The sequence below is a fragment of the Thalassospira sp. B30-1 genome (genome assembly GCF_015767575.1).
In the GTDB taxonomy this organism is placed as follows: Bacteria; Pseudomonadota; Alphaproteobacteria; order Rhodospirillales; family Thalassospiraceae; genus Thalassospira; species Thalassospira xiamenensis.
In genome coordinates, this window is record NZ_CP065232.1 from 1,585,343 (window position 1) to 1,810,637 (window position 225,295).

The following is a 225,295-nucleotide window of genomic DNA, read 5'->3' on the forward strand; positions in this document are numbered from 1 at the left end:
TAATCTGGTGAAATAGACAATGAAACGGGGAGAAAAACGGTGTTGATGGATGCATCACGTGCAAGTCTGGTGATTATCGATGTTCAGGAGAAACTCTATCCGGCCTGTCAGGACCCTGATCAGACCGTCGAGAATTGCTGCTTTCTTGTCAAATGCGCCAATCGTTTGAATGTTCCCGTCATTGTGACTGAGCAATATCCCAAGGGGCTTGGCCATACGGCGGCCCCGATCCTTGATCTGGTGATGAAGGCATCCGATACGGTCGATGGCGGCAATGTCGTTTCCAAGGTCAGTTTTTCAAGTGTGCCAGCCGACGGTTTCATGGAAAAGATCGAAGAAACACCGGGCCGCGACCAGATCGTCATTGCCGGCATGGAAACCCATGTCTGTGTGCTTCAGACCGTGATGGAGCTTATTGATCGCGGGCGGGAGGTTTATGTGGTGGCCGATGCGGTGACATCGCGCAGCATGCATGACAAGATTTTCGGCCTGGAACGCATGCGCGATGCCGGGGCGAAAATCGTGACGCGGGAAAGCGTGATGTTTGAATGGCTGCGCGTGGCAGGAACCCCGGAATTCAAGGAACTGAGCGCACTGATTAAATGACGGCCAACTCCCATACGACCATTCCGGTCGTCTTTCTGTCGGGCATGCTGGCCGATTATCGGATGTGGCAGCCGGTGATCGCGCGCATGGAGGCGCGTGGCCGTATTGGTACGGCCCCGGCGATCGCACCGATTATCCCCGCACTTGATACCAAGGACGATGTGCAGGCCGTGGCAAGGGATGTCCTTGAACAGGTGCCGGATCGTTTCGTGCTGGTCGGGATGTCGATGGGCGGTTATGTCGCGTTTGAAATCCTGCGCATGGCGCGGGAACGGGTATCGCATCTGATGCTGGTCAATACGCGCGCGATGGCCGATGACCCGGTAATGCGCAGGCGTAGACTGTTGCTGGCGCGGCTTTCGGGTGTGAACCTGCCGTTTCAGGGGGTGAATGACGCGATGCTTGATGACATGCTTCATCCCGATCATCGGCACAATCGCGAACTTGTCGGCCTGCTTTCGGATATGGCGGAAGATCTTGGCGAGGATGTTTTCAAACGTCAGATCATAGCTGTTGCCAACCGTCCGGACAGCATGGCGTTGTTGCCGGAACTCGATATCCCCTGCACCGTGATGGTGGGGGAGGCTGATCGGGTGATCAGCCTGGCATCGCATCATGACATGGCGGCCCGCATTCCCGGTGCACGCATGATCGAGGTTGCCGGGGCGGGGCATTATGTGCCGCTGGAACGGCCCGATATATGCGCCGATGCGCTTTGCGAGCTTATTACCTAGGGCGTTGATGTTTTGGTGTCGGACGGGGTGAGTGTATCGCTCAGGACCATTTCGATGGTGTTTTCATTGGTCAGATACTGCGCATAGAGTTTTTCCAATGCGCCACTGCTGCGCTGTCTGGCGAGGTAGCTGTTAAAGTGCCGCATCAGGCGGGCATTGCCGGGGGTGGCGGGCAATATCAGGCGGTTGATCGTATTCATCAGCGATGTCGGGTGGATCGACAATGCGGCAATTTCATCATCGGTCAAATGGGCGATCTGTTTAAGCGATGCCTTTTGCGCATATCCGCAATAGATCAGCGCAACATCAACCCGCCCGGCAAGCAGCAGGGCAATTGACTGTCGAATTGAATTGAACCGGCTGATATCAAATCGACCTTCGCGCAGATGGCGGGCCAAGGGGCCATGCAGTTCAAGGCCGCGCGCGATGGAAACCTGAAGCCCGTCAAGGTCGGCGGCAGTTGTGATGTTCAGGTCGCGCTGCTTAAGGGTAAGGGCAAGAAGGCTTGTCGTGCTGATACCGTCCGAAAATATGACGGTATTGCTTGCCGTGTTGCCGGGAATGCCGATGAAGCCCGCGCGATTGTTGCCGCTGTTTTCAAGCGCGCGTTTGAGCGGCAATTGCTGAAAGGACATATCGATCTGCTGAAGCTTGCTGAAATCACGCAGCAGATCGTATAGCGCGCCATTGGCATGGCCGTTAAGCTGATAGCTTTGCGGATAGAATTCCTGATCGGCAAGCACGGTCAGTTGCAGGTCATCGGCACTGGTCGCATTGGCGGCATCGGGCGCAACATCGGGATGGCCATCACTGGCCTTTGCCCCCGCGCCAAAACCGGTGATTGCAACGGCGATGACAAGACCGGCACATGCCATGCGGAACAAGGATGGCCGGATCGATTGCCAGACGGACAGAATATGCGACGTCAAGTGTACCCTGTTTTTCATTTCAGGGTCGCCAGCCAGTGCCAGAGGCAACCAGATGGGCGCGCGCAATTTGCCGATACGTGCCATTTCTGGCAACGGTTATTCCCCATTCGAGTAGTCTTCCCTGTTTTTATCGGCACTTATTTTCATGCCTGAAACCTACCCTTCAGAGTAGTTGGCAACAGGGTGCCCGGAATAAAGGGCAAGAGCAAGCATGATAGGGGCAAAATTATACCAATTGCTATTTCGGGTTTAGCAACCGGCACGGAACATGCCGCAACGACGATCACTGTCATCGCGGATTTCGCGTGGGAAAAGCTGTGCGATGATGCTACCACCATTATTGGTAACCTGTTGTTCAAAATCAGCTTTTACGAAATTCGCACGCAGTTCCGAGATCGGTTTGTCGCCTGCGCAAAAGGCAATGCGTGTCGGGATTCTGGTTGTATCTGCGGGGTAGTCGGTAGCCTCGGGCGTGGTGCAGATTTTTTCACCCATCGTGGCTTGTGACGGGCTTACGACGACGACAACACGATACCCGTCGCGCAGAACCTGATTCGGGCCGAGTTGGGTGGCATCGGTGATGAAATCAAGGCGCGGGGGAAATCCGTGACCGGACAGGGCGGATGCCCATGTTTCGGGCGATACAGATGATTGCTTGTCGTGGACTTCGACCATCATGATCTGGTTTGGCGCACCGTAAACCTTGAAGGTCTGCACATCATTGACCTGATAGGTTGGCGGTTCAATCGTTGTGATGTTGCCACATCCCGCCAGCAGCAGGGCACTTCCCAAAACGCCCCCTGCAAGCACGCGCAAGGTGACACGCGGAGACAATCGTTTGGACGCATTGAAAAGGATTCTCATGGGGGCTCCTTGCGGGTGCGGGGCGATAAAAGTCCGGTCTGCGACAAATTGATACAGATGCGACAAAACCTTGCGAAACTTTGCGGCTAGATTGGTGCCGGGATCAGTTACGTCATAGTCAGCAATGAGGTTACAATTATGTCAGATGTCTCTGAAACGCAAATTTCGCGATGGCCACACTGGTCTGTTCCGGCGCTACACTGGATCATGGCATTGTTGATGGCGGCCGCCTTTGGCATCGGTCAGGTCATGGAAGAAGTCCCGCGCGCCGAACGGGCTGAAATCATGGGATATCACGCGCTTGTTGGCATTTCGGTACTGGTCCTGTTCCTGCCGCGGATTTTGGCGGTTTTGCGCCTGTCCCCACCAGCGGTACAGGACGATCCCCGTCTGGTTAAAATCATGGCGCGCATTGCGCATGGTGTGCTGTATCTGGCGATGATTGCGATGCCGGTCACCGGGCTTCTGGCGGTGATGACATCGGGACGCAATTTTCCGGTCGCAGGATTATTTTCCCTGCCGGATCTGGGGCGGATCGAATGGCTGCATGAAGGGGCCGAGGAAATTCACGAATTTTTCGTCCCGGTTCTGGTGACACTGGTCGTGCTGCATGTGATTGCCGCCGTTTGGCACCATTATATCCGCCATGATGATGTGCTGGCGCGTTATGTGCCGTCATTGCGAAGGCGCGATTCCTGATCCTTTTTGATCGGCAAACCCGGTCAGAAAACCGATCGTCCGATGGCGCGGATCAGCATTTCAAGCGCCTTGATGCCGGCGGCGGAATTGCCGCGTGTATCAAGGCGCGGCGACCAGACACAGACGGAAAATTCACCGGGAATGACGCCGATGATGCCACCGCCAACCCCGCTTTTGGCCGGGATGCCGACGGTAAAGGCAAAATCACCCACCCCGTCATACATCCCGCAAGTCAGCATCAGGGCATTGATCCGGCTGGTTTCTTCGGGCGTGATCACGGTGCGGCCATCAATGCCAACACCCTTGTTGGCAAGGAAGAAGGCGGCACGCGCCATTTCACGGGCCGTCATCGCGACCGAGCATTGCTTGAAATAGGCCCGCACGACGTCTTCGACCGGGTTGTCGAGCTTGCCGAAACTTTTCATCAGATAGGCAATCGCGCGGTTGCGATCCCCGTGCTGATCTTCGGACAGATAGACATCGTTATCGACGCGAATGCCGGGATTGCCGCAAAGCTGACCAAGGAATTCCGCAACCGAACGGTCCGGATTGGCGTAGCGCGAGGCGATCAGATCAGCAACACGGATCGCCCCGGCATTGATGAAGGGATTGCGCGGGATGCCGTGTTCCTGTTCGAGCAGGATCAGCGAATTGAAGGCCGAACCGGATGGTTCGCGCCGGACGGCTTTCCATAAATCATCACCATGCGCACGCTGGGCCAGCACAAGGGCGAAGACCTTGGAAATGCTTTGGATGGAAAAGGGCAGGTCGGGCTGGCCAATGGCAAGTTCGTTTCCATCGGCGGTGCGCAGAACCATGGCAAAATGATCGTCGGGGACGCTGGCAAGGGCCGGGATATAATCGACCTTGCGGGCGTCGGTAAAATCGGTCTGGTGGATCGCGTCCGAAATATCCTGGAGGATGGCGGCATAATTGTGGGTCATTATGTGTCCGCTTTGTTTATCAGGCTGTCAGGGACAAAAAACCCGGCGCAGGGCACCGGGTTTGATGATGAAGAATTTTAATCCGATCAGACGTCGATATCCTCGACAAAGCGGGCATGTTCCTGAATGAACTGGAAGCGGAGCTCCGGCTTTTTGCCCATCAGGCGATTGACCAGATCCTTGGTCTGGCCACGCGCATCGGGTTCGGCCGCATCGGGCAGGCAAACGCGCAGCAAGGTGCGTTTTTTCGGCGCCATTGTGGTTTCGCGAAGCTGCGGGGGCGGCATTTCACCCAGACCCTTAAATCGGGAAATCTCGACCTTGCCACGGTTCTTGAATTCGGTATCGAGCAGGACCTCTTTTTCCGCGTCATCCATCGCATAGATGGATTTTCCGCCCTGTGTCAGGCGGTAAAGCGGCGGCATGGCAAGATACAGGTTACCGTTTTCAATAAGGCCGGTCATTTCCTGATAGAAGAAGGTCATCAGAAGGGAGGCGATATGTGCGCCGTCGACGTCCGCATCGGTCATGATGATGATGCGTTCATAACGCAGATCGGCAAGCCGGAAATCGGACCCGGAACCGCAGCCAAAGGCTTCGATCATGTCCTTGATTTCCTGGTTGGCCATCATCTTTTCACGCGTCGCGGATGCCACGTTAAGGATTTTACCGCGCAGCGGAAGGACGGCCTGTGTTTCACGATCACGTGCCTGTTTGGCAGAACCACCTGCCGAGTCACCTTCGACCAGGAAGATTTCAGTGCCAGCCGCGATGGAACGTGAACAATCGGCAAGCTTGCCCGGAAGGCGCAGGCGACGGGTTGCTGACTGGCGCTTGGTTTCTTTCTTTTCCTTGCGGCGCTGGCGTTCTTCGGCGCGCAGGATGATGCGTTCAAGCAGACGTTTGGCATTTTCGGTATCACCGGTCAGCCAGTGATCGAAATGGTCGCGAACCGCGGTTTCAACCAGTTTGGTTGCCGATGCGGTGCCAAGCTTTTCCTTGGTCTGGCCCTGGAACTGCGGATCTGGAATAAAGACGGATAACATGATGCAGCCACCGCCAAAGACGTCCTCGGCGGTGATCGCGGCGGCCTTTTTCTGACCGACCATGTCGCCATAAGTCTTGATCGCCTTGGTCAGGGCATAGCGGAAACCGGCTTCGTGTGTACCGCCAAGCGGCGTCGGAACGGTGTTACAATAAGAATGGAAGTACCCTTCGCCGCCATCCGGCCATGCAATCGCCCATTCGACGCGACCGGCACTTTCGGAAAACTTGGCTTCGCCTGCGAACGGGCGTTCGGTGATCAGATCACGACCTTCGATGGTCATGTTAAGGTAATCGAGAATCCCGTTGGGGAATTTCAGGACTTCGCTTTGCGGCGTCGGATCGTCGCTTGTCAGCAATTCCGGATCGACCGACCAGCGGATTTCAACACCCTTGAACAGATACGCCTTGGAGCGCGCCATACGGAAAATCGTGGCGGGTTTCAGTTTGGCCCGGTTGCCGAAAATTTCGGGATCGGGGCGGAAGATGACCGTGGTGCCACGGCGGTTATTGACAGCACCACCATCCTGAAGCGGACCCAGCGGGGTGCCTTTGGAATATTCCTGAAACACCAGTTTGCGGTCGCGTGCGACTTCGACCCGGAATTTGTCGGTCAATGCGTTCACCACCGACATACCGACACCGTGCAGACCGCCCGAGGTTTCATACGCCTTGCCCGAAAACTTGCCGCCCGAATGAAGCGTGGTCAGGATGACTTCAAGGGCGGATTTATCGGGGAATTTCGGATGAGGATCGGTCGGAATCCCACGGCCGTTATCACGCACCATGACGGTGTTGTCGGTTCTGAGTTCCAGCTCGATCCAGTCGGCATGGCCGGCGACGGCCTCGTCCATCGAGTTATCGAGGATTTCGGCAACCAGGTGATGCAGTGCGGCATCGTCCGTGCCCCCGATATACATACCGGGACGGCGGCGCACAGGCTCCAGGCCTTCGAGAACTTCGATATCCTTGGCGGAATAGGCGTTGGTGGTCGATTGGTTTGAATCTTCGAAAAGGTCGGTCATGCCCCGGAACGCAACTTCTTTATTATGTTAAAACAAGGTCCAACGACGCATATCTGTTGATTGATTTTACGGGGTTGGATGCCTTTAGGCTTAACGAGTATCATATGTTTTCAGATGCGACCCATAAAAATGTTTTTTGGGCGTGAATGCAAGCAGTGGTCTTGCCAGAGATCATAATTTCGTTGTGGCAGCGCAGAAAACGGTGCCAGACTTGTCGCGAAAACCGTGACCGTCAGGTCCAATAAAAATACCGGCCCAGACAGGAGTAAGCCCGATGGCGAATGAGAGTGAGATCACACACGGTACCGACAACAGCATGCCGCGCGGCGACATGTGCACCCGAACCCTTGCCATGCCCGCCGACACCAACCCGAGCGGCGATATTTTCGGCGGCTGGCTGATGTCGCAGATGGATATCGCGGGCGGTGTGATGGCAAGCCAGATCGCCGAGGGACGCGTTGCCACGGTGGCGGTGGATGGCATGACGTTCCATCGCCCGGTCTATGTCGGGGATGTGGTGTGCGTGTATGGCGATATCGAACGGATCGGCAATACATCGATGGTGCTGCATCTTGAAAGCTGGGTGCTGCGCAAAAACCAGCCGCCGCGCATCAAGGTAACGGAGGCAACCTTTACCTTTGTCGCGATTGATGCCGAAGGCCGCCCGCGCCCGGTGCGCAAGGATGAGGTTGCGGTTTAAGAGATAAGGGGAGGGGACATTTTGCTTTTTGGAGATGTCCCTTTTCCGGGATTGTCAAAGTCCGGACAAAACGGGATTTTCGCGGCCTAAAATGCGCATGATGAGAGTGACGTTTTCATCCATGCGATAATAAATGGTGTGCGCGGCAAAAACACAGCGGCGATATCCGGGGAGGATATCATCGGCAGACTGATAAATTGTGGGCGACCGCGCGATTTTGTCGAACTGTTCAAACAACGCGTCGAAATAGATGTCTGCCTGTTGTGGCCCGAAAGTTTCAATGCCGTATCGATACAGGCGTCTGATATCGTCTTCTGCGAGTTTGCTAAGACGATAAGAGGTCATTTGAGCTTCAGGTCCGCCTTGACGGATGCGCGGATGTCTTCTTTATCCATCGCAGAAAAGCCGCTTTCCTCGGCGGCATTCAGAGCATTGCGAATGCGTTCGATTTCTGCCATGCGCATCTGTTTTTCCCGCAACGCTTCGCGCACCACTTCGCTGTCGGATGCGTATTGACCGGTTGAAAGCTGCGCCTGAATCCAGGCTTCCTGCGTTTCGGTGACCGTGATGCTTTTTTTGATCATAAGGTCATCTTTCGTCTTTTGATCCTACTTTATCCTACCATCAAGGCCGTGAACAACGCAAAGACATACGGCAAAGAGGGGATCACAAGACCAGAATAACACGGGAAAAACGGTGCCCTTGCGGCGGAACCGCAAGGGCAATTGAAGGCTGCCAATTACCATTCCTGCTGTGTGGGCATGACAAACATTTCCGCCATGTTCATATGTGTAGGCGCTTTCAGGGCATAGAGAACCGTATCGGCGATATCGTCACCCTCCAGAAACGTCATTTGTGTGCGCAGGTCTTCCATCTGCTGGCGCGCGACGGGATCGCTGATTTGTTCGTACAACTCGGTCGATACGGCACCGGGTTGAATGCAGGTCACGCGTATATTGTGTTTTTTGCCGATCTCCATGCGCAGTCCGTCCGAAAAGGCGGTAACGGCGTGCTTCGTTGCACAATAAACCGTTAGTCCCTTGAATACTTTACGTCCTGCAATTGAAGACGTGTTGAATACGTGACCGGACTTTTGCGCAATCATGTGCGGCAGGGCTGCGGCAGTGGTATTGAGTAGTCCCTTCATGTTGACATCGACCATGCGATGCCATTCATCGATCTTGAATTCGTCAATATCTGACAGCGGCATCAGGCCCGCATTATTGAACAGGATATCAATTGTTCTGGCTTCTGCGACAAGATGACCAACCCCGGTTTCAACGGATTTGACATCGGCCACATCCATTTCGATGGTGATGGCTTTACCGCCATCTTTTTCGATGTCGCTTTTCAGTTCTTCAAGTCGATCAAGGCGTCGAGCGGCGATGCCGACTGTAATGCCTGCCTTTGCCAGTTTTCGTGCGGTTGCGGCGCCAATGCCGCTGGACGCACCGGTGATCAATGCAACTTTGCCTTCAAGGTTCGGCATTTTGGACTCCTGTTACCCGTAATGGGCCAGCCAGAACGGATCATCGGATCTGGCTGGCGTGTTTGACAGGAGCAATCTAATCTTTCGGCGAAATGCGATCTTTCGGCCGATTGCGAAAACTATTGTGATATTGCGATAATTTTATTCAACCGTCGGCGACGGTTGATCAATTTGAACGGTATTGCCGGGGCGTTAATCCTGTTTCGCGTTTGAAAACCTGGGAAAAGTGACCGGGATTTTCATAGCCGACCGCAAGAGCGATCTCGATGATGCTCATCTCGGTTTCCTGCAAAAGAATTTGGGATTTTGCGATCTTTTGACGAATGAAATATTGCGAAGGGGAAATGCCGGTTGTCTTTTTAAACAGGCGCGTAAAGTGGAAAGGGCTTAGGCCTGCCTCTTTGGCGCATTGTTCCAGATCGAATTTTTTGTCCAAGTGGGCCTTTAGATAGGCTTGGACCCTGCTGAGCTTGAAAGCAGGTAATCGCGAGCCGTAAAGTGTTTTACCGGAATCCGAGAGGCCGTATTTCCGAACGAGATGAACAGCGATGCTTTGGGCAATTCCAGCTATATAAAGCGCGCTTTTCAAGTGTGGCGCGCGAATTTCCTGAGAAAGCAGCGTGAGGAGATTACCGATGATTTCGTCGCGTTCCCCAGATACCTCGCGAAGGGAGATCTGCTTTGCGCTTAATCCGAGTATTTCGGAGGCTGCGGCTTCCAGAAGAGGGATCGACAGATACACATGCATGACTTGGAAGGGGTGTTCGTCCTGAGCCTTCCAGCGCATTTCATAGGGTGTTGACGAATAGGTGAGAAAAAAATCCCCGGCACTTACGTCCGAGGATACCCATTCTCCGTCAAGTTCTCGTTCCGCAACAGTTGCTGCACCGCTTAGGACCCAAACAAGCATTGGTTCTGCTACTGCAGGAACCAGAAACGGTTTTCTGAGGCTCCGGTGGGAAAATATCTGGATCTCGATATCTTTCCACGTACCGGCTTCTTCACGCAACAAGGTGTCTTCCTGCAGGAAAGACATTATCCCCTGTGGTGATGTCCGCGCGGGAAGGTCGATGTTTTCAGGCGACGAAAAGTTATCATTTTCTGTCATTTACACAGGATACCAATTGATATCGGATAGCGCTGCTGGCTTCTGGAAAATCAGTTACCAGAATCGCTCCATGTCAACAGAATTACCAGCTTTCCCTCGCGACGCGGACAAAGTTTTCACCCATGATTTTATCAACGTCGTCGGGTTTGTAGCCTCCGGCGATCAGGGCGTCGGCAAGGGCGGGGAGCTTTTTCGGGTCGAACACGGCTGCACCCCCAGCACCTGGGCCATAGCCGCGTTCGGCGGGCCAGTAAAAGGCGCGGTCAACACCATCGGGGAAGTCGTTGGTGCCCGCGACACTGGGCATTGTATCAAGGCCGATGCCGACATGGTCCACGCCGACCAGTTTTACCGCATAGTCGATATGGCGGATCATGTCGGGGACTTCGGGGGCGTTCGGTGATTTGATGAAGCGCTGGAAGCCGCAAATGCCGATCACCCCGCCGGTATCGGCACAGGCCTTGATCTGTTCATCATCAATGCAGCGTTCATGCCCGCCAAGCACCCTGGGGTTGGCGTGGCTGAAGACGACCGGTTTGGTTGATGCCCGCATGATATCAAGGCTGCTTTGGCGACCGGTGTGGGAGCAATCCATGATCATGCCGCTGTTATTCACGGCCCTGACCATGGCATGGCCCAGCGCGGTCAGCGGGATATCGTCATCATGACAGCCACCGGCCACCGAATTGTTGCGGTTATAGGCAAAGTGGATCTGCTTGACACCCAGTTTGGCAAAGACCGGGACCATTTCGGGCATGTCCTGCAACATGACCGAGCCTTCGAGGTCGAAACCAACCCCCAGCAAGCCCTTTGATTTGGCGATTGCCAGATCATCAAAGCATTCGATCTGCATGTATTTGTCGGGGTGGGCGGCGATTTTAGCCCGGAAGGCGGCAATCACGCGCAGGATATGGGCAACGGAATTCATATCCATGCCGACATTGACGCAGACATAGTCAACATCACCCGCGACATAGTTATCAAGCAGGCTGATCGGTGTTTTGGGATCAAGCGGCAGGCAGGCATGCGCATCCCACGTGAAAGCGGGGCGATGGCGTGACCTGTTGGCGGACGTGTTCGGGGCGGTGGTGACGTTCATGATGTCCCTTGTTGTTCTGGCGCGTGGTTCTTCTGGCGCGTGCGGGGCCGCTGTTCAGTCCCAATCCACGAAGCTGTCGATGACGGCGCGGTCATACCCCCCGGCGGCCTTGAAAAGCTGCTGTGAATAGGGATTTTCCAGTTTGCCGTCGGCAAGCTGGGCGGCGGTGGCGCGTTCGACGATGCGGCCGTGGTTCATGATCGCGATATCGTCGCACATATGGGCGACCACGGCGAGATCGTGACTGACCATGATATAGGTCAGGCCCAGATCATTGCGCAACCGGGTCAACAGGTTGAGCACCTCGGCCTGGATCGAGACATCAAGTGCCGATGTCGGTTCATCAAGCAGCAGGATTTTCGGTTCGAGAATAAGCGCACGGGCAATCGCGACACGCTGGCGCTGTCCGCCGGAAAGCTGATGGGGGTAGCGGAAGCGGAAGGAATTATCGAGCCCGACCTGTTTTAATGCCTCGACCACGCGGGCATCCGAATTGCCAAGCCCGTGAATATTGACCGGTTCGGTCAGGATGCGGTCAATGGTGTGACGCGGATGAAGCGATCCGAACGGGTCCTGAAAGACCATTTGCGCCAGACGGTAAAATGTCTTGTCGCGCTTTTGGGTCAGTTCCCTGTCATTGACGATAATATTGCCTTCCCAGTCATCGACAAGACCGGTGATGGTGCGAAGGACGGTTGATTTGCCCGAACCGGATTCGCCCACCAGACCGAACGATCCGTTGGCCGGAACCGAAATATCGACATCCTTGAGCACGTGGTTGTCGTCAAACCAGGCATTGAGTTTGGTGATTTCAATCATTGCAGTCATTTTTATCTCAGGCCTCCGCCCAGCTTGCTTCGCGGGTCAGGACGGGAAGTTCGGCGTGGTTGCCATCCATTTTCGGCAGGCAGTTCAGAAGGCCCTGCGTATAGGGGTGTTTGGCCTGATCGAGTTCGGATGCGCGGATTTCTTCGACGACATGGCCCTGATACATCACCAGAACCCGGTCGCAGAAGCTTGAGACCAGATGCAGATCGTGGCTGATGAAAACCAGCGCCATGCCGCGTTCACGCACCAGATCATCAAGGATCGCCATTACCTGGAGCTGTACCGTGACATCAAGGGCCGATGTCGGTTCATCGGCAATCAGGATTTCCGGATCGGGGATCAGCATCATGGCGATCATGACGCGCTGGCCCATCCCGCCCGATACTTCGTGCGGGTAGGATTTGAACACGCGTTCGGGATCGCGGATTTTGACCGCGGCGAGCATATCGAGGGCGCGGCGTTTGGCCTCGGTCGCGTTGACCTTGTGGTGTTCGCGATAGGCTTCGATGATCTGATCACCTATGGTCATGACAGGATTTAGCGAATATTTCGGGTCCTGCATGATCATGGAAATACGCGCACCACGGACCTTGCGCCAGTCGCGTTTCGAAAGGTTGCGCAGGTCCAGATCGTGGAACTGCATCTGATCGGCGGTGATTTTGCCGTTTGCCGCCGTCAGGCCCAGAATGGCGCGCCCGGTCTGGGATTTGCCGGAACCGGATTCGCCAACAATACCGAGCCGTTCCCGTCCGAGATCGAAGGACACACCACGCACGGCATGGACCGGCCCCTTGGATGTGGAAAAGGTAATGGCGAGGTTTTTGACAGACAGAAGGGTTTCGTTTGTCATGATCAGTCGCCCCCACGTGGATCAAGAACATCGCGCAGGCCATCGCCCAGAAGGTTGAAACCAAGGCTGACCACGAAAATTGCAAGACCCGGTACGGTCGATACCCACCATTGTTCCAGAAGGAACTGGCGGCCTTCGGACACCATTGCTCCCCATTCGGGCATGGGCGGCTGTGCGCCAAGTCCAAGGAAGCCAAGACCGGCTGCAATCAGGATCATGCCCGCCATATCAAGGGTGACACGCACAACAAGCGAGCTTATGCACATCGGGGTGATGTGGCCAAGGATCAGACCCATATTCGAGACACCCTGCAACCGGGCGGCTTCGATATAGTCGGACCTGCGGACGGTGATGGTTTCGGCGCGTGCAATGCGCGCATAGGGTGGCCATGCGGTCAACGCGATGGCCAGAACCGCATTTTCGATCCCCGGTCCCAATGCAGAAACGAAGGCAAGGGCCAGGATCAGTTTCGGGAAGGCCAGAAAAATATCGGTGATGCGCATCAATGTCGCATCAATCCAGCCGCCAAAGAACCCGGCAGCGGTGCCGACCAGAAGCCCGACGGGGGCCGCGGTAATCACCACAAGGGCCACAATCATCAGGGTGTATTGCGCGCCGTAAATCAGACGCGACAGGATATCGCGACCCAGCTGATCGGTGCCAAACCAGTGTTCGGCACTGGGCGACTGTATGCGATTGGCAAGGTCGGCGGCCAGCGGATCATAAGGTGCCAGAAGCGGGGCAAATATGGTGACAAGGATCAGGGCCAGAACGATCGAAAGACCGATCATGGCGAGCTTGTTTTCGGTGAATTTAAGCCAGCCCAGCCATGCCCGGCCACATTTGGCCTGCCAGCGTGATTGCGGGGTGTCGGATGTCAGCCACTGTTTCAGGCCGGGTTTGACGGCGTTGCTTGTGATATTCATGGTGACCTATCTCCGTGCGCGCGGGTCAAGCAGGCGATAGAGCACATCGGACAGCATATTGACCCCGATGAACACCGCACCCACGACGACGGTACCACCCAGAACCGCGTTCATATCGGCATTGAGCAGCGAATTGGTGATGTAAAGACCCAGTCCCGGCCAGGCAAAGATGATTTCGGTCAGAACCGATCCTTCGAGCAGGTTGGCGTAGGACAGCGCAATCACGGTGACGAGGGGCACCATCACATTGCCAAGGGCATGACGCCAGATGATGCGGGTTTCGGAAATGCCCTTTACCCTTGCGGTCAGGATGTATTCCTGGCTGAGCTGTTCAAGCATGAAAGAGCGGGTCATGCGCGCAATATAGGCCAGTGAAAAATAGGCAAGAATCGAAGCCGGAAGAATGATGTGCGACACGGCATTCCAGAACAGGTCCATGTCGCCTTCGATCAGGGTATCGACCAGCATCAGACCGGTGGTCGGTTCGATGAAATCGACATAGAAGGCATCCAGTCGGCCCGGACCCGCAACCCAGTCGAGTTTCAGGTAAAACACCAGAAGCCCCATCAGGCCCAGCCAGAAGATCGGCATCGAATACCCGGCAAGCCCGATGATGCGCACGATATGGTCGGGCCATTTGCCCTTGTTGATCGCGGCAAAAACACCGGCCGGAACGCCAAGGAAAACACCGATGACGGTGGCAAGGGTGGCCAGTTCCAATGTGGCGGGGAAGACGCGTTTGATGTCTTCGAGGACCGGGTTTGATGTCAGAACTGACGTTCCGAAATCACCCTGGACAACATTGCTGATATAGACAAAGAACTGCTGCCAAAGCGGCAGGTTCAGGCCCATTTCTTCTTTGACGCGCTCATAGACCTGTTCGGAGGCATGATCGCCGACAGCGGCCAGTACCGGATCGATTGGCAAAACGCGCCCGATCAGGAAGGTGACCAGCAAAAGCCCGAAAAAGGTTATGGCGAGCGATGAAGCAATACGCACAAGGTTTGCGCCCGTGCTGGAAAAGAGACGGGCGCGTGTGCGCCCGTCCCGTGATTTTCGCGTAGCTGCGGTCATCCGACCGTTGCCTCCCTAGTCCTTGGTGACAAAACGATAATAGTTGTTATCGAACGACGGACCGAGGACGAAATTGTTCACATTGTCCCGCATCGCGGCGATTTCGGTTTCCTGGAACATGATTACGAACGGACCGCTTTCGAGAACCTTTTTCTGAAGGTCCACATACATTGCAGCACGTTTTTCGCCGTCACGTTCAAGAATGGCCTTGTCGACCTCGGCGGTCATGTCACCCGGGTTCCAGGAGTTACGCCATGCAAGCGGCTTGGCCGATGCATCGTCGGAATTGTCGGGGTTCCACGCGAAGGTGGAGGCGTTGGTGTGCGGATCCTGATAATCCGGGCCCCAGCGACCGATATAGATATCGTGCTGGCGGGCGCGGTATTTGGTCAGGGTCTGTTTGTTATCACCCGGAATGATTTCCAGATTGATACCTGCCTGTGCCCAGGTTGCCTGGATCGACTGTGCCATCGACATCACTGCCGTGGTGTTACGCGTATCCATGGTCACCTTGAAGCCATCGGCAAGGCCAGCGTCGGCAAGCAGCGACTTGGCCTTTTCGATGTCAAGCGAGTAGGGGTTTTCGTTATAGGCGCCAAGGAAACCTTCGGGCAGGAATGCCTGATGGGTCTGGGCGCGGCCCGCCATGATGGTTTCGGTAATGCCATCATAATCGACGAGATATTTAAGCGCTTCGCGAACTTCCGGTTTGGACAGGAATTCGTTTTTCTGTGACAGGCCAAGATACCAGAGTGCGCCTTTGCCTTTGGACAGCAGCTTTATGTTTTCGTCACCCTTGACCGAGGCAAGCTGATCGGCTTCGAGGTTGCGCGCAATGTCGATATCACCTTTCTGCAACAGGAGCTGCTGGGAAGCGGCTTCCTTGACGTTGCGGATGATGACGCGCTTCATGGCCGGTGCGCCGTCCCAGTAATCCTCGTTCGCCGTCAGGCTAAGACTTTCGCCCGGGGTCCATTTGTTCAGGACAAACGGACCGGAACCGGCATAGTTGGTTTTCATCCATTCTGCGCCAAGGTCGCCATCCTTTTCATGTTCAAGGACGAGTTCCTTGTCGACAACAGCGCCCACGCCCGAGGTCAGGCAGTACAGCACGAAGCTGGGCGCATAGGGCTTATCGACTTCCATGACCAGCGTGTTTGCGTCGGTCGCGCGAATCCTGTCCTTGACGTTCTCGGCGGTAAAGCCGAACTGGCCGAGAATGAAGGCCGGGGACTGATCCATCAGGACGACGCGTTGCAGCGAGAAAGCAGCGTCTTCGGCGGTCAGGTCATTGCCCGATGCGAATTTGATGCCGTCGCGAATCTTGAAGGTAAAGGTCAGGCCGTCTTCGGAGACGTCCCAGCTTTCGGCGACGACACCATAAATTTTCGAGACGTCGTCATTATCAAAGCCAATCAGGCGGTCATATGTGTTGCCAGCATATTCCAAGGCGGTAAATTCGAACATCCCGGCCGGATCGAGTGTGATAAGGTCGTCGATGGCAAACGCCATGACGAGGGCATTTTTAGGGGTTTCGGCCTGTGCCGCCATTGGTGCGGTAGCCAGTGCGGTTCCCAGAACCAGCCCTGCGATCAGTTTGCGCATTTTGCGCCTCCCGTTTTGTTGCTTGTTGGATCAACAGGTCATTCTGTGTGGGGCGACCTGTAGGATCTTCGACTAGAACCTGTAGAGCGAAGCATAAATTATACGATTAATCAATGACCAGACGGTCAGGAATGCCCAAAAAACACGCAAGATATTGTGTGGTATCTTGCCTGTTCACGTTTGGGTTGTGATGGTCTGGTTGGTGAGGGGCAGGAGATGGGAGGGGCCTGATTTCAGGCACAAAAAAAGCCGCTGTTAAAGCGACTTTCCGTACTCTTTAAAAAGAGTGGCGCGAGTGACGGGACTTGAACCCGCGGCCTCCGGCGTGACAGGCCGGCGCTCTAACCAACTGAGCTACACCCGCTTGGTGTGGCGCGGTTTATATAAGGGGTGGTTCGGTCTGGCAAGGGCTTTTTTTCAAAAAAATGAAGCCTTGATTGGTCAGGGTAAAGGGGGCTTTGCAAATGCGTTGAAAACCGGGAGACGAAATGCTTTGGCGGTCGTGTGGTCGCGCCGTTTTCGCGCAGCACGGGATGGGAAAATCGACCTGCCTGTTTTTTCGACGTGTTGCGTATGAGCGATGGACGCCACGTCGCTCGTCGGCATGTCGGTTCGGTACGAAAAACGGGATGAGAAACAAAAAAACGCCAACGGCGAACCGTGGCGTCTTTTTTGAACTTTCCATCAGGTGGAAAGTGGCGCGAGTGACGGGACTTGAACCCGCGGCCTCCGGCGTGACAGGCCGGCGCTCTAACCAACTGAGCTACACCCGCTCGGTGTGTGGCGCGGTTTCTAACAGCAGGTCCGAGGGGGCGCAAGACCTTTTTTGATCGTGTTCGATACTTTTTTGGCTGTCGCCACCATGGCGCGTTTTGTGTCGTGCAAAATATATCCTTGAGGTGATGGATATCTGCTGCAGATCGTTTCCGGGACCTGTTTGATGCTGATCAAAGTACAGGTCGGTAAGCAGATGTAAAAGTTTGGGATGATTCAAAAACAGGGTGCCGGGCCCTGACAGGGAATAACCGAAGCGGGGGCTTCATGGGGAACACGATCCTTGCCGTGCTTGATGATATAGATGCCGGGTTAAAAGCCGATCTTGCGACGAGATCAAACGCGATATCGTCTGCAATCCGCCCCAGAGGGGGCGTGACGTGCGATATGCGGATCGTGCGCAGCCTGATTTTGCTGTGGAGTGGGCAGAACGCCGCCTTGGCCGGGGGGAGTGACGAAGTCCGTCAATGGATCATGGATCAGCTGCCCGAAATTACCGAGCGACTGGAGCGGATCGAGGCGCGCATGGAGCATGCCATTGATGACAATGAGCGTGACGCGGCGGGACAGATCATGCTTTTCGCTGTGAACGGGAACGCACGGTGATGGCATGCATCGCCAGCATCCCTGTCCGATGCGGGCAAAGGCCTTTGATGGCTGGTTTGCTGGCAGGCTATTCGCGTGGCAGCTCGTAGCGTTCGGCAAGCTTGGTCAGTGCGGCAACGGTTGCCTGTTCGACGGTGGTGCCAAACCCGGTGACGCGGCTTGCCAGAATGACGTAAAGAGAATCAATATGAAGCTGAATGACAAGAAGCTGCTTCATATTGGCGGTGGTCCGGTCTGCGACAAAGATTTCAAGTGACTTTGCTATCTGTGTCATCAGCGGATACTGGAATGTTCCACCCAGTGCCTTCACCGAATAGGCAAGGTCGGCACTGTTTTCCAGCGCGGTTGATGCCTTTGAATTATCGCTGATGGCGGCAACGACCAGTTTGCGGCAGTCGGCAAGGTCCTTGCCTATATCGCGAACAAAGGTTTCCGTGCTGCGCTGGACGACCTGCTCAAGTTCGTCCAGCTGTTGAGGGGACAGATTGATGTCAAAGCCCTTGACGAAATTGACCGTACGTCGCTTCAGATCCGTCTGAGGCGGAATGATCTGGGCTTTTTTCTTTTTCTTTTCGGGCGTCACGATTGCTCCGGTCCCCCAGTCAAAATGGGTCATTAATCATCGGGGCTCCGTCTGTCGGGGCCGTCGAAGGCGACCTGTCTGCGGCGGCGATCCGGCCCGAAATAGGTGCCGGTATTGACGAAATGCCGCGGACGGGTGATGACCGATACCAGTCTGCTATAAAGTGCCTTGGCATTGAACGGTTTGGCAAGAAATTCCGTGATGCCGAGGTCACGCGCAGTGGTGACGTATCGCTGCTCCGAATGTGCTGTCAACATGATTACCGGAATGAACCGGTTGGGCGAATTGACCGAATTCCTGAGAACATCAAGGAATTCAAGGCCATCCATCCCGCGCAGACGCCATTCGGTGACGATGATATCAATCTGCTGGGTCCGGAGAACCTCGAACGCATCGTTCGGGGAGCGGACACGCTGCACGGCTGTCGCACCAAGATACGAAAGTGTATCGAAAACTACCTGGGCCGAAATCTTGTCGCCATCGACGACCAGAAAACTGATTTTACTGAAATCGATCTTTGCGCTCATTCGGCCTTTTATCCTGTGCGTCGTCACGGTCCCGGTCCTTGTTCTGGTCAGGGCCTTTTTTCGCGTGATGATCGTACTAGCGTGATCCTAATTGCTTATACCTTTGTCTGATTAGCAGCAAGGCTAAAGCGGCGTTTTGTCAGCTTGGAATTCTGACAAATACTGACGCCTAACCTTGTGCAGATATTGAACAAACGACGTTTGCGTTCTTTTTGTTCATGCTCATGATCCCACAGATCACCCTATATTGGGCGGGTCTGCAAAATTAAAAGGGCAAGATCAGGAATGATCGGGAACGGTGTCGGGCAGGGGTTCGGTTGTGCCTTCTTCGTCAATGACCTGAACGGCCACGCCCGCCTCGCCAAACATTTCGGTCGAGATGGTCATGTCCTGCTGCCAGCGTTCGAGAAAATCGGCGGTCAGTTTGCTTTTATCGACAAATACTTCGGCGATGCCGGCCTGAATGATGGCGCGCGCGCAGTCGCAGCAGGGGAAATGGGTGACATAAAGCGCGCAGCCGTCAAGCGATGTGCCGGTGTAGCTGGCATTATAGATCGCATTGCGTTCGGCATGTTCGGTATAGGCGTATTTTTCCGGGCGTTGATGGCGGCTTTCGACATTGTCATCGACACCGCGGGGAAACCCGTTATAGCCAACGGCGCGAATTTCTTTTTTCGGGCCAATGACAACCGCGCCGACCTGGGTGCTACGGTCTTTTGACCATTCGGCAATATGGGATGCCAGTCCCAGGAAGCGATGATGCCATTTGCTCATTTGTCCGATCCCCGATGTGTTCGCGCACGGTTGTAAATATGCGGTTATCAAAAGCGATTGCCGGGCAGGGCCGCCTGCCAGCAATTGATTGCTGCACTGCTTCTTTAAAGGAGTGCCTGCTTGTAATTGTCCAGAGAAAAATCACATTTTTGTAAAGGCATTTAGCGAAAAGTCCCTGTTCAAACAGGGCTTGATTGACTATTAAGGGGGTACCCCCAGAGAAAAATCAGGACGTCTCGACGCCTCGCCGGGAAGCTATGGCCGAAGCGGAGAGACCCAATGGAAACCAAAAAACAAGAGGTAAGAGCCGATGCGCCGACAACGTAAGGCGAAGATCATCGCAACCCTGGGGCCAGCGAGCTCTCATCCGGAAACTCTGGAAAAGATCGTAAGGGCGGGTGTTGATGTATTCCGGCTGAATTTCTCGCATGGTGAACATGCAGAGCATCAGGCGCGTTTTGAAACAATCCGTGAAGTCGAGGCCAAGCTTGGCCGTCCGATTGGCGTGCTGATGGATTTGCAGGGACCAAAGATCCGCTGCGGTACCTTTGCCGACGAAAAGATCGAACTTGAAGCCGGTGCGACCTTCCATTTCGATATGGACAAGAAACCAGGGGATAAAACCCGCGTTTCATTGCCCCATCCCGAAGTTTTTGCAGCACTCAAGCCCGGTGCGAACCTGTTGCTTGACGATGGCAAGCTGCGCATGCGGGTGGAAAAATGCGATAGCAAATCAGCCGAGTGCACCGTTATTACCGGAGGGCCGCTGTCGAACCGCAAGGGCGTTAACCTGCCCGACGTGATGCTGCCGATGTCGCCCCTGACCGACAAGGATCGTATTGATCTGGATTACGGTCTTGAGATGGGCGTTGATTTCGTCGCACTTTCATTCGTCCAGCGTCCCGAAGACGTTGCCGAGGCGCGCAAGATCATCAATGGTCGTGCGGCAATCGTTTCCAAACTGGAAAAGCCGCAGGCGATTGAGCATCTTGATGAAATCGTGGCACTTTCGGACATCATCATGGTCGCACGTGGCGATCTGGGTGTTGAATGCCCGCCTGAAGATGTTCCGATCCTGCAGAAACGCATCATCAAGGCGTGCCGCGAAGCTGGCAAGCCGGTGATTGTTGCGACCCAGATGCTGGATTCGATGGTCAGCAACCCGGCCCCGACCCGTGCCGAAGCATCCGACGTTGCGACCGCCATTTATGACGGTGCCGATGCGGTGATGCTGTCAGCCGAAAGTGCGGTGGGCAAATATCCGATCGAAACCGTCAGCATCATGGACCGGATCATGATCCGGGTGGAGCAGGACGAACTTTATTATCGTCTGCGCGATGCCAACCGTCCGGATCCCGAGCATAATGCGCCGGATGCGATCAGTGCTGCGGCCCGTCAGGTTGCCGGAACGATTGGTGCCAAGGCGGTCGTGACCTATACCACGTCGGGTTCAACGTCGCTTCGTGCGGCGCGTGAACGCCCGGAAGTTCCCATCCTTGGACTGACGCCGAAAATCCAGACGGCACGCCGGATGACGTTGTGCTGGGGCGTGCATGCGGTCTTTACCCGTGATGCGACCAACTTTGCCGAGATGGTCGGCATTGCCTGCGAGGTGGCCAAACGTGAAGAGTTTGCTGCGGCTGGGGATTCGCTGGTGATTACCGCAGGTGTCCCGTTTGGGACCCCGGGGGCGACCAATATCCTGCGCATTGCGTGGTTGTCCGCGAAAAACTGATCAGACTATTGCGTGACGAAACGAGACGGGCGGCAACAAGCCGCCCGTTTTTTTGTGCGAGAGTTTCGCGATGTTTGAAATACCGGCCATACCGCCGGATAGTGGTTTGTATTGTTAATGTTTTTTTGAGTGTTTGCCGTGATAGTCAAAGTGTTCTGACCTGTATCCTTGGTATTTCCGAGAAACGGTCATGACCATGAGTTTAAAAGGTTTTTGGCTCTTGTATTGTTGTTTGGGGTGGATTGCTTTGCTATAAGCGATCCAAGGCCAGATAAAAAATGTTGGCGTTGCAAGGGGTTGACGCCGATTTGCCGAAAGGCAGGGGACAGGGGAATTACTGCGATAATGCTGAACTGGATGTTCAATCGGCAGAAATCGAAGGATGACGGCGCGCTTGACGACAAGTCGGCGGCGAAACTTCGTGATCTGGCGGAAACGGTCCGGAGCATCGCGCCAGACGAGTTTGGCGCGGCCGAACAGGCAAATTCGCGTGCCCCCCGTATCCCGCGTAAAAAAGATTCCGATGGTCAACTGGCGCAAAGTGGCCTTGATTATGCCGCGCGCCTGTCGGCCGACCTTGCCGATGATGACGAAGATGAAGACGGCCAGCCGGATTTTGACAGCGACGTCCGCATGGATGTTGCGCGCCGCCTGCGCCGTCATCTGAATGATCTTAGCCCGTCCGAACGCCTTGATATGGTCGAGGAATTCGTAACGGCGATCGGCAATATGGCCGATTGTTATCGCCCGCAGGTCATTGCCCTGATTGAGCAGGAACTGAGCCATACACCTTATATGACACGCCAGGCCGCGATGCGTTTGCGTCAGGATATTGCGGCGATTGGCCGGGTGTCGCTTGGCGAATATGTCGAACTTTTAAGCGATGCCGATTTCCTTGATATTCTGCGTGGGCGTGGCGAGTTTGTGCAAACAGCCGCCGAGAAGCTGGAAGCCGAACAGGAGGCCGCGGCACAGGCACGTCTGGCACGGGATCGTTGGGAAAAGGAAAAGGGCGGGTTGCTTAACCGGTTGCTGTCATCGGATGACGCGCCGCGCAATGTGGTGGCCCTGACCCCGAAATTCGGCAGCAGGAAAGAAGCCGCCAGCAAGACGCCACATGATGAAATGGCGGATGGTCGCAACAAGATTTCCCGTCAGGCGCAGCGCCGTGTGGCGCATTTCATTCTGGCATCGTTGTTCGACACGCTGGTCGAACGCGGTCGCATGCGGGCCGAAGTGGCACGGGCCATGCGCCAATCAGTGCGCCAGCGTATTGAAAAAGCAAAGTTCGAGAGTCGCATTGTAAGCCGCACGGCACCGGTTCCGGTGGAACATGAGTTTGACGATGTGATGCATGACGATGCGGGCGAGCAGGGCGGACCGGTCGAGCCGGTCACCATCGATCATTACATTCTTGATGCTTTGTCGCGTAACGAAGACGCGCTGGTGGTTCAGAGCCTTGCGCATTATGCGCAGATGCCTGCTGCAATCGTTTCCAAAATCCTTGATTCGGGAAGTGCGCGCGCCATTACCGCCCTGGCCTGGCGCGCAGGTATGAGCGCCCCGTCGGCGGTTGTCCTTCAGATGAGCGCTGCGATCCCCGAAGACAGCATCGAGCGCCCGGCGGCGGGTGGCCGTTATGCCATGGCATCGACGGATATGGATTGGTATATCGATTTCTTTAACGAGCTTCAGCCTTCCGGGCCGCGTGGTCGTGCGGCGGGTACGACGGCTGCGGCATCGCCGCACGGTTCCGAAAAGTCTGGTCGTACACGCCGCTTGCCGGATGAACGACCCCAGGGGCCGAAGGGAGAGTAAACGGGATGCGCAAGGATCTCGGAATCTCCTATGACGGGCTGAAATATGCCCTTTCCATCAAAGATAATTATCGCAGTGGCGAACCGTTGACCGTTACCGGGGCAGGGGCGCAGCAGCGGCTTCTGATGCCGGAGCATTTGCTGAGCAATGATCTGGCATTGATGCAGTATGATGATCCGCTGGCACTTGCGGTGATTGCAACCAAGGATCCGGAAAGCCCGATGGCATTGGCCGCAGCGATCCGTATGGGACCGCACGCCAAGTGCAAGGAACTTATTACCGGCGTTTTTGAAGTGGTGTCAGAAGCAACCAAGCATGAACTGGTGGCCGATTGCGCCAAGCTTCTGTCGCGGAATGCGTTCAGCCCGGAAGCGTTCCAGTTGGTTCGCAACCGCGCAAGCAACCATGTTGTCGAAATTCGCGAAGCCTATCGCCGGGCGATGGCGGGCAATTTGCGCGCGCTTCTGGATGGCAAGATGGCCGCGCGCGAATTTGTCGAGGAATTCATCGAACTGGCATCGCATGGCAATCTGCGGATTGATATCTATCGTCGTCTGGTGATGAAGCTGATGCGTTCCGACGCCGTGCGTCCAAGTGTCAAATTCATGCTTCTGGAGCGGCTTGATAAATTTCCGCAGATGGTCAAGCTGCAGATTGTTAACGAGGTTAACTCTGCGCCGGATACGCCGGAATACCAGACCCTGAAACAGGAACTGCGCTGGATCTACGAAAGCAAGGCGCGGGAAAAGACCACGCCAGAAGCGTCGGAAACATCGAAAAACTGGTTTGGCGGTTCGTCACTTGATTACGGTGCCGCAGCAGGGCTTCAAAGCCGCAATGCGATCATCAAGCCCCAGCAGCCAACGCTGAAACGGCAAAGCGTTCCGTCGATGATGGCCAGTGGCGGGTTCAGTTCACGTGAAATTTCATCCTGGCTGAACTGATTTAAGCCAGACGACTGGCGGGTTTTGTTGTTTCCGGGGGCTGCGTGGCCAAGCCTGCCTGATGTTCCAGATAAACTGTGCAGACGACGCGCAGAAGCGATGCGAAATTGGGAATATCGCCGCGCTGGCTGACAACTTCATCATGCAGTTTGCCAAGAAATTGCGGGGTGCTGAAGCCTTCGCCCGCGGCGATTTCATCAAGGATCTGCCAGAATCGCTGTTCAAGGCGGACACTGGTTACAACGCCATTGATGCGCAAAGATCGACTGACGGACTGATAAAGTTCGGGATTGGTGCCGGAATAGATCTGACACATGATGACGACCTCTCCTGTTTTTGCCACCGACGATGGAACGTCGGTGGCTGGTTACAGGGTCATGGTCCGGCAAACCGTGCCGAAAGGCAATCGCCGATTGTTTTATAGGCTGATTTCAGTCCCAAGCAGGGTCAGGAAACCGGCCAGCCATTTTGGATGTGCCGGCCATGCCGGTGCGGTGACAAGATTGCCGTCAATGCAGGCATCATCAATCGCGATTTCAGCATAAGTCCCACCGGCAAGGCGTACTTCGGGGGCGCAGGCCGGATAGGCAGATACACGGCGATCTTTGAGGATATCCGCCGCAGCAAGAATTTGCGCACCGTGGCAGACCGCGGCAATCGGTTTGTCGGCATCGTTGAAGTCGCGAACCAGACGGATGACATCCTCGTTTAAGCGCAGATATTCCGGCGCCCGCCCGCCGGGGATCAGAAGGGCATCATAGTCCTGCACCCGGGCTTTTTCGAAATCGGCATTCAGCGCAAAATTGTGCCCGCGCTTTTCGCTGTATGTCTGATCGCCTTCGAAATCGTGAATGGCGGTCGCAATCGAATCACCGGCTTTTTTGTTGGGGCAAACGGCGTCAACCGAATGGCCAACTGCAAGCAGCGTCTGGAACGGAACCATTGTTTCGTAATCTTCGGCATAATCGCCGACCAGCATCAGGATTTTTTTTGCTGACATTATTTTATCCTCCCGTTTGTTGTGATCCTGAAACTATAGATCATGGCAGGGATAAGCGGGTAACAGCGGGCTACTACGCGTCAAAACGGGCGAAACGGATTGCGTGAAACGAAAAAAGACGGCCCGGATGGGGCCGCCTTTGGCAGATCAAATTTTTATGACAAATCAGCTTTTGGTGGTTGTTGATTTGCTGGCAGTGGGGTTTTTGGCTGCTGTGGTTTTGGCTGCCGTCGCCTTGGTCGCCGGTTTTGCTGCCGTGCTGCGTGTTGCAGGCTTTTTCGCCGGGGCGGCCTTTGTCGGAAGGGCCGTTGATGCGGTTTCGACACCTTCTTTGATATGCAGGTCGCGCTGCGGGAAGGGAATCGCGTAACCGGCGGCTTCAAGTTCCGTTTTCGAACGACGGCTGAGATCCCAGAAAGTCGCCCAGTAATCGGGCGTGCTGGTCCAGCCGCGTGCTGTCAGATCGACAGAGCTTTCGCCAAGGTTGGCAACGAAGCTCATGGGTTCGGGGTCCTTTAGAACGCGCGGATCGCTTGCAACCAGATTTTTAAGGAAATCAAGTGCGGCATCGACATCATCGTCATAAGAAATACCAACCTTGATATCCAGACGACGGGTAGGATTGCGCGAATAGTTTTTGATCGCGCTGTTCCAGATTTGCGAGTTCGGAGCGGAAACATAGACCCCGTCTGCCGTTTTGAACAGCGTCGTGAACAGGGTGATTTCAACCACGGTGCCCGAAACAGAACCCGCTTCGATGAATTCGTCGACTTTGATTGGTCGCAGGATCAGGATCATTACGCCAGCGGCAATGTTGGACAATGTCCCTTGCAGGGCCAAGCCGATAGCAAGACCGGCGGCACCAAGTACGGCGATGATGCTTGCGGTCTGGACGCCGAAATTCGACAGAACGGCGATCAGGACAAAGATCAGTATCAGGTAGCGCACAATGTTTGCGGCAAGGGGTTTGATCGTCGCGTCGACAAATTTTGCATTCTTCAGGGAATGGCGGACCAGGGCGGAGGCGCGACCAGCGACCCACCAGCCGACAATCAGAATCAGAACCGCACCCAGCAGATCCATCCCGAAGCCCAGCGCAAATGCCTTTAGCATTTCGGCAATCGTCGCCATATCTGTTTCCATCATTTAAACCTCACTTGCTCAGAGATTGTATGTGCTGCTAACATGGGTTGTAGTATAAAGCCCACATACTAGCTTATGATGCTTCAGCATCGCAGGTTTAGGCGATCTTGAAAAGTGACCTCAAAGTACCACCTGAACCTAGTGTTATGGAACTTTTCGTATTTTCGGTCGTTTAGAGACATAATATGACCATCATTGGTGATATTGTTGGTTAGTGAATAACAACCTGAACTATAGGGGCAAAAACATGCAGCTTCGTCCGTCTTTTATCTGTGCTATCGGGGGCATCGCCCTTCTTAGCGCGTGTAGCAGTGTCGACAACTCGGGTACGGCAGTCCCGTATGGCGGTAACCCGTTTACTTACGGTAACTCCGTGAATGGTGCGATTACCGGCGCGGAACCTTCAACTGCGTTCGGCAAGGCGCTTAAAGCCGAATATATCGCATACGCACAGCGTGAAGCCGATGAATGGTACGATTTCTTCGACGCCGACTTCTTTGCGAAGAAAGCAGGCAAGGTCGCTGAAAACGAAACGATTCTTCCGGAAGATCCGGCCAACTGGCGTTTTGACGCCGAAGAAATCGCACAGAAGCGCGCAGTTCGTGATGAACTGATCGCTCTTCTTGACGATGGCAAGCGTGAAGCAAAACCGGATACGGCCGCAATTGCGCAGGCTCGTTTCGATTGCTGGATCGAAGAAAGCGAAGAAGGCTGGCAGACTGATCTGATCAGCCAGTGCTGGAAAGATTTCGAAGCCGCAATGTCAGAATTGCGTGCGGAAGAGCCGAAAGAAATGGCACCGGAGCCGGTTGCAGCCGCACCGCGCCTGTTCACCATCTTCTTCGACTTTGACAGCACCGCGATCACCCCGGTTTCCGAGCGTGTTCTTGATGCCGCTGCCGAGCAGTGGGCATCGAGCATGAGCAACGTGACCGTCGTTGGCCACACCGATGCGTCGGGTTCGGCTTCTTATAACCAGGGTCTGTCGGAGCGTCGTGCTTCTTCGGCACTGTCAGAGCTGACCAAACGTGGTGTTAAAGGCGACATGGTTGACAGCGAAGCTGTTGGCGAGAGCGATCTGCTTATCCCGACTCCGGATGGTGTTCGTGAACCGCGTAACCGTCGTGTGACCATCTCGATCGACTAATCCGCGATCGTTTACCAAATCTTCGGCAACGGGGTGGCATGATGCCACCCCGTTGTTTTTTATGGATAGTCGATTAAATACAGATTTAATCCTGTGAATAACGGTTGAAATTGGACGCAATACACCTAATGTCTGCGGGGTATCCGAGCCGCGAAAGGGAGAGACGGGGGAAGATGATCAGAAATTTGTGCCGTTCATTGCGCGGTGCCGGTATCTGCGCGATGGCCGTTGTTATCATGGCCGGAAGTTTTGCCCGACCAGGGGCTGCTGCAGATAAAACGCCACCAGTACCATTTGAAAAGCTTTATGCCGCCGAGCGCGGTGACGGCAAGTATCTTCGTTTCAATGCCTTTTCGGGCGAAATTCCGGGCAAGCGGATCAAGGCACTTTTGCGGTCCGGTCAGGTCATCGGTGATCGCATCCTTCTTGCCGAGGACGTCGCGGTTTATTTCCCGGATGGTTATATCGTCCAGTCACAGGTTCGTTTTGGCAAATATATCCCGCGTCCCGGTCTGATTGCCGGTGCTGTTGCCAAACGTGATCATCTGATCGAAAACCCGCGCTATGCGCTTGTCGGGCAGTTTGACCAGATTCTTGGCAAGGAATGCGCCCGTACCGAATATGCCAATGGTTTTGCTGCGCTCCGGATCAAGTCCGATGGCGTGATGTCGCTGGTGATGGAAACGTCGGGACTTTACGATCCGCTGGTTGACGAAGCGACGACGACCTACACGGTGACCAGTGCCGTGCAGCCGGATTTCATCGGCAATCAGGGGCTGGTTCCCGATTTGATGAAAATGTGTGGTCGCGGCTGATTTCGGCCTGCTTGGTATGAAATGAAAGGCACCGCCATTCACGCGGTGCCTTTTGTGTTTTTGGCGTCGGTCCGGCGCGCCGTATCAGGCGACTTTCCAGTCCGGGGCGAAAAGACGGGGGATTTCGATTGCCGGGCAACGGTTCATCACGACATCAAGCCCGGCATCCTGCGCGCGGGTGGCACCACTGATGTTGATGACGCCAAGCTGCATCCAAACGGATTTGGCACCAATCGCAATGGCCTCGTCAATCACACCACCGGCATCCTCGCTATTGCGGAAGATATCGACCATATCGACCGGCTCAGGAATATCGCCAAGGGTTGCGAAGACCTTTTGACCGTGGATTTCACCGCCAGCCTGGCCGGGATTGACCGGAATGACGTGATAGCCGCGCGATAAAAGGAACTTCATCACACCGTTTGACGGACGTTCGGCTTTCGGGCTGGCGCCGACCAGCGCAATTGTCTTGGTACGTTCAAGCAATGCCTGCGTGGCATTGTCGTCGGGATTTTTGAAATCGCTCATGTCATCTGCCTTTGGTTTGCGATGCGGCATCGTTATGTCTGTATGATACATAAGGTTTTGATCTGCTGCTGCAATCTTCTGGCGTCGGGATTATGTAATGCCGCGGCGCTCGCAGAAAGTTGATGGCAAATTTAACTGACGGATTGAACGAAACAGGGTTGAGTAGGGGATATATTGCCCATTACCCAAAACACCAAAGGTATCCCGCATGTTTCCATGGCTTGATCCGTCCGGCAGATTTTCGGTTTTTAAGCTGACCGTGTTTGTGCTGCTGCTTGTGCCGGGCTGTTTCATTCTCTGGCCGGTGATTGCCGAAGGCGGGGCGACCATTCCGGTCAAGGAGGCGATCCTTGAAAGCGGCGATTGGGCGATCCGGATGTTGCTGATCTCGCTTCTGATCACGCCGCTTCGCCGGATTACACGTGCCAGCAAGCTTGTCCAAATTCGCCGTCAGGTTGGTTTGGCGGCGTTGGGATATGCCTTAATCCATCTGTTGTTATATATGCTGAGCCAGTCATGGGATGTGCTGCGCGTGGCTAATGAAATTCTGGTACGGATTTACCTGACCATTGGCTTTGTCGCGCTGACGGGGCTTGTCATTCTTGGGATGACATCGACCAAATCAGCCATGCGCAAGCTTGGCAGGAATTGGACCCGGTTGCACAAGATCAGTTATGGCATTGGCGTGTTGGCGGCCCTGCATTTCTTTATGCAGTCAAAGATCGATGTCAGCGAAGCGACCCTGATGTCGGGATTTTTTGTTGCACTTATGCTGTATCGCGCAGCCCATGCGCGTGACTGGTCGTTGAGATCACCGTTGGTTCTGGTATCGATTGCGGTTCTGGCTGGGCTGGCAACGGCAGGGATTGAATATGCGTGGTACGGGCTTGCGACCGGTGTGCCGCCGTCGGCCGTTCTGGTCGCCAATCTGGAATTCATGTGGCCGTTGCGGCCGGCATGGAATGTGTTGCTGTGCGGATTGGTTGTCGTGGTGATCAGCCTGTTCGGGCGTGATGCGATCGGTCGTGAATGGCTGGGCCAGATCGCATCATCCCTGTCGGTCAGACCGCAGCGTTCGCGCGGCGGGTAAGGGCGGTCAGAAGGCCCGCACCGATCATTACGGCACCGCCTGCACGGGTCAGGCGCAACATGGCGGTCGGTTTGCGGAATTTTTCCCGCAGGGCACCGGCCATGATTGCCCAGATCGCAACATTGACCGCCGCCAGCGAGACAAAGGTTGCGGTCATAATCACGAATTGCGGCAATATGGGCATCGAGGCATTGACGAATTGCGGCACAAAGGCAATGAAGAACACGATGCCTTTGGGGTTTAAGGCCGTCACGATATAGGCCTGCAGGAACATGCGTGACGGTCGGTTGCGTTTGGCATCCGGGTTATCTTCCAGTGCGCCCGGTTTTTCGCGCCACATCTTGATGCCAAGATAAATCAGATATCCCGCGCCGCATAATTTCAGCACCGTAAACGCATTTGCCGATGCCGCCAGCAACGCACCGGCACCGGCCAGCGAAACCGTCATCGCGGTCAGGTCGCCCAGCGCAACACCCGGAACCGTCGCCCATGCGGTCTGGCGGCCCTTGCCAAGGGCATAGCTGACCACCAGCATGATGGTCGGACCGGGAATGGCCAGCACGATTGAGCAGGCCAGAACGAAGGTAAGCCAGATTTCCAAATTCATCATTCCCCTCCTTCGGGTGATTTTCAGCAATTATCAAGCCAGAGCCGACGGGGGAAGTCGAGGGCAAAGTAACGGGCGATATCGCGCCTATTCATGCCGCCATTCCGGATGGCGTTTTTCAACGAATGCGCCGATCCCCTCGCGCGCATCGTGTTTTTGCATGTTGTCGGTCATCACCCCGGATGCATAGGCATAAGCGTCGGACAATGGCATTTCGAGCTGGCGGTAGAATGCTTCCTTGCCCAGTTTTACCGTCATGCCCGAACGTGATGCGATGCGTTTGGCAAGGTCGTCAGTTGCGGTGATCAGGTCGTCATCTTCGACGACATCGGAAATCAGCCCCATCTGCCACGCGGTTTGGGCATCAATCGGGTCACCGGTCAACAGCATGCGCATGGCATGTTTGCGCGATACATTGCGGCTGAGTGCGACCATCGGGGTCGAACAGAACAGCCCGATATTGACGCCGGGTGTGGCAAATTTTGCAAATGTTCCGGCAACGGCAAGATCGCAGCTTGCCACCAGTTGGCAACCGGCCGCTGTCGCCACGGCATGAACGCGTGCGATCACCGGCTGGGGCAGGGTGACAATCCGCATCATCAGCGCGCTGCATTGGGAAAACAGGGCCGCATGGCCGTCGCAGGTGGAAATGCCGTTCATTTCCTTAAGGTCATGACCAGCACAAAAAGCCGGACCGTTTGCTGCAAGGATCACACAGCGAATGGCAGGATCGCCTGCGATCTGATCCAATGCCGTGTGCAGAGCCGCCATCATCGCCCCGGAAAGGGCATTGCGGCTTTTGGCGGCATTCAGGGTCAGGGTTGCGACCGGGCCCTCGTCTTTGCGCAGGACAAGGCTGGTTTCATCTGTGTGGCTGTTGGGCGAGTTTCTGGTCATTTATGCCTCCCTGTGATGGCGCGCACTGTATGTTTTTTACTTTTACGTCAATATACTGTCGTTGTAGAATTTCACGTCCCGGTTTTGTTGGAAACTAAAAATACCACAATAATGATCCTGACCTGTGGGGCGGTCCCGTTTATGGGCAGTGGGAAATGACCGACGACGAAAAACGTAAACCACAGCGGGCTCCTGGTCGTTTTGTCACGACCAAGGAAATCGTTAAAAAGCGCCAGCCGGTTTCGCCGGTCGCCAAGACGAAAATGAAACGCTATGACCGTAAGGAGGCCATAGACTGGGACATGGAACGTCAGCGCGCCGAGGCACGCGCCCGGTTGTTAAGCCGCGGGTTTGACGTTCCCGAAATCCTTCAGCCCCGCCGACCGGAAAAGGATCCGGATAACCCGGATGTCAGCGCCCTTGATCCCGATATGGCGCGTGATATTTCCGGGACGGCAATGGCGGGACCGAAACCCGCCGCGTCGAAAAAGATAAAGCCGGTTACCGCAAATGATCTGCGCAGTACCGGTAAACCGGGCGACAGGCCGAAACCCAATCGTCACGTCCTTGCCGGAAATGCAGCCCTGTATCAGGCCCAACCCAATGGGGCGCAGACAAATGCCGCGCAGGAAGACCTGCGGGGCGGGGATGACGGGACAGGAAGTGCGTATAGGGAATATCTGGAAAGTCTGGGCGATGGGGCGCAAACCGGCCTGGATATGCATAACGATATTGCCGGTCGTGTAGATGATCTGAAATCCACATCGCGCAATGGATCTGGCAATATCGATCTGCCTGATAACAGTGCAAACTGGCTTAGTCAGGAAGAAGCCCGACGACTTAATTCCGGTATTGTATCGCCGGCACATTCGGCACGCGCGGACGGCCGGAAAGCCACCAAGCAGCGCCGGGCCAACAAAAAAGCAACGGAACGCAGAAATGCTTTGGCGCTTGATAAAGTCCTGCCCAAGCTGGGTGCATATATGGTTGCAGCCATTGCTGTCGGCTATGTTCTGGTGCTGGTTTATACCGAGCTTGGCAAATTGATCAGCGGATAGCGTAAAAGCAATCCAGAATAGAATATCAATTCCTGAACTTTGCCTCAAACCTGCCTAAATGTGGGGACTATTATACCGTGTTGCACGCTTAAGCGTGTGACAGGGGATTTTATGATTCGTAATTATGCGTAATGGGGAGAGTGCAAGACGAGGGGGACCCTGTATTGGCTGGCAAGGTATGCCGGGTAAGGCAGGGGCTGGAATGTGACATTAACCCTTGTTGCAGGAGACGGCGGAGGTAGCGCCGTAGTCGCCATGGAAAGTGACGTAAAAGGTCAGGAAGACCGCCACCCGGTTTACCTTCCGGAAAACCGGTATCACTGGGCGTCCAACGATGAAGTGGACAAGCCCACAGTTATCCTGCGTGGTCCGGTCAGGCCAAGATTTAAACGTCCCACATCCGATATCAGTTCCAATTTCGATCTGAATGACTGGTTGCGGAAAAAATTACCGCGCGCCAGTGCATCCCTGATTGTCAGTATCGTAATTGCGAGTGTGATCCTCGCGACCTATTCAGAACTTGCTGTTCTGTTATCACGATGATGGCACGTATATCAGGGGTGGATCGCGCGGCACCAGCGCGTCTGGTGTCGGCCGGTGTCCGCCGTCGGGCGCACATGCAGGGCATGGATAATAACCAGCCAGATGGTAATATATCGGGGGTGCAGGACCCGATTGATCCTAACCCGGATCAGGATGCCCGCGACAGTGATCCGCGCGAAAGCGGCGAGCAACCCAAAAAAACAAATCCCAGTACCGCAGCGACCGAAACGATATCCGAAGACGTTAAACCGTTTGCTGATTTCATTTCGATCCTGACGCCCTTTGGACACCGCTCCGTTACCCAAGATGGTGACGACACGATGCATTCCAAGCTCCCACAAACCCGGCCCGGTGTGTTTTCCGAAGCCTTGCCGGGGCATCCACCAGAAATTCCTGTTCATGCAAATGCGCTCAGGCCGACTGCATTGTCTGGGGCTGCCGTGAAGCGGCGTGGAGTGGAAAAGTGGTTGCCCAATATCGGATCCTTCCTGATTACGGTCATTGTGATTCTGGCCGTGATCTGGATAACGGTGATCGAGCTTTCGTCAATTCTTGGCGGGTAGGAGAGGGGATTTTCAGGGGCGTTTCTATGCGGCACCGGTTGTGATCATCAAGGGGGCTGGTTTGAAAATATTGACGTTAACGTAAACGTTATGTCAGGCTGTGTGCAAAGAGAACAGCGCCACCAAAGGCAAGGGTGGCGACAGGGAGGAACCCGCAATGACAGCCATGCCACCCCGCACGGGCATAACACCTGCTGATTTTGATGTGATCATGCGCGAGAAAGTTCCGTTCGTCGGGGACATGAACGTACGAACCGAAGAACTTTCGGGGGACCGTGCCTTGTTGCGCCTGCCATTCAATGAACGGCACATCCGGCCGGGCAATGTGATTTGTGGCCCGGCAATCTTTGGATTGGCCGATATTGCGCTTTATGCGGTGGCGTGGCTTGTGGTACCCAAGGCCGATCTGGCGGTGACGACCGAGGCGACCGTGCATTTCCTTTCCGGGGCAAAGCCGGGTGATTTGCTGGCGGAGGCGAAAATCCTCAAAGCCGGGAAGCGGCTTCTGATTGCGGAATGTCATATCCGGTCGGCTGTTGACGATGCACTTTGCGCGCATGTCATCGGGACCTATGCCATTCCGCCGGAAAAGGGGGCGGAGCCGAAACCGGTATGAAAATGATGAAAATCAATGTGGTAAAATAATACCTATTGATTTAAGTTGTTGAAATGTAACGAAATATTCCTGTTGCTTTCCTGTTTAATGCTGGCATACTGCGCCGACTTTCAACGAGGGGCGATTCCCTCCGTGGAACCCAGTTTTCGAGTATTAAATTATGAAAACCTTCACTGCGACACCGAGTGACATCGAGCGCAAATGGTTTGTAGTCGACGCAGAAGACGTCGTACTCGGCCGTCTTGCAGCCGTTGTTGCCAACCGTCTTCGTGGTAAACACAAAGCAATGTTTACCCCGCACATGGATTGTGGCGATCACATCGTCATCGTCAATGCCGAAAAAGTCAAACTGACCGGCCGTAAACTTCAGAACAAGAAGTTCTACTGGCACACCGGTTATCCGGGCGGCATCAAAGAACGCACCATGGACAAGCTGCTGAATGGCGAGCATCCGGAACGTGTGATCATCAAAGCTGTCGAGCGTATGATGTCCCGTGGTCCGCTGCGCAGCCAGGTTCTTTCCAAGCTGCACGTCTATGCCGGTACCGAGCATCCGCATGATGCACAGAAGCCGGAAGTTCTCGATCTTGCCGCAATGAACGACAAGAATAAGCGGAGTGCTAAGTAATGGCCGACACCAAAACTCTTGAAGATCTCAAAGATCTGGCACAGGGCGGTGAAGCTGCTGCTGCAGAAGGCACCCTGCCGGAACCGAAGATCGACGCACAGGGCCGTTCCTATGCAACCGGTCGTCGTAAGAACGCAATTGCACGCGTCTGGATCAAACCGGGCTCGGGTAAAGTTACCGTCAATGGCCGCGAATTCGAAGATTACTTCGCACGTCCGGTTCTGCGCATGGTGATCAACCAGCCGTTCGGCGTTGCCAACCGTAAAGATCAGTTCGACGTCGTTTGCACCGTTACCGGTGGTGGTCTTTCTGGTCAGGCCGGTGCCGTTCGTCACGGTATCTCGCGCGCGCTGACCCTGTTTGAGCCGGCACTGCGTCCGTCGCTCAAGGCAGGCGGCTTCCTGACCCGTGACTCCCGTGCAGTCGAACGTAAAAAATACGGTCGCGCCAAAGCACGTCGTAGCTTCCAGTTCTCGAAACGTTAAGTCGTTTTCGGGCAGCAGGCTCGCGATTTTATTGGAAAAGCGTCACCTTCGGGTGGCGCTTTTTCTTTTTGCGGGTGTTGCTTTGTCTGCGGGCAAAACCAACAAAAAAACGGCGTCTTCGCGAAGGAAAGACGCCGTTTTTTGTTTGGTTCAGCGGAATGTAACAGCGGGTATTGCGTTACTGCCAGCGGTCCGAAAAATCGCGCGGGATCATAAGGATGTCGCGATCCACCTTGGTCACGTCCGTACGCCCGCAAAGCGCCATGGAGACTTCAAGCTCCTTGTGAATGAGCTCAAGCGCCTTGGTCACACCGGCTTCGCCCATTGCGCCCAGACCATAAACATAAGCGCGCCCGATATAGGTGCCCTTGGCGCCCAGTGCCAGTGCTTTCAGCACATCCTGGCCGGAACGGATCCCGCTATCCAGATGGACCTCGATCTTGTCACCGATGGCATCCATGATTGCGGGCAATGCACGGATTGAGGACAGGGCACCATCAAGCTGGCGTCCGCCATGGTTGGAAACAATGATGGCATCTGCGCCAACGTTAAGGGCTTCCAGGGCATCACGCGGATCAATGATCCCCTTGATGATCAAGGGCCCATCCCACATTTTGCGGAACTCGCGAATACGGTCCCAATCAAGTGATTCATCGAACGCTTCGGCGGTCCAGGTACTCAGTGAAGAGGGGTCGGCAACCCCCTTGGCATGGCCGACGATGTTACCAAAGAAGCGGCGCTTGGTGCCAAGCATACCCAGCCCCCACTGCACCTTTGTCATCATGTTGGCGACCGATTTGACGGTCAGCTTGGGCGGGGCGGAAAGGCCGTTCTTCAAATCCTTGTGGCGTTGCCCGAGCATCTGAAGGTCCACCGTGATGACCGCGGCGGAGCACTTGGCTGCTTTCGCTCGGTCAAACAGCCGCTTCATGAAATCGTCGTCTTTGAGCGTGTAAACCTGTAACCAGAAGGGCTTGGAGGTGTTCTCGGCAACATCCTCGATCGAACAGATCGACATGGTCGACAATGTGTAGGGCACGCCGAACTTCTCTGCTGCGCGGGCAGCCTTGATTTCGCCGTCTGCACATTGCATGCCGGTCAGTCCCACCGGGGCAAGGGCGACAGGCATGGCGACATCCTGACCGATCATCCGGCTTTTGGTCGAGCGCCCGGCCATGTCGATCGCGACCCGCTGACGCAGGTGAATATCCTGAAAGTCGGTGGTGTTTTCACGGAATGTCTGCTCGGTCCAGCTTCCGGATTCTGCGTAATCGTAAAACATGCGCGGTGCGCGACGTTTATAGATACGTTTCAGGTCTTCGACGCAGGTAATCACTGGCATGAGGTCAACTCCGAATAAAATGCGCTCGGTAATGGTAATACCAGTTTCGGAGGTTATCGCAAACCGAATTGAAAATCAGCTTCTTGCAGGGCCCAAATTGTTTCCGTATTCCGGAATCAGGGTGATGTTGTGGTCGGAAAAGAATTTTAAAAAGAAGGATCGAAAATTCGGAAGGTTGTGATAATAACAATCCATCGAAGAGATATTTTTTGAATTTAAGGTGACATCGGATGGTTGGAACAATGCGACGAGCTTTCAAGACATAAGTGTTTGAACCTCTGTTGGATTACCTTGCGATATGTGAAGGGCCGCTAATGGAGCGGTCTTTTTTTATGCCAATTCGGAAGGTTGGCAATTACCTGAAGCCCAAAGAAAGGGACCCCCGATATGCAGTACAGAAAGCTGCACGACACCGATTTTGATGCCGCAACCGCATTCCTTGCCAAACATTCTGCGACTTGCATGGTGCTGCGCGGGAACCTGCGAGCTGCCGGTATCGAGCGACGTCGTCACCCGCTTTCTGGGAACTGGTTCGGGGAAGTTGCCCCTGATGGTGGCATCAGCGCGATTGTCGCGCAGTTTGGCAATGGTAAGGTGTTTGTTGAGGTTGGCGATCAGAAGGCTATCCCCAAGGGGTTGACTGCGGCGTTTATTGCCGATCCGCTCAAGCCGGTTTCTGGTGTGTTTGGTGATGCCGACGCAGCGCAGGATATGCTGTGCCAGTTGGGGCTTGAGGACGCGGCCTACGCGATCAACGTATCGGATGTGCTTTACGAGCTTGATCTCAGCAATTTGATCGTGCCACAAAATGCACGCGCTGACGATTTTCAGATGGTCGATGCGGAAAAGATTGACCGCAATACCCTGTTGCGCTGGTTGCGCGCCTACGAGATCGAGGCATTGGGGGCAGAAGACACACCAAGCCTTGATAGTAAAATTGCTTCGCGCCTTGTCCATGCACTTGATGCAAGAACAATGTGGGGCCTGATCGTTGATGGCAAGACCGTGTCGCTTTCAGGCTTCAACGCGATCGTGCCCGACATGGTGCAAGTCGGCCCCGTCTGGACCCCGCCAGAGGAGCGCTCCAACGGTTATGCCCGTATTCTTGTTGCCAAAACGCTTTTGGCGGTGCGGGCGAGGGGCGTTAAACGTGCTATTCTGTCAACCGATAGTGACGCGGCCGCGAAGGCCTATGAAGCGCTTGGGTTTGAGAAGGTCGGGCGGTATCGGTTGGCGTTGTTGAAGTGAGTATTGATGTGTTCAGCGAGCCTGCTTCGGAATGCATCAAGTAAGCTTTGCATGTTAGGACTAAAACACATGCCAAAGTGTTTCGGTTGCTATTGCTGCTTCGGTGAATTGATTTTGATGAACGGCGGAACGTAGAAGCGTTCTGATGATAACCATTGCTTTTGATAGAAAGTGAGGTCGATCTCATCAGCTTGAAAATCAAAGGGGACTTGCAATCGCCCCCCCGCGATGGTCGATTCAAGACGGTCCGCACATGTCTTTAGCGAAAACGTTTTACGAATGAACTCAGCTCGCTCCTGCAACTTTTTTATGTTCGGCCCGTCTTTTCTAAAGTGTTGTATTCGATCAATTAGTTCTGTTGTTGAGGCGGACAGGTAGTCGTCGCCGAACATGCCTCCCTTCGCTTTGCACCCGAAGATCGGGAGACACAGAAGCATCGCATTGGTAACTGACGTTCCTCCGCCTTCGGGGAAGCTGTCAATGTAAGCCTTGGCATTCCTCATCTGACGAATGGTCGCATCCCTGGTTTGTGTGCCGAGGATCTCCAAATTTCTTTTTGCTTTATCAGACAGCTTACTGAAGGGGGTGGCGTTACCCACTCCAATAATTTTAAGTTTTTCGTCAAGTTTTCCACAAAGTTCTTCAACGAAATCTACGAAGATTGTGGAATTATCCAGATGATATTTGTGGGCGCCGCCGACAGTAATGAAGTAGTTGCCGGTAACTTTGTCTTCAGTTGGCTCATTACTGACATTCAGATCCGTACATGGAATTCCAAGAAAAGATTGGCTTTTGGGATGACGGAATGCTTGCGTTGATAACCAACTTCCTGCCGAGATTTCGAGTACGGTAGAGCATTGAGACGGCCCGTAACTGAAATGAATATCTGCATGGTTTACAAACAGACACGGTATCCCCTCGCGTTCTGCAAATATTGCTGCGCAACATGCGACGATGTCATCTGGATGGATGTGTAATACGACTGCCTTGCTCTGCAAAAACAAGTTCGTCAGGCTATTGAGCTTCTCTAGGTGTGAGCCGCTGCAGATGTGCGTAGCAATACCCGACTGCTTGATATCTGATGCTACATTCGGCGTGACATTTCGCGTGATCACAAGTTGTACGTGCTCGCCTCGCTGAGCTTGCTCTTTTGCGAGGTTAACACACAGGGGGGTATGACCACCGACGTCGTACCCTTCGGACAGTACATGGGTTATCGCTCCCTTTGTAACTGTTTTACCGTTCGTCGTGATTGCGGAGGAAACTTTGTGAAATACGTGTCTTTCGACCTCCGGACATGCCCATCTACTGGTTGTATTCAGCCAGTGAAACTTCCCGTAATGTTCGGCCAGATTGAATAGCTGATTTAAATCTTCACTTTTTTCTATAGCTTGTAGAAGTACACCATCAATCTTGATTGCGAGTTGTTCTTTAGCTGGGCCGTGCATTCAACTTGCTTTCTCTTTCGGGGGTCCAAGAAGCTTTTCTAGCCGAGAAAATCAAGGACGTGGTCCGCGACAATATTTGCGTCCGTTTTGGACATATGTGGTCCCATCGGTAGGCTCAGGACCTCTTGCGCCATCTGATTGGCAATTGGATAGCTCGTAGCGGCAATTCGTAGTTCTGAATATGCTTCTTGACGGTAGGGCGGAATTGGGTAGTGAATTAGGGTGCCTATCTGATTGGCTGCAAGGGCTTTTTGCAGTCGATCCCGCTTTGGATGCCTTATAACAAACAGATGCCATGCGTGACCACAGTTTGCGGGGCTGGTTGGGAGAACAAGTTCGGTATCTCTGAGTTTATCAAAATAAACATTCGCAATATCCTTACGGCGCGCATTCCAAGTGTCGAGGTACTTAAGCTTGACCTGTAGCATTGCAGCCTGAAGTGGGTCTAACCGACTGTTCATTCCTTTAAGCTGGTTCTGGTATTTGACCGCAGAGCCATAGTTTCGAATTAACTTTAGTTTGTGTTCGATCTTCTTTGAATTGGTTGTGATGGCACCACCATCTCCGAAAGCTCCCAGATTTTTTCCTGGATAGAAGCTCCAGCAGACTGCATCTCCGTGGCTGCCAATCTTTTTGTTATTGTAAGTCGCGCCATGAGCTTGAGCAGCGTCTTCAATTAGAAATATAGAGTTTCTTTTGCAGAACTGTTGTATCCCAACAATATCGGCAGGAAGCCCGTATAGGTGTACTGCTATGACAGCACGCGTCCTGGGAGTTAGTGCGCTGCCAAGCTGTTCAGCACTCAGATTAAACGTTCGCTGATCGGGCTCGACTGCTACTGGCACAGCACCGACAGCGGACACAGCCAGCCAGGTCGCAATAAAGGTATGTGAGGGAACAATAACCTCGTCGCCTGGGCCTATGTCTAATGCCTTTAGGCTAAGCACCAACGCGTCAAGTCCACTTGCCACGCCAACACAGAAACGTGCTTCACAATATGTTGCAAAGTCACGTTCAAAATTCTCGACAAACTCGCCAAGTATATAAATGCCTGAATCCATAACCGTCTGATACGCTTGGTCGAGCTCTTCCTTGATCTCCAGGTAGCTAGCTCTGGGGTCCAAAAAGGCAACAGTCATTCGTTGCTCCATCGGGCACGCATGAATTCAGCGTAATCGCGATGATAATCTTCCTCGCGATAAACACTCGATGCGAGTACCATGCAGACAGACCCAGAGGAAAAGTTGTCGAGTTCACGCCAAATCATAGGGCAGATATAAAGGCCATAATAGGAGCGATTGAGATGGTAAGTTTTCTTATCTTTTCCGTCGTCAATGGTGATGTCAAAGCTACCTGACATTGCAACTATAAGTTGATGAAGGTTTTTATGGGCATGGCCGCCACGGACTCCACCTCCTGGAACGTCATAAAGATAATAAACGCGCGCTATATCGAAGGGGATATGGTGAGTTCCCTCAACAAAGGTCAGGCTGCCTTGATCGCTGGATATTTTTGGTAGTTCGATGATTTTGCACCCATCAATCGACATCGAAAGGGCCCCGTGGCTGTCTGTAAAACGCTTCAACTCCAACACAGTAGCACATTCTTTTGGGAGAATAGAACGCTCAGTTTTCGCTTTTGTGTTTGGCAGAAGGTTTAGTTGGTTAGGTGTTTGCGTAGGAGCAGTTGTTCCCAGAGAGAAGCATCAAACATTGATACGGACGGAATAATGGCATCTGGAGAGCACGCTTCAAAGGCCGATTTAAGAGTGTGACCGGTTTCTACAGCTACGGTTAAGATATCTAGTGCTTTGCCCGTACAGATATCTTCGCAGGTATCCCCGACGATAATGTCGGCTGCGCGTGGGACTGTGCGCGACTTTATTGCTTCTTCCTTGCTCGATTTTGCGAGCGTGACGATTACATTTTTGAAAAACCTGTTCCAACCCAGATCTGCTAACTGTTTTTCCACGCCGATGGAGGACTGACGAGCTGTGACCAGATGCAAATCTGAGTAAGTCGATAACTTCGATAAAAAGTTCTCGGCGCCCGGGAGGGGACAGTCTAGTGCCAAAAGCTCGGGATTTTCGATCTCTGATAGCCATCCGGCTTTGAAGTTTGTGACTTGCCGAGGGTTTAACCGAAGAATATCCGTCAGCAGGGATTCTTGAGTCAGTCCGGTATTCTTGAGGTCCCAGTATTCTGAGAACGAAATTTTTCGGCTTGTTGGATTGAGTTCACTGAAGAGTCTGTACAGACGTTTGCTCGGATCAATCAACGTACCGTCAAAATCAACATAGAGGTTTTTGTCAGATGGAAGCGTCATTTATTCGCTCTGCCTCAAAAAACTCTGCTTCGTCGTATCTGTTTGACAGTTTTGAGTCGAATGCAATCTCAAGTTCAATTATGTAGGGCTTATGGTCGGCTAGAGACTCTTTGAGAGTGGAAATTTCATCGAGAGTCTTGATGCAGACATATTCGATACCGTACGCCGTCGCTATTGCATTTAAATCGACGCATTGAAACTCATCTCGATTGGAGCCGTAGTAATGATTGTTGTAATATCGAGACTGAACCTCTCTCATCATTCCTAGCGTATTATTATTAAATACTAGGCACTTGATGGGGAGTTTGCGGTGTCCAATGAACATCAACTCTTGGATGTTCATTTGTAATCCTCCATCACCAGTAAAGCAAATAACCTGCTTGTCCGGATGAGCTATTTGGGCCCCAATAGCGCAGGGAAGCGAAAATCCCATACTTCCCAGTCCGGAGGAATTTAGGATGCGCTGCTCCCCGCGGGATCTGAAACCTTGAGCGACCCACATTTGGTTGTGACCAACATCAGAAGTGATTATCGCATTATGGCTTATAATATCGGACAGTTTTTCGACTGCTTTAACGGGGTCGAGACCCACGGTGTTAAGGTAAGCATTTTTCTTATATTTTTTTTCCCACTCTTGGATTATCGCATGCCAATGAGAAAAGTCAGGAAATGAAAAACCGGCACACTCAGAGTTTATGTTTTGCAGGAAGTGCTTCAAGTGTGATTTTACGGTTATTTCTTCTTTAAAAATTCGATGAAGCTCATTTTCGTCTATGTCGACATGAACAACCTTAGCGCCACTGTATTTGGACGGGTCTTTTCCTACTTGCCGTTGCCCAAAACGCGCTCCTAGGGCGATGATAAGATCGGAATTCTGAATTGCCATATTGGCATAAGTATTTCCGTGAAGCCCCGCGAAACCATAGTTTTCTTCAACACTGTCCAAGCCCATTAGGGTAGCTATAACTGGTATACCCGACAGTTTTGCAAATTCTCGTACTTCTGTGTGGGCTTTTGCTGTTCGAATGCCACCTCCGACCAAAATTGTAGGACGTATAGAACCGGCAATCAGTTTTTTGATTTGGGGGATTTTTAGGTCAGGAATGCTCAGGGCTGGAGGGGTAAACCCGTGAAGGCTCTCAGGTACTATTTCTGCAAACTGAACATCTATAGGGATATCGAGAAGCACAGCACCAGGTCGACCGGATACCGAAAGATGATAAGCTTTTTCCAGCTCAAACCTGATTTCTTGTGGATTGTCGATAAGTTTGGCGTATTTTGTGATCGGCTTTACAATTGCAGTAATGTTAAGATCTTGAAAGCCATTTTGGCGTGCGTTTCCCTTTGTGAGTATATTGCTACGGTAATCTTGGCCAGTGATAAACAGTGTCGGGGTTGAATCCAGATAGGCATTGGCAATACCTGTAACCAGATTGGTGGCGCCTGGGCCAGAAGTTGCCAAAGCGACACCGACAGTATCGGTTACTCGACCATACGCATCGGCCGCAAACGAAGATGCTTGTTCATGGTAGTTTTGAATATACACGATCTGTCCGGTTGCGACCATTTCGTCAAGCATCTTCAGAATGGCGCCACCAGAGTATCCAAAAACATGCCTTACATTTTTGGAAACGAGGAATTCAGCAATATATTTTGCGACATTCATTTTCATGGGGCCTCGTTGAGCAAAGCGCGAATTTCTGCTGCTGTCGTCAGAAGCGGGGCGCGATCCATAGCCCTTAACCAAAGCAATCCATCAGGAAGAGGATTCCGCATCTTGGCCTCTTTGGGAGGAAGGCGATTGTACAGTACGATGTCTTTCAGGATCGCAGGCATATTGAGGCCGGCTTCTGCGAAGAACTGAATCGTGGTAAAAAAACGAGAAATATTGATCTCTGTAGGGTTCGGGACGCCATTCTTATCGTAAGTCATATCGACACCATATATACCATGAGGCGTCTTACTTACGGCCCGAACGGCATTTTTTCCTATTTCCTCAACTTCGGGATCAGAACAGGTTTCACCAATTTTCGTAACCCCGGTTACCCCTGATGGACTAAGGGAACTGTGGGCCCAGCCTTTGCGCCGCCTTGATTGGGAAACGACCAGATCGCCATCTTTCCAGATTGATAGCCAAGTCACTGTTTGGCTTGTTAACAGTTCTGCTGCAGAAAAATGTCCCCAACCATCATACCGCTCAATCCATTCGATTGCTTCATTTAAGTCGTTGGTGGGAAAGGCACCTTTTCCTCCGCCACCAATTTCAGTAGAGCGAAGCCAGATTGTGCCTTCTTCGTCGCCTAAATTTTCTAGTGCGACTTTTAAGTCTTGCGGAGTGTTAATTAGTATATTTTCTGGGACCACTAAGCCATGACTTTTGAATTTTTCCCAAGACTTGAATTTGTGAACGCAAGTATCAATCGTTTCAAAATCAGGGACCAGCATTCTTACGCCGGTGGCTTCAATCTCGTCACGAAATTTAAGCGCGGTCCAAAGCTCTAAGTCATGTTGAAAATGAATCATATCGGGCTTAAGTGCCGCGAGTGTTGCAAGAAATTTAGTCTTGTAATCAGGATGTTGTGAGTGTGGTATCAAGTAACGAACGTCGGCATCACACATCACTAGGTCGATTGGATCAGAGCCAAACCCGATGATTTGTTCGCCGCTGTTGGCCATGCGCAAACAATTTATAACCCCGTTAGCCTGAGCGCTTCCTGCACCTGTGATAATAATTTTTTTCATTGTTCTTGAGTGTCCGATACGAGTTCGGCATAACCCATGCCATCCATACCGTAATGATTTCCACAGTAGAACAGATAGACCTTATCTTTGAATTGGAAGCGCTCGGCAAAAGCAATCATTTCGCTATCCCAACCTGAGTTGGACACATCAATACCGATCTCCTCGTCTCTTCTTTCAAAATCGATACCATTTTTTGAGATCGCATATCCAAGACGATACCCCTGCGAAAGGCTCCGAATTGAGTATATGATGTGGTGCAAGTCGGCTTCTTTCCATAGTGTGCATTTCGCAATTCCATGTTCATCGCGACTTTTGAACGTTAAAGAAGTTTTTCCGGGCGACCGAGGCCATTCCGTTGGGCTGTTGGAGGATAGGTATTTCAGGTCATAAAGCGGAAGCTTTTTGCCGTTGCTGTTGATCCAGCCGTCTTCAGTATCGGCAGTATACCACATACGGTAAGTTCCACCTTCTTTTAGCACGAAGGGAGCACACCGAGTTGACTTCTCTCCTGTCGTGCGATCAAGCATTGGTGAATGCGAACTGATTTTGCGGAAAGACTTGCCGTTGTCATCACTTACAGCTACGCCAGCAAAAATCATGTAGGGGACTTTTACGCATAGTTGATATCCAGAGTAATAAAGGAACAGCTTATTGCCATCCTCTAGAATGGAAGCGGTTACGACGCCATTGTCATCAAAGGCACCGTCGGCACCAATATCAAGAACGGGTTGTTGGCTGTAATCAAGAATCTCAGAAGGATTGCTTGGAGATACATCGACATAACCAATTCTGCCGACATTGTTTTCGTCGCACATGGTGACGAAAATGCGAAGTCGGTCGTCATTGATCAGATGAGGTACCGGAACCATGGTGTTGCGTTGGTACCAAGGTAAATTAAACGTCTTATTGTTGCAGATGAGACCTTTCTTTAACCACTGCATCCAAGATTCCATTCAATTTGAAGTGATTTTTGCATTTTCGCACATGCCTATGATCAGCATTAAGTTTTGGTGCAGACGACTAGCCATAGGTGAACTGCGTCGCCCCAAAAATCATCTTTGGCGCTACCAATGGAAATATCCTTAAACCCATGCGTCAAGTAACTTCGGACTTCGTCTTCGGTTTTGAACTGCTTCATCAATGTGCCAACACGAACGCCGTATGGGTCTTCGGTGATCCTCATATGGCCTTCCCCTGTATCAATCGCATTTCTCATGATGAACGTGCTGGGCATAGGCAGGGAATGAATGAAAAGCCCGCCGGGTTTTAAAACGCGGTGGATCTCTGCGAGATTATCCTCGTACTTGTTCCCTTCATCCATGTAGTACGATGAGCTACTAGCGACGATACAGTCGAAGAAGGAGTTCGCGAACGGAATTGAAGTATTGCGTCCAACCCGGGCGTCGACGCTGATGCCTTTTCTCTGATAGAGCCGTTCTGTGATCAGCTTGCATATGGATTCGGTGATCTCGGTGCCATAAAGCTCCATACCAAGATCATGAAGCAACTGAAAGTTGCGGCCATCGCCAAAGCCTAAGTCCAGAACTTTTTTGCCCCGGAGAAGTTTGTGGTCGATTTTGAGTTTTTCGTAGGTCCCCAAGAAGGCTCTCACCAGAAACTCCGACGGATACACGTCTACCTCGGATGCTTTATAATGCCCGGTATAGTCTGTTTTCTTCGTGCTACTGGGAGAAGAGCTCATCGCATCGGTCCTTATTTGGCGGATCAGGGTGTTTGTTCAAAACTTTAGCATGCGAAGTCTGCCGAAACATTCTAAGTTTGCGTGAGATTTGAACCAGCGTTAAATGATTGGTGCAAAAGTGATACAGAGTTCGGGCAATAACAGAGTTCATATAGTTCGATATGACGGTAGCTCAGCGGAAGCTTGGCGCTCAATAGTTGTTGTTGCCGACAACGGTCACTTTATGTTTGACCGGGCCTATATGGACTATCACGAAGATCGCTTTGATGACTGCTCTTTCCTCGTGTACCGGGATCAGCATCTAATTGGGGTTGTTCCGGGAAATATTCGAGGTGAGGCGTGGTGTAGTCATGGCGGTTTGACCTTTGGTGGTCTGTTGCTGTTGCCCAAGTTCAACAGAATATCAGTCGTTAAAGAAGTGTATGATATGCTGTTTTCCACTCTGCTCGGGCAGGGCGTTAAGGCGGCCCTCGTTAAACCAGTTCCATGGATTTATCATCGAGTACCCGCAGAGGGCGAAATTTATGCTCTTAACGCGATTGCTGATGCGAGGTGTTTGACTGAAGTTACGACAACTGTGGATTTGAAGGCAGATGCAAAGCCGTCGAGCCTGAGGCTGCGTGGTCGCAAACGCGCTTTGAAAGCTGGATTCTCAGTAGTTCAAAGTAATGATTTCTCGTCGTTCTGGAAAATTTTAAGCGCTCGGTTGCAAGAAAAGTATGAGCGAATGCCCGTGCATTCCTGTGAAGAGATCATCCTTTTGGCGGCTCGGTTTCCAAAGCAAATAAAACTGTTCTTGGTTAACGACGATCAGGGAATTCCACAAGGTGGTACCGTGATTTTTGAGACTGAGACTGTTGCGCATGCCCAGTATATTTCGGCGACCCCTGACGGAATGAATAACGGGGCTTTGGACCTGTTGTTTCTTGAGGTCATTGAACAGTATCGAAGTATTGGAAAACGGTACTTTGACTTCGGAATTTCAACGGAAAATGATGGGAAGTACCTGAACGAACAGCTTGCATCGTTCAAGGAGGGCTTTGGCGGGCGCAGTGTGGTGCACCACAAGTTTGAAATCGGCCTTTAATTTAAAATTGATGTATCGCTGTCACCGTTGGCGGAAATCGTTCGCTTCTGCAAACAGAAAAGATTTTTGATTATGACTCCCCAAAGACTCTACAACATCTGTATCGTTCAGCCTCCTGGTTACATTCATTCGCTGGCGTTTGCAGAGTTGGCAGAGCTTCTGATGTATTCGATCCGCGATGCCGGGCGTCCGGCGCAGATCCAGACCAATCAGTTTGTGCAAGGGGCGGTTAACGTTATTGTCGGGGCGCATTTGCTTGGTGTGTCGGCTCTGCGTGCTGTGCCGGAGGGGACGATTATTCTCAATACCGAACAGCTGACCGGGGTTGCAGAAAAATGGCGGGAGCAACTTACGGGCTGGTTTGAGTCAGGCCTTGAAATCTGGGATTACAGCCCGGCCAATATCGATGTCATCAAGGCTCTGGGGGCCGAGAAGGTCCGCCACTTGCCGATTGGCTTCCAGAGGGAACTCCAGCGCATTGATATCAGTGTCGAACAGGACATTGATGTTCTGTTTTATGGTTCAATCAATGAGCGTCGGCGCGAAATCCTGACTGAGATCGAAGGCAGGGGGCTTAACCTCAAGGTGTTGATGGGGGTTTACGGCAAGGAACGGGATCAGTGGATCGCGCGATCCAAAGTCATCCTGAACCATCATTTCTATGAGAGTCAGATTTTTGAAATCGTGCGCGTGTCCTACCTTTTGACCAACGCCAAGGCCGTGGTGGCGGAAGTAAACCCCGAAACGGTGATTGATGACCGGTTCCGCAAGGGGGTTGTCGATGTCCCATATGCCGGTTTGGTGGACGCCGTATGTGACCTGGTTCAAGATACGACCAAGCGCAAGGCACTGCAGCGTCGTGCATTGAACAGTGTCATCAAATATCCGCAGGTTGATTTCACCAAACCACTTCTGGAATTCACTCATTAAGGCTGATCACCATGGCCAGAGCACTCACGCGTCTGAAAGTTACAGCGTGCCGTGCCAGTGCAGTGTTCGCGCTTGTGTGTGTCACTGTATTTTTATCATTGCGTCCAACATCTGCGCAGGATCTGTCGCAAGTCCTCTATCGCTTTGAGAACCGCGCGCTGACATTGGGCCGTTATGGCGCAGTGGCGGTGTTTCAGGAACGGCTTTTTAGTCAGGCGGCGAACTGTGCGGGCAAATCGGCCGGCAGCTATGGCGCGCCGGACGGCATTGTCGGTGCAAAGACACGACAGGCGATCATTGATCTGCAGACTTGCCTGAATGCGTCGGTGCGTGCTGCGTTGGGGGCCGAGAGTTACGGAGCCATTACGGTCGGGCTTTGGCGATTGATGATGCCAGCCCAAATGCCGCCGCCCGATGCCATTACCCGTGCCAATCATCTGACCTTCGCACTGGAAGGCACGGATTACGATGCCATCCAGTTCAATTTCTGCCAGTCGCGCAATCCGAGGAGCGGCAAGCGATATCTGGAAGGGGATCCGTGGTGTTATACTAACGATCCCAATGCCTATCTGACCTGGGGGCCGCGCGGGGCAACTGCCGGGGCAGGGGCGGAAATCCAGCAGATTGTCTTTGCTGCCGAACGGGCCAATCCCGGCTTGCTCAATGCCGTCTTTGGCCCGCATACGGATGCGATGCACCGGTTGGCGCTGGGCAATAATCAAAGTGCGTTTGATATCCTGTGCGCGATCTGGATCGATCCGGATCGCCGGGCCGATTTCACCGCCCGGTTTGCACGGTACGGCGCATTGTCCGAAGTGCAGCGCGCCTATCGCCGCGTTTATGATGCAGCCAATGCCGATGGCGGAAAAATCGCCCGGTTTTTCAAGATTTATGCTGCGCTAAAGCCTGTTATCGGTCGTGATCCGACGGAAATTGATCTGGCCTATTTTATCGATATGGCGACCCATGGCATGGCCCCGCCCGGCAATGTTTCCGATCTGTCGGCAAAGATGGTCAAGTTTGCCAGCCGGACGCGCAAGGTGCCAAGCCCGGGAGAATTGCGCCGCCAGCTTGCCGCGTGGTTGCCATCACAGCACAAATATAACGACCGGATCGCACGTGATGCGATTTTCCTGATTGATGATCCTGAAATCACATTGTCCGATACCCATCGCCGTATCTGGCAACAGCGATCGGGCTTGAAAGCCAGCGATTTTGGTCTTTCGGATCATCGCTATGTTTCGGATTATCCGGTGGCAGCACCGACGGGGTTTGAGAAAATCGAACGGTTTTATACTGTTCTGCCTGAGGATAAGCGCGCCTGTCCGGCCAATGTGCGCAAATCCCGACGTCCGTAAAAGGCAACTTTTCCCTGTGATGCATGTCATCCCTGCATGGGGCATGATCGCGCAATGCAGGGGAAATACCGCCTAAGGGCTTGCATCTGTGGGGCTTGTTTGCCAACATCCGCCCGTTAATCGCGCCCGGTGACCATAAAGGTCCGGGCGAGCCTAAAGGAGCAGGATTTGAAATGAGCGACGTTAAGGTCAAAGTCGGAATTCTCGGTGCCAGCGGATATACCGGGGCGGAACTGGTTCGTATTCTTGCGCACCATGCCGCTTCTGAAATCACACTGCTGACCGCAGACCGACGCGCCGGGCGTCCGTTCGGGGAGGTTTTCCCGCATCTTGCCCATCTGAAATTGCCGACCATGATCCGGATCGAGGATGCGGACTGGTCGATGGTTGATGTGATTTTCTGTGCGCTGCCACATGGCACGACGCAGGAAGTGATTGCCGGTTTGCCGGATCATGTCAAAGTTGTCGATCTGTCGGCGGATTTCCGTTTGTTCGATGCCGCGACCTACAAGGAATGGTACGGGGCGGAACATGCCGCACAGGATTTGCAGAAAGAGGTCGTTTATGGCCTGACTGAACTGCACCGTGAAAAGATCAAAAAGGCGCGTGTAGTGGCCAATCCGGGATGTTATCCAACCCCGGTGCAGCTTTCGCTGACGCCGCTTCTGGAACAGAAGCTGGTGCATGCCGATGACGTCATCATTGATGCGAAATCCGGGGTCACCGGTGCGGGCCGTTCGCCCAAGGAAGGCATTCTGTATGCCGAGGTTACCGAAGGCATTCATGCCTATGGCACCGGCGGGCACCGCCATGCGCCAGAAATCGAGCAGGGCCTTGCCTGGGCCGCAGGGCAGGATGTCGTGGTGAACTTTTCCCCGCACCTGATGCCGATGAGCCGCGGTATCCTTGAGAGCATCTATGTCAAAATGACCGATGGCACGACGGCCGAAGACATTCAGGCCGCCCTTGAAAAACGTTATGCCGATGAGCCGTTCGTGCGGGTCCTGCCGTTTGGCGTAACCCCGCAGACACGTCACGTACGTGGATCGAACTATGTTCTGATCGGGGTGGTCAAGGATCGTGTGCCGGGCCGGGTGATCATTGTGGCGGTCGAAGACAACCTTGTTAAAGGGGCATCTGGCCAAGCAGTTCAGAACATGAATGTCATGCTGGGCCTGCCGGAAACCATGGGGCTCGAGATCGAGCCGCTGTTCCCGTAATCCGGTATCGGATCGTCAAAACAGAAAAAAATGGGGCGCTGTCCAAAAGGATTGCGCCCCTTTTTATTTTTCAAGCGCGCGTTCAATCACCCTGAAGATGCGTTCATCCTGACATTGGGCGACGTTAAAGCGCATCAGGTTTCCAGCTGTTTGCGAGATGCTGAAAACATTTCCAGGGGCAAGAACCACACCATCGGAAAGCGCGTTTCGGGCCAGGGTTGCCGCATCCATGTGATCGGGCAAGCGGCACCATAAAAACAGACCAGCATCGGGATTTATAGCCGGTGTGATGCCAAGGTTGCGAAGCCGGGTTTCTGTGATGGTCATCGTGCGTGCCAGTCTATCGCGCAGGGTTTCCATATATTTCCGATAGGTGCCGTCCTTGAGAACCGCAAAAATCAGTTCGGCGGATAAATTCGGACCGGAAAAACCGGTTGCGATTTTAAGATCGGTCAGACCGTCGATCCAGTCCGCAGAGGCTGCGATATATCCGCATCGAACCGACGCCGAGAGGGTTTTGGAAAAGCTGCCGATATGGATTACGCGCTCTAGCCCGCCCAGTGCTACCAGCCGCGGGGCAGGGGTGTTTTCGAAATCGGCAAAGATATCATCTTCGATGATGATCAGGTCGTGCTGTTCGGCGATATTCAAAACCTGATGCGCAACCATTGGCGAAAGTGACGCACCGGTCGGGTTGTGCAAGCCGGAATTGGTAATGTAAAGGCGCGGTTTCGTTGTTACGGCTATCCGGGCAAAGGCACCCACATCCGGGCCATTTTCGGTAAAGGGGACGCCAACGATATTGGCGCGATGCGCGCGCAAGAGTGCCTGAAAATTGAAATAACACGGATCATCAACCAAAACCGTATCGCCCGGTGCGATCAAAAAACGGCACAGCATGTCGATTGCCTGGGTTCCTGACTCTGTCAGAAGCAGATGGTCGGGATGGGCATCAATGCCGTAACCCGCCATGCGACGCGACAGGAAATGACGCAAGGATGCCAGGCCAAGCGGAGTTCCGTAATCGACCAGTGTGGCGTCATCGGCGCGCGACAGTTTGCGCAAGGCGCGCCTGATTGCGGTTTCGGGCATCCAGTCCGCCGGAAGCCAGCCGCAACCGGGTTTTAGCATATCGGGGCGCGCATCAAGCGACTGTCGTGAGACCCAGAACGGATCAATCGCCCTATCCAGTTTAGGTCCGATCCGGGCGATTGAAAGCGGGGCGGTATGAGGGGCGACATAAAACCCCGATCCGCGTCTGGCCTGAATAACGCCTTCGGCCACCAGTCGATCATAGGCTTCGACAACCGTCGAATTCGACACCTTCATTTGACGGGCAAAGCCACGGATGGATGGCAGACGATCCCCCGCAAGCAGGTTGCGCGTGCCAATCCGGTCGCGAATGACATTCATGACGCGGGTGACAAGTGTTCCGTCATCGGGTTGTTTTGATGCCCCGTCAGGTGCCACTGTATTGCTCCTGTAATCAGTACAGTTTGTTCAAATTGTATTTTATTGTGTCTGTTCGGTTCGATGCTGGCAAGCCATAGATAAACCTTCGCACATGACGGAGGTTTTGATGGCAATTGCAGTTCAAAGATCAAGTGGCGGCTGGATCAGCGGGTTGATCGGTATCCTGATTTTCAGCGGATCGCTGCCTGCGACCCGGATTGCTGTCATGGATTTCGATCCGCTGTTTCTTACGGTGGCGCGTGCAACGATTGCCGGAGTGCTTGCCGCGACTTTGCTTCTGATATCGCGGCCAAACCGTCCACAGAAATCAGACTGGATGTCGTTACTGGTGGTTGCCGGTGGGGTGGTTGTCGGGTTTCCGTTGTTAACGGCCCTTGCGCTTGAACATATCACGTCAGCACGATCAATTGTCTTCATCGGTTTGCTGCCTTTGGCGACAGCGATTTTTGGCGTCTTGCGCGGTGGTGAAAGGCCACAACCCGTATTCTGGCTGTTTTCGATTGTCGGTAGCGGCTTGGTCGCCGGATTTGCCGCCACGGGAAGCAGTGCCGGGGCGTTACGCGGTGATCTTTTTATGCTTGGCGCGGTTATCGTTTGCGGGCTTGGCTATGCCGAGGGTGCAAAACTGTCGCGCCGTCTTGGTGGATGGCAGGTGATCTGCTGGGCGTTGGTGATATCGCTTTTGCCGATGGCGGCATTCTGCGTTGCGACCTTGCCAGATAGCTTTGCCGGAGTTGGCGGTCCTGCATGGTTTGGTCTTGGTTATGTTTCTCTGTTCAGCATGCTGATCGGTTTTTTCTTCTGGTATCGGGGACTGGCGCTTGGCGGCATTGCCGGGGTCGGGCAATTGCAATTGTTGCAACCGTTCTTTGGTCTGCTTTTGGCGGGGATCGTCTTGGCGGAACCTGTTGGCGTGACCATGATGGCGGTTACCGTCGGGGTCGTTGCCTGTGTTGCCGGGGCAAAGCGGTTTTCCCGATAGGGCGGCGGTTTTATTCATTCGCTGTGGATTGGTTTGCCTGCATCCACTGCATCGTCACTGGCAGGCCAGTAACGTGCATGTACCCTGGCAATAAAACCCTCTTCGCGCAGGTCGGTGATGATTTTCGATATCTGGTCTGTCTGGCTCATTAGCGGGGAATTGCGCGATACCGCAATGTGGATGTCGTTGTGATGGTCCGGGCGAAATGCGGCCTTGCGGATGATATCATCAAGGTTGTTGCGCCGGATTTCAAAATCGACATTGGCATCAGACCCGACAATGGTATCGACGCGATTTGCCTCAAGCATACGCAGAAGCAGCATTTCGCTGCTGGCTTCGAATTTGTTCAGCGATCTATCGCTATCGAATGGTTCGAAATAGCGGGAATCAACGACTGATCCGACTGCAAGCGTTTTAAGATCGGCATATTGCGCGATGTGCGTATTTTTGCCTTGCCGGACATAGAAAACCGGGCTGACGCGGCTATAGGGTGGTTTGATGTAAAACGCGAATTTTTCGCGTTCGGCGGTGTAGGCAAAGCTTGAAAGAATGTCGATATCGCCATCTTCAAGCATTTTAAGACATCGCCGCCACGGGCAGGGATGTAGCGACAGAGCCTTGTCCATGCGATGGGCCAGTTCTGTCAGGATCGCCATGTCGATCCCGTGTCGTCCTGTTTCATCGTCGATCACGAATGGTTCCCAGACCGAAAATGCCACGCGCAATTCGCTTGAGCTTGGCCCGGTGGACTGCGCGTACGCATCGCCATTCGTAAGGATTGTGCCGCAAAACGCCGTTGCCGCCATCATTATCATGATGCTGGCGTGACGGAAGCCTGCAAAGAGGGAAAAATACTGAATTGCGTGCATCTTCACGATTTGAATGAGAACGGGGTTTCCATATCCACATGTTAGAATTTAAACTGCCAAATCAAGATGCCGCTATTTTCCCGGTAACGGGCAAGTGCAGTGCCAGTGAAAACCGATCCCAGAAGTGAAAGGTCGTTAGACCATGATCCTGTCCTATCGCGGGGTGCGCCCGACTATTGACGAGACGGCCTTTATCGCGCCGAATGCGACCATCATTGGCGATGTTGAAATCGGGGCGGAAACCGGGATCTGGTTTGGCTGCGTCATTCGTGGTGACGTGCATGAAATTCGCATCGGATCGCGGACCAATATTCAGGACCTGACCATGGTGCATGTCGCCAAGGGAAAGTTTGGAACCTATATCGGCGACGATGTTACTATTGGCCATTCCGCCGTCATCCATGCCTGCACACTGGAAGACAGAAGTTTCGTCGGCATGAGTGCCACGGTCATGGATGGTTGTGTGATCGAGCAGGGCGCAATGCTGGGGGCGGGGGCGCTTTTGGCACCCGGAAAACGCATTCCGGCGGGGGAACTTTGGGCAGGTGTCCCGGCACGCAAGGTGCGAGATCTGACGCAGGAAGAAATCGAGTTTTTCAAAGTATCTGCGGATCGTTATGCCGATCTTGCGCAGGAATATCGTGTGACAATTCCCGATGACCTGAAATCTGAGTAACAATCGCGATTGTCAAACGCAAAGGATCTTCTTGCCTGTGGCAGGACGCTACGATAGCAAGTAATTCAGAAAAACCATATGAACAGGCCGCGCGCCACCACGCCCGGCGATCAGGAAATGGAACCGGGAAATGACGCGTTGGCAGGCGAACGGTGTAATCGTCTTTGTTGCCCTTATTTGGGGTACGACTTTTGTCGTCCAGCAAACCAGCATGGACAATATTGGCCCGCAATATTTTACCGGTGTGCGGTTCCTTCTGGGGACGTTTGTGGTGCTGCCGTTTGCGCTGCGTGAATTGCGCAAAATGAAGCGCGAAGGACGGACGCTTTCGAGGGTCAACACGCTTGGCCTTATCGTTACCGGCGTTTCAATGTATCTGGCCAGCATCCTGCAACAGATCGGCATCATGGATACGACCGTGACCAATGCTGCGTTTCTGACTGCGTTTTATGTGCCTCTGGTACCGGTGCTGGCTTTCGCTGTTTTCCGGGCAAAGCCGCATTGGTCGGTTTGGCCGGGCGGAATAATGTGCGTTTTTGGTACATATCTTCTGAGTGGCGGGAACCTGTCGGCACTTGGTAAAGGTGATTTCTGGGTGATGGGAAGTGCGCTTTTCTGGGCTGTTCAGGTGGTGATGATCGGTATAATGGTGACGCGCACAAATACCCCCGCGCTGGTCGCTGCCGTTCAGTTCTTTATTACCGGTCTGCTTGGCATGGCAATGGGCGGCATGTTCGAGACTTTCAGCTTTGCCGATATCCAGAATGCCGGGTTTGAAATTCTTTATGCCGGGATCATGTCGGCCGGAATTGCCTTTACCCTGCAGGCGGTGGCGCAGAATTATACCGAAGCAGCAGATGCCGCGATCATCATGAGTGCCGAGGCGGTATTTGCCGCAATTGCCGGGGCGTTTTTCCTGGGCGAGCGGTTGGCACCCGCCGAATATGCCGGATGCGGTGTTATCCTTGCCGCGATCATTGGGGTGCAGTTGTTGCCGATGATGGGGCGTCGGCCCAAAGTTGCCATTTGATCAATATCGGGGGTTTCATCGCCCCGAATTAAAGGACGGTAACCATTGACCTTTATCAAGGCAGGGTGCAATTAAGGTATTGTAAGTGATTATTGGTCGCGATCATGCGGCCACCAGTGAATACCGGATATCGAACATGCCTGTCTTGTCGCGCGTTTCCAGCATGCCCCTTCGCGGGTTTCTTCACCTTGGTTGTGCTTTTGCAACTACGATGCTGATGATTGGTGCCGGTGGTGTCGGGATTACCAGTGCAAAGGCACAAAATGGCCTTGGCGCGCCGAATTCGTCCGCGACCTTGCTGGCGGAACTGGCAAGCAATACGTCTTCGTTTGCAGATAAAGCGGCACTGGGCGAAGCACTTTATTTCGATACCAACCTGTCAAAAAACCGGACGCAGGCCTGTGCGAGTTGTCATGAACCGACAACTGGGTTCCGTGATCCGCGTTCCGAAATCGCCCATGGGGCCTATTCGCTTGGCGATGATGGTGCGTCGCTTGGCGACCGCAATGCGCCGATGGCGGCATATGCGAAGTTCGCACCCGATTTCCATTTCAAAGAAGACGGCACGCCGGTTGGCGGGCAGTTCTGGGATGGGCGCGCGAAGGATTTGGCCGAGCAGGCCGGTGGGCCGCCGCTTAACCCGGTTGAAATGGGCATGCCTGACAAGGCAACCGTTGTCGCGCGCCTTCAGGAAGATGAAGATTACGTCGAAAGCTTCAAGTCATTGTTTGGTGACGATGTCTGGAGCGATACGGACCGTGCTTATGCTGCAATGACCGATGCGATTGCCGCGTTCGAACGCACCGATCAGTTCGCACCCTTTGATTCAAAATATGATCGTTTCCTGCGCGGGGAATACAAAATGACGCAGCAGGAAGAATTGGGGCGTGTGCTTTTCTTCTCGCAGCAATTCACCAACTGCAATGTCTGCCATCAACTTAAATCGTCGCCGACGGCAGAGGGCGAGACATTCACAAATTACGAATATCATAACATCGGCGTCCCCAGAAACGTTGCCGTACGGTTGGAAAATGCCAAGGACCCGGACTTTACCGACAATGGATTGCTTGATAATCCGGCAATTGATGATCCGGCCCATAAGGGCAAGTACAAAACGCCGTCGCTGCGCAATGTCGCCGTCACCGGACCGTATATGCATAACGGTGTGTTTTCCGATTTGCGCACGGTGATCAAGTTTTACAACAAATATAACAGTCGCGCGAAATCGGCCCAGTTGAATCCGGAAACCAAACAGCCGTGGGGTGATGCCGAAGTCCCCGAGACCATTTCCCTTAAAGAGCTGGAGCAGGGGGACGCCCTTGATACCAAGCGCATAGATGCGCTGGTCGCGTTCCTTAAAACACTGACCGACGCCCGTTACGAGCCGCTTCTGGCCGAGCAGGAAGAAGTCGCAGCCAAGGCCAAGAAGAAATAGGATTACCGGCCGCGGATGGTTTCCAGCACGGCACTTTGTGCAAGATCGCCAAGACCGGCTTCGATGGCGCGGTCAAACATTTCGGTGGCTGATCTGCCAACCGGAAGGTCAAGGCCAAGTTCATCGGCAAGCCACATGGCATAACCGGCATCTTTGGCGCGCAACGCGGTTGTGAAATGGATGCCTTCATTGTGATTGCCGCTGATCATGCCCGGGATCGTCATGACTCCGGCCCGGCTGGCAACGGCACCATTGGCAAATGCGTCTGCAACCAGATTGCCATCCAGTCCGGCCTTTTGTGCAACCGCAACCAGTTCGGCGGCAGCGGCAATGTGGACCGCCCCCAAAAGGTTGTTCATCAGCTTGTAGATTGTCCCCGATCCAATAGGCCCGAAATGCACGATACGGTTGGCAACGGCTTCCATGATCGGGCGTGCCTGTTTCAGGACGGCGTCAGCCGCACCGATTAAAAACATGGTTTCGCCCGCGGCAACCTGTGCCGGCACCGCGGTGACCGGTGCATCGACATAAAGGCAGCCTGCCGTCATGATCTTGCCGGACAGTTCCAGAACGAACCCGTGCGAAAGGGTGGAACACTCGATGGCAAGCGCCCCCGGCGTCATTGCACCAAGTGCCCCATTTTCGCCCAGCCAGACGGTTTCAGATGCAATATCGTCGGCTATGAAGGAAAGGACCGCGTCAACATCACTTGCCGCCTCGGCTGGTGTCGCGCAGGCAATGGCCCCCTTGGCAACCAACGGTTCGATTTTGGCAGCACTACGGTTCCAGACCTTGACCGGATAGCCTTGTTCAAGCAGGCGCGAAATCATTGCAGACGCCATGCGACCTGCGCCTAGGAAACCGATTTTCTGGGGCATGATATTTTCCTTCGGACCAAAGAAACGGCCCGCCACCTCGGGCGGGCCGGAAATTCCAGTTATCAAGAGATGATCAGGAAAGCTGCACTTTGACATATTCACCCGGTGCCGGGCCAAGCACTTTAAGCTTGCCATCGCCCGGTTTGCGGGCGTCGACTTGCCCTCCGGAACGGCGGCTGATCCAGTTTTGCCAATCGGTCCACCATGATCCTTCATGCTGGACCGCCTTGGCGAGCCAGTCATCGGGATTGGGGGGATTGCGATTATAAGTCCAATGGCAATATTTGTTGGCTGCGGGCGGGTTCACCACACCGGCAATATGACCCGATGCCGATAGCACGAATTTCACCTGGCCTGACATCAATTGGGTTCCGGCATATGTTGCCTGCCACGGTGCAATATGGTCTTCGCGGGTGGAGAGGAAATAGACCGGGATTTTGATGTCGCGAAGGTCGATCTTTTCGCCCAGAATCGTAATGCCACCCGGTTCACGCAGCAGGTTCTTGTTATACATGTTGCGCAGATAGAAGCTATGCATTGCCTTGGGCATCCGGGTCGAATCGGAATTCCAGTACAAAAGATCGAACGGGAAGGGATCCTTGCCCAGCATGTAGTTGTTGACCACAAATGACCAGATCAGGTCATTGGCACGCAGCATGTTGAACGACATCGCCATGTCGCGGCCGTCAAGATAGCCGTCCTTCGACATGCGGTTTTCAAGGCTTTCGATCTGTTCGTCATCGACAAAAACCGAGAGTTCGCCGGGTTTTTCAAAGTCGGTCAGGGTGGTAAAGAATGTCGCCGATTTGATGCGTTCATCGCCAATCTTGGCCATATAGGCCAGCATGGCCGCCAGAAGCGTTCCGCCAAGGCAGTAGCCGATAGCGTTGACTTCCTTTTCGCCGGTTGCCTTTTCGATCATGTCGAGTGCCGCAAGCACGCCGTCACGCCCGTAATCTTCAAAGCTTTCTTCGGCAAGTTTGCTGTCCGGGTTGACCCACGACAGGACAAAAACCGTGTGGCCCTGATCAACAGCCCATTTGATGAATGAATTTTCCGGGCGCAGATCAAGGATGTAATATTTGTTGATCCATGGCGGCACGATCATAAGCGGCCGTTTCGCGACCTTGTCGGTTGCCGGTTTGTATTGCAGCAGTTCCATCAGCTGCGTGCGACCGATCACCGATCCTTCGGTGGTTGCGACATTCTCGCCGATCTTGAAAGCGTCCAGATCGGTCATTTTGATCTGAAGCTTGCCCTTGCCGCGTTCCAGATCATCCAGAAGGTTGCTGAGCCCCTTAAGAAGGTTTTCACCGCCACTTTCGATGGTGGCGCGCAGGACTTCCGGGTTGGTCATCATGAAATTGGTCGGCGAAATCGCGTCCGCAAACTGCCGGGTATAAAATTCGACCTTTTGGGCGGTTTTTTCATCCAGCCCGTCAACATCATGGACAACATTCTGCATCCATTGCGAGGACAGCAGATAGGATTGTTTGATGAAATCAAAAAGTTCGTTGTTTTCCCACGCTTCGTCGCGGAATCGACGATCCCCCCTTTTGCGGGAAGGCGACAGGTTCCGATTCCTGCCCCAGCATACGCATCGTTGTATTGTGCCAGAGCATATAATATTGCTGCCACAGGTCCATTTGTGCTTCGACCAGTTTGGTCGGATTTTGCATCATATGGGTGGTCAGTTCGACAAATGCCGATCCGATATTAAGCGGGTCCGGGTCGGAAATTTCCGGGTCTTCTGCCTGTTTTGCAAGGAAGTCGGACACAAGTCTTTGGACTTCTCTCTGCTATTTCTGCCATCGCTGATGACAGCTCTTCGGGATCAGGAAGATGAATTTCGGTTTCTTTGGCCTGTTGATCGTTCATGGCGCATTCCCTTATGATACGGCCGCCGGTGCATCGGAACATAAAACGGGAAATCCGATCTTTGCGATATCGCAATCATTTTCCCGTTTTATGATCCAATGCTCTCAAACTGCGTGCTGGGTTGAAACTCTGCTTGATCCCAAGCTTATCATGGCCTTAGCCTAGCTCGCTGATGAGGGGTAATACAAGAATTATAAGGTGACGGATTTGTCGCAATCTTCAACGGCAACGTCACACATAACATAGTTTGGAGCAGCGAAATCAAATGGGCGTTCTGAAATCGACGACATGGCGGTGGTCGGGGCACGGGTCCGCGAAAGGTAAATTGCGGCCCTTGCTGCATGCGGGATCGGCGCTTGCTGTTGTGCTGATGCTGGGCGCCTGTTCTTCGGTCCCTGATGCAATCAATCCGGTCGAATGGGGAAAATCGATTGGTGATGCTTTTGACGGCGACGAGGAAACTGCTGCCAAGTCGGATCAGCCGATTCCGGGTGAAGACGAAGATTATCCGCGTCTGGCCGATACGCCGGCCAAGCCGGTTGTGACCGGTGATGCCGAACGTGATGCGCTTGTCGCAGGTTTGGCAGCAGACCGCGCCAATGCGCAATATTCCCAGTCGGGCCGTCGTCAAAGCACGCCGCCGGTCAACGCGCTTCAGCCGCAGCCGCAGCAAAGTGCCGAAAGTGTTGATATGCCGACGATTGCGCCGGCACCAACCACATCTGTTAGCAGTAGCGCGATGGCGGAGCCGCAAAAAGCGGCTGAAACCAAGGCAACTGCAGCTGCTAGCGCCGCAACGGGCAGTGCTGTGACTTCGGCGCAGTCCGGTTCTAGGATTGCCGATGAATGGAGTGCCAAGGCACCGGCTTCTGGACCCGTTCCAACACCGCAACCTGCGCCCGAGAAGCCCGATGTTCTGAAATCTGAACAGGAAACAGCCGACTCTTCACAAGTTGCGCCCGGATCGTCAGGATCATCAACCGGTGACCCGGTGATGGACCAGTACAATCGGCGTCTTGCAGAAGGTCAGGGCGTGTTTGCCAATGAACCGCCGGCACAATCATTTGACTATTCTGCCTATTCCGATAACGGGGCGGTAATTGTCGATGAAAGCCAGCTTGGTAGCGGTGGCAATGCCTATCTGTCCGATTCTGCCATGCCCTATGCCGAAACCGCGAACGAGGTTCTGGCATCGCGTCTTGGTGTGCGTTCCGTTGATACGCTGGGACCAAGTGTGAATGGTGTGCAGGTCGCACAAATCCAGTTTGGCCATGGTTCGTCGAATCTGTCGGGCACGGATAACAATGTCCTGAGCCAGGTTGCCCAGGCTTGGCGTCAGACCGGCGGTATCCTTCGTATTATCGGCCATGCGTCGATGCGTACCGCGAATATGAGCCTTGAAGAACATCTGGCGATCAACCGTCAGGTTTCGGAACAGCGCGCTTCGGCGGTGGTGTCGCAGCTTGTGTCTCTCGGTGTTAACCCTGACGCGATCTTTGTCGGGGCCGACGGATCGGCTGACCCGCGCTATTATGAAGGCGTTCCTGCCGGTGAAGCCGGAAACCGCCGTGTTGAAATCTTTATGGATTATTGATCCTAAAAAAGGTACATCCTTCGAATTGTACGGCGCGCCACCCGCATTTTGTCGTGTGGCGCGCAATTTTTTTCAATTCGACGACCCGGTTTTCGCAGGAAATTCGAAAATCGGCGAAATGACGAGGATGTAGGATAATGTCCCAGGAATTCCATCGCATAAAACGCCTCCCGCCATACGTATTTGCTGAAGTAAATGCGATGAAAGCGGCGGCGCGGCGAGCGGGAGAGGACATTATCGACTTCGGCATGGGCAACCCGGACCCGGCCACGCCGCAACATATTGTCGACAAGCTGGTTGAAACGATCAAGAATCCGCGCACGCATGGTTATTCCATGTCGCGCGGTATCCCCGGTCTGCGCAAGGCGCTGGCGGCTTATTACGGGCGCCGGTTCGGGGTGGATATTGATCCTGAAACCGAAACCGTCGTGACGCTGGGCTCCAAGGAAGGGCTTGCGAACCTCGCCGCAGCCATCACCAGCCCGGGCGACATCATTCTGGTGCCCAATCCGTCCTATCCGATCCATGCGTTCGGTTTCATCATTGCCGGTGCGGCGTTGCGCCACATTCCGATTGGTCATGACGAGCAGGGCGAATTCAACGCCGAAAGCTTTATGGAACAACTGCATCGGGCGGTGAAACATTCGGTCCCGAAACCGAGTGCGGTGGTCCTGAACTTCCCGGCCAACCCGACATCGCTGGTGGTTGACCTTGATTTCTATAAGGAAGTTGTCGATTTCTGCCGGGCGCAGGAAATCTATATCCTGTCGGATATCGCCTATTCGGAAATCTATTTTGATGGCAATCCGCCGCCCTCGATCCTTCAGGTCGAAGGGGCAAAAGACATTGCCGTTGAATTCTATTCCCTGTCGAAAACCTATTCGATGGCGGGATGGCGCATCGGTTTTGCCACCGGCAACAAAAAGCTGATCAATGCACTGACGCGGATCAAATCATATCTTGATTACGGTGCATTTACCCCGATTCAGGTGGCGGCAACGGCGGCATTGAACGGCCCGCAGGATTGTGTCGAAGAATTCCGTAACCTGTATCGTGACCGTCGCGATATCTTTATCGAAGGTATGCAAAGTGCCGGATGGCATATTCCGGTCCCGGCGGCGACCATGTTTGCCTGGGCCCCGATTCCCAAGGCGTTTGAAGAACTCGGATCGCTTGATTTCTCGAAGCTTCTTTTGCAGGAAGCGGGCGTTGCGGTGGCACCGGGACTTGGCTTTGGCGAATATGGTGATCGCCATGTGCGTATCGCGCTTGTTGAAAACAAACATCGCATCCGGCAGGCCAATCGTAATATCAAGGCGTTCTTCCAGAAATATCCCGATGCAGAATCTGCACGTGAACTGTTGAAGAAATCCGTCTGATATTCGATAAAGCATTCTATGTTTCGCCCGGGACATGTCCCGGGCGAAGTTTTGTGTGCGTATCAGATGTTGTAAAAGACTCCGTCGCGCATGCGCAAATCCAACCACGGCATGAGGAGTTATCGTGCAAAACGTCGTAAAAATCGGTGTGGCAGGCCTTGGTACGGTCGGTGCCGGAACCGTTAAGCTGCTGAGCGAACACAGGGATAATCTGACGGACCGTTCCGGTTCCCCGATGATTGTCACAGCAGTATCGGCGCGCGATCGAACTCGGGACCGTGGATTTTCGACCGAAGGCATTACCTGGTACGAAGATGCCCGTGACCTTGCAACTGACAAGAATGTCGATGTGGTTGTTGAAGCTATTGGCGGTTCGGACGGCATTGCCTATGACGTCTGCAAGGCCGCCCTTGAAAACGGCAAGCATGTCGTGACGGCCAACAAGGCGCTAATTGCATTGCATGGGGTGGAACTGGCGCGCATTGCCGATGCAAATAACGTGACCATCGCCTATGAGGCCGCGGTTGCTGGCGGTATTCCGGTGATCAAGGCACTGCGCGAAGGATTGGCGGGTAATGTCATTTCGCGCGTGACCGGGATTCTGAACGGGACGTGCAACTATATCCTGACCACCATGCGCGAACAGGGGCGTGACTTTGCCGATGTTCTGGCCGAGGCGCAAAAACTTGGCTATGCCGAAGCCGACCCGACCTTTGACGTTGATGGCATTGATGCCGCGCACAAGCTTGCGATCCTGACCAGCCTTGCCTTTGGCGTCGAAGTCGACTTTGACGCGATTGCGGTTGAAGGCATTCGCAGCGTTTCTGCCCTTGATATCCAACTGGCTGAAGAACTTGGTTATCGCATCAAGTTGCTGGCGATTGCCAAACAGACGTCTGAGGGCATCGAGCAGCGTGTTTCACCGGTTCTTGTTGACCGCAGCACCCAGATTTCAAAAGTTGAAGGTGTGTTTAACGCAGTCGTGCTTGAAGGCGATTATGTCGGGCCGGTCGTCCTGCAGGGGCGTGGGGCGGGCGAACGTCCGACCGCATCGGCTGTGGTTGCCGACCTTGTTGATATTGCGGCCGGGCGCAATGCGCCGGTCTTTGGTGTTCCGGCGGATCGTTTGAAAAAGAATGTGCGGGCCTCGCTCGAAAAGCATGTCGGGCCTTATTACCTGCGTCTGATGGTATGGGATCGCCCGGGTGTCATGGCCGAGGTCACCGCGACCCTTGCCAAGCATGGTGTGTCGATGGCGTCCATGATCCAGCATGGCCGGGCCGAGACCGAGGGTGGGGTTGTTCCGGTGGTATTCGTGACTCACGAAACCAGCGAAGCGGCGATGTCCGGGGCGCTTTCCGACATTTCGGCGTTCGAAAGCAATTCGCAGCCGCCGGTCCTGATGCGGATCGAAGGATTTACTTCGTAACAAAACAAAAAAAAGACATATGCGCCTCGCAGGTATAATACCGCGAGGCGTAATTGTAAGTCCCGAGCCAAACGGGACACGCCGGGAAACAGAAAGACGGGGCCCCCAGCCCCCGCGTTAATGACGAGGATGAAGTTATGGATCGAAATCTCGCGCTTGAAACCGTTCGTGTTACCGAAGCCGCAGCACTTGCCTGTTCCGGGCTTATGGGGCGCGGTGATGAAAAGGCCGCTGACCAGGCCGCCGTGGACGCAATGCGCAATGCCCTTAACAGCATGGATATTCGCGGTACCGTCGTGATCGGCGAAGGTGAACGCGACGAAGCGCCGATGCTGTTTATTGGCGAAGAAGTCGGTTCGGGCGACGGCCCGGAAATCGATATCGCACTTGATCCGCTTGAAGGCACGACCATCTGCGCGACTGGTGGCCCGAACTCGTTGGCCGTTGTCGCCATGGCGGAAAAGGGCGGGTTCCTGAACGCGCCGGACACCTATATGGACAAAATCGCCGTTGGCGGTGGTCTGCCAGATGATGTTGTCGACCTTGATTCCAGCCCGGCCGAAAACCTGAAAAGCCTTGCCTCGGCAAAGGGTTGCGATGTTTCCGATCTGGTGGTTTGCATCCTTGATCGCCCGCGCCATCAGGAGATCATCGCCAAAACCCGCGAAGCTGGTGCGCGTATCATGCTCATCGGTGATGGTGACGTTGCCGGTGTTATCGCGACCTCGCAGAAAACGTCGGGTATTGATCTGTATATGGGAACCGGTGGTGCGCCCGAAGGTGTTCTTGCGGCGGCCGCCCTTCGTTGCATCGGTGGGCAGTTCCAGGGACGTTTGGTCTTCCGCAATGATGACGAAATCGCGCGCGCCAAAAAATGGGGCATCGAAGACCTGACCCGTAAATACAAACTGACCGAACTTGCCAAGGGCAATGTCATGTTTGCCGCAACCGGTGTGACCGATGGTGCAATGCTGCGCGGTGTGCGCCGTTTCGCCAATGGTGCGGAAACCGAAAGCATCGTGATGCGGTCGCAGTCGGGCACGGTGCGCTATGTGCGCGCGGTTCACGATTTCAGCCGGAAAATCTGGTACAAGTAATTCGCCAAAGCGGATCGCGAAAACAAGGGAGTGCCTTTGCGCTCCCTTTTTTCGTTTATCGCTTGCGGGGATAGGCTGTCCGGGTTACATCCTCCGCCCCTTGAAAATGAAACGCCTTTGCCGGAGCCGCCATATGTCCGAAATTATCGCCCTTGATTTTGGTACGACCAATTCGGTGCTTGCCGTCGCCGACAGCAACGGCAATGTGCAATCGGCAACGTTCGAGGTTGGACAGAGCAGCTTCGATACCTATCGAACCATCCTGTATTTCTGGGAAGAACAGAAGCTGACCACACCCGGTGCGCCGATCAGTTTGCAAAGCTGTTCCGGGCCGTTTGCCATGGCCGAATATCTGAGGGAAAGTCAGGATTGCCGACTGATCCAGTCGATCAAATCCTATCTGGCATCCAAGGATTTCGAGGGCACCGAGATTTTTGGCAATGTCTATACGATCGAAGATCTGATCGCGACGTTCCTGACACAGATCCATCATCACGCGCAATACAGCCTTGGCGGTCTTGGCTATCGCGTTATTTCCGGGCGTCCGGTTGCGTTTGCCGGAACAAATCCCGATAACGATTATGCCGAAATGCGCCTGCGGGCGGCCTATGAACAGGCCGGGTTCGAGGTCGAGGCCATGGTGTTCGAGCCCTTGGCGGCAAGCTATTATTACGGTCGTCAGCTTGATAAACCCGAAACCGTTCTGGTCGCTGACTTTGGCGGCGGCACCAGCGACTTTTCGGTGATTCGCTTTACCCCGGGCATGGGCATTCGCGGCGTTCATGCGCTTTCGCATACCGGTCTTGGCATTGCGGGCGACAGCTTTGATTACCGCATCATCCAGAAAGCCATCTGGCCGCGTCTTGGTTTTGGCAGCGAATATCGCACCATGGGGGCCGCATTGCCGGTGCCGCGCCAGTATTACACCGCGTTTTCGCGCTGGCATTACCTTTCGATGATGCGCCAGCCTAAGGTGATCAACGAAATCAGAAGCCTGATCCGTACCGCGGAACAACCCGACGATATCGAAGATCTGGTAACAATCATCGAAGAAGAACTGGGTTTCCACCTGTATCAGGCGGTGTCAAAAGCCAAGGCGGAGCTTTCAAGCGAGGAAAGTACGATCCTGCAATTCAACCATGCCGGGGTCGAGATCGAGGAACGCCTGACACGTGCCGATTTCGAAGCTGCGATTGCGCCTGATATCGCCGATATCGAAAAGGCCGCCAAGCTGTGTCTTGAGCAGGCGGGTATTCAGGCCCACGAAGTATCACGCGTCTTCATGACCGGTGGTACATCCTATGTCCCGGCGGTGCGCAAAATCTTTGAAGACGGTTTTGGCAAGGAACGCGTCGAAATCGGTCAGCCGTTTCTGTCTGTTGCGCATGGTCTTGCGCTAATTGCAGCGGATGAGGGGATTGTTTAGCAACTAAAACTGCCCTGGCACTGGGTTTCAAGCAGGATTACGGCCACCGTTATCAGGACAAACCCGATCACGCCAAGGCCGTAAAGCCAAAGCGATTTCGGGTGGTTCTTTAAAATCCACGGAAGGATGCCGCCCATCAGACACAGCACTGGAAACGCCAGAACGGTAAAAAACAGAAACCAGGTCAGGTTGTTTTCGTCCGAGCCCGGTGCATCGAATATCATCGGTGAAAACATCACCAGTGGGGCGGCCATCAGGGCACCCAGAATGGAAAGGACGGTAAGGCCGATCCGAAGGCCTTTTCTATGGTTCATTGCGCGTATCCGTTTTTTGTTTATCCCGGCAGTCTGCACAGCTTTGACGTGTGAGCAAGAGGTTGCAGGCAGGCGCATGTTTTTCACAATGCGAAATCGTCACTTCTTTTTGTGAAAGATCGATCACACTTATCTTCAGGTTATCAAGGGGCGGGCATTCGTTGCTGTATAAGGCCCGATGAGCTTTTTCAGGGAGGATGATTGATGAGCAGTGAAAGTGACGCACATGTTATTGCACGGTTGACGGGCCAGATGCTGCCGTCCCTTGCGTTGGCGGCAACCGATGGCCAGGCGGTTGATCTTGCGATCCTGACCGGGCGCAGCGTTGTCTATGCGTATCCGCGCACAGCCGAACCTGACAAGGCATCCCCCGATGGGTGGGATGAAATCCCCGGTGCCAAGGGCTGCACGCCGCAATCCTGTTCCTTCCGCGATCACGCCAAGGAACTTTCCGCTGTGGGTGTGGATCACCTATTCGGGCTTTCCAGCCAGACCACCGAATATCAGAAGGAAGCCGCCGAACGGCTGCATCTGCCATTCGCGCTTTTGTCCGATACCGATCACAGGTTTAAGGAATCGATGGCGATGCCGGATTTCATCATTGATGACATGCGGCTGTTCAAACGCCTGACCATGATCATTTATGATGGCAGGATTGCCAAGGTTTTCTATCCGGTTGATGCCCCGGCGCAAGATGCCGAAAATGTTCTGGTGTGGTGCCGCGATAATCCAAAGGGCTGATGGATTAAAATATCCGGTTTAAGCGCGCCCCGGATTAGGCTATTTCAATGGGCATGACAGACCATGCGCAAGAAAAGACATTTTTGGGAATAGAGCGATCCGTTACCGGTAAATGGTGGCGGGAACGCAATCTGGATGATCGGCTGGCAACCACCATTGCCCAGCGTTTTGGCGTTCCCGAAGTTGTCGGGCGGGTAATGGCTGCCCGCGATATCGGGCTGGATGATGCCGAAAGTTTCCTGAACCCGACCCTGCGCGACCTGATGCCCGATCCATCGACCTTGAAGGATATGGACAAGGCCGCCGCCCGTATTGCCGATGCGGTGATCAAGGGCGAGAATATCGCGGTTTTTGGTGATTATGACGTTGATGGCGCGACCAGTACCGCATTGTTAAAGCGCCTTTTCGCAGCCCTTGGGCGCGATGTGGTGGTACATATCCCGGACCGCCAGAAGGAAGGATATGGCCCCAACAGCCCGGCCTTGCTCGATTTGCAGCGCCGGGGGGCCAATCTGATCCTGACGGTCGATTGCGGGGTGACGGCCTATGCGCCGCTGACCGATGCTAGGGAAGCGGGGATCGAGATCATCGTCGTTGATCACCATGCGGCCGAGCCGGAATTGCCGCCCGCCGTTGCGGTGGTCAACCCGAACCGACTTGATGATGAAAGCGGCCTTGGTCATTTGTGCGCCGCGGGTGTTGCCTTTTTGCTTTCGGTTGCGATCCTGCGCGAATTGCGTTCGCGCGGCTGGCTGGAACAGGCAGGCATTCGTGCGCCCGATTTGCGCAACTGGCTTGACCTTGTGGCACTTGGCACGGTTTGCGATGTGGTGCCGCTGCGCGGGCTTAATCGGGCATTCGTGACGCAAGGCATCAAGATCATGCGCCATCGCCACAATGTCGGCATGGCGGCGCTGGCCGATATTGCCGGGGTAAATGAAACGCCCAGTGCCTATCATCTTGGATTCATGCTGGGGCCGCGGGTGAATGCCGGTGGGCGTGTCGGGGAATCGTTCCTTGGGACGACGTTGCTTTCGGGCGATGATCCCGCCCAGGCGCTGGATATCGCGCGCAAGCTTGATGAATACAACCGTGAACGCAAGGCGATCGAGGATATCGTGCTTGATCAGGCGATCAGCGCGGTTGAAAGTCAATCAAAGGTCGGTGCAATGGTGCTGGTCGGCGGCGAAGACTGGCACCCTGGTGTGATCGGTATTGTCGCCAGCCGTTTGAAGGATCGTTATCATGTTCCCGCCCTTGTGATGGGCATGGTTGATGGCGTGTTCAAGGGATCGGCGCGTTCGGTACGCGGGATTGACCTTGGGGCCGCGATCATTGCTGCACGGCAGGCAGGGCTTTTGATCAATGGCGGCGGGCATGGGATGGCGGCCGGTTTTACCCTTGACCCGGAAAAACGTCCTGCGTTCGAGGAATTCCTTGAAACCCGGTTTGCCAAAATCATTGCTGAAAATGATATCCGCCCGACCATGACGGTTGATGGTGGTCTGCATGCGATGGGGGCGACGCTTGATCTTATTGATGCCCTTGAAAAGCTTGGCCCGTTTGGCGCGGGCAATGCGGAGCCGCGCTTTGTCTTTCCCGAATGCCGGGTGGTCAAGGCCGATGTTGTCGGCGCTGATCACGTGCGCTGCATATTATCGGGCAGCAATGGCAAGGGACGCCTTAAGGCCATTGCATTTCGCTGCCTTGACAATGACATGGGCCAGACCCTGCTGAAGCATGGCGGGCGGCCCTTGCATATCCTTGGCCATTTGCGGCGCGACAGCTGGCAGGGGCGTGATGGTGTGCAATTGATGATTGACGACATTGCCCTACCGGTTCTTGGCTAAGGTACATTTTCAGGTCCTTGTACCGGGCCGTTAAAGCGGCCCGGTAACGCGCGGAATTAAATGCGGAAACTGCCCTGGCCGTTCTTTCAGCTTTTGTCCGCGCGGCGTTCTTGCTGCCGATCAAGAATAATGGTGATCGCCTGCGACAATATGGTGGCCATCTCGCTGCTATCTCGATTATTTTCGAGGTTCTCGACGATCTGGTCATAGGCACCAATAATGTCATTGGCAATTTGAGGGCTGTTCGTGATGCCTTCGGCTGCGAGAAATCCGCTTATGATGGCGATAAGGACCTCGCGTTCTGCTGGCCCGGTACAATATGGATTTGGTGCCCGGGTTGTTTCAGGTTCGTTCACTGTATTCGGTTTCTTCGCGGTTCCCCTTGGGGGCTCACCTGTTGCGATCCACTGCAAAGAGATACCCTTTGAGATGGCAAGGCGGGCAACGCCGACAAAGCGAGGTTCCGATTGTGCCTGACACCATCTGTTCAATTGTTCAGGGATGATACCGGCGATCCGGGCCGCATCTTTTTTTCGATCAAACATATCGACGACATGGCGAATGCGATCCCCAAGCGCGCTATCAAGTACGGGCAAAGGGGCGTCTGAATCCCGCCTATCCATGATGCACGCAGTATATTGCCGGCTGTGAAACGTCGTTACCCGGTTTCCGCAAAATGCCGGAGTAACGAAATTTTTTAGTTGAATGTCGAATTTTTTCGTTGTAAATCTTGCTCATGTTCAACTTTAACTGGCTTTTTTAACCAAAGGGCTTGGTTTTGTTGTTCGGGCTTGGGGATCGGCGAAGAGTGGGCGCCGAAAGAATCGAAAACAGCATACTACATCAACATGTTCTAAAATTAGACTGCTACCCTTTCGGACGGAATCCATCTTGCACGTGGCATGTTAGCGTCACGTGAAGGCGCATTCTTGTTCAAATGGATGGTTCCCTTTGAATCTAGATATGTACGACGTTACTGGCAATCAACATGTCGGGCTACCATGTTGAATAAACAGGTTATGTGACAGTTCGTTCTTTCGGTCCTGCAAGTTTCTTTTTTGCGGCTTTTTGCATTTCATAGCTGACAGGGAAACATATGCGACGGACGGGTATATTCTTTCATCCAAAGGAGCGGCGAGGCATTACGATTTTGCGGCGCATTGTCGTAATTGTTGCCTTTGCTGTCGTCATCCTGTGGTCGCACGGTATGGTCGCAGCTGCCCAGACGGGGGATATGCTTGCCGCAGCCCGGTCGATAAAGATTTATACCGAAGATTTTGCACCCTTTAATTACATGTCGGATACGGGGTTGACCGGTGCCGGGACGGATGTGGTCCGTGAAATGGCCGCACGTCTGGGGCATGACGGAAAATTCGAGGTACTTCCGTGGAAACGGGCCCTGCAAATTGTCGACAATGAACCCGGCACGGCTGTTTTTTCAATGGTGCGAACGTCTGAGCGCGAAGATGAGTATAAATGGGTTGGGCCAATCATTGTGACGCGCGGCTGGCTTTATAAAATGACCGACAGCAACCTTGAAATCCGCGATTTGAGTGACGCACGCAAAGTTGCCGCCATCGGTGTGCAGGCAGGCGGTGCGGCGGAACGAATGTTGCGCGAACAGGGCTTTAAAAACCTTGCGGCACTTTATACACCTGGGAATGCGTTACAGCTTCTGGCCAGTGACCGGATAGACCTATGGGAAGCATCCGATCTGGTTCTGGAGCATCAGCGTCGCAAGTTCGGAATTGACCGGTCCGAAGTTGAACCGGTTATCGGCTTGGGAATTTACGAGCTTTATCTGGCATTCTCACTGCAAACGCCGGACTTCATCGTGGATCAATGGCGGATGGTTCTTAACGATCTGCGCAGTGACGGGACATTTGCCGAAATCGGCCGCAAATACGGTGTTTCGATGCTGCATGAGGGTGCCGAAGTTCCGTCAGGTGAAGAATTCAATCTGATGACGCGCTGATCGCGACAGAGGGTGATCTGAACCCGCCTGTGTCATCGCGCCAAACGTATCACGGCAATACATCAGGATATATCTTACGGGGGCTTGCGGGTATCCCGTGATCGGATTATGCCATTTGGCATCATGAATGATCATACAAAAACACCAAAGCAGGCCGTGCACGGGGTAGGGACATTTTTATGGATCCTGGCACCGGTCGTGCTGGCCTTTTCGCTCAGCCAGTTTTTCCGTTCAGCACAAGCCTTGCTGGCCGAATCCCTTCGGGCGGAGCTTTCGACCTCTCCCGAGGAACTTGGCCTGATATCGGGCAGTTTTCATTTTGCCTTTGCCCTGATGCAAATTCCCGTCGGTGTGATGCTGGACCGTTACGGGCCGCGTTTGACCAATGGTGTGATGATGATCATCACGGTGGCCGGTGTTCTGATCTTTGCCAATGCGCATAGTGTGGCGGGATTGATGATCGGGCAGGCGGTGATCGGCCTTGGCTGTTCAGCGGCCTTCATGGCGGCATTGGTGCTGGCATCGCGTTGGGTGGCGCCGGAAAAGTTTGCCGCGACCTCTGGCCTGATTGTGGCGTTCAGTTTGCTGGGCGTTCTGGCATCGGCAACGCCACTGGCCGCCCTGATCGAGCTTCGCGGCTGGCGCGACGTTTATTACGGGCTTGCCGTGCTCAGCGCGCTTTCGGTTGTTCTGACATTCACCATGGTGCGCGACGCACCGCCAAACCACAGCTTCCATTCCCGAAAGGGGGAAACTGTCAGCGAGGCCCTGCGCGGCATGGTCTCTGTCTGGAAAAACCGGCAGGTCTGGTTTTTGGTCGGTGTCGCCTTTTTCAGCTATCCGGCGATCCTGACCGTGCGCGGGCTTTGGGGCGGGCCGTACCTACAGGACGTCTTCCATCTCGGGGCGGTGGATGTCGGTAACGTTCTTTTGGTGATGACAATCGGCATGATCATCGGACCGCCCGCCTATGGGCAACTTTCGCGCCTGATGGGCGGTGCGGCACATCCCCTGATCGTCTTTGCCGTTCTGATCGCGGCTGTGCTGTGCCTGTTGCAGGCGCTGCTGGGGACGACAGCTCTTTGGCTCGCCGCGGTCCTGATGGTCGCACACGGGCTTCTGGGCAGCTGTGCAACGCTTAACTATGCTGCATCGCGGGCCGCGGTGCCCGAACATCTGATTGGCCGTGCCCTGACCACGGTCAATCTGGCGACCTTTGGCGGGCTGTTTGTCCTTCAGGGGATTGCAGGTGTGATCATCGGCCGGTTTGAACCGGGCGCGACGGAAGGCTATCGTGTGATGTTTGCCTTCCTTGGTGTCTGCCTTGCGATTGCGGGAACGGCCTTCTGGATGGGAACCCGAAAACGGGCGAATTGATTTCAAACGGTTTTGTGCAGGTGCCTTTGCGGTTGTCGTTGCGGACATGCGTTCGCATATGTGTTGGACAAGGATATTGCAGGATCGGGCTATGATCCTTGCGGTTAAACAGGATGCTTGGATTTCCCGGCTTTTGGCGTGTTATCGCCCTATTTGCGGTGGGGGATTAAAAAAAACGTCACAGCGGCGAAAAACGCGCTTGACCTTGCCCGACCCAATCGCTAAAAACCGGCCTCGTTAACGCGCTGCGTCCCCTTCGTCTAGAGGCCTAGGACACTGCCCTTTCACGGCGGCAACAGGGGTTCGAATCCCCTAGGGGACGCCACTCGTTAACATGGACTGCATTTTGGTGACTGTGTCCCCTTCGTCTAGAGGCCTAGGACACTGCCCTTTCACGGCGGCAACAGGGGTTCGAATCCCCTAGGGGACGCCACCAAAGCAGGCCATACATAAGATCGCACAGCGATTTGCGTCCCCTTCGTCTAGAGGCCTAGGACACTGCCCTTTCACGGCGGCAACAGGGGTTCGAATCCCCTAGGGGACGCCACTTTCTTTCAAAAGATTGTCCAATCTGTGATGCTCGTTCGGTTCGCGACGGGCATTTTTCGTTTCAAGCCGTTCAGGCAATGGAAACGCTAAAATCCGAAACGGTGCTGGCGCGACGTTTTCTTGTGTTGACGATACCGCCGCGTCAGGCTTTCGCGCAGTTGTTCCGCCGTCGGGCGCGGGATTTGCGGGATAAGGCGGGCCGGGGGCAGAGCACTTTCGCCGTTATCCTCGATCAATTCGACGGGTGCTGTTTCCTCGGTTTCGCCAAACAGATCGGCGGGGTCGGCTGTATCGGCCGGGAAAAGATCGGCAACGCCGACACCCAGCAGGCGATAACGCGTGCCATCGACTTCCTTTTTCAGAAGTGTCAGTGCGGTTTCAAGGATCAGATCTTCGCGCAATGTCGGGTAGGTCAGGCGCATATTGCGCGTGCGGGTTTTGAAATCGGCTGATTTCAGTTTCAGAACAACGGTATGGCCCGCGATTTCCTTGCGTGCCAGATCACTGGCGACGCGCGCCGTCAGGCGTTTGGCGATATCGACCAGTTCATCAAGGTCGGAAATGTCTTCGTTAAAGGTTGTTTCCGATGACAGGCTTTTGCGTTCGCTGCTTTGTTCGACCCGGCGATTGTCCTGCCCGCGCGAAAAATGGAAGAACCGTTTGCCAATGCTGCCGTAACGGCCCTGCAAGGCATGTATATCAAGCTGTTGCATCTGTCCGATGGTGGTGATGCCATCGTCGCGCAGCTTGCGCTCCATCGCCGGTCCAACGCCCCACATCATGCGTACCGGCTTATCCGCAAGGAACGATACGGCTTCTGCGGAGCCAATCATTGAAAAGCCGAACGGTTTATTGAGGTCGGATGCGATCTTGGCCAGAAATTTGTTGTAGGAAAGCCCGATGGAAACCGTGATGCCGACTTCGCGCCTGATTTCCGCCTGAAGATCAATCAGGCATTCGGCGGCTGTTTTACCATGCGTTCCTTGCGCATTGGTCAGGTCAAGAAACGCCTCGTCAATTGAAAGCGGTTCAATGTCCGGGGTTATGGCGCGCATCATGTCACGTACCCGGTATCCTTCGCGCTGATACTTTGCCATGTCGGGTTTCAGGAAAACACCGTCGGGGCAAAGTTCGCGCGCCTTGAAGGCTGGCATGGCGGATCGCACGCCGAATTTGCGCGCGACATAACAGCAGGTGGAAACCACCCCGCGATGCCCGCCGCCAATAATCACCGGCTGATCCATCAGTTCCGGTCGGTCACGCTTTTCAATCGAGGCATAAAACGCATCGCAATCCAGGTGCCCGATGAAAAGTTCGGGCAGTTCGGCATGCGCGATCCCGCGTTTTCCGCCACAGACCGGGCAGGGTGCATAGGCACCTTCGCCGCTTTTGGCGAGCGGCCGGTCTGCATGGAAACGCCATTTGTGATGGCAATCGGGACAAAGCGCGTAAAGCATATTTATTTGTACCGCTTTTGTTCCCTTTTTGCCAAGCAAAGAAACGCGGCAAATCCCCGTCAGGTGACAGGATTTGTCAGGAGCAATAATCGGATTGGGGCGAGGTTAGCGTTTCTGTGCTGCGGCCGCACGTTTCGCACGGCGTTGACGGGCGATCATGTTGTCGATATAGCGCCCTTGGAACAGGGTAATGCCCAGCGACTGACCGAATTTGATCGCAGTCGGACTGTCGCAACGGCACAGGATCACACGTTCCCGGCCAGAGTCTTTCACAAGATTGTCCATTTCGGAATATTTCTTGCGAATGACGTTGTCTGTCATTTCCTCGCGCCAGGCGACCTTGATGAAATCAGCCTTAAGGCTTTTGCGATCCACAAACGAAAGGGCTTCGACAGTCAGATTGTCGATCAAAACGCGATAGCCGCGTTCATGGAATTCGTCACGCAGCCGCAGATAGGTTTCGAGGTTTGAGAACAGATCGACCTGATTAAGTTCGATGATCACATTGCCCGGCCATTTTTTACGGACAACTTCATCGAACCGCTCGAAATCCTTGGATGTCAGCGTTTCCAGATTGAGGTTGATCGAGAATGAGCTGGCATGTGTCTTGAACGTCCGCTTGCACAGATAATTCAGCATGCGTTTATCAAGCACTTCGGTCATATGCTGAAACAGCCAGCGGTTTGACGCAAGGTCAATGTTGGGCATGATCGCGTTGCGCAAGTCCGAGATCGAGACAAAGAATTCGTCAAAAACCGGATGCAGTTCCTTGGACCCCGCGCGGGCAAACACGCAAACAGGTTGCTGGCGGATATGTTCGGAAAGATCAGCCGAATGAATGGTGTCTTCCAACTGGGCCAGATTTTCCGCATTGATCGGGCTCAGAACATTGGTTGGCTTCTGGGCCGGGCGCATATTGCTGCTTTGCTGCAGCTTTTTGGCGCGTTCATCAAGATGCTGGCACAGCAGCAGGAATTCCTGGAATTCCGTATTCAGATTGTACCATGTGCAGAATCCGGTTTCCTCGCTTTCGTCCTGCGAAAGCGGATCATCGCGGAACAGGTAGCGCAGCGTGTCAACTGCCGGTTCCACGTCGGCGATCGATTTGTCTTTCCAGATGAACAGAAGGTCATCGTTACTTAGGACAAAGATACGGCCGACATAAAGCTTTACGTAGCTTTCAAAGGTATTGGTCGCGACCCGGATATGATAATCGCGTCGGTGAAATGGCTTGAGCCGGGACAAATGGATATGAACAGCGCGGTGCCCGAATTTGCGGGTTTCCAGGCGCTGGACATAATCAAGCATCAGGTATTCCTGAAGGGCCTGTTGGCCATATTGTTTGGGCTCAATCAATCTACTTCCCCGAAAGAGACAGGATTAATTCCTGATATTTTGAATTCATACAATGGTATGGGACGATCTATCAAACCATATTGTCCCTGAATGCCGCGTTAACAGGTGAGACAGTTATATAGTTTACTTTTACGAATTATATTTTGGACATGTCCTATTGCATAGTTTCTGACATTGGAAAATGCTTTTAACGAATTGTTCGCAGCCATCGGGCAGACTGGATCACCATCAGGGAAATGATGGGGTGGTGCGCGTTGGACTTGACGACAGCCTGCGAAACATGCTCCCTGAATTGTCTTTTAATTATAGGGGGTTGACACCATGAAGGTATCCGCAATGCGGACCGGGAACTGGCTGAAGATCGGCGGCAGAAGCCTTGCCGTTGTCGGCATGGTTTCATGGGTGTCTGGCTGTGCGCCACTGCTTGATCAGGATTTCTGGGACGAGGCGACTTCATTTACCGATGAAAATTATACCGCCAATGGTTTGCAGCAGCTTGCAACCGGCGATTATGCCTCTGCGGAAAAATTCTTTGACGAAGCATTACGCAAAAATCCCCAGGACGGGCACGCGCTTTTGTGGCGCTCGGTGATGTATCAAAACACCAACCGTGCTGATCGTGCGCGGGATGGTTACGATACCCTGATCGCCATGAACCCGCCCGGAACGGTTTTGATGACAACGGCCAACGGCACGCAACCGCGCCCGTTGCGCGATGCGGCTGAATTCAACCTGATGCGTTTGCAGCGCGGTCTTCCGGGATCGCTTAGCATCAATGACCAGATTGCGACGGCTCCGGCCGGGTTGGGGACGGCAAATCAATCCGTCATGGCACCGTCGAATGCCATGGTCGCACCCCCGATGGTCGCCAGCAGTCAACCGCGTGCGCGAAGTGCCGATATGCCTGCCGGTGCAGCATTGAGCACCGGTGACGAAGCCATCGCAAAGCGGTTTGCGATTCTGCGTGATTTACAGGCCGCTGGCCTTGTCACGCCGGAGGAATTTTCAGCGCGCCGGTCTGCCAATCTGGGGGCATTGCTGCCCATGAGCCAGTCAGCACCGGCGGCATTTCTGGATAATCCGCCACCGGACAGCACGCAAATCGAGCAGCGCCTGAACCAGTTGAACCGTGCCCTTCAGATCGGGGCGATCACGGTGCAGGAACATGTCAATGAACGTACCGCTATTCTGGATGCGCTTTTACCGGCCCAACCGCGCCAGCGCGCAACCCCGCCGCCGGCACCACAAGGCTTGATGGATGCCGCACGCCAGATCGCGCGTATCGAAGATTTTTCGCAGATGAAATTGGTGACGCCCGACGAATTCAAACGAGAGCGTGATGCAATCGAAGCCGCCATTGTCGAACCGGCAAAGGCCAATGTAACGACCTTAAGCGCGGGCGAGCCTGTTCGTCGTGTCGCCACCGGCGAAAGCCGTGCGGTTCAGTCGGGTAGCGAAATGGCAGCGGCCCCGACCATGGGGACGGCAAATCCGGTTGCTGCAACAGCCGGGGGCAAAAGCCTTCATCTGGCATCTTATCGCAATCAGGCACAGGCCGAACGCGGTTGGCAAATCCTGACACAACGTTATGCCGAGCTTGCGCCACTTCAGCACGGTGTCACGCAGGCAAACATTCCTGGCAAGGGGACCTATTTCCGTTTGATGGCGACCGGGCTTAGTGACAGTTCTGCCAGTGCAATCTGTGCTGAGCTTAAACGTCGCGGTCAGTTCTGCGAGGTCAAGTAACAGCGCTTTGCGTGCAACCTGACTGAAATCAGGCAGGTTTGCCGACGATCCGGATGTCCGACATGATCCTGATTTTCAGCGATTTTGGCGTAATCGGCCCTTATAGTGGGGCGATGCGTGCGGTTGTTCATCGTAATGCCCCCGACATTACGGTTTGCGATCTGATGGTCGATGCGCCGGATCGCAATCCTCGTGCATCAGCCTATCTTCTGGCCGCATTGTCGCGCGAATTTCAACCGGGTGATGTCGTGCTTTGCGTCGTTGATCCGGGTGTCGGCAGCCAGCGTCGCGGCATTGTTGTTGAATGCGGCGGCGTTTTTTACGTCGGTCCCGACAACGGATTGTTCGAAATACTGATCCGGTGGTCGAAAACATGCCGGGTGAGAGTGATCAACTGGCATCCCGAAAATGCATCGGCAAGCTTTCACGGGCGCGATATTTTCGCCCCGGTGGCCTGCATGATTGCCAAGGGTGAACCGGTGGCACTTGGCGATATCGATGTCGGGTTGCGTTATGTCCCGCCCCAGAGCTGGCCGGATGAGCTTTCAGAAATCATTTATATCGACAGCTATGGCAATCTGATGACCGGTCTTCTTGCCGCACCGGGGTGGCAGAACCGCAATCTGAAGCTTTTGATCAACGGACAGTCTCTTTCGCCTGCCCGGACATTCTCCGATGTCGCGCTGGGGCAGGGCTTTCATTACCGAAATTCAATCGGACTTTGTGAGGTTGCCGTAAACTGTGGACGTGCCGATCAGGCGTTCGGGGCAGAGATCGGTACAGCGGTGTTTATCAAGCCGCAGAATTAGAACACGGGTAATTTTCTTTTGCGAAATGAGTGTTATATTTCAACGGGATTGATGCATTCGTCTGTCGCGGACGACAGCCACAGACATATGTGAAGGGCAGCGAATGGCAATTGATGTAAAGTTCTGGGGAGTTCGTGGGAGCATTGCCTGTCCTTCCCCTGACCATGTTGTTTATGGCGGCAATACCAGTTGTGTCGAAATGCGGATCGGTGATCATACCCTGATCTTTGACGCCGGAACCGGTATTCGCAATCTTGGCAAGGATCTGATCCGGCGCAAGGTAACCGAAGCCAGCATTTATCTGACGCATACCCACTGGGACCATATCAACGGGTTCCCGTTTTTTGTCCCGGCCTATAATCCTGCTGCACGTTTTCACGTGCTGGCCGGACATTTGAAAGAGCAGGGTGGGGTCGAGCGCGTGTTTTCGGCCCAGATGGCCGATCCAACCTTTCCGGTACCGCTTTCGGCCATGAAGTCAAAACTGAAATTCGAAGATTTCACGGTCGGGACGGTTTTATACCCGGCCGATGGGATTGCCGTTCGGACCGGGCCGTTGCGTCATCCCAACGGGGCGACGGCGTATCGTGTGGAGCATGGCGGCAAGTCTGTCTGTTATGTCACCGATACCGAACATATGCTGGGCCAACCTGACGAGGTGGTTCTTGATTTCATCTGGAATGCTGATCTCGTGATTTATGACAGCACCTACACCGACGATGAATTCCCGGCCAAAGTTGGTTGGGGGCATTCGACCTGGCAGGAGGGAGTTCGGCTGTGTCAGGCGGCAAACGTCAAACGGCTTGCCCTGTTTCATCATGATCCCGATCACAATGATGTGGTAATGGCCGAGATCGAGCAGCAGGCACGCAGCCAATGGTCAAATGTCTTTGCCGCGCGCGATGAAATGGTCGTCGTTATCGAATAGGGTACCCGGCAGAACGCGCACCACCAACATCAGAATACGCGCGAATATTTTGGGAAAATGCGAATTTCGATACGGCGGTTGGCTTCGCGATTTTCTTCGATCGGGTTGCCATCATCGCCGCGGTTGGGCAATTTCGGCTTGGTATCGCCATAGGAAATTGCCCGCATGCGGTCACTTTCCGGATCAACCCCGACCGCGGTTAAAAAGCGCACAACGGCAATGGATCGCCCGGCCGCCAGTTCCCAGTTCGACGGGAAACGTGGTGTGTTGATCGGGCTGTCGTCAGTATGCCCGGTCACTTCGACCTGAAAGCCAAGATAACGGGGTTCTTTTAACAGGTCCCCAACATCTTTAAGGAACAGGACCGCATCCTGCGTCAAATTGGCTGATCCGGGATGGAAAAATGCGCCGCCGCCAAGTTCCATCAGAATACCTTCGTCGTCGGTCGAAACATTGACGGCACTATCCATTGATGTGTTGAACACAACATCCTTCAGATCGGTTTCGAGAACCTGCGTCGGGCGGACGATCTCGCGTTTGCCAATCTGTTCGGCAATACCTGATTGTACTTTTTCGAAAAGAGGGATTTCGACCTTGGAAAAGCTGACCAGCATCACAAAGAACGCCATCAGAAGCGTGATCGCATCGGCATAGGTTACGATCCAGTCTTCTTCGACCAGTTCTTCCTGGCGTCGCCCCATCGGTGATTTGCGTCGGGCCATCATGGCCTCCTGTCGTCAAGCATATTGTCTGTGGCCGCTATTTTGCGGACTTGTCGATATTGAAATGGATCGCCGGATCAAGGAACGAATTCATTTTGTCCTGTATGGCGCGCGGTCCCTTGCGATCGGCTAGCATGATCAGGCCTTCGGCAATCAGGTAATTGCGAAACCGCATGATTTCCTCGCGCTGCTGGATTTTGCTGGCGGCCGGCATGAAAAAGAATCTGGCGGCGACAATCCCGTAAAGGGTCGTGATCAGCGCAATCGCAAGACCCGAACCAAGCTGTGTCGGATCATCGGCCATTTTATCAAGCATGATGACAAGACCAACCAGCGTTCCGATCATGCCAAATGCCGGCGCGGCACCCGCCATGCTTTTCAGGATGGATACAGGTACCAGATTGCGGCTGAACGCGTTTTCAATCGCGTTATGGAGCATTTCGGCGGTTTCATCACCGTTATAACCGGTGATGACGACTTCCATCGCCCAGCCCAGAAATGGCTCGTCCTTGCCGACGCGCTGTGCTTCCTGCTCCAGCGCGTTGATGCCTTTTTTCTGAAGCAGATAGCCCCATTTGACAACACGGCCGACTTCGCCGGTCAATTGGCCCCGGCCCATCTGCGGTGCCCGAAAGATTTTGAAAATCAGCTTGAGCGCAAGCAGAACATAGCGTGCTTCGTAGGCAATAAAAGTCGCTGCCAAGGTCCCGCCGATCACCATCAACGCACTCGACAGACTGATAAACACAAAATAGTTGTCGGTCGAAATGAAGATGGAGCCGACAAAAAGCCCCAAACCGACCAGAATCCCCAAGATCGTCGTAAAAGACATTGTCTTTTATTTTCTCCAAGCGTGAGCCGCTCGAATACCCCCAACCCGATTAGAATTTTAAAGGTTTAACACCTTTTTTTCAGAATAGACAAATTGGCGGTTATCGTCAGGTTAATTTTAATGCCAAGATTTTGCCGGGGAATTGCTGTACACCAAAAAAACAAACCCCGCACCACCAGAAATGGTGCGGGGCACAAAATGCAGTTCCGGAAAATTTCAGGATCAAGCCGACCGGATACTCATCAGGAAACTATCGACCTCTCGGCGAAGTTCTGTCGAAAGTTGCCCCAGTTCTTCAGCCACATTCAGGACCTGGTGGGCGGCCTGATCGGTTTCGGCCACCGTATCGCTGACGCGTTCGATATTGCTGCTGACTTCCTGCGTGCCAATAGCGGCCTGTTCGACATTCTGTGCAATTTCGCCGGTGGCATCGGCCTGTTCACGAACTGCATCGGAAATCGTGTTTGTGATGTCGGTAATCCGCGAAATAACGTTGGAAATGTCGTCCATTGACTGGACCGTTTTGCCGGTTTCTTCCTGGATGGCCAAAATCTGTTCGGAAATTTCGCTGGTTGCGCGTGCCGTCTGGTTGGCAAGGTTTTTGACCTCTGCGGCAACAACGGCAAAGCCTTTACCTGCTTCGCCTGCGCGGGCGGCCTCGATGGTTGCGTTAAGCGCCAGAAGGTTGGTTTGACCAGCAATGTCACTGATCAGTTCGACAATCTCGCCAATGCGACCGGCGGCTTCTGAAAGTCCGGCGACGGTCTTGCTGGAAACTTCGGCTTCGCGCGATGCTTCGGCGGTGATTTCGGTTGAATGATGCGCCTGATTGCCGATCTGGGTGATCGAATGCGACAGATTTTCCGCTGCGTCGGCCACGGTGCGGACATTAACGGTGGCTTCTTCGGAGGCGGCAGCAACGGTTGTGGCACTTTTGCTTGCCAGATCGGCGGCGCCGACCAAGGCACGGGCCGTGCTTTGCATCCGGTCGGCCGATGTGGAAACCGAACCGACAATATTGGCAATTACCCCTTCGAACCCGCCAATGTGTTTTTCAAGCGTTTTCATGCGTTCTTCGCGCTTGCGCGATGCCGCTTCCTGTTCGGCTTCCATGCGTTTTTTTGCAATCGCATTGGTGCGGAACACATCGACCGATTGTGCCATGCGACCGATTTCGTCCTTACGGTCAAGGTCATGGATGATCAGGTCGGTTTTGCCATCGGCAAGTTCGGTCATGACCGAACCCAGCTTGCTAAGCGGTTCGGTAACGATTTTCGACAGCAGCAACCGCATGCCAAAGATGGTTGCAAGTGCAATGACGATGCCGCCAATCACAATACCGATCAGGATCTGATTGGTTTTCGCCTGTTCGGGGGCAACCGAAAGACTTGATGACAGAACCGCAATCACGTCGCCCTTTTCAGCTTCCATTGCGCCATGGCAGCTAAAGCAAACCTCGCGTTCGGCACCTTTGGTCACACCAAGAACAATTGGCATCGACAGGCGATAGGTGCCTTCGTCGGTATAACGTCCAATGGTTTGACCGGTTTCAATGGCTTCCTGATCAATCGCATCGCGCGGCGTTTTCAGGTCCTTGTCGCCATATTCCTTCATATAGGCTAGCGTGGTAGGGCCCCATGCCGACCATAATTCGCCGGGATAATCCAGATTTCGGCTTTCAAACCAGTTGTTGAAAACATCAATACCGATGTCATCAGAGTCATCAGGACGGGCGGCCATCACATTTACAATCAGCGCATGAAGCGATGTCAGTTCATTCTGGCTTAGCTGATTAAGCTTGGCATCCATTGCCTTTTCTTCGGCAAACATCATCATTGCAAGTGCGATGATCACCGTGGAAGTAACGCCGAAGGCCGACGCCCACATAAAGCGTTTGCGAATGCCCATGGCATTGAAAGCCGATAACAACTTCATCACTGATCCCCGAATGGATTATGCAAATGCACGCGCTCAGACCATCAATGATCCACTGATGGTCCGTATCAAACTGTCCCGAATGCAGCATCGGACCATGCGGGATGCAGGTCTTTGATTTGTCTCAAGTCGGATGGCAAAATGGCTGGATCATTCGGATAGGTAATGGCGCGCCGGTATAGTTCGCGGGGGCGGAAACTTGTCATCTGGTAACTGGCAGGGCATAAGGCGCGTGGTTATCGTATCAGAACAGGAAACATCATGAGCATTTCATTCTCGGACGCGCAGAAAAAGCTCGAACAGATCACAGCCGAAATGCTGGAGCTGATCCGAAAATATGGTCTGGATGCTGAAAGTCCGTTTGATGTGATCCCGGTTGCACGCGCCAAAATCGACAATCAGCAGGACTATATCCGGTTTCTGGAGCTGTCGATCGAAGGCCGTATCTACGGCGAATATGCCGATGCGCTGCAAAAGAAGTTTGATGAAGAAGCGCGTCAGGCCGAAGCCCAGAAAAAGATGCACTGAACCGGGCTGGCTATTCGCCGGTTGGCGTCTTTTTTCTGTCTGATAGCATTTTGTTCTGATTGCATTTTTTCCGATTAAGGCGAGGTGTCACAAAATATTCCCGATCTTGTCACCGTCCTGCCGTTGAGAGGCGGCCTTTAGGGGATTATATCGCTGCTTGACGATGCGCTGGCAAAGCCGGGCGTCGTTATTCCGAAGGGGATTGTCATTCGGAACATCACGAGCAACAGGATGGCTGACATGAACAAAAGTTATGTCCAGACCTTGATGGAAGTTGAAAAAGTATTTGGTCAGATCAATGACCATGATTATCGCCTTTATCGCGCAGTATGGGGTAACCGGCAGGCCGCCGGGACCGGTTTGCCGCGTGGTACACGTGCTGAAATCAGCAAGAAACTTGCAAATGACTTTGTCACGGCAAACAACGCCGTAATGCATCGAAACACGGCGCACGCGGCCTAGCTTCGATTGCAGGCGGCAAACCCGATTTGCTGCCAATATTCGGGAACGCTTGATTTTAAACCGCCATCTGGTGTTAAAGATGGCGGTTTTGTTTTTCAGGTTAACCCCGGCCGGAGTTCTCCCATGTCGATCAAGTCGCTGATCCGTACCATTCCCGATTACCCGAAAAAGGGGATCATGTTTCGCGATATCACGACCCTGTTTGCCGATGCAGATGGTTTGCGTGATGTGATCGACAGTTTTGCTGCCGAATTTCAGGATAAACAGATCGACGTGATCGTCGGGATTGAGGCGCGCGGTTTTATCATCGGCCCGGCGGTCGCCGTAGCCCTTGGTGTCGGTTTTGTTCCGATCCGCAAACGCGGCAAACTTCCTGCTGAAACCATCGAAGTCGAATATGAACTGGAATATGGATCGGACGTGATCGAAATGCACACCGATGCGATCAAGCCCGGACAGCGTGTTCTGGTGATGGATGATCTGATCGCAACCGGCGGCACGGCTCTTGCCGCGATTGATCTGATCGAAAAGGCAGGCGGCGAAGTTGCCGGTTGTGCCTTTATTATCGATCTTCCTGATATTGGCGGGGCACAAAAAATCCGTGATCGCGGTGTCAATGTCTTCCATCTGGTCGAATTTGACGGCGACTAATGCCTCAAAATAGCTTGATACCCACCGAAAATGACGATTCTTGTCTCTTTTGAGCCGTAATTGGGATATAATCTTACAGTTGAATAATGCTGTAACATGTTCCGGTTTCGGCTGGAGAGAGGAAAATGGTCGTACCTGCCGTCAATAACCAGTCCATAAGTCAGGTCAGCCAGTATGGCCGACTTGCGGCTGCTGGTGCGCGCGGTGTTGCGACGGTTGACCGCAATAGCCAGATTCAGGCCCCCAGCGAACATTACACTTATGACCCCGATAATGACGGTATCCTGTTCAATGCCTATATCGACGGCAAAGGCAAACAGCAATCCGGGCAGGGAAGTGCGGGTGATCAGAAAGACCAGCGCGCCGAACAAAGTCGTCTGTCGGCAGCTCGTCGGGCAAGCGACCGCGAAGGTGCGATTTCACCCGAAAGCGATATCGATTTCGCAAGCCTTCTTGATCCGGAAATTCCATTCGATCTAAGCGCGAATAGCGGAACATCATTCTATGCGGTGGTTAATGCTGTTGTGCATGGTGCGGGTATTCGCGGCACACGGGTTGATGCCTATATCTGATCGCCTGCCGGATTTCCTTGAAAAGTGAATACATTCCGTTCCGGTCCTTGTTGTCGTGCCCAAGCGGCATTATGATCGTGATCCGCCATGCGTTTCGTTTGCTGGATCAGATATGCAGAACAAGCCGGTCCTTAATTCCGTATTCGAAGCCGTTTTTCGCCTGATTGATCATGCATTAAACGACAACGAATATCTGCAACCGCAAAAGCTTCATCGTCTGCTGTATCTGGCGCAGGCCTATTACGGGGCCAATTATCACGGTCGCATGTTGATGCCCGCTGTTTTCATCGCAGATGATATTGGTCCGATTGAACCGAACGTCTATGCCGTCATGGAAGAAAGTCGACCGGATGTGCGGCTTAAATCGGTTGATCCCAAAACGCAGCATTTTATCGAAAGTATCTGGTCGCAGTTTGGTCATCACTCTGTCGAACATCTTAGCGAAACCGTGCGCAATCATCCGCCTTATCTTGATGCATATAAACAGGGGCCGGGGACAGTGATCCCGTTTCAGGTGATGGTGGATTTCTATGCCTCGGTCCGTAAAAGTGCCACCACCCCTGAGGCAAAAGAAGTTGTCCGCCCGCGTGTCATGCGTTCGCATAAGGGCAAACCGGTTGCGACCACCGATTGGTTGCCCCGTCGAATCAAATAATTTTCGGTTTTTGCTCGGACCTATTGTCCAATCTGAATGTCTTCGCACGGATCGGCACGTGGCAGATCATTTGTGAACCACATGAAATCCGCCACATTTTCTGATCCCATCCGAAGCGCATAATCACGCACACCAGGAAGGTCTTCACCCGGGTCATCTGCCTCGACCAGAATGACAACTGCAATGTCGTTATCGTCGATATCAGGTGCATAACGCCGCAGATGGTAGGGTACCGCAATGTCATCACGCACATGCATGGCACCGGCAATCAGGAATGCGCCATCCGGGCTAATGGTTTTGTTCGCGTCAATCATTGCGCGCGCAAGCGATGCATCGCGGGCAAACTGCACAAGCGAAAAGGCAGGCAATTGCGATTTGGGCAACATGTTGCAATGACCGTCTGCAATTTCCTGATCAAATCGTGCAGCAATATCATCGGGTAGCGTCGGCAGGGAGAGCTTTTGCGCAAGCTCGGTCGGCAGGGCGCTGATACCTTCGTTGATCATGGGCCGCAGGACATCCCGGGGCAGGTTGCCAGCAACCATCGGCAGCCCGTTTTCCTTTGCCGCCTCGGCAATCGGGGCATAGTCATGCCATGATGGCCAACCACTTTCGCCCCACTTCATTTCACTGCCAAGTTCCTCGGGTGGTACAGCCTGCCAAGCCAGATCAAGGCTTTCCTGCTGGTCGCGATCAAACATTTCCCAGACAACTGCACGCTTGGTGCCTTCGCGTTTGCTTAGCGCGCGGACCAATTGTGCCTGATGATGATGATGGATCGGATTGTCGTGTTTTTCCCCGATCAGGATAAAACGCGTCCCGGCAAGATGCGAAACCAAGTCGTCAAACATGATATAGCGCTGCCCGGCCATATCGAAAATCAGTCCCGGTGCCGGGGGCAGGGAATTGGCATCGGGAATATCACGAATGCCTGCCGGTTGGCTTGAGGTGCGGGTTTGCGCCTGCGCCGAACGAACCGGAAATTCCGTCGCCGCGATCATTGCTGCAAAAGCAAGACACAGCGAAAGTGATTGTTTGAAACAAGATCGTGTGCGGGCACGAAACACAGTTTTCATCACGCGTGGAATTTCCAGTCCGTTGATTGGCCGATTTTCATTCCGACTTTATTTACTCAAATCCAGGGCGGTTTCAATATCATGGATCAAATCGTGGGCATCTTCGATACCGACGGACAAACGCAACAGATCATCGGGCACAGGGCTTGTTGGGCCTTCGACCGATGATCTGTGTTCAATCAGACTTTCGACCCCGCCAAGTGACGTCGCGCGTTTAAACAGTTTGCACTGATTGTGGAAATCCACGGCCCGTTTGCCGCCGCCCTTGACCCGGATCGACATCATGCCGCCAAATCCGCCGGTCATCTGACGCTTGGCAATGTCATGGCCGATATGGCTTTCAAGGCCGGGATACTGGACCTGCGCGATTTCAGGGTGGTTTTCGAAATGGCGGGCGATTGCCATGGCATTGGCACTGGCCCGTTCGACCCGGATTGACAGGGTACGCATACCACGCAAAAGCAGCCATGCTTCGAACACACCCAGAACACCGCCGCCGCCTGCATGCTGTTTGCAAACGCGTTGCCAGAATTCGCTGTCCTTGTTTGCAGTGGTAAGTGTGCCGGCCAGAACATCACTATGTCCGTTAAGATACTTGGTTGCCGAATGCATGACGATATCTGCACCCAGTTCAATCGGGCGGGTCAGAAGCGGTGTGGCAACCGTATTGTCAACCGCAACAATCGCCCCGGCCTTGTGCGCGGCATCGGCAACGGCGGCGATATCGGTGATCTGCCAGTCCGGGTTGGCGGGCGTTTCCAGCCAGACCATTCTGGTTTTGCCCGGCTGGATATGTTTCACCCACTGGGCCGTGTCGCCATTATCAACAAAATCAAATGTCAGACCGGCGCGCACACCGCTATCGAGCATGAAGCTGCGCAGCGCCCAATACATTACCTTTGGCGCGACCACATGATCACCTGGTGATAACGCATGCAGCAAGGCAACGGCTGCGGCCATGCCCGATGCGAAAAGCCGCGTCTGTGCGCCACCTTCGAGCGCGTCAAGAACCGCACAGGCCTGATCATAGGTCGGGTTGTCGGTGCGAGTATAGCATCGGCCATCGTGATAGCTAAGATCGGTATTGCGTTCGAACGTTGTCGACGGATAGATCGGCGGGGTGACCGAACGGGTGGTTTCCTCGACCCAGCCCAGGGCCTGAGCCGTGATGGTTGCGGGGTTCTGTTTCTTGTTATCGGCAGACATGGTGGCACCTGATTTTGTTGTCATTTATTGCCGCGCAACATAACGTGGAACACGCCACATCCCAAAACGAAAACAAAAGAACGACTGATTCAGATGCCCCATATCACGAACGATCCCCAATTCGACCTTCCCAAAGAATGCGATGTTGTCGTTATCGGCGGCGGTATCCATGGTGCCAGCAGCGCGTACTACCTTGCCAAGGCGGGCATGAAGGTTGTCCTTCTGGAAAAGGATACCATTGCCTCGCATCAGTCCGGTCGGGCGTGGGGGTTCGTGCGTCAGCAGGGCCGTGATCCGGTTGAACTGCCCCTGATGATTGAATGCAACCGCATCTGGCAGGGGCTTGAAAAGGAACTCGACGCTGATCTGGAATGGCGGCAGGGTGGGGTCATGTTCGTTGCGCGCGATGATGCCGAAATGGCGGAATTTGAGCAATGGATCGAAGACGCCAAAGGATTTGATATCGAAACGCAGGTGCTTGATCCCAAGGGGGTTGCCAGGATCGCACCGGGCATCACGCGCCCCGGCGTTGGCGGGATTTATACCCCGTCTGACGGGCAGGCCGAACCGAAAAAGGCCGCCCCGGCAATCGCAAAACGTGCCGGTGAACTCGGCGCCTTTATTGCCGAAGGTTGCGGTGCCATTGGCATTGAAACGAGTGGCGGTGCAATCAGTTCGGTCATATCCGAACGTGGCGAGATCAAATGCAAATACGTGATCTGTGCCGCTGGGGCCGCGACGCATAAATTCGTTGCCAAATTCGGCCGTCGCCTGCCGCAGCAAACCACGCGCGGCACGGTGATCCGCACCACCCCGGTGCCGGAAATTTCAGCCGCCGGTACATTGGCCGCCGGTCTGGCGTTTCGTCAACGTGCCGATGGCTCGATGAATATCGCTGACGAATTCATGACCGATCTGGATCTGACATTGGGCCGGTTCAAATATGCCCGCGATTTTGCACCGGGCCTGTTTGCTAATTGGGCGACCTTCAAATTCCATCTGAACAGGCGGTTTGTTGATGACCTTGTTGATCGCCTGCCGGGTTCGGCGGCATCAAAGCAGCCATTGATCGGGCGGCGGGAAAATCAGGCGCAGCCCTACGAGGTGCGCGTGAATAACGCGATGGCGAACCTGCAAAAGGTTTTCCCGCAAATCAAACAGGTCGGTATTGCCGATAAATGGGCGGGCGATATCGATGTTACCCCCGATGCGATACCGGTGATCGATCAGTTCGACAATCCAAAACATTTCTTTGTCGCCACCGGTTTTTCCGGCCACGGATTTGCCATGGGGCCAGTGGTCGGCAAGGTGCTGGCGGACTGGATCACAACCGGGCAGCCATCCATTACGCTTGCCGGGATGGAGCTTTCACGGTTTGAGGACGGCACCATCCGCAAACCGCGCACGCGGGTCTGATCTTTTTGTGTGAGGAATAATCTGGCGTCGGGATCGTTTTCAAACGGTCTTGACGCAGGGTATCTGTCATGCAATTAAATGTTATGTTATAACGTAACTTTTAATTTGAAGCTCATGATGAAATTTGCATCGGTCGCCGGTGTTGGTCTGGCTCTTTTCGGTGCAGCACAAATCGCCTAAAGCCGAGACCATGATCGCAGTTCTCCCAAACATTGCGGCCAGGGTTTCGGCTTTCGAAGACCGGCAACGATCTGCACGTTGCCGGTCTTCACCTATCTGTTATGCTCTATTGCGCGGCTTTGGTTTCGGGTAAATCATTCGTCTGATGATTGGTTTTGCCGTCAAAAAACCGTGTTGCCCCAATCGGGGCGGCAATGAAGTCATTCGCGCCAATGTCGGCATCCTTGCGTGCCGATGCCAATCGCACCGGCGGTTCGTCAACCGGTTCTGCGGTCAGGACGAAAGTCCCCCAATGAATGGCAAGCGCCTGCTTGATGCCCATTACCTGCATGATCTGAATGGCTTCTTCGGGGTTGGTGTGGGCGTTGCGCATGAAATCGCTGGGCTCGTAAGCCCCGATCGGGATCAGGCCGAAATCGATCCCGCCATATTGTTCGCCCATTTCGGTAAACAGCCGTTCGTTCCAGCCGGTATCACCGACGAAATAGAAACGATAGCCATCTGCGAATTCAAGGATATATCCGCCCCACAGCATTTCCTTGCGGTCCTTGGTGGTGCGCGCCGACCAGTGATTGCTGGGCACATGGGTGATGGTAACGCCGCCATGCGAAAGGCTTTGGTCCCAGTCGAGTTCTTCGTACTGGTCGGGGGAGATTCCGGCCTTTTCCAGAAGAGTTCCGTTTTTCAGCGGCAGGATATAGCGCGGGCCATTGCCAATCTTTCCAAGGCTTTCGACATCGAAATGGTCGTAATGATTGTGCGACAGCAGCACCAGATCAAGCGTAGGCAACTGATCGATCCGCAATCCCGGCTGGCTGTATCGTTTGGGGCCGACATATCGGAACGGCGATGCCCGTTTGGCAAAGACCGGGTCGGTCAGGATATTGAGCCCGCCATATTGCACCAGAGCCGTCGCATGGCCGATCCATGTGACTTGCAGGCGCGCCGGATCGGGATTGTGGATCGCGTCCATATCCGGGGCCTCGGTCGGGATTTTGCCGTGCTGGTGTTTGGCTTTTGGCCAGTTTTCAGAGCCGAAATAACGCCGCTTCAGGAAGCGCCAGAATGATCTTTTGCCGGTTTCCGGCAGGGGATAGCGGTTTTCAAATCCGAATGCTGTGTGGTGCGTTGGGCGTTTTTTGTCAGTCACGCGGTCAAATCCCCTGATCGGCTGATTGATATTTTCGATCTTATGAATGTGTCGCGGATCGGGAATTGTGCAAGTGCGGGCTGATCAATGGAAAAGGCCGGAACCGCGTTTGGTTCCGGCCTGCATTCCAGTCGGTTTATTCGATCACGGTCACGTAGCTGTCAAGCGGTGGAACGGTTTCGATAATGCCCTGATCCTTGAGATAATCGGCAAAGCGGGCATAACGGGTGCGGTCAACAGCAGCCGGACGGAGCGCAAAGCGCGGCAGGGTATCGGCCCATGCCTTGATGTTAAGCTCGTCATCCAGGTTCGGATAGGCCGCGATAAAGGCCTGCCAGCTGTCATCGGGATGATTGACCAGATACTGAACGCCCTCTTCAAGCGCGGCCAGCATGCGGGCAAAGCGCGGATCATCGGTTTTGTCGTTGCGCACGGTCAGGATCAGCTCGTCATAGGGCGGAACGCCTTCTTCCTCGACATAAAATGCCTTGCCCGGTTTGCCTTCGATTTCCATCTGGTTGAGCTCGAAATTGCGATAGCCGCCGATGATCGCATCGACCTGCCCGGAATACAGCGATGGCGAGAGCGAGAAATTGACATTCACCAGTTCGACATCGTCAATCGAAACCCCGTATTTGCCCAGCATCGTGCCGAGTAACGCATCTTCGAAACCGGCCAGCGAATAGCCGATTTTCTTGCCCTTAAGGTCGGCAATTTCCTTGATCGGCCCGTCTTTCAGAACGATCAGGCTGTTAAGCGGGGTTGCGACCAGCGTGCCGATCCGGGTCAATGGCAGGCCTTCGGCGGCCTGCACGTGAAGCTGCGGCTGATAGTTCACGGCAACGTCACCCTGACCGGCGGCAACAAGGCGCGGCGGGGCGGATGGATCGGCCGGTTCGATCAGCTCGACATCCAGATCATGCTTGGCAAAAAAGCCCTTTTCCTTGGCGACAATCAGGGGCGCGTGATCGGGATTGACGAACCAGTCGAGAAGTATGGTGAGCTTGTCGGCGGCGAATGCCGGGCTGGTCATTCCCATCGCAACCGCGCCAATCGTGGCCGCGGTGATCATGGATTTCAGGCGTGACATGGATGAACCTCCTATCGGATATCGGAATATTTTTGATGTTCTGCCCCGCAATCTTTCGCGAGGAATTCGGTTTATTTTGCCGGTTTCAGGCTGTCGGGCTGCCATGGCAAGGCCGCACGTAACGCGCGGTCGACAAGGAAATATTGCGTGATCGAAAACGCGCACAGGATCAGAAGGCAGGCAAAGACCATGTCGATCTGAACCCGGGCATTGGCATGCAGCATCAGATAGCCAAGGCCGTGGCTTGATCCGACCCATTCGCCGATCACCGCCCCGATGGGGGCAACCGCAGTTGCGACCCGAAAGCCCGAGGCAAATGAAGGCAGTGCGGCGGGGAGGCGCACATGGGTCAGCAACCGCCAGCGGCTGGCACCCATGGTGCGGGCAAGGTCGAGGAAGCCCGGTTCGGTGCGCGATAACCCGTCAAAAAACGCGACGGTGACAGGGAAGAAAATGATCAGGGCCGCCATTGCGATTTTTGAGCCCAGGCCAAAGCCCAGCCATAATACCAGAAGCGGGGCCAGCGCAAAAAACGGGATCGCCTGCGACACGAGCAAGATCGGCATCAGCCAGAACCGCACGGGGGCAAAAAGTGCCATCGGAAGGGCCGCCAAGGCCCCCAATGCCGCCCCGGCAAAAAGCCCGATCACGGTTTCGGCAATCGTGTATCTGGCATGATCAAGCAACACGTCATGACGCTTGATCAGGGTCAGCCAGACTTCATAGGGGGCAGGCAGCATATATTTCGGCGCGCCGGTGACGGTGACAACAATCTGCCATGTCGCGATCAGGGCGGCGATGATGATGACGGGTCGGGCGAGTTTCAGCAGCCGCCGTTCGGTAAGCGGGGTGCGAGGTGTCTTCGTCATGCCGTTCCCTCCGCCCGGTTGAGTTCCTCGGCGGTGGCGCCAAGCTGACGGAGCAGTTCAGCCTGATGGCGGAGGATTTCCGGATCGGTGACATCGCGCGGGATGGTGCCCGCCGGAAGCATGGCGTCACTCAGGACCGCGGGGGTACCACGCAGGACATGAACCCGGTCACCAATCCGAAGGGCTTCGAGCGGATCATGGGTCACCAGCAAAACCGTTTTGCCGCGCAATACCCGTGCGGCAAGGTCCTGAAGGCGCATGCGATTAAGCGGATCAAGGGCCGAAAAGGGTTCATCCATCAGGACAACCGGGCGGTCTTCCATCAGGGTGCGGGCAAGGGCAGCGCGCTGTTTCATCCCGCCGGAAAGTTCGGCCGGGCGTAAATGTGCGGCGTCTGATAGCCCGACCTTGGCAATCAGCGCATCGGCGCGCGCAAGATCGGGGCGTTCATTGCGAAGCACCGCCCCCAGAACGACATTTTCCCGGACAGTCCGCCAGGGCATCAACAAATCCTGCTGCGCCATATAGGCAACCCGGCCCAAAAGCGGCTTGCCATCCGAGCAGGCAATATCCCCGCCAGCCTCGCCATCGACCAGCCCGGCGAGATAGCGCAACAATGTGCTTTTGCCGACACCAGATGGGCCCAGCAAACAGGTGATGCTGCTGGCGGGCAGGGTCAGGTCAAGATCATGGAAAATATCGTCGCCGTTAAAGGCCACGCGACCACCGCGCAGATGAACATCAAACGGCGTTACGTTGCCCGTTAAAACGGGGGGATTTAAGGAGGCTGCCGGTTTCGGCGCTGGTTCTGTCTTGCGCATGCGATCCTTCCTACGCCGGTCTTAACCGGTTCAGGTTCAAAGGGTCGTCCGGCAACACCGAACCTCTCAGCCGATTCACGATCGGCCCCCCTGGAGATGACGGGACTATGCGCAGATCATGGCGGGACGTCAAGCATTGGAAAAAGTTCTTGATTTGTTCTTTTGTTTGTGGCATAAAGACAAAGTCAACGGGAGAAATGTACCCGGACCGAAACCCGCAAGGCCTTGTGCCTCGCGGGTTTTTGCGTTTGGGACCAGATCAAAGAGGGGATCAGGATGCAGCGGCAAGGATTGAGGCAGGGCGGCGGAGTAGTCCGCAGGATATGGGTCGGGGGATGGCGGAGCCATTACGGCGGCGTTCCGCGCTGGTTCTAATACGCTTTCAATACGCTTGTTTGTCATGACGGGAGAGGTGCGTCTTGTCGGGGAACGGACCCCGGATTTGCCGGAAGCGGCAGCAATGGCAGTGGTGGTGGCAGTGATTTGTGGCCCCTTGGTGGTGGACAGGTTGGGGGCAGTGCGCCCGAAATCCGTCTGCTGATGAAAATGGCGGCAGCCCGAGATGTGTCTGGACGTCGGGGTGGCAGGTTGCCGCCGTGGCCGGAGCGGGCAACGAGCCGGTGGCCGTCAGTGGACCGTCAGTTGGCGAGATTGCTGGAGGCCCGAGGTGTGTCCGGGCTTCATGGTCATGGCATTGCCGGAAGAGGCCGGAGCTGGCAGCGATGCCGTGGGCGGTCAGTGGCCGTCGATGGTGGGAGACAGGTGGGGCCGGAAGTGATCGGATCGACCGTTCGAAGCTAGCCCGCCGGGTGATCCCGTCCATGTGCTAAGCCATCGATCACCGCCGGGAAGCAAATGCGCCTTGCTTTGCGCCGGCTTGTGGTTTCGATATGCTGGGCGATGTCATTTTCTGTTTTTGGGGGCGATGGTCTGGGGGCGGTTGGGTTGCGCGTATCACGGCGGCCCTGCAGTATGGGCTTGCATCAACCAATTGATTTGTCGATACCTGTTGACCTGTGCAGGGCCGCGATTGATTACTTGGGGGTGTTGTCGTCTGGCGTTACCAGAGTGATTGCTCCGCTTGTTCGGCCCGCTTCAAGGTCGGCATGTGCACGTGTGGCCTCGGAAAGGGGATATTCGGTCGCGGCCGGGAACTCATACTGACGCAAAATATTGAACCACGCGTGTGCGGCCCGGTGATAGTTTTCTGTATCCGTGACATACGTAAGGATACTGGGCCGTGCAAGAAACCGGTTGGTCAGATGCCGCAGGTCAAGAGGCGGTATGTCTCCGGCAACCTGACCAATTGTTGCGGTAATTCCGAACGGCCTGGTCGCGTTTAGGGATTTGGTCAGATTATCGCCGCCGATCCCGTCAATCGCGTAATCAACACCGCGTCCTGATGTCAGGTCCATGACGGCGGTTTCAAAATCCTGTTCGCGATACAAGATCGCGTGATCAAGCCCCTGCGCTCGTGCTGCCAGTGCCTTGTCTGAGGAGCCGATTGTGCCGATGGTTGTCGCCCCTAAATGCTTGGCCCAGCGGACCAGTATCTGGCCCAGACCACCTGCTGCTGCGTGTATCAGAACGGTTTGACCCGGTGAGACGCGGCCAATTTGTTCTAATAAAAGGTAGGCAGTCATGCCGCGCAGGAAGGAACCGGCGATCTGATCGGGGTGAAGATCATCGGGGATTTTGATCAGCTGGCTTGCCGAAATGTTGCGTTCTGAGGCATAGCTTCCGGCCGGAAAACCGGCATAGGCAACCTTGTTGCCGATGGCAAAGCCGGTCACGTCAGGACCTGTTCCCGTAACGGTTCCGACAGCTTCAACCCCGATAATCGCGGGCTTTTCTTGCAGCGGATACAGGCCGACGCGATGATAGATATCGACAAAATTAACCCCGATCCGGTTTTGGTCAATCCGGACTTCACCCACGGCTGGTGCGGGTAAATTGATTGCGCATTCCTGAAGGCATTCCGGGCCGCCGATTTGGCTGAGTTCGATGATTCTGGTCATGAAATACTCCTGACATTTGATGTGATATCAGGAATATCCGTTGTTTTTCCTGGGGGAAATTCCCTATGTTTGCGTAGTTAATGGGGAAAAATGCGCAAATGAATTGGGAAGACTACCGATACTTTCTGGCTTTGGCTGATACGGGCAGTTTTTCGGCGGCGGCAAGGGAACTGGGTGTGGATCACAGCACGGTTGCGCGTCGGGTCAATGCGCTTGAAACCACATTCGGGGTCCGGTTGATTGATCGTTTGCCGAAGTCGGTGATGTTGACGGTTGATGGCAAACTGGTTGCCGAGCAGGGGCGTCAGGCGGTTCTGGCAATGCAGGCGGTTGAACGTGTTGCGGCGGGATCCGCCGACCATGTTTCAGGAACTGTTTGTGTGAGCGCACCACCGGCACTGGCCAGTCATATTATCGGGCCAAAAGTCCGGGAATTGCGAGAACAGCATCCTGAGATCGATCTTGTTTTGCAGGGGGAAACCCGATCAACAGACCTGAACCGGCGGCAGGCCGATATTGCGTTGCGCCTGTCGCGCCCGGAAAAATCGGCGGTCACAGTGCGCAAGTTGACGGATATGCCGTTCGGTTTTTACAGCGCACCTGATTATGACAAGCCCGAGCATGTCTGGGACTTTATCAGCTGGGATGAAACGACGGCCAGTATCCCGCAACATCGCTGGATCGAGGAGCGGTTGCATGGGCGCAAGGTCGTGCTGCGTAGCAATGATACCAGCATACAGGCTGCGGCGGCTGGCTCGGGGTTGGGAGTTGCGATTTTACCGCACTTTGTCGGGGATGCCGATCCAAGGCTGGCCCGCCTTTATCCTCATGAAAGTTTTCCACCGCGCGAGGTCTGGATGCTGGTGCATGAGGATCTGCGTCATGCACCACGCATCCGAACTGTGATGGATTTCCTGATCAAGACTGTTGCCGTGCTGAAAACCCAGATCGTCTGAGTAATTGATATATTGCTTACCACGCTGCCGCGCTGGATAAAAGCCGTCCTGCCGGGTAATCCCAGCCATGTGCGACGCCATCAATGGTGGCCGGGAACCGAACGCGCCGGGCCTTGCCCCAGCTTGTGGTTTCGAGATGCGGGGCGATGTCGTTTTCGGTTTCGGGGGCGATGGTTTGGGGTCGGGTTGGTTGCGCAGTCTGGCAGAGCAGGTGGGCGGTGCGGGCCAGCGAATGGCGGGCGGTGGTGATCTGGCCGGTCTGGCTGCGAAGCAAAAGGGCGTGGATCGTGCTTGCCGCCATCAGATAGCCGGTGGCGTGGTCAAGGGCCTGCACGGGAAGGGGCGTTGGTTTTGGCGCATCGGCCTGTTTCATGCCGAAATCGGCGATGCCACAGCTCATTTGTACCAAGCTGTCAAAGCCGCGTCGTTTGGCCCACGGGCCGGTCCAGCCATAGGCGCAGAGTGTCACATCAATCAGACCGGGATTGATGCGGCGAAGTTCATCCGCGCCGTAACCAAGACCCGGCAGGGCATCGGGGCGATAGCCATGCAGCAGGATATCAGCACCTGCCAGAAGGCTTTCGAATGTTTTGCGATCCTCGGCACGTTTGAGGTCAAGCCCGGCACAGCGTTTGCCAAGGGTGATTTCGGGGATTACCGCGCCCTCGTCCCAATGGGGCGGGTCGATGCGCAGGACATCGGCACCATAGGCCGCCAGAAACCGCCCGGCGACCGGACCGGCCAGAACGCGGGTCAGGTCAAGCACGCGAATCCCGGCCAAGGGGCGGTCGGGCCGGATAACGTGGCGCGATTTGGTGAATGTGCCGTGATCCTGCCAGCCGATCAGCGGTTCGGCTGCAATCGCCGCCCCCTGCGGGTGGGATTGCCAGTCATCGAGGCTGCGCATGGTGGCGGCACAGCCGCCCGCCGCAATGATTGCGGTTTCGAGGTCATCGGATTTCCAGTTTGCGACAATGGGGGCGAGGGCCTGGCGATCCGGATAATCGCCCAGAACCGAAAGGGCTGCCGCACGGTGATGCGGGGCGTTGGTGTGAAGCCGTATCCAGCCATCGGCGGTTTTGTAATCACCGGCAATCGCGTCCCAGACCGGCGGCAGTTCCCAGCCAATCGGGCGGATCGTGATATCAAACCATTTCGACGCCAGCCGTTGATCAATGATGACGCCTGCCTGATCACCGGTGGCCAAACCGCGATAGCGGGAAATCATGGCGGATGCGATGCCCATTGAGGCCGTTGCAAGATCAGTCACGGCAAAGAAGGATGGCAGGGCGTCCGCGCCGGTGATTTTGATATCGGGCAGGGCGTTTGTTGCGCCCGGTAGATCAAGGGCATTTGCAATCGGGGCGATGAACGGGTTGGGCTTGTTGGTCATGGCGGTCATGTTGGTGGCTCCTTTTTCCGCATCGGTGGCGCGGGGGGGGGGGGGGATTGATCGGCCAAGGATCACGCGGGGCTGGACAAATCGTCAATCTTGATCAAGATAATCAATATGAAAAATCTTGATGATCCGATGAATGAGACGGCATTTTTCACGCTGTCAGCACAGGAAGTCTGTGCGGCGACCGGCATATCGCGTGATACGCTTTATGCCTATGTCAGCCGCGGGATCGTGCGCGCCATTGCCCATCCCGGTGATGCACGCAAAAGCCTTTATGACCATCGCGATGTGCGCAAAATCATTGAGAGCAAAAAACGCGGCCGGTCGCGGCAATCGGTGGCGGCATCGACGATTGACTGGGGCGAACCGATACTGGTGTCGAAAATCACCCGCATTGCCGACGGGCGGTTTTTCTATCGCGGCAAGGATGCGGTGGGGCTTTCGGACACCATGACGCTTGAAGATGCCGCGCGGCTTCTGGCGGGATTGCGGGTCGATCAGGATCGGTGTTGCGCGCCCGATTTCATCCCGGCCAATCACACCACACCGTTTGACCGGATGATTGCGATGATGGCGGGCGAGGTGACAAGCCATCCTGCCGGGGATGGTCGCCCGGTGGCGGCGAAGCTGATGCGGCTTGCGGCCTTGGCGGCGGCCGGTATGCGCGATGACGGTGAAAGTCCGATCCATGTGATGCTGGCGCGTGCGTGGTCAAAGAGGCCAGAGGCCGTGGATTTGCTGCGCCGCGCACTTGTGCTGTGTGCCGATCATGAATTGAATGCGTCGGCCTATGCGGTGCGGGTGGCAGCATCGGCAGGCGCGAGTGTCCCGGCATCCCTTCTGGCCGGGTTGGCGACATTATCGGGCAGTCGGCATGGCGGGTTAACGCCGCGTTGCCGGGCATGGATGGACCGGGTGGAAAAGCGCAAGATTGATCCGGTGCAGGGTGGCGTGCCACCCGGTTTCGGCCATCCGCTTTATCCCGATGGCGATCCGCGCACGCGCGCGATCATGCAATCCTGCGGGCAGGTGGGGGATGCGTTCTGGGCACGAATTGCAGACCGGGTGACGGATGAAACCGGGCAATATCCCAGCCTTGATTTCGGGTTGGCGTTGCTCGAACGCGAGCTTGATCTTCCGAAAGGGGCCGGGCTTGGCATTTTTGCCGTCGGGCGCATGGCGGGCTGGATCGCGCATCTGTTTGAACAACGCCAAAGCGGCAAGATCATTCGGCCCCGGGCGGCAACAGCTTAACGAAACAGTACGGGCATAAATTTCTTATATTAGCTTGCAATGAATCATCTATTCTGATGATCTATTTAAGATTGCAAAACAATGGGGGATGTTATGTCATCAAAAATACAGTTTCTAGTGAACGGCTACGACAGAGATCATGGGCAAGAAATAATCTCGTATCTCGAAGATGCGGATCATTTTGAATGCTTGGCGGCCTTTGCAACAGGTTCGGCAGATGGGTTTGCCGATCAGCTTAAGGCTGCACTCAAGCGCGGAATGACCGCACGTATAGCGATAGGTCTAAGTTCCTATGTTACCCAGCCAGCGCTTTTGCAGTCTCTATTGTCCCTGACGAAAAATAATGCATTTCAGCTCTATCTCTCACATATGGATAGCGAAATATTTCACCCGAAAATCTATTGTTTTCGTAAGGGGAAACGCACAAGAGTCCTGATCGGTTCGGCAAATCTGACAGGCGGGGGATTTAAAGAGAATTATGAAGCTTCCGCTGTTGTCGACAATTCAGAAATTCTGGCTGCTATTGAGAACTGGTTCGATGACTTGATTGATGAAGAAGTTTTGCTTCCGGCAAGCAAATCTTTGATTCAAGAATATGAAGCGGCCTATGAGAAAAATCGCGTTTGGCAGAATTTGATCAGACGACAACAGATGCGGATAGAGCAACAGACCCCTGAAGCAGGGACGCTGGTTGCAATGCTCGCTGAGATGCGAAAGGACACAACCAAAGAGGGGTTTGATCAAGAGATCGCGCTTCGGGCTAGAAACGCAAGAACTGCGCGAGACATTATAGCAAATATCGCACAATATTCGGAACGTTCGGATATTTCTTTCGATAAACTCTATGGAGAATTGCTGAATTGTTTCCATTCAAGCGGTATAGTTAGAAGCAAGTCGGAAGTATGCAAGCAGGCTAACATTTTTGCTGCGGCCATGGAGGAAATCCTCTCCTATGAGATTAAAAGCCTGAAGCCTACGAAAGCTTATGAAATTCTGAGTAGCCGCTTTCAAGGGATCACTGGGGCAGGAGTCAATCTGCTTACAGAAATCCTGCATGCATTGGATGCTGAGCGATTTGCTGTTATGAATGGGAATGCGACAAGGGGCATGAACCTTGCCAATATTTATCACTTCCCAACCATATTGAATAAAACGTCGATCAAGCCTGAAACATATGCGTTGTTCTGTGAAACGGCTGAAAGAGTAAAAGCTAAGTTAAATCTCGATGATATGATGGAGCTCGATGCTCTGTTTAATTATTGCTATTGGCGTATTTAGCTGGCGATACATCATCCAACTCATATCGTCATCAGTTCCTACCTGTGCGGGAATCAAGATAGCGGGCAGTGCGCGCGCGTTTTTATCGGACCAAGCCGGGAAGGTGTATCTGCCCGCTGGCGAGCTTTATCATCATGGTTCATGCAACGATTTTATCGTCATTTCGGAACACGTGCCGGTCTGGTTTGTTTGATAAACAGGGCAAACGGTAACGAAGGACGAGACAATGCCTGCAAAATCGAAATCCCAGCAGAAAGCCGCCGGTCTGGCGCTTTCGGTCAAGCGTGGCGAGCAGAAAAAGGGCGAACTGACCGGGGCTGCGCGCGAGATGGCAGAAAGCATGTCCGAGGAGGAGCTTGAGGAACTGGCATCGGGCCAGCGCAAGGGCAAGCCGGAGCATAAATCCAAGTCGGGATCGTGATCGGTATCACATCCCTGGCTTGTGAAATCAGGCCGTCCGGTTATCTTTTTCTGATCGACAGGATCGCGGAAGGTACAGATGCAGGACCGGCAAAGATTTTCCATTCATCATGGCATCGAAGATCGCCATATCGACAAGGCGCTTGATCTTTTCTGGCAGGCGTTTCGCCAGAAGCTTGCCCCGGTGTTGAAGCCGGAGGACAAGGCGTTGCGCTTCCTGAGACGGGTTGTTGATCCGGCACATGCGATCAGTGCGGTGTCGTCCGATGGTGATCTGCTTGGCATTGCCGGTTTCAAAACGCCCGCGGGGGCGTTTATTGGCGGGAAGCTATCGGATATCTGCGCGATTTATGGCGCGTGGGGCGGATTGTGGCGCGGGGTTCTGATCGATATTCTTGAACGGGATCTGTCCGAGGGGGTGCTGTTGATGGACGGCATTTTTGTTGATCCTGATGCGCGCGGCAAAGGTGTTGGCACGGCACTTCTGGACGGGATTGCACATGAAGCCCGGGCGCGCAATCTGGCGCAGGTGCGGCTTGACGTGATCGATACCAATCCGCGCGCCCGGGCGCTTTATGAAAGATGCGGCTTTGTTGCGGGCGAGGTGCAGGAGCTTGGCCTGCTTCGTCATCTGTTCGGGTTTCGCACGGCAACGACGATGATGTTGCCGGTTTGATGCGGATTAAACACAAAACGCTTTAGCGCGCCGGGCTATGGGCTTTGCGTGATCTGTTTGATCCAGGTGGTGATGTGATCTATCGCGCCCGGGGCATAGGCATGGCGCCCCATCACGACAAAGGCCAGTTTGACGATGTCAGGCATCTGATCGGCAAGCTGATAATTAAACAGGCTTGCGCGCAGCAGCCCGTGCGTCGCATCGGGAAGGGTGATGACCCTGTTTGCACGATTGTTGGGCAGGGCAAGTTTGCGATAGATCGTTGCATTATAAGCCGCATCAACATTGAGGTCATCTTCGCCCCATATGGCAAGCAGGGGCGATGTGACTGTTTCAAGCTGCTGTGCTGCGTCTGATCCGATATTGCGTTTCACAAATTCATAGCGGTCCTGTGACATGACTTCCTGATCATGGGGGATGGCCAGATAGTCCTGATAGGTGCTGTTGGGGCCGAAAATCCGGTTATCCATGTTGTGCGCGGTTGCAATGCGCATGGCGACTTCATCGGGCCGGGTGCCAAGGGCCGCGAGGCGCGTGCGCATGTAATAGGTGCCCTGATGCTGCCAATTGACTGCCGCGCCGATCAGGATGTGAAAGGCGGCATCGGGCAGGCGATTGGCGATATCGGGGATGACCCAGCCGGCCTGCGAAAACCCCAGAAAGCCGATTTTGCGGTTTTCGTTGCCATCAAGGTTGCGAAGGGCGGCGAAGGCGGACATCGCCTCGTTGGCGCGATCATTCATGGATTGATCAAGCCAGTTTCCCGTGCTGTTGCCAATACCCGCTTTGTCCCAGCTATACACACCAATTCCGTCATCCAGCAGGCTGTTGATCAGCGGCAGGTAACCGTCATGCGAAAAGCGGTCCTGCGGGCCATCACCATGGATCAGAAGGACAATCGGGGCGGTATTGGCCGCCGCACCATCGGGCAGGATCAGGGTGCCCGAAAGCCGGTTGCCGTGATCGTCAAATTCGACAAGGCGGCTATTGCGGCCTTCAAGATCAAAATCGGCAAGCCCCGAAAGGGCAAAGCCGCCGACAATGACAATAACGATGATCAGGATCGCAAGCCCCGCGAAAAGGCGGCGGCGTTTTGACGTTTTTCCGGGCACGGGCGGGGCTCCGACGGGTTGGTGATGACGATGGATTGAGAGCGATCAGGACGATGTCATGAAACGGGTCAGAAGGGCCTGATTGGCGGCGTCAAACGTGACCCGGCCAAGGGCGACGCGGCCATCAAGTGCGTTTTTGACCGCATCAAAATCCGTATCGGAAAAGCCGCCACAGGTTTCAATGACCTCTATCCCGTCCTTGGCAAAACTCTGTGCGGCAACGATCAGGGCCGCGATATTTGACGCGGCAAAGATATGGGTGGTGAAGCCATCGCCGGGCAGGGTGGTTTGTGTGCCACGTACCGGATATCCGTCGGCCTTGATCAGAAAGGCATAGTTTTTGATCGGCATGGGGCGGCCTGTCGTTTAAGAAAAGGGGCGTTTATAAAAAGGACGTTTAAGAAAAGAGAAAGTGTTCCGGGAGCAGAGTTACGCGGATGCGTTTGCGCGTCAATCCTGCGATGCCCCAACGAGCCCAGCCCGAATGAAGCATGATCGGTCATGATGCCATCTGATGAACCTGTTCTGAATTATCCCGATCGTCGCCGCCATGATATCCGTCCGCGCATGATCGCGGCCGAGATTTATCGCGGGTCGAGTTACGGGCCCAAACACCCCCTGTCGATCCCGCGGGTGTCGCTGGTGGTGGATATGGTGCATGCGATGGGTTGGGTCGATGGGGAAAATTACCTGACCGGGCCGGTGGCGACGCCGGCACAACTGGCACGCTTTCACGATCCCGACTATATCGCCGCCGTGGCACAGGCCGAACGCGACCAGATGTTGCCCGAGGACATGATGGTCAGATACGGGTTGGGGAAAAACGGCAATCCGATCTATCCGGAAATTTTCCGGCGTCCGGCGACAGCAGCCGGATCATCGATCATGGCCGCCCGGCTGATTGCCGATGGCGGGATCATCCATCATCCGGCGGGGGGCACGCATCATGGATTGCGTGATCGGGCATCGGGGTTTTGCTACTTCAACGACCCGGTTCTGGGCATTCTTGAACTGCTCGATTCGGGGCTGGATCGGGTGCTTTACCTTGATATTGATGCCCATCACGGCGATGGTGTGCAGATTGCCTTTGCCGATGATGACCGTGTTTTGACGGTTTCGATGCATGAAGAAGGGCTATGGCCGCGCACCGGGACGATTGATGATGTCGCCGGGGGAATGGCGCGGAACCTGCCGATGCCAAGTGGCATGCATGATGACGAGATGCGTTATGTCCTTCATGAATATTTCATGCCGCTTGCGCAGAAGTTTTCACCACAAGCCATTGTTTTGCAATGTGGATGTGATATATTAGCAGAAGATCCATTATCCAGACAGATGCTTGGCAATCAGGCCATTTGGGACGTGGTCGGGGCCATGATCAAAATGGCACCCAGGTGTCTGGTACTGGGGGGCGGAGGATATAACCCTTATGGGGTTGCGCGCTGTTGGTCCGGGGTGTGGGCGGTTGTAAACGAAATCGAAATACCACCTGTGTTAACCATCACAGCGGAAAATATCCTGCGTGCCGTAAAATGGACGCATAGCCGTGGAAAGCAGCCGGACGAAAAAATGCTGACCAGCATTAAAGATCCGTGGCGCGGCGGGGACATACGTGACGAAGTCAGGACACGCGTCCAAAGACTGAAGGGGTATGGGTTATGAAGTCGTTCATTCAAATGACCTTGGTTGTTTGCTTTATCAGTGCTGCCGTGATGGCGGGGCTGAATGCAAAGGCAACAGGGTTTGAACGATCGCGCCTGCTGGTGGATGGCAAGGTTTTCAATGTTGAAATGGCGGTAACGCCCGATGAACGGTCCCGCGGATTGATGTTCCGCACCGAAATGGCCGAGGATGCCGGGATGCTGTTTGATTTTGGCCGCGCCAGCGACATTTCAATGTGGATGAAGAACACCTTCATCTCGCTTGATATGCTGTTTATCGACAAGAATGGCGTGATTGTCGGGATTGAAAAACGCACCGTGCCGAAATCCGAAACCATCATTCCGGGGCCAAAGCCGGTGCGCTTTGTTCTGGAGCTTAATGGCGGTTCGGCGGACCGGTTGGGATTTGAAGTTGGCGAGAAGGTCGAGGGGCTGCCGCGCTAAGACATAGTAACAGCAATCGTGACAGGCCCGTTGCGGCCACGCGATCCTCAATCAGCAATAGCAAGGCCGCGGATGATTTCTGCGGCCTTTGGTTTTTGACCTGCATTTTATTTCCAATCCGGGCAAAAAACGCATAATGCGGTCTTGCCCGTGCGGAATTATGGTGCTAAATCCACATCCGCGTCGGGGAGTAGCGCAGTCTGGTAGCGTACCTGCTTTGGGAGCAGGGGGTCGCGAGTTCGAATCTCGCCTTCCCGACCATTTTTCCCTTTTGCCATACGGACACGTTTTCATGTGCCGGCAAAAGGTGTAAAAGATGACGAGACAGCGGGTGTTAGAGAGCCCCGAATTGTTGTCATCTTATCCGACGGTCAAGACGAGGGTCCCGATGAAGGTCCGTGTTTACAAACCTGCCAAAAACGCCATGCAGTCCGGTCGTGCGGCGACCAAACACTGGGTGATGGAATTTGAACCGGGTGCAAAGAAGGTTGCTGATCAGCTTATGGGCTGGATCGGATCGACCGATACCCGTGGCCAGGTTCGCATGTATTTCGATAGTCTTGAAGAAGCACAGGCATTTGCCGCCCGTCACAAGCTGATTGCCGATATCGAACAGCCGAAATCGCGCGTCCGCCGGGTGCAGGCCTATGCTGATAACTTCGCGTTCAAACGCGTCGTCTGATCCTTCGGCCATCAAGACGGCCGATCACCATCATCGGGGCGGTTTCCGCCCCGTTCGTCTGACAGAAGACGTTAAAGACTGAAACGATATGTCTATCATGCCGGGCAGGCGTCCAATGCTTTGCCCCGGGGCACCAACCGGCCCCCACAGCGGTCCCTTAGCTCAACTGGATAGAGCAACAGACTTCTAATCTGTAGGTTGCAGGTTCGAGTCCTGCAGGGATCGCCATTTTTCTATTTTGATTATCAAAGGTTTGGCGGTGTTTGGTGCGAATGCCAATTTTGCAGTTAGACACTGGTTTCAGCTAAAGTTAGACACTCAAGCGCCTTGATCAAGTCGGTTCAATTTGTCAATAGCCAATGATGCGGCGCGTTTTCGCTCACTATATTTGCGAACCATTTGTGCGGTTTCGTGGCCGGTAATGGCGCCAATCTCTTCCCATGATAGGCCAAGTTCCCGAAGGCGGGTGGCGGCTGCGTATCGCCCGCCGTGCGCGGTGAAGTCCGCGGGTAGGTCGGCTGCGTCATATGCCTTGCGCATCATTTTCGAAAAAGCCGTCGCGTCGTATGCCTTGCCCTTGGGTGCCGGGATCAGATTCAGGTGATCGTGATCTGGTAGCCAAATATCGAGGGCTTGCTGCAATACATTTGACAATGGGATTTCAACGCGTGCAGCGGTTTTTTGCTGTTTGACGCTGATCCATCCGTTTTTGATGTGGCCGCGCACCATCGTTCGAACATCTGATGCACGTTGTCCGGTGTATAAAATGAGTTCGAACGCAGTCCGTTCGCGCGTACCCATCGCCCAATGCGCCCGAAACTGTTCGATTTCATTTTCTTCCCAAGATCGAAAGCCTTCGCCTTCCTTGAGGCGGCGGGGGCGCGAGGCGGGGTTATGCATGAGCCAGCCCAGATCGATCGCATAATTCAGTATTATGCGAAGCTGAGAGACGATGGCGTTGGCCGTCCGCGGGGTGTTGTGGAACCGGTTGTGGAGCATTGTGACGAATTTGCGCGGGGTGGATTTAACGTCCATCTTCCCGGCGATGCTGCCTAATGTATCGAGGTGCCGGGAATATTCTTTTTTGGTTCGAGGCTTAAGCTGTTTGTAAATCGGGCTGGCTTTGTATTTGGCAATCAGGTCATCATATGAACCTGGCGTAACCTTTTTCCCGCCATTGGCGCCGGTTTGAAACTCTTCATGAATTCTTTCATACTCTGCCCGCCAAGCGTCGGAGCCGAGATCGCCCTTTATCCGGATTTTCGACCCGTCCCGGCGATAATAGCAATAAGTCTTACCCTTGACTTCATATGCTTTAACGTACGGCAGACTGATTAGAACCATTTAGAAGGTCGTCCCATGTTTCGGCGGCGATGTTTTCGTTGGTGGCTGCTTGTAAAGTCAGTCCGGATCTTCGATTGAAATAGGCCTCGACCGCGATGCTATCCCACCCAAATTCTGGGTCTTTTTTGGGGAAGCCGTCAAGCTTCCCTATTTTTCGATGCATTGTTTGCGGTGTGCAGCCTAGACGGCAGGCTAACTGCCAGTCTGTCCAGTAGCGAGGGTCAGGCACAAAGCCGGGAAGCTTTTTGGTTGTCATGCTGCATCCTCTATCGGGCGTATCTGGCTGAAATCAATGTCCGGGGTGAAAAAGCCGAGCATGCCCTTGCAAGGCAGGGGATTGATCAGGCGCGGATTGCGAAGCACAAAGCCATAGGGGCCGTTGAACCAATCGCTATCCATGTCGGATACGCAGTCGATAATCTCCACGATGCCAACAATAGCGCCGAACGTTTCGTGCGGGTGATTGATCAGGAAGCTGCGTTTGTCGGCTGCAGGGCCGTCAAATGACTTGCTGGAATGGATCAGCACGTCGCCGCGATAATTGGTTTCCCATTTCCGGTTTTCGACATCCTTGTCATCATGGAAAATGTGATGAACCCAAGGCTGGCGGACTGATAGAGCTTTCATGCCGCCTCGCTGGTCTGAGTTTCGCCGTTGATGATTGCTGCGACCTGTGGCGCAGTGAGTTTGAGGCATCGGTTGGCTGCGTTCGCAAGTCGTTGCGCCTCGGTTTTGGTTTGTCTCGGTGCAATCAGTGGGGAGGCTGTATCAATCCCGCCATCCGCTTTGTACGTATATAGAATCGGCCATGATCCGTCGGAAGACTGACAGTTGGCTGAGAATGCGATTTTGAAATCACTAGCGTCTTGTAGACGATGGACAAAAAGAAGCTCGTTCGACCAAATCTCGTTTGCGAGCCGTTCAAGTGGTCTGCGGTACCGGGCTTGATTGATGCCGGTTTCAGGGGTTGCGACCCGTGCGTCGTAGTATTGATTGCTGGCAACCGAGACCAGATAGGTCAGATGACGAACACCGTCGGTCCATTCCTGAGGGGTAGTTGTCTGAGGTAGTGCCACTTTTGTCGCTAGCTTACAGAAGGTTTCAAGTTGATCAAGAAAGCTAGGTCCTGCTTCGTGGCTGGCAAGGTCGGCTGCGTCCAGCGCGTCATAAAGTGCTGCAAGCGGATCTATTTTGATCAGGCGTTCGACCGCGCGTATCTTGAAGTCATCGGCGATCGTGGTGCCTTCGAACTCGGCAAGGGTGCGTTTGGCTTCTTCATATGCAACTGCATTCTGTTCAAAAATATCGGGCATGGTTCTGTCCTTGTTCCGGGTTTCTCGTCGCGGAGAACGGCGGGCGGGGTGCGGTTGGGGTTGGGTGCCGGTGGGGAAACCGGCATGCCCGCCGTTCTGCGGAACGAGGCGGCTAGGCCGCGTCGTCCTGATTGGTGGCCCGAAGGCCGACCCGTCTGATAAATTCATCGCGGTTGATGGGTGCGCCGGGAAAGCGTTCGAGATAGGTGTCGAGGCTTTCAAATGCCTTGCGCAGCGCGGTTGCGGCTTCGATTTCGGCGACAAGCAGGATTTCATCGCCGCGCATGTGTGGGTGATTGTTGCTCATGCGGCCATGTCCTGAATGAAGATCGGCAAGGTTACCTGAATGCGGTTGGCAAACAGGTGCTGGGCTTCCTCGGCGGTCATCGGCTGGACTTTGGTGGTCAGCGGACGAATATTCGGGTCGCCGACCTGCTCGGGCAGGTTGTCGCGGCTTTCGGTTGCCAAGGCGATCTGATCGGCGCGCTTGATTTCCCGGGCGATGTGATCAGGGACCGGCCATTGCAAACCGGCGGCAGTATGGATCGCCTCGTCGACCATTTCCTCGATGATCTCGCGGCCCATGCGGACTTTATGGAAGTTCTGCAGCTCGTTGCGGACATGGATCGGGAATTGCGCAAAGAAGGCCTCGTGCTCTGCGTCCTTTTCCGGGGTGCTGGTGTCGCCCGTGATGTATTCCTTCGCGTCGTGGATCAGGGCATAGGGCTCTGCCTCCGCACTGACCAGATCGGCGACAATCACGGAATGCTGCGCGACCGGGATTTTGGTATGCCCGGTATAGCGATTGATGTTTGAGAGGGCGTAGCAGACATCCGGCCAGTAAATGTCCGATGCCTTTGGAGCCAGCAGGTCGATTTTGCGGCCCGACATGGTTAGAACAATGGTGTTCATTTCGGTTCCTTTCGGATTACGCCGCCGGTGGGAAATCGTCCGGATCGGCGGGCGGGGCGGTCATTTCGCTGGGCGGGGTTTGGAAAATCGCGTGGGTGCGGACCTGGCGACGCGAAATCCAGATTTTGTTGCCGGCCTGCGGGTGGTTTGATTTTTCCTCGACCTTGATCATCATTTGCCCGGACGGCAGGGCGACGATGACCTCGCCCGCGCCCATCTTGCCGTCGCGGATAAAGATCAGGGTCGATCCCGGTGCGGGCATAACGGCCAGATTGGCGATCTGCTGGCGGATCGGGATCACGGTCGGAGATTTCGGGAATTGGGTCACGGATGCGGTCATGCTGCCGTCCTCCGGTTATTATTTGCTGTGATGGCGTCCTTGAGTTTCTGGCGGCTGGCCTGCAGACCGGTTTCGATCTGTTCGGCGGTGTGGTCATCGATCTGGATCGACAGGTCGCCAAAGCGAAGGGTGATGATGCCGCTAAAGCCGTTGGCGCCGTGGCTGATGGCCTCGGTGATGACCGGCTTTGCGTCGTGCTGGGTCATGATCATCAATGACATATCAATGACCCTTTCCCGGTTTGTGCCGTGGTTCGGGGTCGTCCCACATCGCACGCAGGAATGCGTCGATATGGTCTTTCCAGTTTTCAAGGCATTTGTGAAAGCTGCGCATGTCACTGGCTCCCGTCCGGTCGCCGCACAAGGCGGGTGATGGCGGGGCGTGACGGGCGCGGGCGGATGATCGCGGTGTTGGGCGACATCATGCTTTGCGCTGCGATGGTCAGAACCAGCAGCGTCATGATCAGCATCCAGCCCGGAAAATGCGGGTGGCCGAAATCGGCGATCAGATCGCCGGAGCCCTGATCGAATGTCAGGGTATTAACGGTGGTGTTTGAGAGAGACATGGGCGCGTTCTCCTCCTCAAGCCAGCACGCGCGCTAGAGCTTGCGCGAGTTCTAGAATTTCTGGGGAGGGGAGGTTGCCTTCCGGGCGGTTCTCTATAGGCGTCGCTGGGTTGGCCCGTCGTGCCCAAGTGGGTTTGCGAGCCTCGATATAGCCTGCGTGAATGTCGCAGGCTGAAACCTGACCATTTGTTGCTTTGCTGATCAGATGAATGATCTTTGGCGAACCGACCATTTGCCCGCAGCAAATGCGTGATATTTGTGAATCGGTCGCGCCGATCAAAACAGCAAAATCGCGCTGTTTGATATTATTTGCCTTGAGCCAACTTTTTAGCTGCATGAGTTTCTCCTTTTCGGAAATTCAACTCACGCTATCACCAAAATGGTGGATGTCAATGCAAAAAATCACCAAAACAGTTAAATTGGTGTATCTGTTTTGGTGTTAAAGCTTTCTGGCGTACCAGACTATTCGACCGATGATGTTGATTTCATCGACGGTTCGCTCGTATGTGGAGTGGTGGGCGTTGTCTGAAACGACCCGCACGGTTGGCGGCTCTGAGTTGGGTATAACCTCAATCCGCTTCACGACGACGCCAAAGCCGTCCCATAAGGCGAATACGCCGGGTGGGCTGGGTTGTTTGTCGGCAGTGTTGACGATGACGCGGTCGCCACTTCTGAGGGTGGGTTCCATACTGTCGCCTTGAACCTCAATAACCCTGGCATTTCTCGGGGCCACTCGTAACTCGGTAATCAGGTATTCTTTTGGGATCAGCCATTCCGCTTTGATTGCGTCTGTTGTGATGTGGTGCCCGTTACCGTTGGGTTTGAAGGCGATTAGTGGCTCGGCTCCACCACCCATGCCGGCCCGGATGTCTATTTCGGGTATCTTACTCTCGTCGGTCAAAGCATCGGCGTATTTTTCACGATCCGGGTCCGGGCCGAGCGGTTGAAGTAGTCTCTCTCGTGAAATCGGTTCGATCTCAATGCGGTCGTAGAGTGCATTTGTTGGAATGTTCAATGCCTCTGCGATTTTCATCACCCAATCGATGGTGAGTTTGCGCTGGCCCAACTCCAACCGGCTGATTTGCTGGTTGGTGGTTCCCAGTTTTCTTGCGAGTTCAGATTGCGACATTCCTGCCGCTTCTCTTGCCTCTTTAATGCGATTTGCGTTTTTCATGGTCTAATTGTCTCTATTCTGGTGGGGATGTCTATCGCCATGTTGGTGATTTTTGGTGTTGACGATACACCAAAATGGAGATAGCGTTCGGTTGTCATGAAATTAACGCTCTGGATACAGCAGCACTGCGGCGGAAGTCGGAAAGAGTTTGCGAAGATGATCGGCTCATCGCCGCAGGCAATTTACCGTTATGAGGATGGCGATCGCGTCCCGGCCCCGAAAGTTATGCACAAAATTGTCGAGGTAACAGGGGGTGATGTCACCCCTAACGATTTCTTCAATTTGAACGATGATCACTCTGAGGCGGCTTGAACACGCCATTGTCGTCTTTTTCCCATCCGGCACGTCGCAGAATGGCTTCCGCGTGTTTTCGGTCAGATGGATCGCTGCTTTGTTGCAGGGTTTCAAGGGCTTCGCGGAAATCTTCGGTGGCGCGTTTCAGGGCGTCAATTCTTTCTGACTTCGTGGTCATGTTCGTTGCTCCGTTGCTGCCCCTTTCTTATGGGCTTCGCCTGCTTGGGCAGCAACTCCCAAAATGGGAAGGTTTGATAGCCATGCCATATGTTCGATCCGAAAACAGTTTTGCTGACGCCACCACCAAAGCCATGCATGCCGTTGGTGGCGAGGCTTTGGCCGGTGTTTGCGGCGTTTCATATTCCCGGCTTCGCCAGTGTGCCAATCCGATGCGCGGCGATGTGATCAATATGCAGGCCGCGGTTGATGCCGATATCGCATCGGCGCGGGCCGGGGCAGGGTGCCCGCATTTTGAAAGTTACGCGGCCCAGCTTCATCGCGCCGGGGTTTTGGGAGGGTTTGATGCCGAACGCGCCGGTTTGCGCGCCCTGATCCGGTCCATCGCAGCACTTTTGCGCGAGGCAGCGGACCGCATGAGTGCCGCCCTAGAGCCGCAACCCAGACTTTGCGGGGTGGCGGCATGATGGCGCGGGTATCAGGGGCCGAGAAAAGGGCGATTTTGCAAAGGGCCGTCAATCAGGGCGGCGAATGCATGATTACCCGTCATGCCCGGGTGGCTTATGCCCTGCGCGATGATGGTCTGGGCGACGTTTCCTTTGATGAAATCGGGTTTATGGATTTTACGATCAATGATGATGGTCGTCATTATCTGGCGGCGTGGGGTGGTCGGTGATGGCGGGATATATTTCTGATCGTCACCGGTGCGAATATGCCCTTCCGGCTGTTTTGATGCAGCGGGTTGCCCGGATCATTCTTGAGCCGGGAACCAAGGAAGGCCATGCCGAGTGCCTTGAATGTCTTGAACGCGCCTGCAACGAACCCTTTGCCGACCTGCCGCAGGATCGGGCGCGCAAGCTGCGTCGACGGGTGATGACCCTGCAGGCGGAGTTGTTGCTTGACTATGAAGATCGCCCGGTGATCACGGTGTTTCTGATGGTCGTGATCTGGCTGCGCGACATGCTGGCAGATGGGACGTTGGTGCTTATCGAGGGATCGGACTTTGACCTTGCCGCCACCTGCCTGATCGCCCAGATCGAAAAGCATGATGATCTGGTCGAGGGGGCCTATAAATCTGGCGAAAAGAACGCCCGAAGGCTGGCCTCCAAGCTTGAATTGCGCGGCTATTATCAAGGGCGCGCTGCCCGAAAGGCGGCGGCATGAAGGTCATCGAAGCGATTTCCCGTCATTTGGTCGAGCTTGATCTTTTGTCTCGCCATTTTGGGGCTGGGGGTACCGACCGCTGGCAATATCTAAAGGATGTTTTCTGGGTGTCGAAGTCGGCTGAGGCTTCACGGGGGCTGCGGTCTTTTGGCTTGTTGACGGGTGTTGGTGTTCTCGAAATCGGCAGTCTTTGGCGTCATGTCAAGACAGGTGGCGAGTACCAGATTATCGGTGCCTGTCAGATTGAGGCCACAAACACCCCCGGATTTATTTATCGGTCTGTTGAAACTGGCGTCGTGTGGTGCCGCCCTCGGGGTGAGTTTCTTGATGGTCGTTTTGAGCGTATCCCGATGGCAGGGGGTGAAGTATGAGCCATCGCACCCCCATCCCCCAATCCGTCCTTGATGACATCATTGCCCGCACCGATCTGGTTGATCTGGTCGCAAATTCCGGCGTCAAGCTGATCAAGTCGGGGCGTGAATATCAGGGGCTTTGTCCGTTCCATTCAGAACGCACGCCATCCTTCACGGTGCGGCCCGACAAGGGCTTTACGCACTGTTTCGGCTGTGGCGCCCATGAAACCGCCATCGGTTATCAGATGCGCGTTTATGGCCAGAGTTTTATCGAGGCGGTCAAGGTGCTTGCATGGCAGGCCGGTGTTGATCTGACCGATTATGTCGGGCGGGCGGAAAAGCCCAAGGCCGCGCCCAAGCCCAAGATCGCCAGCCGCGCCGATGAAGGTACGCGTGAAACCGAAACCGAAAAGCGCCGTCGGCGCGGGCAAAGGATGTGGCAACGCGGCGTTCGGATCGAAGGGACCGCCGCCGAGGTTTATCTGGCGCAACATCGCGGGATTGATCGGGCATTGTTCCTTCACAACCCGGTGCATCGGTTCGTGCCCGATTATGAATTCTGGTATCGTGCGCGGGATGCCAAAAAGCCCGAGGCGATCTGGAAAGGTCCTGCATTGCTGACCGTCATGCAGTATCGCGATGACCGGTTTGCCGCCTGTCACATCACCTGCATCGATCTGGATCAGCCAAAGGGGCGGTTGAAGCTGATCGCGCCCGATGATGACCGTGATCTGAATACCAAGCGCGTGATGGGCGATCCATCAACAGCGGCGATGCGGCTTGGCAAACCGGCCTTTGTGATGGTGGGCGGGGAAGGGTTGGAAACGACCTATTCCGGCATGATGGTTTCCGGGCATTCCGGCTGGTGTTCTTACTCGCTTGATAACCTTGTCGGGGCGTCCTTGATGGATGCCAAGGGGGATCGTCATCCTTATGACGGGCGGCGTCGTTTGCCCGCCGTTGTGCCCGATATGGCCCGTCCGGGCATGATCTGGCCGCGGGAATGCCGCGAGCGGATTTTCCTTGGTGATGGCGATACCAAAGACATGCCGATGCTGCGCGCCAAGCTTGAGCGCGGTTGTCGCCGTGCGGCCCAAGAGGGCTGCAAGGGTCGTGTGGCCATGTCAAAGCCAGGTACAGATTTCAACTCGATGATCTTGGGGGCGGCGTGATGGTGAAGAAATCCAAAACCAACAAGGGCGCCATGATGCAAGGCGGTCAGTCGGGCAAGGTCGATTGGGAGCGCCCGGACGAAAACCAGTTCTATCCCACGCCGCCCGAGGCGACCGAGGCGCTTATGCGCGCCATGCCGCATCTTGCCGGGGGCAAATATTGGGAATGCGCGTGTGGTGATGGCCGGTTGGCGAAGGTGCTTGAATTTCATGGCTGCAAGGTCATTTGCACGGATCTGATTGATCGCGGATATGGCGAGGGCGGGGTTGATTTCCTTGCGACCACGCGCCCGCGTGCATCGAAAATCATTACAAATCCGCCCTTCACGCTGGCGCAGGCCTTTATCGAACATGCCATGCGCCTGCATATGGAAGAGGTCTGGATGTTGCTTAAAACCAACTATTACCAAACCGCCAACCGGCAGGGGTTCAAGGCGCGTATCCGGCCCAAATACAAGCTGGAGCTGTCATGGCGGATCGATAGCCTTGGCCTTGGCAATGGTGCGCTTGATTGCGCTTGGTTCGGGTTCGTCCGCGATTATTCCGGCCCGACCCTTTGGGATACGCTGCCAAAGCCGAAAATGGGCAACCTTGACCTGTTTTTGCCTGCTCAAGTGACGCCGACAGCGCAATCAAGTCTTGTGATGCCTTCGGGTGTGCAGGGGGTGTTGATTTGATGCCGGGTGCAAACATTCAATCCGCAAGCGGCCAGATGCGGGGGCATACAGGCCGCTTGCGGAAAATATCAAAGGGCACGCCTTGCGGCTTCTTCCAGAAAACCGGAAACCGCGCGTTTGCCGTGTTTGGCTTCGATCTGGTCAATCAGATTGCCGTCAAGGGTCAGGTTCATCCGGCGTTTCTTGCCGGGGACGGCAACCGTGACCGGAATGCGCGAGATTTCGGTGCATTCGGGTTCCGGATTGGCCGGCAGGGCTTCGAAGGCGGTCGGGACCGGAATATCGTCGCCGTCTTCATGCATGCCGTCGATGTGAAAGGTCAAAGCCTCGTTCGCCATTTCGAGCAATTCCTGCATGTCTTTTCCGCCCGTCACGCAGCCGGGGAAATCGGGGAAAACAATCGAATAATCGGTGTCGTCATCTTTGAAAATGACACCCCAATAGGTCTGTTTCATCGTTCTGTCGCCTTTGCATTATGCGGGGTCATGGATGGGGGAAGCTGCTTATCGCAGCTTCACCCCGGATTGTTTCTCGATACTTCGGAGCGTCCCGATCCTTATGTCCTTTTTCGGATGAAGGACGGTGGTGCGTCCGGGTTTGCTTGGGTGTTTGAACTGATGGTGACTGCCTTTGACATTCACAAGAAACCATCCGTCAGCCTCAAGCGCCTTGATGATCGATTTACTGTCCATGGCCTCCGCTTCCGTTGTTCATGGGGGTATTATGCGCACATGCTGTATAATCGTCAAGGAAAAAATACAGCAAATGCGCATAAAAATAGTGCCGGGTTGACTGTCCGGCGAGCTGGGCGTATGGTGCGTCCCATCAACGGGAAAAATCCGTTGTGGGGGCCTTCAAACCTCCTGTTCCAGACGGTCAGCCGTCACGTCAGTTACGGCTATTTTTGTGCCCGAAATTTGGGTGCATCTTCTCGCTTAGGGCGGGAGGGCGGTGAATATAAGACCCTTCGGGGGAATAAACCCGCCTGCCTCTGGACAGGTTTGAAGCCTCCCGCCACCAGTGCGGTCCTTCAAAGCCTCATTGGTGGTGTTGTGAAACGCCGACCAGAGGGCTTTGACATGACCGATGATGTTTCCGGGCGGAATCCGCCTGAAAATCCCCAGATCAAAACAGATAATGCCACCGTGCGCGGTCTTTCCCGTGCTGAACGTGCCGCAATCCATCGTCGCGCAACCGATGTTGCGACGATGCTGTTTCCCTATGTCCGCGATTACATGGTGCGCAGCGCTTTGGGTTGCTTGCGCACATCCCCCAACGTCAAAATTTCCGCGCTCCCGATGCCGCCTGATGTGGGGTTGATGATCGCCCGGTATCGCACGTTCGGCGTCGATGGATTTGATCCGCGCAAACCACATCACCATCGCCGTGTGTGTTCGGTTGGCGCGGCCCTGTCCTTGGTCGAGGCGGTCACAAAAATTCGCGCGGTTGCGGGTGAATTAGACCCGGAAATGGTGTTGACCGACGAAGGCAACGATTGGGCGCATGATCAGATTACATCCGCGCTTTCCGACCTTCTATCCATCGAAATTGACGCGGGGTTGCTATGAAAAGCCGCATTGTCGTTAAGCCATGTGATCATCGCGGATGCAAACGCGCCGGATCGCACATCATGGTCAATCATGGTCGGTGGTGCAGTGAACACATTCCGCCCGAATTTTACCGCCACAAGCGCATCGCTGCGGGACTTGAAAAAGAATTCGAACCGATTGGCGAATTGCCCGCCGATCAACGCAAGCCAAAACAGGAGAGGTTGTTCTGATATGTCAGATGGTCAAACGAATGAACCGCAAGAGCGCAATGCCAGTTATGAGGCGGCGAAGCAGATTATCAATGGCGCGAAGATTGTCGGCATTGATGGTGCGAAGCTTGATCCCGAGGATGTTTTGTATGACGTCGATGCGATGAACGAGCATTATGCGCTTGTCATGATGGGGGGGAAGCCGCTGATTTTGGAAGAAAACTTCAAGCGCGGTGAATGCCCGGTCGAAGATCGTGTCAACCTGATGTCGGTTGATGCCTTTCATGCGTGGTTTGCCAACCAAGAACAGCGGGTTTCCAAGGATAAGTCGGTCTCGTGGTCCAAGCTTTGGTTCAAGGACCCGCAAAGGCGGCAATATCGAGGGGTTTCCTTTGCACCGGGAAGCACGACGCCGTGGGGTGTTTATAACCTTTGGCGCGGTTTCAGTTTGCCTGCGGATTACGATGAATGTGAAAGGAAATGCGACATCTTCCTTGATCACGTGCGCACCAATATCGCGGGCGGGAACGAGGCGCATTTTAGGTTCATCATGGGATGGGCGGCGCATATGTTCCAGAAGCCGACCGAGCGGGCCGGGGTTGCCGTGGTGTTGCGCGGCGGGCAGGGCAGCGGCAAGACGTTGTTCGGGCAAACCTTGGGGCGGTTGATCGAAGATCATTATGCCTTGGTCGATGATCCGCGTTATGTGGTCGGGAACTTTAACGCGCACCTGGCATCGACGTTGCTGTTGCAGGCGGATGAAGGTTTCTGGGCCGGTGACAAGCACGCCGAGGGGCGGTTAAAGGGGCTTGTGACGTCCGATTATCATATGATCGAGCGCAAGGGCGTCGATGCCTTCCGGGTCAAGAACTATGTCCATTTGCTGGTGACATCAAACAACGATTGGGTGGTTCCGGCGGGGCATGATGAACGCCGGTTTGCGGTGTTTGATGTGGCCAATCGCAGCCAGCAAAACCGGCAGTATTTTGGCGAAATGATCCAGCAGCTTGAGGATGGCGGGTACGAGGCGTTGCTTGGCTATTTGCTGGCGTTTGATCTTGATAGCGTCAACCTTTGGGATATCCCGAAAACGGCGGCGTTGGCCGATCAGAAACTATCCAGCCTGTCGGTCGAGGAAAGCTGGTGGCTTGTATGCCTCAGGCGCGGGCATGTGACATTCCAGAGTGACGGGGTGCAGCATTGGATGCCGTATCTGCCGAAATCGGATGTTTATGCCAACTATCTGCAATGGGTCACGCAGCGCGGGCGAAAATTCCCGATGACGGAGGAGCAGTTTGGCAGGCGGTTGTTGCGCATCTGTCCGGGGATAACGGCAGGCAGGCGAAGGTTTGACCATGGGCAGCGAAAGTATGTCTATCAATTCCCGCCGCTTGATGAAAGCCGACGATTGTTTGCCGAAATGATCCGGACGGACATCGATTGGGATGAAGGCGACCTTGACGATGGAGATCAGGGGCAATCTGGCGTGGGGGCTTCTGATTTGTCGCCTGATGACCTTTGACGGGCGTGGTCTGTCTGTTTTTTCGTCCCGCCACGTCCTTACTTTTTAAGGGCGCGGGGGACGGAAAGACCAAGGGTTTTCTGGGCTGGTCCTATTTGTCCCCAAAGTCCCAAGTCGTGCATATATGTGTGTGGGCGGGCGTATATACACATAATACATATACATGGGTAATACGGGATATATAGGACAGAAAACATAAACTACTGAAATTAAACAACAAATACACCCCGATTTGTCCCGAAAGAATTTCAGAAATCAGGACGCCGTTGGGACGGTAAAAGGCAGGCAAGCAATGGACCGAGAAAAACTGATGAAGCCAATCGGCATTGAAAGGCTGGTAAACTGGGCGTTTGCGAAGGAAAAGGTCGCCGTGATGGTTGGTCAGGATCGCGGGATCAATCCGATTTTGGCGCAATTGCAGAATACCACCGTGCGCTATGGCGAACGGATCGGCGGGGGCGGGGCATTGGCCGGGGGGTATGATATTCATCCCGATGCGATGGCGGTGTTTGATTGCTGGCGCACGGTCATGACCTACAGCAGCGAAGGGGCAAGCATGATCCGGTCCTACGGCGAAAGCGCGCTTCGGCCCGATTGGGTAGCGGATGGGGTGGTTCGCTTTGTGCCGGAAATTGATCCGGCAACCGGTGCGCCCAAACCGGCAAGGGATGCCAATCGCAATCTGGTGCGGGCAAGCTGCAAGATTGTCCGGGTCGGTAAATCCGAAGCGATTGTTTCGGCAGCGCGGGCGGAATATCGCATCTGGTGGGCTGCGTTGCACCTGATGCAGGATTTGATGGCGGAGGTTTCGCAAAGTCAGGGCGGCTTGATGCGCTGGCGTCTTACCGGCGAAATGCCGCCCAAAGAACCTTGGACCATCGCCGGGTTTGGCAATGGGCTGGGCTTTGAAAAAGTGGCTTGACTTACGCACCTGTGTTTGACAATCTACCCCCGAACAGAAAAACGCCTGCACGGAACATTCCGGCAGGCGTTTTTTCTTGCCTCGATTGCTGTAGTGCGCGCCCTGCCTAGAAATAGGCGGGGCGTTTGCATTTCAGAATCGAGCGGGGTGATTGCTTGTCTGTGATCGATACCGAAAGGCGTTGTCATGTAACTCGATCTTTTTTCTCCCTCGTTTCCAGAACTATGACCCGCCGGGCGATGCCTGTGCGGGTCGTTCTTTTTGGGTGCTGTCATGGACGGCGGGGCGCTATGACCGGTTGGGCGTGCCGGTCGCGGGGCAACGCAGCGAACCGCCGTCCTTGTCAGCATCGAAAACTGATTAGCTCAGAATTTTATAACCGATTTAGCGTTCCACGACGCGTAGGTCTGCTGGCTAATGGCAGCGACGACAATACCGTCATTTTGATCCATTACTGCACGAAGTGTGTCGCGTAACGAAGTCGCATCACCTTGCCAAGGGATCGCATAGACAGAATCTAGTAGAGGCTTGGCATTGGCGCTCACGAGGAACTGGTAAAGGCGTGCGTAGTCTTTTCCGGGTGTGTTTAGGTCATACGAGATCAAGAAATAAGCCACATTCAATCTCCTCACTTTGGAAAACAGTGGTTAGTTTGACACTGATCTTTGGATTGGTAACCACCTCATAAGGGTGGGGTGGAGAAGTAATCGTCGTGGGATTAATCATGCATCTCGTTCTGGTAAATGATGCCGCTTCCGATCCAGACGGGGCAGAGGGCGCTTCATGTTTAAAATGCGGCAACGAAAATGTGGCGACCTTGATGGCGGTCAGGATTGGTGATCGGGTCCGACCAAGACGGTACCAAATGTATTGCGGGTGCTGCGGAACGCATTGGGCCCGCCGTGTGTACGATTGAGTGGCAGTTGCCGCCGGATAGCAGTTACAAGATTACTTGCACTTGCTTGGTTTGCTCCGCGTATAGGTATTCACCTTGACCGTCTTCGGGCCCGGCTTCTTCCCTTTGCGGACTTGTCGGGTGACTTTCTTACAAGCCATGACAACCTCCATCATCAAACGACTGACTGGGTCAGCCACCCCGCCACGCACCTTGCGCGCCTCTTCATTTCACGCTCAGTGGTTTCGGGTTTTAATGATAGGCGGCAACCGCCGGTTAATTAGATGGGCCTCAAATTGAAAATGTCTACTAGCCTAGCTGCTTTTTCGAGCGACAGCATTCCACGGGTCCTTCCTGAGACTTTCCCCACGAGCGGGTAAAGCGAACCGCGGTGTTTTAGTGTTTTTCATAGTTTTCAACCCGTTAGGTTGTTGTTTCTGATTATGTTTTCCGGTGGGTGCGATGGAAAATCCGTGGCCCAAAGATTGGCCGGATGAATGGGATGGCGACGACGGCAAACTTTGGAGCCGCGAAGAAACCGCCCGCGTTCTGAGCTGGTCGCTTCCCAAATTTGATCGTAGCCGCCATGCAGGCCTTCCGTGCCGTCGCGAAGGCAAGAACGGTCGTTCTTACGGATATTATTTTCCCGAGGTCTTTGCTTGGGTGACCGGTGCGGAGGCCAAGGAAGAAGCGGAGCGCAAACAGCGCGAAGCCGATCAGGCGCAAGCCGAAATGGCCTTGCTTGGTGGGAATGCAAAAGACGATCGCGCCGGACTGACCGCAGATCAACGCAAGCGACTTTACGAAACAGAGCTTGTCGAAATGAAGGTTCGCCGGGAGCGCGGTGAACTGGTCGATGCGCGAGAGCTTCTGGCCCGAGACGAAAAGCTTCTTGGCGACCTTGGGAAGTTTTTGCAATCGCTGCCCGAGGCGATCGGTCGAGAACTTGAATTAGACCTTGGGGTTATTGGTGCCCTGCAGGAAAAAATCGACAAGTACCAAGAGGAGTTGGCTCGCCGACTTATGAAAAACGATGGACCAGCCCCTTCCTGATTTTGTCGACCCTTGGGAAATACTCGCGAAAGCCGCTGCCAGTTTCCTTCCACCCAAACGCATTTCAGTTTCAGAAGCTGCAGCTCGCTATCGCCGGGTTATCAGCCCGGTTTACAACGGTCCATGGGATAACTCGGTCGCGCCTTACATGATCGAGCCGATGAATATGACGGCCTCGCGCGAGTATGAAGGCGTTGTTTTCTGTGGTCCGGCACAGTCGCTAAAAACCGACAGCTTGATTATCAATCGGTTGGTACATATGGCGACCTGCGATCCCGTCGATACGATGGTTTTGCAGATGGATCAGGCAACAGCGCGCCGGTTTTCGATCAAGCGTTTGCGTAAACTGATTGATCAGGAAAGCCCGGAATTCAAAGAGAGGCTGTCCAAGGCGCCGCATTCGGACAACATCACAGACAAGCGACTGGCTTCAGGCGCTGTCGTGACAATTGCTTGGCCTACGATCACTCATTTATCATCTGAGCCGATCCCCTTAATCCTGATGACTGATCGGGATCGAATGTCAGATGACATTGACGGGGAGGGCGAACCTTTCGACTTGGGGCGGCAGCGTACCAAGACATTTGGTTCGCGGGGAATGACGGTCTGTGAATCGTCTCCGGGCCGCGATTTGACTGATATTCGATACACAACAGAAGGACACGAAGCCCCGCCTGTTGGTGGCATCCTTGGTCTTTACAATCGCGGGGATCGTCGCCGTTGGTACTGGTCATGTCGTGATTGCGGATGTGGGTTTGAACCGTCTTTCGACCTTCTTGAATGGCGCGATACCGACAATATTCAAGAGGCGTCGGCCAATGTTTCGATGCGCTGTCCTCATTGCGGCGGGCTAGTTGAAGAGCGTCATCGCAAGGAATTTAATGCCAACGGTCAGTGGTTGGCCGATGGGCTTTACATCCGCGATGGCGAAATTCACGGTGTTGCGCGCCAGTCAGAGATTGCTTCGTACTGGCTCAAAGGACCGGCTGCGGTATTCCAATCGTGGTCAGGTCTGGTAAATCGATATTTGACAGCGCTTGATGAATACAGCCGGTCAGGTACTGAAACTGGTCTGCGGACTACGGTAAACACCGATCAGGCTGAGCCTTATATGCCGCGTGCGATCGCAGAAAGAGCGGCGCAGGGGGTGCTAACACTCGAAAACCTCTATGCGCGTTGCGAAGAATACCCGTTGGGCACTGTGCCGGATGGAGTTCGCTTCCTGATCGGGTCCGGGGACGTACAAGGCAACCGGTTTGTCATTCAGATCGAAGGATTTGGCGACCATCTTGAGCGTTGGATTGTTGATCGATTTGATATTGCACTTCCGGATTTGAAGCCGGGTCAACAGGAACGTGCCTTAAACCCCGCTGCCTATGCCGAAGATTGGCAACTTTTGCGGACAAAGGTGCTTGAAAAAGCTTGGCCGTTGGCCGGAAACGCGACCAAAGCGATGATGTTGAAGCTGTTTGTCTATGACATCCATGGTCGAGATGGCGTGACCGGGCAGGCCTATGATTTCTACCGTGATCTAAAGCGGCGGCGTGTCCATGATCGAGCCTTGCCGTTGCGAGGTGTTGGCGGCTTCAAGGTTCCGCGCGTTGCTCTGACCTATCCGGACAGCGAGCGCAAGGATCGGTATGCCGGTGCTCGAGGTGAAATTCCCGTCCTTCAAGTCGGGGTTGATCAGGTTAAGGATTTCGTGATGGGTGGCTTGCGGCGTGATCAGCCGGGGCCGCAATACATTCATATTCCGAAGGCTATGGCGTTGGTTGGCCTATCAGAAAATGTCGTCGAGCCTGATCGGGACCAGCTATCCAGATCGCCTTTGGCCGAGTACCTGGCGGAAGTTCGTGGAGACAAGGGTTGGGTGCGTGAAGTAAAGCGCAACGAGGCCTTTGACTTATCAGCCTATTGCACCGCCGCGGCACTTAGGCTGCGGGCAGATGAAATGCCATGGGACCATCCGGAACGATTGCCGAATTGGCTTCGTAACGATGGTAATCCGTTAATCATAACCGTAAGTGCCGCCAGCGCCGAAGCTGGTCCGGTGGATATTTCCAGTGGAACCGCGACATCTAACGACAAGTCGAAAAAGATTTCGGCGATGGTGTCGCGCCTCGCATAGGGGCTTTTAATGGCTATCGATACAGTTGCCCTCAATGCCGAAAAACAGAAGTTGATTGATGCGCGAACCCGTTTGCTTACGGGTGAAAGCGTTCAATCGTTGTCGTCAAATGGCCGCAGTGTTGGATATCGGGGCATTGATATTGCCTCGATTAATGCGCGCATTGCCGAGATCGATAATTTGCTCGGGGTTGGCGGGCGTCATGCGATTGGTGTGAGGGCTCATTGATGAATAAGGCTCTTGTTCAAAGTGATGGGATTACTCCGTTGCGCGCCAGTGCAACATCCTCACATGACGCTGCCTCCCAGCGTTCGGTTGAAATGTCCGGATACTACCCCTCGCTGAAATCTGCTGATGCCGCTCTATTGCCTGAGCGTGATCTCATTCAGGGGCGGGCGTGGGATCAGTATCGAAACTCAGGTTGGGCAGTATCTGGTGTCCAGAAGCTCCGCGAGGGGGTGATTGGTTCAGGATTGCGTCTGTCGGCCAAGCCGAACTATCGTGCGCTAAATCAGTCATTCGAATGGGGCCGCGAAACAGCACGCCTTCTTGAGCAGGGTTGGATCAATTGGGCTGGCGATCCGGATTTTCTCTGTGATGTGGAGATGAAGACTGATTTCAACGGGATGTGTGCGATCGCATTTAATCATTATGCGATTGATGGCGAGGCTATAGCTGTCCCGTATTGGATGCCAGAACGGGGTGGGCGCTACGCGCTGGCTTTGCGGGTGGTTGATCCTGATCGGCTTTGTAATCCGGACGCCCAGCCAGATACACCGAGCCTGCGGGGTGGGGTTGAAAAGAACAAGGATGGCGCACCTGTTGCGTATCATTTCCGAAACAGCCATCCGTCCGATCTTTCTACAGCGAATTTCAATGATGCATTCAAGTGGACGCGGGTTCCTGCCTTTGTCGGGGGCACGCGTCGGCGTGGAGTAATTCATGCCTTCATGCGTGACAAGGCAGGTGCGACACGAGGCCGCGGCCTGTTCACGCCGATCCTTGAGCGCATGCAAATGGAGCGTCGCTGGTCGAAAACCGAGCTGCAGTCTGCCCTAATTCACGCGGTATTTGCAGCGTTTGTGAAATCGCCCTTCGATCAGCAGATGGCAAACTCCATGCTCGACCCGAATGCGACTGGAGAATCTCTTTCGTCGTATCAGGATGCCCGATCTGCCTATCACGACAGCAAAGATTTGTCTTTGGATGGGGCGCGAATTCCGAAGCTGTTTCCGGGTGAAGAGTTGCAGTTGCTGCGTTCTGAACGCCCAAACAGTGGGTTCTCGGCGTTTCAGGAAACCTGCTTGAGATACTTCGCTGCATCGCTGGGTATTTCCTATGAACAGATTTCTATGGACTGGTCGAAGGTCAATTACAGCTCGGCCCGTGCAGCGTTGCTTGAAGTCTGGCGGCATTTCTCAATTTGCCGAGCCGAGTTTGTGAGGGACTTCGTCCAGCAGGTCTACGTTCTATTGGTCGAGGAGATGATCGATCGCGGTGAGATCGAAGTTCCTAACAATGCACCTGGCTTTAGGGAGGCAGTTGCTGCTTGGACCCGGGCACGCTGGATCGGTCCGCCGCGTGGATACATTGATCCAGTCAAAGAGGCGACGGCAGCGGATATGCGCATGCAGTCGGCACTTTCGACCCTTGAGGATGAAGCTGCCGAACAGGGTAAGGATTGGGAAGAGATCATCGAACAGCGTCGTTATGAGCGCCAGACGATGGCCGAGAATGGCGTTCCACCTCCTGAATGGTCGGTATCCACGACTGAATCTGGGGAAGATGGTCAGGTCACGACAACGACCGTGACTTCAAGTGTCGATCGATACGAGCGGCAAATGGCAAAACTCCAAGCAAAGGCTAGGGCGAATGGATTACCAACGTCTTCTGACGCGGCTGCTTAACAAGCCGCATCTGGTGACGCCCGAACGAGCACGATTGTTGCTTGGCGCCTTGGCGCCGCGGGCGGGTTTAAACGGTTGGCTGTTCGATTCAGATGTGTCTTCGGTCGAACCAGTCAGCCTTGAGGTGCTGGCATCCGAATGGGACGGACAGCGTCCGGATCGCAAGATTTACCATGTCGACAATGGTATCGCAGTGTTGCCGGTTACCGGCACGCTGGTCAGCAAGTTGGGGGTACTCAACCCTTATTCGGGTATGACAGGCTATGACGGCCTGATCATCAAGCTGTCAGAAGCCTTGTCCGATGACGATGTCAAAGGGATAGCGCTCGATATCGAAAGCCCCGGTGGTGAAGTGCATTCGGAGCTGTTCGAGTTGGCGGATATGATCGCGTCTGCCGAAAAGCCGATTTGGGCGATTTGCTCAGACTACGCCTATTCTGCGGCGTATTGGCTTGCAAGTCAGTGTGATCACGTCTGTCTGCCATCCTGTGGCGGAGTAGGCAGCGTCGGTGCCGTTGTTCTGCACGCGGATCTGACCAAGGCTTACGAGGATATGGGTATCAAGGTCACCGTGCTGCGTGCCGGTAGCCGTAAAATGGAAATGAACCCATACGAGGCACTTCCAGAAGAGGCCGCAAAGGAAATCAAGGCAGATTTAGAGGCTTTGCGAACCGATTTCGCGACGGCGGTTGCGTCTGGTCGCGGACTTGATGTTGGCGCTGTTCTTGCGACTGAAGCGCGAACTGTTTCCGCCAAAGAGGCAGTTGAAATCGGCTTTGCGGATGAACTCCTTTCACCATCGCAGGCTTTTGCGAAGTTTGTTGACCACATTAATTCCGCCAGCGGCCCCGCCGCAGGCATCACTGCGCACAATGGAGGAACCATGAACCAGCGCATTACAGGAAAGCGGGGCAGTCAGGCCTCGCTGGCAAAAAATCAGGCCGAGGAAGATAACGAGGTCGAAGATAAAGAAGATGAGGAAGCAGAAACCTCATCGAAAAAAGGTGCAGGCGCAAAAGACGCCGTTCCTGATGAGGAGGATTCTGCTGACGATGACGACAAAAAGTCGTCGAAATCGGCTGAAGATGAACGCAAGCGCATCGCCGCGATCATTGGCGATGAAGAAGCTAAAGGCCGGGAACAGCTTGCGCAGCATCTTGCCTTCAACACCTCAATGGGTGTTGCGGACGCCCGCGCGGCGCTTGCTGCAGCACCGAAATCTTCTGGTGGTCTGTCTGCCTTGATGGCCGGGGCAGGTAACCCCGATATCGGTGCGGATGGTGGTGTCGAAACAGACGAAACCAAGGTCGCAAGCGCGTGGGGCGCATCCCTGCAGCGCGTTACCGGCTCTTAAATCAAAGGGTGAAAACCAATGACGTTGCATGTTGCAGGGCCGCGAGTAGCGGCCTTTATTAATTTCGAGGTCAGCCAGCAGTTTCGCGAGACGGGAATGCTGAAGGCCGGTGATGTCTATCTCCCGGGGACTGTTCTTGGGCGTCAGGCTGTGTCGGACACGATTTCTGCGGTTGCCGGTGCCAATACCGGGGATGGAACGCTTGACGGCGCGACAATAGTGGCCGGCAAGGATGTCGAGCTTGGCGGTTATGTTCTTACCGCAAAGACGGCAACAAAATTCTCGGTCGTAACGCCCGGCGGTGATGCACTGAAAGATGCGACAGTGGGCACGGCCTACAATTCGTCTCATATCGGCGAGTTTACGATTGCGGCTGGTGGTACCGCATTTGTCGAAGGTGACAGTTTTACTGTGACCGTATCGCAGGGAAACGGCGAATTCACGCCGCTTGATCCGGATGCCGACGACGGGTCACAGGTGGCGGCTGCCATCCTTTTCAACGATGTCGATGCCAAGTCTGCCGCGAAGAAAGGCGTCCTAATTACGCGCCTTGCGACGGTCAGCCAATCCCGCCTGATCTGGCCGGAAGGTATCACCGATGGTCAAAAGGCCGCGGCGATTGCTGATCTGGCTTCCAACCATCTTCTGGTGAAGTAAGGAACCCATCACAATGCCAGCTCTTGATATTTTCAGTAACAACCCGGCGTTTTCGATGATGGGCATGATGTCCCTTGTTGAAAAAGCGCCGTATGTCCCTTCTTTCTTGGGCAGTATCCCGGGTTTGTGGACACCTCGTCCCGTTCGCACGGTAACTATTCCGATTGAAGTCATCGGCAATAAAATCAGCATCATTCAGACTTCGGAACGTGGCACTGCGGCACCGCGTGGCAACAATAATCAGAAGCGTGAAGTGATCGATGTACGAACTGTTCGCCTAGCGGATAGTGATCGCATCTACGCCGATGAAATTGCAGGCATTCGTGCTTACGGTTCGACAACCGAACTGATGCAGGTGCAGGATGAAGTAAGCCGTCGTTATGCTGGCCCGGGTGGGATGCTTTCGCGTCTTGAATTGACCCGTGAATTCCATCGCATGGGCGCGATTGATGGTCTGATTAAAGATGCCGATGGTGAAACCATCATTGATTGGTATCAGGCATTGGGTTTGACCCGTCCCGATGTGGTCGAGTTTGACTTCTCGGCGGCTTCTGCTGATGGCGAAGGTGTTATTCGGCAGCAGGCGCGGGCACTCAAACGGCAAATTCTTGACAGTCTTGGTGATGTCGTTCTTCCGAATGTCCGGATTGTTGTTCTTTGCGGCGACCAGTTCTTCGATAAACTCGTTGATAACCCTGAAACTCGGGACATATACAAGGCTCGTCCGGCGGCTGGTAAGCTGCTTGATGAAAATCTGGCTTATGATGCCTTTGACTATGCAGAAATTCGCTGGGTTAACTATCGCGGTTCAGAAGAAAGTGGTGTGGGTGTTCCAACGGATGAATTCCGTGCGTTCCCGGTGGCGCCAGGTATTTTCGAGGAAGGCCTGTCTCCGGGGGAATTCCTTGATACCATCAATATGCCGGGCAAGCGCCAGTATCCTCTCGTGATCCCGGACAAAAAGCGCAATATGTTTGTGGATTTGGAAATCTATTCCTATCCGCTTTACATCTGCAAACGACCGGAGGCACTCCGTCGCGGTCGGATCAAGCCTGCCGGTTAATTTCCCTCCGGTTATCGGACTATTGAACGCTCGCCCTTTTTGGGCGGGCGTTTTTCTTTTGGTGATTTCTCATGATTGATTTTGATGCGCTTTTAAATGTGCCAGTGGCTGGCGCTTTCGGTCAGAAAGTAACCATCCGGCATAAAGCCGGGGCAATCTCTACAGTCGAAAAATTCGATTTCCGGCAGGGTGCGGCGCCAGAAGATGGGGGCGGCGAGGCCGAGTTTCAGGCTTTCGAGTTTACTGGTGGGTTTCGCAAGGAAGAGGCGCCCCAGACAAAGCATGGCGATTTTGTTGACGTTGCCGGGGCGACCTACACGGTTGCGGCGATTGATCCCGATGATACGGGGTGGATCACGGTTGGCCTGATGGCGGGCGAGGTGCGCAATGTCTGAATACTTATCGCGATGGGCATTGATGCAGGCCGTCAAGGATCGGTTGGAAGTCAAGCCGGATCGGCCTGAGATCGTTATTGGTCGGATCAGCGAAATTTCTGCTGAAGGCTTGCCCGCAATTTCGATCTATGCGCCGGTCGACAGCATGGAACCGACGGGGTCGTTCTGGAACTTCAATGCATCGGTCAATCTGAACATTGAAGTGCATTGTCAGGTTGCCGAGGACTGGTGTGCTGCGGCCGAACAAGAGACCCAATCCATCATTACCACCCTGTTTGCCGACGGTTCGTTCCGCAAGCTTTGGAAGAAGCCGCCGTCAATATCCATCAAACAATTCATGAGTGACAAAGGCGGGCCGCTGGTCGGCGAAATTATCACCATGTCGGGCGAATTACTGCGCCCGCGTGTGATTTCAATCGATGCTGGTGAATTGCAGGGCATCGATATCGAGCAAGGAGCGATCGATAATGAAAGTGCAGGTTAATCCGGCCAGCGAGGTCAATGGCCAGCCGTTGCGGGTGATGAACCCGGAAACCGGGAAGTATTTCCCTAACGGTTCGTTCGATTTGACCGAGCGGCAACTTCGCAATCCCAAAATCCTCCGTTTGCTGCCGCCTGTTTCGGCGGGTGGCGTTCCGGGCGGTCTTTTCGGTGATCTGGTCCCTGTTGCCGCCAAGGCCGAGAAAAAAGGGTAAGTCATGGCTATTCCAAATGAGAGCTTTAACGAAATCGCCATTAACGCGCGGGTCGCAGGTAAATACATTGAAACCAGCGGTTCGCGCGTGAATGGGCTGGTTTCAAACCATGTTGCCTTGCTGATCGGTCAAAGTTTGGCTTCTGGTTCCGCAAATGACGCCGAACTATTGCTTGTGCCGGGCACTGGCGCCGCTGCTGGCGAGATGTTCGGCAAGGGGGCGAACCTGGCATTGATGGTCGAGGCGTATCGCCAGAACAATACGACCATGACGCTTTATGCCATTGCACTTCCTGATCTGGTTGCGGGTGTGAAAGCGTCTGTTGCGATGACATTCACCGGCGCCGCAACCGAAAGCCGTGCTTTGGCTGTCTATGTTGCGGGTGTGCGGGTGTTTGTGCCGGTGGTTACCGATGATACGCCCGCTGATGTAGCAGCGTCCGTGGCTGCTGCGATTACTGCATTGCCGAATCTGCCGGTTACGGCGACGGCGACGGCTGGTGTCGTAACTTTCGAAGCAAAAAATGCGGGTGAAATAGGAAACGATATTCGCATTCAGGTTGCATTGCGCGGCGTCATGTCCGGTGAAAAGGTTCCTGCAGGTATTTCCATTGCGGTGCCAAACTCCGGGTTTTTGCAAAACGGTTCGGGAAATCCGGATATTGCTGGCGCACTCGCGGCGATCGGTTCTCAGAAAGTCAACTATGTTGGCTTCCCTTGGACCGATGGCGGCACGCTAGATGCCATTTCAGAGTGGCTTGAGGGGCAGCAAAAAGCAGGCGTCGAAAATGATGTCAAAGGCTTCACGGCGCGTCGCGGCACGGTTAGTGAGCTGTTGACTTTTGGAACGTCGCGCAATGACCGCTTTGTCTCCACCATCGGCACCTATGATGCGCCGGGGCCTGCATGGATGCGTGCCGCCCGATATGCCGGGCAGATGTCGGGCAAGCTTTTCAACCATCCGGCTCGTCCACTTGCCGGTGTCGAACTGGTCGGCGAAATGGCGCCACCGGAAAAAAGCCGGTTGGAATACACCGACAAAAACACCCTGATGTTTGCAGGGATCACGGTCACTGATGAAGGTCGCGATGGCAAGGTTCGTCTGAACATGCCGATCACGATGTATCAGACCAATGAGTTTGGTGACCTTTCCGAGGCTTATTTGCTGGTCAATACGGTTGCGCAGCTTGGGCGGATTCGGGATGAACTTGGTAGCGTCCTTAATGGCATTCGGATGTTGCGTCCGATCCTTGTTGATGACGGAACGCAAGTTGATGACGGTATTCCGTATGTGACGCCGCGCTCCGTTCGGGCCTCTCTGATTGCCCATTACGATTATATGGTTGGTCTGGGGCTGGTCGAGGATGTTGATGGATTTGCCGAGCGGTTGGAAGTGTCCAAATCGCCGACCAACTCCTATCGGCTCAACATCATCTATCGCCCGGACCTTTCCAACCCGCTTTATCTTCTCGCTGCCAAGATCGAGTTCGAACTCGATTTTCGCGATTTCTGATCGGGGGATTGATCAATGACGACAGTTGCAGGGGTGCAGTCCCTTGAAGTGGGCGGTGTTTCATATAACACCGCCGATACTGCCACCTATAATCTGGGCGGCAAGCAGCGCGAAAATATCGAAGGCGGCGGCTCCGGCTCGGTCGGCTGGACCGAAAAGGGACGTCCCGCCTTTATCGAGGTGAAGGTTTTCCTTCCCGAGGGAGTGGCCGACTCTGTTTTCACCGGTGTGAAGCGCAAAGAAATCAAGCTGCATTGCGCCGATCGCACGGTTGTTATGAAGTTCGGAACCGAAATGGGTTCCGGTGACAACGATGCGTCGGATAACAGTCTCACAGCCCGTTTTGTCGGGCCAAGTGCAAGGGTGGTTTCGTGATGTTTGATGGTGATTTCAAACCAGAAGATATCGACCTTGATGGTTATGTCGAAGATGGGAAATTCGGTCGCAAAATCCTGCGGCTTGAGTACCCGGTCGCTGTTAAAGTCGAGGATAGTAGCGGAAAGCGCGAGGAAGCCATCGAGCATATCGAGTTCCGTCGTCCCGTAGGACGTGACCTTGATCTTCTTGAAAAGCTTGATGGTGGTAAATCCGTGATGGCTGGTTCTCGCAAATTCATTGCCGGATTGGTCTTTGGTGATGAACGGGTCACCGAAAAAGCCTTCGAGCAAATGGATGCCGATGACTATTTCCGTTCGATGGCGGTATGTTTCGGTTTTTTCCTAAAGCCTTCCCGGACGACTTCCGATCAGTGATCAAGCTGTTTGTCGCGCGTTTCGGCTGGAAGCCAGCCGAAATTCGCGACATGCCGCTTGATGACATTCTCCTTTGTATCGATGCCTATAACGAGGACGCGCAGCGACAGCTTGACGCGTTAAACGGTGTGACTGATGGCTAAGAATTTCGTCGTTAGCATGATCCTGAATGCGCGCGAAACGGTCTCAGGACCGATGCGCCGGGTTCAATCCATGCTGACCGGCATTCGTGCCCGGGCTTCTGCGGTGACGCGAAGCCTTGGCTTCCACAAGATCACCGATGGTTTCCGACGCCTTGGTAGCTCGTTCGCCGGTCTGGGGCGTCATATCTCGGGCGTGGGTGTCGGGCTTCTGGGGTTGGCCGGGATAGGGTTTGGCGGCGGGGTTTTGGCGTGGTTGCATAGTGGGGCGGGCGAGGCCGATGTGCTTGCCAAGTTTGGCCGCACTGTCGGTATTTCGACCGAACGATTGCAGCAATGGCAGCACGCGGCAAACCAAGCCGCGGGAATGTCCAACGAGGAATTGCGCAAAAGCTTCCGTGACCTGGCTAAGAACGTCGGTGACGCCGCCAACGGAATCGGGCGCGCGAAGCCAATCTTTGAGGCGTTGGGTATCCCGCTGCGCGACAATCATGGCAATGTCCGTGATCTGAACGATCTGTTGCCCGAGCTTCAGTCTGCGTTCCGCAAGATCGAGAACCCGGCGCTCCGCACGTCAACCGCAATGAAGCTGTTTGGCGAGAGTGGGTCTAAAATGTCGCTGCTTTTACAGCAGCCGCAAGAGGAAATGGACCGGCTGTTCGGCGATATGGAACGCCTCGGTATGATCAGCAATGAAGCCGCTGGCGATACCGAGGCCTATAACGATGCGCTGGACAGTTGGGGTAAGTCATTTACCGGTATTCGTAACGGTTTGATGGCCTACTTCATGCCGATGATGACGCCGCTGATCAAGAAAATGACCGAGTTCATGGTGTCTATGCGCCCCGAAGTGGTGGAGCGCCTTGGTTCCGCGATTTCGGGCGCTGCGAATACCATGATGGGGTGGTTCACGGTTGCGCAGGATGGCACAACCCCAGCCGGGCAGGCTCTTAGATCGTTTATGTCGACGATTGAAAACCTTATTTCCTATGGCGGCAAGATCATTGATTTCCTTGGCGGTTGGCAAAACGCTGCGTTGGCGCTGGGGGGCATTCTTGCGGGGCCGTTTATTGCGTCGCTTTTGTCTGTTGGTACGGCGTTTGCTCAGTTGGGTTGGGTGCTGGCGTCAAACCCGATCGTTCTGGCGGCGGGGCTTATCGCCGGGGCTGTCTATACGATCTATGACAATTGGGATGGGATCGTCGGTTATTTCACGGGCAAGATTGATGCTGTCAGGTCGGCATTCAAAACCGGGTTCATCGACGGTGTGATGGCCTATATGGCTGAATTTAACCCGTTCGCGATCCTGTATGACGGCTTTACCGGGCTGGTCAAGTATCTGACCGACTTCGACCTTGCGGCCATCATCTCGGAAAAGGTGCAGGCAATGATGTCTGTACTGCCTGATTGGGTGGTTGAAAAGCTCGGGGTGGGCAAGGCCGAACCGGTGCAATCTGCACCAACGCCAGTGCAGTCCGCCGATCCGCCCGCCGTATCCATGGAACAGTCGGCGCGACAGGTGGAGCAAGCCAAGGCGCAGGCCTATCAGGGAGCGAGGGCGCCCGATCCGGTCGAGGGCAAGATCGTCGTCGAAATCGTGGGCGATGGTGCTGCCAATGCCCGCGTTCGGCAGTCAAAGTCGACTGGTATTGGTCTTGAAACCAGCCTGCGGACGGGGCCAAGTCTTGCGGGCATGGGGGCAGGGTAATACCAGCATTCCCGCGCCGATGGTGTTTTTCTTTCATTTTGCACCATCGGCGCGGTTTATTTTGGAGGTCTGGGAATGGAGCATTCCATCCGAATTGATATGGTCGACCGTGTGACGCCGGTGGTTGCGTTACTTGAACAGTTTCCCGAAAGCCTTGTCCATCTCTCGCATTTCCCGTGCGAGGTTGCCTTCAATCTTGATGTCCTCCCGGCAGGAAGGGCAACGGATCGAACGCTTGTTGCTGAGTTCTCCGAGGGTTTTCTTGAAGCTCTTGCTGCAAGCGGGACAGTCGATGTCGATCTTCTGATCGCGAAGGGGATTTTGCATAAGGATTTCTCACGCTGTGGTTGTGGTGGCGATAGCGTGAGGGATGGTGAGGGGCCTGTCAATAAGTGATGGGTAAGGGTGTCCGCATTGTGGACACCCTCTCACTGCTTCTTGAGCCGAACGCCAGGGCCTTTCCCGTCGTCTTCTAGGAATGATATTCCGGCATTTTGATATGCGAATTGTAGGGCGGAAACTGTTGATTGGTTGGTTACTCCGCCGCGTTCGAAGCGGCGAATAGTATTGGGGCTAACTCCCGAGTTGTGGGCAGTTAGATCAAGGGTCCAATCGAGCGCAGCTCGTGCCATTCGTGACTGTTCAGGTTCCATGTTGCGTAATTTACGCAATTTTGCAGTTGACGGCAAAGCATAATATCAGTCATATTGCGCAAATTACGCAATATGGAGGGCGTTATGTCAGTTAAATTCGATCCGCCGAAAGGCATCACGGAACTGGATGAGGTTTTTGATGGTCTCAAAACGGTCGGTGACCGCGATGAGGATAATGTCCTGTCGATCTGGCGGGAACATCAATTGCGGGTGATCCCGGCTGTTACGTCCGGTGAACTGGAAAAGAAATTCGATATTCTTGAAGATTGGGTTGGGCCCGGTAACAAGGGGCTGACCGAGGTTGATTGCTTGCAGGTCTATGCGTGGGTTCGTTCGATCCGCAAAGACGCGGTTGCGATGCTGGAAGGGAAAAAGTCATGACCCTGCCGGTATCATTTGATTTTGAAGGCCAGTCGGTCCGCACTGTCGATATTGATGGTGCAATCTGGTTTGTGTTGGTCGATGTCTGCACCGTGCTGGAAATCGGGAATCCGTCGCAGGCCGCTTCGCGGTTAGATGAGGATGAAAAGTCGACCCTCACTAATAATGAGGGTCGGGCAGGGAACGGGGCACAGTCTTTCACCATCATCAACGAAAGCGGTCTTTATTCCCTGATCCTGACCAGCCGCAAGGAAGCGGCCAAACGGTTCAAGAAATGGGTGACTGCCGAAGTGCTGCCGGCGCTTCGCAAGCATGGCCATTATGAAATGCCGGGGATTGTCCCGGTTTCCAGTCGCAAGAATTTGCCGCCATCGGCAATCCCGCGATCGGAACGCCATTATGACCTGGCGCTCGTGCGCGAGGCGCGGGCGACTTTTGGCGAGGCCGGGGCGCGGTATGTCTGGGCCAATTCGCCAACGCTGCCCGATATGGCATCTATGACCGATCAGGAACGGCTTGACGATCTGGCGCGGATGCGGGCCGAGGATTGCTTGCGGTATTTGCTGCGCCATTCGATGGGGCGCGGTGTGCCGGTGTCGGAAATGATTGTTTTTGCGCAATACCGCGATGACGTGAAAATCGCGCTGGAAGAACGGGGGATCAAGGTGTCGCCAAGTCGCTATCGCGGCAAGGTGATACTGGCGTCCGATCATCCGTTTTTGAACAAGGTTTTCGCGCCCACCGATTGGGCGGGAATTTATCAACGGGTTTTGAAAGACCTTCCGGGGTCGCATGTGACGCGCCATTCCCTGACTTTTGCCGATGAAGAAAGTCCGGGTGTGGTGGTGCCGCTTGTGATCGTCAACAATATCGGAGGGTTTTGAGGATGATGTATGCTTTCAATGTCTTATACCGACAATGTCGATCAGATCATTGCCAACCTGACCCGCCTTGAAAAAGAACAGGTCCCGTTTGCCTTGTCCAAGGCGATCAACCGCGTGACGTTCGAAGCGCGGGACGAGGTTCTTGCGAAGATGGATCGCAGGTTTACCATCCGCGAGAAATCGTTAAAAGCCAAGGGCGGCGGGCGTCGGGCCTTGTTCGTGAATGCCAGCAATAAAAAGCAATCTTCCATCCGGGCCGAAATCGGTACACCTTTCTGGTTCATGGAAGATCAGGAAGAGGGTGGTAGCCGTACTGGTAAATCCGGGCAGGGTGCTTGGATTCCGGGATTGGGGGCGCGCACACGCAAATCCAAAGAAGGCAAGGTTGCGTCGCGATTTAAAAAGGCCAAAGTGCGCAAAATGATTGCGTCGACCGGTTCCTATCCGAAGGGGCGACGTTCTAAGAAGAATCCGAAAGCCTTCGCAAAGCAACAGCCGTTCATAGCAACGATGAAAAGTGGCAAGCGTGGGGTGTTTATTCGCCAGAAGCGAAACAGTCGGTTGCCGATATCATTGTTGTGGACGGTAACCAAATCGTTCCGCGTTGCGCCTCGTTGGCGGTTCCGCGAAATGATCGAAGGGCTTAGCGAGAAAAAGCTGGCGGCGTATTTCATTGCGGACATGCAGGAAGCATTGCGTACGTCCCGAAAGGGGCGAAAGCAAAGCCAGTATCTTGAGCATCTGATCCGAAGCGAAAAGACGCCGCCAATGCCAAGTTTCGCGGGGCTTGGTGCAGGGTCGCTTTCGGGAAATACGCTTGATCAGTTAAGCCAGGTATCGCGCGGTTTACCGGGGATTTGAAGTTATGCCTTTTGAAGATGAAGTGCGTGATGGGCTCTGGCGCGGTGTGTCCATGATGGTCCGTTCGGTCCGTCTTTCTTCGGGGCGGCGTGGGCCGACGGTGGAGCGCCCGAATCGGGATGATGCAGATACGCAGGACCTTGGGCGTAAAGTTCGGAGATTTAATGTCGACTGCTTTGTTCTGACCATCGATGGTTTTGACGCGCGCGACCAATTGATTGCTGCGCTCGGAAAAGAAGGTCCGGGAACTTTCGTGGATCCGTTTGGCGGTCTGACTTCCGAGCGATGGGTAAGGGTCGCTGATTTTGACGTATCCAACAGTTTCGCGGCTGAAGGTATTGCTAATTTCTCTATCGTCTTTGAGGAAGTTGGCGAGAATGCGGAGCCGGGATTTACACCGGGCCGTGTTTCCAATGTCTATCAGCTTGGTGTGCAATCCTCTGCGCTGTCATTTGCAGCGAGTGCCGCCTTCGTCAACCGCTATATCACGGATGGCATGCCGGGATTTGTCCGCGAAGCCGGGGCGGAGGTTATCGGATCGCTGACCGATCAGGTTGGTGGTCAGCTTTTTACCGCTATCGGTGTCGATGCGTCGATGCAGGATGCAATCGACGGGATCGGTGCGGTTGGCCTTACGGCGATGACCGGTGGGGGTGTTGATATTGCAAGCGGAATATCGTCCGGCTTTGCGTTGCTTTCGTCCTCAGTTCCGAACGCGGCGGATGGGGTGAACGGTTTTCTTTCCCTATCGGCATTCGAGGTCGCAGGGGTGGATGTTCCGGTGTCGACCGCAACCCGACAGGTAGAGGCGGTCAATCGCACGGCGCTTGGTGCGCTGATCCGTCGAACGGCGATTTCGGCAGCGGCGGAGCTTCTGCCGAACTACACGTTCGTTTCATATGATCAGGCGGCTGAAATAACCGGCCAGTTTCTTGATGTCATCGACCGGGAAATGGATCGCGCGGGCGGGAATGTCGCCGGTGAAAGTGACGCCGGTGTGTTTTCCGCGTTGGCCTCGGTCCGAACGTCTGTGGTCGATTACACGCGCGAGGCTGGGGCGGGCAAGGCAAAGACAATAACCGACATGCCTTGGCTGACCGAGCCATCGGTCGTTACGGCACATCGCCTGTATGGTGATGCGCGCCGTGCGTCTGAAATCGTTACGCGCAACGGTATTGCGCATCCGAACATGGTCCCGTCTTGGGCGCCGATTGAGGTTCTTGATGGTTGATGCACCTGAAATCGAGCTGGATGGCAAGATTTACGACGACTGGCAAAAATGCTCGTTCAATTTTTCGATCAGCGATATTGCCAATTCCTTTGCATTGACTACACCGGATTTCACACCGGACCACGGCGAAGATTTGGCCGTAAAGGCCCGGTTTGGTGATCACGAATTGCTGACTGGCTGGCTTGAGGAAATCGACAATTCGACCGTGCCTGATCAAGAAGGGACCCGGCTGAGCGGGCGATCAAAGGCGGGTGATCTGGTCGATTGTTCGGCGATCGTACCGGGTGGGGAATATCATAACCTTTCGCTGCTTGAGGCTTGTGCCGATCTTTGCAAGCCATTTGGTATCGCGGTGTCGGCGCTTGTTGATGTTGGCGATCGGTTTGATCGGATCAAGATCGAACAAGGCGAGGAAGTCAGTCAGGTGATTGACCGGATATGCCGCGAGCGTGGCCTGATGGCTTGGTCGGTGGGGTCTGGCGATATCGTTCTTGGTCGTCCGGGTTTCGCGCGGGCTCAAACGGATCTTCGGTACCGATATACGGGGTCCGGTCAGCTTCGAAGCGATAACAACATTATCGAGTTGTCGGCCAAACTGACCAAAGCCAACCGGCATTCGAAGCTGATCATGCGGTCGCAGGGGCAAACCAGTGATGATGATTTTGGTATTGCCGCCGCCCAGTCCGAGGCCGCGGCGGTCGATGACGCGGTTCGTCGGTATCGGCCCAAGGTCCTGACAAGCGATGGGGCCGGGTCGTCCGATCAGCTTCGTCAGCGTGTTAATTGGGAAATGGCACGCCGGATCGGTAAATCAACCGCCATCACGTATCAATGCGAAGGTTGGCAACAGGTTCCGGGCGGGGACATCTGGCGCCCAGGTTTGCTGGTTGCCGTCGAAGATCAGAAAAACAAAATCGCCGAGGAAATGCTGATCGTTTCGGTGGGGCTGACGCTTGATGAAGACAAGGGCGGTTATCGCACATCCCTGTCGGTTGAGCCGCCCGCTGCTTGGGTGCCAAAGCCGAACTTTGAAAAGGTTGACGGGGATGCGCAATATGCGGCACTTCGCCGCGCGGTAAGGGGTTAATTGCATGTCTGATGGCCTGTTTCAGCGGCTTTCGCGTCGCGTGGAAAACATGCTCTTTCGGGCGGTTATTCGGTATGCCAAGCAGACCAGCCGGGGCGGGGCGATCATTGCACAGGTCGCGGGGCGATCCGGTGACACGCTTGATGATGTGGTTGTTTTCGAGGGTTATGGGTTTAGCCATCGGCCCCTGCCTGCTGATGCGAATGGGCAGGGTGCGGAAACGATCGTATTGCAGCTAGAGCGCAATATGGCTGTCGCCCTGCCGCCAATGGATCGTCGTCACCGGTCGAAGTCTGGTGTCGTCGAGCCGGGTGAGGTCGGTCTTTATGATGATCAGGGGCAGCGCATAACCCTTAAAAGAGGTCGTAAAATCATAATTGATGGGGCTGATTTCCTTGATGTGTTGATCGCGACAAAGGTGCTGGTTGATTGCCCGGATGTTGAATTCACCGGAAATGTGAAAATTGGTGGCAACCTAGAAGTTGCCGGATCAACCGTCGTTGGTGGCGACATCACCGATCAGGCCGCATCCGGTAATGCGCGAACCGTCGCGGGTATGCGCGAGGTTTATAACGATCACAACCATCCTGAAAACGACAATAACGGTCCAACCGACCCGCCTAATCAGGGGATGTAACTATGTCCAATCTGCATACCGACATGGCGATCCGTTATGACACGGATCGGCGCCGGTTCGACCTGGCTTTGTTAACAGGTGAAACGCCGACCATTCAAACCGATCACGGTTTGGAAACCGCCGTCAACGCGGCCCTCTTTACCGATGGTCGCGCCCGCGAAGATGATGTTTTGCCAGACGGGACAGATCGTCGTGGTTTCTGGGGCGAGGCTTGGCCGTCCGTCGGTGGCTTCAAATTAGGGTCGCGCCTGTGGCTTCTGGATCGCGAAATCATCACCAGTCAGACGGTTGCGCGTGTTCGGGAATATGGCACTGAGGCATTGCAGTTTTTAACGAAAATCGGTGTCGCGCAGTCCGCCGTGTTTGATGCCGTTCGGGATCGTAATGCGGGCCGGTGGGTGATCTCTGGCCATGCGGTAATCAAGCGGCCCACGGGGCAGATTTTTGAGCGGCGCTATGCTGATATTTGGCAGTGGATGGATCGCAATTCATGAACAAGTTGACCGGTTTCACAGTCCCGACCTTTGAGGCCCTTCGCGGGCAATCCGGGTCACATTACGAGGCGCGTCTGGGGCAGGGCGTCACGCTCGGACAGGGGCCGGTTGCCGTCATGCCATACATCGATGGCATGCTGGCGAACGGCGCTTATGGCTACCTTGATCATATTGCATCTCAGACGATGGTTCTCTGGGCGACGGGTGAAAATCTGGATGGTCACGGTTTTACATTTGACGTGAAACGTATTCAGGCATCTCGCGCGACGGGCAATGTCATCTTTAGTGGAGTTGCCGGGGCGGGTATTGATGCCAATCAGGTGCTTCGGGATTCGGCTGGTGTCGAGTTCAAGGTGATTGATGGTGTGGTTCTGGATGAAGCCGGTCAGGCTGTTGCGAATGTGAAAGCTTCCGTTCCGGGTGCTAACGGAAACCTTCTTGAAGGGGCTTCCCTTACCCTCGTTAACCCGGTTGATGGTGTTGATCCGGTTGCGACCGTTGCTGCTGGTGGTTTTGCGGGAGGGGCGGATAAGGAAAAGGACGGGCGCCCGGGTGTTATCGAGCACTATCGGGAAAGAATTCTAAAAGAAATTTCCATGCCGCCGCATGGCGGTGCCGGTGGCGATTATGAAAAATGGGCCAAGGAAGTTCCCGGCGTTACCCGTGTTTGGGTTGCGCGCCGCGAAATGGGCATGGGGACGGTCACTGTTCGCTTCATGATGGATGTTCTGCGGGCGTCCGATGGTGGTATTCCAACGGCGGCTGATGTTGCGCTGGTTCAATCCTATATTGATGCGCGCCGTCCAACCACTGCCGATGTTTATGTTGTGGCGCCTATTCCGAAGTCGCTGGCGATTACTATCATGGGGCTTGATCCGGATACGCCTGCGGTTCGCAGTTCAATAACCGCCGAGCTTCTTGACATGATCTTCCGTCGTGGTCAGCCCGGGGTGACTTTAAGTCGAAGCTGGATCACTGAAGCAATTGCGATTTCTGCAGGTGAGGGGCGGCACAAGGTTACTGCTCCTGCCGACGATGTGGCACATGCGATCGGCGAAATCCCGGTCCTTGGGGTGGTCAGTTATGATTGATGACAGGCTTGAGGCTTATGCCGATATTGTCGCATCGGCCATGCCCCCGGGTGCAGCTTGGCAGGGGTTTCGCGATTACGATGGGGTTGGCCGGGATTTCCTGCGTGCCAAGTGTTCGACATGGGTTGAAGTTGATCTGGCTGCTGACCGCTTGGTCATTGAAAGCCAGCCTGCGCGCGCCATCGAAATGCTGGCCGATCACGAAACTCAGGTCGGCCTGCCCGATTGTTGCTTCCAAACATCTGGCCTGCCGATCGAGGATCGCCGTGCTGCGGTTCTGACACGCTATCGGGCGCGTGGTGGTCAAAGCCCGGGCTACTTCATCGGGCTTGCCGAAACTCTCGGATATCAGACGGCAATTGTCGAATATCGTCCGTTCATGGTTGGCATAAGCCAGGTGGGCGGTGCCAATACATCGGGAAACAAAGACAGCGTGCGCTATGACATGCTGGGCGCGACTGCTGATATGCGGGCGTGGTGGCGTATGCGCGTGCTGGGGCCGCGGGTGACGTGGTTCCGGGTCGGTGTCTCGACATTGGGTCAGGACCCGCTTGCGCGAATATCGCGCGCAGAAGATTTGGAATGTCTCTTGGGTCGGTACATGCCGGCCCATTCTTTTTTGACCATGTCTTATGAAGGTGAGTGATGCAGTATCAGCCGCCAGTTAATGGCAATCTTGCCGATCCCAATCGTCCTTACGTCAACCCGGACCCGTCAAACAGTATAGAGGGTTCTGTTCCGCCTGCGGAGGCGATTGAGCATCCGATGCGCGAGATTGTTGAGGTGATTACCTATTTCCTCGGCACCGACGCAAACCCGCTACCGGCGACCGAGGCTGATCTTCAGCAATTGCGCAAGGCGATCCAGCAGGCGGTTACGGATGGCACAAGCGATGCCTTGCGTCGCACTGTCTCAGCGACCCTTGGTGCTGGCTTCTGGACTATCCGCGTTCCGGCAACTCTTGCTGCAGGTGAAGTGTCGTTCAATCCGGCCCTTGGTAACCGCTTCACCCTGACCGCGACCGAGGCCCTGACCATCACGGCACCCGACCCGATGCCTGCCGGTGGTTCGGCGCGGTTGGAACTGACGATGGATGCTGTTGGAAATCACGGGATTGCTTGGGGGCCGGAATTCCGCATCAACAACGGTGCGATCAACAGCGAGCCGAACGCGGTCAACCTGATCCATATGGAATTCAGTGGTGCCGTGATTGACGTGCATATCACCCAGCGGGCGGAGGCGTAATCAATGTCGATCCTTTTTGACAATCCGCCCCCGGCAATCGGCTGTGGCGACCCCGGTGATCCGATTGATTTTGCATGTCTGTTTAATGGTTCATCGGCGACACCTGCCTATTTGCGTCGCGCGCCCGGCACCGCATCGCCGATCTATAAAATCGCAATTTCGGTGTGGGCCAAAACTGTTTTTTTCGGCGGTTCTGTCGGGCCGTTTCTCACCGCAGGGCTTTCCTCTGCTGCTTCACAATGGGTCATGTCAAACAACATCGGTCGGGGTGATGGCGGCGTCACCAATACAGCATCAATTGCACCATCGCATCGTGACCCGGCAGGTTGGGGCCACTACCTGATCAAGGCGAACGTAACGCCTGGAACCGCACTTGCTGACCGTGCAGCTTTCACGGCGAACGGGGTCACATTCACTCTCGCGTCGAACCTGATGGATGATGGCGTAGCATTGCGGCTTCTTGACCCGCAGTACTGGCAGGCTATCGGCGCAAATTTGAATTCAAGCGGTTCCCTGATTGATGGGAACCAAAGCGTCTATGTCTCAGAGTTTATCGCGATTACGGGTGATGCTGTCGATGCCGTATCCGCTTACGATTTCGGCTACTTCAATTCTGATGGGGATTGGGTGCCTAAAGCCTTTTACGGCAAGGGGCTTGGTGCGGCTGTTTATGGAGCCAACGGTTGCCACCTCGATTTCGGTGATGCACTGGACCTTGGCAAAGATGTGTCCGGCAATGGCAACCATTTCACAGCCGTTGGCCTGACGGTCGATAATCAGTTCACGGATACCCCGACGAACAATTTCGCCGTTGGCAACCCGCTGGATGCGCCCACGCCAGCCGGGAGGATTTTGTCGGAAGGTAACACAGCGTGGCAGCCCGCGCATAATCCGGGTGAAGGGCATATTGCCGCATCCATGCTAATCCCGGCTGGAAAATATTACTGGGAGGTTCTGGTCGAGATTGGCGCACCATTCTCACCCAGCACCATTGTTCCAGCTATCGGTTTCGCACATCGTTCTGTGGCTGTTAACGAAGCTAATGGGGCTGCCAATGGGCTTTTCCACTATCATTCTAATGGCAATCTTGTTGCCAATCCATGGGGCACCGACAGTGGGTATCCGTCGTGGACTGTTGATGATGTTGTCTCGGTTGCGATTGACCGGGAAACCGGGGATTGCTGGTTTGCCAAAAACGGGGTCTGGATTTCCGGTGATCCGGTGGCTGGTACCGATCCGGCCTTTACCATCCCGGCAGACTGGCTTGACGGATTGCGGGCGTCTGTGCAGGACAGTGCGGCAAGCGGTGCAATCAAGGCAAAGGTCAATTTCGGTCAGTTCGCCTTTGACTATCCGGTGCCGGATGGCTTTCGGACGTTATCCACATCGGGTATGCCGTGCCCGGATATTATGAACCCGGATGATTATGTCACGACCCGCGAACGGGCTGGCGGTGCAGATATCACAGACCTGCCTTGGAACCCGACCATCGGCAAAACCTTCCATATGGCAAAGCGCCTTGATGGTGTTTCGAACTTCCGGGTTTCCTGCACTGTCTTGGGCGACAATCTTGCGATCAATTGCAATGTTGGCGGTGCCGAGGTCGCAAGCAGCCTTTCCTTCACGGCGGGCGGCATTTCGGTTGGTGCGGATGCGGAATATCAGGGGCAGGTTTTGCACCAATTCTGGCGGGCCAGCCCCAAGGCCGGTGCGGATTTTGTGGTAGTCGAACACGTCAACGGGACACCCACCGTCTTTGCGCAGGCCACTGGCGGGCTTTTCGACTATGCCGAGGTTTATCCGCTCGGGTGGCAACATCCGGGTATTCCACAAGGATATGGCCGCAGGTGCGTATCTGATCCTCAATGACAAGGGGACCACCACCGATGCGGGCTGGCTCACCCGCACGGCCAACACGGGTACGCTTGGCGCGCAAATGGCATCCGGTCGATACCTGATCCGCATGCATCGCATAGTGCCGCAATTCTGTGCTGTGACCAGCGGCAAGGGCACTGGTGTTGTCGATGGCATGTTCGTTCCAATGGATTTCGAACCCGCGCATCTTCGTCGGCAAGGACGCATCGGACGGACTTTATAACTGGGCGATGTATTGCTCCGATATTTCATCGGGCAACCCGGTTTCCGATGCCTTGCGGTTCAACCTTGATACCGCCGTCGTTTCCGCTGTTCCCGTCGATATGAACAGCAGCGGCGGGAAGGCGCGAAACGCCGACAATTTCATCAACAAGCTGAACGCCACATACCGGTGCATTGCGTGGGCCAAAACGCCCGGCAAGTTCGCACGTGCGCGATAATCAGGAGACAGACCATGACTGCGCTTTATGCGATTTGTGACGATCAGTGGGCTTTGGTCAAAACGGCCAGCAGCCCGATGGGCCTCAAGGCAGAAACCGGCAAAACCTACAGCAATGCCGCCTTGGCATCGGTCGAGGATTTGCGGGACAACTTCGTTCTGGTGATTGATCAGGGCACCAAGCCCGATCAGGAATGGCAGACGGTGATCGGCAACCCGACCGTTGTGATTGATGGTGATCCAGAAGCCCCGGAAACGATGACCGCCACACTGCAATATTCCACCCAGCCGATCAGCCTTGAAGCGGCGAAGGCGAAGCTGAAAGAGCGGGCCAAGAAGTGCAAATTTGAACGCATGGATGCTGGTGTCGAGTTCGAGCTTGGCGGGACGACATACGTTGCCCAGACAGACAGCGAAAGCCGGGCTTTGCTGATGGCCGTTTACTTCAATGCTCTTGCGGGTGGCCTGCCTGACGGACGCAATTGGCGGTTCCGCGACAATTCCTATCCCCATCTAACCAGCGCGGAAATCATCGCGTTGGGCGAAGCTGTCAACGTGATGGTCGCCGCCTGTTTCGACCAGCAGGCTGCACATGATGCGGCGATTGATGCGCTGCCCGATCTGGATGCCTGCAAGGCATATAATTGTGCGACCGGGTATCCGGCGGAGCCTGATATTACTGTCGTTCCTGAAATCTAGTTGCCTCAATCACGCCCGTTTCAGTCAGTCGCCAATCGGCGGCTTTTTTTATGCCTGAATGGTAGGGGGTGCCGGCATGGACAAGCCGCCGCACGAGTTTGAGCCGCAATGGCTCGTGGCGTTAAAGCTTTGGTGGCCAGTAGCGGGGCTGACGATCTACGCCCGCATTCTTTGGCACCGGAACCTTGTTGCAAAAGGGTTTCGACGTTTTTGGGGGCGAGAGCTTTTGTGGGAGCTGGTCACCGCGGGGTTCTGTTTCGCCATTTCAATGGGGATCGCCGATTACTTCGATCTCAGCATAACCGGCGCTTGTGCGGTCGGCACCTTCATCGGGTGGCTCGGTCCAAAGGGGCTGCAAGCCTTTCTGTTGGGCGCAATCAAATCAGGAAATTCGAAAGGGGTCTGACATGGATCAGATTGCATATGTGGCGCCGTCCATCGCGGCGGCGTCGGTTGTTCAACTCGTTCTGGCGCTGATTGCGTTTGTCATCGTGCGCTGGGTTCTCAAATGGCTCGACCGGATCATCGATTTTGATTTCAAAGGGTGGATTTCCAATGCGAATGACAATGCTGTGTCTAATTATCTTGGTTACCGGATTCTGGCCGTCTGCATCTTGGTCGGGCTTATTGTTTCCGGATCGCTTTGATCATGAATTCCGCCAGCACGCGGGGCGTTACCTGCCCGGGCTTGATTGGCGTCTCCTGAAAGCCCAGTGCTATCAGGAAAGTCTTTTGCGCCCGGATGCGGTTTCGCCCGTGGGTGCGCAGGGGCTTTGTCAATTCATGCCCGGGACGTGGCGACAGGTTTCCGGGCAGATCGATCTGCCGCCCAATGCATCGGCCTTCATGCCGCAGCTCTCGATCCGGGCTGCGGCGTTTTATATGGCGGGGCTTCGCGGTCAGTGGTCGGCAAAGCGGCCTGAATGGGATCGGCATAGCCTGGCGCTGGCCAGTTACAATGCCGGTCTGGGGCATCTTCTTTCGGCGCAGCGGGCATGTGGCGGTCCGTCGCTTTATCCGGAAATCATCGCATGTCTGCCCGATATCACCGGGCGGCATTCGCGTGAAACCATCACCTATGTTGACCGCATTTGGGGCTGGTACCGGCAAATGATCGGGGGTGGGTGATGCGAAATATCTTCAAGCTTGTGGCGGGTGCCTTCACCGGCGGCGGCATGATGTGGTGGTTCGTCGTGGGCGGGGTGGGATTGCTGTTTGCTGCGGTCAGTGTGCAGACCATTCGCCTTGATGGTGCGCAGGCGCGGATCGAGGCGGAGCAAATGCGGTCGGTGCGATGGCGTGATGCCAGTATCGAAAACATGGAAACGATCAATCGGTTGCGGTTGGCCGGTGCCCGGATTGAGCGGGCATTGGCCGACGAACGTGTCCGGCGATCCGGGGCGGAAGCCCGGTATCGCACTTTGATGGAGGGGGTGAATGATGCGCCGAATGATGGTTGTGTCGGGCCTGCTGTGGGTGGGCTTTTTGACAGGTTGCGGGACGACGCCAGAGCCGATCCGGACAACGGAATATATCTCGGCAACGGTACCGGGGGCCTTAACCGCCTGCAAGCCCGTTCCGGCGATCCCTGATCCGCCGGTTACCGATAAAAAGGTTGGCCGGTATATCGTCGATCTGATCGATGCGCATGATGATTGCTATGGCAAAAACCGCAAGATCGGCGCGTTGTTCGGCCCGGATATACATTCCGGCCCGTAAATCGTGAATATGTTCCTATTTTAAGAACATATATTGAACATATTGGGCGGTCTCCTATATCCTGTGCATCCAGAATGGAGGCCCTTGGATATGAGCGATCGCCCTTTTTTGTCTTGGGTTGAACAGTTTCAACAGTTTGCGACTGATTTCGAAATCTATCTGGCCGAGTTTCCCGAGAATGGCTGGTATCGGCGGTATCTGGATGATTACCGCCGCCTGTTTGATGCGATCTTGGCAGGTGAAAATTTCCATCCGCAGCGCCAGCCATATCAGTCATTCCATGCGGCTGTCTTGCTGATGCTTGATGGTCGCAAGAAGCTGACGCCGCTGCAGCGGCGGTTGAAAAAGGGGTTGCTGGTCCGTTGGCAAAGATTACATAATTCCGCAGGGATACGTGGCCGCGAAGGATTGGACAAAGGTGGCCCGAGCTTTTGGAGCGGATGCAAGGCATGTGCGGGCGTTACTCACACGAAATGACTTGGGCCGAGATATACGCGCATTCGGGTTTGCTGTTCCCGTCTCCTGAAAAGGACCCGGAACCGAACTATAACACCGCTCCGACCCATTATTGCCCGGTGGTGCTTTCCGATGGTTCGAATATATGGGGTGAATATGCCTTTTGGGGTTTTATCCCGCCGTGGTTTGACAAGGACCTGTCTGATAAAAAGTTCAATACCATCAATGCCCGGATCGAGGATGTGACGCAAAAGGCGACATATCGCGGATCGATCCAGCGTCATCGCTGTCTTGTCCCGGCGACCTGCTTTTACGAATGGCAAACGGCGGGACGCGCGGAGGGCGAAAAGGGTAAAAAGCAGGCTTATGCGATCGGTGTTGCTGGCAAGGATGACGGGGTTTCGTCCTTCATGATGGCCGGTGTCTGGTCTCATTGGGTCGGCACGCTCAAGGCCGAGCGGTTTGAAGCCTATACCTTTGCTTTGCTGACCCGCGAAGCTGGACCCAAGATGGGTGAAATCCACCATCGCGAACCTGCGATCCTGATCGATGATGAAATCGGTACCTGGCTTAGTGCCCCGCTTGATGAAGCCCTTTCAAAACTGACGGTTCCATTGCCGTCGCAGCTTTTGCGGTTTCACAAGGTTTCAGACCGTGTTGGTTCCGTCCGGAACAATGACGCGGATCTGATGCGACCGGTTGATGACCGTCCGCAACAAGGAAGCCTGTTCTAGGCTTCCTATTCCCAATCACGCCCAATAGATACCCTCGTTACGTGCGGGGGTCGGGTATTTCTGTTATTTAGTATTGTTGAATATGTAGGGGTTCCTCGCTACCATTATGCCTTTAAGTGGGAGGAGCGGGTGCCATATTTCAACTCAACGGCAATTAGCCGAGCCGAGTACGATGAGCCGACGCAGGTGCTGCAATTGTGGTTTGTCGATAGTGGTGGGCCGTATAGCTACTACCGGGTCCCGAAATGGATATTTGACGGGCTGTGTCAGGCTCGTTCAAAAGGTGGGTACTACAACCGGTATATTCGCGATAAATTCTGACCTGTGGTTGCTCTAAGGCACCTTGAAAAACAAAGGCCACGCAAGGGCTTGTAATCGCCTCTATCAACGTGGCCTGCCGTGGGTACGGTCTTAACGCCCGATGCTTGCGCAGCGCGGGTACGTGTTTCATGTAACAACTTGTCTTGTTAAAGTCAACTAGAGCCCAAAACTAAACGCGCAGGCTTCTCTGATTTTCTTTAGAAGATCAGCATCTAATTCATTGTTATTGTATATTCTTTTGCCATCCAGAGCTTTCCCGGTTCTGATCATATCCAGTCGGCTGAAGCTGGCGACTGTGATCATGTCGCACTTTGCCCACATCTCTGTTGCAGTCCATCTTCCGCCAAGCGGATCGATTTCAATCTTCACGTGGCATGCGGTTTGTAGATTGGGAGGGGTGGTACTCAAAGGAACTACTGTGCACAGTCCCGGTCCCTGGCGCTTTCGCGGTGAGATCACGACGACAGGGCGACGTTTTATCATTTCAGGGGCTTCATAGCCCCGATAGTCACAAGTAAGAAACCTGCCGGGTCGCGGATGAAATCTAATTGGCATCGGGCACTCGTTTACGGAGCCGCACGCCCGGGCCTTCGCCGTTCTCGGCGATGAAGATTACTCCGGCATTTTCCAAAGCGCGGGTTATTTTATCGAGCGTTGTGGCGTAACCGCTGGTGCTGCTGTTTTCGAATCTGGTGATAGTCATTGCGGAAACCCCGGCGATTTTTGCTAGGTCTCTGACGCCCAGTCCGAGTGCGGTTCGCGCCATCTTGCATTGCACTGGTGTTATCACTGTAATCAAACCTGTTGACATGGTAAACATTCGGACTTAACCTGTTCACAGAGTAATCAAGTTTGATGTTCTGGACAACAGGTGAATTGCAATGTCAGTTAAATTCGAACCGCCGAAAGGCATTACGGAATTGGATGATGTTTTTGATGTTCTCAAGTTGGTCGGTGACCGGGATGAGGATAGTCATCTCTCGGCTTGGCGCGAGGATCAGTTGCGGGTGATCCCGGCTGTGACGTCCGGCGAGCTGGAAAAGAAATTCGACATACTGGAAAGCTGGGTCAGTCCCGGTTGTAATGGGTTGCATGAGCTGGATTGCTTGCAGGTCCTTGCGTGGGTTCGTTCCATCCGCAAAGACGCGGTCACAATGCTGGAAGGGGCAAAGTCATGACCCTGCCGGTATCATTCGATTTTGAAGGTCAGTCGGTTCGTACCTTTGATAGGGACGGGGTGATCTGGTTTGTGTTGGTTGATGTTTGCAAGGTTTTGGAGATTGCCAATTCAAGAGATGCTTCGGCGCGGTTGGATGATGATGAAAAAGATACCGTCGTTATTACCGACGGTATTCCGGGAAATCCTACAAAGACAATCATCAACGAAAGCGGCCTCTATTCACTGATACTGACCAGCCGCAAGGAAGCGGCCAAACGGTTCAAGAAATGGGTGACTGCGGAGGTGCTGCCGTCGCTTCGCAAGCATGGTCATTATGAAATGCCCGGTTCGTTGCCGGTCACCAGTCGCCGGAATTTGCCGCCCTCGGCAGTCCCGCGATCTGAACGGCACTATGATCTGGCGCTCGTGCGCGAGGCGCGGGCGACTTACGGCGAAGCCGGGGCGCGATATGTTTGGGCCAATTCGCCAACCTTGCCCGATATGTCCTGTATGAGTGAACAGGATCGGCTTGATGATCTAGCCCGGATGCGGGCCGAGGATTGTTTGCGGTATTTGTTGCGCCATTCAATGGGGCGCGGGGTGCCGGTATCGGAGATGATCGTTTTTGCGCAATACCGCGATGACGTGAAAATCGCGCTTGAGGAGCGGGGGATCAAGGTTTCCCCGAGCCGCTATCGGGGTAAGGTAGTGCTGGCGTCCGATCATCCGTTTCTCAATCGGGTTTATGCCGCGACCGATTGGGCGGGAATTTATCAGCGGATTTTGAAAGACCTTCCGGGGTCACATGTGACGCGCCATTCCCTGACGTTCGGTGATGAAGAAAGTCCGGGCGTGGTGGTGCCACTCGTGATCGTTAACAATATCGGCGGGTTTTAACAGGCGATCATTATCAAGGCCCGATCTGGACAGTTTCGGCGGTAACGTTCTTGGAAAAGAAAAAGGGGCGGTCTAAGCTCCACCCCTTTTGAATTCCGTATTAACCACGATTACTCGGGCCGGTAGAACGTGCCGATAGCAACTTCGATAGGCACAATGTATGGGACCGGTTTAACGTCGCTGAACTTATCCGCGAGCTTTTCAGCTTCGAGCAGTTTACCTCTCAGCGTGGTTTGATTCTCAGCAGGCGTTTTCTCAAGTCTATCACGAACTGCTTCTGCAAGTGACATCGCTTAACTCCCTTATGCCTGTATTAAGTGGTGGTGTAGATAAAAAGGTATTCTCTGTCTGTCAACAAATCCTGTAAGTGGATCATTATAATCACGAATTGCTGACCGCATTTCTAAGTCATCCGTATAGTCGTCGATTTCGATTCTCAGTTCTTTTAGTTTTACGACGTCTAAGTTGCGTCCATGTGAACGCCATCTTTTGTGATTGGCCAAGTCGCTAGCGATCTGCTTCGCGCGTACGTTTTTTTCTTCGATTGTGACCGGCGTGCCAGGATTTGTTGTCCTATGCTGTGTCCAATCCCTGAACTTATAGTTAACAAGCCAGTCCGTTAGCAGATCGATAGACAAGTCTCTTGCTTGCTCGTAAAGGGCCAGTTTTGCCAAATCGAGTGACTTGAGCAGGACAACGTCAGCTGGTTGTAGGTTGCCCTTCTGGACTAGCTCATGAACCTTGTCGTAGTAACCCATTGCAGGGACGTATTCTCCAGTTCCAGAAGCGGGAACTTGCGGATCAATTGGGCCAAGGCTCGACGCATAATCCATATAGATCTTATCGCCTGACATGCAAAAGATCGTTCCAGCAGACATCGCCATATCAGGAATGACAAAGTAGACATTATCGTAATGGTTGCGGAGAACGTTAACCATCTTCTCTGTGGTTTCTGCTGATCCGCCACCTGTGCGAAGTACGATAGATACAGTGCCGTCAGTTCGTTCTGATCTATCTCTTACTTCTTCGACAAAATCTCTGAATATCCGGAAATACTCCGGAAAAATACCACCGTGATAGAAGATCACATCTGACGAAAGATGCTGCTCAAGAACGAGTGCCTTCTCATTGACAAGGTCAAAGATTGACCTTTCAAACATATCTGGTGTCATTCGCCTTCCCCGTGAGGCTGCTTATTTATTATTCGCGTATATGGTGTCATCGTTGGTGCGAGCGATCAAGTGAAAATGGATGACCTTATTGTGAGAAATTTGACGTCGATTGCAGCCTGATCTGAGGCGTTTCATTTGAAAAAAATTAGACACCGGTTCCGTAACTCATTGGAATTACACAGCGTGAACAAAGCAGGAAAATTGTCTAACGGTCTATGATTTCAAAGAAAAACGCACACACTTCTAATCTGTAGGTTGCAGGTTCGAGTCCTGCAGGGATCGCCATTTTTCTTTATGTTTTTCAGTATGTTGCGAGTTTCCTCGTCTTTGTGGATTGGGGTCGCTAGTCACTTTGGCTGCTGCGCCGGCCTCATGGCCGGTGATCGCGCCGATTTCGATCCATTCATGGTTCCATTTCGCGCAGGCGCGTTATCGCGGGATGCTCCCGTCATGGGGGAATCTTTGATGAGGTTGGTGGTGCGATGGCGGCCCGCATGAATTTGCACAAAGGCCGCTGCGTCAAACGGCTAGCCCTTGGGGGCTGTGGGCAATGCGGTGTCTTTATCTGTTCAACAGTATACTGGCATATGCCTGACGTTCGCTACGCAGCTCTTCATTCGCAGCAATCAAGCTGTTTGCAATATTCTCAATTGCTTCCAGGGTTTCGGCGGGGGAAGTAGTAGTGGTGTATTTTTGTTCACCAAGCGGCTTTGTTTTCTCGACGATTTCCTTTGCGGCATCTCGCAGCGATCTAGGAAAATCGGTATTGGCCGCGATGGTCTGTGCTTGATTGCTGTGAGAGACAGCCCCTTTGACGTCAACTCTGATGTTGTTCCAGTTGTTCTCGACTTTGCCGCTTTCGGCGTAAGGAGTTGCTAAGAGTGTCTTGCGGGCTTTTCCAATATGTTCCTGTGCGTCTTTGATGGTTCTGTCAGTAACGCGCAAAAGCCTGTCCACAGGGTCGAGTTCGCGATTAACGGCGTCCTCGCGATTTGCCTGAATATGTTCGCGGGTCGACAAAATAACAAATATACCGCCCATGAGCCCCAATCCGCCCGCCAAAACCGTCTCCCATTGAAATTTGACCCACATGGAGCAGAACATATTGCCAATTGGTCTACATGATTGATCGATAATCAGTCCAGCGGCGGAGAAAGCGGCGCTCGCAATGAAGGCGGCGGGTAAAGGCCACCACTTTTTGAGTTTTTGAGTGTACAATTTCACTATGGTCAACTCGCCGCCCGCTCCGGCGGATACACAGTTTGCGGTTGCCAGTCGGCTTCGGCCTGTTCGCCGTCCCAGGCATCAACCGATGCCTGAAGGTTCACCCAGAACAGTGTGGTGGTGCCAAGCGTTTTGGCGATGCGCGCGGCCAGCGGGGCGTCAATACGGGCATGGCCGTTGATGATGCGGCTCAGGTGTTTTTCGCTGATTTCGACATCGTCGGCGAAATGCTTTTGCAGGATTTTGCGCGGGACAAGGTAATGTTCGCGCAGGATCACGCCCGGATGGGTCGGGCGGCGATTGCGGCGAAGCGGTCGGGGTGCGTTCATCAGTGATAATCCTCCAGATCAAGGATCACGATATCCTTGCCGTCCCATGTAAAGGTGATGCGCCAGTTTCCCGAAACACTCATGGCATATTGCCCGGCACGATTGCCGATCAGCGGATGAAATTTCCGAACCCCCATGCAGTCGGCGAGATCGGCGATGCCATCAAGATGATCAAGGATCAGCAGGGCGTTTTTCTGGAAACGTTTGTCAACATAGCGCGACTGTCCGTTTTCAAACAGTTCGCGCATGCCCCTGTGCTTGATATCCCTGATCGGCAACGGGGTTCCTTCCGAACGGTTTGCGCATCACAAGATAACCAAAATGGTAAACTTGCCAATCATTCCTGTCCAGATTAATTTACCAGAATGGTTAATTAGGATGTGTGAAAGTTCTATTCTTCGGGTGGTTGCGCCCTCTGATCCTGCGGCCTTTCGGCGGCGGAAATATCAGTAAGGTGGCGTTTGGACGGGTTATCGGGCGGCCAGATACCGGCCCGGGCGGTGGTTAAGGGCTATGATCAGGTTGAGCACGACAGCGCCGAGGATCGAGAGCAGGACCTTGTCAAAGGGCAGGGTCAGGAAGGCGCAGGCGAGGATGACGAGATCGACGGCGAGCTGGAAATAGCCCGCGCGGATGCCGAAATGTTCCTGTAGGAACAGGGCGAGGATATTGATCCCGCCGAGCCCCGCGCGATGGCGAAACAGCATCAGAAGGCCGATCCCCATCAGCGCACCGCCAGCAATCGCGGCGAAGATCGGGTTGAGCATCGAGAAATCGATCCACATCGGCATCAGTTTTGAAAACAGCGAGACAAGCCCGACCGCGATGAAGGTCTTGATGGTGAAAGCAAGCCCCATGCGTTTGAAGGCCAGCCAGTAAAACGGCAGATTGATCGCAAAGAAGATCACGCCAAAACCGATGCCGGTGGCATGTTCGATCAGAAGGGCCGCCCCCGCCGTGCTGCCGGTGACCAGCACGCTTTCGCTATAGAGCATCACACCGAGCGACACGACCATGGTGCCGAGCAGAAGGGCCAGCACATCCTCGTGCAGGCGGTGGCCGAGATCGGGTTTGGTGGTTTCGGCGGTGTTGGTTGTGGTGCTGGTCATGAAGGAATCGCCGGTTACGGATTGAACAGGCTATCAAATTACGCTTTTCGCATGTGCGAAACAAGCCGGGGCTGGCGACCGGGGGAAATTCGGCGGTTTTTGGCGGGGCGGGGGGATTTAACGCAAAAGACCGGCCTGTCGGGGGCCGGTCTTGATGGTTTTATGCGTGGTTTTGTTCTTTTCCGTCATTCCGGGCGGAGCGAAGCGCAGACCCGGAATCCATTTCTTTACCGCTGGCTGGATTCCCGCTTTCGCGGGAATGACGGGGGTGGGCGGTGCCGCTGGTTCAGGCGGCCTGATCCCATTCGGGGGCGAAATCGGGATCGATCAGGCGGCCGTCGGGCCGGGCGAGTTCGTTGATGTCGGCCATGTCGGAATCCGAGAGTTCGAAATCAAAGATATCGAAATTGGCCTTGGCGTTTTTGGGCGAGCCGGATTTCGGGATCGCCATGACGCCATCCTGTTGCAGCAGCCAGCGCAATGTCACCTGTGCCGGGGATTTGCCATAGGCCTTGCCGATGGCAACCAGCGTTTCATCATTCATCACCTTGGCACGCGCCAGCGGGCAATAGGCGGTCAGCAGCATGTCATGGCTGCGGAGGCATTCAAGCACCTTGGACTGGTCAAGATAGGGGTGATATTCGACCTGATTGACGGCAAGGGGAAAATCGCTGTGGCCGACGGCGCGTTCGATCAGGGCGGTCGGGAAGTTGGAAATCCCGATCAGGTGCGTCATGCCGAGGTTTTTGACCTCGTTTAATGCCGCGATGGTTTCGCGCAGCGGAATGTCATCATTGGGCCAATGGAGCAGCAAAAGATCGACATGGTCGAGATCAAGCTTGCGCAGGCTTTCGACCACGGAGGTTTGCAGATCGCCGCTTTGGAAATTGTCGGGCCAGATTTTGGTGGTGAGGAAGTAGTCATCACGTGAAAGGCCGGATGCCTTGAGCCCGCGACCAACCCCTTCCTCGTTATGATACATCTGGGCGGTATCGAAATGGCGGTAACCGATTTTGGCGGCTTCGGCGACCATATGTTCAGCACTTGCGTTATCGAGCTCGTATGTTCCAAAGCCAAGTGCGGGGATTTTCGTACCCTGCCAGTTCCGGAAAATCATGATGTTCTACCCCCTTCGATTTGATTTGATTGATTGTTTTGAGAGTTTCGGAAAACTGAGGACAGCTTTGCCAACCTGCGCCAGATTTAGTGCAGCGCAACAGCAGCGCAACCTGTACGGTTGGATGGTGGATGCTGTCCTTCGGTTTGGCGAGGGGATAGAATGCCCATGAAAAACGGCAAGAAAAAGGGCGACCGCAGTAAATGAGGCCGCCCGAAGTTCAGGACTTAGAGTGAGGCTGTATCAAGCCAAGACCCAATCTGATCCAATTTCGGGTTGAATGCCTTGATGTGGCTCAAATGCCGAAAGATTTCAGGTATTCTCAGTCGTTTCCGAGACGGCGGCATTCAGGTGATAGAGCGATTCCCGGATCACCTGCGGGCCGAGATCCCTGGTGATGAAGACGATTTTTGATCGGCGATCTTCATCTGGCCATGCGGGCAGGGTGGCGGGCGGATGAAAAACATGCTGCACGGCATGGATCGCAACCGGGTTGCTTTCGCCGACAAGGTTCAGGATGCCCTTGACGCGCAAAAGGCTTTCGCCGCGCATCTGGGTGAAGATTTCCGCCCAGGTGACAAACGCATCCCAATGCAGCGGTTCGTCAAAGGTGATGCAGAAGGACCGGATATGGTCGTCATGCCGGTTGACGTCATGGGAATGCGCGTGGTGGTGGTGATCATGGCCGTGATCGTGGTCATGATGGTCATGCGCGTGATCATGCCCGTCGTGATGATCGTGGTGATCGTCGCCGTGCTGCTCGTACGCCTCGTCGCGCAGCCATTTCTGCACATCCATGCTTTTGGTCGCCGGGTCATACAGCCCGGCATTGAACAGTTTGGCCGGGTCAATATCACCCATGGTGACGGCATGGATCGGGGCGGCCGGGTTAAGCTGCCGCAGGCGGGTTTCAAGGCGTTCGCGCGTTTCGGCGTTGGCCAGATCGGATTTGGTGATCAGGATGCGGTCGGCAACGGCGGATTGCTTTACACTTTCGGGATGGTCATCAAGCTGCCCCGCGCCATGCAGGGCATCGACGGTGGTGACCACACTATCAAGGCGGAATTTGGCCGTGAGCAGCGGATCGGTCATCAGGGTATGCAGGATCGGGGCCGGGTCGGCCAAGCCGGTGGTTTCGATGATGACCCGGTCGAATTCCGGTACCTCGCCACGGGTGCGTTTGACAAACAGATCACGCAAGCCCGAAATCAGATCGCCGCGCACCGAACAGCAGATGCAGCCGGAATTCAGCAATACGACATCCTCGGACACCTCGCGGACCAGAAGGTGATCAAGGCCGATTTCACCAAATTCATTGATCAGAACGGCGGTCTTTGCCATGCCGTCGTGAGCCAGAAGGGCATTGAGAAGGGTTGTCTTGCCACTGCCAAGGAAGCCCGTGATAACGGTGGTGGCAACGCGGTCAAACTGTTCGTCGGAAATCGCCATGTCTGATGCTTACTTTTTGCCGTAAAGGTCTTCGACGGCGATTTCGGGTTGGGAAATCACCACTTCCTCGCCATCGCGGGCGGCGAAATAGAAACAGTTGCGACGCCCGGTGTGGCAGGCAACGCCAAGCTGATCGACCTGTATCAGAACCGTGTCCTGATCGCAGTCATAGCGGAAATCGATCAGTTTCTGTACCTGGCCGGAGCTTTCACCCTTGCGCCAGAGCTTGCCGCGCGAGCGCGAGTAATAGCAGACCCGGCCGGTTTCAAGCGTTTCGATTACCGCATCGCGGTTCATCCAGGCCATCATCAGGACCTCGCCACTGTCATGCTGCTGGGCGATTGCCGGGATCAGGCCGCTTTCATTGAATTTCAGTTTGTCGGCAATCTTTGAATTGGCGGCAGTTGTGGTCTCGGTCATCGAAGGCTCCGGTCGATGGTTGTTGACTTTTCGCGGCAGTCACGTCAAGAAATGATATATTATAACATATCACCCTGTGCCATGGCTTTTTGCAGATTAATGCAAATCGCCCGGCGTGACTTCGGATGTGCGACATGACCGATCTTTTCCCGAAAAAGGGCCACGATCACGACAGATGTATCGATAGCGCAATCGCGCAGGCAGAGAAAGTCTGCGAGGCGGAAAATGCGCGTTTTACCGATATGCGCCGCAAGGTGTTCAGCCTGATCTGGCAATCGCACAAGGCGGTGACGGCCTATGAGCTGCTGGATGCGCTTCAGGCCGAGGGGCAGCGGGTGCAGCCGCCCACGGTTTATCGGGCGCTGGAATTCCTGACTGATCTTGGGCTGGTGCATCGTATTGAATCGCTTAATGCCTATTTCGGCTGTGATCAGCCTGATTGCGATCATCTGGGGCAGTATTTCATTTGCACCCGATGTGGCCGGGTTGCCGAAACGGTGGATGAGGATGTGAGCATCGCGGTCCGCAAGGCGGCGAGACAGGTCGGATTTAAAATCGAAGCCACCACTGTTGAAATCAAGGGCCTGTGCCATGACTGCACCACTCATTGAAGGGCGGGGGCTGATCCTTTCGTTTGGCAATGAACGGGTGCTTGATAACGTCACGCTTTCGATCAAGGCGGGCGAGATCATGACCCTGATCGGGCCGAACGGGGCGGGCAAATCAACATTGGTCAAAACCCTTCTTGGGCTTCAGCAGGCCGATCAGGGCGAAGTCACCCGCAAGCCGGGCCTTCGTATTGGTTATGTGCCGCAAAAGCTTGCGATTGATCAGGTTTTGCCGATGACGGTGAAGCGGTTCCTGACGCTCACCCGGTCGGCATCGCGCAGCGACTGCCAGAAGGTTCTGGATCAGGTCGGTGCAAGCCATGTGATCGATACTCAGATGAGCAGCCTTTCAGGCGGCGAGACGCAGCGCGTGATGCTGGCGCGGACATTGTTGCTGCGCCCGGAATTGCTGGTGCTTGACGAGCCGACCCAGGGTGTGGATGTGACCGGGCAGGCGGAGCTTTACCGACTGATCGATGATATCCGGGCGGAACTTAACTGTGCGGTTCTGATGATATCGCATGATCTGCATCTGGTGATGGCAAAGACCGATCAGGTGGTGTGCTTTAACCGGCATGTCTGTTGTTCGGGCATCCCTGAAACCGTGCGCCAGCATCCTGAATACCGGTCGTTGTTTGGCAATCAGGCGGCGGATGCGATTGGCATTTATACCCATGCGCATGATCACGAACATGATCTTGCCGGGCATATTGTCGAGGGCGGGCATGATCATGGTCATCATCATGGCCATCATCACGGGTCGAGCCATGTTCATGGGCCGGGATGCGCGCATGGACATCATCATCATGAAGAAGAAATCGACGAAAAAGATCGGATATGGCGGCCGCAATGATGGATGATTTTCTGACCCGTGCGGTGATCGGCGGGATTTTGCTGGCATTTGTCTGCGGGCCGTTCGGGGCGTTTATCGTCTGGCGGCGGATGGCGTTTTTTGGCGATACGCTGGCGCATTCGGCGTTGCTGGGTGTGGCACTCGGGCTTCTGGTCGGGGTGGATGTCCGGATCGGGATGATTGCCACCTGCCTTGCCGCCGCCCTTATCCTTGCCATCGGTCAACGCCAAAGCCGCCTTGGCAGTGATACGGTTCTGGGGATGCTTGCGCATTCGACGCTGGCGCTAGGCATGGTCGCCCTTGCCTTTGTGCAGGGGATTGCGGTTGACCTGATGGCCTATCTGTTTGGCGATATTCTGGCGGTCAATGTTGCCGATATCTGGCTTTTGGGGCTGGGCGGTGGATTGGCACTGGCCGTTCTGGTCTGGATGTGGCGGCCATTACTCGCCCTTACCGTCAGCCCGGAAATTGCCGCGGCCGAAAGCATTCCGGTCGAGAGGCTGCGTCTGGTTTTCATGCTGCTGATGGCGCTTGTGATCGGCATGGCGATCAAGATTGTCGGGGTTCTTCTGATCACCGCCCTTTTGATCGTGCCCGCCGCCAGTGCACGGTTTTTTGCCAGAACACCCGAACAGATGGCGATTGGTGCGGCCGTGTTTGGCGCGGCATCGGTCATGGCGGGGATCAGCCTTTCGTGGCATATCGACAGCCCGGCGGGGCCCAGCATCGTGATTTCGGCAGCGGGGTTGTTCCTGCTGGTCGGGATGGCATCCCCCGTGATTCGGCGTTTGCGGGGATAATCCGGTATCGGTAATGTTTGGATTACGGGCAGGGCGAATAAAAATGCGCTGTCAGGTATGAAACAAGGACGAACAATATGCGGGTGATCAGGGTTGCGATTGCGGGTTTTGGTGGCGTTGGTCGTGCCACGGCAAATCTGCTTTTGGCACGGCGGGCACATTACCGCAGCCTTTACGGTGCAGATGTGCGTCTGGTGGTGGTGTGCGGATCGCGTTCGGGCCTGTTTGATGCAAACGGGCTTGATGCCGATCAGTTTGATGCGCTGGAACCGGGTTTGAGCGGGCCGGACTTTATCAGTACGTCCGGGGCAGATGTCCTGATTGAGGCCGGTCCCAGTGATTTCCGCACGGGCGGTCCGGGGCTTGCCTATATTCATTCGGCCCTGTCAGTCGGTCGGGACACGATTGTGATTTCCAAGGGCGCGCTGGTCCATAGCGGACGGGAATTGCGCGATCTGGCGAAGGTATCGGGGGCCATTTTAAAGCTTAGCGGTGCAAGTGCCGCGGCCCTGCCGACCATTGATCTTGTTGAGCATAGCCTGACCGGGTGCCGGGTTTTGAGTGTCGAGGGTATTTTGAATGCCACGACCAATTTCCTTCTCGATGCGATGATCTCGAAAGGTGTGGGCTTTGACGCCGCCCTGAAAGAGGCGCAAAAAGGCGGCTTTGCCGAAGCTGATACGCGCAACGATACCGAAGGCTGGGACACGGCATGCAAGCTGTTGCTTCTTGCCAATTTTGGGCTGGGGGCGGAGCTTGCGATGGATGACCTTGTTGTCGAGGGCATTCACGGCGTTACCGCAGACCGGATTGATGCGTGGCGGGCGGAGGGCCTTGTTCCCAAACTTGTCGGCAGTCTGGAATGTGCGGATAATGGGACGATTTCTGCGCGTGTCGGTGTCAGGGCTTATCCGAATTCCGATCCCTTGGCGCAGGTCAGCGGCAAGAACAAGGCAATCCGGATCATCACCGATGCCATGGGCGAGACAATCGCAATCGGGTGCGGTGAAGAGCCGCTGGCGACAGCCGCCGCAGCCCTAAAAGATTTTGAGCATATCCTGAAAGCCAAGACCTCTTAATTTTCTATCACATCATGATAGTATGGTGGGCAAGCACAGAAGAAGCTTGGTCGCAGTTTTTCCCTATGCGTGATTTTCTGATCCGCGCAGGAGTAACGCCATGAATGCAATGACTTACAAAGGTTATATGGCGCGTGTCGAATTTGATTCCGATGACGAGATTTTCGTCGGCCATATTGCCGGTATTCGGGATCGTGTCGGATTTCATGCCGATACGGTTGCGGATTTGAAGGAAGCCTTTTACGAGGCGGTAGACGATTATCTTGAGACTTGTACCAAGACGGGCAAGACGCCGCAAAAACCTTATTCCGGCAAGATGATGCTGCGGGTCAGTCCCGATATTCACCGGAAGGCAGCGATTGCCGCAGAGCTGGCGGGTAAAAGCCTTAACCAGTGGAGCGAGGAAATCATCGAAAAGGCGGTCAAACGCAAGGAGCCTTCGACCGCCTGATATTCGTTCCGGGCCGGAAATCGCGGCTGCGGGAAGCATTCCGGCGGCCTGGGCGCGGTTTTTTGCCAGAACGCCCGAACAGATGGCGATTGGTGCGGCCAAGCATCGTGATTTCGGCGGCGGGGCTGTTTGTCCTGAGCGCGATGATGGTTCCCATTCTGCGCCGTTTCCAGGCGTGCTGGGGTGATCAGTCAGGGATAAAATAACGTAGAACGAGCATCTTACGCCCAAACGGAGCTCGTCATGGAAGACGCAACCAATTCACCGCAGCAACCCGGTTCAATTCGCGCGATCAGGAGGGATGGATTTTTTGCGGTTATTCCACCTGCTGCGCGCTGGTTCGGGTTGACGGGCGCCATACCTTTCATGGTGCTCTCATTTGGGGGCGAGTTCTTATCGCCAGCTCATCAGTCTTATGCGCAGTTTTCGTTGATGGCTTACGGGGCGGTGATTCTTTCCTTTTTGGGGGGTGTGCACTGGGGAAGAGCGATTGTACCGCCAGAGCATGGCCGACTTGAGGATAAAACCTTGTGGGTGCCGCTTGCGATCAGTGTGACACCGTCGCTATTCGGGTGGGGTGCGTTGCTGGTGCCAAGATTTATCGCGCTGCCGATCCTGGCGGCGAGTTTTGCCGCAATGCTTCTGATTGATCTGTTTATGGTCAGGATCGGTTCTTTGCCGGAATGGTATGGCAATTTGCGTGTGATTCTTTCGGCGGTGGTTGTGGCCTCTTTGCTTTTTGCGTGGGTATAGGATGATTCTGCAAAAAGGGCGCCGAAATAATTCGGGCGCCCTTTTGCGTTTGACTGCGGGATATCTTAGTCTTTTGCCAGACGGGCAAGACCTGCTTCCAGATCGGCGATCAGGTCGTCGGTGTCTTCAAGGCCGACATGAAGGCGGATCAGTTGGCCGTCTTCGTCCCATTTGGTTGCGGTGCGGATGTTTTTCGGATCGGACGGCAGGATCAGGCTTTCGAAGCCGCCCCAGCTAAATCCCATGCCAAACAGGTCCATATGATCGACCATATTGGCAAGCTGCGGCTTTGTGACCGGTTTCAGGATAAAGGAAAACAGGCCCGATGCGCCGGTGAAGTCGCGTTTCCAGATGGCATGGCCCGGATCATCGGGCAGGGCCGGGTGCAGGACGCGTTTGACCTCCGGGCGGGTTTGCAGCCATTGGGCGACCTTGATGCCGCTTTCATGATGCTGGCGCAGGCGCACGCCAAGGGTGCGAAGCCCGCGTTGTGCGAGATAGCAATCATCGGGACCAACCGCATCGCCCGATATGATGATCTGTTTTTTAATCGTCAGAAGGTCTTCTTCGGTGGCGGTGGTGATCGTGCCCAGCATGACGTCGGAATGACCGACGATGTATTTAGTGCCAGCCTGCACCGATACATCAACCCCCATATCAAACGGGCGGCACAGAAGCGGCGATGCCCAGGTGTTATCAAGCAATACCTTGACCCCGCGTGCACGGGCCGCTGCCGAAATCGCCGGGATATCCTGCATTTCAAAGGTCAGCGAGCCGGGGCTTTCGCACCAGACAAAGGCGGTATTGTCGCGAATGAGCCCCGCGATATCGCCGCCGATGGCCGGATCGTAATATTCGGTTTCAACGCCAAAGCGTTTGAGGAAGGTATTGCACAGACTGCGCGTCGGGTAATAGGTGCTGTCGGTGACCAGAATATGATCGCCCGGTTTGACAAAGGCGAGGATCGCATTGGTGATTGCCGCCACACCGGATGATACGCATAGGGTGCCAAAGCCGCCTTCAAGCTCGGCCACGGCTTCTTCGAGCAGGAAGCGTGTCGGGGTTCCGTGCCGCCCATAGGTCACCTTGCCCGGTGCGGATGAGCCGGCCTTTTCAAGGTCGGCCAGGCTTTCAAACAGGATGGTTGATGCATGAAGAACCGGCGGGTTGACCACGCCGTGATATTCGCTGGATCGACGTCCGGCATGGACCAGTTGGGTTGCGGGCTTTTGGGGGCGGTGACCTGACATGGGTGGCTTTTCTCCTTGGATGCGTCGGGGGTGACGATGCGACGACGCGCGGGGCCTTGAATTTCTTCTATAACTCAAAGCATTTCAGATCATCGGGTTCAAGGTTTTTTCACCGCAAAGAGTTGTGAAACCGGCATTTTGCGATATTTCAAGCCTTATGCCTCGCGTCCGGTTCCGGGCCGCGTTACAACAGGTAAAGCCCGTTTAACACTATCCGACTTGCAGGAGGCCCCGTGCTTGAACTTCAGGATTTTCGCGCCGCGCGTCGTGCCATTTCCGATCACATGCGCCTGACGCCGGTATTTGCCGCCGGTATTTATGGCGACAAGTCGGTTTTCCCCGACCGGGATCATATTCCGGATTTGTATCTGAAGCTTGAAAACATGCAGATATCGGGTTCGTTCAAGGCACGCGGCGCGATGAATGCCGCCCTTGCCCTTGACGAGGATAAACGCGCGATTGGGCTTTGCACGGCATCGGGTGGCAATCATGGCATGGGGGTGATCAATGCGGCCCGTGTGCTGGGGGTTCCGGTCAAGATATTCCTGCCAACCAATACACCAAAGCCCAAGGTCGAAAAACTGCGCAAGCAGGGTGTTGATGTGGTCCTGATCGGTGCGGTCTGGGATGATGCCAACCGGGCGGCGATGGATCATGCGCGTGAAAGCGGCATGGCCTATATCCATCCCTTTGCCGACCCCAAGGTGATTGCAGGGCAGGGCACGATTGCGCTTGAGATGCTTGAACAGCAGGCCGACCTTGATACGCTGGTGGTGGCGATTGGCGGTGGCGGGCTGATTTCAGGGGTGGCGACAGCGGCCAAGCTTTTGCGGCCATCGATCCGGGTGATCGGGGTCGAGCCGACCGGTGCCCCGACCTTGTTCGAGAGCCTCAAGCATAACGAGGTCGCGACATTGCCAAGTGTGAATACAGCGGCCACCAGTCTGGCGCCGCGTCAGTCATCGGCGTTGAATGTTGATCTGATTGGCAGGAATGTCGACCGGATCGTTCTGGTCAGCGATGATGAAATGCGCGATGCGGCACGCTGGCTTTGGCGGGAATTGGGAATTGCCGTGGAGCTTTCGGCGGCTGCCGGGATTGCCGCAGTGGCTTCTGACCGGCTGGGTGTTGAAAACCCCGGCAAGATTGGGGTCGTGATTTGCGGTACCGGTTCGGACGGGATGGCGTGATCAAATAAAAAAGGACGAAACCGCTGGGCTTCGTCCTTTTTTAAACCAAACGCCATCCGAAAAACGGATGGCGTGGAAACTTGTAGCGTCGCAAACCGCCAAAGAGCCAAAGCCCTCCGGTGCGGAATTACATCTTCGGCTCTACCACCTGACGACCACGGTACATACCGGTGTTCGGATCAATGTGGTGCGGGCGATGCAGTTCGCCGGTTTCTTTGTCTTCGCGGTACGAGCCCTTGGCGAGCTTGTCATGCGAGCGACGCATGCCCTGACGGGACTTGGTCACTTTTTTCTTTGGCACTGCCATGGGTCATCATCCTCTGGCTTGGGTAAACTCAGGCGCGCTTGTTAACGTGCGCGGTCGGGAAAGTCAACGATCAAAGTGCCGGAATTTTCATTTTCCTGCGACCTTTCGGCTTTTTTGCCGTGATCGGCACCGGCATCATGATCAACATGATGGTCGATGGCCGGGATCAGGCCGGTATCACGCGGATCGTCAACAATATCTGTTCGCTGGTCGTATACACCAAAGCCTGCCTTCTGGTAAGCCCCCAAAGCACTTGGATGATCGAGCGAACATGTATTGACTGTTATGCGTTGCGGTTTAAGGCCCCAGGCGGTGTCAATCGCCCAGTTCAGAAGGTATTTGCCATAACCCTTGCCGATGAAATCGGGGATCAGGCCCATATAATGCAGGTCGATCACGCCGGTTTCTTCAAGATCGGTCAGGTCAAGTTCGGCAAACCCGGCCGGGACGCCGCCGACATATAAAACGTAAACGTGGGTTTCGGGGCGGGCCAGAATTTCGGCAAGTTCGTCATCACCCATGAGGCGGCGGAACCACCACAGCCACGGCTCGCCGACCGTATCATAAAGGTAGCGATAAAAGGACAGGGTGGGGTTTTCGGCGCGCACGATGGCGACCTTGCCCGGCGGGATGGTTGCCGCAGGGCGATCTGGCGGATCAAGCATTTCAAGGAAGGTGATGACGACTTCCAGCTTGCGCGGGTTGGATGCACTCATGACTTCAGCCTTTTTCGCATAACCACAAAATCGGTGCCGATTTCAGATATTTGCGTGTTGGTTCGTGGGACGGTTTCGACAATTTCATAACCGAGCTTGCGATAAAAATCATGCACTGCCGGGTCTGTGACGGTGACCTTGTTTACAGCAAGGCCGGTGGCGGCAAGGATATCCTCGGCCAGGGCCAGAAGACCCGATCCAAGGCCGGTGCCGCGCGCATCGTGCGATACGGCAAGATAATGAACCCAGCCACTTTCACCGTCATGACCGGCCATGATTGTGCCGATGATTGTAGCGTCTTTTGCCGTTCGCGCCAAAATCACGCTGCCGCGCCCGGAATTCAGACATGTGGCGAGGTCACGACCGGCATCATGGCCCGGTCCGGTCAACCCGGATTTATGCCAGAGGTCGCCGATGGCGGCGATGTCGTGGGTGGTCGGTGATTGCAGTCTTTCAAGAAAAACGCCCGGATCCTTGGCTTTGTCACCTGTGCCGACCGCGTCATATCGGGCGGCATCGGCGGGGGACAGGGTAGGGGAGCCGGGCGTTTTCATATCTTTTGTGCGCCGTGTTATGCCGGGCCTTTGTCGACCGGGCTTCCCTCGGTGCTTGCCCATTCGGCCCAGGAGCCGTCATAAACCGCGACTTCCTTTTTGCCCGCAATATAGGCACCAAGGGCGAGCACGCAGGCGGTCACGCCCGAGCCGCAGGATGTGACAACCGATTTATCCAGATTGACGCCTGCATCGTGGAAAGCGGTGCGAATGGCATCGGCATCCTTGAAGGTGCCGTCAGCATTCAGGAGCCTGTCAAACGGCAGGTTATAGGAACCCGGCACATGGCCAGCCTTGCCCCAGGGTTCGTCGGCATCGCCGGTGAAGCGTTCGGTTGCGCGGGCATCGACCAGCTGTTCGCGTTTGCTTTTGACGTTTGCCAGCACCTGATCATATTCGCGCAAAAGGAAGCTGTTGGCGCGTGCGGTGAAATGGCGTTCGCGCGGCGGGGTTGGTGCATCGGTCACCGGGCGTTTTTCCGCCAGCCATTTCGGCAGGCCGCCATCAAGCACGGCGACATCGTGATGCCCGAAATGGCGCAGCATCCACCATACCCGGCAGGCTGCAAGGGCGGACCCCGTCTGGCCGTAGACCACGATGCGGACACCATCGCCAAGGCCAAGTTTGCGGACCTTGGCCGAAAATTTGATTGCGTCGGGCATCATGTGGGGAAGGGGGGCACTATCGTCGGCGGCGATTTCGTCAATATCAAAGAATACCGCGCCCGGAATGTGCTGCGCGTTATAAATCTCGCGCGCATTTTTGTTCTGGGCGGGCATGTACCAGCTGGCATCGACGACGCGAACGTCGGGTGCATCAAGGTGATCCGCAAGCCACTGGGTGGAAACCAGTGCGTCGGAAGTTGGGTTGGTCATCAAAGAGACTCCGGTTTGCAATGGTGGGTATTGCGCGATCCGGGGCGTTTCCGCAGATCTGTAACGTCAAATTCAAATGTTTCTTGTTTTAATTTCTATCCGTCCTGAAAGCGCATGGCAATATCCCGACTGAATTCGGGGATATGCCGATTGCGCGTTTCCGGGGAATTCATTCATCAAAGACGATATTGATGCGGCGGTTCTGGCGGCCTTTCTTTTCGATCTTGGCAACCAGAACCCTGCCGATTTCGGCCGTACTTTTGACATGCGTTCCGCCGCAGGGCTGATAATCGATGCCCTCTATCGTGACGGTGCGGATGCTGTTGCCATCCATTGGCGGCTGTACCGACATGGTGCGAACCAGTTCCGGATTGGCTTTAAGTTCCGCCACGCTGATTTCACCGTCATAGACCTCGGCATTGCGTGCGATCAGTTCGTTCAGCCGTGTGGTCAATTCATCCTTGTCAGGCGCTTCGTCGGGCAGGTTGAAGTCAAGCCGCGCCTTGTGGGCGGCGATATTGCCGCCTGTGACGTCGCCCTCGACAATCGCGCACAGCAAATGCAGGCAGGTGTGAAAGCGCATCAGGCGGTGGCGGGTTTCCCAATCCAGTTCGGCCGTGATGGTATCGCCGATTGCGGGCAGGTCGTGACCCTCGGCGATGATATGCAGGATTTTGCCGCTGTCGCGGTCCTTGATCGTGGTTGCGACCGGCAGGGCGCGACCATCCGCAGTTTTAAGCACGCCGACATCCCCGGTCTGGCCACCGGCGGTGGCGTAAAACACGGTCTGGTCCAGTTCGATGCCGCGGTCGGAAATCGACATGATTTTGGCGTCGCAGTTCTGGCGATAGGCGTCTTCGCGAAACAAAAGGCGGGTCACAGACTCCTCCATGCTTGGTGGCATCTTTGGTGGCGATCAGATCATGCGACCGTCAGATTGCCGCCAAAATCGGGGCGGCGGCGAACGTGCCCTTGACGGGGTGGGGCAAGGTTACGGTGACGGTGCGGTCTGAAATCTTGCAGTGAAATCATGGTGCTGCGCGAAGGCTTGGTTTGTCGAGGAGTTTTTGTGAATGTGACGTTTGTATAAAGTGATACATATTTTCGGGATTAATGTTGATATATGTACGAAATGTATGGTATCCCCTTGGCCCAAATTGGGGGTGAAAGAAACTTGGCTGCTGTTATTCATGTCAAATTGACGGGCGAAGGTGATTTCGGGCCGGTGGATCTTGAGTGTGCGATCCCGCCTGCGCGCCTGCCTTTGGTGATGGCGGCCCTGTTTGGTTCTCCGACCAGTTTGCGGGCGGGGGCGGCGCAAGGGGGCGGTGCGGTTGATCATGGGGCAGCTTCTTCGGGGGCTTCGATGTCCTCTGCTATATCGCCTGCTATATCTCCTGCTATGTCCCTTGCGGCATCATCTTCGTCTGCCCCATCTTCGACAGTCGGGCCTGAAGGCTCTTCGCGGAAAATGCCTGCTGGCGGGCAATTCCCTGTAACGGCGCGGGCGGGTCGATCCGGCCCGGTTCTTTCATCGGCACACCCGGCTATTGTTGGTGAAGGCGCAACGGATGCGATTGATCCGGCGAACTTCCTGATTGGATATATTGGCAATCTGGGCGATCTGATTGCCCGGCTGCAGCCGCGCGGTTTTGCCGAAACCATCCTGATTGCGGCGATCTGGCTGCATTACCGCGACGGGCGGAGCTTTGTGACGCGCGACGATATCCGGCGGTTGCTGCGGCGGCAGGAACATCTGCGCATGCCAAAGAATTTCGGTCGCGATTTTCATACCGCAATCACGCGGGGCTATATCGAACCGGTCGACGAGGACGGGGGATTTGCCGCGACCGGAACCGGATATCAGTGGTTTCGTGACGCCTGTATTAAATGATACAAAAAGCCGATAAAATGGTTGACGTTATGTATTGGTAATGTATCATTATTGACGTGGGACAAGAAAACAGGCGGGGACAAAATGCGGGAATGGGAAGTACGGGCAAGCTGCAGGGTCTGGCGTGGGCGATATGTGATCCGTGGGGGCGTTGATCGCATCGCCAATGATATCGTCAGCCTGCAGCAAAGCCGCTTTCCGGGGATTGAAACCGGCAAGGTTTCTCTTCGGGTGGTGACAATGGCCGTGATGGCGGTTCTGGCCGAGGAATGCTGCGAAGACGGCGTGACGGCAGCGGAACTTTCGTTTTTGCTGACCACATGCCTTGGTCGGCCGATTTCACCGACCCGGATCGAACGCGAAATGGAAACCCTCTCGGGGCTGGTCTGGTCCGGGCCGTGGGGGGCGGAAACGCTTTATGTTCTTGAAAAGCGCGGTCTTCGCTTTTTTGAAAGCGCGCGCATGATGGCGATGAACGACACCGACGCCCAAAGCAAGGATTTGACAGAATATACAGGCGCGGAGGAAGGCGGGGTTTTGCCGAAGATCGATCCGTCGATTACGGCAAGCCCCGCCCCACACGCCCGGTACCGGGTGGTGGGATAAACCGCCATTATCCGGCTGATCAACAACACCCGCCTAACGGCTTTGCCCGGGCGGGTGTTTTGCTGTGTGCAGCATTGAACTGGTGCCCCGGTGGGCTGTTCACAGCAACTGCATCTGCCGGTTGGCATTCGGACGGATAAAGCTGCTGCAATCAGGCTTGACCTGACAGCATAAGGTACGTAATGATTTGAAGATGGAAAACATTGTTACACATCAGAACGCCTATTTTACGTCGTGCACATAGCGCGGCGCCTGTTGATGTGTTTGTAAATTAAACCAAGACCGGCTGCCCCAGGGCGGCCTTTGTTTTTTCCATAAACCGGTTTGCCCGAGGTGGCCCCACCAACAAGGAAACCGGAAAATGACCCATATCTCCCTTGCGGATCGCATGCCGACACTTGATTTCACGCCCAATGCCCTGAAAGACGGGATCGGGGTGGTGCCGCTTATTCTGATGGCGGGGTTTGCCGATACCATTGCTGCAGCGAGCGCGCTGGTCGCAAATGGTGCTGTCATGATCGAGGACAAACAGATTGTGGATCCTGATCATCATATCCTGAGTTACGCGTTTGATGATGGCGAAGTATTGCGCCTTACCGTTGGCGGTCAGAGAACGATGCTGATCCGTCGTGCAGAGTGATTGTGGCGGAGTGACCGGGGCGGAGTGATCGGGTTGGTGCCCGCCGGTCGCGCGAGCAAGGCTTGGGTGTGAGGAGGGCGATGTTGCTGGTGATTTCAGAACAGCGACATTTGCCCGTTCGCGCTGGGGCGGACAAAGCCGCTGCAATCAAGGTTGAGCGACCGGCCGGTCATGCCGTGTTTTTTGCGTGCGGCATCAAACCGTCTGGCGATCAGGTCGGCAATCGGGCCGGTGCCGCGCATGCGGGTGCCAAATTCGGACTGATAGCGTTCGCCGTCGCGCATCTGGCGGATCAGCGACATGACCTTTGCCTTGCGATCAGGATAATTGGCTTCGAGCCACTCTTCGAACAGGTCGGCGATTTCAAGCGGCAGGCGGACGACGATGTGCGATACCGACGTTGCCCCGGCGTCACGCACCGCGGCAACCAGATTTTCGATTTCCATGTCATTCAGGCCGGGAATGATCGGCGCGCACAGGACCGTGACCGGGATACCGGCATCGGCAAGTTTGCGAATGGCATCAAGCCGACGGTGCGGGGCGGAGGCACGCGGTTCGAGAAGGTTGGATAATCTGTGATCAAGGCTTGTGACCGATATTGCGACCGACGCGCGGTTTCTGGCGGCCATTGGTGCGATCAGATCAATGTCGCGGGTGACAAGTGCGCCCTTGGTGATGATCGAAAAGGGATGCTGGCAATCGCCAAGCACCCTGATGATTGAGCGGGTCAGCTGTTTTTCACGGTCTACCGGCTGATAGGGATCGGTGCTGGTGCCAATGACAATCGGGGCGGGCATGTAGCTTTTGGCGGCGAGCTGTTTGCGCAAAAGGGTCGGGGCGTCGGGTTTCCAGAACAGTTTTGTTTCAAAATCCAAGCCCGGCGACAGGCCCAGATAAGCGTGGGTTGGCCTGGCAAAGCAATAGATGCAGCCATGTTCACAGCCGCGATAGGGATTGATCGAACGGTCAAACGGCACATCGGGGCTTTGATTTCTGGTAATCACGCTGCGCGCGCCATCAATGCCAAGGGTGGTGCGGATGCGCGGCGCGTCCTGATCTTCCATCAGGCTGTTCATCCAGCCATCATCGACCGCCTGATGGATATGGCGTTCAAATCGGCCATCAATGTTCGATACCGCCCCGCGGCCCTTTTGCCGGCGCGCGGGCAGCAGATCCGGATCAAAATCCGGATTGATCCAGCCTTCGCCCGGTTGGGCGGTTTCGATGTGATCGGGTGTTGGTTCGATGATGTTTCGCATATGCTCAAATTATAGAACAAAATAGGAACATTCAAGCGAAATACGTTGTAGCCAGGTTGCCCCCCCCCGATATCAACGCGGACAGCGGCAGACCGTTGGCATGACATCATCCGGTTATCAACAGCATTCCTGATTAAGGGCAGGTCGGCGTTGCTGTCGTGAAACTGATGGAGCCGGTGTTTGTCCCGCCACCGACATTGCATGTGCTTACATTGCCGCTGTTGCCGGAGCCGGAGAGATTCGTATTGTTCAGGTTAAAGAAAATCAGGTGGTTGTTTGTCGCCCCGCTGATATTGAGTGTGTTGTTCTCGAAGACGAGGTTGTCTGATCCGATGACTGACAGGGCATAGGCAAAGGTATCGTTACTGGTGGATGTGATTGTATTGCCGCGAATGACGGTGTTTTGCGCGTTTCCGATAACCTGTATGCCAAAGGACGTGTTGCCCGTGGCGTTGCTGGTCAATGTGCTATTGATGATTTCGACGTTATTCACGCCGTTAATCCGCACTGCTGCGGTTGCCTGCGTGTCGGAGGTTGAGACGGTAACGCCGACAAGGCGGCTGTTGCTGGCCATGTTGAAAATATGGCTTGGACTGCCGAAACCGACCGGAGAGGATCCTTCGCCGCTTAGGCTGGCACCCGGTGTGGTAATGGTCACGGTGCGACCGGAAGGTGTTTGAACGTTGAGGTCGCCAGCCCCCATGATGGTTTGACCATTTTGCACATCAAGGCGGCTGTTCACATTGGCAAAGCTGCCATTCAGGATCACGGTCGAATTGGCACCGGCGGATGAGATGGTCGTGGCGAGGTCGGCACTTGATGTTGTTGCACTGCTGACAAGTGTGATGGTGTTGCCGTTGGCTGTGCTTGTTATTTCCTCTGCCGTGGTGAATTGCCCGGCCTGACTGACGATATCAATGTCGCGTATGATCGGATCGGTCATGCGGCGTTCGATAGCGTTCAGGCGCGGTTTGGGATTATCGCCAAAATCCTGAAGCGGAATGCGCAGGCGGAAGCTGGCAAAGCTTTGTGTGCCGCGCGGGTCGTCATGCTGGATTTCAGCCCCCAGCGAAAAGCGTGAGCCTTCCCACAGGAACGGTATTTCATCAAAGGTCAGGTCAAGCCGCCCGCGAGGTCCCTGTAGCGTGTCCACATCGTCTTCGGTAAAGCGATAGCCGCCTGCGTAAAGGCGCAATTGTTGTGGTGCCGTGGCTTCAAACAATGGCGCGCGCCAGCCGATTTCGGCATCAAAACCGCGAAGGGCGCGTTCTTCGCCCTGACGGTACATGATCGTGGTGCCGGAAAAATCCGCCGTGCTCAGGCTGTCTTCCATATAGCTTGTCCTGCCGACCGGCATATAGGCATTGGCGCGAAAATCCCAGTCAAGCGAAAGGGCTTCGGCCCCGAAAGTCACCTGATTGAATTTGTTGTCATACGCGCTGTGGCGGCGATCAAAATAGCCATAGCCGCCAATATTCCAGCCGCTATCAAGCATCTGGCGAATGCCGACACCGAAATTGCCTTCGTGACTGTTGGCATCATCCATCCGCGCGCGGATATTGGCAAAGGCCAGGGTATCGTCATCCTGCCATAGCGGAATGAACAGATCGGTTTCACCAAGGTTGCGGTCGGTGCCGGCCTTGCCTTCAAGGTCGATATGCGGTCCCCATTTGTTGCCGCCATCTGCGTCCTGAGCATGCGCGGATGGCGCAAAAGCGACGGCGCAGCTACAGACAAATCCAACCGCATATTTTTTCATTTTTGTCTTCAATCATTTTGATCTGGCTTATGCGCGGCAGGAGAAATCGTTGGCATTTTGCGCATCAGTCAGATCGGCAGTTAAGCCAGTTCATGAAATGGAAGTCCGAGGATTAGGGGATTTGCGCATGGGTCGCCACAGCAACGGCAGGGATGCGATATTTTCCTGCGCGAAGTGGATATCCATTGCGTTTTATGGATAGGAAACAGTGCGAGGTGCGCAAAAGCGGACTATTGAGCCCCGTCTTTTTGTCGACCTTTTAAATTGCCTTTTCGATTGTCATGTATCGGTACAATCGCGCGCTTGCCGGTTTTTACAATCCATCTATAGTTTCGTGGCCACCCTTTTTATGGAGCCATTCCGATGGATTGGACACAGTTTGTCAGCTTTACGCTTGTCACCGCCCTTCTGGTGATGTCGCCGGGCCCCAATGGCGTTCTGATTGCCAAAACAGTTCCGACATCGGGCCGTGCGGCAGGTTTTGCCAATGTTGCCGGTTTCGTGACCGCCTTTTACCTGCATGGCACATTGTCGATTTTAGGGATTTCGGTGATCCTCGTGCAGTCGGCACAATTGTTCATGATGGTGAAGATTGCCGGTGCGGCATATCTTTGCTGGGTCGGGTTCAAGGCGCTGCGCGAGGCGTGGCGCGGGGTTAAAACCGTTGCCGAAGTGGCCCCGGCCAAACGCCGCAGGACGCTTCTGGTGGCGTATGGCGAAGGGTTTCTGACCAATGCGCTTAACCCCAAGGTATCGATTTTCTATCTTGCGGCATTTCCGCAATTCATTCCGGTCGGTGACGGGGCGATTGCATCGGCCTTCATGCTGGTTTGCGTGCATGCCAGCATCAATGTCATCTGGTTTTCGGCGATGATCATTCTGTTATCGCGCCTGACAGGCGTGGCGCGCAGCGGATCGTTCCAGCGGGCGTTAAAGGCCGTGACCGGCAGCGTGTTTATTGCGTTCGGGATCAAGCTTGCGATGTTCCGGCCCTGATATCGGGCCGGGATCGCATTACTTTTTGATGGCAATCAGCGCCATGACGGCCGCAAACAGGCCAAACAGAATGCCGCCCACAGGGATGTCAACCGGGATGCCTGACAGGATACCGGAAAGTGCGGCATCTTCGTTGATCAAGGCTTCGAACGCGACCAGCGGCAGGATCAGGGACGCCAGAAACAGAAAGACCGGATTGAACAGTTTGTTTTTCATGGTCTTAACCCCCGATCATCGCAATCAGCAACAGGCCCAGCGCCATGAAGCCGCAAAGGGCGGTCAGAAGCACACCGGTTTTCAGCACGACCGATAATACCGGTCCTTCCTTGCCCGAAAGCCCGACCGTCGAACAGCCGACCAGAATTTTTGACGGGGCCAGCATGCTGCCAAGTGATGCACCGGTTGCCTGTGCGGCCAGAACAAGGGCGGTTGAAATGCCCGAAAGTTCGGCGGTGTGGCGCTGGAACATGCCAAAGACCACGTTGGAATTATTCGTGCTGCCGGTCATGAAGGCACCCAAGGCCCCGATGGCCGGGGCCACCACCGGATAGGCGATGGCAAAGGAGCCGGAAAACAGCGCAGCCCCGCCTTCGGCCAGGGCATAGGTCATGCCGGCATGATCCATGATGATGGCAAGGCCGATGACCGGCACCATGCCGATGCTGGTCGGAAGGCCGCTTTTGACCGTGCGTTGCCAGATGCGTCTGGCAATGCCGTTGTCATAGCGTCCGCGGATTTTGAAAAAGGCAAAGCTGATGGCGGCGGTATAAAGCAGCAACGCGCCGGGATGGCCGAAAATAGCAATCGGTTTGGCGCTTTCGGCATCGATATTCCAGCCAAGATCGGTTGAGATTGCCGGGAAATCGAAGGTCAGGCGAAGACCGGACAGGAAATCCTCGACCTGGGGGACAAAGGTTGCCAGACCGACAATCACCATGAAAACGAGGTAAGGGGTCAATGCCTCGATCAAAGGCATGTGGTGATGGTCGTCATCCCCGTTTGGTTCGGTGACGTCATCGGGATGGGGTTTCCAGAACCGGGTGACGATGATCGAGGTGACAAGCCCGGCAATCCCGGCGGTCAGCCCGCCCAGCGTCCAGACGCCGTAATTCGCCATCAGATATTGAACGACACCCATGACACCGGCAATCAGTACCAGTGGCACGATCCGGCGACGCACGGTGCGAAAACCACCATCGAGCCACAGAACCGCCGCCCCGCAGGTAAAGCCCGACAGGCCAAGCAGAATGGCGGAATAATGCGTCAGTTCGGTACCGGGAATGCCGGTCACGCCGATCAGGGCCTCGAACGAGGTTGCCATATTGCCAAACAGCACCGACCAGCTATGGCCGATCATCGGGGCGGCAACGGCGATGACGGGCGAGAACCCCATGCCGAGCAAAAGCGGTGCGATGACCGCAATCGGCACACCGAACCCGGCAACGCCCTGCAGGAAGGTGGCAAACACATAACCAAGGATCAGCAATTGCAGCGGGCGATCATCGGTTAGCTGGCGGATGGCCCGCCCGATGGTTTTGATGGCCCCGGCTTCTTCGGCTGCGAAATAAAGGATCAGGGCGGCCCAGACGATATAAAGAATGTAAAGCGCCAGCATGACGCCCTTGGCCTGGGCGATGATCACCATATCGGTCGGCGCACCAAACGCGATCATGGCGATGGCAACGGTGACAAACCATGCGGCCGCGCCGGCGCGTGCCGCGCCCCAGTTTGCCTTGATCATCAGAAACAGAATGGTGGCGATTGGCAGGGCAGCCAGAAGGAAGTCTGTCATGGGGGCGAGCCAAAACCTTTTGGAACAATGTGTTGCGGTTGATTTTCCAACCGGGCCGACATCTTGTCCCAGTGCTTCTGCAAGCGCAAGAAAACAGTTATGGCATTTCGTATGATGAAATACAAAACCGGGCCCGGCTGGTTTCAGTCGAGCCCGGTGATTGTCTGACTAATTGTTTCAGGCGCAGTTTTGCGCGGTTTGTTCGGTTTCAAGTTCGTCGCGCAGTTCTGCGGCAATCGAGAATGATTTCAGCCGTGCTGCGTGATCAAAGATATTGGCAGTGACCATGATTTCATCGGCCTTGGTCATATAGATGAAGTCGCGCAGCTTTTTGCGAACCGTGTCGCGCGAGCCGATTGCGGCACAGCGCATGGCATGATCGACCCCGGCCTTTTCCACCCGGTTCCAGATGTCATCCATCGATTTGACCGGTTTGGGCAATTGGCCCGGCGAACCGCGCCGCAAGTTCAGGAATTGCTGCTGCATGGAGGTGGCAATAAATTCGCCTTCCTCGTCGGTATCGGCGGCAAAGAAGCCCATCGCGGCAATCGCATAGGGTTTATCAAGCTGTTTGCTGGGTTCGAACCGGTGGCGATACAGCGACAGCGCATCCATCAGCATATCGGGCGCAAAATGTGACGCAAAGGCAAAGGGCAGGCCAAGGCGTGCGGCCAGATCAGCGGAAAACAGGCTGCTGCCCAGAAGCCACATCGGGACTTCGGAACCATAACCCGGAACGGCGCGGATTGGCGGATTGCCTTCAAGGGGGGCAAGGAATTGCTGGACCTGAAGCACGTCCTGGATAAAGCGTTCCTCGGTCCCGTGCATATCACGGCGAAGGGCGGCGGCGGTGCGTTGGTCGGTTCCCGGTGCGCGCCCGATGCCAAGATCGATACGGCCGGGATAAAGCGCATCAAGGGTGCCGAACTGTTCGGCAATCACCAATGGTGCGTGATTGGGCAGCATCACACCACCCGAACCAACGCGGATGGTTTTGGTGCCCGCAGCCACATGGGATATGACAACCGATGTTGCGGCACTGGCAATGCCGGGCATGTTGTGATGTTCGGCCAGCCAGTAGCGATGAAAGCCGAGCTTTTCGGCATGCTGGGCCAGTTCAAGCGTATTGCGAAGCGCATCGCGCGGATGTTCGCCCTCGTTAACGGGGCAAAGATCAAGAACGGAAAAACGGGGCATAGGCATAATCCCAATTGGGCGCAGGCCGAAAACGGCGCGCCGGATTTCAGTGTTGGGGTTAATCTAGCCCAAAATCAGATGCTTGCCAGTCAGGGAGTGTCGGTTTTAGGGTCAGGGCCGGAGAAAGGATAGAATATGCTAATCATTTTTGGCGGTTTGCCCGGTGTTGGCAAGACATCCATTGCACGCGCACTGGCGCAAAAAATCGGTGCGGTGCATCTTCGGATCGACACGATAGAGCAGGCGATCCTTGATGCCGGGGTTTTGCCCGATGATGATATCGGCCCGGTCGGCTATATGGTTGCCAACCGGCAGGCGACCGATAACCTTAAGCTCGGCCTGACGGTGATTGGCGATGCGGTCAATTCGGTTGAAGAAACCCGAAGTGAATGGCGACTGGCAGCAGAGCGCGCCAGTAAACCCTATGTGCAGATTGAGCTGATCTGTTCCGATCCGGGGGAGCATCGCCACCGTGTCGAAACGCGATCCTGTGACATTGAAAACCTGCATCAGCCCGACTGGGACAAGGTCCTTGGCCGTCATTACGAACCGTGGGACGGGGTTGATCTGATTATCGATACGGCAAAGATGACGGTGGATCAGGCCGTCGATGCAATTTGCGGTGTGATCGATAAAAATAAATAAGGTTCAATTGTTCAGGTCGTTTTCCTGATCTTCTGCGCGATGGGCATTCAGCGTGCGGCTGACGAAGTTGCGCAGCACGGTCGAGATATCGTTGCTGCGATAGGCCAGTGCGAGATGCGCCATCGGGACATCGCCCGCGACCTTGCGATAGACCACGCCATTGACCTGCAATTGTGCCATGGCGGCGGGGACGAGTGAGAAACCGAGTTCGGCGGCGACAAAGTTGATCACCGAGCCCAATTGCGGTGCACTTTGCCCCATGACCGGTTCAAATCCGGCGGCACGGCAGGCGGCAACGACGATATCGAAATGGGTTGGTCCGACCTGGCGCGGGGTCAGGATCAGGGCATCGTCACGCAGGGTTTCGAGCGCAACCGTTTCATGCCGGGCGGCGGGATGACCCGCCGGAAGCACGATCAGCATCGGTTCGGATTTCAGGCGGTGCAGTTTGATGGCATCGCTGTTGGCGCCCCCCTGCCGCAGGAAGACGGCATCAAGCTGTTCGTCCATAAGCGCATTCAAAAGGCGGGCGGAATTGTTTTCTTCCAGCGTCATTTCAACACCGGGATAGGCGCGCCTGAAATCACGGAAAACGCGTGGGACGCTGGGGCTAAACGCGGCGGATGCGGTAAAGCCCACCCGGATCGAGCCGATTTCACCGCGACCGGCGCGACGGGCGGCACGGATGGCGCGTTCCGCCAGTTCGGGGAAATGCTGCACGATATCGCGAAAGGCAATTCCGGCCTCGGTCAATTCCGCGCCATGCGGGACGCGATGAAATAGCTGGGTGCCGATTTCGGTTTCAAGATCGCGGATCTGCTGGCTTAGCGGCGGTTGACCGATGCCGATGCGGGCTGCGGCACGGGTAAAGTTCCCCTCGCGGGCGACTTCAAGAAAATATCGAATATGACGCAGTTCCATCCGGTATATCCAAAACATATCGAAAATGACTGTGACATATATTGGACCGATATCGAGAAAGCTGCAATCCTTTCGGTCAGATCAGAATTCTTCAAAACGAGGCCGGAATATGAGTGCCCACCGGGTGGAAAGCCCCGCAGCGCAGGCTGCCAATGATGATATCAAGCCAGCCGCCGCCGGGGCCGAGCCGGTTTATACCGAACCGGGATCGCCGGAATTCCGCCGGATCAGTCTGGCGCTGTTTCTGGCGGGGTATGCGACCTTTTCGCTGATTTACTGCGTGCAGCCGCTATTGCCGGAACTGGCGCGCGATTTTGCCGTCAGCCCGGCATCCAGTTCGCTTGCGCTGTCACTGACGACCGGGTTTCTTGCCTTTGCCATCCTGCTTGCCGGGGCGGTGTCCGAGGCATTCGGGCGCAAGCAATTGATGTTTGCATCGATGTGCGGCGCGTCTATTTTGAACCTGATTGCGCCGTTGCTTTCCGACTGGCATGCATTCCTGGTGGTGCGTGCGCTTGAGGGCCTTATTTTAGGTGGGGTTCCGGCGGTGGCGATGGCGTATCTGGCCGAGGAAATGCATCCGCGCGGCCTTGGCACCACGATGGGAATTTACATCAGCGGGACCGCACTTGGCGGGATGAGCGGGCGCGTGGTGATCGGCATTCTGACCGATATGTTTGGCTGGCATCTGGCCCTTGGTGCGATGGGGGCACTTGGTTTGCTGGCTGCCCTTGGGTTTGTCATCCTGTTGCCGGCATCGCGCAATTTCGTGCGCCGCCCCGGTTTTCAATTATCCTATCATATCCGCGCGTGGGAAGGGCATCTGCGCCATCCCGGCCTGCCATTCGTGTTCCTGATCGGGGCATTTGCGATGGGCTGTTTTGTGACGGTGTATAATTATGCCGGGTTCCGTTTATCCGCGGCCCCCTATGACCTGAGCCAGGGGCAGATCAGCCTGATTTTTGTGGTTTATCTTTGCGGGATGGTGACGTCGTCCATCGCCGGTGCCATGTCAGATCGGATCGGCCGGGGCCCGGTTTTGCTGGCGGGTATCCTGATTGCAGGTGCCGGGGTTGCCTTGACCCTGCTTTCCAGCCTTTGGGGCATGATCGGTGGGATCATGGTCCTGACCAGCGGGTTCTTTGTTGCCCATTCGGTGGCAAGCGGCTGGGTCGGGCGGATGGCGAAACAATCCAAGGGCCATGCGTCATCGCTTTATCTGCTGGCCTATTATCTGGGTTCAAGCATCATGGGATCGGTCGGCGGCTGGTTCTGGTCGCATGGCGGCTGGGACGCGGTGGCGGCGTTTGCCGGGGCGCTTCTGATTGGGGCGGCGATTTGCGGGACTTACCTTTGGCAGGCCGCAAGACGGGCTGAGGCCGTTGCCTGACACAGATAAAAAGAAACCCCCGCTATCGGGCGGGGGCTTCTGTCTGATCGCTGGTTACAGGCGTGCCTAGAGCCAATCGGGGCTCGGCAGGCCTTTTTCCTTGAGGAAGGCCGGGTTCCACAGTTTGCTTTGATAGCGGGTGCCAAGGTCACACAGGATGGTGACGATGGTTTTGCCCGGGCCGAGTTCACGGGCCAGACGTACCGCACCGGCGATGTTGATGCCGGTCGAGCCACCCATGCAAAGCCCTTCTTCCTTGAGCAGGTCAAAGACGATCGGCAGCATTTCATCATCTGAAATCTGGAACGGGTGATCGATATCGATACCTTCGAGGTTGGCAGTGATCCGGCCCTGACCGATGCCTTCGGAGATCGAGCTTCCTTCGGATTTCAGTTCGCCAAATTTGTAGTGGCTGTAAAGAGCAGCCCCCATCGGATCGGCAAGACCGATCTGAATATCCTTGTTGCGATCCTTAAGTGCCATCGACACACCGGCAAGTGTCCCGCCGGTACCGACCGCACAGATAAAGCCGTCAATCTTGCCGTCGGTCTGTTCCCAGATTTCGGGGCCGGTGGTGTCGATATGGCCCTGACGGTTGGCGACGTTATCGAACTGGTTGGCCCAGATGGCCCCGTTCGGTTCGGTCTTTGCCAGTTCTTCGGCCAGACGGCGCGAAACGTGAACATAGTTGTTCTGATCGCGATAGGGGACGGCGGGGACTTCGCGAAGGTCGGCACCGAGCAAACGCAACAGGTCTTTCTTTTCCTGGCTTTGCGTTTCGGGGATGACGATCACTGTGCGATAGCCAAGCGCGTTGCCGACCACGGCAAGACCGATGCCGGTATTGCCAGCCGTGCCTTCGACAATAACGCCGCCGGGCTTCAGAAGGCCGCGTTTTTCCGCGTCACGAATGATGGCAAGGGCAGCGCGGTCTTTGACCGATCCGCCCGGATTGGCATATTCCGCCTTGCCCAGAATGGTGCAACCCGTCAGCTCGGAAACCTTTCTGAGTTTCACAAGCGGGGTGCGGCCAATGGCTTCAATGGTGCCATTGCGAATGTCCATGACAGACTCCAAGCGTGGTTAGAATGTGTTTTGTTACCTGTTGATTGGGTCTTTTATACACAAAAGTCAAGATGGATTAAAAATTACCACGTAATTTGTGTGTTAATTAATTCACATCCTAAAACCGCACTCATGGACCGGAAACCCCGGCTTCCCGGCGAATACGGTCGCGATTGAGCATCAGCCACTGAATGGCAATCGTCGCCGTTGCATTGCAGAGTTGTCCGTCACGCAACATGGCAAAGCATTCATCGGACGATACCGTATAAACGCGAATGTCTTCGCCTTCTTCTTCCAGACCATGCAGGCCATTGGCACCCGACGCATCGACCCGACCATAATACATGGTGACTGTCTCGCTCGAACAGCCGGGGGTGACATAGTAACGCGAAATCAGTTCCAGGTCGCCGATGATGGTGCAACCGGATTCTTCCTTGGTTTCGCGGTGCGCGACATCTTCCATTTCCTCGCCATCCTCGACGATGCCCGCGACAATTTCTGTCAGCCAAAGCGGCATTTCAGGGAAACGCTGATGCACCGAAATGGCGCCGGGGCGGAATTGTTCGATCAAAACGACTTCGTCACGCACCGGGTCATAGGGCAGGACCGCAACCGCATGCCCGCGTTCAAGAACCTCGCGCTGCAGAACCGCACTTTGGCCGCCGTCAAAAAGGTGATGGCGCAATTCATATACATCAAGTTTGAAATGGCCGTCCCAACCGCGTGTGCGGCGAATGATTTCGTAATTATTGTTGTGTTTCATAAATTCTGTCCGGTGGTGGTTCTGGAATTATCATTCTGGAGACAACATATATCTCATGGTTTCACATCAGATTTGTGAAGAGAAGAGGGCAGAGCCACTTTGCGGTTGATGCGCGCCTCCCGTGAGGGGGGATTAGCCGAAACCGTTCAGGTTGCACTGCAACTATTCGCAAGGGTGTGAGGCCAAGTGCCGTATTTTAATAATTTTTAATGTAGTGTAAAATCTGATCAATTAGCGCGCGGAATGAACGCTGCCAAACCGGACAGGTAGCGCGTTAGATCGCATTGGCGGGGAAGATGGGGCTTTGATGCGATTCGAACCGACTGAAATCGCGCGTCTTTACGGGCGGTCGCGGGTGGGAGTTGTCGTGCACAGGGATTTGAACGCTGTGTATGTCAATGACGCCTATGCGAAAATGCTTGGCCGAAAAGACGTGAAGGATTTCATGGCGGAGCCCGATCTGCGCCAGTATATCCCGCCCAGTTTCCATTACGAAGCCAGCAAGCTTGTTGCGAAGTTTCAGGATTCGACCGGTTTTCACGGTTGGAAAAAGGTCTATAACATCCGCACCGATGGAACCCCGGTCTGGATGGAGATCAGCGACGAAACCGTCGAATGGGGCGATGACAACGCGGTTCTAACCACTGCACAGCTGATTGATAACGGCACGACGGCCATGCAGGTCGATCACATGCTGGGACGGTCCTTTATTGGCGTGATGGTCCATCGCGACATGACGGCACTTTATGTCAACGATGCCTTTGCCCGCCTGATGGGGGCGGACAATGCCAGTGCCTTCATGGAAAAACCCGATATCTTGCGGTTTATTCCCGAAGCGGATCGGGATCGGGCGATAAAACATGTTGCTGATATTTTACACGGCGCGCGTGAAGGCGAGCGTCATCGTGTGCGCGATATTCTTGATGATGGTAGCACGGTCTGGCGCGATCTGACCGACGAGCGGATTTTGTGGCACGACGGACGCCCGGCAATCCTGACCACGGCACATGACGTGCGCGAAGAAGTCGAAATGAACGAAGCCCTGATGCGAACCAAGGCCGGGCTTGAAGAAGCTGTGACCGAGGTCATCCGCATGGTGCCATCGGCTGTAGCCATGCTTGATGTCCATCAGAATGTTACGAACTTCAATCGTGAATTTGCCCGCCTGTTTGGCGAAGAACAACAAAACAAAGATGACGATCCGGTCTTTGATATTTCGATTTTGTGCAATTTGTATGCATCCATGATCAAAGGTGGCCACGGGCACGCCAATGTCGATAGTGTTGAAACCCCGTCCGGTTCTCACGCTGATATTCGCATGAACCTGATGGAAGATGGCAGGGTGATGGTTTCGGCATTGGATATTTCCAGCCACAAGCGCAAGGAGCAGCATCTTGACGCGCTTGCTTCGACCGATCCGCTGACCGGGGCGCTGAACCGGCGCGGATTTGAATCCGCTGTCAGCCGTCTTCGCGAAATTCGCCTGCTTAAAGGCAAGGTCTGGCAATTCGGGCTGGTGGTGCTGGATCTGGATTATTTCAAATACGTCAATGATACCTATGGCCATTCTGTTGGTGACAGGGTTCTTGAGAAAATTGCCATCACCTTGCGGCAGGCGCTTCGTGATGATGACCTTGTCGTGCGTCTGGGCGGAGAAGAGTTTGCTGTCCTGCTGCCATCTGCAACCACGGCGGTTACGAAGCGTATTGCGGAACGGCTTGCCAATATGATCCGTGCCATCGAAATCCCGGTCGGTGCTTCAGGCAGCGAGATGGTGACCATCACGGCCAGTTTCGGTGTAACTGTCGGCGGGGAACTGCGTGGGCAGTTTGTGGAACTGGAGCAGGCGTTGCTGGTGGCGGACCGCGCGATGTATGACGCCAAGGAAGCCGGTCGCGACACGATCAGGTTCCTGACCTTCGATGATGATATCGACAACTGAATTTCCGTGAATTATCTTCGCGCTTTGCGCAATCGGGCAGGCGAAAGATGACAATTCGTGAAATGCGGTCTTCGGACGGTGATGCTGTTGTCGATATCTATGACCGGGCACTGAAATCCGGCCATGCATCCTTTCAACAAAACGGCGGAAGCTGGGACGACTGGGATAACGGGCATTTGACGAAATGCCGGTATGTTGCCGTCGATGAGGCCGGTCAGGTGACGGGCTGGGCGGGATTGTCTGCTGTTTCGGGGCGCTGTGCCTTTGCCGGTGTTGCGGAGGTATCGGTTTATGTCGATCCGCAATGCCAAGGGCGGGGCATCGGAAGTGCGTTGATGAACGCATTGATCCGTGGTTCGGAACAGAACGGTTTCTGGTCGCTGGAGGCCGGGATATTCCCGGAAAATACCGGCAGTGTTGCCCTTCATCGAAAACACGGGTTCGAAATTCTTTGCCAGCGTAGCGGATTTGGCCGGATGGGATATGGCCCGATGCAGGGGCAGTGGCGCGATGTGCTGCTGCTTGAACGGCGCAGCAATGTTGTCGGGATCGACTAGATATCAATCCAATCATTTGTCACTGGGTTGCGTAAAAACCCGTAGATGATCTGGAAATTGCGGTGCCGATGCGCTAAGCAGCAGGGGCACCCGCGATAAATGCCGCGAATAAACGATACAGGAGAGCGCCACCGTGAATGAGATCAGCAAAATTGCCCCGGTCGCAATCTGGGAAAACTTCCAGAAGCTTTGCGATACCCCGCGCCCGTCGACCAAGGAAGAAGCCGTTTTGCAGCTTCTGGAAAAGATGGCCGATGCCAAGGGTTTCGCCCATTTCCGCGACAGCGGCAGCAACCTTGTCATTTCCATTCCGGCCAAACCGGGGTTCGAGAATCGCAAGATGGTCATCCTTCAGGCCCATGTCGATATGGTGACCCAGGCCAATAGCGGATCGACCCATAATTTTGATACCGACCCGATCCGCATGATCATGGATGGTGAATGGATCACGGCCGACAATACCACCCTTGGTGCGGATAATGGCATCGGGGCGGCGGCCATGATGGGGTTCATGACCGAAGAAGGTCTTGAACATGGTCCGCTGGAACTGTTGTTCACGGTTGATGAGGAACGCGGCCTGACGGGTGCGATGAACCTTGAGCCGGGGCGGCTTAAGGGCGAAATCCTTCTGAACCTTGATACCGAAGACGAGTACGAGCTTTGTGTGGGTTGTGCCGGCGGCGGTGATCTGGTCGCGAGTTTTGCCTATACCCCCGAAGCGGTTGAAGGCGGGCAGGTCGCGCGTGAAATTGCCCTGACCGGGCTTAAGGGCGGCCATTCGGGCATTGATATCATTCTGGGCCTTGGCAATGCCAACAAGCTGATGGCGCGTTTCCTGCGCCCCGCCATTCGTGATCTTGGTGCGCGGATTGTGACCATCAATGCCGGTACGGCGCGCAACGCGATCCCGCGGGAATCCTTTGCAACGGTTGTTTTGCCGTCCGACAAGGTATCTGCCTTTGATGGCGCGCTGAGCGCCTTTGCCGCCGAGGTCAAAGACGAGATCGGCGCGATCGAGCCGAATTTTGCCATCGCAGCCAAAGATGTCGCATTGCCAGCAAAAGCGATGAGTGCAGCGGATTCCAAACGTTTCAATAACGCGGTTGTCGGGGCACCGAACGGTGTTCACGCCATGAGCACCAGCGTTGAAGGTGTGGTGGAAACGTCAATCAATCTGGCGATTGTCAAACTGGCTGATGGGAAGGCGGATGTGACCCTTTCGGCACGCAGTTCAATCAATTCGGCGCGGGATGCCCTGCGCGAGGTTGCGACATCGGTGTTTGAAAATATCGGCGCGACGGTGAAGTGGGGCGATGCCTATCCCGGTTGGAAGCCGAACGCGGATAGCGAAGTCGTCAATATGATGAAAGCGGTTCATCGCGACATGTTTGGCAAAGACCCTGAAATCCGGGTCATTCATGCCGGGCTTGAATGTGGTGTATTGGGCGCGAAATATCCGCACTGGGATATGGTTTCATTTGGCCCGACCATCAAACGCGCGCATAGCCCGGACGAATGCGTCCATGTGCCAAGTGTCCTGCGTTTCTGGGATTATCTTCTGGCGGCGCTGAAGGCGGTTCCGGTCAAGAACTGACCGGTTCCATCAGGCCATATCAAATGAGTTTCTTTTGCGACTGATCGTATCCGCGGTCAGTCGCAACTGTTTGTAGCGCACCATTCATCGCGGGCTTTGGCACCGCTTCCGGGAACCAGCGCATCCAGATTGACGAACCCTGTTTCGCCAAGGGCTGTTTCAATTTCAATCCAGAAATCCTCGCTTGGTCCGTCGACATAGACGGTTTCGAAGCGTGCCAGACGCCGCATGACCGGATATTCGATACCGGGGCCTTCGCGCATGTTCAGAAGATCACGGTCAATATAATAGGGATCGCGATCTTCGCCGATCAGCTTTTCGACGGATCGCGTCAGTTCGCTGGTCTTGTCGGCAACAAGTTGCGGGATGTCGTGACTGACAAAGCCTTGCCCCGGTCCAAACGCCACCAGCAAACAGAAAATGGCAACAAACAGCGGGCTTAGATGCAAAAGGGCATCGAGCATCCCGGCCTGTTTCCATTCGCTGCGGACCCGGCGAAGGGGTTTTCCGTCATCCAGACGCCGCAGATTGGCGCGGATCTGTTCGGCCAGCACCGACCGGTTGGTGCCGATGAAATCACTGGCTTGTAACAACACGGCCCGGGCAAGGGGTTTATTTCCGCTGCGTTCGAACGCAGTGGCCTGTGTGAACAGAAGTTTTGCATTGCCCTCTGCGGGCAGGGTGCCGCCGCGCATATTACCAATGATTGCCCGCCATGCCGGGATGAAGCTGCGCCAGCCCCAGAAACCGCGCAGCCATGTTTTGAAGCTGGCCTTAAGCGCCATACGTTTTGCCCCTTTAGGGGCAAGGTTGGCGGTGATTTTTTCGATTTTCAGGGAATTGAGAAAACCGCGCACAATGGTGAATTCAACCATGCGGGGTTGGGCGGATACGACTTCTGTCACGGCACAGCGGACAAAACCGGCCTGATCGGGCTTTGCGCGTGCTTTTGCGTGGCGCTTGGCACCTGGATGGATGTTTGATTTGCGTGCCGCGTTGCGTTCCTGCTGCTGGCGATAGGCTTCGTTGGCGCGGGCAAAGCGTTCCTCTTCGCTTTCGCGGTTGGTTTCGGCCTTGCGCCCTGTACCGGCAAAGCCCTGACGGGTGCGTTGTTGCGAATTGGCGTTTTGGGCACCGGCGGCCTGTGGGCCATAGGGGCCGTTTTGCTGTTTGCCGGCTGTGCCATCATTTGTGCCGGTACCGTTTTTACCGTTGCGTGATGGGTTTGGCGGTGCCTTGCGCGCGCCGGTCAGGATTTCATAGGCTTCGGTGATGTCCTTGAATTTTTCCTCGGCGTCGATATCTGTATTGCGATCAGGATGAAATTCAAAGGCAAGCTTGCGGTAGGCAAGCTTGATTTCCTTTGCGCTGGCGCCCGGCGCAATTTTCAGCAGGCGATAATAGATCCCGAGGTGATCCTGGCTCATTCGTGAAAAGGCATCCTGCACATAAACATTGTCCCGAAGCCGGGCAGGTTAAATCACATTCACTTTATATTCGTATCGATGCTGGGATCATATGGTTGAAATCTTAACACGTTGTCACTTTTGCGTATTTGCCATATTTTGCAAGAATTGATCCGCTTATCTGCGAACCGCTTAGCGAGTATCCGCCTTGAAACTTAAATTCTGGCAACGCAATGCCGACCATGACGGCGATGTCCTTGATCACAATGGTGGTCATGGTGGTGATATGGCGGAATTCGTGATGCCCGAAGGTCACAGTCTGAGCCTTGCAACAAAGCTTCGTGCGCGTTGGCAGGGGTATGACAACCCGGTCGAATATTATCTTTTGCAAAAAGAAATCGATGATTACCGGGCGTGGCTTCACAAAATGCGCCTGTTTCTTGCCCGGCCGGTCGAGCCGGAACTGGGCGAGCTTGACCTTGATGATGAAATCGGTCGCTGGCCACCGGAACGAATCAAGCTTTATGCCAAGCTGTTTGATCGCGGCATCATGATCCCGGGTGGTCATGATTATGCGTTGGAACTGGCAAAGCCGCTTGCACTTGACGAGACGCTGAGCTGCCTTGAAATCGGGGCGAAGCTTGGCGGGGTTGCGCGTTTGCTTGCCGACAAGCTTGGTGTCTGGGTAACTGCCTACGAGCGGGATGGCGAACTGGCGTTGCTGGGGATGGAGCGGTCCGTGCAGGCCGGAGTTCAGAAAAAAGTCCCGGTGCAGACCTTTGATCCGGCTAACCCCGATTTGCGCAAAGCCTATTTCAACGTGGTTTATTCGTTTGGCGATCTTTTTCACATCGAAAAAAAGGATGTCTTGCTGGTCTCGGTGGCGGAAACGCTGCGTGATCACGGCCAGATATTGTTGACCGATTATGTCCTGACGTCCGAGGGCCACGAAGATGAGGTGGCCAATTGGGCAAAGTATGAGGACTTCAAACCGTTTCCATGGACGGCTGACCAATACAAAAAGGTGTTGGGCAAGCTGAAATTCGATATCCGTATCGCCAAGGACGAGACGGATGTGCATGTCAGTCAGATCAAAGCAGCATGGATGGCGATGCTGGCAGATATCCAGAACAGCGGTTTGGACCCGGATGTGCTGACATATCTGGTGCCAGAGATGGAAATGTGGATGAATCGCGTAAAAATGCTTGAAAACGGAACGCTAGCCTTTTATCGGTTCTACGCAACGATCAGGTGATTGCCCTGTTTCATGTCTACGGCGGGCGACGAAGGAATGGACTTTGTCCGGAATTCTGTCGCTGCAACCTGTTTTAGGTGTTGACAGGGGCTGGGTGTACTTCTATTTTCCGGCTTCCTCGAAGGGGCCAAGTTTCTAAGGTTTACTATTATGAAGATCCGGAACTCATTGAAATCCGCGAAGCTGCGGGAAAAAGGCTGCCGTATCGTGCGCCGCCGTGGCCGCGTATACGTGATCAATAAAAAGAACCCGCGTTTCAAGGCGCGCCAGGGTTAATTCCCGGTACCTTGTTCTCTCAGGTTTTACAAAACGCCGCATCGGTTTATCCAATGCGGCGTTTTGTGTTTTGCGGCTTGCCAACCCTTTTCTTAATCAATGCCATCTATCGGAATGGTATAGACAGCAGTTGTTTCGCTGCGTCCGCGCAGCAGAATTTCATCGGCAAGGCGGGCCTGGGCCGGGTCTGAAAGCTGATCGAATGTGGTGCTTGCGATCAGGATGCGTGTGCCCAGTTCCTTGTTTTTGGCTTCCAGTCGGGCGGCACTGTTGACCGCATCGCCATGCACGGTAAATGTCAGCCGATCCGGTGCGCCGACATTGCCCGCCACCAACAGGCCGGTATTGATCCCGCAACGACAGCGCAGTTCTTCGCCGTCAAAAAGATCATTGTGAACCAGTTTTTGCAGGGCCACAGCCGTGCGGACCGCCGCATCGGCGTGATCGGGCACTTCGTCAAAGGCATTGAACACGGCAAGGATGGCATCGCCCTGGAACTGGGTAATGATGCCGCCATTTTGTTCGATGATTGCCGTTGCCTTGGCAAAATAGGCATTCAGGATGGTGACGATCCGTTGCGGGGCGATCTTTTCGCTTAGGGTCGTAAAGCCGACCAGATCGACAAACAGGATGGATGCCTCGCACTGGCGGGATTGGATGTTGCCGGTGTCATCGTCAGAGGCCAGCAATTGCTGGGCGATGGCCGTTGGCAGGAATTTGCCAAACAGCCGTCCGATGCGTTCGCGGTCACGCAGGGTGATGGCCATATTGTTGAATGATCGTGATGCATCGTTAAATTCGATGATATGGCTGCCGGGTAGGATCGGCAGATCGTCAAGCATGCCGGTTTCAAGTTGCCTTGTTGCGGCGGAAAACCGTTTCAGCGGGCGCGTGAAATAATGCGCGATCATGACGGCCAGTATGATCGCAAGAACCATGATTGCCGTTCCGATCAGTGTCGCGAGCTTCAGGCGTTCCCATTCGCGGGTAAAAACGGTCGGATCAAAATGCATGCCCATTACAATTGGAAGACCCGCCGATTCTTCAAATTTCCGGGTGATGATAACGTGGTATCCGCCCGCGGTTTCGAGTGCCGAGGCCGTCGAACCATTGGTTCCATCAGGTGTTCGGCCGTCGTTGAAATCAAATGTCTGCCACTGGTCCATCTGTGCAAGAACCGGATCGGCAAGGTCGTCGATACGGGGCAGGACGCCAAGAACATCATCGGTTCCAAGATTTGCGGGCGGGTGCAACTGGTGCCAGTCGGGCAAGGCGGGATGGGCAATGACATGATCATTGACGATGACAAATGGCGTGCGTCCGGCCTCTGTCGGGTCCGTTTTCAGATCGCGTGAAAAATCGCCAAGTGATACAAGCTGCACAAGCGATCCGATATATTCCCCCCTTTGAAACAGCGGGATCATTTCGGTGATCACGACCTGATTGACCAGGCTGTTCCAGCGTGGAAACTGCGTGATGCTTTGGCCCGGGCCAAAGGCGATCAGGGATCGGGCGATGATGTCTTCCTGGGGATCGGCCTGGCGCGAGACAGTCCTGTCCGTCTTTGGATCGTACCACCGGAAACGACCATCGGGCATCAGAAGCCCGATGGCGGTCACATCGAGTTCATTGGTCACAAGGGCCGCCAGGGTATTGTCCCAGATGGCAGTGTCATCGGGTGAAAGATCGCCATTTGCCACTTCGCGGGCGACCCAGATATTGCGGCGTTGCATCCGTTCGATCCGGTTGCGCATGGCATTTTGCGCGTCTTTCAGGTCGGCATGGGTCATCGCAATCCATAGATTGCGGGTGTTGTCATAAGCCGTATCAAGGCCAAGGCGAAGTGCAAGCCCCACACCGAGTACGCTGGTCATAAAAAACGCGCCCAGCAATACGCCAAGTATCGAAAAACGCCCCCTGCGTTTGGTCATCATATTCCCCGTATGCCCCCAATGGCCCGGTTTGTTTTTCCGGGTTATCGGCAAAGCTTACTGATGATTGAACGCAATGAAAAGCATATCGCGCGGGTCAATTCCGGCAGGTATAGATTAGAGTTTCGGTATGACGGCCACGCAACTGGATTTGTCCGGCTTTTACCACCCGCTCGGGATCGGAAAGGAGATCGCGGGTGCTGTCTGATAGAAGGATGCGGGTTCCCAGTTCCTTGTTTTCCCGTTCAAGCCGCGATGCTGTATTGACGGCATCGCCGTGCACGGTAAAGGACAGGCGGGCACTTGCACCGACATTCCCGGCGATCATGCGCCCGGTATTCACCCCGCAGCGGCAATGAATGGAAAGTCCGTCAAACTGGCGGGTTTTGACGGCATGCTGAATGGCGATGGCCGAATCAAGGGCCGCATCGGCATGGTCATGCAATTCATCAAAGGCGTTAAATACCGCAAGAATTGCGTCACCCTGGAACTGGGTAATGATGCCACCATGTTCTTCGATAATGCCGGTCGCGCAATCAAAATAGGCATTGAGCATCGAGATGATCTGTTGCGGTTCAAGTTCTTCACATAATGTCGTGAAGCCTTCGATATCGACAAACAGGACAGTTGCCTCGCACTGCTGCGGCGGAAGAACCCCGGAATCGGTTCCCGATGCCAGAAGTTTGCGGGCAATGGAGGCCGGCAGGAATTTGCCAAACAGGCTGCTGATCCGTTCGCGGTCATGGACGGCCTTGATCATGTGATTGAATGATCGTGCGGCATCATCATATTCGCGAATACGGCTGCCTTTAAGGTCGGGGAAATCGTGGTTTTCGATGCCATCTTCCTCAAATGCCCGGGCGGCGGCGGCAAAACGGCGGATCGGTTTGGTAAAGTGACGGGCAATGATCACGGCAACGATGATCGATAGCAGCAAAACAGTCCCCCCCATCACCGATGCCAGAACCAGTCTGTTCCATTCGTCATCAAACAGTTCTTCTTCGAAATGGATCCCGATGATGATCGGCGAGAAGGGGGTATTCATCATCTGTTTGGTGACGATCATCGAATAGCGGCCATCAAGATCAAGGCCGGACAGGCGAAGGTTTTTGGCTTCGGGGCGTTTTTTGCTTTCATCGCCAATATCAATGGACTCGGACTTGCCGATATTGGCCAGAACCGGATCGCCGATATCATTGATCGTCGGAAGGGGAATAGGGCTGCGTGCTATATCCGCGCCATTTACCAGTGCCGATGCAGCACTATCGCCCCATTCACGAAGACGTGGATGGGCCATGACACGGTTTCCGGCGATCAGGATAAACGGAACACCAGGCAAGTCCTCGCGCCCACGGATAAGGCTGTTGGACAGGTTTGACAGTGACAGATACTGGATGAATGTTCCGACGTAGCGGCCGTCCGCAAACAATGGAATCCAATCAGCAATCACTGTCTGCTTGAAATAGGGGTCCCATCGTGGAAAACCGGTGTGATTAACCGTTGGTCCGCGCAAATGCGCCAGTTCTGAAAAAATAACATCATCGCTGGGCAATGTACGGCGGATTTCGCTCATATTTTCGGGATTATAGCCGATAAACTGGCGGTCGCCGGTAATCAGACCATAGGCCATCACATCGATTTGCGACGCCGAAAGCGCGCGCATCGCATTGTTCCAGCCATACTGAAAGCTTGGATCCAGAGCGCCACTTGCCACCTGATCGGCGACCCAGACCGCACGTTTACCCACATTGTCCATCCGTTCATGCATGGTTCGCTGGACCGATGTCAGGTCCAGATCGCTAAGCATGACCCAAAGGTTGCGGGTGTTTTGATAGGCGGCCCCAAGTCCGACATAAAGGGCAATACCGACACCAAGAATGCTGGTGACAGAAAACCCGGCAAGCAGAACAGTCAGGACGGAATATCTGCGTTTTTCAGCCAATTTTTTGAAAATTCCCGAACAGAGGCTCCCCAACCCGGGGGCAGTTTATCGTCTATCAAATTTCGTGGAAAGGATGATTGAGCTTGCCGTGCGTTTAATTCCGGGCAAGGCCCCGATTTGGTCAAGAACGGTATCAAGTTCTTCGGATGTGTCGGCGGCAATTTCGGCGATCAGGTCATATTCACCGGAAATCGCAAGGCACCGAATGCAGTGGGTTATTTTCTGAAGCGCGCCGACCACCCCGGCAGACTGTTTCTGTTCGACCTGTATCATGACTTCGGCAAGCAAAAGCGCACGTGCTTGTTCGCCAAGCTGTATTGTGTATCCGGTTATGACCTTTGCCTTTTCAAGGCGTTCAAGGCGTTCCTGAACAGCACTTCGTGACAGATCGACATCACGCGCAAGGGCCGCAATCGGGGTGCGGGCGTTTTGTTGCAGCCGGGCGATCAGGCGGCGATCAATGTCGTCAATGTTGCGTTTCATCGGTGTAGCCCGTGATTTTAACGGTTAAATCATGAGAAATGACAGTATCGCCGGGTTGTAACCGGCAGTCCAGCGGAAGACCATCAAGACAGCATAACAATAACGTTATCAGGGCCGTAATCAGGCGGGGCCACGCATCATATGCGGTCAAAGGCGTCAAAATGGGAGTTTGCTGAAATGAAAAAAGTTCTGATCCTTGGGGCAGGTAAAATCGGTCGTATTGCTGCTGTCATGCTGCGTGAAAGTGGCGAATATGCGGTGACGCTGGCGGATTCCAACGGGCATATGCTTGAAATTTGTGCCAAGGATGATGCGGCAACGCTGGTCAAGGTTGATGTCACCGACGAGGCGGCATTGACGGAAGTGGCCAAAGGCCATGATGCAATCCTGTCAACCTGTCCGTTTTACCTTAATGTCGCGATTGCGCGTGTGGCGCGCAGTGTTGGGGCATCTTATTTTGATGTCACCGAAGATGTTGAAACCACCCGTGCCATTCGTAATATTGCCAAGGATGCCGATGGGGCGTTTGTGCCGCAATGTGGTTTGGCACCGGGCTTTATTTCGATTGCGGCACATGATCTGTTCAAGCGGTTTGATAGCGTTCAGAACCTGCGCCTGCGCGTCGGTGCCCTGCCGCAAAACCCGACCAACCGGTTGAAATACAACCTGACATGGTCGACGGATGGTCTGATCAACGAATATCTGAACCCGTGCGAAGCCATCCACAAGGGCAAGCGGATCGAGGTTCTGCCGCTTGAAGGATATGAGCGTTTCACCATCGATGGCACCGAATACGAGGCATTCAATACATCGGGCGGGGTCGGTGCGCTTTGTGACATGCTGGAAGGCAAGGTCGAAAACCTTGACTACAAGACCGTGCGTTACCCCGGGCATCAGGAAATCCTGAAAATCCTGATCGAAGACCTTGGGCTTGGCAAGCGCCCCGATCTGATGAAGGAGATCTTTGAAAAGTCGCTGCCGATCACAAGTCAGGACGTGATCGTGATTTTTGCCGATGCAATTGGTACCCGCGATGGCGAGCTTTGCGAGGAAAACTTTATCCGCAAGGTTCATGGCACGGCAATCGGTGGCAGGAACTGGTCGGCGATCCAGATCACGACGTCGGCCGGGCTTTGTGCGGTGATGGATATGGTCCTGACCGGCAAACTGGCGGGCAAGGGATATATCCGGCAGGAGCAGGTTTCGCTTGATGATTTCCTTGCCAACCGTTTCGGTCGCTACTTCAGCCTCGAGGACTGATGAATAACCCCCGCATCATGCTTTTTGGCATGATGACAAACTTTGCCATCCGGTCTTGTCAGGCCGGGTGGTTTTTTGTGTGTGCTTGCCATAGTCAGAGCCCATATTTTGTGGCAAAGACGTGGTTTGTTAACGCTTGGCGCCTATGGTGGCGCATTAAATAAACTCTCGGGTGGCGATACGATCCTTGTCTGATCTTGGCGAGATGTTCCGGTTTGCAATCGACCTGTTTGAAACGGGTCAACTGGCGGAGGCAGAAAGCGCCTGCCGCAAGATGACGCTTGCCTATCCGCAGGCGGCAGAAGCCATGCATCTGGCCGGCCTGGTGGCGATGAAACAGGGCAATGGTGATATTGCTGCCGAACGCATGGGCCGGGCTGCAATCGCGGACGCCAATAACGCCGAAATCCAGCACGACCATGCGCAGGCGTTAAAGGCAGTCGGAAAATTGCGCGAAGCCGTTGGTGCGTTCAAGCGCGCGATTCGCCTATGCCCGGATTCCCCCGCACTTTATTGCAATATCGCCAATACCTATCGCCAGCTTGATGAACTTGAACTGGCGCATGAAAACTACATGCTGGCCCTTCGACTGGCACCCGATGTTGCCGAAATTCATGCCAATCTTGGGGCATGCCAGTATGCCATGGGGGATATCGCCGGGGCAGAGGCATCCTGCACAACCGCGCTCAGGCTGCGTGATGATATCGTCAATGCACTTGTGCTTATGGGGCAGATCCGGCTTGATCAGGGACGAACGGTTTCGGCATCCGAACCCCTTTTGCGTGCCCTTGAGTTGCAACCGGGACATCAGCGGGCCCTGACGGCTTATGGCGATGCGCTTTTCCGACTGGGGCAGTTTGCCGGGGCGCTGCATTGCCTGCGTCAGGTTCTGGCACTTGATCCGCAGGATGCCGGGGCGCGGCGGACGCTTGCACTGTTGTATTTGCGAACCGGGCAGGGGACCGAGGCGATTGGTGCGCTTGAAGCACTTTTGCATGCAAATCCCAACGATCCCGAACTTCTTTTGATGATGGGCGAGGCATTAAGCCTTGCCGGACGTCACAGCGAAGCCGTCGAGCGATTTGGGGCGTCGATTGGTGCGGGTGGTGGCGATGACGCCGTGTTCCGTCTTGCGGTCGAACTGGCGGAAGAAGGTGATGCGGCATCGGCCCAATCGGTTTTGCAGAACGCCATTGATCGCAAGGTTGCGATTGGGGAAAATACGGCGTTGTTCCGAACGGCCCGCCGATTGCTGTTTGCGCCAGTTCCGGCCGATCTGGCAGCCCAGAATGACGAAGTTGTTCGTGATCTTCTCGACGATACGCTTGATGACGATGATCTGGACCTTGATCTTGGCCAAAGTGACCTGATCGATCCGATTACCCTGACACGGTTCCCGCCAGTATGGCGTGCGGCCCTTCGTCCCGAAGGCGATGCACAATTGCGTGCAGTTGGTCATTATTGGGAACGGCTGGTTTCAGGTTATGACGTGCCTCATGTTGCGGCGCGAACCCGGCCAAAAGGTGGCAAGGTACGGCTTGGCGTTGTATCGGCCAATATGCGCGATAATGGTATTGGTCGATGGATTGCGGGGCTGGTCCGGGCGATTGACCGGGACCGTTTTGATATTACGGTTATCCGTCCGCCACTGGGCGAGGATGACATTACCGCCCGCATCGACGCCGAGGCCGATCTGGTGGTGCCATTGCCGCTTGATCCGTTGCATTCGGCGCGCGTGATTGCGGGCCTTGACCTTGACGTTTTGCATTATGCCGATCCACAGGCCGATGCTTATACGATGTTGCTGGCAAGCTGGCGTCTGGCACCGTTGCAAATTGCCGGTGGCGGGATTGCTGCGACGACCGGGCTTGCAAATATTGACTGCCACCTGATTGCCGAGGATTGGGAAACCGCGGGCGGTGAAACCCGCTTTAGCGAGGAATTGATCCGTCTGCCCGGATTGTTTGTCAATGCAACACGGCCTGATGAGATCACCTTGTCGCCGGGCGATTTGCAGCGCCGCTGGCGGATTGATCAGGATCGGAATACCTATCTTTGCCCGCAGCCGCTTGATGTTCTGACGGCTGATTTTGATCCGCTGATTGCCGAAATCCTGCGGCTGGATGAAACCGCCGAACTTTTGCTGATCGCGCCTGAGCGCGATAGCTGGGACGCGGCATGGGGGCGGCGGTTTGCTCTTAACTATGCCGATGTCGCCGGACGCATGCGGTTTGTTTCGGTGCATAGTCGTGCAGATCTTCATTCCCTGCTGTGTGCGGTGGATGTGGTTCTTGAAAGTCCGGCATGGAACGATGCGATGCTGGCGTTTGACTGCCTTGGTCTTGGTGTGCCGCTGGTGACCTTGCCGGGCAAGGGCGCACGCTCACGGCGTAGCCATACCTGCTATCGCCAGATTTCGGTTTTTGATTGCGTTGCCTATCATTCGGCGGATTACGTTGAAACCGCCCTAACACTGGCAACAGATAAAAGGCGACGTTCGGTGGTTTCACAGGCCATTCGCAATCGTGCCCATGTCCTGTTCGGGCAACGGTCATCGTTTGAAACCTATATGAACTTCCTTGAAGATCGCGCCGTTTGATAAGCCTGTTGATCAATACGCAAAAAGCCGGGCTATTGCGTTGTCTGGCGTGCGATCAGCTAAGCGCGTCGATATCGGCTTCTGACAGGGCTGCGGGCACAATGGTCAATGGCAGGCGTAATTGACCGACCACATCCCGGTTGGTCAATGCGGTGATCAGTGGGCCGGGGCCATCACTGTTGGTGCCAGCGGCCAGAACCAGAATGGAAATCTGTTCTTCTTCGTCGAGCAAATTCAGAAGTTCGTCTTTCAGGCGTCCTTCGCGAATGAACAGAAGTGGCATGGAGCCGGTCTGTTCATGGACATAGGCGGCCAGTTCGTTGACGCGTGTTTCTGCATTTTCGCGCGCTTCTTCCTGCATCAGATCGCCAACAGCCATCCAGTGCTGGAATTCAGCAGGTTGAATGACGCTTAGCAGTGCGACACGCCCCCCGGTATGCTGTGCACGGCGACAGGCATAGCGAAGCGCTTTGGTCATTTCGTCACTATCGTCGACCACAACAAGGAACGTGCGATCCGTGGTGGCAGCGCGCAGTTCGCGGTCGGCATCAAATGAATTCATGTCGTCCTGTCCTGAATAAAATGGGTTCCGGGGTGAATGGGCACCAACGTGCGGGGCGAGGCGCAATCAAGCCGGACAGACAAAGTTTGCCGTAATTCAGGCCCGGTTTCCAAGCTATTTTTCAAGCATTCCGACAAAGAAAATATCTTTACGCAACTGCAAAACGCGATGGTGCATGTGCGAAAATCATCAAAGGAAGATGTAAGGTGTGCAATCGTTCAATTGGAGATTAGGGCCCGGATCAGCGTTTCCGGAAGGCGACGCTTGCGATCCAGCCGGCACCGATCGCAATGATGACGGCGATGATGCCATAAAGTGCCGAATAACGATGTGCGAAGTCATAAACTTCTGCGCTTACACCGGTTTTTGATACGACCAGCGGCGTTGTTTTAACGCTGGCAATGCGTCCGTCACGGATCAGATAGACATTGATGGTGTAGGTACCGGTCGGGGTATTGGCCGGAAAATGGATATCGGTCCGGAAAAGCTGATTGGACAGGAAGCTGATTTTGGCCGGGCGCTGGTTGAAAAGGCCGGCCGCGCGCATGTTGCGCAGCAGGGCATCTCGATAATCGCTGCTGTTGCGATCCTTGTCGTCTATTTCAGTGACAAAGCGTTGATGTTCAAGCCCGATACGGTAATCGTTGTAAAGCTGGGAATTGGCGATGATTTCCATCGGCCGGTTCGACGCACTGGCATAATAGGCGGGCACATTGCGGAATGTGGCGCTTTCGCTGTTGACCCAGATGCCGACTTTCCGTTCCTTGCGCCGCACGACCATATCCTGATCGGGACCCTTGACCGTCACGATCACATCGCCTTCGCTTTGCACGGCACCAAACAACAGAACATTGGTGCCGGTAAAGCCGGTGGTAATGGCGACCAGGTGGTTGGAAAGATCAACTACCAGTGCTTCGGCGCGCGCGCGTTCAGGCAGGGCCACGGCCAGCACCGCAGCAACGGCAAGCAGTGTGTGGATGATCGCGCCCGATTTGTGCATTACAAATTCTCCGGCGCGACGGAATACAGTTCGGTCGGCGTGATCACCAGATCGAACAGAAGTTTCAGGCAAACCGAAAGTACCAGAAGCCCCAGCATTGCGCGCAAATGCTCTGCCTTAAGCCGCGATCCGAATTGCGCGCCAAATTGCGCCCCGATGACCCCGCCAATCAAAAGAAGGATGGCAAGGGCGACATCGACGGTCTGTGTCTGGATTGATTGCAGGAAGGTGACGTTTGCCGTCACGAAAATGATCTGGAACAGCGACGTCCCGATAACGACACTGGTCGGCATGCCGAGGATATAGATCATGGCCGGAACCATGACAAACCCGCCACCAACCCCCATCAGAGCCGTCAATAATCCGACAAAGAGCCCGACAAGAAGCGGCAGTAATGCGCTGATATAAAGGCCCGAGCGATAAAACCGCATTTTAAATGGAAGACCATGCACGAAGCTGTGCTGGTGCTTTTTGGTGCGGCGGAGCTGCCCGCCGCGGCGTCGGGTACGGAAAATGGCGCGCGATGCTTCGATCAGCATCATACCGCCAATGATCCCCAAAAAGATCACATAGCAAAGCGAAATGACCAGATCGATCTGGCCCAGGGAACGCAACCATGCAAAGACCCAAACCCCGGCGGTCGATCCGGCAATACCACCCGCAAGCAGCACGAGGCCCATTTTAAGGTCGACATTGCCGCGTCGCCAATGGGCAAAAACCCCGGAAACAGAGGATGCTACGATCTGGTTTGCCGCGGTGGCAACCGATACTGCAGGGGGGATTCCGTAAAAAATCAAAAGCGGCGTGATCAGAAATCCGCCGCCAACGCCGAACAATCCGGACAAAAATCCGACGCCGCCGCCAAGCCCCAATATCAGAAAAATGTTTACCGACATCTCGGCAATAGGCAGATAGATTTGCATTGCGGGCGGGCATCAGCGTTTGATTGATTCTGGAAAATCAGTCTAACATATTGTGCAAATGCAACAATCGCCAATTCACGGATTGGCGATGATTATCCCGATTTTTATAAGGTTTTTCATGTCGTTTACTCCAGAAGACCCTTTCGACCTTGTTATTGATGCCCGTGGACTGATTTGTCCGATGCCAGTACTGAAGGCAAAGAAGGCGTTGCGCGATGTGCCGGTAGGCGGCGTTCTAAAGGTTTTGGCGACTGATCCGGGATCGGTTGCAGATATGAAATCCTTTTGCGATATGACAGGAAACCGCCTGTTGTCATCGACACAAGAGGATGATGTGTTTATCTATCATATCGAGAATCTGGCCGCGAAATAACCACAAGAACCGCGCCCGCCACGTCCGGAAATGAAAGTTGCCGCCATGTCCGCCTCATCATCACCCCTGCAATGGGTTCATTGTGCCTTTGACGATATGACGCCGCGTCTGGTCCATGACCTTTTTCAATTACGGCAACAGATTTTCATCATCGAACAGGAATGTCTTTTTCCCGATATCGATGGATTGGACCCGATTTGTCAGCATGTTCTGGGGTTGCTTGATGGCAGGGTGGTGGCAGCCGCGCGCATTGTGGCACCGGGTATTGATCCCGATCATTCCGCACAGGGGCAACATCCTGCAATCGGGCGTGTCGTTGCCAGCCCGGATTTGCGCGGGCAGGGGATCGGCCGTAAACTGATGTTGCAGGCCATTGCATCCTGCGAAGACAGCTTTGCGGGTAAGGGCATTTTTCTGAATGCCCAACTGTATCTTAAAAACTTCTACGAGGGGCTTGGCTTCATCCAGTTCGGTGAGGCGTTCTATGAAGATGGCATCGCCCACATATCAATGCTGCGTTCGGCCTGATCGCGGGCGGTACGGCCGGTATGGCCGGTACGGTTTAGCGTAGGCCGACCGTTGCCATACCGGTAAAGAATTCAAGCTGCCACTTCATGTCTTCTTCGCTCAAGGGATATGCCTCGCCACGGGGATTAAGCGTCTGACCGGGCGGAACATGACCGAGTTTGACCTGAATTTTGACGGCCAGTTCGGCCGAAAGGCCGGCCTTCCATGCCAACGAAACAACCCCCTTGGCCGAATGGGTATTCAGGACCTTGCTTACCGCTTCTGGCGGAATTCCGGCAAGTACGGCCAAGGCGGCACGTGCCAGTTTGACATCATTGGCGGCTAATGCCTTGGCAACTTCCTTGTCGGTGAGTTTGCCTTTGCTATGCAGGGCCAAGGCCTTTTCGTAGGAGGATTCTTCTTCCTCTTCGCCTGCTGCGCCGTCTTTACCGTCTGCCTTGGCAGCGACTTTCTTTTCGGCCTCTTTTTGCTTGGCCTTGCGGGTTTCAACCGGGACTTCGTCGCGTTTGTCAAATTCGCCTGACGAAATGCGGCGATTGACCACTTCACGCACGGCTTCCAGCTGTTCCTTTTTCAGGTCTTTACGACGTTCAAGCACGCTGATGAGGCTTTCGGCCACAAATCGCGCCAGTTTCCCGGCCGCTGTTGGTGGCAGTTGCGGGCGTTCAACCAATGGCTTGTGCCATTCGGGATAATCCGGGGCACGATCAATCAGCTGATCAAGCGTCTCTTCGCGGATTTGCGCCGATTTATTGCCCAGAAGGTGCGAAATCGCGTCCTTATCGCTACTTGCCGCAATCGCATCAGCCAGTTTTTCGCCGACATTGCGTCTGCGCGAAATAAAGCTTAGCGATCCGCGCCCGGTGCTGCCTTCGATGATTTCAAGCAGGTCCGTTTCGGTCAGAACCGGCGAATATTGCAGCACTGGCCCGCACACGACACTTTCCGTATCGCGTGCCAATTGCTGAATGATCGGCTGCGGCGCGTTGGCGATATCCTTGAGCGTTTCGGAAATCACCTGACGGACATGGACGGCCTGATCACGGGCAAGCTTGTCCAGCGCCTCGTAGGTCATGCGGCGCAGCTTGTCCGACTCGTTGGGGGTCAGTCCGGCTGACAGATTGGCAATCTTTTCGGCCAGACTGCCACGAACGCTGTCATCCTTGTCGTCGGTCAGCAGGACGTCGGCTTGTACCGGGGTTGCCTGGTTTGCTGCAATATGACGCCGCACCTGGGAATCCGCATCACTTGCAAGATAGTACAGGATTTCGGGTTTGGTATCGTGACGCTGGGCCAGTACCCCGCGCACATTTGCATCCGGGCTGGCTGCCATATCCTTGGCTTCATCATACGTGATCGGGGTTTCCCGACGTTTGGTGAAGACCCTCTGCAAAAAGCCCTTCATAGGGGTGTCTCCTGGTTTTCTATTTTTGCCGGTTCATCCGATCCGGGAGGGGCGGCAATACCGAAACTGCCTTTGCCGTGTTTTTTCACCTGATACATGGTCTGATCGGCGCGAAGCACAAGTTGTTCAAGCGGTTCTTTGGATGCGGCATCGCGTACCGCAATACCGACCGAAATACCAAGCGGGCGATCTTTGGCACCGGAAAATGATGATAAGGCTGCGCTTTTTTCCAGAAGGATGCGTGCGCGCTTCGCCGCGGTTTCCATATCGGCCCCATCCAGCCAGACGACAAATTCATCGCCGCCAAGACGCGCGACCAAGTCAATCGGGCGGGTGTTGTCCAGAAGAATGCGGGTTAATGCCAGAATGGCCTCGTCGCCGGTCTGATGCCCGTGCACATCGTTGACCAGCTTAAAATTATCCATATCAACATACATCAGTGCCGCGGGCATGTTGTCATGCAGCAGTCGGGCATGGCGACGACCGAGTTCGTCGAAAAAGGCACGCCGGTTCAATAGCCCGGTCAGACCATCGGTCCGCGACAGGGTGACGATCCGGTCATGCTGTGCGGCCTGTTCGATTGCAATGCCGATCTGATCGGAAACCTCGGACATGATGGCGCGTTCGCCGTCATTCGGGACGGGGTGATCGGCATTGAAGATAAATATCACTGCACCATTCACCCGCTGATGATAGTGGGAGTGATGAGCAAGAACGCGATAGTTTTCGATTTCTGCTTCGAAAACGTCTTCGTTTTCGTCAAGCTGTTTCAAGGCCTGATTGGCAATCGGGTCAATGTCTTCGGGGCCGTGACAGGCGACCATTTCGATCTCGTCGGTGTCTTCGTTGCGGCGAAAAATCGCGCATCCCGCACAGGCCAGCGCGCGCGCGCTGGCATCGGCCGCCCCTTTCAGGACAAGGGTCGGATCTATTTCATCGCGCATGGTCCGCACGATATAGGTCATCAGCCGGTCACGGTTTCGCGCGGTGGCGACTTCGCTTTCTCGGCGGCGCTGTTCGGTAATGTCATGGGCAAGCCCGCGCGTGCCGGTCCAACGGCCATCACGCGTGTAAACCGGGGTCGAGGAAACGGCCAGACAGGCGGCATTACCATTGGCGCGTTTAAGCCAGATCGGCACATCCCGAACGGCCTTTTGGCTGCGAAATACGATTTCGCTGTCCTGATCGGCAGTATCAAGCAGGAAATCAAGAGGTGACCGTCCGACGAGCTGTTCGGCCTTGTAGCCAAGTGCGCCGCGCGGCGAGACGAAAATGAATTTGCCGGTATCGTCGGTTTCCCATGCGAAGGCAGAGGATACTTCGACAATGTCACGGTAACGCTGGCGCGAATCAATCAAGGCCTCGCGCAGGTTACGATCCATACTGACATCACGTGGCAGCAGCAGGACACGGTTATCAGCCATTGGCAGGGCGGTCAGTTCAAGCGTTGCCGTGCCGCGCTGTACTTCGAAAGTCAGCAGTTCTACAACCCCGCCGGGTGTTGTGATCGCGCGCAAGACCAGTTTGTTGATTTCGGGGAATAGGCCGTCACGAATGCCTTCGGCGAAGCTTCGGGCATTTTTGTTGGCAAACAGGGGCGTTCCGTTCTTGTCCATGACCAGAACGGGGGCCTCTGCATCGGCCATGGTCTGTGGATCAAGGATGAAAACCTGTTCGGACGTCACATCGGTATGGTCAGACATTGCCTTCTCAGCATCCTTGTGGTGCCGGTTCATTTTCCGCCTCCGGTCGCATCGGCGGTTTGCGTGGTATTTGATGATCCGGTATTCACACTGGCAAGCGTTACAGGCGCGCCAAGATGATATCCTTGACCGTAATCAATGCCCAGATCGCGCACCAGTTCGAAGCTGGCCTGATCATAGATCATTTCTGCAATTGTATGGATGCCAAGATCCCGGCAAAGCAGAGCCGTGGCCTTGATAAAGGCGCGGCCTTTGGGTTTGGCCAGAGCCGTTCGCATGGCACCGCCATCAAATTTGATGATGTCGACGTCAAGCGCGCTCAGATATTCGAAATTGGCGGCACCCGCCCCGAAATCGTCAAGACAGACAAGATGCCCGCGGGCGCGCAGGCGTTGCAGACAGTCATTCACGTCGCGCAATCCGCGAATGCGCGACGTTTCTGTCACCTCGAACATGATTTTTGCCGGATCGATATCATAGCGATCCAGAATTTGTTCAAGTGCTGGCAGAAAATCCTGCTGTTCGAGCGAGTGGCCGGATAAATTAACCGCAACAGAATGAGTTACGCGTTCAGGTTCAAGCGTGACGTGATCCAGCACCTTCTGACACATTGCCAGATCGAATTCGGTGATCAATCCGGTGCCTTCGGCAAAATGAATGATCTGATCAACCGCAAGGGCGCTGCCGCCATCATGGAACCGCGCCAATGCTTCGTAATGGTGCATTTCAAGGCTTTCGAGATGCACGATCGGTTGCAGTGCGACGGCAAAGGACCCATTCTGGACAATTTCGCGAAACGCCCGAACCGATTTCAGGGTTTCCTGAATAAGATGCGGCAAGCTTGCTGAAAGGCGTTCGGCCGATACATCCGAATCACCGCGATGCTGCAGACGATTAAGCGCATATGCAACAGCACGCGTCAGATTGGTTTCTCTTTCACCATTTTCTATCGGTTGGCGGACATTCTGTGTGAGGCGGTGAAACCCGCTGGCAAGGTCATAGTCACGGCCAAACAGATCATTGTTGGTGAGTGTCGAAGCACCCGACGTGCCAGAACTGCCCGTGGCAAGGTTCAGATTTTTGAGAGGATCGGGGGCGTTTGCCGCATCGCTGCAATCCGGATCGTCAAGATCGGCGCGTAATGCACTGGCATAGGCGACAATTCGGCGTTCCAGTTCGATCATCGGCTCGTCAACCAGATAACCGCCGTCTGGTTCAAGGTTTTCGAGGCTTCGGCGGTTGCCGATGCCAATCCCGATCAGGCGCGCAAGTTCGTTGGTCGCATCGGTTTCTGCCTGACTGCGAAGGGCGGCGAGGTTTTCAAGAACCACAAGGGCTTCGCTATGGCTTGAGGCCATGCGTGCGGCGGTTTCGGCCTGCTGGTCGTTCTTGCCTGTTTTTGAGCTTACCGCAGACAACGTGTTTTGCAGAATCAGGCGATCAATGCCCGATCGTGCGCGCGGACGTATCGCGCGATGGCGGGCCGCAATAAAATAACGACCGATCGGTTCGGAAATCATATAGCCGCTAAGCGACAGGGGAACCGGATTGCCAAGGGCAATTCCATCATCCTCGATCAACTGAAAATCAAGATCGAGTTCTTCAAGCCGTTTGATCCCGGAACTGGCATGAAGATAGGCCCGTAACAGCGGTCGTTCCGATTTTATGACCAGCTTATCAAGTGCCTCGCCGATCAATCGTTCCGGCAGGCAGCCCAAAAGACTTTCGGTCGCACCGGCCACAAACAGGATGTATCCGTTCTCGTCGACTTCAAGCAGCATGTCCGCCCAGCAGAACGCCATGGCAGCCAGTAGGTCCCTGTCGTTTGTTTCTGCTGAATAGCTCATATTGTCCGTCATACGAGAACCATCACAAGCCTGACCCCCAAAAGCTTCGGATGAGTTCCGAAGTCGTTTTCCCTGTTCTTCTTAAATAGCGATCTTAAGGGGCAATATGAAGGAAAAGGACTTAATAAACAAAAAAAAGCCGGTGGATACCGGGCATTGTGATTACACAGGGCTGGTTTGTGTCACGTGACGCAGACGGGAACCGTATTTCAAACGACAATACTGACATCGCAGTCACTGTCAGGCGGCGTTGTGGCTGCTTTCGGAATGGGGGCGTTTTGCGTGTTTGTTGGCATACATTGCGTCATCTGCCTGCTGCAAAAGCTGTGTGATATCGCTTTTGCCACTATAGACGGTAAAGCCGAAGCTGGCTCGGATCGGAAGGGCTGCTCCCTGCCAAATTAGCGGGAAGCGCGATGTTGCTTTTTCAAGGTCACTTATCCGACGTTCTGCGACTTCGGGAATGCTGCCGACCAGCAGGATGGCAAATTCGTCACCACCAAAGCGGGCGACAAAATCATCAGCGCGTGTATGTGTGCGAAGGTTTTGGCCGAAATGGCGCAGGATGGCATCGCCAGCGGCATGGCCATGGTGATCATTGATCAATTTGAAGCCGTCAAGATCGGCAATGACCAGAATGCCGTTTTCCGGGTGACGGGCGGCACGTGCCATGGTTTCGCGAACACGACGCAGGAAACCGCGACGGTTATAGAGACCTGTCAACTCGTCGGTTTCGACCATTTGTTCAAGCTGTCGGATGCGGTTCTGCTGCTGGTCGAGACGATTTTGCATGTCGCGTGCAAGATCAACAAGTGTCGCAAATGCATCCGTGCTTTCGGCTTCAACTGTGGCACGGGTGTTAACATCCGTTCGCGGTTGAAACTCGTCAGCCAGTTTTTTCAGAAGCTCTAGATGAGAGTTGTTCATCTTTGATCTTGTTATCAATGACAATGCAAACTGAAACGCGTAAAACGTTTGACAGTATCCTTTTTAAAGTCCAGTGCGTTACAACATCATTAACGAAGAACGTAAGGTTTTGTGACGGCAGGAAACCGCACGAGCACAGGAGAACGATAATGAAAACCGGAATTGGCGCCGTGTCTGGCAAGTTTGCTGCGATCCTGGCTGCGGGAATGTTGATGTCGGCATGTTCGGCATTTCAGAAAGAAAACATGACCCTGACCGGGGAAATTACCGATAATGGCCGGGAATGCGTCACGTTTCGTGCGGATGACGGAACCCTTTATGCGCTGGCAAACAAGGCAAGCAGTTTCCGTCCTGGCGACAAGGTTCGGGTGACCGGCCATGGCGCGTTGATGACGACCTGCACCGAGGCCGAAACCCTGATCGTTGACAAGATTGTATTGCTGGGCGGTGATGCCAAATAGGACCGCTTCCGGTCGCAATCACACAACGTGAATGCGATTTTATTGATCATGCGTTGCAAAGCAATCCGTGCCGTCAGCCAAAAGCTGGCGGCATTGTTTTTCAGCGCTGGCAATATCAGCAAACCCGCCAAGGCGCAGCCGATGAAACGTTCCCTTGGTTCCGAGGTCTGTGGTTGAAAGGTTGCGGGGGTGGGATTGTGCCAGATCGGGATACCGGATCATGAAACTTGCCCAATAGGTTTGGGCACTGATCGTGTCGCGAAACGCACCAAGCTGGATCGCAAATGCGCCGTCGGTTCCGGCGGGGGAGACACTTGTCGCTGTCGATGTTGATGCCTGTGACGCACCGGTTTCGGGGATTAAAGGCGATATTGTCATATGCTGTGTGTTCGCGGATGCAGATGCAGATTTTGGCTGGGCGATGAGTGCTGGCGCAGGTTTTTCCATGATTGTGCGTTTTGCACCTGCGGCTCGCGATGGCGCGCGTTTGATACCTTGTTTTTCCATTCGATATTGCTCGGCAAGGCTTGGCCGATCTGTGTCTTCAAGTAAAACGGGGTCGCTTCGGATGGTGCCGGGCAGAAGGCTGAAAGGTTGATTGACCGGCGACGGGCTGCTGGTGTGAACGGGTAGATCGGTCGGTATGGCGTCCAGACCGGATTTCATTTCTTTGCTTGCGGGATGTGCTGTCTCGATATTTTGCGCCGTGACCTGACCCAGGCCCATGGTCAGAAAAAGACCGGCGGCAATGCATCCTGTCACGATACTGGCCAGTTTGGATCCGTATCGAACGCGAACAGGGGATGTCGCCGCCGGTATCATTTATTGTTCCGACCATGCCGGGAAGGCGTGGCGTTCGCGCAGGATGCGGTCATTCTGGCGCAGCCGTTCCATTGCCTTGCCATAAACGCTGTCGGCGGTGTACTGGCCTTCGGGATGATCGCCGCATGGCTTGCCGCTGAGCAATTCGATGGCGTCATTGATGTGTTCCACCGTCCAGATGTTGAACTTGCCCTGACGAATTGCCTGAACAACTTCCTCGCGCAGAACAACATTTTCCGCATTGGCCAGCGGGATGATCACACCCTGATCGCCGGTAAAGCCCTGATCGGCACAAATGCGATAAAATCCTTCGATCTTGTGCGAAATGCCCCCGACTGGCTGTGCCTGCCCGAACTGGTTCATTGATCCTGTTACACCGATATTCTGGCGCATCGGGATGTTGGAAATTGACGAAATGATCGCGCAAAGTTCGGCCATGGATGCCGAATCACCTTCGATCCCGCCATAGTTCTGTTCGAACGTCACGTTACAGGCAAAGGATAGGGGGAATTCCTGTGCAAAGCGGGATTTAAGGAACCCTTCGATTGTCATGACTGATTTCTGCTGCAATGGGCCAGACATATCGACCATGCGTTCGATGTTCAAAACGCCGAGGCTGCCGACATAGGAGCGTGCGGATACGCGTGCGGGCAAACCAAATGCGTGATCGCCATAATCGAGAACGGTCAGCGCGTTAACCTGCCCGACAACCGCACCATAGCTGTCGATCAGAATTTCGCGACGCTGAACCCGTTCATGGGATCGGTCTTCAAGTCGGCTGTTGCGATGACGGCGTTCTTCGATGGCGCGTCTGACATCGGCCGCCCGGATGCTGCTGCGTTTGTCGGTTTTGGCCAGTGCGCCGGCTTCGATGGCTACATCCTCGACCCGCTCGATCTGTGCGGTCAGTTTGTCACGTTCCCCGGCCCAGCGGGCCGCCTGACCCAGCAATTGGCGGATGGCCCCGTTATCAAGCGGGATGCCGGTACGTGACAATGCAGAATCACGCAGTAATCCGGTATAGATCGAAATGTTACGACCTGCGGCGGGCATGTCGGCATCGATGTCGGCCTTCACCCGGAAATGGTTGCGAAAATCAACATCCAGCGAGAAGAATGTATAGTAATATTTCGGTGCGCCGACGATCACGACCTTGACGTCAAGCGGGATGGGGCGCGGTTCCGGTGCACCGGCAGTTGGCGGGCCGGATTTATGGGTTTCCTCGATCCGGATTTCGCCATCACGAAGGGCTGCTTTCAGGAACGCCCAGCTGTCTTCGTGTTCGACCAGCGATTCCGCGCGCAAAACCAGAACGCCGCCATTGGCGCGATGCAGGGCACCTGGCTTGATCAGGCTGAAATGCGGGTGCATGCCACCTGCTACCGGGCGGTACTGGATTTGGCCAAACAGGTTATCATAGCTTGGGCTTGGTTCCAGAACGACATCAGGATGCTTGTCGCGCGAATGGTCGATCAGAAGATTGACCGCATAACGGTCATCGACGGTTTCGGGCATTTTGCCATCGCCGCTGTCGATGGCGGGCTGGTCGCTGGCTTCTTCGAACGCGTCGATATTATCCAGAATGTCTTTTTCAAGCGCTTCGAACCACGCCTTCATTCCCGGTGCGGTGAATTTGTCGCGGATTTTGCGAATGCGCGGCTTCAGAACGACCTTTGCGGCCCCGCGGCGAAGCGCATCAAGCGTGTCGGAAATCTGTTCTTCAAGATCGCGGGTCGAAAGCAGCGTCTTGCGGGCTTCTTCGGCGACTTCTTCAAATGCATCTTCGGCTTCGGCGCGGCGCTCTTTGGGGATTTCGTCAAGCGAAACGGGCTCGCCTTCTTCGTTCAGGGCGACGATCATCACGCCTTTTTCGTTTTCCTGAACATCCAGACCGCGTTCGCGGGCATATTCGCGCAAGGCGTCGAATTTTTCGCGCAGTTGTGCACGCGCTTCTTCCGTCTGGGTCTGGGTTTCGGTCAGGTGGGCTGGCGCGTTGAATGCGGATGCAAATGCCTCGCGCAGGTGCGATACCAGCGTTTCCATCGCATCGGCCAGTTTGCGGCCTTCACCGGCGGGAAGGGCATAAGGGCGCGGGCGATTGGTGCGGGAAAAGTTGTTCAGATATACCCAGTCCTGTGGTGCTGGGCGCTCTTCCATCGACTTTTTTAGATATTCGAGGGTTGCGGTCATACGACCAGCGCGATCAAGGCCCAGAACAAAGATGTTGAAGCCCGGCTCGGACATTGAAAGACCGAACTTCAATGCCTCTGCTGCTCGGTAATGCGATGAAAAAGCAAAAATTTCAGGAGACTGGTCTTTGTGTGGGCTGCGAATCCGGAAGTGGGGGAAGCCACAATCATCAGCGTCGAGGCGGGAAACTGGCATTTGCTGTCTTTCTGCTGCCCAAGAAGGATGTGATCAGGCAAGGACACCGATCACGAAATCTTATCTTGGAAGCAACGCGATAGGACGGTCAAGAGCAGCTTGTCGATTTTGCGATATGGGCGTCCCGGGAATTGATGATGCGATGGTGTAATGCCTCGTGCAGCTATTATCAAACCGCAACCAAAAGGCGTTTCAGTCATGGACAAAAAACGTTTTACATCACGACCGTATTGCCAAACTCGCTGGTTTGCAGCAGGCGTTCGACAATCTGAACGCCGTGACGCAGACGTTCGGTCGATTTTTCGGCCCCGAAACAAAGCCTTAGCCCGCGTTGTGGATGCCCGACCGAAAACTGCTGTGCTGCGGTCAGAAGCACACCGTTATTGGCCGCATTCATGACCAGTTCACCCGGATCGATATGGTCGGGCAGATCAAGCCAGATATGATAGTTGGTCGGATGAAACCGGACATTGTAGCCCTTTAGCGTGCCCAGAATGATCGAAAGCCGTCTTGCGGCTTCTTCACGATGCCAGGCTTCATATCGTTTGAGGCTGCCATCTTCGATCAGGCGTAAAACAAGTTCCAGATTGATGGCCGATACCATCCAGCAGGTTGATCGAATGGCGCTTGCGAGTTTGGCGATCATTTCGCTTGGGGCGTGGATATAACCGACGCGAAGACCGCCGCCGATGCTTTTTGAGACCCCGTCCAGATAGATGCTGCGTTCCGGCGCAAAGCATGAGAGCGGCGGTGGCGCATCGGGATTGAGGAAGTGATAGATGCCATCCTCGATCAAAAGCAGATCATATTTGCGCAGAATTTCAGCGATTTCCATGCGTCGCTGTTGGCTCATGGTGCAGCACAGCGGATTGTGCAGGGTTGGCATCAAATAAATGGCGCGCGGGCTTTGTGTCCGGCAAAGGGTTTCAAGAACATCCGGAATGATGCCTTCGTCGTCCATGGCAACACCACGCAGACGGAATTGCAGCAGATTTGCAAGGCTGCGCAGGTTCGGATAGGTCAGTTCTTCGCACAGGACCAGATCGCCTGGTCGTACGGTTGCCAGCAATGAAACCGTCATGCCGTGCTGAACGCCTGCGGTTGGCAGAACACGTTCCGGATTGTCATCCAGTCCGAGTGCACCGGCCATTGAGGCAAGGGCGCGCCGGTGGCCCGGCATGCCATATTCCGACTTGTAGGTGATCATGTCATCCAGAGGGGTACATTTGGCGACATCAATCAGGACATTGCGAATATGGTCTTCGCGCGGGGGGAGGGGGCAATTCATGCGGAAATTGACCGGCCCGATATCCTCGTCATCATCATTTGCCGTTTCGCGGGCCATTTTCCCGATATTGTTACTGAAGTGTCCCGGTGCGGGAACCGTCACCGCCATATCCAGTTCGCTTTGTAAATTGCCCAGCACATATGTGCCGCGTCCGACTTCGCCAGCAACAAGCCCCAGTCTTTCCGCCTCGCGGTAGGACCGCGTAATCGTGCCGACTGTAACGCCAAGGTGATAGGCAAGGTCGCGATGGGTGGGAAGACGGTCGCCGGGTTTGAGTGACCCGTCATCAACCGCGCTGCGGATGGCGTGTGCGATCCGTCGATAAACAGGGCCGCTGCCGCCTTCGATGTTTGGAAACCATATTGTCATGGTGACAATGTTTAAATTGACACAATGTCAAAGTCAATGACAAAACAAAATAGGTACAATTAATCGACAGGAGGAAGTGATGGTAAATTGTAACGATACAATCCGGGTTTCCGAACTCAATATCAAAGGAAACGTACAGATGAACACCAAAGGCGCTGTCAAGGCGACTGACTGGCGTTCTGCTGTTGCCGGCATCGCTGTCTTCGTCGTCGAATATCTTCGCGTCTGGCAGGAACACGCACGCGACCGCAGAATGTTGGAAAAGCTTGATGATCACCTTCTGAAGGATATCGGAATGACGCGATCCGATCTGGATCACGAATTGTCAAAGCCGTTTTGGACAGGGTTCCCCCCGCGCAACTAGATTATGTTGCGCCGAACGGAGGTTCACGCTCCCTCGTGCCTCCGTTCGAACCCTGTCTGAAATTGTCCCGATGAATATCATTCGATTGTACTGATGAACTATCCGAAAGGGTGACAATGTCGCTGTTTACCGAAAAGGAGCTTCGCGAAGCTGCGTCTTATGTCCACCAATATGTGGCTCCGACGCCGACAATACGCTGGCCGTTGCTGGATCGGGCGACTGGATTGTCCCTGCATGTGAAGCATGAAAACCATACCCGCCTTGGTGCGTTCAAAATTCGTGGCGGGCTGACATTTTGTCGTTATCTGAAAAATTCCATCGGAGTGTCGCGGGGCATCATAAGTGCCACGCGTGGCAATCACGGCCAAAGTCTGGCACATGCCGCCAGTCAGTCGGGCCTTTCGGCAACCATTATTGTTCCGCGCGGCAACTCGGTTGAAAAGAACGCAGCGATGCGGGCTTGGGGTGCCGAGGTCATCGAGCATGGCGACGATTTTCAGGATGCTGCGGAATATGCAGGCCAATATGCCGCTGCCGAAGATTTGGTGATGGTGCCGCCCTTTCACCCGGAACTGGTGCGCGGCGTTGCATCATACGGGCTGGAACTGTTTGATGCGGTCAGAAAGCTTGACCGGATTTACGTGCCGATTGGCATGGGGTCGGGCATCTGTTCGTTGATTACAGTGCGCGATGCTCTGGGCCTTGATACCGACATTATCGGTGTTGTCGCGACGGGGGCAGATGCCGTGCTGCAATCCTTCCGGGCGGGCAAGGTGATTACAACACCAACCGCGAATACGTTTGCAGATGGCGTTGCCTGTCGCAGTCCTGATCCGGCAGCGTTCGCAATCATCAAAGACGGCGCGTCAGATATTGTTGCGGTAAGCGATGATCAAATCCGCGATGCCATGCGCCTTTATTTCAGTTCCTGCCACACCCTTGCCGAGGGTGCGGGGGCGGTATCACTTGCCGCGGCGATTGCAGATCACGAACGCAATATCGGCAAGAAGACAGCTGTCATTCTGAGTGGTGCGAATATCGACCGGACCGACTATGCCCGTATCCTGAACGGAGATACCCAATGAGCCGCCCGTTAAATCGTGCCGACAGCAGCCCCACTGCGACGACGGTGCGTCATCTGATGTTTGATGATCTTGAACAGCTTGACCAGATCCTGGCAGCAACCAGCGATATGGCACGCGACTTTGTTCAGGGTGCTGACGACATGGATGTGACCTGCCGCGACTTTTCTGCCTTTGATCCCTCGCGCCCGATGCCGGGGCAGGGTCGCGGTACGCTTGATGCGTTGCGGGCAGCGAAGGAGGAAATTCTGCCGCTGCTCGCCGCATCAATCGGTCCCCGTTATCTTGGTTTTGTGACCGGCGGCACGACACCGGCCGCCCTTGCCGGTGATTGGTTGACAGGCGCAATCGATCAGAACGCAACCGGCCCCGAGGGCAGCGTTACGGCAGCAGTTGAAGAACAGGTGATCAACTGGCTTTGCGAGATGGCCGGGCTACCCCACGGGCGTTTTGATGGTGTACTGACAACGGGTGCGACCGTATCGAACCTTTTGGGGCTTGTTGCCGGGCGCCAATGGTGCGGTCAGCAGATCGGCGTTGATGTTGACGCCGACGGGGCGAGTGTGCTGCCAGGTTTTGAAATATTTGCCGCAAGCCCGCATGCCAGCATGATCAAGGATTTGTCCGTCACCGGGATTGGTCGCAATAGCTTTACCAAGGTTGCAACCCGACCGGGGACCGAGGAAACCGATATCACCGATCTTAAAAACCGCCTTGCGACCAGCACGGCCAAGGCCAAGCTGGTTATCGCGTCTGCGGGCACGGTGAATGCGACTGATTTCGATGATCTGATCGCGATTGCCGATTTGTGTGCGGCTTATGGGGCGTGGCTGCATGTTGATGCGGCGTTTGGCATGTTTGCCGCCCTTGATGATCGGCGCGCCCATTTTCTAGCAGGACTTGATCGGGCAGACTCTATCACCTCAGATGGTCATAAATGGCTGAATGTTCCGTATGATTGCGGGATTTTCCTGACCCGGCATATCAGTGTGCTTGAAACCTGCTGCCGGGCGTTTGCGCCGTATTTGCAGACGGATGCGGTTGGAAATATGTATATCAATCGCGGGGTGGAAAATTCCCGCCGGTTCCGGGCTTTGCCGCTTTGGCTGGCGATGGTCGCCTATGGACGTGACGGTTTTGCCGGGATTGTTCGGGCGAACTGCGATCAGGCTGTTAATCTGGCGCAATGGGTGCGTGGTCATGACCGGCTTGAATTGCTGGCCGATCCCAAACTTAACGTGACCATGTTTACCGGCCCGGGCAGCGATGATGATAATCGTGGCTTGCTGTCGCGTATCAATGCGACTGGAAAACTGTTCATGACGCCAACGATCTATGGTGGACGGTTCGGGTTCCGTGCGGCGTTCAGCAACTGGCGCATGCGTGATCACGATTTGCAAATCGTCAAGGATGCGATTGACAGTGTACTGTAAAGGCGCTGTTTTCCAAGTATCAAAGACCATTCAGGATAAAAGACGAATGAAAACGCTTCCGATTTACCAGATTGATGCTTTTACCAACCGGATGTTTGCCGGTAATCCGGCGGCAGTCGTGCCACTTGATGGCTGGTTGCCCGAGGTGGTCATGCAAAATATTGCGATGGAAAACAATCTGTCGGAAACGGCTTTCGTGGTGAAGCTTGATCCGGCAAAGAATGACGGGGCTGATTTTCATATCCGATGGTTCACACCAACGGTCGAAGTGCCGCTTTGTGGTCACGCGACGCTGGCGAGTGCGTTTGTCATTTTCAATATGCTGGGTTTTGACGGTGATTTAATACGATTGCAAAGTGCCAGCGGCATTCTGACCGCGCGGCGCGATGGTGATGCGATTGTACTTAATTTCCCCAAGCAATCGATTGCTCCTGATGATGTTCCGGCGCATGTTCTTGCCGCCATATCCGACGCAGCCCCGCGGGGGACTTTCCGTGTTACCAGCCGGGATACCGATTTTGTCGTGGTTTATGACGATGCATCGGTGGTGCGGAACATGAAACCGGATATGTCGGCATTAGGGAAACTTGCCGAACGCGGCGTAATCGTTACCGCACCAGGTGATCAGCCGGGCATTGATATGGTATCGCGGTATTTCCTGCCCGCCCTTGGTATCGATGAAGACCATGTAACCGGCTATATGCATTGTGTTGTTGCGCCATATTGGGCGGAACATAGCGGTAAATCCAATGTGGTCGGGTATCAGGCGTCCAAGCGTGGCGGGATCGTTGATTGTACGATTGATGGGGAACGCGTCCATCTGAAGGGCAATGCGCTTTTGTATCTTAAGGGTGAGATTTATCTGCCTGATTGACGTCGGACAGACTGTCGAAAAGCGATCGTTGCAATGGCGGGCAGGGCACAACACTGTCCGCCATTTTTATGGCAAAATACCGGGTTTTGGTGATCTGGCAGGGTTGCGCGGTCTAACCACTATCGCGCAGGGCCGCGATCCGACGTTTGATTTTTATTGACCTCTTGCGGGGGCTTTCGTCTAAGTAAGGGCAAAATACGACTTCCGGGGAATGGACGGGCGTTTTGAATAGCCTGCCACAACCCCGTATAAAAGCGCTGTTGCAGGGGAAGATAGATCGTGATCGATAGTGTTGTCGCCAGTTCTGCGACGCCATTGCAGATGTGGGTGGTTCTGGCGCTGGTCGCCGGATCGCTGGTCCTGTATGGGCTGGAGCGCATATCGCTTGAGCTGACCAGCATGGCGCTGATTGCCACTTTGCTGCTGTTCTTCAATTTCTTCCCGTTGCCCGATGCCGATGGCAACAACCTGCTTGATGCGGGCGCGCTGATGTCTGGGTTTGCCAACCCGGCCTTGCTGACTGTGCTTTCATTGTTGGTCGTCGGGCAGGGCATGGTGCTGACCGGCGGGGTCAGTTATATCGCTGGTCTGATTACCGAACATGGTGGCAAGAATGCCTCGATGGCGATTTTTGTCGGGTTGTTTGTCGTGATGCTGATGTCGGCATTCCTGAACAACACCCCGGTCGTTGTTATCTTTATACCAATCATTCAGGCGCTGTCGGAGCGTATTCAGCGTTCGCCCAGTGCATTGATGATCCCGTTGTCTTACGTCGCCATTCTGGGCGGGATGACGACCCTGATCGGGTCTTCGACCAACCTTCTGGTATCAAGCTCGTTGATCGAACTTGGCATGCCAGCACTCGAGTTTTTTGAATTTACGGTGATTGGCAGTGTGCTGGCGCTGGTGGGCTTTGTCTATGTGCTGTTCGTCGCGCCCCGCCTTTTGCCCGCGCTGGCATCGATGCGCAGCAAGCTTGCCAACCCCGATAGCAGTGGCAAACAATTCATCGCCCAGATTACGGTCGGCCCGGCGTCTCAGATGATCGGTACCCGTCCTGTGGCCGGGTTCTTTAAAGACCTGCCCAATATTACGATCCAGATGATTGTTCGGCGTGAACATGCCGATCTGCCGCCGTTTGACGAAGACATGGAAATTCAGGCAGGTGACGTTCTTGTCGTTGCAGCCACGCGCAAGGCCCTGACCGAGGCGCTGCAAAAAGATCCGGGCCTTCTGCATGCGGAAGCCGCGGCCGTCCATGAAGGCGGTGAAGAAATCCCGCAGAAATCGACCCAGCTTCTGGCCGAGGTCATGCTGCCGCCAGGATCGCGTCTGATCGGTTTTAACCTTGAACAGATCGGTTTCCGCTATCAGTACAAATGCCTTGTCCTTGGCATTCAGCGCCGTTCGCGCATGATCCGCACGCAGATGACCGAAATCCGCCTTGAAGCCGGTGACGTTCTTCTGGTGCAGGGGCGGTCCGAGGATGTTGAAGCCCTGCGTACCATTCGTGATGTGGTTTTGCTGGAATGGTCGACCCGTACCTTGCCGCGCCCGTTCCATGCCCGTCGTGCCGCGGCCATTTTCCTTGGTGTGATTGCGGTGGCGGCGACCGGTCTGGTGCCGATCATGGTTTCAAGCTTTATCGGTGCGGCGCTTATGATTGCATCTGGTGCGCTTAACCTGCGTCAGGCAGCACGCGCGATTGACCGGAAGATCGTGCTGCTGGTGGCGGCTGCCCTTGCCCTTGGTAATGCCTTGCAATTGACCGGCGGGGCGGAATTCGTGGCCGATCAGTTGCTAGCGGCAACGCGCGGGGCACCGGCACCGGTGATTTTGTCGCTGTTCTTCCTGATTGTTGCGGTGTTTACCAATGTTCTGTCGAACAATGCCTGTGCTGTTCTGTTCACGCCAATCGGGATCGGCATGGCCCAGAATCTCGGGGTTGAGCCGCATATCTTTGCCATTGCGGTGGTGATGGCGGCCAACTGTTCATTTGCATCGCCGGTGGGGTATCAGACCAACCTTCTGGTGATGGGGCCGGGGCATTACCGATTTGTCGATTTCCTGCGCGCCGGGACGCCGTTGATCATCATTCTGTGGCTGGCGTTCAGTCTGTTCGCGCCTTGGTATTACGACATTCCGTTCTGATCTGAAATGCCTGTGCGCGATTGGCTGATCTGTCATGCAAATGCGTGCAGTTATAATGCGCCAAAGGCGTTTGACTTTTGGGCGTGCCGCAATAGGATCGGGCTCCGATTTTGACGCAGAATAGTGCGCCTGCACCGTTCGATTATCTCAGGAATATGCCGATGGCCCAGAATGCCAATGTAACCGCCAATTCCACTGATGCCTTTGCCAAACCAAACCAGCGCCCCGCAAGCCCGAATTTTTCGTCGGGCCCGTGCAAAAAACGTCCGGGCTGGTCGGCAGATGCGCTTGATACCCGTGTTCTTGGCCGGTCACATCGTTCCAAATTCGGCAAGGAACGCATGGAAGAGGTCATTGATCGTTCGCGTGCGATCCTGAACCTGCCTGATGATTATCTGCTTGGGGTTGTTCCGGCGTCCGATACCGGTGCGGTGGAAATGGCGTTGTGGTCACTTTTGGGGCCACGCGGCGTTGATATGCTGGCATGGGAAAGCTTCGGGTCGCTTTGGGTGACCGATGTTTTAAAACAGCTAAACCTGCCTGATGTTCGGGTCATGGAAGCCGGTTATGGCAAGTTGCCCGATCTTGGTGCGGTTGATTTCGACCGGGACGTTGTCTTTACCTGGAACGGCACGACAGCCGGTGTGCGGGTGCCAAATGGCGACTGGATCGCATCGGACCGCAAGGGTTTGACAGTTTGCGATGCGACATCGGCGATTTTTGCGATGGAACTGCCTTGGGACAAGCTCGACGTTGTAACCTATAGCTGGCAGAAAGTTCTGGGTGGCGAGGGTGGTCATGGCATCATTATTCTGAGCCCGCGTGCCGTTGAACGCCTTGAAAGCCATAATCCTGCGTGGCCGATGCCGAAAATATTCCGCATGACCAAGGGCGGTAAACTGATTGACGGCATTTTCCGTGGGGAAACGATCAATACCCCATCGATGCTGGTGGTTGAGGATGCCATTGACGCCCTGAAATGGGCCGAAGATATCGGCGGTCTTGACGGTTTGCTGAAACGCACCCGTCAGAATCGCGCCCATCTTGATGAATGGCTTGCCAAAAGTGATTGGGCGGCTGATTTGTCGGAAAAGCCGGAAACGGCGTCCAATACATCAATGTGCATCAAGATTGTCGATCCATGGGCGTTATCATTGCCATCGGAAAAGCAGGCAGCATTGCCCAAACGCATTTCGCAGATCCTTGAGGCCGAAGAAATCGCAATGGATATCAATGGCTATCGCGATGCGCCTCCGGGCTTGCGGATTTGGGGTGGTGCGACGGTGGAACCCAGTGATGTCAAGGTGTTGCTGCCGTGGCTTGATTGGGCATATGCGACGGTCAAAGCTGAAATTCAGGCTGGCTGATCAGCATTTCGTAAGTATTATTTGCGTCTTCGGGGGTTTTCCCGTTGCCCTGTCCGGAACAAAGCGTTAGTAACCGCTACCGGATATATAGATCAGGCACGACCTGAACCGATTTTGCGCGCCTTGTCCGGAAAGCACACATAATGACCGAACTTGCCAGGAAAGCTCTTTTGCCCGCCGGCCTTCAGGATGTTCTGCCTGGAATCGCTGCACGGGAAGCTGACATCCGTGAAAAGCTGATGAGCAGTTTCGCACATGCGGGCTACGACCGGGTCAAGACGCCGCTGGTCGAATTCGAAGAGAGCCTTCTGGAGGGTGCAGCGCCGGAACTAGCCACCCAGACTTTCCGCCTGATGGACCCGGTGTCGCACCGGATGATGGGTGTTCGTTCCGACATGACCCCGCAGGTTGGCCGTATTGCGGCAACCCGCCTTGGCGATGCGCCGCGTCCGTTGCGTCTTTCCTATTCCGGCGATGTATTGCGGATCAAGGGCACACAGTTGCGCCCGGAACGCCAGTTTGCCCAGGTCGGGGCGGAACTGATTGGTGTATCCAGCGCCGCAGCAGATACCGAGATCGTGTTGCTGGCGCTTGAGGCGTTGGAACATGTCGGTTTGCCGGATGTTTCCGTTGATCTGAATTTGCCGACCCTGCCGGTCCGTTTGTTTGATGCCTTTGGTGTTGCAGCCGATGATCGCGAAACGCTGATCGCGGCCCTTGAACATCGCGATGTCGCAGCGGTCAAAGCTGTTAGTGGCAATGTGACCGATGTGCTGGTGGCCCTGCTTGAAGCCGCCGGTCCGGCGCAGGCAGCATTGCCGAAGCTTAAAAAGCTTGAACTGCCGTTAGGCGCATCTGAGGAATTGCATCGTCTGATCGAAGTTGCCGAACGTATTCTGGCATCCGATCTTGATGCGGCCTTGACCATTGATCCGGTTGAAATGGCCGGTTTCCGGTATCAGACCGGTGTCAGCTTTACCCTGTTTGCCAAACATGTTCGCGGTGAATTGGGGCGTGGCGGTCGTTACCGTGCGGGTGGTTCGGGCGGCGAGGCCGCAACCGGCATGTCGCTTTTTATGGATACGATTTTGCGCGGCCTTGCCGATGTAAAGCCGGTTGAACGGGTTTATTTGCCGTTAGGCACGCCGCAGCGCGAAGCGCGCCAATTGCGCAAAGACGGCCACTATACTGTGGCGGCACTTGAAGGTGCCGCCGAAGCCAAAACAGAAGATGCGGCGCGCAAGGAAGCACGCCGCATGGGATGCAGTTTCATTTATCTTGGCGGCCAGATCGTGCCGCTGGGTGCGTAACCCAGAACCATTTCTTATCGCGCAAGGAGTTTTGCGATGACCAATGTTGCCGTGATCGGTTCCCAATGGGGGGACGAGGGGAAAGGCAAGATCGTCGACTGGCTGTCCGAACGGGCAGACGTCGTTGTGCGTTTCCAGGGCGGTCATAACGCCGGTCATACTTTGGTGATCGACGGAACGACCTATAAGCTTAGCCTTCTGCCGTCGGGTATTGTTCGCAAGAACAAGCTGTCGGTTATCGGTAACGGCGTTGTCGTTGATCCGTGGGCGCTTCTGACCGAGATTGACCGCCTTAAAGGGCAGGACGTTGAAATCACGCCGGAAAACCTGCGCGTTGCAGAAAATGCCTGTCTTATTCTGCCGTTGCACGGCAATCTGGACAAGGCACGCGAAGCCGCGGCAACCGGCAACAACAAGATCGGTACCACCGGTCGCGGGATCGGCCCGGCATATGAAGACCGCGTTGGTCGCCGTGCGATCCGCGTTGGCGATCTGGCCGATGTCGAACTTCTTGAAGCCAAGGTCGAAAACCTTCTGACCCACCACAATGCGCTTTTGCGCGGTCTGGGTCAGCCGGAAGTCGATGGTGCGGAACTGCTTGCGCAGCTTAAGGAAATCGCACCGAAAATCCTGCCGTTCTCGGACACAGTCTGGAAATCGCTTAACCAGTTCAAGGAAGCCGGTCAGCGTATCCTGTTTGAAGGCGCGCAGGGCACGATGCTTGATATCGATCATGGCACGTATCCGTTTGTGACCTCGTCCAATACGGTTTCGGGACAGGCTGCTGCCGGTTCTGGTATGGGCCCGTCGGGGGTCGGTTATGTTCTGGGGATTACCAAGGCATACACCACACGTGTCGGCGAAGGCCCGTTTCCGTCCGAACTGTTTGACGCGGACGGCGAACGTCTTGGCGAACGCGGTCATGAATTCGGTGTTGTCACCGGGCGTAAACGTCGTTGTGGCTGGTTTGATGCGGCCCTTGTCCGTCAGTCGGTCAAGGTTAACGGCATCACTGGTATCGCATTGACCAAGCTGGATGTTCTTGACGGGTTCAAGGAAATCAAGATCTGTACCGGCTATGACATTGATGGCAAAATCTATGACCATCTTCCCGCCAACCAGCGTCTTCAGGCCAAAGCCAAACCGGTTTATGAAACCATTGAAGGCTGGTCTGAAACCACGATGGGCGCGCGCAGCTGGGCCGATCTTCCAGCTTCGGCGATCAAATATGTTCGCCGTATCGAAGAGCTGATCGAGGCACCGGTTGCGTTGCTGTCGACCAGTCCGGAACGCGATGACACCATTCTGGTTCATGACCCGTTCAGTGCGTGATCCCGTGCATGAATGAAAATGCAAAAAGCCACCGGTTTTTCCGGTGGCTTTTTCCGTTTAAGACTAATGATTTGGCAGATCATACCCTTATGCCCCGCTTGGATAACGGCTTGCTCCGTTTTGCTATCGGCAGTATCGTTTCGGCAGATCAGAGGACGGGCTGAAACTGCTTTCCAGGTAGGGAGGGGCAGGGCACGGATCCTCCAACAAAGAAAAACCGGGGCTCATGGCACAAGAAGCGGAAATGCAGAAACAGGATGTTTCCGACGGCGCTGACGAACAGGCTGCCGCAGTGGAGCAACAGGATTCCAGAGCCCCTGAGCCAGCCGTCAGGGACGGGGAGCCTTCTGCCCGTGCTGGCGGGCGCAGTGTCGAAGTCGGTAATTTTCGCGTGTTTTCGGATCTGCGATTGCCCGAATATGACATGGGCAGTTGCAAGGCCTATGCCGCCGATAACCTGCGCCGCGAAGAGGGCGGAGCCTTTGCGCTTGTGACCGACCCGACAGTTCCGACGCGCCATGATTTGATGCGGTTTTTGACGGGCGTTCATATCGGGGGACAGATTGATCTTCTGGATTACGAGATCGTTCACTGGCCGCTGTATGAACGAAATACAATGGTACTTTTCTATGAAAAACCCGCAGGTGGCCGTGTTCTTGTCCCGGGAGAAAAGCAACGAAAGATTGATGAGCACGACTTTGCCAAGGTTGTCATCGAACCCTTGATGAATGTCTTGCAGGCCGTCGCGGACAAAGGGATGACCCATCGCAATATTCGGGCAGATAACTTGTTTTTTGGCGACCCTATGTCTGAAAAGGTTGTGGTTGGAGATTGCTGTTCGGCCCCGGCAGGGTTCAACCAGCCGCTTGTTTACGAAACCATATCGCGTATGACGGCCGATCCGGCCGGTCGCGGTTTGGGCTCGGTGCTTGACGATCTTTATGCCTTGGGGATGACGATTGCCGCCCTTGGCATTGGACATACACCACTCGAGAAACTGCGCGAACAGGACATCATTGATGTAAAATTGTCCAAAGGATCGTTCCAAGCAGTTGTTATGAACGAAAAACTGCCGCTTGTGCTGATCGAGCCTGTGCGGGGACTTTTGTGTGATGATCCGCAAGAACGTTGGGGATTTGCCGAGTTGCATGCCTGGATCGACGGGCGTCGGGCAAAACCGGTGCAATCCAATACCGAACGTCGTGCGGCACGTTCGCAGAATATTTCAGGCAAGGATTATTATACCGCGCGGTCGTTGGCGCAGGGGATTTCCAAGAACTGGGTCAATTCGCTTGCGCCATTGCGCGACGGGACCGTGGAAATATGGTTGCGGCGCGGGCTTGCCGATAATGATCGTGCCAAGCATATGGCAGAAGCGATCCGGCAACTGCAGTGGGCTGGCGCAGACAAGCGAGCGGCGGAAGATATCCTGATCGCCAAATCAATCATCATTCTTGATCCATCTGGCGCGATCCGTTTCAAGGGCTTTTCGGCGATGGTCGACGGGCTTGGCAGCATGTTGTCCTATGATGTTCAGCATGGTCGCGGGCCACAGCGTTTTTCCGATGTCGTCGTGCGGGATATTCCGTCATTCTGGTTTGGACGCCAAGTCGGATACAGCCCGGAAATTCAGAAGCTTCAGCAGGCATATAAAAACCTGCGATACTATATCCAGCAGCAAAGTGCGGGTTATGGCTATGAACGCTGCCTTTATGCCATTGTGCGTAACCAGCATTGCCTGAGCCCGATGATTGAAAAAGATTATGTTGTAGATATCTCGCAGCTTTTACCCGCGCTTGAAAAAGCGGCGGCGGACCTGCCCGAAGATAGCTGGCCGGTGGATCGTCATATCGCGGCTTTTATCGCAACCCGTCTTGAAGACGACGTCGAGGCACAGCTTCTGGCATTGCAAAATCCTTCAGATGAAGTCGAATACAGTCGCGCAATCATTAGCATGCTGGCACTTGTGCAATGGCGGCATGGGCCTGATAATCTGCAAAATCTGTCGCACTGGGTGGCCCGTTTGATGGAACCCGCAGTCAAGGTGTTTCACAGCAAGGCACGTCGGGAACGTGTTGAACACGAAATTCCGAAACTGGCCAAGCGCGGCAATCTTGTCGAACTGTACAACCTGATTAATGACGAGCAGGAACGCCGGAAGGATCAGACCGAATTCATCACCGCGGTCGAGGAATATTCCGAAGCAGAAAGCGAGGTTTTTGACCTTGAATCATCAGGCCCCGCACGACTTGAACTGGCAGAAAAAGTTGGCCAGCAGGCAGCAGCCTTTGCGTCGACCATGATTGCGCTGCTGACGGTTTCGGCGCTATTTCTGATGCATATGTGGTAGGGGACAGGAATGGCGAGACAATCAGGCGGCCGTAAAAAGAAAAGCGCATTTTCCGGTTTGTCGGTGGTGGCTTCTGCCGTGCTTTTGTTCATGGTTGCGCTGCCGACATTCATTACCCTGGCGGTTGGATTGTTACCATCAATGGTGGCGTTCATGTTTGACCGCAGCCAAGGGCGCACCATGTCGCGCTGCATTTTTGGTCTGAATTTTTCAGGGGTTGCACCCTATATCATGGAAATCTGGCAGCAGGGCGGGCAGACGGCCAGTGTGGCAACTCAGGAAATTTTCCAACCCGTTGCCCTGTCGATCATGTATGGCTCGGCCGGTCTTGGATGGCTTTTGTATCTGGCGATGCCACCGATTGTCGCCAATGTGCTTAATCTTTCGGCCCAGCGCCGTGTTTCTGAATTGCGTAAAAGGCAGCGTGGTTTGATCAAAACCTGGGGCGACAGCCTGATCAAGGAAATCGACCGTTCAGGCAGTTAATCCGCAACCGAATCACAAACCATCGACCAATAAAAAAAGCGGCGGACAATTTGTCCGCCGCAGTCATGTTGGTTGGTTAACGAGGGTAAGCAAGGCACTCACATTGGCAGATCAGTGTGGATCGATTTGCGTACTTTTTCAAAGGCCCGAACTTCAATCTGACGAATGCGTTCGCGCGATATTCCGTATGCGACGCTCAGATTTTCAAGCGTTACAGGTGAATCGAGCAGGCGGCGCTGGGTCAGGATGTCACGTTCACGTGCATTCAGGTGTGACATCGCACTTTTCAGCAGATTCATGCGCTGGACAAATTCCTCGCGCTTGCCATACAGGGTTTCCTGATCTTCATCTTCGCTTTCGATCCAGTCGACCCATTCGCCGTCACCATCAATACGCACTGGCGCATTCAATGAGTGATCCGGCCCCGCGAGACGGCGGTTCATCATGATCACGTCATCTTCGGTGACGTTAAGTTTTGTGGCGATGAATTCGACCTGTTCCGGTCGCAGATCGCCTTCGTCAATCGCCTGCATCTGGCTTTTGAGTTTCCGAAGATTGAAGAAAAGTTTTTTCTGGGCGGCAGTGGTACCCATTT

Annotated in this window: 243 protein-coding genes, 7 tRNA genes, 1 pseudogene and 1 riboswitch (1 of these 252 only partly in view); of the genes and pseudogenes, 141 read left to right on the forward strand and 110 right to left on the reverse strand. The window is 54.7% G+C overall.

Annotation, left to right across the window (positions count from 1 at the left end; genetic code table 11):
* The first annotated feature begins 45 nt into the window (after positions 1–45).
* The gene (locus IT971_RS07450; RefSeq protein ID WP_007091949.1) at positions 46–606 is read left to right on the forward strand and encodes a hydrolase; all 561 of its coding nucleotides are present in this window, start codon (positions 46–48) and stop codon (positions 604–606) included.
* On the forward strand, positions 603–1,340 hold the full coding sequence (locus tag IT971_RS07455; protein WP_063093372.1) for an alpha/beta fold hydrolase: 738 nt from the start codon (positions 603–605) through the stop codon (positions 1,338–1,340). Before IT971_RS07450 ends, IT971_RS07455 begins: the two co-directional genes overlap by 4 nt.
* Here the strand turns inward: IT971_RS07455 and IT971_RS07460 are convergent.
* Together IT971_RS07460 and IT971_RS07465 are read right to left on the reverse strand one after the other, a co-directional pair.
* Positions 1,337–2,287 carry an ABC transporter substrate-binding protein gene (locus IT971_RS07460; protein ID WP_175494876.1) on the reverse strand — a complete coding sequence of 317 codons (951 nt, stop codon included), beginning with the start codon at positions 2,285–2,287 and terminating at the stop codon, positions 1,337–1,339. The two genes, IT971_RS07455 and IT971_RS07460, sit on opposite strands and share 4 nt — an antisense overlap.
* A 231-nt stretch (positions 2,288–2,518) precedes the next feature.
* On the reverse strand, positions 2,519–3,133 hold the full coding sequence (locus IT971_RS07465) for a hypothetical protein (protein WP_063093374.1): 615 nt from the start codon (positions 3,131–3,133) through the stop codon (positions 2,519–2,521).
* 138 nt (positions 3,134–3,271) lie between these two features.
* Here IT971_RS07465 and IT971_RS07470 point away from each other — a divergent pair, with 138 nt between their 5' ends.
* Positions 3,272–3,832 carry a cytochrome b gene (locus tag IT971_RS07470; protein WP_082822547.1) on the forward strand — a complete coding sequence of 187 codons (561 nt, stop codon included), beginning with the start codon at positions 3,272–3,274 and terminating at the stop codon, positions 3,830–3,832.
* 23 nt (positions 3,833–3,855) lie between these two features.
* Here IT971_RS07470 and IT971_RS07475 read toward each other — a convergent pair whose 3' ends face one another.
* Positions 3,856–4,776 (reverse strand): glutaminase, encoded by a 921-nt coding sequence (locus IT971_RS07475; RefSeq protein WP_037987750.1) that lies wholly within the window; start codon positions 4,774–4,776, stop codon positions 3,856–3,858.
* 86 nt (positions 4,777–4,862) lie between these two features.
* Positions 4,863–6,845 carry a DNA topoisomerase IV subunit B gene (parE, locus tag IT971_RS07480; RefSeq protein WP_037987749.1) on the reverse strand — a complete coding sequence of 661 codons (1,983 nt, stop codon included), beginning with the start codon at positions 6,843–6,845 and terminating at the stop codon, positions 4,863–4,865.
* Between the two features lie 274 nt (positions 6,846–7,119).
* Between parE and IT971_RS07485 the strand changes: the two genes are divergently transcribed.
* Entirely contained in the window at positions 7,120–7,545 is a 426-nt protein-coding gene (locus tag IT971_RS07485) for an acyl-CoA thioesterase (protein ID WP_007091942.1), read from the forward strand.
* 54 nt (positions 7,546–7,599) lie between these two features.
* Here the strand turns inward: IT971_RS07485 and IT971_RS07490 are convergent, their stop codons facing one another.
* The 12 genes from IT971_RS07490 to IT971_RS07545 all read right to left on the reverse strand — a co-directional run bounded on the left by IT971_RS07490 (position 7,600) and on the right by IT971_RS07545 (position 17,297).
* Positions 7,600–7,890 (reverse strand): type II toxin-antitoxin system RelE/ParE family toxin, encoded by a 291-nt coding sequence (locus tag IT971_RS07490; protein ID WP_007091941.1) that lies wholly within the window; start codon positions 7,888–7,890, stop codon positions 7,600–7,602.
* Entirely contained in the window at positions 7,887–8,129 is a 243-nt protein-coding gene (locus tag IT971_RS07495) for a type II toxin-antitoxin system ParD family antitoxin (RefSeq protein ID WP_007091940.1), read from the reverse strand. Before IT971_RS07495 ends, IT971_RS07490 begins: the two co-directional genes overlap by 4 nt.
* Positions 8,130–8,284: 155 nt before the next feature.
* Positions 8,285–9,034 carry an SDR family oxidoreductase gene (locus IT971_RS07500; protein WP_063093376.1) on the reverse strand — a complete coding sequence of 250 codons (750 nt, stop codon included), beginning with the start codon at positions 9,032–9,034 and terminating at the stop codon, positions 8,285–8,287.
* A gap of 166 nt (positions 9,035–9,200) precedes the next feature.
* A complete protein-coding gene (locus tag IT971_RS07505; RefSeq protein ID WP_065701945.1) occupies positions 9,201–10,142 on the reverse strand; it encodes an AraC family transcriptional regulator in 942 nt (313 codons plus the stop codon).
* A gap of 82 nt (positions 10,143–10,224) precedes the next feature.
* The gene (locus IT971_RS07510; protein WP_063093378.1) at positions 10,225–11,241 is read right to left on the reverse strand and encodes a dipeptidase; all 1,017 of its coding nucleotides are present in this window, start codon (positions 11,239–11,241) and stop codon (positions 10,225–10,227) included.
* A 54-nt stretch (positions 11,242–11,295) separates the two neighbouring features.
* Positions 11,296–12,060 carry an ABC transporter ATP-binding protein gene (locus tag IT971_RS07515; RefSeq protein ID WP_051682106.1) on the reverse strand — a complete coding sequence of 255 codons (765 nt, stop codon included), beginning with the start codon at positions 12,058–12,060 and terminating at the stop codon, positions 11,296–11,298.
* Between the two features lie 16 nt (positions 12,061–12,076).
* A complete protein-coding gene (locus tag IT971_RS07520) occupies positions 12,077–12,919 on the reverse strand; it encodes an ABC transporter ATP-binding protein (protein WP_007091935.1) in 843 nt (280 codons plus the stop codon).
* A gap of 2 nt (positions 12,920–12,921) precedes the next feature.
* Positions 12,922–13,845, reverse strand: coding sequence for a nickel transporter permease (gene nikC, locus IT971_RS07525; protein ID WP_063093379.1), 924 nt, complete (start codon positions 13,843–13,845; stop codon positions 12,922–12,924).
* 6 nt (positions 13,846–13,851) lie between these two features.
* Positions 13,852–14,919 (reverse strand): ABC transporter permease, encoded by a 1,068-nt coding sequence (locus tag IT971_RS07530; RefSeq protein WP_110252306.1) that lies wholly within the window; start codon positions 14,917–14,919, stop codon positions 13,852–13,854.
* A gap of 15 nt (positions 14,920–14,934) precedes the next feature.
* Positions 14,935–16,524: an ABC transporter substrate-binding protein gene (locus IT971_RS07535; protein ID WP_063093380.1), complete on the reverse strand. Its 1,590-nt coding sequence runs from the start codon at positions 16,522–16,524 to the stop codon at positions 14,935–14,937.
* 287 nt (positions 16,525–16,811) lie between these two features.
* Positions 16,812–16,888: transfer RNA gene (locus IT971_RS07540), tRNA-Asp, on the reverse strand.
* 332 nt (positions 16,889–17,220) lie between these two features.
* Positions 17,221–17,297 (reverse strand) — tRNA-Asp (locus tag IT971_RS07545).
* Between the two features lie 268 nt (positions 17,298–17,565).
* Between IT971_RS07545 and IT971_RS07550 the strand changes: the two genes are divergently transcribed.
* A complete protein-coding gene (locus IT971_RS07550; protein WP_063093381.1) occupies positions 17,566–17,904 on the forward strand; it encodes a hypothetical protein in 339 nt (112 codons plus the stop codon).
* A gap of 67 nt (positions 17,905–17,971) precedes the next feature.
* On the opposite strand, the gene IT971_RS07555 is transcribed toward IT971_RS07550, so the two are convergent.
* The 3 genes from IT971_RS07555 to IT971_RS07565 all read right to left on the reverse strand — a co-directional run bounded on the left by IT971_RS07555 (position 17,972) and on the right by IT971_RS07565 (position 19,788).
* Complete coding sequence (locus IT971_RS07555; protein WP_007091655.1) at positions 17,972–18,520, reverse strand: hypothetical protein; 549 nt, start codon at positions 18,518–18,520, stop codon at positions 17,972–17,974.
* Positions 18,520–19,014: a response regulator gene (locus IT971_RS07560; RefSeq protein WP_007091654.1), complete on the reverse strand. Its 495-nt coding sequence runs from the start codon at positions 19,012–19,014 to the stop codon at positions 18,520–18,522. Before IT971_RS07560 ends, IT971_RS07555 begins: the two co-directional genes overlap by 1 nt.
* A gap of 279 nt (positions 19,015–19,293) precedes the next feature.
* Positions 19,294–19,788, reverse strand: a complete 495-nt coding sequence (locus IT971_RS07565; protein ID WP_007091653.1) for a dCMP deaminase family protein — start codon at positions 19,786–19,788, stop codon at positions 19,294–19,296.
* 310 nt (positions 19,789–20,098) lie between these two features.
* Here IT971_RS07565 and pyk point away from each other — a divergent pair, with 310 nt between their 5' ends.
* The 3 genes from pyk to IT971_RS07580 all read left to right on the forward strand — a co-directional run bounded on the left by pyk (position 20,099) and on the right by IT971_RS07580 (position 24,285).
* Positions 20,099–21,523 carry a pyruvate kinase gene (pyk, locus tag IT971_RS07570; RefSeq protein ID WP_007091652.1) on the forward strand — a complete coding sequence of 475 codons (1,425 nt, stop codon included), beginning with the start codon at positions 20,099–20,101 and terminating at the stop codon, positions 21,521–21,523.
* 345 nt (positions 21,524–21,868) lie between these two features.
* A complete protein-coding gene (locus IT971_RS07575; protein WP_037987741.1) occupies positions 21,869–23,341 on the forward strand; it encodes a DUF2336 domain-containing protein in 1,473 nt (490 codons plus the stop codon).
* 5 nt (positions 23,342–23,346) lie between these two features.
* Positions 23,347–24,285, forward strand: a complete 939-nt coding sequence (locus IT971_RS07580) for a hypothetical protein (RefSeq protein ID WP_037987740.1) — start codon at positions 23,347–23,349, stop codon at positions 24,283–24,285.
* 1 nt (position 24,286) lies between these two features.
* Here the strand turns inward: IT971_RS07580 and IT971_RS07585 are convergent, their stop codons facing one another.
* The 3 genes from IT971_RS07585 to IT971_RS07595 all read right to left on the reverse strand — a co-directional run bounded on the left by IT971_RS07585 (position 24,287) and on the right by IT971_RS07595 (position 26,431).
* Complete coding sequence (locus IT971_RS07585) at positions 24,287–24,601, reverse strand: ribbon-helix-helix domain-containing protein (protein WP_037987739.1); 315 nt, start codon at positions 24,599–24,601, stop codon at positions 24,287–24,289.
* Positions 24,602–24,703: 102 nt separating this feature from the next.
* Positions 24,704–25,285 (reverse strand): DJ-1/PfpI family protein, encoded by a 582-nt coding sequence (locus tag IT971_RS07590; protein ID WP_037987738.1) that lies wholly within the window; start codon positions 25,283–25,285, stop codon positions 24,704–24,706.
* Positions 25,286–25,450: 165 nt separating this feature from the next.
* The gene (locus tag IT971_RS07595; protein ID WP_223305057.1) at positions 25,451–26,431 is read right to left on the reverse strand and encodes a mechanosensitive ion channel family protein; all 981 of its coding nucleotides are present in this window, start codon (positions 26,429–26,431) and stop codon (positions 25,451–25,453) included.
* Between the two features lie 244 nt (positions 26,432–26,675).
* On the opposite strand from IT971_RS07595, the gene IT971_RS07600 reads away from it, so the two are divergent.
* Positions 26,676–27,575, forward strand: coding sequence for an OmpA family protein (locus IT971_RS07600; protein ID WP_223305059.1), 900 nt, complete (start codon positions 26,676–26,678; stop codon positions 27,573–27,575).
* A 173-nt stretch (positions 27,576–27,748) separates the two neighbouring features.
* Positions 27,749–28,390 carry a hypothetical protein gene (locus IT971_RS07605; RefSeq protein WP_007091645.1) on the forward strand — a complete coding sequence of 214 codons (642 nt, stop codon included), beginning with the start codon at positions 27,749–27,751 and terminating at the stop codon, positions 28,388–28,390.
* 84 nt (positions 28,391–28,474) lie between these two features.
* Here IT971_RS07605 and IT971_RS07610 read toward each other — a convergent pair whose 3' ends face one another.
* The gene (locus IT971_RS07610; RefSeq protein ID WP_063093443.1) at positions 28,475–28,918 is read right to left on the reverse strand and encodes a CoA-binding protein; all 444 of its coding nucleotides are present in this window, start codon (positions 28,916–28,918) and stop codon (positions 28,475–28,477) included.
* A 208-nt stretch (positions 28,919–29,126) separates the two neighbouring features.
* Here IT971_RS07610 and IT971_RS07615 point away from each other — a divergent pair, with 208 nt between their 5' ends.
* A complete protein-coding gene (locus tag IT971_RS07615; protein WP_063093384.1) occupies positions 29,127–30,008 on the forward strand; it encodes a sulfite oxidase heme-binding subunit YedZ in 882 nt (293 codons plus the stop codon).
* Here IT971_RS07615 and IT971_RS07620 read toward each other — a convergent pair.
* Both IT971_RS07620 and IT971_RS07625 read right to left on the reverse strand, forming a co-directional pair.
* On the reverse strand, positions 29,980–30,615 hold the full coding sequence (locus tag IT971_RS07620) for a LysE family translocator (protein ID WP_063093385.1): 636 nt from the start codon (positions 30,613–30,615) through the stop codon (positions 29,980–29,982). The two genes, IT971_RS07615 and IT971_RS07620, sit on opposite strands and share 29 nt — an antisense overlap.
* Positions 30,616–30,702: 87 nt before the next feature.
* A complete protein-coding gene (locus tag IT971_RS07625) occupies positions 30,703–31,512 on the reverse strand; it encodes an enoyl-CoA hydratase (protein WP_007091641.1) in 810 nt (269 codons plus the stop codon).
* A gap of 155 nt (positions 31,513–31,667) precedes the next feature.
* On the opposite strand from IT971_RS07625, the gene IT971_RS07630 reads away from it, so the two are divergent.
* The 6 genes from IT971_RS07630 (at position 31,668) to rpsI (ending at position 35,405) form a co-directional block, all read left to right on the forward strand.
* Complete coding sequence (locus IT971_RS07630) at positions 31,668–32,570, forward strand: hypothetical protein (protein ID WP_063093386.1); 903 nt, start codon at positions 31,668–31,670, stop codon at positions 32,568–32,570.
* Between the two features lie 204 nt (positions 32,571–32,774).
* Positions 32,775–33,113: a hypothetical protein gene (locus IT971_RS07635; protein WP_139190014.1), complete on the forward strand. Its 339-nt coding sequence runs from the start codon at positions 32,775–32,777 to the stop codon at positions 33,111–33,113.
* The gene (locus IT971_RS07640; RefSeq protein ID WP_063093387.1) at positions 33,110–33,676 is read left to right on the forward strand and encodes a hypothetical protein; all 567 of its coding nucleotides are present in this window, start codon (positions 33,110–33,112) and stop codon (positions 33,674–33,676) included. Before IT971_RS07635 ends, IT971_RS07640 begins: the two co-directional genes overlap by 4 nt.
* A 157-nt stretch (positions 33,677–33,833) precedes the next feature.
* Positions 33,834–34,292, forward strand: coding sequence for a PaaI family thioesterase (locus IT971_RS07645; protein WP_063093388.1), 459 nt, complete (start codon positions 33,834–33,836; stop codon positions 34,290–34,292).
* A 160-nt stretch (positions 34,293–34,452) separates the two neighbouring features.
* On the forward strand, positions 34,453–34,920 hold the full coding sequence (rplM, locus tag IT971_RS07650; RefSeq protein WP_007091636.1) for a 50S ribosomal protein L13: 468 nt from the start codon (positions 34,453–34,455) through the stop codon (positions 34,918–34,920).
* Entirely contained in the window at positions 34,920–35,405 is a 486-nt protein-coding gene (rpsI, locus tag IT971_RS07655; protein ID WP_007091635.1) for a 30S ribosomal protein S9, read from the forward strand. Before rplM ends, rpsI begins: the two co-directional genes overlap by 1 nt.
* A 178-nt stretch (positions 35,406–35,583) precedes the next feature.
* Here rpsI and IT971_RS07660 read toward each other — a convergent pair whose 3' ends face one another.
* Complete coding sequence (locus IT971_RS07660; protein ID WP_063093389.1) at positions 35,584–36,747, reverse strand: alpha-hydroxy acid oxidase; 1,164 nt, start codon at positions 36,745–36,747, stop codon at positions 35,584–35,586.
* A gap of 387 nt (positions 36,748–37,134) precedes the next feature.
* Between IT971_RS07660 and IT971_RS07665 the strand changes: the two genes are divergently transcribed.
* On the forward strand, positions 37,135–37,995 hold the full coding sequence (locus IT971_RS07665) for a GNAT family N-acetyltransferase (protein ID WP_063093391.1): 861 nt from the start codon (positions 37,135–37,137) through the stop codon (positions 37,993–37,995).
* Between the two features lie 89 nt (positions 37,996–38,084).
* Here IT971_RS07665 and IT971_RS07670 read toward each other — a convergent pair whose 3' ends face one another.
* The 8 genes from IT971_RS07670 to IT971_RS07705 all read right to left on the reverse strand — a co-directional run bounded on the left by IT971_RS07670 (position 38,085) and on the right by IT971_RS07705 (position 46,212).
* Positions 38,085–39,443: a hypothetical protein gene (locus IT971_RS07670; protein ID WP_063093392.1), complete on the reverse strand. Its 1,359-nt coding sequence runs from the start codon at positions 39,441–39,443 to the stop codon at positions 38,085–38,087.
* Positions 39,444–39,481: 38 nt separating this feature from the next.
* Positions 39,482–40,582: a DegT/DnrJ/EryC1/StrS aminotransferase family protein gene (locus IT971_RS07675; protein ID WP_063093393.1), complete on the reverse strand. Its 1,101-nt coding sequence runs from the start codon at positions 40,580–40,582 to the stop codon at positions 39,482–39,484.
* A complete protein-coding gene (locus IT971_RS07680; RefSeq protein WP_063093394.1) occupies positions 40,579–40,992 on the reverse strand; it encodes an FdtA/QdtA family cupin domain-containing protein in 414 nt (137 codons plus the stop codon). Before IT971_RS07680 ends, IT971_RS07675 begins: the two co-directional genes overlap by 4 nt.
* A gap of 107 nt (positions 40,993–41,099) precedes the next feature.
* A complete protein-coding gene (locus IT971_RS07685; protein ID WP_063093395.1) occupies positions 41,100–41,768 on the reverse strand; it encodes an HAD family hydrolase in 669 nt (222 codons plus the stop codon).
* Entirely contained in the window at positions 41,752–43,440 is a 1,689-nt protein-coding gene (locus tag IT971_RS07690) for a thiamine pyrophosphate-binding protein (protein WP_063093396.1), read from the reverse strand. Before IT971_RS07690 ends, IT971_RS07685 begins: the two co-directional genes overlap by 17 nt.
* Positions 43,437–44,510 carry a carboxylate--amine ligase gene (locus IT971_RS07695; RefSeq protein ID WP_063093397.1) on the reverse strand — a complete coding sequence of 358 codons (1,074 nt, stop codon included), beginning with the start codon at positions 44,508–44,510 and terminating at the stop codon, positions 43,437–43,439. The genes IT971_RS07690 and IT971_RS07695 overlap by 4 nt, the downstream gene beginning before the upstream one ends.
* Positions 44,507–45,451 (reverse strand): hypothetical protein, encoded by a 945-nt coding sequence (locus IT971_RS07700; protein ID WP_063093398.1) that lies wholly within the window; start codon positions 45,449–45,451, stop codon positions 44,507–44,509. Before IT971_RS07700 ends, IT971_RS07695 begins: the two co-directional genes overlap by 4 nt.
* Before the next feature lie 59 nt (positions 45,452–45,510).
* Entirely contained in the window at positions 45,511–46,212 is a 702-nt protein-coding gene (locus IT971_RS07705; protein ID WP_063093399.1) for a class I SAM-dependent methyltransferase, read from the reverse strand.
* A gap of 103 nt (positions 46,213–46,315) precedes the next feature.
* Here IT971_RS07705 and IT971_RS07710 point away from each other — a divergent pair, with 103 nt between their 5' ends.
* The 4 genes from IT971_RS07710 to argC all read left to right on the forward strand — a co-directional run bounded on the left by IT971_RS07710 (position 46,316) and on the right by argC (position 50,807).
* Entirely contained in the window at positions 46,316–47,299 is a 984-nt protein-coding gene (locus IT971_RS07710) for a GNAT family N-acetyltransferase (protein ID WP_065701946.1), read from the forward strand.
* A 72-nt stretch (positions 47,300–47,371) separates the two neighbouring features.
* Positions 47,372–48,229, forward strand: coding sequence for a hypothetical protein (locus tag IT971_RS07715; RefSeq protein ID WP_063093400.1), 858 nt, complete (start codon positions 47,372–47,374; stop codon positions 48,227–48,229).
* An 11-nt stretch (positions 48,230–48,240) separates the two neighbouring features.
* Positions 48,241–49,587 (forward strand): hypothetical protein, encoded by a 1,347-nt coding sequence (locus IT971_RS07720; RefSeq protein ID WP_063093401.1) that lies wholly within the window; start codon positions 48,241–48,243, stop codon positions 49,585–49,587.
* Positions 49,588–49,760: 173 nt separating this feature from the next.
* Positions 49,761–50,807, forward strand: a complete 1,047-nt coding sequence (gene argC, locus IT971_RS07725) for an N-acetyl-gamma-glutamyl-phosphate reductase (RefSeq protein ID WP_063093402.1) — start codon at positions 49,761–49,763, stop codon at positions 50,805–50,807.
* A gap of 63 nt (positions 50,808–50,870) precedes the next feature.
* Here the strand turns inward: argC and IT971_RS07730 are convergent, their stop codons facing one another.
* Positions 50,871–52,277 (reverse strand): PLP-dependent aminotransferase family protein, encoded by a 1,407-nt coding sequence (locus IT971_RS07730; RefSeq protein WP_110252307.1) that lies wholly within the window; start codon positions 52,275–52,277, stop codon positions 50,871–50,873.
* 109 nt (positions 52,278–52,386) lie between these two features.
* Between IT971_RS07730 and IT971_RS07735 the strand changes: the two genes are divergently transcribed.
* Positions 52,387–53,262 (forward strand): DMT family transporter, encoded by an 876-nt coding sequence (locus IT971_RS07735; RefSeq protein ID WP_063093403.1) that lies wholly within the window; start codon positions 52,387–52,389, stop codon positions 53,260–53,262.
* 14 nt (positions 53,263–53,276) lie between these two features.
* On the opposite strand, the gene IT971_RS07740 is transcribed toward IT971_RS07735, so the two are convergent.
* Positions 53,277–54,071 (reverse strand): ABC transporter substrate-binding protein, encoded by a 795-nt coding sequence (locus IT971_RS07740; protein WP_158526646.1) that lies wholly within the window; start codon positions 54,069–54,071, stop codon positions 53,277–53,279.
* Positions 54,072–54,273: 202 nt separating this feature from the next.
* On the opposite strand from IT971_RS07740, the gene IT971_RS07745 reads away from it, so the two are divergent.
* The 3 genes from IT971_RS07745 (at position 54,274) to IT971_RS07755 (ending at position 57,272) form a co-directional block, all read left to right on the forward strand.
* Entirely contained in the window at positions 54,274–54,807 is a 534-nt protein-coding gene (locus IT971_RS07745) for a gamma carbonic anhydrase family protein (RefSeq protein ID WP_007091625.1), read from the forward strand.
* A gap of 130 nt (positions 54,808–54,937) precedes the next feature.
* Positions 54,938–55,837 (forward strand): DMT family transporter, encoded by a 900-nt coding sequence (locus tag IT971_RS07750; protein ID WP_063093405.1) that lies wholly within the window; start codon positions 54,938–54,940, stop codon positions 55,835–55,837.
* 136 nt (positions 55,838–55,973) lie between these two features.
* Complete coding sequence (locus IT971_RS07755; RefSeq protein WP_223305061.1) at positions 55,974–57,272, forward strand: cytochrome-c peroxidase; 1,299 nt, start codon at positions 55,974–55,976, stop codon at positions 57,270–57,272.
* 2 nt (positions 57,273–57,274) lie between these two features.
* Here IT971_RS07755 and IT971_RS07760 read toward each other — a convergent pair whose 3' ends face one another.
* Both IT971_RS07760 and IT971_RS07765 read right to left on the reverse strand, forming a co-directional pair.
* The gene (locus IT971_RS07760; protein WP_063093407.1) at positions 57,275–58,150 is read right to left on the reverse strand and encodes an NAD(P)-dependent oxidoreductase; all 876 of its coding nucleotides are present in this window, start codon (positions 58,148–58,150) and stop codon (positions 57,275–57,277) included.
* A 73-nt stretch (positions 58,151–58,223) separates the two neighbouring features.
* Positions 58,224–60,028, reverse strand: a pseudogene (locus IT971_RS07765) (PHA/PHB synthase family protein).
* On the opposite strand from IT971_RS07765, the gene IT971_RS07770 reads away from it, so the two are divergent.
* The 6 genes from IT971_RS07770 (at position 59,993) to IT971_RS07795 (ending at position 66,953) form a co-directional block, all read left to right on the forward strand.
* Positions 59,993–60,193, forward strand: coding sequence for a hypothetical protein (locus IT971_RS07770; RefSeq protein ID WP_007091620.1), 201 nt, complete (start codon positions 59,993–59,995; stop codon positions 60,191–60,193). The pseudogene IT971_RS07765 and the gene IT971_RS07770 overlap by 36 nt on opposite strands.
* Before the next feature lie 100 nt (positions 60,194–60,293).
* Positions 60,294–61,622: an OmpA family protein gene (locus IT971_RS07775; protein WP_063093409.1), complete on the forward strand. Its 1,329-nt coding sequence runs from the start codon at positions 60,294–60,296 to the stop codon at positions 61,620–61,622.
* 137 nt (positions 61,623–61,759) lie between these two features.
* A complete protein-coding gene (locus tag IT971_RS07780; RefSeq protein ID WP_007091618.1) occupies positions 61,760–63,001 on the forward strand; it encodes an LL-diaminopimelate aminotransferase in 1,242 nt (413 codons plus the stop codon).
* Positions 63,002–63,125: 124 nt separating this feature from the next.
* Positions 63,126–64,430, forward strand: a complete 1,305-nt coding sequence (locus IT971_RS07785; RefSeq protein ID WP_063093410.1) for a homoserine dehydrogenase — start codon at positions 63,126–63,128, stop codon at positions 64,428–64,430.
* Between the two features lie 137 nt (positions 64,431–64,567).
* Positions 64,568–65,527 carry a class II fructose-bisphosphatase gene (gene glpX / locus IT971_RS07790; protein ID WP_063093411.1) on the forward strand — a complete coding sequence of 320 codons (960 nt, stop codon included), beginning with the start codon at positions 64,568–64,570 and terminating at the stop codon, positions 65,525–65,527.
* Between the two features lie 133 nt (positions 65,528–65,660).
* Entirely contained in the window at positions 65,661–66,953 is a 1,293-nt protein-coding gene (locus IT971_RS07795; RefSeq protein ID WP_063093412.1) for an Hsp70 family protein, read from the forward strand.
* Here IT971_RS07795 and IT971_RS07800 read toward each other — a convergent pair.
* Positions 66,950–67,267 carry a hypothetical protein gene (locus IT971_RS07800; protein WP_063093413.1) on the reverse strand — a complete coding sequence of 106 codons (318 nt, stop codon included), beginning with the start codon at positions 67,265–67,267 and terminating at the stop codon, positions 66,950–66,952. The two genes, IT971_RS07795 and IT971_RS07800, sit on opposite strands and share 4 nt — an antisense overlap.
* 204 nt (positions 67,268–67,471) lie before the next feature.
* On the opposite strand from IT971_RS07800, the gene IT971_RS07805 reads away from it, so the two are divergent.
* Positions 67,472–68,008: a peroxiredoxin gene (locus IT971_RS07805; RefSeq protein WP_063093414.1), complete on the forward strand. Its 537-nt coding sequence runs from the start codon at positions 67,472–67,474 to the stop codon at positions 68,006–68,008.
* 47 nt (positions 68,009–68,055) lie between these two features.
* Positions 68,056–69,858 carry a single-stranded-DNA-specific exonuclease RecJ gene (gene recJ / locus IT971_RS07810; RefSeq protein WP_082822549.1) on the forward strand — a complete coding sequence of 601 codons (1,803 nt, stop codon included), beginning with the start codon at positions 68,056–68,058 and terminating at the stop codon, positions 69,856–69,858.
* Between the two features lie 86 nt (positions 69,859–69,944).
* Here the strand turns inward: recJ and IT971_RS07815 are convergent, their stop codons facing one another.
* Positions 69,945–70,454 carry a hypothetical protein gene (locus IT971_RS07815; RefSeq protein ID WP_037987716.1) on the reverse strand — a complete coding sequence of 170 codons (510 nt, stop codon included), beginning with the start codon at positions 70,452–70,454 and terminating at the stop codon, positions 69,945–69,947.
* A gap of 554 nt (positions 70,455–71,008) precedes the next feature.
* On the opposite strand from IT971_RS07815, the gene IT971_RS07820 reads away from it, so the two are divergent.
* The 5 genes from IT971_RS07820 to IT971_RS07840 all read left to right on the forward strand — a co-directional run bounded on the left by IT971_RS07820 (position 71,009) and on the right by IT971_RS07840 (position 73,757).
* Complete coding sequence (locus tag IT971_RS07820) at positions 71,009–71,833, forward strand: ABC transporter substrate-binding protein (RefSeq protein ID WP_063093415.1); 825 nt, start codon at positions 71,009–71,011, stop codon at positions 71,831–71,833.
* A gap of 123 nt (positions 71,834–71,956) precedes the next feature.
* Positions 71,957–73,210 carry an MFS transporter gene (locus tag IT971_RS07825; protein ID WP_223305063.1) on the forward strand — a complete coding sequence of 418 codons (1,254 nt, stop codon included), beginning with the start codon at positions 71,957–71,959 and terminating at the stop codon, positions 73,208–73,210.
* 249 nt (positions 73,211–73,459) lie between these two features.
* Positions 73,460–73,535, forward strand: a tRNA-Glu gene (locus tag IT971_RS07830).
* 32 nt (positions 73,536–73,567) lie between these two features.
* Positions 73,568–73,643, forward strand: a tRNA-Glu gene (locus IT971_RS07835).
* Between the two features lie 38 nt (positions 73,644–73,681).
* A tRNA-Glu gene (locus tag IT971_RS07840) sits at positions 73,682–73,757 on the forward strand.
* Between the two features lie 88 nt (positions 73,758–73,845).
* Here IT971_RS07840 and IT971_RS07845 read toward each other — a convergent pair.
* Together IT971_RS07845 and IT971_RS07850 are read right to left on the reverse strand one after the other, a co-directional pair.
* Positions 73,846–75,216 (reverse strand): DNA polymerase IV, encoded by a 1,371-nt coding sequence (locus tag IT971_RS07845; protein ID WP_063093417.1) that lies wholly within the window; start codon positions 75,214–75,216, stop codon positions 73,846–73,848.
* Positions 75,217–75,321: 105 nt separating this feature from the next.
* Positions 75,322–76,572, reverse strand: a complete 1,251-nt coding sequence (locus IT971_RS07850) for an EAL domain-containing protein (protein ID WP_007091607.1) — start codon at positions 76,570–76,572, stop codon at positions 75,322–75,324.
* A gap of 321 nt (positions 76,573–76,893) precedes the next feature.
* Here IT971_RS07850 and IT971_RS07855 point away from each other — a divergent pair, with 321 nt between their 5' ends.
* The 3 genes from IT971_RS07855 to IT971_RS07865 all read left to right on the forward strand — a co-directional run bounded on the left by IT971_RS07855 (position 76,894) and on the right by IT971_RS07865 (position 80,055).
* Entirely contained in the window at positions 76,894–78,318 is a 1,425-nt protein-coding gene (locus IT971_RS07855; RefSeq protein ID WP_063093418.1) for a tetratricopeptide repeat protein, read from the forward strand.
* Positions 78,319–78,380: 62 nt separating this feature from the next.
* Positions 78,381–79,127, forward strand: coding sequence for an S-adenosyl-l-methionine hydroxide adenosyltransferase family protein (locus IT971_RS07860; protein ID WP_063093419.1), 747 nt, complete (start codon positions 78,381–78,383; stop codon positions 79,125–79,127).
* 103 nt (positions 79,128–79,230) lie between these two features.
* Entirely contained in the window at positions 79,231–80,055 is an 825-nt protein-coding gene (locus IT971_RS07865) for an MBL fold metallo-hydrolase (RefSeq protein WP_063093420.1), read from the forward strand.
* 29 nt (positions 80,056–80,084) lie between these two features.
* On the opposite strand, the gene IT971_RS07870 is transcribed toward IT971_RS07865, so the two are convergent.
* From IT971_RS07870 to IT971_RS07880, 3 genes are all read right to left on the reverse strand, one after another.
* The gene (locus IT971_RS07870; protein WP_065701949.1) at positions 80,085–80,780 is read right to left on the reverse strand and encodes a flagellar motor protein MotB; all 696 of its coding nucleotides are present in this window, start codon (positions 80,778–80,780) and stop codon (positions 80,085–80,087) included.
* Between the two features lie 34 nt (positions 80,781–80,814).
* Complete coding sequence (locus IT971_RS07875) at positions 80,815–81,609, reverse strand: motility protein A (protein ID WP_007091602.1); 795 nt, start codon at positions 81,607–81,609, stop codon at positions 80,815–80,817.
* 222 nt (positions 81,610–81,831) lie between these two features.
* Complete coding sequence (locus IT971_RS07880) at positions 81,832–83,544, reverse strand: methyl-accepting chemotaxis protein (RefSeq protein WP_223305065.1); 1,713 nt, start codon at positions 83,542–83,544, stop codon at positions 81,832–81,834.
* A 261-nt stretch (positions 83,545–83,805) separates the two neighbouring features.
* Here IT971_RS07880 and IT971_RS07885 point away from each other — a divergent pair, with 261 nt between their 5' ends.
* The 5 genes from IT971_RS07885 to IT971_RS07905 all read left to right on the forward strand — a co-directional run bounded on the left by IT971_RS07885 (position 83,806) and on the right by IT971_RS07905 (position 86,412).
* Positions 83,806–84,072: a hypothetical protein gene (locus tag IT971_RS07885; protein ID WP_007091600.1), complete on the forward strand. Its 267-nt coding sequence runs from the start codon at positions 83,806–83,808 to the stop codon at positions 84,070–84,072.
* A gap of 240 nt (positions 84,073–84,312) precedes the next feature.
* The gene (locus IT971_RS07890; RefSeq protein WP_007091599.1) at positions 84,313–84,534 is read left to right on the forward strand and encodes a hypothetical protein; all 222 of its coding nucleotides are present in this window, start codon (positions 84,313–84,315) and stop codon (positions 84,532–84,534) included.
* 123 nt (positions 84,535–84,657) lie between these two features.
* Entirely contained in the window at positions 84,658–85,185 is a 528-nt protein-coding gene (locus tag IT971_RS07895) for an adenine phosphoribosyltransferase (RefSeq protein ID WP_007091598.1), read from the forward strand.
* A gap of 125 nt (positions 85,186–85,310) precedes the next feature.
* Positions 85,311–85,757: a hypothetical protein gene (locus IT971_RS07900; RefSeq protein WP_063093423.1), complete on the forward strand. Its 447-nt coding sequence runs from the start codon at positions 85,311–85,313 to the stop codon at positions 85,755–85,757.
* Between the two features lie 112 nt (positions 85,758–85,869).
* A complete protein-coding gene (locus tag IT971_RS07905; protein WP_007091596.1) occupies positions 85,870–86,412 on the forward strand; it encodes a Panacea domain-containing protein in 543 nt (180 codons plus the stop codon).
* Between the two features lie 20 nt (positions 86,413–86,432).
* On the opposite strand, the gene IT971_RS07910 is transcribed toward IT971_RS07905, so the two are convergent.
* Together IT971_RS07910 and IT971_RS07915 are read right to left on the reverse strand one after the other, a co-directional pair.
* Positions 86,433–87,488: a ChaN family lipoprotein gene (locus IT971_RS07910; RefSeq protein ID WP_063093424.1), complete on the reverse strand. Its 1,056-nt coding sequence runs from the start codon at positions 87,486–87,488 to the stop codon at positions 86,433–86,435.
* Between the two features lie 48 nt (positions 87,489–87,536).
* Positions 87,537–88,718, reverse strand: a complete 1,182-nt coding sequence (locus IT971_RS07915) for a PLP-dependent aspartate aminotransferase family protein (RefSeq protein WP_063093425.1) — start codon at positions 88,716–88,718, stop codon at positions 87,537–87,539.
* Positions 88,719–88,787: 69 nt separating this feature from the next.
* On the opposite strand from IT971_RS07915, the gene IT971_RS07920 reads away from it, so the two are divergent.
* The gene (locus tag IT971_RS07920) at positions 88,788–90,110 is read left to right on the forward strand and encodes an FAD-binding oxidoreductase (protein WP_063093426.1); all 1,323 of its coding nucleotides are present in this window, start codon (positions 88,788–88,790) and stop codon (positions 90,108–90,110) included.
* 286 nt (positions 90,111–90,396) lie between these two features.
* Here the strand turns inward: IT971_RS07920 and IT971_RS07925 are convergent, their stop codons facing one another.
* From IT971_RS07925 to IT971_RS07945, 5 genes are all read right to left on the reverse strand, one after another.
* On the reverse strand, positions 90,397–91,440 hold the full coding sequence (locus IT971_RS07925; protein ID WP_063093427.1) for an MBL fold metallo-hydrolase: 1,044 nt from the start codon (positions 91,438–91,440) through the stop codon (positions 90,397–90,399).
* Between the two features lie 136 nt (positions 91,441–91,576).
* Positions 91,577–92,530 (reverse strand): ABC transporter substrate-binding protein, encoded by a 954-nt coding sequence (locus tag IT971_RS07930; RefSeq protein WP_037987700.1) that lies wholly within the window; start codon positions 92,528–92,530, stop codon positions 91,577–91,579.
* Between the two features lie 71 nt (positions 92,531–92,601).
* Positions 92,602–93,399, reverse strand: a complete 798-nt coding sequence (locus IT971_RS07935; RefSeq protein WP_063093428.1) for an ABC transporter permease — start codon at positions 93,397–93,399, stop codon at positions 92,602–92,604.
* Positions 93,396–94,220 (reverse strand): ABC transporter ATP-binding protein, encoded by an 825-nt coding sequence (locus IT971_RS07940; protein ID WP_110252372.1) that lies wholly within the window; start codon positions 94,218–94,220, stop codon positions 93,396–93,398. Before IT971_RS07940 ends, IT971_RS07935 begins: the two co-directional genes overlap by 4 nt.
* Positions 94,211–94,322: riboswitch (TPP riboswitch) on the reverse strand. It overlaps the preceding gene by 10 nt.
* 932 nt (positions 94,323–95,254) lie before the next feature.
* Entirely contained in the window at positions 95,255–96,238 is a 984-nt protein-coding gene (locus IT971_RS07945; protein WP_063093429.1) for a quinone oxidoreductase, read from the reverse strand.
* A 98-nt stretch (positions 96,239–96,336) separates the two neighbouring features.
* Here IT971_RS07945 and IT971_RS07950 point away from each other — a divergent pair, with 98 nt between their 5' ends.
* On the forward strand, positions 96,337–97,194 hold the full coding sequence (locus IT971_RS07950; RefSeq protein WP_007090052.1) for a LysR family transcriptional regulator: 858 nt from the start codon (positions 96,337–96,339) through the stop codon (positions 97,192–97,194).
* A gap of 16 nt (positions 97,195–97,210) precedes the next feature.
* Here the strand turns inward: IT971_RS07950 and IT971_RS07955 are convergent, their stop codons facing one another.
* Positions 97,211–98,596, reverse strand: a complete 1,386-nt coding sequence (locus IT971_RS07955) for a CoA transferase (RefSeq protein WP_063093430.1) — start codon at positions 98,594–98,596, stop codon at positions 97,211–97,213.
* A gap of 108 nt (positions 98,597–98,704) precedes the next feature.
* On the opposite strand from IT971_RS07955, the gene IT971_RS07960 reads away from it, so the two are divergent.
* The 4 genes from IT971_RS07960 to IT971_RS07975 all read left to right on the forward strand — a co-directional run bounded on the left by IT971_RS07960 (position 98,705) and on the right by IT971_RS07975 (position 102,221).
* Positions 98,705–99,847 (forward strand): citrate synthase family protein, encoded by a 1,143-nt coding sequence (locus IT971_RS07960; RefSeq protein WP_063092852.1) that lies wholly within the window; start codon positions 98,705–98,707, stop codon positions 99,845–99,847.
* Positions 99,848–99,940: 93 nt separating this feature from the next.
* Positions 99,941–101,125: a phospholipase D family protein gene (locus tag IT971_RS07965; protein WP_158526647.1), complete on the forward strand. Its 1,185-nt coding sequence runs from the start codon at positions 99,941–99,943 to the stop codon at positions 101,123–101,125.
* A gap of 226 nt (positions 101,126–101,351) precedes the next feature.
* On the forward strand, positions 101,352–101,546 hold the full coding sequence (locus IT971_RS07970) for a DUF3008 family protein (protein WP_037987694.1): 195 nt from the start codon (positions 101,352–101,354) through the stop codon (positions 101,544–101,546).
* A gap of 78 nt (positions 101,547–101,624) precedes the next feature.
* Complete coding sequence (locus tag IT971_RS07975) at positions 101,625–102,221, forward strand: GNAT family N-acetyltransferase (RefSeq protein ID WP_063092854.1); 597 nt, start codon at positions 101,625–101,627, stop codon at positions 102,219–102,221.
* A 35-nt stretch (positions 102,222–102,256) separates the two neighbouring features.
* Here the strand turns inward: IT971_RS07975 and IT971_RS07980 are convergent, their stop codons facing one another.
* Together IT971_RS07980 and IT971_RS07985 are read right to left on the reverse strand one after the other, a co-directional pair.
* Positions 102,257–103,333, reverse strand: a complete 1,077-nt coding sequence (locus IT971_RS07980) for a S9 family peptidase (protein WP_063092855.1) — start codon at positions 103,331–103,333, stop codon at positions 102,257–102,259.
* Between the two features lie 45 nt (positions 103,334–103,378).
* Entirely contained in the window at positions 103,379–103,684 is a 306-nt protein-coding gene (locus IT971_RS07985) for a DUF6506 family protein (RefSeq protein ID WP_063092856.1), read from the reverse strand.
* 150 nt (positions 103,685–103,834) lie between these two features.
* Here IT971_RS07985 and IT971_RS07990 point away from each other — a divergent pair, with 150 nt between their 5' ends.
* The 5 genes from IT971_RS07990 (at position 103,835) to IT971_RS08010 (ending at position 106,348) form a co-directional block, all read left to right on the forward strand.
* The gene (locus IT971_RS07990; RefSeq protein ID WP_063092857.1) at positions 103,835–104,995 is read left to right on the forward strand and encodes an acetoin utilization protein AcuC; all 1,161 of its coding nucleotides are present in this window, start codon (positions 103,835–103,837) and stop codon (positions 104,993–104,995) included.
* Positions 104,992–105,438, forward strand: coding sequence for a DUF192 domain-containing protein (locus tag IT971_RS07995; protein ID WP_007090044.1), 447 nt, complete (start codon positions 104,992–104,994; stop codon positions 105,436–105,438). Before IT971_RS07990 ends, IT971_RS07995 begins: the two co-directional genes overlap by 4 nt.
* Before the next feature lie 184 nt (positions 105,439–105,622).
* Positions 105,623–105,699 (forward strand) — tRNA-Pro (locus IT971_RS08000).
* 127 nt (positions 105,700–105,826) lie between these two features.
* On the forward strand, positions 105,827–106,120 hold the full coding sequence (locus IT971_RS08005) for an ETC complex I subunit (RefSeq protein WP_007090043.1): 294 nt from the start codon (positions 105,827–105,829) through the stop codon (positions 106,118–106,120).
* Positions 106,121–106,271: 151 nt separating this feature from the next.
* Positions 106,272–106,348 (forward strand) — tRNA-Arg (locus IT971_RS08010).
* 90 nt (positions 106,349–106,438) lie between these two features.
* Here IT971_RS08010 and IT971_RS08015 read toward each other — a convergent pair.
* The 11 genes from IT971_RS08015 to IT971_RS08065 all read right to left on the reverse strand — a co-directional run bounded on the left by IT971_RS08015 (position 106,439) and on the right by IT971_RS08065 (position 111,768).
* On the reverse strand, positions 106,439–107,464 hold the full coding sequence (locus tag IT971_RS08015; protein WP_196871139.1) for a tyrosine-type recombinase/integrase: 1,026 nt from the start codon (positions 107,462–107,464) through the stop codon (positions 106,439–106,441).
* The gene (locus tag IT971_RS08020; protein ID WP_196871140.1) at positions 107,436–107,720 is read right to left on the reverse strand and encodes a hypothetical protein; all 285 of its coding nucleotides are present in this window, start codon (positions 107,718–107,720) and stop codon (positions 107,436–107,438) included. The genes IT971_RS08015 and IT971_RS08020 overlap by 29 nt, the downstream gene beginning before the upstream one ends.
* Positions 107,717–108,091, reverse strand: coding sequence for an ASCH domain-containing protein (locus IT971_RS08025; RefSeq protein WP_196871141.1), 375 nt, complete (start codon positions 108,089–108,091; stop codon positions 107,717–107,719). Before IT971_RS08025 ends, IT971_RS08020 begins: the two co-directional genes overlap by 4 nt.
* Positions 108,088–108,777, reverse strand: coding sequence for a hypothetical protein (locus IT971_RS08030; protein WP_196871142.1), 690 nt, complete (start codon positions 108,775–108,777; stop codon positions 108,088–108,090). The genes IT971_RS08025 and IT971_RS08030 overlap by 4 nt, the downstream gene beginning before the upstream one ends.
* 112 nt (positions 108,778–108,889) lie before the next feature.
* Positions 108,890–109,084: a hypothetical protein gene (locus tag IT971_RS08035; protein ID WP_196871143.1), complete on the reverse strand. Its 195-nt coding sequence runs from the start codon at positions 109,082–109,084 to the stop codon at positions 108,890–108,892.
* On the reverse strand, positions 109,081–109,689 hold the full coding sequence (locus IT971_RS08040) for a hypothetical protein (protein ID WP_196871144.1): 609 nt from the start codon (positions 109,687–109,689) through the stop codon (positions 109,081–109,083). The genes IT971_RS08035 and IT971_RS08040 overlap by 4 nt, the downstream gene beginning before the upstream one ends.
* A gap of 16 nt (positions 109,690–109,705) precedes the next feature.
* Positions 109,706–110,029 carry a hypothetical protein gene (locus tag IT971_RS08045; RefSeq protein ID WP_196871145.1) on the reverse strand — a complete coding sequence of 108 codons (324 nt, stop codon included), beginning with the start codon at positions 110,027–110,029 and terminating at the stop codon, positions 109,706–109,708.
* Entirely contained in the window at positions 110,026–110,250 is a 225-nt protein-coding gene (locus IT971_RS08050; RefSeq protein WP_196871146.1) for a hypothetical protein, read from the reverse strand. The genes IT971_RS08045 and IT971_RS08050 overlap by 4 nt, the downstream gene beginning before the upstream one ends.
* Positions 110,251–110,363: 113 nt before the next feature.
* On the reverse strand, positions 110,364–110,594 hold the full coding sequence (locus IT971_RS08055; RefSeq protein WP_196871147.1) for a hypothetical protein: 231 nt from the start codon (positions 110,592–110,594) through the stop codon (positions 110,364–110,366).
* A gap of 16 nt (positions 110,595–110,610) precedes the next feature.
* The gene (locus tag IT971_RS08060; RefSeq protein WP_196871148.1) at positions 110,611–110,931 is read right to left on the reverse strand and encodes a helix-turn-helix transcriptional regulator; all 321 of its coding nucleotides are present in this window, start codon (positions 110,929–110,931) and stop codon (positions 110,611–110,613) included.
* 102 nt (positions 110,932–111,033) lie between these two features.
* A complete protein-coding gene (locus IT971_RS08065) occupies positions 111,034–111,768 on the reverse strand; it encodes a helix-turn-helix domain-containing protein (protein WP_196871149.1) in 735 nt (244 codons plus the stop codon).
* 96 nt (positions 111,769–111,864) lie between these two features.
* Between IT971_RS08065 and IT971_RS08070 the strand changes: the two genes are divergently transcribed.
* Positions 111,865–112,080, forward strand: coding sequence for a helix-turn-helix transcriptional regulator (locus tag IT971_RS08070; RefSeq protein ID WP_196871150.1), 216 nt, complete (start codon positions 111,865–111,867; stop codon positions 112,078–112,080).
* Here the strand turns inward: IT971_RS08070 and IT971_RS08075 are convergent.
* Positions 112,046–112,240: a hypothetical protein gene (locus IT971_RS08075; RefSeq protein WP_196871151.1), complete on the reverse strand. Its 195-nt coding sequence runs from the start codon at positions 112,238–112,240 to the stop codon at positions 112,046–112,048. The two genes, IT971_RS08070 and IT971_RS08075, sit on opposite strands and share 35 nt — an antisense overlap.
* Before the next feature lie 82 nt (positions 112,241–112,322).
* On the opposite strand from IT971_RS08075, the gene IT971_RS08080 reads away from it, so the two are divergent.
* The 6 genes from IT971_RS08080 to IT971_RS08105 are packed head-to-tail and all read left to right on the forward strand — an operon-like array spanning position 112,323 to position 115,605.
* Positions 112,323–112,706, forward strand: coding sequence for a hypothetical protein (locus IT971_RS08080; protein ID WP_196871152.1), 384 nt, complete (start codon positions 112,323–112,325; stop codon positions 112,704–112,706).
* A complete protein-coding gene (locus IT971_RS08085) occupies positions 112,703–112,915 on the forward strand; it encodes a hypothetical protein (RefSeq protein WP_196871153.1) in 213 nt (70 codons plus the stop codon). Before IT971_RS08080 ends, IT971_RS08085 begins: the two co-directional genes overlap by 4 nt.
* Positions 112,915–113,403, forward strand: coding sequence for a hypothetical protein (locus tag IT971_RS08090; RefSeq protein WP_196871154.1), 489 nt, complete (start codon positions 112,915–112,917; stop codon positions 113,401–113,403). Before IT971_RS08085 ends, IT971_RS08090 begins: the two co-directional genes overlap by 1 nt.
* Complete coding sequence (locus IT971_RS08095) at positions 113,400–113,774, forward strand: hypothetical protein (protein WP_196871155.1); 375 nt, start codon at positions 113,400–113,402, stop codon at positions 113,772–113,774. Before IT971_RS08090 ends, IT971_RS08095 begins: the two co-directional genes overlap by 4 nt.
* On the forward strand, positions 113,771–114,928 hold the full coding sequence (locus IT971_RS08100) for a CHC2 zinc finger domain-containing protein (RefSeq protein WP_196871156.1): 1,158 nt from the start codon (positions 113,771–113,773) through the stop codon (positions 114,926–114,928). Before IT971_RS08095 ends, IT971_RS08100 begins: the two co-directional genes overlap by 4 nt.
* Positions 114,928–115,605: a hypothetical protein gene (locus tag IT971_RS08105; protein WP_196871157.1), complete on the forward strand. Its 678-nt coding sequence runs from the start codon at positions 114,928–114,930 to the stop codon at positions 115,603–115,605. The genes IT971_RS08100 and IT971_RS08105 overlap by 1 nt, the downstream gene beginning before the upstream one ends.
* A gap of 68 nt (positions 115,606–115,673) precedes the next feature.
* Here the strand turns inward: IT971_RS08105 and IT971_RS08110 are convergent, their stop codons facing one another.
* Entirely contained in the window at positions 115,674–116,060 is a 387-nt protein-coding gene (locus tag IT971_RS08110) for a type II toxin-antitoxin system HicB family antitoxin (protein ID WP_196871158.1), read from the reverse strand.
* 48 nt (positions 116,061–116,108) lie between these two features.
* Entirely contained in the window at positions 116,109–116,297 is a 189-nt protein-coding gene (locus tag IT971_RS08115) for a type II toxin-antitoxin system HicA family toxin (protein WP_196871159.1), read from the reverse strand.
* A gap of 387 nt (positions 116,298–116,684) precedes the next feature.
* Here IT971_RS08115 and IT971_RS08120 point away from each other — a divergent pair, with 387 nt between their 5' ends.
* The 4 genes from IT971_RS08120 to IT971_RS08135 all read left to right on the forward strand — a co-directional run bounded on the left by IT971_RS08120 (position 116,685) and on the right by IT971_RS08135 (position 119,808).
* Positions 116,685–117,173 carry a hypothetical protein gene (locus IT971_RS08120; protein ID WP_196871160.1) on the forward strand — a complete coding sequence of 163 codons (489 nt, stop codon included), beginning with the start codon at positions 116,685–116,687 and terminating at the stop codon, positions 117,171–117,173.
* Positions 117,170–117,385, forward strand: coding sequence for a hypothetical protein (locus IT971_RS08125; protein ID WP_196871161.1), 216 nt, complete (start codon positions 117,170–117,172; stop codon positions 117,383–117,385). Before IT971_RS08120 ends, IT971_RS08125 begins: the two co-directional genes overlap by 4 nt.
* Position 117,386: 1 nt before the next feature.
* Positions 117,387–118,886, forward strand: coding sequence for a primase-helicase family protein (locus IT971_RS08130; RefSeq protein WP_196871162.1), 1,500 nt, complete (start codon positions 117,387–117,389; stop codon positions 118,884–118,886).
* A 292-nt stretch (positions 118,887–119,178) separates the two neighbouring features.
* Positions 119,179–119,808: a hypothetical protein gene (locus IT971_RS08135; protein ID WP_196871163.1), complete on the forward strand. Its 630-nt coding sequence runs from the start codon at positions 119,179–119,181 to the stop codon at positions 119,806–119,808.
* 365 nt (positions 119,809–120,173) lie between these two features.
* On the opposite strand, the gene IT971_RS08140 is transcribed toward IT971_RS08135, so the two are convergent.
* On the reverse strand, positions 120,174–120,425 hold the full coding sequence (locus IT971_RS08140) for a hypothetical protein (RefSeq protein WP_196871164.1): 252 nt from the start codon (positions 120,423–120,425) through the stop codon (positions 120,174–120,176).
* Positions 120,426–121,165: 740 nt separating this feature from the next.
* Here IT971_RS08140 and IT971_RS08145 point away from each other — a divergent pair.
* From IT971_RS08145 to IT971_RS22575, 37 genes are all read left to right on the forward strand, one after another.
* A complete protein-coding gene (locus tag IT971_RS08145; protein ID WP_065701967.1) occupies positions 121,166–121,756 on the forward strand; it encodes a hypothetical protein in 591 nt (196 codons plus the stop codon).
* Entirely contained in the window at positions 121,737–123,884 is a 2,148-nt protein-coding gene (locus tag IT971_RS08150) for a phage terminase large subunit family protein (RefSeq protein WP_196871165.1), read from the forward strand. The genes IT971_RS08145 and IT971_RS08150 overlap by 20 nt, the downstream gene beginning before the upstream one ends.
* A gap of 9 nt (positions 123,885–123,893) precedes the next feature.
* On the forward strand, positions 123,894–124,112 hold the full coding sequence (locus IT971_RS08155; protein WP_196871166.1) for a hypothetical protein: 219 nt from the start codon (positions 123,894–123,896) through the stop codon (positions 124,110–124,112).
* The gene (locus IT971_RS08160; RefSeq protein ID WP_196871167.1) at positions 124,112–125,791 is read left to right on the forward strand and encodes a phage portal protein; all 1,680 of its coding nucleotides are present in this window, start codon (positions 124,112–124,114) and stop codon (positions 125,789–125,791) included. The genes IT971_RS08155 and IT971_RS08160 overlap by 1 nt, the downstream gene beginning before the upstream one ends.
* Positions 125,757–127,145, forward strand: coding sequence for a S49 family peptidase (locus IT971_RS08165; protein WP_196871168.1), 1,389 nt, complete (start codon positions 125,757–125,759; stop codon positions 127,143–127,145). Before IT971_RS08160 ends, IT971_RS08165 begins: the two co-directional genes overlap by 35 nt.
* An 18-nt stretch (positions 127,146–127,163) precedes the next feature.
* On the forward strand, positions 127,164–127,802 hold the full coding sequence (locus tag IT971_RS08170; protein ID WP_196871169.1) for a head decoration protein: 639 nt from the start codon (positions 127,164–127,166) through the stop codon (positions 127,800–127,802).
* 13 nt (positions 127,803–127,815) lie between these two features.
* Positions 127,816–128,865, forward strand: a complete 1,050-nt coding sequence (locus tag IT971_RS08175) for a major capsid protein (RefSeq protein ID WP_196871170.1) — start codon at positions 127,816–127,818, stop codon at positions 128,863–128,865.
* Between the two features lie 71 nt (positions 128,866–128,936).
* Positions 128,937–129,260: a hypothetical protein gene (locus IT971_RS08180; protein ID WP_196871171.1), complete on the forward strand. Its 324-nt coding sequence runs from the start codon at positions 128,937–128,939 to the stop codon at positions 129,258–129,260.
* Positions 129,253–129,744 (forward strand): hypothetical protein, encoded by a 492-nt coding sequence (locus IT971_RS08185; protein ID WP_196871172.1) that lies wholly within the window; start codon positions 129,253–129,255, stop codon positions 129,742–129,744. The genes IT971_RS08180 and IT971_RS08185 overlap by 8 nt, the downstream gene beginning before the upstream one ends.
* Positions 129,728–129,955, forward strand: a complete 228-nt coding sequence (locus tag IT971_RS08190) for a hypothetical protein (RefSeq protein ID WP_196871173.1) — start codon at positions 129,728–129,730, stop codon at positions 129,953–129,955. Before IT971_RS08185 ends, IT971_RS08190 begins: the two co-directional genes overlap by 17 nt.
* A gap of 3 nt (positions 129,956–129,958) precedes the next feature.
* Positions 129,959–131,467, forward strand: coding sequence for a phage tail sheath subtilisin-like domain-containing protein (locus IT971_RS08195; RefSeq protein WP_196871174.1), 1,509 nt, complete (start codon positions 129,959–129,961; stop codon positions 131,465–131,467).
* A gap of 15 nt (positions 131,468–131,482) precedes the next feature.
* Entirely contained in the window at positions 131,483–131,842 is a 360-nt protein-coding gene (locus IT971_RS08200) for a phage tail tube protein (RefSeq protein ID WP_196871175.1), read from the forward strand.
* Entirely contained in the window at positions 131,842–132,219 is a 378-nt protein-coding gene (locus IT971_RS08205; RefSeq protein WP_196871176.1) for a phage tail assembly protein, read from the forward strand. The genes IT971_RS08200 and IT971_RS08205 overlap by 1 nt, the downstream gene beginning before the upstream one ends.
* Positions 132,216–132,362, forward strand: a complete 147-nt coding sequence (locus tag IT971_RS08210; protein WP_196871177.1) for a hypothetical protein — start codon at positions 132,216–132,218, stop codon at positions 132,360–132,362. Before IT971_RS08205 ends, IT971_RS08210 begins: the two co-directional genes overlap by 4 nt.
* The gene (locus tag IT971_RS08215) at positions 132,355–134,067 is read left to right on the forward strand and encodes a hypothetical protein (RefSeq protein ID WP_196871178.1); all 1,713 of its coding nucleotides are present in this window, start codon (positions 132,355–132,357) and stop codon (positions 134,065–134,067) included. The genes IT971_RS08210 and IT971_RS08215 overlap by 8 nt, the downstream gene beginning before the upstream one ends.
* Positions 134,068–134,142: 75 nt before the next feature.
* Positions 134,143–134,463, forward strand: a complete 321-nt coding sequence (locus IT971_RS08220; RefSeq protein ID WP_196871179.1) for a hypothetical protein — start codon at positions 134,143–134,145, stop codon at positions 134,461–134,463.
* Between the two features lie 341 nt (positions 134,464–134,804).
* The gene (locus IT971_RS08225) at positions 134,805–135,101 is read left to right on the forward strand and encodes a hypothetical protein (protein ID WP_196871180.1); all 297 of its coding nucleotides are present in this window, start codon (positions 134,805–134,807) and stop codon (positions 135,099–135,101) included.
* Positions 135,098–135,985, forward strand: a complete 888-nt coding sequence (locus IT971_RS08230; RefSeq protein ID WP_196871181.1) for a Bro-N domain-containing protein — start codon at positions 135,098–135,100, stop codon at positions 135,983–135,985. Before IT971_RS08225 ends, IT971_RS08230 begins: the two co-directional genes overlap by 4 nt.
* Before the next feature lie 9 nt (positions 135,986–135,994).
* Positions 135,995–136,846 carry a phage tail protein gene (locus IT971_RS08235; protein ID WP_196871182.1) on the forward strand — a complete coding sequence of 284 codons (852 nt, stop codon included), beginning with the start codon at positions 135,995–135,997 and terminating at the stop codon, positions 136,844–136,846.
* Positions 136,847–136,850: 4 nt separating this feature from the next.
* Entirely contained in the window at positions 136,851–138,077 is a 1,227-nt protein-coding gene (locus IT971_RS08240) for a DNA circularization protein (RefSeq protein WP_196871183.1), read from the forward strand.
* Positions 138,070–139,164 (forward strand): phage baseplate assembly protein, encoded by a 1,095-nt coding sequence (locus IT971_RS08245; RefSeq protein WP_196871184.1) that lies wholly within the window; start codon positions 138,070–138,072, stop codon positions 139,162–139,164. The genes IT971_RS08240 and IT971_RS08245 overlap by 8 nt, the downstream gene beginning before the upstream one ends.
* 4 nt (positions 139,165–139,168) lie before the next feature.
* Entirely contained in the window at positions 139,169–139,801 is a 633-nt protein-coding gene (locus tag IT971_RS08250; RefSeq protein ID WP_196871185.1) for a phage baseplate assembly protein, read from the forward strand.
* A gap of 2 nt (positions 139,802–139,803) precedes the next feature.
* The gene (locus IT971_RS08255) at positions 139,804–140,295 is read left to right on the forward strand and encodes a phage GP46 family protein (protein ID WP_196871186.1); all 492 of its coding nucleotides are present in this window, start codon (positions 139,804–139,806) and stop codon (positions 140,293–140,295) included.
* Positions 140,292–141,386: a baseplate J/gp47 family protein gene (locus IT971_RS08260; RefSeq protein WP_196871187.1), complete on the forward strand. Its 1,095-nt coding sequence runs from the start codon at positions 140,292–140,294 to the stop codon at positions 141,384–141,386. The genes IT971_RS08255 and IT971_RS08260 overlap by 4 nt, the downstream gene beginning before the upstream one ends.
* Positions 141,379–142,032 carry a YmfQ family protein gene (locus IT971_RS08265; protein WP_196871188.1) on the forward strand — a complete coding sequence of 218 codons (654 nt, stop codon included), beginning with the start codon at positions 141,379–141,381 and terminating at the stop codon, positions 142,030–142,032. Before IT971_RS08260 ends, IT971_RS08265 begins: the two co-directional genes overlap by 8 nt.
* On the forward strand, positions 142,032–142,631 hold the full coding sequence (locus IT971_RS08270) for a hypothetical protein (RefSeq protein WP_196871189.1): 600 nt from the start codon (positions 142,032–142,034) through the stop codon (positions 142,629–142,631). Before IT971_RS08265 ends, IT971_RS08270 begins: the two co-directional genes overlap by 1 nt.
* A gap of 3 nt (positions 142,632–142,634) precedes the next feature.
* Positions 142,635–144,500, forward strand: coding sequence for an SPRY domain-containing protein (locus IT971_RS08275; protein WP_196871190.1), 1,866 nt, complete (start codon positions 142,635–142,637; stop codon positions 144,498–144,500).
* Positions 144,469–144,729, forward strand: a complete 261-nt coding sequence (locus IT971_RS08280; RefSeq protein WP_196871191.1) for a hypothetical protein — start codon at positions 144,469–144,471, stop codon at positions 144,727–144,729. Before IT971_RS08275 ends, IT971_RS08280 begins: the two co-directional genes overlap by 32 nt.
* Positions 144,656–144,946: a hypothetical protein gene (locus tag IT971_RS08285; protein WP_196871192.1), complete on the forward strand. Its 291-nt coding sequence runs from the start codon at positions 144,656–144,658 to the stop codon at positions 144,944–144,946. The genes IT971_RS08280 and IT971_RS08285 overlap by 74 nt, the downstream gene beginning before the upstream one ends.
* A gap of 14 nt (positions 144,947–144,960) precedes the next feature.
* Entirely contained in the window at positions 144,961–145,644 is a 684-nt protein-coding gene (locus IT971_RS08290) for a DUF4376 domain-containing protein (RefSeq protein ID WP_196871193.1), read from the forward strand.
* Between the two features lie 76 nt (positions 145,645–145,720).
* Positions 145,721–146,050, forward strand: a complete 330-nt coding sequence (locus IT971_RS08295) for a phage holin family protein (RefSeq protein ID WP_196871194.1) — start codon at positions 145,721–145,723, stop codon at positions 146,048–146,050.
* A 1-nt stretch (position 146,051) separates the two neighbouring features.
* Entirely contained in the window at positions 146,052–146,291 is a 240-nt protein-coding gene (locus tag IT971_RS08300; protein WP_196871195.1) for a hypothetical protein, read from the forward strand.
* Positions 146,272–146,772, forward strand: a complete 501-nt coding sequence (locus IT971_RS08305) for a transglycosylase SLT domain-containing protein (protein WP_196871196.1) — start codon at positions 146,272–146,274, stop codon at positions 146,770–146,772. Before IT971_RS08300 ends, IT971_RS08305 begins: the two co-directional genes overlap by 20 nt.
* Positions 146,772–147,236 carry a hypothetical protein gene (locus IT971_RS08310; RefSeq protein WP_196871197.1) on the forward strand — a complete coding sequence of 155 codons (465 nt, stop codon included), beginning with the start codon at positions 146,772–146,774 and terminating at the stop codon, positions 147,234–147,236. Before IT971_RS08305 ends, IT971_RS08310 begins: the two co-directional genes overlap by 1 nt.
* A 217-nt stretch (positions 147,237–147,453) precedes the next feature.
* Entirely contained in the window at positions 147,454–147,840 is a 387-nt protein-coding gene (locus IT971_RS08315) for a hypothetical protein (protein ID WP_196871198.1), read from the forward strand.
* The gene (locus IT971_RS08320) at positions 147,813–148,553 is read left to right on the forward strand and encodes an SOS response-associated peptidase (protein ID WP_196871199.1); all 741 of its coding nucleotides are present in this window, start codon (positions 147,813–147,815) and stop codon (positions 148,551–148,553) included. Before IT971_RS08315 ends, IT971_RS08320 begins: the two co-directional genes overlap by 28 nt.
* A gap of 129 nt (positions 148,554–148,682) precedes the next feature.
* Complete coding sequence (locus tag IT971_RS22575) at positions 148,683–148,874, forward strand: KTSC domain-containing protein (RefSeq protein WP_196871200.1); 192 nt, start codon at positions 148,683–148,685, stop codon at positions 148,872–148,874.
* 156 nt (positions 148,875–149,030) lie between these two features.
* Here the strand turns inward: IT971_RS22575 and IT971_RS22580 are convergent, their stop codons facing one another.
* Both IT971_RS22580 and IT971_RS08335 read right to left on the reverse strand, forming a co-directional pair.
* Positions 149,031–149,429, reverse strand: a complete 399-nt coding sequence (locus IT971_RS22580) for a type II toxin-antitoxin system PemK/MazF family toxin (protein WP_196871201.1) — start codon at positions 149,427–149,429, stop codon at positions 149,031–149,033.
* On the reverse strand, positions 149,419–149,694 hold the full coding sequence (locus tag IT971_RS08335; protein ID WP_371734412.1) for a helix-turn-helix domain-containing protein: 276 nt from the start codon (positions 149,692–149,694) through the stop codon (positions 149,419–149,421). Before IT971_RS08335 ends, IT971_RS22580 begins: the two co-directional genes overlap by 11 nt.
* 61 nt (positions 149,695–149,755) lie before the next feature.
* Here IT971_RS08335 and IT971_RS08340 point away from each other — a divergent pair, with 61 nt between their 5' ends.
* Positions 149,756–150,052, forward strand: coding sequence for a hypothetical protein (locus IT971_RS08340; protein WP_196871202.1), 297 nt, complete (start codon positions 149,756–149,758; stop codon positions 150,050–150,052).
* On the forward strand, positions 150,049–150,930 hold the full coding sequence (locus tag IT971_RS08345; protein ID WP_196871203.1) for a BRO family protein: 882 nt from the start codon (positions 150,049–150,051) through the stop codon (positions 150,928–150,930). The genes IT971_RS08340 and IT971_RS08345 overlap by 4 nt, the downstream gene beginning before the upstream one ends.
* A gap of 110 nt (positions 150,931–151,040) precedes the next feature.
* Here the strand turns inward: IT971_RS08345 and IT971_RS08350 are convergent, their stop codons facing one another.
* The 9 genes from IT971_RS08350 to hisI all read right to left on the reverse strand — a co-directional run bounded on the left by IT971_RS08350 (position 151,041) and on the right by hisI (position 157,750).
* Positions 151,041–151,220: a hypothetical protein gene (locus IT971_RS08350; RefSeq protein ID WP_196871204.1), complete on the reverse strand. Its 180-nt coding sequence runs from the start codon at positions 151,218–151,220 to the stop codon at positions 151,041–151,043.
* A 12-nt stretch (positions 151,221–151,232) separates the two neighbouring features.
* Entirely contained in the window at positions 151,233–152,102 is an 870-nt protein-coding gene (locus IT971_RS08355) for a hypothetical protein (protein ID WP_196871205.1), read from the reverse strand.
* Positions 152,103–152,663: 561 nt separating this feature from the next.
* Entirely contained in the window at positions 152,664–153,335 is a 672-nt protein-coding gene (locus IT971_RS08360) for a hypothetical protein (RefSeq protein WP_037987691.1), read from the reverse strand.
* Complete coding sequence (locus IT971_RS08365; RefSeq protein ID WP_063092858.1) at positions 153,332–153,655, reverse strand: HigA family addiction module antitoxin; 324 nt, start codon at positions 153,653–153,655, stop codon at positions 153,332–153,334. Before IT971_RS08365 ends, IT971_RS08360 begins: the two co-directional genes overlap by 4 nt.
* Entirely contained in the window at positions 153,655–153,933 is a 279-nt protein-coding gene (locus tag IT971_RS08370) for a type II toxin-antitoxin system RelE/ParE family toxin (RefSeq protein ID WP_255356833.1), read from the reverse strand. Before IT971_RS08370 ends, IT971_RS08365 begins: the two co-directional genes overlap by 1 nt.
* Before the next feature lie 192 nt (positions 153,934–154,125).
* Positions 154,126–154,764, reverse strand: a complete 639-nt coding sequence (locus IT971_RS08375) for a YitT family protein (protein ID WP_063092859.1) — start codon at positions 154,762–154,764, stop codon at positions 154,126–154,128.
* A gap of 286 nt (positions 154,765–155,050) precedes the next feature.
* Positions 155,051–155,881 (reverse strand): aldo/keto reductase, encoded by an 831-nt coding sequence (locus IT971_RS08380; protein ID WP_063092861.1) that lies wholly within the window; start codon positions 155,879–155,881, stop codon positions 155,051–155,053.
* Positions 155,882–156,193: 312 nt separating this feature from the next.
* Positions 156,194–157,330 carry a GTP-binding protein gene (locus IT971_RS08385; RefSeq protein WP_063092862.1) on the reverse strand — a complete coding sequence of 379 codons (1,137 nt, stop codon included), beginning with the start codon at positions 157,328–157,330 and terminating at the stop codon, positions 156,194–156,196.
* A gap of 9 nt (positions 157,331–157,339) precedes the next feature.
* Positions 157,340–157,750 (reverse strand): phosphoribosyl-AMP cyclohydrolase, encoded by a 411-nt coding sequence (hisI, locus tag IT971_RS08390; protein WP_063092866.1) that lies wholly within the window; start codon positions 157,748–157,750, stop codon positions 157,340–157,342.
* Between the two features lie 134 nt (positions 157,751–157,884).
* Between hisI and IT971_RS08395 the strand changes: the two genes are divergently transcribed.
* The 6 genes from IT971_RS08395 (at position 157,885) to IT971_RS08420 (ending at position 162,294) form a co-directional block, all read left to right on the forward strand.
* Complete coding sequence (locus IT971_RS08395; RefSeq protein ID WP_051682109.1) at positions 157,885–158,361, forward strand: Fur family transcriptional regulator; 477 nt, start codon at positions 157,885–157,887, stop codon at positions 158,359–158,361.
* Positions 158,342–159,211 carry a zinc ABC transporter ATP-binding protein ZnuC gene (gene znuC, locus IT971_RS08400; protein ID WP_063092868.1) on the forward strand — a complete coding sequence of 290 codons (870 nt, stop codon included), beginning with the start codon at positions 158,342–158,344 and terminating at the stop codon, positions 159,209–159,211. The genes IT971_RS08395 and znuC overlap by 20 nt, the downstream gene beginning before the upstream one ends.
* On the forward strand, positions 159,208–160,011 hold the full coding sequence (locus tag IT971_RS08405) for a metal ABC transporter permease (RefSeq protein ID WP_223305067.1): 804 nt from the start codon (positions 159,208–159,210) through the stop codon (positions 160,009–160,011). The genes znuC and IT971_RS08405 overlap by 4 nt, the downstream gene beginning before the upstream one ends.
* A 77-nt stretch (positions 160,012–160,088) precedes the next feature.
* Positions 160,089–161,090 (forward strand): homoserine dehydrogenase, encoded by a 1,002-nt coding sequence (locus IT971_RS08410; RefSeq protein WP_063092870.1) that lies wholly within the window; start codon positions 160,089–160,091, stop codon positions 161,088–161,090.
* Positions 161,091–161,190: 100 nt separating this feature from the next.
* Positions 161,191–161,541, forward strand: coding sequence for a type II toxin-antitoxin system HicB family antitoxin (locus tag IT971_RS08415; protein ID WP_037992300.1), 351 nt, complete (start codon positions 161,191–161,193; stop codon positions 161,539–161,541).
* A gap of 243 nt (positions 161,542–161,784) precedes the next feature.
* Complete coding sequence (locus tag IT971_RS08420) at positions 161,785–162,294, forward strand: DUF3429 domain-containing protein (protein ID WP_063092871.1); 510 nt, start codon at positions 161,785–161,787, stop codon at positions 162,292–162,294.
* A gap of 65 nt (positions 162,295–162,359) precedes the next feature.
* On the opposite strand, the gene metC is transcribed toward IT971_RS08420, so the two are convergent.
* On the reverse strand, positions 162,360–163,544 hold the full coding sequence (gene metC, locus IT971_RS08425) for a cystathionine beta-lyase (RefSeq protein ID WP_063092872.1): 1,185 nt from the start codon (positions 163,542–163,544) through the stop codon (positions 162,360–162,362).
* 233 nt (positions 163,545–163,777) lie between these two features.
* On the opposite strand from metC, the gene IT971_RS08430 reads away from it, so the two are divergent.
* The gene (locus tag IT971_RS08430; protein WP_063092873.1) at positions 163,778–164,734 is read left to right on the forward strand and encodes a threonine/serine dehydratase; all 957 of its coding nucleotides are present in this window, start codon (positions 163,778–163,780) and stop codon (positions 164,732–164,734) included.
* A 127-nt stretch (positions 164,735–164,861) separates the two neighbouring features.
* Here the strand turns inward: IT971_RS08430 and rpmF are convergent, their stop codons facing one another.
* The 5 genes from rpmF to IT971_RS08455 form a co-directional block, all read right to left on the reverse strand.
* On the reverse strand, positions 164,862–165,041 hold the full coding sequence (rpmF, locus tag IT971_RS08435; protein WP_007090029.1) for a 50S ribosomal protein L32: 180 nt from the start codon (positions 165,039–165,041) through the stop codon (positions 164,862–164,864).
* A 41-nt stretch (positions 165,042–165,082) separates the two neighbouring features.
* Positions 165,083–165,757: a GNAT family N-acetyltransferase gene (locus tag IT971_RS08440; protein WP_037991650.1), complete on the reverse strand. Its 675-nt coding sequence runs from the start codon at positions 165,755–165,757 to the stop codon at positions 165,083–165,085.
* Positions 165,754–166,311, reverse strand: coding sequence for a GNAT family N-acetyltransferase (locus IT971_RS08445; protein WP_063092874.1), 558 nt, complete (start codon positions 166,309–166,311; stop codon positions 165,754–165,756). Before IT971_RS08445 ends, IT971_RS08440 begins: the two co-directional genes overlap by 4 nt.
* Positions 166,312–166,328: 17 nt before the next feature.
* Entirely contained in the window at positions 166,329–167,186 is an 858-nt protein-coding gene (locus tag IT971_RS08450) for a sulfurtransferase (protein ID WP_063092875.1), read from the reverse strand.
* Positions 167,187–167,355: 169 nt separating this feature from the next.
* Positions 167,356–168,066 carry an alanyl-tRNA editing protein gene (locus IT971_RS08455; protein WP_082822705.1) on the reverse strand — a complete coding sequence of 237 codons (711 nt, stop codon included), beginning with the start codon at positions 168,064–168,066 and terminating at the stop codon, positions 167,356–167,358.
* Between the two features lie 294 nt (positions 168,067–168,360).
* On the opposite strand from IT971_RS08455, the gene IT971_RS08460 reads away from it, so the two are divergent.
* From IT971_RS08460 to IT971_RS08470, 3 genes are all read left to right on the forward strand, one after another.
* Complete coding sequence (locus tag IT971_RS08460; RefSeq protein WP_139190022.1) at positions 168,361–169,080, forward strand: hypothetical protein; 720 nt, start codon at positions 168,361–168,363, stop codon at positions 169,078–169,080.
* Positions 169,081–169,164: 84 nt separating this feature from the next.
* Entirely contained in the window at positions 169,165–169,686 is a 522-nt protein-coding gene (locus tag IT971_RS08465; protein ID WP_063092878.1) for a hypothetical protein, read from the forward strand.
* 361 nt (positions 169,687–170,047) lie between these two features.
* Positions 170,048–170,326, forward strand: a complete 279-nt coding sequence (locus tag IT971_RS08470) for a hypothetical protein (RefSeq protein ID WP_063092879.1) — start codon at positions 170,048–170,050, stop codon at positions 170,324–170,326.
* A 95-nt stretch (positions 170,327–170,421) separates the two neighbouring features.
* Here the strand turns inward: IT971_RS08470 and IT971_RS08475 are convergent, their stop codons facing one another.
* Both IT971_RS08475 and IT971_RS08480 read right to left on the reverse strand, forming a co-directional pair.
* Entirely contained in the window at positions 170,422–171,585 is a 1,164-nt protein-coding gene (locus IT971_RS08475; protein WP_110252308.1) for a PA0069 family radical SAM protein, read from the reverse strand.
* A 133-nt stretch (positions 171,586–171,718) separates the two neighbouring features.
* On the reverse strand, positions 171,719–173,344 hold the full coding sequence (locus IT971_RS08480; RefSeq protein ID WP_063092880.1) for an inverse autotransporter beta domain-containing protein: 1,626 nt from the start codon (positions 173,342–173,344) through the stop codon (positions 171,719–171,721).
* Positions 173,345–173,707: 363 nt separating this feature from the next.
* Between IT971_RS08480 and IT971_RS08485 the strand changes: the two genes are divergently transcribed.
* On the forward strand, positions 173,708–174,340 hold the full coding sequence (locus IT971_RS08485; protein ID WP_063092881.1) for a LysE family translocator: 633 nt from the start codon (positions 173,708–173,710) through the stop codon (positions 174,338–174,340).
* Between the two features lie 18 nt (positions 174,341–174,358).
* Here the strand turns inward: IT971_RS08485 and IT971_RS08490 are convergent, their stop codons facing one another.
* From IT971_RS08490 to IT971_RS08500, 3 genes are all read right to left on the reverse strand, one after another.
* On the reverse strand, positions 174,359–174,556 hold the full coding sequence (locus IT971_RS08490) for a hypothetical protein (protein ID WP_063092882.1): 198 nt from the start codon (positions 174,554–174,556) through the stop codon (positions 174,359–174,361).
* A 4-nt stretch (positions 174,557–174,560) separates the two neighbouring features.
* Positions 174,561–176,132 (reverse strand): L-lactate permease, encoded by a 1,572-nt coding sequence (locus IT971_RS08495; protein WP_063092883.1) that lies wholly within the window; start codon positions 176,130–176,132, stop codon positions 174,561–174,563.
* 177 nt (positions 176,133–176,309) lie between these two features.
* Positions 176,310–177,329, reverse strand: coding sequence for an LLM class flavin-dependent oxidoreductase (locus IT971_RS08500; protein WP_007090015.1), 1,020 nt, complete (start codon positions 177,327–177,329; stop codon positions 176,310–176,312).
* A 135-nt stretch (positions 177,330–177,464) separates the two neighbouring features.
* Between IT971_RS08500 and IT971_RS08505 the strand changes: the two genes are divergently transcribed.
* A complete protein-coding gene (locus tag IT971_RS08505) occupies positions 177,465–177,974 on the forward strand; it encodes an AAA family ATPase (protein ID WP_063092884.1) in 510 nt (169 codons plus the stop codon).
* Positions 177,975–177,977: 3 nt separating this feature from the next.
* Here IT971_RS08505 and IT971_RS08510 read toward each other — a convergent pair whose 3' ends face one another.
* A complete protein-coding gene (locus tag IT971_RS08510; RefSeq protein WP_063092885.1) occupies positions 177,978–178,895 on the reverse strand; it encodes a LysR family transcriptional regulator in 918 nt (305 codons plus the stop codon).
* A 109-nt stretch (positions 178,896–179,004) separates the two neighbouring features.
* Here IT971_RS08510 and IT971_RS08515 point away from each other — a divergent pair, with 109 nt between their 5' ends.
* Complete coding sequence (locus IT971_RS08515) at positions 179,005–180,285, forward strand: MFS transporter (RefSeq protein ID WP_063092886.1); 1,281 nt, start codon at positions 179,005–179,007, stop codon at positions 180,283–180,285.
* Between the two features lie 66 nt (positions 180,286–180,351).
* Here the strand turns inward: IT971_RS08515 and IT971_RS08520 are convergent, their stop codons facing one another.
* Entirely contained in the window at positions 180,352–181,350 is a 999-nt protein-coding gene (locus IT971_RS08520; RefSeq protein ID WP_007090011.1) for a cysteine synthase A, read from the reverse strand.
* A 130-nt stretch (positions 181,351–181,480) separates the two neighbouring features.
* Positions 181,481–182,113 carry an NUDIX domain-containing protein gene (locus IT971_RS08525; protein ID WP_063092887.1) on the reverse strand — a complete coding sequence of 211 codons (633 nt, stop codon included), beginning with the start codon at positions 182,111–182,113 and terminating at the stop codon, positions 181,481–181,483.
* 307 nt (positions 182,114–182,420) lie between these two features.
* On the opposite strand from IT971_RS08525, the gene IT971_RS08530 reads away from it, so the two are divergent.
* The 3 genes from IT971_RS08530 (at position 182,421) to IT971_RS08540 (ending at position 186,206) form a co-directional block, all read left to right on the forward strand.
* Positions 182,421–184,055 carry a diguanylate cyclase gene (locus IT971_RS08530; protein ID WP_063092888.1) on the forward strand — a complete coding sequence of 545 codons (1,635 nt, stop codon included), beginning with the start codon at positions 182,421–182,423 and terminating at the stop codon, positions 184,053–184,055.
* A 47-nt stretch (positions 184,056–184,102) separates the two neighbouring features.
* On the forward strand, positions 184,103–184,612 hold the full coding sequence (locus IT971_RS08535; RefSeq protein ID WP_063092889.1) for a GNAT family N-acetyltransferase: 510 nt from the start codon (positions 184,103–184,105) through the stop codon (positions 184,610–184,612).
* A gap of 133 nt (positions 184,613–184,745) precedes the next feature.
* Positions 184,746–186,206 carry an aminoacyl-histidine dipeptidase gene (locus tag IT971_RS08540; RefSeq protein WP_063092890.1) on the forward strand — a complete coding sequence of 487 codons (1,461 nt, stop codon included), beginning with the start codon at positions 184,746–184,748 and terminating at the stop codon, positions 186,204–186,206.
* A gap of 56 nt (positions 186,207–186,262) precedes the next feature.
* Here IT971_RS08540 and IT971_RS08545 read toward each other — a convergent pair whose 3' ends face one another.
* Positions 186,263–187,633 carry a DnaJ domain-containing protein gene (locus IT971_RS08545; protein ID WP_007090006.1) on the reverse strand — a complete coding sequence of 457 codons (1,371 nt, stop codon included), beginning with the start codon at positions 187,631–187,633 and terminating at the stop codon, positions 186,263–186,265.
* A gap of 187 nt (positions 187,634–187,820) precedes the next feature.
* On the opposite strand from IT971_RS08545, the gene IT971_RS08550 reads away from it, so the two are divergent.
* Together IT971_RS08550 and ykgO are read left to right on the forward strand one after the other, a co-directional pair.
* Positions 187,821–188,867 carry a methyltransferase domain-containing protein gene (locus tag IT971_RS08550; protein WP_063092891.1) on the forward strand — a complete coding sequence of 349 codons (1,047 nt, stop codon included), beginning with the start codon at positions 187,821–187,823 and terminating at the stop codon, positions 188,865–188,867.
* Positions 188,868–189,017: 150 nt separating this feature from the next.
* A complete protein-coding gene (ykgO, locus tag IT971_RS08555) occupies positions 189,018–189,143 on the forward strand; it encodes a type B 50S ribosomal protein L36 (RefSeq protein WP_007090004.1) in 126 nt (41 codons plus the stop codon).
* A gap of 92 nt (positions 189,144–189,235) precedes the next feature.
* Here the strand turns inward: ykgO and IT971_RS08560 are convergent, their stop codons facing one another.
* The 3 genes from IT971_RS08560 to IT971_RS08570 form a co-directional block, all read right to left on the reverse strand.
* Positions 189,236–191,017, reverse strand: a complete 1,782-nt coding sequence (locus IT971_RS08560) for an adenylate/guanylate cyclase domain-containing protein (RefSeq protein ID WP_158526648.1) — start codon at positions 191,015–191,017, stop codon at positions 189,236–189,238.
* 154 nt (positions 191,018–191,171) lie between these two features.
* Positions 191,172–193,016 carry an adenylate/guanylate cyclase domain-containing protein gene (locus IT971_RS08565; RefSeq protein WP_063092893.1) on the reverse strand — a complete coding sequence of 615 codons (1,845 nt, stop codon included), beginning with the start codon at positions 193,014–193,016 and terminating at the stop codon, positions 191,172–191,174.
* Between the two features lie 45 nt (positions 193,017–193,061).
* Complete coding sequence (locus tag IT971_RS08570) at positions 193,062–193,499, reverse strand: Lrp/AsnC family transcriptional regulator (RefSeq protein WP_037988527.1); 438 nt, start codon at positions 193,497–193,499, stop codon at positions 193,062–193,064.
* A gap of 177 nt (positions 193,500–193,676) precedes the next feature.
* Here IT971_RS08570 and IT971_RS08575 point away from each other — a divergent pair, with 177 nt between their 5' ends.
* Both IT971_RS08575 and IT971_RS08580 read left to right on the forward strand, forming a co-directional pair.
* Positions 193,677–194,759 carry a saccharopine dehydrogenase family protein gene (locus IT971_RS08575; protein ID WP_063093038.1) on the forward strand — a complete coding sequence of 361 codons (1,083 nt, stop codon included), beginning with the start codon at positions 193,677–193,679 and terminating at the stop codon, positions 194,757–194,759.
* 187 nt (positions 194,760–194,946) lie between these two features.
* Entirely contained in the window at positions 194,947–197,358 is a 2,412-nt protein-coding gene (locus IT971_RS08580; protein ID WP_063092894.1) for a tetratricopeptide repeat protein, read from the forward strand.
* A 55-nt stretch (positions 197,359–197,413) separates the two neighbouring features.
* Here IT971_RS08580 and IT971_RS08585 read toward each other — a convergent pair whose 3' ends face one another.
* From IT971_RS08585 to IT971_RS08595, 3 genes are all read right to left on the reverse strand, one after another.
* Complete coding sequence (locus IT971_RS08585; RefSeq protein ID WP_037988523.1) at positions 197,414–197,920, reverse strand: universal stress protein; 507 nt, start codon at positions 197,918–197,920, stop codon at positions 197,414–197,416.
* A gap of 241 nt (positions 197,921–198,161) precedes the next feature.
* A complete protein-coding gene (locus IT971_RS08590) occupies positions 198,162–198,920 on the reverse strand; it encodes a TIGR02186 family protein (RefSeq protein WP_037988521.1) in 759 nt (252 codons plus the stop codon).
* Positions 198,920–199,843 carry a sulfite exporter TauE/SafE family protein gene (locus IT971_RS08595; protein ID WP_007089996.1) on the reverse strand — a complete coding sequence of 308 codons (924 nt, stop codon included), beginning with the start codon at positions 199,841–199,843 and terminating at the stop codon, positions 198,920–198,922. Before IT971_RS08595 ends, IT971_RS08590 begins: the two co-directional genes overlap by 1 nt.
* 88 nt (positions 199,844–199,931) lie before the next feature.
* Between IT971_RS08595 and IT971_RS08600 the strand changes: the two genes are divergently transcribed.
* Positions 199,932–200,216, forward strand: a complete 285-nt coding sequence (locus IT971_RS08600) for a sulfurtransferase TusA family protein (RefSeq protein WP_196871206.1) — start codon at positions 199,932–199,934, stop codon at positions 200,214–200,216.
* 45 nt (positions 200,217–200,261) lie between these two features.
* On the forward strand, positions 200,262–200,744 hold the full coding sequence (locus IT971_RS08605; RefSeq protein ID WP_065702201.1) for a GNAT family N-acetyltransferase: 483 nt from the start codon (positions 200,262–200,264) through the stop codon (positions 200,742–200,744).
* A gap of 34 nt (positions 200,745–200,778) precedes the next feature.
* On the opposite strand, the gene IT971_RS08610 is transcribed toward IT971_RS08605, so the two are convergent.
* From IT971_RS08610 to IT971_RS08625, 4 genes are all read right to left on the reverse strand, one after another.
* On the reverse strand, positions 200,779–202,149 hold the full coding sequence (locus tag IT971_RS08610; RefSeq protein ID WP_063092895.1) for a DUF2336 domain-containing protein: 1,371 nt from the start codon (positions 202,147–202,149) through the stop codon (positions 200,779–200,781).
* Positions 202,146–203,852: a diguanylate cyclase domain-containing protein gene (locus IT971_RS08615; RefSeq protein WP_223305070.1), complete on the reverse strand. Its 1,707-nt coding sequence runs from the start codon at positions 203,850–203,852 to the stop codon at positions 202,146–202,148. Before IT971_RS08615 ends, IT971_RS08610 begins: the two co-directional genes overlap by 4 nt.
* Positions 203,853–203,881: 29 nt before the next feature.
* Positions 203,882–205,699 (reverse strand): EAL domain-containing protein, encoded by a 1,818-nt coding sequence (locus IT971_RS08620; protein WP_223305072.1) that lies wholly within the window; start codon positions 205,697–205,699, stop codon positions 203,882–203,884.
* Between the two features lie 240 nt (positions 205,700–205,939).
* Positions 205,940–206,626 carry a GGDEF domain-containing protein gene (locus IT971_RS08625; protein ID WP_063092898.1) on the reverse strand — a complete coding sequence of 229 codons (687 nt, stop codon included), beginning with the start codon at positions 206,624–206,626 and terminating at the stop codon, positions 205,940–205,942.
* A 149-nt stretch (positions 206,627–206,775) separates the two neighbouring features.
* Between IT971_RS08625 and IT971_RS08630 the strand changes: the two genes are divergently transcribed.
* Entirely contained in the window at positions 206,776–207,087 is a 312-nt protein-coding gene (locus tag IT971_RS08630) for a DUF5818 domain-containing protein (RefSeq protein WP_063092899.1), read from the forward strand.
* 39 nt (positions 207,088–207,126) lie between these two features.
* On the opposite strand, the gene IT971_RS08635 is transcribed toward IT971_RS08630, so the two are convergent.
* From IT971_RS08635 to IT971_RS08645, 3 genes are all read right to left on the reverse strand, one after another.
* Entirely contained in the window at positions 207,127–207,753 is a 627-nt protein-coding gene (locus tag IT971_RS08635; RefSeq protein WP_158526649.1) for an SPOR domain-containing protein, read from the reverse strand.
* A gap of 156 nt (positions 207,754–207,909) precedes the next feature.
* Positions 207,910–210,171, reverse strand: coding sequence for a Lon protease family protein (locus tag IT971_RS08640; RefSeq protein ID WP_007089987.1), 2,262 nt, complete (start codon positions 210,169–210,171; stop codon positions 207,910–207,912).
* Between the two features lie 337 nt (positions 210,172–210,508).
* Positions 210,509–211,951 (reverse strand): PLP-dependent aminotransferase family protein, encoded by a 1,443-nt coding sequence (locus IT971_RS08645; protein WP_063092901.1) that lies wholly within the window; start codon positions 211,949–211,951, stop codon positions 210,509–210,511.
* A gap of 139 nt (positions 211,952–212,090) precedes the next feature.
* Here IT971_RS08645 and IT971_RS08650 point away from each other — a divergent pair, with 139 nt between their 5' ends.
* The 10 genes from IT971_RS08650 to IT971_RS08695 all read left to right on the forward strand — a co-directional run bounded on the left by IT971_RS08650 (position 212,091) and on the right by IT971_RS08695 (position 224,700).
* The gene (locus IT971_RS08650) at positions 212,091–212,315 is read left to right on the forward strand and encodes a DUF1127 domain-containing protein (RefSeq protein ID WP_231858556.1); all 225 of its coding nucleotides are present in this window, start codon (positions 212,091–212,093) and stop codon (positions 212,313–212,315) included.
* Between the two features lie 116 nt (positions 212,316–212,431).
* Positions 212,432–213,400 (forward strand): threonine dehydratase, encoded by a 969-nt coding sequence (locus IT971_RS08655; RefSeq protein ID WP_063092902.1) that lies wholly within the window; start codon positions 212,432–212,434, stop codon positions 213,398–213,400.
* Positions 213,397–214,830, forward strand: coding sequence for a pyridoxal-dependent decarboxylase (locus tag IT971_RS08660; protein ID WP_063092903.1), 1,434 nt, complete (start codon positions 213,397–213,399; stop codon positions 214,828–214,830). Before IT971_RS08655 ends, IT971_RS08660 begins: the two co-directional genes overlap by 4 nt.
* 46 nt (positions 214,831–214,876) lie before the next feature.
* A complete protein-coding gene (locus IT971_RS08665) occupies positions 214,877–215,704 on the forward strand; it encodes a PhzF family phenazine biosynthesis protein (protein WP_063092904.1) in 828 nt (275 codons plus the stop codon).
* Positions 215,705–215,983: 279 nt separating this feature from the next.
* Complete coding sequence (locus IT971_RS08670; protein WP_037988504.1) at positions 215,984–217,855, forward strand: SLC13 family permease; 1,872 nt, start codon at positions 215,984–215,986, stop codon at positions 217,853–217,855.
* Positions 217,856–218,016: 161 nt separating this feature from the next.
* The gene (locus IT971_RS08675; RefSeq protein ID WP_063092905.1) at positions 218,017–219,222 is read left to right on the forward strand and encodes a phosphoserine transaminase; all 1,206 of its coding nucleotides are present in this window, start codon (positions 218,017–218,019) and stop codon (positions 219,220–219,222) included.
* Between the two features lie 143 nt (positions 219,223–219,365).
* On the forward strand, positions 219,366–220,532 hold the full coding sequence (locus IT971_RS08680; RefSeq protein WP_063092906.1) for an ATP phosphoribosyltransferase regulatory subunit: 1,167 nt from the start codon (positions 219,366–219,368) through the stop codon (positions 220,530–220,532).
* A 36-nt stretch (positions 220,533–220,568) separates the two neighbouring features.
* Positions 220,569–221,864: an adenylosuccinate synthase gene (locus IT971_RS08685; RefSeq protein WP_063092907.1), complete on the forward strand. Its 1,296-nt coding sequence runs from the start codon at positions 220,569–220,571 to the stop codon at positions 221,862–221,864.
* A gap of 244 nt (positions 221,865–222,108) precedes the next feature.
* On the forward strand, positions 222,109–224,214 hold the full coding sequence (locus tag IT971_RS08690) for a serine/threonine-protein kinase (RefSeq protein ID WP_223305074.1): 2,106 nt from the start codon (positions 222,109–222,111) through the stop codon (positions 224,212–224,214).
* A gap of 9 nt (positions 224,215–224,223) precedes the next feature.
* Positions 224,224–224,700, forward strand: coding sequence for a hypothetical protein (locus IT971_RS08695; RefSeq protein ID WP_007089976.1), 477 nt, complete (start codon positions 224,224–224,226; stop codon positions 224,698–224,700).
* A 98-nt stretch (positions 224,701–224,798) separates the two neighbouring features.
* Here IT971_RS08695 and rpoH read toward each other — a convergent pair whose 3' ends face one another.
* Positions 224,799–225,295: the 3' portion of an RNA polymerase sigma factor RpoH gene (rpoH, locus tag IT971_RS08700; RefSeq protein ID WP_007089975.1), read on the reverse strand. It continues 370 nt past the right edge of the window; 497 of the gene's 867 nt are visible here — the last part of the coding sequence; its start codon lies beyond the right edge, outside the window; the stop codon is at positions 224,799–224,801.

Coding starts and splice junctions, on each gene's coding strand:
- IT971_RS07450 (WP_007091949.1), top strand. CDS start 46: ATGGATGCATCACGTGCAAGTCTGGTGATTATCGATGTTCAGGAGAAA.
- IT971_RS07455 (WP_063093372.1), top strand. CDS start 603: ATGACGGCCAACTCCCATACGACCATTCCGGTCGTCTTTCTGTCGGGC.
- IT971_RS07460 (WP_175494876.1), bottom strand. CDS start 2,287: ATGAAAAACAGGGTACACTTGACGTCGCATATTCTGTCCGTCTGGCAA.
- IT971_RS07465 (WP_063093374.1), bottom strand. CDS start 3,133: ATGAGAATCCTTTTCAATGCGTCCAAACGATTGTCTCCGCGTGTCACC.
- IT971_RS07470 (WP_082822547.1), top strand. CDS start 3,272: ATGTCAGATGTCTCTGAAACGCAAATTTCGCGATGGCCACACTGGTCT.
- IT971_RS07475 (WP_037987750.1), bottom strand. CDS start 4,776: ATGACCCACAATTATGCCGCCATCCTCCAGGATATTTCGGACGCGATC.
- parE (WP_037987749.1), bottom strand. CDS start 6,845: ATGACCGACCTTTTCGAAGATTCAAACCAATCGACCACCAACGCCTAT.
- IT971_RS07485 (WP_007091942.1), top strand. CDS start 7,120: ATGGCGAATGAGAGTGAGATCACACACGGTACCGACAACAGCATGCCG.
- IT971_RS07490 (WP_007091941.1), bottom strand. CDS start 7,890: ATGACCTCTTATCGTCTTAGCAAACTCGCAGAAGACGATATCAGACGC.
- IT971_RS07495 (WP_007091940.1), bottom strand. CDS start 8,129: ATGATCAAAAAAAGCATCACGGTCACCGAAACGCAGGAAGCCTGGATT.
- IT971_RS07500 (WP_063093376.1), bottom strand. CDS start 9,034: ATGCCGAACCTTGAAGGCAAAGTTGCATTGATCACCGGTGCGTCCAGC.
- IT971_RS07505 (WP_065701945.1), bottom strand. CDS start 10,142: ATGACAGAAAATGATAACTTTTCGTCGCCTGAAAACATCGACCTTCCC.
- IT971_RS07510 (WP_063093378.1), bottom strand. CDS start 11,241: ATGAACGTCACCACCGCCCCGAACACGTCCGCCAACAGGTCACGCCAT.
- IT971_RS07515 (WP_051682106.1), bottom strand. CDS start 12,060: ATGATTGAAATCACCAAACTCAATGCCTGGTTTGACGACAACCACGTG.
- IT971_RS07520 (WP_007091935.1), bottom strand. CDS start 12,919: ATGACAAACGAAACCCTTCTGTCTGTCAAAAACCTCGCCATTACCTTT.
- nikC (WP_063093379.1), bottom strand. CDS start 13,845: ATGAATATCACAAGCAACGCCGTCAAACCCGGCCTGAAACAGTGGCTG.
- IT971_RS07530 (WP_110252306.1), bottom strand. CDS start 14,919: ATGACCGCAGCTACGCGAAAATCACGGGACGGGCGCACACGCGCCCGT.
- IT971_RS07535 (WP_063093380.1), bottom strand. CDS start 16,524: ATGCGCAAACTGATCGCAGGGCTGGTTCTGGGAACCGCACTGGCTACC.
- IT971_RS07550 (WP_063093381.1), top strand. CDS start 17,566: ATGGGGAACACGATCCTTGCCGTGCTTGATGATATAGATGCCGGGTTA.
- IT971_RS07555 (WP_007091655.1), bottom strand. CDS start 18,520: ATGACCCATTTTGACTGGGGGACCGGAGCAATCGTGACGCCCGAAAAG.
- IT971_RS07560 (WP_007091654.1), bottom strand. CDS start 19,014: ATGAGCGCAAAGATCGATTTCAGTAAAATCAGTTTTCTGGTCGTCGAT.
- IT971_RS07565 (WP_007091653.1), bottom strand. CDS start 19,788: ATGAGCAAATGGCATCATCGCTTCCTGGGACTGGCATCCCATATTGCC.
- pyk (WP_007091652.1), top strand. CDS start 20,099: ATGCGCCGACAACGTAAGGCGAAGATCATCGCAACCCTGGGGCCAGCG.
- IT971_RS07575 (WP_037987741.1), top strand. CDS start 21,869: ATGCTGAACTGGATGTTCAATCGGCAGAAATCGAAGGATGACGGCGCG.
- IT971_RS07580 (WP_037987740.1), top strand. CDS start 23,347: ATGCGCAAGGATCTCGGAATCTCCTATGACGGGCTGAAATATGCCCTT.
- IT971_RS07585 (WP_037987739.1), bottom strand. CDS start 24,601: ATGTGTCAGATCTATTCCGGCACCAATCCCGAACTTTATCAGTCCGTC.
- IT971_RS07590 (WP_037987738.1), bottom strand. CDS start 25,285: ATGTCAGCAAAAAAAATCCTGATGCTGGTCGGCGATTATGCCGAAGAT.
- IT971_RS07595 (WP_223305057.1), bottom strand. CDS start 26,431: ATGATGGAAACAGATATGGCGACGATTGCCGAAATGCTAAAGGCATTT.
- IT971_RS07600 (WP_223305059.1), top strand. CDS start 26,676: ATGCAGCTTCGTCCGTCTTTTATCTGTGCTATCGGGGGCATCGCCCTT.
- IT971_RS07605 (WP_007091645.1), top strand. CDS start 27,749: ATGATCAGAAATTTGTGCCGTTCATTGCGCGGTGCCGGTATCTGCGCG.
- IT971_RS07610 (WP_063093443.1), bottom strand. CDS start 28,918: ATGAGCGATTTCAAAAATCCCGACGACAATGCCACGCAGGCATTGCTT.
- IT971_RS07615 (WP_063093384.1), top strand. CDS start 29,127: ATGTTTCCATGGCTTGATCCGTCCGGCAGATTTTCGGTTTTTAAGCTG.
- IT971_RS07620 (WP_063093385.1), bottom strand. CDS start 30,615: ATGAATTTGGAAATCTGGCTTACCTTCGTTCTGGCCTGCTCAATCGTG.
- IT971_RS07625 (WP_007091641.1), bottom strand. CDS start 31,512: ATGACCAGAAACTCGCCCAACAGCCACACAGATGAAACCAGCCTTGTC.
- IT971_RS07630 (WP_063093386.1), top strand. CDS start 31,668: ATGACCGACGACGAAAAACGTAAACCACAGCGGGCTCCTGGTCGTTTT.
- IT971_RS07640 (WP_063093387.1), top strand. CDS start 33,110: ATGATGGCACGTATATCAGGGGTGGATCGCGCGGCACCAGCGCGTCTG.
- IT971_RS07645 (WP_063093388.1), top strand. CDS start 33,834: ATGACAGCCATGCCACCCCGCACGGGCATAACACCTGCTGATTTTGAT.
- rplM (WP_007091636.1), top strand. CDS start 34,453: ATGAAAACCTTCACTGCGACACCGAGTGACATCGAGCGCAAATGGTTT.
- rpsI (WP_007091635.1), top strand. CDS start 34,920: ATGGCCGACACCAAAACTCTTGAAGATCTCAAAGATCTGGCACAGGGC.
- IT971_RS07660 (WP_063093389.1), bottom strand. CDS start 36,747: ATGCCAGTGATTACCTGCGTCGAAGACCTGAAACGTATCTATAAACGT.
- IT971_RS07665 (WP_063093391.1), top strand. CDS start 37,135: ATGCAGTACAGAAAGCTGCACGACACCGATTTTGATGCCGCAACCGCA.
- IT971_RS07670 (WP_063093392.1), bottom strand. CDS start 39,443: ATGCACGGCCCAGCTAAAGAACAACTCGCAATCAAGATTGATGGTGTA.
- IT971_RS07675 (WP_063093393.1), bottom strand. CDS start 40,582: ATGACTGTTGCCTTTTTGGACCCCAGAGCTAGCTACCTGGAGATCAAG.
- IT971_RS07680 (WP_063093394.1), bottom strand. CDS start 40,992: ATGTCGATTGATGGGTGCAAAATCATCGAACTACCAAAAATATCCAGC.
- IT971_RS07685 (WP_063093395.1), bottom strand. CDS start 41,768: ATGACGCTTCCATCTGACAAAAACCTCTATGTTGATTTTGACGGTACG.
- IT971_RS07690 (WP_063093396.1), bottom strand. CDS start 43,440: ATGAAAATGAATGTCGCAAAATATATTGCTGAATTCCTCGTTTCCAAA.
- IT971_RS07695 (WP_063093397.1), bottom strand. CDS start 44,510: ATGAAAAAAATTATTATCACAGGTGCAGGAAGCGCTCAGGCTAACGGG.
- IT971_RS07700 (WP_063093398.1), bottom strand. CDS start 45,451: ATGCAGTGGTTAAAGAAAGGTCTCATCTGCAACAATAAGACGTTTAAT.
- IT971_RS07705 (WP_063093399.1), bottom strand. CDS start 46,212: ATGAGCTCTTCTCCCAGTAGCACGAAGAAAACAGACTATACCGGGCAT.
- IT971_RS07710 (WP_065701946.1), top strand. CDS start 46,316: ATGATTGGTGCAAAAGTGATACAGAGTTCGGGCAATAACAGAGTTCAT.
- IT971_RS07715 (WP_063093400.1), top strand. CDS start 47,372: ATGACTCCCCAAAGACTCTACAACATCTGTATCGTTCAGCCTCCTGGT.
- IT971_RS07720 (WP_063093401.1), top strand. CDS start 48,241: ATGGCCAGAGCACTCACGCGTCTGAAAGTTACAGCGTGCCGTGCCAGT.
- argC (WP_063093402.1), top strand. CDS start 49,761: ATGAGCGACGTTAAGGTCAAAGTCGGAATTCTCGGTGCCAGCGGATAT.
- IT971_RS07735 (WP_063093403.1), top strand. CDS start 52,387: ATGGCAATTGCAGTTCAAAGATCAAGTGGCGGCTGGATCAGCGGGTTG.
- IT971_RS07740 (WP_158526646.1), bottom strand. CDS start 54,071: ATGATGGCGGCAACGGCGTTTTGCGGCACAATCCTTACGAATGGCGAT.
- IT971_RS07745 (WP_007091625.1), top strand. CDS start 54,274: ATGATCCTGTCCTATCGCGGGGTGCGCCCGACTATTGACGAGACGGCC.
- IT971_RS07750 (WP_063093405.1), top strand. CDS start 54,938: ATGACGCGTTGGCAGGCGAACGGTGTAATCGTCTTTGTTGCCCTTATT.
- IT971_RS07755 (WP_223305061.1), top strand. CDS start 55,974: ATGCCTGTCTTGTCGCGCGTTTCCAGCATGCCCCTTCGCGGGTTTCTT.
- IT971_RS07760 (WP_063093407.1), bottom strand. CDS start 58,150: ATGCCCCAGAAAATCGGTTTCCTAGGCGCAGGTCGCATGGCGTCTGCA.
- IT971_RS07770 (WP_007091620.1), top strand. CDS start 59,993: ATGAATTTCGGTTTCTTTGGCCTGTTGATCGTTCATGGCGCATTCCCT.
- IT971_RS07775 (WP_063093409.1), top strand. CDS start 60,294: ATGGGCGTTCTGAAATCGACGACATGGCGGTGGTCGGGGCACGGGTCC.
- IT971_RS07780 (WP_007091618.1), top strand. CDS start 61,760: ATGTCCCAGGAATTCCATCGCATAAAACGCCTCCCGCCATACGTATTT.
- glpX (WP_063093411.1), top strand. CDS start 64,568: ATGGATCGAAATCTCGCGCTTGAAACCGTTCGTGTTACCGAAGCCGCA.
- IT971_RS07795 (WP_063093412.1), top strand. CDS start 65,661: ATGTCCGAAATTATCGCCCTTGATTTTGGTACGACCAATTCGGTGCTT.
- IT971_RS07800 (WP_063093413.1), bottom strand. CDS start 67,267: ATGAACCATAGAAAAGGCCTTCGGATCGGCCTTACCGTCCTTTCCATT.
- IT971_RS07805 (WP_063093414.1), top strand. CDS start 67,472: ATGAGCAGTGAAAGTGACGCACATGTTATTGCACGGTTGACGGGCCAG.
- recJ (WP_082822549.1), top strand. CDS start 68,056: ATGGGCATGACAGACCATGCGCAAGAAAAGACATTTTTGGGAATAGAG.
- IT971_RS07825 (WP_223305063.1), top strand. CDS start 71,957: ATGAATGATCATACAAAAACACCAAAGCAGGCCGTGCACGGGGTAGGG.
- IT971_RS07845 (WP_063093417.1), bottom strand. CDS start 75,216: ATGCTTTACGCGCTTTGTCCCGATTGCCATCACAAATGGCGTTTCCAT.
- IT971_RS07855 (WP_063093418.1), top strand. CDS start 76,894: ATGAAGGTATCCGCAATGCGGACCGGGAACTGGCTGAAGATCGGCGGC.
- IT971_RS07860 (WP_063093419.1), top strand. CDS start 78,381: ATGATCCTGATTTTCAGCGATTTTGGCGTAATCGGCCCTTATAGTGGG.
- IT971_RS07865 (WP_063093420.1), top strand. CDS start 79,231: ATGGCAATTGATGTAAAGTTCTGGGGAGTTCGTGGGAGCATTGCCTGT.
- IT971_RS07870 (WP_065701949.1), bottom strand. CDS start 80,780: ATGATGGCCCGACGCAAATCACCGATGGGGCGACGCCAGGAAGAACTG.
- IT971_RS07875 (WP_007091602.1), bottom strand. CDS start 81,609: ATGTCTTTTACGACGATCTTGGGGATTCTGGTCGGTTTGGGGCTTTTT.
- IT971_RS07880 (WP_223305065.1), bottom strand. CDS start 83,544: ATGAAGTTGTTATCGGCTTTCAATGCCATGGGCATTCGCAAACGCTTT.
- IT971_RS07885 (WP_007091600.1), top strand. CDS start 83,806: ATGAGCATTTCATTCTCGGACGCGCAGAAAAAGCTCGAACAGATCACA.
- IT971_RS07890 (WP_007091599.1), top strand. CDS start 84,313: ATGAACAAAAGTTATGTCCAGACCTTGATGGAAGTTGAAAAAGTATTT.
- IT971_RS07895 (WP_007091598.1), top strand. CDS start 84,658: ATGTCGATCAAGTCGCTGATCCGTACCATTCCCGATTACCCGAAAAAG.
- IT971_RS07900 (WP_063093423.1), top strand. CDS start 85,311: ATGGTCGTACCTGCCGTCAATAACCAGTCCATAAGTCAGGTCAGCCAG.
- IT971_RS07905 (WP_007091596.1), top strand. CDS start 85,870: ATGCAGAACAAGCCGGTCCTTAATTCCGTATTCGAAGCCGTTTTTCGC.
- IT971_RS07910 (WP_063093424.1), bottom strand. CDS start 87,488: ATGAAAACTGTGTTTCGTGCCCGCACACGATCTTGTTTCAAACAATCA.
- IT971_RS07915 (WP_063093425.1), bottom strand. CDS start 88,718: ATGACAACAAAATCAGGTGCCACCATGTCTGCCGATAACAAGAAACAG.
- IT971_RS07920 (WP_063093426.1), top strand. CDS start 88,788: ATGCCCCATATCACGAACGATCCCCAATTCGACCTTCCCAAAGAATGC.
- IT971_RS07930 (WP_037987700.1), bottom strand. CDS start 92,530: ATGTCACGCCTGAAATCCATGATCACCGCGGCCACGATTGGCGCGGTT.
- IT971_RS07935 (WP_063093428.1), bottom strand. CDS start 93,399: ATGACGAAGACACCTCGCACCCCGCTTACCGAACGGCGGCTGCTGAAA.
- IT971_RS07940 (WP_110252372.1), bottom strand. CDS start 94,220: ATGCGCAAGACAGAACCAGCGCCGAAACCGGCAGCCTCCTTAAATCCC.
- IT971_RS07945 (WP_063093429.1), bottom strand. CDS start 96,238: ATGACCAGAATCATCGAACTCAGCCAAATCGGCGGCCCGGAATGCCTT.
- IT971_RS07950 (WP_007090052.1), top strand. CDS start 96,337: ATGAATTGGGAAGACTACCGATACTTTCTGGCTTTGGCTGATACGGGC.
- IT971_RS07955 (WP_063093430.1), bottom strand. CDS start 98,596: ATGACCGCCATGACCAACAAGCCCAACCCGTTCATCGCCCCGATTGCA.
- IT971_RS07960 (WP_063092852.1), top strand. CDS start 98,705: ATGAAAAATCTTGATGATCCGATGAATGAGACGGCATTTTTCACGCTG.
- IT971_RS07965 (WP_158526647.1), top strand. CDS start 99,941: ATGTCATCAAAAATACAGTTTCTAGTGAACGGCTACGACAGAGATCAT.
- IT971_RS07970 (WP_037987694.1), top strand. CDS start 101,352: ATGCCTGCAAAATCGAAATCCCAGCAGAAAGCCGCCGGTCTGGCGCTT.
- IT971_RS07975 (WP_063092854.1), top strand. CDS start 101,625: ATGCAGGACCGGCAAAGATTTTCCATTCATCATGGCATCGAAGATCGC.
- IT971_RS07985 (WP_063092856.1), bottom strand. CDS start 103,684: ATGCCGATCAAAAACTATGCCTTTCTGATCAAGGCCGACGGATATCCG.
- IT971_RS07990 (WP_063092857.1), top strand. CDS start 103,835: ATGATGCCATCTGATGAACCTGTTCTGAATTATCCCGATCGTCGCCGC.
- IT971_RS07995 (WP_007090044.1), top strand. CDS start 104,992: ATGAAGTCGTTCATTCAAATGACCTTGGTTGTTTGCTTTATCAGTGCT.
- IT971_RS08005 (WP_007090043.1), top strand. CDS start 105,827: ATGAAGGTCCGTGTTTACAAACCTGCCAAAAACGCCATGCAGTCCGGT.
- IT971_RS08015 (WP_196871139.1), bottom strand. CDS start 107,464: ATGGTTCTAATCAGTCTGCCGTACGTTAAAGCATATGAAGTCAAGGGT.
- IT971_RS08020 (WP_196871140.1), bottom strand. CDS start 107,720: ATGACAACCAAAAAGCTTCCCGGCTTTGTGCCTGACCCTCGCTACTGG.
- IT971_RS08025 (WP_196871141.1), bottom strand. CDS start 108,091: ATGAAAGCTCTATCAGTCCGCCAGCCTTGGGTTCATCACATTTTCCAT.
- IT971_RS08030 (WP_196871142.1), bottom strand. CDS start 108,777: ATGCCCGATATTTTTGAACAGAATGCAGTTGCATATGAAGAAGCCAAA.
- IT971_RS08035 (WP_196871143.1), bottom strand. CDS start 109,084: ATGAGCAACAATCACCCACACATGCGCGGCGATGAAATCCTGCTTGTC.
- IT971_RS08040 (WP_196871144.1), bottom strand. CDS start 109,689: ATGAACACCATTGTTCTAACCATGTCGGGCCGCAAAATCGACCTGCTG.
- IT971_RS08045 (WP_196871145.1), bottom strand. CDS start 110,029: ATGACCGCATCCGTGACCCAATTCCCGAAATCTCCGACCGTGATCCCG.
- IT971_RS08050 (WP_196871146.1), bottom strand. CDS start 110,250: ATGTCATTGATGATCATGACCCAGCACGACGCAAAGCCGGTCATCACC.
- IT971_RS08055 (WP_196871147.1), bottom strand. CDS start 110,594: ATGTCTCTCTCAAACACCACCGTTAATACCCTGACATTCGATCAGGGC.
- IT971_RS08060 (WP_196871148.1), bottom strand. CDS start 110,931: ATGCAGCTAAAAAGTTGGCTCAAGGCAAATAATATCAAACAGCGCGAT.
- IT971_RS08065 (WP_196871149.1), bottom strand. CDS start 111,768: ATGAAAAACGCAAATCGCATTAAAGAGGCAAGAGAAGCGGCAGGAATG.
- IT971_RS08070 (WP_196871150.1), top strand. CDS start 111,865: ATGAAATTAACGCTCTGGATACAGCAGCACTGCGGCGGAAGTCGGAAA.
- IT971_RS08075 (WP_196871151.1), bottom strand. CDS start 112,240: ATGACCACGAAGTCAGAAAGAATTGACGCCCTGAAACGCGCCACCGAA.
- IT971_RS08080 (WP_196871152.1), top strand. CDS start 112,323: ATGCCATATGTTCGATCCGAAAACAGTTTTGCTGACGCCACCACCAAA.
- IT971_RS08085 (WP_196871153.1), top strand. CDS start 112,703: ATGATGGCGCGGGTATCAGGGGCCGAGAAAAGGGCGATTTTGCAAAGG.
- IT971_RS08090 (WP_196871154.1), top strand. CDS start 112,915: ATGGCGGGATATATTTCTGATCGTCACCGGTGCGAATATGCCCTTCCG.
- IT971_RS08095 (WP_196871155.1), top strand. CDS start 113,400: ATGAAGGTCATCGAAGCGATTTCCCGTCATTTGGTCGAGCTTGATCTT.
- IT971_RS08100 (WP_196871156.1), top strand. CDS start 113,771: ATGAGCCATCGCACCCCCATCCCCCAATCCGTCCTTGATGACATCATT.
- IT971_RS08105 (WP_196871157.1), top strand. CDS start 114,928: ATGGTGAAGAAATCCAAAACCAACAAGGGCGCCATGATGCAAGGCGGT.
- IT971_RS08110 (WP_196871158.1), bottom strand. CDS start 116,060: ATGAAACAGACCTATTGGGGTGTCATTTTCAAAGATGACGACACCGAT.
- IT971_RS08115 (WP_196871159.1), bottom strand. CDS start 116,297: ATGGACAGTAAATCGATCATCAAGGCGCTTGAGGCTGACGGATGGTTT.
- IT971_RS08120 (WP_196871160.1), top strand. CDS start 116,685: ATGACCGATGATGTTTCCGGGCGGAATCCGCCTGAAAATCCCCAGATC.
- IT971_RS08125 (WP_196871161.1), top strand. CDS start 117,170: ATGAAAAGCCGCATTGTCGTTAAGCCATGTGATCATCGCGGATGCAAA.
- IT971_RS08130 (WP_196871162.1), top strand. CDS start 117,387: ATGTCAGATGGTCAAACGAATGAACCGCAAGAGCGCAATGCCAGTTAT.
- IT971_RS08135 (WP_196871163.1), top strand. CDS start 119,179: ATGGACCGAGAAAAACTGATGAAGCCAATCGGCATTGAAAGGCTGGTA.
- IT971_RS08145 (WP_065701967.1), top strand. CDS start 121,166: ATGGAAAATCCGTGGCCCAAAGATTGGCCGGATGAATGGGATGGCGAC.
- IT971_RS08150 (WP_196871165.1), top strand. CDS start 121,737: ATGGACCAGCCCCTTCCTGATTTTGTCGACCCTTGGGAAATACTCGCG.
- IT971_RS08155 (WP_196871166.1), top strand. CDS start 123,894: ATGGCTATCGATACAGTTGCCCTCAATGCCGAAAAACAGAAGTTGATT.
- IT971_RS08160 (WP_196871167.1), top strand. CDS start 124,112: ATGAATAAGGCTCTTGTTCAAAGTGATGGGATTACTCCGTTGCGCGCC.
- IT971_RS08165 (WP_196871168.1), top strand. CDS start 125,757: ATGGATTACCAACGTCTTCTGACGCGGCTGCTTAACAAGCCGCATCTG.
- IT971_RS08170 (WP_196871169.1), top strand. CDS start 127,164: ATGACGTTGCATGTTGCAGGGCCGCGAGTAGCGGCCTTTATTAATTTC.
- IT971_RS08175 (WP_196871170.1), top strand. CDS start 127,816: ATGCCAGCTCTTGATATTTTCAGTAACAACCCGGCGTTTTCGATGATG.
- IT971_RS08180 (WP_196871171.1), top strand. CDS start 128,937: ATGATTGATTTTGATGCGCTTTTAAATGTGCCAGTGGCTGGCGCTTTC.
- IT971_RS08185 (WP_196871172.1), top strand. CDS start 129,253: ATGTCTGAATACTTATCGCGATGGGCATTGATGCAGGCCGTCAAGGAT.
- IT971_RS08190 (WP_196871173.1), top strand. CDS start 129,728: ATGAAAGTGCAGGTTAATCCGGCCAGCGAGGTCAATGGCCAGCCGTTG.
- IT971_RS08195 (WP_196871174.1), top strand. CDS start 129,959: ATGGCTATTCCAAATGAGAGCTTTAACGAAATCGCCATTAACGCGCGG.
- IT971_RS08200 (WP_196871175.1), top strand. CDS start 131,483: ATGACGACAGTTGCAGGGGTGCAGTCCCTTGAAGTGGGCGGTGTTTCA.
- IT971_RS08205 (WP_196871176.1), top strand. CDS start 131,842: ATGTTTGATGGTGATTTCAAACCAGAAGATATCGACCTTGATGGTTAT.
- IT971_RS08215 (WP_196871178.1), top strand. CDS start 132,355: ATGGCTAAGAATTTCGTCGTTAGCATGATCCTGAATGCGCGCGAAACG.
- IT971_RS08220 (WP_196871179.1), top strand. CDS start 134,143: ATGGAGCATTCCATCCGAATTGATATGGTCGACCGTGTGACGCCGGTG.
- IT971_RS08225 (WP_196871180.1), top strand. CDS start 134,805: ATGTCAGTTAAATTCGATCCGCCGAAAGGCATCACGGAACTGGATGAG.
- IT971_RS08230 (WP_196871181.1), top strand. CDS start 135,098: ATGACCCTGCCGGTATCATTTGATTTTGAAGGCCAGTCGGTCCGCACT.
- IT971_RS08235 (WP_196871182.1), top strand. CDS start 135,995: ATGCTTTCAATGTCTTATACCGACAATGTCGATCAGATCATTGCCAAC.
- IT971_RS08240 (WP_196871183.1), top strand. CDS start 136,851: ATGCCTTTTGAAGATGAAGTGCGTGATGGGCTCTGGCGCGGTGTGTCC.
- IT971_RS08245 (WP_196871184.1), top strand. CDS start 138,070: ATGGTTGATGCACCTGAAATCGAGCTGGATGGCAAGATTTACGACGAC.
- IT971_RS08250 (WP_196871185.1), top strand. CDS start 139,169: ATGTCTGATGGCCTGTTTCAGCGGCTTTCGCGTCGCGTGGAAAACATG.
- IT971_RS08255 (WP_196871186.1), top strand. CDS start 139,804: ATGTCCAATCTGCATACCGACATGGCGATCCGTTATGACACGGATCGG.
- IT971_RS08260 (WP_196871187.1), top strand. CDS start 140,292: ATGAACAAGTTGACCGGTTTCACAGTCCCGACCTTTGAGGCCCTTCGC.
- IT971_RS08265 (WP_196871188.1), top strand. CDS start 141,379: ATGATTGATGACAGGCTTGAGGCTTATGCCGATATTGTCGCATCGGCC.
- IT971_RS08270 (WP_196871189.1), top strand. CDS start 142,032: ATGCAGTATCAGCCGCCAGTTAATGGCAATCTTGCCGATCCCAATCGT.
- IT971_RS08275 (WP_196871190.1), top strand. CDS start 142,635: ATGTCGATCCTTTTTGACAATCCGCCCCCGGCAATCGGCTGTGGCGAC.
- IT971_RS08280 (WP_196871191.1), top strand. CDS start 144,469: ATGGCCGCAGGTGCGTATCTGATCCTCAATGACAAGGGGACCACCACC.
- IT971_RS08285 (WP_196871192.1), top strand. CDS start 144,656: ATGGCATGTTCGTTCCAATGGATTTCGAACCCGCGCATCTTCGTCGGC.
- IT971_RS08290 (WP_196871193.1), top strand. CDS start 144,961: ATGACTGCGCTTTATGCGATTTGTGACGATCAGTGGGCTTTGGTCAAA.
- IT971_RS08295 (WP_196871194.1), top strand. CDS start 145,721: ATGGACAAGCCGCCGCACGAGTTTGAGCCGCAATGGCTCGTGGCGTTA.
- IT971_RS08300 (WP_196871195.1), top strand. CDS start 146,052: ATGGATCAGATTGCATATGTGGCGCCGTCCATCGCGGCGGCGTCGGTT.
- IT971_RS08310 (WP_196871197.1), top strand. CDS start 146,772: ATGCGAAATATCTTCAAGCTTGTGGCGGGTGCCTTCACCGGCGGCGGC.
- IT971_RS08315 (WP_196871198.1), top strand. CDS start 147,454: ATGAGCGATCGCCCTTTTTTGTCTTGGGTTGAACAGTTTCAACAGTTT.
- IT971_RS08320 (WP_196871199.1), top strand. CDS start 147,813: ATGTGCGGGCGTTACTCACACGAAATGACTTGGGCCGAGATATACGCG.
- IT971_RS22580 (WP_196871201.1), bottom strand. CDS start 149,429: ATGCCAATTAGATTTCATCCGCGACCCGGCAGGTTTCTTACTTGTGAC.
- IT971_RS08335 (WP_371734412.1), bottom strand. CDS start 149,694: ATGTTTACCATGTCAACAGGTTTGATTACAGTGATAACACCAGTGCAA.
- IT971_RS08340 (WP_196871202.1), top strand. CDS start 149,756: ATGTCAGTTAAATTCGAACCGCCGAAAGGCATTACGGAATTGGATGAT.
- IT971_RS08345 (WP_196871203.1), top strand. CDS start 150,049: ATGACCCTGCCGGTATCATTCGATTTTGAAGGTCAGTCGGTTCGTACC.
- IT971_RS08350 (WP_196871204.1), bottom strand. CDS start 151,220: ATGTCACTTGCAGAAGCAGTTCGTGATAGACTTGAGAAAACGCCTGCT.
- IT971_RS08355 (WP_196871205.1), bottom strand. CDS start 152,102: ATGACACCAGATATGTTTGAAAGGTCAATCTTTGACCTTGTCAATGAG.
- IT971_RS08365 (WP_063092858.1), bottom strand. CDS start 153,655: ATGAACGCACCCCGACCGCTTCGCCGCAATCGCCGCCCGACCCATCCG.
- IT971_RS08375 (WP_063092859.1), bottom strand. CDS start 154,764: ATGACCAGCACCACAACCAACACCGCCGAAACCACCAAACCCGATCTC.
- IT971_RS08380 (WP_063092861.1), bottom strand. CDS start 155,881: ATGATTTTCCGGAACTGGCAGGGTACGAAAATCCCCGCACTTGGCTTT.
- IT971_RS08385 (WP_063092862.1), bottom strand. CDS start 157,330: ATGGCGATTTCCGACGAACAGTTTGACCGCGTTGCCACCACCGTTATC.
- hisI (WP_063092866.1), bottom strand. CDS start 157,750: ATGACCGAGACCACAACTGCCGCCAATTCAAAGATTGCCGACAAACTG.
- IT971_RS08395 (WP_051682109.1), top strand. CDS start 157,885: ATGACCGATCTTTTCCCGAAAAAGGGCCACGATCACGACAGATGTATC.
- znuC (WP_063092868.1), top strand. CDS start 158,342: ATGACTGCACCACTCATTGAAGGGCGGGGGCTGATCCTTTCGTTTGGC.
- IT971_RS08405 (WP_223305067.1), top strand. CDS start 159,208: ATGATGGATGATTTTCTGACCCGTGCGGTGATCGGCGGGATTTTGCTG.
- IT971_RS08410 (WP_063092870.1), top strand. CDS start 160,089: ATGCGGGTGATCAGGGTTGCGATTGCGGGTTTTGGTGGCGTTGGTCGT.
- IT971_RS08415 (WP_037992300.1), top strand. CDS start 161,191: ATGAATGCAATGACTTACAAAGGTTATATGGCGCGTGTCGAATTTGAT.
- IT971_RS08420 (WP_063092871.1), top strand. CDS start 161,785: ATGGAAGACGCAACCAATTCACCGCAGCAACCCGGTTCAATTCGCGCG.
- metC (WP_063092872.1), bottom strand. CDS start 163,544: ATGTCAGGTCACCGCCCCCAAAAGCCCGCAACCCAACTGGTCCATGCC.
- rpmF (WP_007090029.1), bottom strand. CDS start 165,041: ATGGCAGTGCCAAAGAAAAAAGTGACCAAGTCCCGTCAGGGCATGCGT.
- IT971_RS08440 (WP_037991650.1), bottom strand. CDS start 165,757: ATGAGTGCATCCAACCCGCGCAAGCTGGAAGTCGTCATCACCTTCCTT.
- IT971_RS08445 (WP_063092874.1), bottom strand. CDS start 166,311: ATGAAAACGCCCGGCTCCCCTACCCTGTCCCCCGCCGATGCCGCCCGA.
- IT971_RS08450 (WP_063092875.1), bottom strand. CDS start 167,186: ATGACCAACCCAACTTCCGACGCACTGGTTTCCACCCAGTGGCTTGCG.
- IT971_RS08465 (WP_063092878.1), top strand. CDS start 169,165: ATGCGGGAATGGGAAGTACGGGCAAGCTGCAGGGTCTGGCGTGGGCGA.
- IT971_RS08470 (WP_063092879.1), top strand. CDS start 170,048: ATGACCCATATCTCCCTTGCGGATCGCATGCCGACACTTGATTTCACG.
- IT971_RS08475 (WP_110252308.1), bottom strand. CDS start 171,585: ATGCGAAACATCATCGAACCAACACCCGATCACATCGAAACCGCCCAA.
- IT971_RS08480 (WP_063092880.1), bottom strand. CDS start 173,344: ATGAAAAAATATGCGGTTGGATTTGTCTGTAGCTGCGCCGTCGCTTTT.
- IT971_RS08485 (WP_063092881.1), top strand. CDS start 173,708: ATGGATTGGACACAGTTTGTCAGCTTTACGCTTGTCACCGCCCTTCTG.
- IT971_RS08490 (WP_063092882.1), bottom strand. CDS start 174,556: ATGAAAAACAAACTGTTCAATCCGGTCTTTCTGTTTCTGGCGTCCCTG.
- IT971_RS08495 (WP_063092883.1), bottom strand. CDS start 176,132: ATGACAGACTTCCTTCTGGCTGCCCTGCCAATCGCCACCATTCTGTTT.
- IT971_RS08500 (WP_007090015.1), bottom strand. CDS start 177,329: ATGCCCCGTTTTTCCGTTCTTGATCTTTGCCCCGTTAACGAGGGCGAA.
- IT971_RS08505 (WP_063092884.1), top strand. CDS start 177,465: ATGCTAATCATTTTTGGCGGTTTGCCCGGTGTTGGCAAGACATCCATT.
- IT971_RS08510 (WP_063092885.1), bottom strand. CDS start 178,895: ATGGAACTGCGTCATATTCGATATTTTCTTGAAGTCGCCCGCGAGGGG.
- IT971_RS08515 (WP_063092886.1), top strand. CDS start 179,005: ATGAGTGCCCACCGGGTGGAAAGCCCCGCAGCGCAGGCTGCCAATGAT.
- IT971_RS08520 (WP_007090011.1), bottom strand. CDS start 181,350: ATGGACATTCGCAATGGCACCATTGAAGCCATTGGCCGCACCCCGCTT.
- IT971_RS08525 (WP_063092887.1), bottom strand. CDS start 182,113: ATGAAACACAACAATAATTACGAAATCATTCGCCGCACACGCGGTTGG.
- IT971_RS08530 (WP_063092888.1), top strand. CDS start 182,421: ATGCGATTCGAACCGACTGAAATCGCGCGTCTTTACGGGCGGTCGCGG.
- IT971_RS08535 (WP_063092889.1), top strand. CDS start 184,103: ATGACAATTCGTGAAATGCGGTCTTCGGACGGTGATGCTGTTGTCGAT.
- IT971_RS08545 (WP_007090006.1), bottom strand. CDS start 187,633: ATGAGCCAGGATCACCTCGGGATCTATTATCGCCTGCTGAAAATTGCG.
- ykgO (WP_007090004.1), top strand. CDS start 189,018: ATGAAGATCCGGAACTCATTGAAATCCGCGAAGCTGCGGGAAAAAGGC.
- IT971_RS08560 (WP_158526648.1), bottom strand. CDS start 191,017: ATGACCAGCGTACTCGGTGTGGGGCTTGCACTTCGCCTTGGCCTTGAT.
- IT971_RS08570 (WP_037988527.1), bottom strand. CDS start 193,499: ATGAAACGCAACATTGACGACATTGATCGCCGCCTGATCGCCCGGCTG.
- IT971_RS08575 (WP_063093038.1), top strand. CDS start 193,677: ATGAAAAAAGTTCTGATCCTTGGGGCAGGTAAAATCGGTCGTATTGCT.
- IT971_RS08585 (WP_037988523.1), bottom strand. CDS start 197,920: ATGAATTCATTTGATGCCGACCGCGAACTGCGCGCTGCCACCACGGAT.
- IT971_RS08590 (WP_037988521.1), bottom strand. CDS start 198,920: ATGCACAAATCGGGCGCGATCATCCACACACTGCTTGCCGTTGCTGCG.
- IT971_RS08595 (WP_007089996.1), bottom strand. CDS start 199,843: ATGCAAATCTATCTGCCTATTGCCGAGATGTCGGTAAACATTTTTCTG.
- IT971_RS08600 (WP_196871206.1), top strand. CDS start 199,932: ATGATTATCCCGATTTTTATAAGGTTTTTCATGTCGTTTACTCCAGAA.
- IT971_RS08605 (WP_065702201.1), top strand. CDS start 200,262: ATGTCCGCCTCATCATCACCCCTGCAATGGGTTCATTGTGCCTTTGAC.
- IT971_RS08610 (WP_063092895.1), bottom strand. CDS start 202,149: ATGAAGGGCTTTTTGCAGAGGGTCTTCACCAAACGTCGGGAAACCCCG.
- IT971_RS08615 (WP_223305070.1), bottom strand. CDS start 203,852: ATGTCTGACCATACCGATGTGACGTCCGAACAGGTTTTCATCCTTGAT.
- IT971_RS08620 (WP_223305072.1), bottom strand. CDS start 205,699: ATGAGCTATTCAGCAGAAACAAACGACAGGGACCTACTGGCTGCCATG.
- IT971_RS08625 (WP_063092898.1), bottom strand. CDS start 206,626: ATGAACAACTCTCATCTAGAGCTTCTGAAAAAACTGGCTGACGAGTTT.
- IT971_RS08630 (WP_063092899.1), top strand. CDS start 206,776: ATGAAAACCGGAATTGGCGCCGTGTCTGGCAAGTTTGCTGCGATCCTG.
- IT971_RS08635 (WP_158526649.1), bottom strand. CDS start 207,753: ATGAAATCCGGTCTGGACGCCATACCGACCGATCTACCCGTTCACACC.
- IT971_RS08645 (WP_063092901.1), bottom strand. CDS start 211,951: ATGACAATATGGTTTCCAAACATCGAAGGCGGCAGCGGCCCTGTTTAT.
- IT971_RS08650 (WP_231858556.1), top strand. CDS start 212,091: ATGAACACCAAAGGCGCTGTCAAGGCGACTGACTGGCGTTCTGCTGTT.
- IT971_RS08655 (WP_063092902.1), top strand. CDS start 212,432: ATGTCGCTGTTTACCGAAAAGGAGCTTCGCGAAGCTGCGTCTTATGTC.
- IT971_RS08660 (WP_063092903.1), top strand. CDS start 213,397: ATGAGCCGCCCGTTAAATCGTGCCGACAGCAGCCCCACTGCGACGACG.
- IT971_RS08665 (WP_063092904.1), top strand. CDS start 214,877: ATGAAAACGCTTCCGATTTACCAGATTGATGCTTTTACCAACCGGATG.
- IT971_RS08675 (WP_063092905.1), top strand. CDS start 218,017: ATGGCCCAGAATGCCAATGTAACCGCCAATTCCACTGATGCCTTTGCC.
- IT971_RS08680 (WP_063092906.1), top strand. CDS start 219,366: ATGACCGAACTTGCCAGGAAAGCTCTTTTGCCCGCCGGCCTTCAGGAT.
- IT971_RS08685 (WP_063092907.1), top strand. CDS start 220,569: ATGACCAATGTTGCCGTGATCGGTTCCCAATGGGGGGACGAGGGGAAA.
- IT971_RS08690 (WP_223305074.1), top strand. CDS start 222,109: ATGCAGAAACAGGATGTTTCCGACGGCGCTGACGAACAGGCTGCCGCA.
- IT971_RS08695 (WP_007089976.1), top strand. CDS start 224,224: ATGGCGAGACAATCAGGCGGCCGTAAAAAGAAAAGCGCATTTTCCGGT.